The organism is Pantoea sp. QMID4 (assembly GCF_030270445.1).
Lineage (GTDB): Bacteria > Pseudomonadota > Gammaproteobacteria > Enterobacterales > Enterobacteriaceae > Pantoea > Pantoea vagans.
Window position 1 is genome coordinate 1 of sequence record NZ_BSXL01000002.1, and the last position, 230,686, is coordinate 230,686.

General features: G+C 55.8%; 206 protein-coding genes, 3 tRNA genes, 1 rRNA gene, 2 pseudogenes and 1 riboswitch (1 of these 213 cut by a window edge). Of the genes and pseudogenes, 118 read left to right on the forward strand and 94 right to left on the reverse strand.

The genetic code is table 11. From position 1 onward, the window contains the following. From rrf to aceK, 5 genes are all read left to right on the forward strand, one after another. Window positions 1-100 (forward strand): 5S ribosomal RNA (gene rrf, locus QSK07_RS04860); the annotation flags it as partial. A 179-nt stretch (window positions 101-279) separates the two neighbouring features. Next, on the forward strand, window positions 280-1,209 hold the full coding sequence (gene metA, locus QSK07_RS04865; protein ID WP_285721002.1) for a homoserine O-acetyltransferase MetA: 930 nt from the start codon (window positions 280-282) through the stop codon (window positions 1,207-1,209). A gap of 262 nt (window positions 1,210-1,471) precedes the next feature. Beyond that, window positions 1,472-3,070 (forward strand): malate synthase A, encoded by a 1,599-nt coding sequence (gene aceB, locus QSK07_RS04870; protein ID WP_285721003.1) that lies wholly within the window; start codon window positions 1,472-1,474, stop codon window positions 3,068-3,070. A 17-nt stretch (window positions 3,071-3,087) separates the two neighbouring features. Continuing rightward, the gene (gene aceA / locus QSK07_RS04875; protein ID WP_285721004.1) at window positions 3,088-4,389 is read left to right on the forward strand and encodes an isocitrate lyase; all 1,302 of its coding nucleotides are present in this window, start codon (window positions 3,088-3,090) and stop codon (window positions 4,387-4,389) included. Between the two features lie 62 nt (window positions 4,390-4,451). Then, window positions 4,452-6,200, forward strand: coding sequence for a bifunctional isocitrate dehydrogenase kinase/phosphatase (gene aceK, locus QSK07_RS04880; RefSeq protein ID WP_285721005.1), 1,749 nt, complete (start codon window positions 4,452-4,454; stop codon window positions 6,198-6,200). Here the strand turns inward: aceK and iclR are convergent. After that, a complete protein-coding gene (gene iclR, locus QSK07_RS04885; RefSeq protein ID WP_098053102.1) occupies window positions 6,175-7,002 on the reverse strand; it encodes a glyoxylate bypass operon transcriptional repressor IclR in 828 nt (275 codons plus the stop codon). The two genes, aceK and iclR, sit on opposite strands and share 26 nt — an antisense overlap. A gap of 242 nt (window positions 7,003-7,244) precedes the next feature. Here iclR and metH point away from each other — a divergent pair, with 242 nt between their 5' ends. Further along, window positions 7,245-10,880, forward strand: coding sequence for a methionine synthase (gene metH, locus QSK07_RS04890; protein WP_502921705.1), 3,636 nt, complete (start codon window positions 7,245-7,247; stop codon window positions 10,878-10,880). A gap of 293 nt (window positions 10,881-11,173) precedes the next feature. On the opposite strand, the gene QSK07_RS04895 is transcribed toward metH, so the two are convergent. From QSK07_RS04895 to pgi, 5 genes are all read right to left on the reverse strand, one after another. Next, a complete protein-coding gene (locus QSK07_RS04895) occupies window positions 11,174-13,264 on the reverse strand; it encodes a YjbH domain-containing protein (RefSeq protein ID WP_098051810.1) in 2,091 nt (696 codons plus the stop codon). Continuing rightward, the gene (locus QSK07_RS04900; RefSeq protein WP_285721006.1) at window positions 13,264-14,007 is read right to left on the reverse strand and encodes a capsule biosynthesis GfcC family protein; all 744 of its coding nucleotides are present in this window, start codon (window positions 14,005-14,007) and stop codon (window positions 13,264-13,266) included. The genes QSK07_RS04895 and QSK07_RS04900 overlap by 1 nt, the downstream gene beginning before the upstream one ends. Then, window positions 14,004-14,651 (reverse strand): YjbF family lipoprotein, encoded by a 648-nt coding sequence (locus tag QSK07_RS04905; RefSeq protein WP_110331185.1) that lies wholly within the window; start codon window positions 14,649-14,651, stop codon window positions 14,004-14,006. The genes QSK07_RS04900 and QSK07_RS04905 overlap by 4 nt, the downstream gene beginning before the upstream one ends. Window positions 14,652-14,847: 196 nt before the next feature. Beyond that, entirely contained in the window at window positions 14,848-15,105 is a 258-nt protein-coding gene (gene yjbE, locus QSK07_RS04910) for an exopolysaccharide production protein YjbE (RefSeq protein WP_013359757.1), read from the reverse strand. 566 nt (window positions 15,106-15,671) lie between these two features. Further along, window positions 15,672-17,318, reverse strand: coding sequence for a glucose-6-phosphate isomerase (gene pgi, locus QSK07_RS04915; RefSeq protein ID WP_275220108.1), 1,647 nt, complete (start codon window positions 17,316-17,318; stop codon window positions 15,672-15,674). A gap of 391 nt (window positions 17,319-17,709) precedes the next feature. Continuing rightward, a riboswitch (Lysine riboswitch) is annotated at window positions 17,710-17,902 on the forward strand. A gap of 113 nt (window positions 17,903-18,015) precedes the next feature. On the opposite strand from pgi, the gene lysC reads away from it, so the two are divergent. From lysC to panS, 3 genes and pseudogenes are all read left to right on the forward strand, one after another. Beyond that, window positions 18,016-19,368, forward strand: coding sequence for a lysine-sensitive aspartokinase 3 (lysC, locus tag QSK07_RS04920; RefSeq protein ID WP_033734867.1), 1,353 nt, complete (start codon window positions 18,016-18,018; stop codon window positions 19,366-19,368). Window positions 19,369-19,522: 154 nt separating this feature from the next. After that, a pseudogene (locus QSK07_RS04925) lies at window positions 19,523-19,864 on the forward strand (aquaporin); the annotation flags it as partial. Between the two features lie 183 nt (window positions 19,865-20,047). Continuing rightward, entirely contained in the window at window positions 20,048-20,965 is a 918-nt protein-coding gene (panS, locus tag QSK07_RS04930) for a ketopantoate/pantoate/pantothenate transporter PanS (protein ID WP_285721007.1), read from the forward strand. Window positions 20,966-21,051: 86 nt separating this feature from the next. Here the strand turns inward: panS and QSK07_RS04935 are convergent, their stop codons facing one another. From QSK07_RS04935 to QSK07_RS04960, 6 genes are all read right to left on the reverse strand, one after another. Then, on the reverse strand, window positions 21,052-22,677 hold the full coding sequence (locus QSK07_RS04935) for a Na/Pi cotransporter family protein (RefSeq protein ID WP_285721008.1): 1,626 nt from the start codon (window positions 22,675-22,677) through the stop codon (window positions 21,052-21,054). A gap of 110 nt (window positions 22,678-22,787) precedes the next feature. Then, window positions 22,788-23,780 carry an ABC transporter ATP-binding protein gene (locus tag QSK07_RS04940; protein WP_098051803.1) on the reverse strand — a complete coding sequence of 331 codons (993 nt, stop codon included), beginning with the start codon at window positions 23,778-23,780 and terminating at the stop codon, window positions 22,788-22,790. A gap of 2 nt (window positions 23,781-23,782) precedes the next feature. Continuing rightward, on the reverse strand, window positions 23,783-24,568 hold the full coding sequence (locus tag QSK07_RS04945) for an ABC transporter permease (RefSeq protein ID WP_061061338.1): 786 nt from the start codon (window positions 24,566-24,568) through the stop codon (window positions 23,783-23,785). An 11-nt stretch (window positions 24,569-24,579) separates the two neighbouring features. After that, window positions 24,580-25,425 carry an ABC transporter permease gene (locus QSK07_RS04950; RefSeq protein ID WP_098051802.1) on the reverse strand — a complete coding sequence of 282 codons (846 nt, stop codon included), beginning with the start codon at window positions 25,423-25,425 and terminating at the stop codon, window positions 24,580-24,582. Beyond that, a complete protein-coding gene (locus tag QSK07_RS04955; RefSeq protein ID WP_285721009.1) occupies window positions 25,422-26,234 on the reverse strand; it encodes an alkaline phosphatase family protein in 813 nt (270 codons plus the stop codon). Before QSK07_RS04955 ends, QSK07_RS04950 begins: the two co-directional genes overlap by 4 nt. Window positions 26,235-26,254: 20 nt before the next feature. Beyond that, entirely contained in the window at window positions 26,255-27,316 is a 1,062-nt protein-coding gene (locus QSK07_RS04960; RefSeq protein ID WP_285721010.1) for an ABC transporter substrate-binding protein, read from the reverse strand. 205 nt (window positions 27,317-27,521) lie between these two features. Here QSK07_RS04960 and QSK07_RS04965 point away from each other — a divergent pair, with 205 nt between their 5' ends. The 4 genes from QSK07_RS04965 (at window position 27,522) to ubiA (ending at window position 30,203) form a co-directional block, all read left to right on the forward strand. Continuing rightward, a complete protein-coding gene (locus QSK07_RS04965) occupies window positions 27,522-28,229 on the forward strand; it encodes a UTRA domain-containing protein (RefSeq protein WP_285721011.1) in 708 nt (235 codons plus the stop codon). A gap of 69 nt (window positions 28,230-28,298) precedes the next feature. Next, entirely contained in the window at window positions 28,299-28,709 is a 411-nt protein-coding gene (gene psiE, locus QSK07_RS04970) for a phosphate-starvation-inducible protein PsiE (protein WP_098051799.1), read from the forward strand. A gap of 86 nt (window positions 28,710-28,795) precedes the next feature. Beyond that, complete coding sequence (gene ubiC / locus QSK07_RS04975) at window positions 28,796-29,308, forward strand: chorismate lyase (RefSeq protein WP_285721012.1); 513 nt, start codon at window positions 28,796-28,798, stop codon at window positions 29,306-29,308. Window positions 29,309-29,336: 28 nt separating this feature from the next. Beyond that, window positions 29,337-30,203, forward strand: a complete 867-nt coding sequence (gene ubiA / locus QSK07_RS04980; protein ID WP_502921704.1) for a 4-hydroxybenzoate octaprenyltransferase — start codon at window positions 29,337-29,339, stop codon at window positions 30,201-30,203. 97 nt (window positions 30,204-30,300) lie between these two features. On the opposite strand, the gene plsB is transcribed toward ubiA, so the two are convergent. Then, window positions 30,301-32,724, reverse strand: a complete 2,424-nt coding sequence (gene plsB / locus QSK07_RS04985) for a glycerol-3-phosphate 1-O-acyltransferase PlsB (protein WP_285721014.1) — start codon at window positions 32,722-32,724, stop codon at window positions 30,301-30,303. A 128-nt stretch (window positions 32,725-32,852) separates the two neighbouring features. Between plsB and QSK07_RS04990 the strand changes: the two genes are divergently transcribed. The 4 genes from QSK07_RS04990 (at window position 32,853) to QSK07_RS05005 (ending at window position 35,733) form a co-directional block, all read left to right on the forward strand. Beyond that, window positions 32,853-33,221: a diacylglycerol kinase gene (locus QSK07_RS04990; RefSeq protein ID WP_098051795.1), complete on the forward strand. Its 369-nt coding sequence runs from the start codon at window positions 32,853-32,855 to the stop codon at window positions 33,219-33,221. Between the two features lie 105 nt (window positions 33,222-33,326). After that, complete coding sequence (gene lexA / locus QSK07_RS04995) at window positions 33,327-33,941, forward strand: transcriptional repressor LexA (RefSeq protein WP_098051794.1); 615 nt, start codon at window positions 33,327-33,329, stop codon at window positions 33,939-33,941. A 100-nt stretch (window positions 33,942-34,041) separates the two neighbouring features. Then, window positions 34,042-35,364, forward strand: a complete 1,323-nt coding sequence (gene dinF / locus QSK07_RS05000; RefSeq protein WP_285721015.1) for an MATE family efflux transporter DinF — start codon at window positions 34,042-34,044, stop codon at window positions 35,362-35,364. Window positions 35,365-35,520: 156 nt separating this feature from the next. After that, entirely contained in the window at window positions 35,521-35,733 is a 213-nt protein-coding gene (locus tag QSK07_RS05005) for a CsbD family protein (protein WP_013359776.1), read from the forward strand. Window positions 35,734-35,797: 64 nt separating this feature from the next. On the opposite strand, the gene zur is transcribed toward QSK07_RS05005, so the two are convergent. Then, window positions 35,798-36,319: a zinc uptake transcriptional repressor Zur gene (zur, locus tag QSK07_RS05010; RefSeq protein ID WP_285721016.1), complete on the reverse strand. Its 522-nt coding sequence runs from the start codon at window positions 36,317-36,319 to the stop codon at window positions 35,798-35,800. Window positions 36,320-36,770: 451 nt separating this feature from the next. Here zur and QSK07_RS05015 point away from each other — a divergent pair, with 451 nt between their 5' ends. The 3 genes from QSK07_RS05015 to pspG all read left to right on the forward strand — a co-directional run bounded on the left by QSK07_RS05015 (window position 36,771) and on the right by pspG (window position 39,566). Further along, on the forward strand, window positions 36,771-38,021 hold the full coding sequence (locus QSK07_RS05015; protein WP_285721017.1) for a conjugal transfer protein TraF: 1,251 nt from the start codon (window positions 36,771-36,773) through the stop codon (window positions 38,019-38,021). 106 nt (window positions 38,022-38,127) lie between these two features. Beyond that, window positions 38,128-39,120: a tRNA dihydrouridine(20/20a) synthase DusA gene (gene dusA / locus QSK07_RS05020; protein ID WP_285721018.1), complete on the forward strand. Its 993-nt coding sequence runs from the start codon at window positions 38,128-38,130 to the stop codon at window positions 39,118-39,120. A 179-nt stretch (window positions 39,121-39,299) separates the two neighbouring features. Further along, window positions 39,300-39,566: an envelope stress response protein PspG gene (gene pspG, locus QSK07_RS05025; protein WP_098051789.1), complete on the forward strand. Its 267-nt coding sequence runs from the start codon at window positions 39,300-39,302 to the stop codon at window positions 39,564-39,566. Between the two features lie 222 nt (window positions 39,567-39,788). Here pspG and QSK07_RS05030 read toward each other — a convergent pair whose 3' ends face one another. Continuing rightward, on the reverse strand, window positions 39,789-40,772 hold the full coding sequence (locus QSK07_RS05030) for a quinone oxidoreductase (protein ID WP_285721019.1): 984 nt from the start codon (window positions 40,770-40,772) through the stop codon (window positions 39,789-39,791). Between the two features lie 96 nt (window positions 40,773-40,868). Here QSK07_RS05030 and dnaB point away from each other — a divergent pair, with 96 nt between their 5' ends. The 6 genes from dnaB to QSK07_RS05060 all read left to right on the forward strand — a co-directional run bounded on the left by dnaB (window position 40,869) and on the right by QSK07_RS05060 (window position 45,834). Continuing rightward, on the forward strand, window positions 40,869-42,275 hold the full coding sequence (gene dnaB, locus QSK07_RS05035; RefSeq protein WP_098051787.1) for a replicative DNA helicase: 1,407 nt from the start codon (window positions 40,869-40,871) through the stop codon (window positions 42,273-42,275). Between the two features lie 129 nt (window positions 42,276-42,404). Next, window positions 42,405-42,884 carry an Lrp/AsnC family transcriptional regulator gene (locus QSK07_RS05040; RefSeq protein WP_003855753.1) on the forward strand — a complete coding sequence of 160 codons (480 nt, stop codon included), beginning with the start codon at window positions 42,405-42,407 and terminating at the stop codon, window positions 42,882-42,884. Between the two features lie 241 nt (window positions 42,885-43,125). Then, a complete protein-coding gene (locus tag QSK07_RS05045; protein ID WP_285721020.1) occupies window positions 43,126-43,740 on the forward strand; it encodes a YitT family protein in 615 nt (204 codons plus the stop codon). Window positions 43,741-43,776: 36 nt separating this feature from the next. Next, window positions 43,777-44,970 carry an amino acid aminotransferase gene (locus QSK07_RS05050; RefSeq protein ID WP_098053099.1) on the forward strand — a complete coding sequence of 398 codons (1,194 nt, stop codon included), beginning with the start codon at window positions 43,777-43,779 and terminating at the stop codon, window positions 44,968-44,970. A 121-nt stretch (window positions 44,971-45,091) separates the two neighbouring features. Next, on the forward strand, window positions 45,092-45,511 hold the full coding sequence (locus QSK07_RS05055) for a secondary thiamine-phosphate synthase enzyme YjbQ (protein ID WP_098051786.1): 420 nt from the start codon (window positions 45,092-45,094) through the stop codon (window positions 45,509-45,511). Next, the gene (locus tag QSK07_RS05060; RefSeq protein ID WP_013359786.1) at window positions 45,511-45,834 is read left to right on the forward strand and encodes an MmcQ/YjbR family DNA-binding protein; all 324 of its coding nucleotides are present in this window, start codon (window positions 45,511-45,513) and stop codon (window positions 45,832-45,834) included. Before QSK07_RS05055 ends, QSK07_RS05060 begins: the two co-directional genes overlap by 1 nt. Before the next feature lie 51 nt (window positions 45,835-45,885). On the opposite strand, the gene QSK07_RS05065 is transcribed toward QSK07_RS05060, so the two are convergent. Both QSK07_RS05065 and uvrA read right to left on the reverse strand, forming a co-directional pair. Continuing rightward, window positions 45,886-46,950: an NAD(P)-dependent alcohol dehydrogenase gene (locus tag QSK07_RS05065; RefSeq protein ID WP_098051785.1), complete on the reverse strand. Its 1,065-nt coding sequence runs from the start codon at window positions 46,948-46,950 to the stop codon at window positions 45,886-45,888. Between the two features lie 232 nt (window positions 46,951-47,182). Beyond that, on the reverse strand, window positions 47,183-50,011 hold the full coding sequence (gene uvrA / locus QSK07_RS05070; protein WP_285721021.1) for an excinuclease ABC subunit UvrA: 2,829 nt from the start codon (window positions 50,009-50,011) through the stop codon (window positions 47,183-47,185). Window positions 50,012-50,236: 225 nt separating this feature from the next. Between uvrA and ssb1 the strand changes: the two genes are divergently transcribed. Beyond that, the gene (gene ssb1, locus QSK07_RS05075) at window positions 50,237-50,791 is read left to right on the forward strand and encodes a single-stranded DNA-binding protein SSB1 (protein WP_285721022.1); all 555 of its coding nucleotides are present in this window, start codon (window positions 50,237-50,239) and stop codon (window positions 50,789-50,791) included. Window positions 50,792-50,860: 69 nt separating this feature from the next. On the opposite strand, the gene QSK07_RS05080 is transcribed toward ssb1, so the two are convergent. After that, on the reverse strand, window positions 50,861-51,382 hold the full coding sequence (locus QSK07_RS05080) for an isochorismatase family protein (RefSeq protein ID WP_098051782.1): 522 nt from the start codon (window positions 51,380-51,382) through the stop codon (window positions 50,861-50,863). Window positions 51,383-51,501: 119 nt separating this feature from the next. On the opposite strand from QSK07_RS05080, the gene QSK07_RS05085 reads away from it, so the two are divergent. Together QSK07_RS05085 and QSK07_RS05090 are read left to right on the forward strand one after the other, a co-directional pair. After that, on the forward strand, window positions 51,502-52,329 hold the full coding sequence (locus QSK07_RS05085) for an AraC family transcriptional regulator (protein ID WP_098051781.1): 828 nt from the start codon (window positions 51,502-51,504) through the stop codon (window positions 52,327-52,329). A 77-nt stretch (window positions 52,330-52,406) separates the two neighbouring features. Further along, window positions 52,407-53,366: a DMT family transporter gene (locus tag QSK07_RS05090; protein ID WP_098051780.1), complete on the forward strand. Its 960-nt coding sequence runs from the start codon at window positions 52,407-52,409 to the stop codon at window positions 53,364-53,366. A gap of 923 nt (window positions 53,367-54,289) precedes the next feature. On the opposite strand, the gene QSK07_RS05095 is transcribed toward QSK07_RS05090, so the two are convergent. After that, window positions 54,290-54,685: a transposase gene (locus tag QSK07_RS05095; protein ID WP_098051779.1), complete on the reverse strand. Its 396-nt coding sequence runs from the start codon at window positions 54,683-54,685 to the stop codon at window positions 54,290-54,292. Between the two features lie 524 nt (window positions 54,686-55,209). On the opposite strand from QSK07_RS05095, the gene QSK07_RS05100 reads away from it, so the two are divergent. Then, a complete protein-coding gene (locus QSK07_RS05100; RefSeq protein WP_098051778.1) occupies window positions 55,210-56,466 on the forward strand; it encodes an oligosaccharide flippase family protein in 1,257 nt (418 codons plus the stop codon). A gap of 8 nt (window positions 56,467-56,474) precedes the next feature. Next, on the forward strand, window positions 56,475-57,425 hold the full coding sequence (locus QSK07_RS05105) for an ATP-grasp fold amidoligase family protein (RefSeq protein ID WP_061061363.1): 951 nt from the start codon (window positions 56,475-56,477) through the stop codon (window positions 57,423-57,425). A 54-nt stretch (window positions 57,426-57,479) separates the two neighbouring features. On the opposite strand, the gene QSK07_RS05110 is transcribed toward QSK07_RS05105, so the two are convergent. Both QSK07_RS05110 and soxS read right to left on the reverse strand, forming a co-directional pair. Continuing rightward, window positions 57,480-57,761, reverse strand: a complete 282-nt coding sequence (locus QSK07_RS05110; RefSeq protein WP_013359796.1) for a YjcB family protein — start codon at window positions 57,759-57,761, stop codon at window positions 57,480-57,482. A 254-nt stretch (window positions 57,762-58,015) separates the two neighbouring features. Continuing rightward, window positions 58,016-58,441, reverse strand: a complete 426-nt coding sequence (gene soxS / locus QSK07_RS05115) for a superoxide response transcriptional regulator SoxS (RefSeq protein WP_098051777.1) — start codon at window positions 58,439-58,441, stop codon at window positions 58,016-58,018. Between the two features lie 100 nt (window positions 58,442-58,541). Between soxS and soxR the strand changes: the two genes are divergently transcribed. The 4 genes from soxR to QSK07_RS05135 all read left to right on the forward strand — a co-directional run bounded on the left by soxR (window position 58,542) and on the right by QSK07_RS05135 (window position 63,223). Then, the gene (soxR, locus tag QSK07_RS05120; protein ID WP_013359798.1) at window positions 58,542-59,027 is read left to right on the forward strand and encodes a redox-sensitive transcriptional activator SoxR; all 486 of its coding nucleotides are present in this window, start codon (window positions 58,542-58,544) and stop codon (window positions 59,025-59,027) included. Between the two features lie 39 nt (window positions 59,028-59,066). Beyond that, complete coding sequence (locus QSK07_RS05125; RefSeq protein ID WP_098051775.1) at window positions 59,067-59,732, forward strand: glutathione S-transferase family protein; 666 nt, start codon at window positions 59,067-59,069, stop codon at window positions 59,730-59,732. 346 nt (window positions 59,733-60,078) lie between these two features. Further along, a complete protein-coding gene (locus tag QSK07_RS05130; RefSeq protein WP_285721023.1) occupies window positions 60,079-61,428 on the forward strand; it encodes an NCS2 family permease in 1,350 nt (449 codons plus the stop codon). A gap of 145 nt (window positions 61,429-61,573) precedes the next feature. Further along, complete coding sequence (locus tag QSK07_RS05135) at window positions 61,574-63,223, forward strand: Na+/H+ antiporter (RefSeq protein WP_285721024.1); 1,650 nt, start codon at window positions 61,574-61,576, stop codon at window positions 63,221-63,223. 46 nt (window positions 63,224-63,269) lie between these two features. Here the strand turns inward: QSK07_RS05135 and QSK07_RS05140 are convergent, their stop codons facing one another. Beyond that, entirely contained in the window at window positions 63,270-64,172 is a 903-nt protein-coding gene (locus QSK07_RS05140) for a LysR family transcriptional regulator (RefSeq protein ID WP_098051772.1), read from the reverse strand. Between the two features lie 103 nt (window positions 64,173-64,275). Here QSK07_RS05140 and QSK07_RS05145 point away from each other — a divergent pair, with 103 nt between their 5' ends. From QSK07_RS05145 to QSK07_RS05155, 3 genes are all read left to right on the forward strand, one after another. Continuing rightward, window positions 64,276-64,701, forward strand: coding sequence for a CidA/LrgA family protein (locus tag QSK07_RS05145; RefSeq protein ID WP_285721025.1), 426 nt, complete (start codon window positions 64,276-64,278; stop codon window positions 64,699-64,701). Continuing rightward, window positions 64,694-65,389 carry an LrgB family protein gene (locus QSK07_RS05150; protein ID WP_285721026.1) on the forward strand — a complete coding sequence of 232 codons (696 nt, stop codon included), beginning with the start codon at window positions 64,694-64,696 and terminating at the stop codon, window positions 65,387-65,389. The genes QSK07_RS05145 and QSK07_RS05150 overlap by 8 nt, the downstream gene beginning before the upstream one ends. A gap of 140 nt (window positions 65,390-65,529) precedes the next feature. Continuing rightward, window positions 65,530-66,075: a YfaZ family outer membrane protein gene (locus tag QSK07_RS05155; protein WP_285721027.1), complete on the forward strand. Its 546-nt coding sequence runs from the start codon at window positions 65,530-65,532 to the stop codon at window positions 66,073-66,075. Between the two features lie 82 nt (window positions 66,076-66,157). Here QSK07_RS05155 and QSK07_RS05160 read toward each other — a convergent pair whose 3' ends face one another. The 3 genes from QSK07_RS05160 to acs form a co-directional block, all read right to left on the reverse strand. Beyond that, entirely contained in the window at window positions 66,158-67,813 is a 1,656-nt protein-coding gene (locus QSK07_RS05160; protein WP_275220241.1) for a cation acetate symporter, read from the reverse strand. After that, window positions 67,810-68,139: a DUF485 domain-containing protein gene (locus QSK07_RS05165; RefSeq protein ID WP_098051768.1), complete on the reverse strand. Its 330-nt coding sequence runs from the start codon at window positions 68,137-68,139 to the stop codon at window positions 67,810-67,812. Before QSK07_RS05165 ends, QSK07_RS05160 begins: the two co-directional genes overlap by 4 nt. 140 nt (window positions 68,140-68,279) lie before the next feature. After that, a complete protein-coding gene (acs, locus tag QSK07_RS05170) occupies window positions 68,280-70,235 on the reverse strand; it encodes an acetate--CoA ligase (protein ID WP_275220242.1) in 1,956 nt (651 codons plus the stop codon). A gap of 585 nt (window positions 70,236-70,820) precedes the next feature. Between acs and gltP the strand changes: the two genes are divergently transcribed. The 4 genes from gltP to QSK07_RS05190 all read left to right on the forward strand — a co-directional run bounded on the left by gltP (window position 70,821) and on the right by QSK07_RS05190 (window position 76,749). After that, the gene (gene gltP / locus QSK07_RS05175) at window positions 70,821-72,122 is read left to right on the forward strand and encodes a glutamate/aspartate:proton symporter GltP (RefSeq protein ID WP_013359809.1); all 1,302 of its coding nucleotides are present in this window, start codon (window positions 70,821-70,823) and stop codon (window positions 72,120-72,122) included. A gap of 488 nt (window positions 72,123-72,610) precedes the next feature. After that, on the forward strand, window positions 72,611-73,522 hold the full coding sequence (murQ, locus tag QSK07_RS05180; RefSeq protein WP_098051766.1) for an N-acetylmuramic acid 6-phosphate etherase: 912 nt from the start codon (window positions 72,611-72,613) through the stop codon (window positions 73,520-73,522). Next, window positions 73,522-74,976 (forward strand): PTS N-acetylmuramic acid transporter subunit IIBC, encoded by a 1,455-nt coding sequence (gene murP, locus QSK07_RS05185; RefSeq protein WP_285721028.1) that lies wholly within the window; start codon window positions 73,522-73,524, stop codon window positions 74,974-74,976. Before murQ ends, murP begins: the two co-directional genes overlap by 1 nt. Window positions 74,977-75,204: 228 nt before the next feature. Next, window positions 75,205-76,749 carry a methyl-accepting chemotaxis protein gene (locus QSK07_RS05190; RefSeq protein WP_285721029.1) on the forward strand — a complete coding sequence of 515 codons (1,545 nt, stop codon included), beginning with the start codon at window positions 75,205-75,207 and terminating at the stop codon, window positions 76,747-76,749. A 9-nt stretch (window positions 76,750-76,758) separates the two neighbouring features. Here the strand turns inward: QSK07_RS05190 and QSK07_RS05195 are convergent, their stop codons facing one another. Then, window positions 76,759-77,724 (reverse strand): AraC family transcriptional regulator, encoded by a 966-nt coding sequence (locus QSK07_RS05195; RefSeq protein WP_285721030.1) that lies wholly within the window; start codon window positions 77,722-77,724, stop codon window positions 76,759-76,761. Between the two features lie 104 nt (window positions 77,725-77,828). Here QSK07_RS05195 and QSK07_RS05200 point away from each other — a divergent pair, with 104 nt between their 5' ends. The 3 genes from QSK07_RS05200 (at window position 77,829) to yncE (ending at window position 80,689) form a co-directional block, all read left to right on the forward strand. Then, a complete protein-coding gene (locus QSK07_RS05200; RefSeq protein ID WP_285721031.1) occupies window positions 77,829-79,016 on the forward strand; it encodes an MFS transporter in 1,188 nt (395 codons plus the stop codon). A gap of 212 nt (window positions 79,017-79,228) precedes the next feature. Then, the gene (locus QSK07_RS05205) at window positions 79,229-79,438 is read left to right on the forward strand and encodes a YdgH/BhsA/McbA family protein (RefSeq protein ID WP_098051761.1); all 210 of its coding nucleotides are present in this window, start codon (window positions 79,229-79,231) and stop codon (window positions 79,436-79,438) included. Window positions 79,439-79,636: 198 nt separating this feature from the next. Then, window positions 79,637-80,689, forward strand: a complete 1,053-nt coding sequence (gene yncE, locus QSK07_RS05210; RefSeq protein WP_285721032.1) for a 7-bladed beta-propeller protein YncE — start codon at window positions 79,637-79,639, stop codon at window positions 80,687-80,689. Window positions 80,690-80,739: 50 nt separating this feature from the next. Here the strand turns inward: yncE and sbmA are convergent, their stop codons facing one another. Next, window positions 80,740-81,981, reverse strand: a complete 1,242-nt coding sequence (gene sbmA / locus QSK07_RS05215; RefSeq protein WP_098051759.1) for a peptide antibiotic transporter SbmA — start codon at window positions 81,979-81,981, stop codon at window positions 80,740-80,742. A 275-nt stretch (window positions 81,982-82,256) separates the two neighbouring features. Between sbmA and QSK07_RS05220 the strand changes: the two genes are divergently transcribed. From QSK07_RS05220 to QSK07_RS05230, 3 genes are read left to right on the forward strand one after another with little or no spacing between them, the layout of a single operon-like run. Next, complete coding sequence (locus QSK07_RS05220) at window positions 82,257-82,991, forward strand: gluconate 2-dehydrogenase subunit 3 family protein (RefSeq protein WP_098051758.1); 735 nt, start codon at window positions 82,257-82,259, stop codon at window positions 82,989-82,991. A 2-nt stretch (window positions 82,992-82,993) separates the two neighbouring features. Then, complete coding sequence (locus QSK07_RS05225) at window positions 82,994-84,778, forward strand: GMC family oxidoreductase (protein WP_098051757.1); 1,785 nt, start codon at window positions 82,994-82,996, stop codon at window positions 84,776-84,778. A gap of 10 nt (window positions 84,779-84,788) precedes the next feature. Then, window positions 84,789-86,099: a c-type cytochrome gene (locus QSK07_RS05230; protein WP_285721033.1), complete on the forward strand. Its 1,311-nt coding sequence runs from the start codon at window positions 84,789-84,791 to the stop codon at window positions 86,097-86,099. A 46-nt stretch (window positions 86,100-86,145) separates the two neighbouring features. Here QSK07_RS05230 and QSK07_RS05235 read toward each other — a convergent pair whose 3' ends face one another. Further along, window positions 86,146-87,555 carry an MFS transporter gene (locus QSK07_RS05235; protein WP_285721034.1) on the reverse strand — a complete coding sequence of 470 codons (1,410 nt, stop codon included), beginning with the start codon at window positions 87,553-87,555 and terminating at the stop codon, window positions 86,146-86,148. Window positions 87,556-87,925: 370 nt separating this feature from the next. On the opposite strand from QSK07_RS05235, the pseudogene QSK07_RS05240 reads away from it, so the two are divergent. Beyond that, window positions 87,926-88,054 (forward strand): annotated as a pseudogene (locus QSK07_RS05240) (NadS family protein); the annotation flags it as partial. Between the two features lie 79 nt (window positions 88,055-88,133). On the opposite strand, the gene abgT reads toward QSK07_RS05240, so the two are convergent. The 3 genes from abgT to QSK07_RS05255 all read right to left on the reverse strand — a co-directional run bounded on the left by abgT (window position 88,134) and on the right by QSK07_RS05255 (window position 92,563). Then, on the reverse strand, window positions 88,134-89,651 hold the full coding sequence (abgT, locus tag QSK07_RS05245) for a p-aminobenzoyl-glutamate transporter (RefSeq protein WP_285721035.1): 1,518 nt from the start codon (window positions 89,649-89,651) through the stop codon (window positions 88,134-88,136). A gap of 159 nt (window positions 89,652-89,810) precedes the next feature. Beyond that, the gene (locus QSK07_RS05250) at window positions 89,811-91,253 is read right to left on the reverse strand and encodes a M20 family metallopeptidase (protein ID WP_098051752.1); all 1,443 of its coding nucleotides are present in this window, start codon (window positions 91,251-91,253) and stop codon (window positions 89,811-89,813) included. Then, window positions 91,250-92,563: an amidohydrolase gene (locus tag QSK07_RS05255; RefSeq protein ID WP_285721036.1), complete on the reverse strand. Its 1,314-nt coding sequence runs from the start codon at window positions 92,561-92,563 to the stop codon at window positions 91,250-91,252. Before QSK07_RS05255 ends, QSK07_RS05250 begins: the two co-directional genes overlap by 4 nt. A 114-nt stretch (window positions 92,564-92,677) precedes the next feature. Between QSK07_RS05255 and QSK07_RS05260 the strand changes: the two genes are divergently transcribed. Beyond that, entirely contained in the window at window positions 92,678-93,574 is an 897-nt protein-coding gene (locus tag QSK07_RS05260; protein WP_285721037.1) for a LysR family transcriptional regulator, read from the forward strand. 72 nt (window positions 93,575-93,646) lie between these two features. Continuing rightward, entirely contained in the window at window positions 93,647-94,084 is a 438-nt protein-coding gene (gene yjdN, locus QSK07_RS05265; protein WP_098051749.1) for a VOC family metalloprotein YjdN, read from the forward strand. Between the two features lie 122 nt (window positions 94,085-94,206). Here yjdN and QSK07_RS05270 read toward each other — a convergent pair whose 3' ends face one another. The 3 genes from QSK07_RS05270 to QSK07_RS05280 form a co-directional block, all read right to left on the reverse strand. After that, window positions 94,207-95,073 carry a nucleoside-specific channel-forming protein Tsx gene (locus QSK07_RS05270; protein WP_098053097.1) on the reverse strand — a complete coding sequence of 289 codons (867 nt, stop codon included), beginning with the start codon at window positions 95,071-95,073 and terminating at the stop codon, window positions 94,207-94,209. A 276-nt stretch (window positions 95,074-95,349) separates the two neighbouring features. Continuing rightward, entirely contained in the window at window positions 95,350-96,705 is a 1,356-nt protein-coding gene (locus tag QSK07_RS05275; RefSeq protein WP_285721038.1) for a sensor histidine kinase, read from the reverse strand. Beyond that, complete coding sequence (locus QSK07_RS05280) at window positions 96,702-97,361, reverse strand: response regulator (protein ID WP_098051747.1); 660 nt, start codon at window positions 97,359-97,361, stop codon at window positions 96,702-96,704. The genes QSK07_RS05275 and QSK07_RS05280 overlap by 4 nt, the downstream gene beginning before the upstream one ends. 327 nt (window positions 97,362-97,688) lie before the next feature. Here QSK07_RS05280 and QSK07_RS05285 point away from each other — a divergent pair, with 327 nt between their 5' ends. The 3 genes from QSK07_RS05285 (at window position 97,689) to QSK07_RS05295 (ending at window position 100,437) form a co-directional block, all read left to right on the forward strand. Beyond that, window positions 97,689-98,057 carry a helix-turn-helix domain-containing protein gene (locus QSK07_RS05285; RefSeq protein ID WP_013359828.1) on the forward strand — a complete coding sequence of 123 codons (369 nt, stop codon included), beginning with the start codon at window positions 97,689-97,691 and terminating at the stop codon, window positions 98,055-98,057. A gap of 167 nt (window positions 98,058-98,224) precedes the next feature. Beyond that, entirely contained in the window at window positions 98,225-99,121 is an 897-nt protein-coding gene (locus QSK07_RS05290) for a LysR family transcriptional regulator (RefSeq protein ID WP_285721039.1), read from the forward strand. Window positions 99,122-99,231: 110 nt separating this feature from the next. After that, complete coding sequence (locus tag QSK07_RS05295) at window positions 99,232-100,437, forward strand: MFS transporter (protein ID WP_285721040.1); 1,206 nt, start codon at window positions 99,232-99,234, stop codon at window positions 100,435-100,437. A 55-nt stretch (window positions 100,438-100,492) separates the two neighbouring features. Here the strand turns inward: QSK07_RS05295 and QSK07_RS05300 are convergent, their stop codons facing one another. Beyond that, window positions 100,493-102,883: a glucose/quinate/shikimate family membrane-bound PQQ-dependent dehydrogenase gene (locus QSK07_RS05300; protein WP_275220262.1), complete on the reverse strand. Its 2,391-nt coding sequence runs from the start codon at window positions 102,881-102,883 to the stop codon at window positions 100,493-100,495. Window positions 102,884-103,159: 276 nt separating this feature from the next. Then, window positions 103,160-103,759 carry a hypothetical protein gene (locus tag QSK07_RS05305; RefSeq protein ID WP_098051742.1) on the reverse strand — a complete coding sequence of 200 codons (600 nt, stop codon included), beginning with the start codon at window positions 103,757-103,759 and terminating at the stop codon, window positions 103,160-103,162. Window positions 103,760-104,159: 400 nt separating this feature from the next. Between QSK07_RS05305 and QSK07_RS05310 the strand changes: the two genes are divergently transcribed. Beyond that, window positions 104,160-105,401, forward strand: coding sequence for an MFS transporter (locus QSK07_RS05310; RefSeq protein WP_285721041.1), 1,242 nt, complete (start codon window positions 104,160-104,162; stop codon window positions 105,399-105,401). Between the two features lie 216 nt (window positions 105,402-105,617). On the opposite strand, the gene QSK07_RS05315 is transcribed toward QSK07_RS05310, so the two are convergent. Next, the gene (locus QSK07_RS05315; protein WP_275220264.1) at window positions 105,618-106,775 is read right to left on the reverse strand and encodes a Gfo/Idh/MocA family protein; all 1,158 of its coding nucleotides are present in this window, start codon (window positions 106,773-106,775) and stop codon (window positions 105,618-105,620) included. 269 nt (window positions 106,776-107,044) lie between these two features. Between QSK07_RS05315 and QSK07_RS05320 the strand changes: the two genes are divergently transcribed. Then, entirely contained in the window at window positions 107,045-107,929 is an 885-nt protein-coding gene (locus QSK07_RS05320; RefSeq protein WP_285721042.1) for a glucosamine kinase nucleotide-binding domain-containing protein, read from the forward strand. A 40-nt stretch (window positions 107,930-107,969) separates the two neighbouring features. Beyond that, window positions 107,970-109,088 carry an ROK family transcriptional regulator gene (locus tag QSK07_RS05325; protein WP_285721043.1) on the forward strand — a complete coding sequence of 373 codons (1,119 nt, stop codon included), beginning with the start codon at window positions 107,970-107,972 and terminating at the stop codon, window positions 109,086-109,088. Window positions 109,089-109,145: 57 nt separating this feature from the next. Here the strand turns inward: QSK07_RS05325 and QSK07_RS05330 are convergent, their stop codons facing one another. After that, window positions 109,146-110,237, reverse strand: a complete 1,092-nt coding sequence (locus tag QSK07_RS05330; protein ID WP_285721044.1) for an ABC transporter ATP-binding protein — start codon at window positions 110,235-110,237, stop codon at window positions 109,146-109,148. A 12-nt stretch (window positions 110,238-110,249) separates the two neighbouring features. Next, window positions 110,250-110,849 (reverse strand): GNAT family N-acetyltransferase, encoded by a 600-nt coding sequence (locus QSK07_RS05335; protein WP_033734965.1) that lies wholly within the window; start codon window positions 110,847-110,849, stop codon window positions 110,250-110,252. Between the two features lie 550 nt (window positions 110,850-111,399). On the opposite strand from QSK07_RS05335, the gene QSK07_RS05340 reads away from it, so the two are divergent. The 4 genes from QSK07_RS05340 (at window position 111,400) to QSK07_RS05355 (ending at window position 115,911) form a co-directional block, all read left to right on the forward strand. Beyond that, window positions 111,400-112,731 carry an extracellular solute-binding protein gene (locus QSK07_RS05340; protein ID WP_285721045.1) on the forward strand — a complete coding sequence of 444 codons (1,332 nt, stop codon included), beginning with the start codon at window positions 111,400-111,402 and terminating at the stop codon, window positions 112,729-112,731. 57 nt (window positions 112,732-112,788) lie between these two features. After that, window positions 112,789-113,661: a carbohydrate ABC transporter permease gene (locus QSK07_RS05345; RefSeq protein ID WP_285721046.1), complete on the forward strand. Its 873-nt coding sequence runs from the start codon at window positions 112,789-112,791 to the stop codon at window positions 113,659-113,661. After that, on the forward strand, window positions 113,661-114,476 hold the full coding sequence (locus QSK07_RS05350; protein WP_098051733.1) for a carbohydrate ABC transporter permease: 816 nt from the start codon (window positions 113,661-113,663) through the stop codon (window positions 114,474-114,476). The genes QSK07_RS05345 and QSK07_RS05350 overlap by 1 nt, the downstream gene beginning before the upstream one ends. A gap of 103 nt (window positions 114,477-114,579) precedes the next feature. Beyond that, entirely contained in the window at window positions 114,580-115,911 is a 1,332-nt protein-coding gene (locus QSK07_RS05355) for a glycoside hydrolase family 28 protein (protein ID WP_285721217.1), read from the forward strand. A 1-nt stretch (window position 115,912) separates the two neighbouring features. On the opposite strand, the gene QSK07_RS05360 is transcribed toward QSK07_RS05355, so the two are convergent. Then, entirely contained in the window at window positions 115,913-116,983 is a 1,071-nt protein-coding gene (locus QSK07_RS05360; RefSeq protein ID WP_285721047.1) for a tartrate dehydrogenase, read from the reverse strand. A 64-nt stretch (window positions 116,984-117,047) separates the two neighbouring features. Between QSK07_RS05360 and QSK07_RS05365 the strand changes: the two genes are divergently transcribed. Then, window positions 117,048-117,986, forward strand: coding sequence for a LysR family transcriptional regulator (locus tag QSK07_RS05365; protein ID WP_285721048.1), 939 nt, complete (start codon window positions 117,048-117,050; stop codon window positions 117,984-117,986). A 197-nt stretch (window positions 117,987-118,183) separates the two neighbouring features. Beyond that, on the forward strand, window positions 118,184-119,275 hold the full coding sequence (locus tag QSK07_RS05370; protein ID WP_285721049.1) for a YncE family protein: 1,092 nt from the start codon (window positions 118,184-118,186) through the stop codon (window positions 119,273-119,275). Window positions 119,276-119,303: 28 nt separating this feature from the next. Here QSK07_RS05370 and QSK07_RS05375 read toward each other — a convergent pair whose 3' ends face one another. The 4 genes from QSK07_RS05375 to QSK07_RS05390 form a co-directional block, all read right to left on the reverse strand. Continuing rightward, window positions 119,304-119,597, reverse strand: coding sequence for a DUF1330 domain-containing protein (locus QSK07_RS05375; protein ID WP_285721050.1), 294 nt, complete (start codon window positions 119,595-119,597; stop codon window positions 119,304-119,306). An 11-nt stretch (window positions 119,598-119,608) separates the two neighbouring features. Continuing rightward, window positions 119,609-120,475: a glutathione-dependent disulfide-bond oxidoreductase gene (gene yghU, locus QSK07_RS05380; protein ID WP_285721051.1), complete on the reverse strand. Its 867-nt coding sequence runs from the start codon at window positions 120,473-120,475 to the stop codon at window positions 119,609-119,611. Between the two features lie 218 nt (window positions 120,476-120,693). Further along, entirely contained in the window at window positions 120,694-121,572 is an 879-nt protein-coding gene (locus tag QSK07_RS05385; protein ID WP_285721052.1) for a sugar phosphate isomerase/epimerase family protein, read from the reverse strand. A gap of 18 nt (window positions 121,573-121,590) precedes the next feature. Then, entirely contained in the window at window positions 121,591-122,634 is a 1,044-nt protein-coding gene (locus QSK07_RS05390) for a Gfo/Idh/MocA family protein (RefSeq protein ID WP_285721053.1), read from the reverse strand. A gap of 326 nt (window positions 122,635-122,960) precedes the next feature. Here QSK07_RS05390 and QSK07_RS05395 point away from each other — a divergent pair, with 326 nt between their 5' ends. From QSK07_RS05395 to QSK07_RS05405, 3 genes are all read left to right on the forward strand, one after another. Then, a complete protein-coding gene (locus QSK07_RS05395; protein WP_285721054.1) occupies window positions 122,961-123,986 on the forward strand; it encodes a LacI family DNA-binding transcriptional regulator in 1,026 nt (341 codons plus the stop codon). A gap of 150 nt (window positions 123,987-124,136) precedes the next feature. Further along, window positions 124,137-125,054: a TIM barrel protein gene (locus tag QSK07_RS05400; RefSeq protein WP_285721055.1), complete on the forward strand. Its 918-nt coding sequence runs from the start codon at window positions 124,137-124,139 to the stop codon at window positions 125,052-125,054. 10 nt (window positions 125,055-125,064) lie between these two features. Further along, window positions 125,065-126,234, forward strand: coding sequence for a Gfo/Idh/MocA family protein (locus QSK07_RS05405; RefSeq protein ID WP_285721056.1), 1,170 nt, complete (start codon window positions 125,065-125,067; stop codon window positions 126,232-126,234). A 44-nt stretch (window positions 126,235-126,278) separates the two neighbouring features. On the opposite strand, the gene QSK07_RS05410 is transcribed toward QSK07_RS05405, so the two are convergent. From QSK07_RS05410 to argH, 7 genes are read right to left on the reverse strand one after another with little or no spacing between them, the layout of a single operon-like run. Continuing rightward, window positions 126,279-127,637: an MmgE/PrpD family protein gene (locus tag QSK07_RS05410; protein ID WP_285721057.1), complete on the reverse strand. Its 1,359-nt coding sequence runs from the start codon at window positions 127,635-127,637 to the stop codon at window positions 126,279-126,281. Then, complete coding sequence (locus QSK07_RS05415) at window positions 127,634-128,512, reverse strand: polysaccharide deacetylase family protein (protein WP_285721058.1); 879 nt, start codon at window positions 128,510-128,512, stop codon at window positions 127,634-127,636. Before QSK07_RS05415 ends, QSK07_RS05410 begins: the two co-directional genes overlap by 4 nt. Beyond that, window positions 128,505-129,365, reverse strand: coding sequence for a polysaccharide deacetylase family protein (locus QSK07_RS05420; RefSeq protein ID WP_285721218.1), 861 nt, complete (start codon window positions 129,363-129,365; stop codon window positions 128,505-128,507). Before QSK07_RS05420 ends, QSK07_RS05415 begins: the two co-directional genes overlap by 8 nt. A 4-nt stretch (window positions 129,366-129,369) precedes the next feature. Continuing rightward, the gene (locus tag QSK07_RS05425) at window positions 129,370-130,203 is read right to left on the reverse strand and encodes an ABC transporter substrate-binding protein (protein WP_285721059.1); all 834 of its coding nucleotides are present in this window, start codon (window positions 130,201-130,203) and stop codon (window positions 129,370-129,372) included. Between the two features lie 20 nt (window positions 130,204-130,223). Next, entirely contained in the window at window positions 130,224-130,988 is a 765-nt protein-coding gene (locus QSK07_RS05430; protein WP_285721060.1) for an amino acid ABC transporter ATP-binding protein, read from the reverse strand. 21 nt (window positions 130,989-131,009) lie between these two features. Then, on the reverse strand, window positions 131,010-131,888 hold the full coding sequence (locus tag QSK07_RS05435; RefSeq protein ID WP_285721061.1) for an amino acid ABC transporter permease: 879 nt from the start codon (window positions 131,886-131,888) through the stop codon (window positions 131,010-131,012). 37 nt (window positions 131,889-131,925) lie between these two features. Next, window positions 131,926-133,356 (reverse strand): argininosuccinate lyase, encoded by a 1,431-nt coding sequence (gene argH / locus QSK07_RS05440; RefSeq protein WP_098051717.1) that lies wholly within the window; start codon window positions 133,354-133,356, stop codon window positions 131,926-131,928. Window positions 133,357-133,515: 159 nt separating this feature from the next. Between argH and QSK07_RS05445 the strand changes: the two genes are divergently transcribed. Beyond that, on the forward strand, window positions 133,516-134,469 hold the full coding sequence (locus tag QSK07_RS05445) for a LysR family transcriptional regulator (protein WP_285721062.1): 954 nt from the start codon (window positions 133,516-133,518) through the stop codon (window positions 134,467-134,469). 67 nt (window positions 134,470-134,536) lie between these two features. Here QSK07_RS05445 and QSK07_RS05450 read toward each other — a convergent pair whose 3' ends face one another. Together QSK07_RS05450 and speB are read right to left on the reverse strand one after the other, a co-directional pair. Further along, window positions 134,537-135,622, reverse strand: a complete 1,086-nt coding sequence (locus QSK07_RS05450) for an iron-containing alcohol dehydrogenase family protein (protein ID WP_098051715.1) — start codon at window positions 135,620-135,622, stop codon at window positions 134,537-134,539. Continuing rightward, window positions 135,619-136,593: an agmatinase gene (gene speB / locus QSK07_RS05455; protein WP_285721219.1), complete on the reverse strand. Its 975-nt coding sequence runs from the start codon at window positions 136,591-136,593 to the stop codon at window positions 135,619-135,621. The genes QSK07_RS05450 and speB overlap by 4 nt, the downstream gene beginning before the upstream one ends. Window positions 136,594-136,719: 126 nt before the next feature. On the opposite strand from speB, the gene QSK07_RS05460 reads away from it, so the two are divergent. Beyond that, window positions 136,720-137,619 (forward strand): LysR family transcriptional regulator, encoded by a 900-nt coding sequence (locus QSK07_RS05460; protein WP_285721063.1) that lies wholly within the window; start codon window positions 136,720-136,722, stop codon window positions 137,617-137,619. A gap of 177 nt (window positions 137,620-137,796) precedes the next feature. On the opposite strand, the gene QSK07_RS05465 is transcribed toward QSK07_RS05460, so the two are convergent. The 6 genes from QSK07_RS05465 to aspA all read right to left on the reverse strand — a co-directional run bounded on the left by QSK07_RS05465 (window position 137,797) and on the right by aspA (window position 143,526). Beyond that, window positions 137,797-137,872, reverse strand: a tRNA-Phe gene (locus QSK07_RS05465). A gap of 107 nt (window positions 137,873-137,979) precedes the next feature. Next, window positions 137,980-138,558: a division control transcriptional repressor DicD gene (dicD, locus tag QSK07_RS05470; protein ID WP_098051713.1), complete on the reverse strand. Its 579-nt coding sequence runs from the start codon at window positions 138,556-138,558 to the stop codon at window positions 137,980-137,982. Between the two features lie 63 nt (window positions 138,559-138,621). Next, the gene (locus QSK07_RS05475) at window positions 138,622-140,322 is read right to left on the reverse strand and encodes a protein-disulfide reductase DsbD (RefSeq protein ID WP_285721064.1); all 1,701 of its coding nucleotides are present in this window, start codon (window positions 140,320-140,322) and stop codon (window positions 138,622-138,624) included. Next, window positions 140,298-140,612, reverse strand: coding sequence for a divalent cation tolerance protein CutA (gene cutA, locus QSK07_RS05480; RefSeq protein WP_098051711.1), 315 nt, complete (start codon window positions 140,610-140,612; stop codon window positions 140,298-140,300). The genes QSK07_RS05475 and cutA overlap by 25 nt, the downstream gene beginning before the upstream one ends. 64 nt (window positions 140,613-140,676) lie before the next feature. After that, on the reverse strand, window positions 140,677-141,978 hold the full coding sequence (locus QSK07_RS05485) for an anaerobic C4-dicarboxylate transporter (RefSeq protein ID WP_285721065.1): 1,302 nt from the start codon (window positions 141,976-141,978) through the stop codon (window positions 140,677-140,679). 111 nt (window positions 141,979-142,089) lie between these two features. After that, a complete protein-coding gene (gene aspA, locus QSK07_RS05490; RefSeq protein ID WP_033731988.1) occupies window positions 142,090-143,526 on the reverse strand; it encodes an aspartate ammonia-lyase in 1,437 nt (478 codons plus the stop codon). A gap of 328 nt (window positions 143,527-143,854) precedes the next feature. Between aspA and QSK07_RS05495 the strand changes: the two genes are divergently transcribed. The 4 genes from QSK07_RS05495 to QSK07_RS05510 all read left to right on the forward strand — a co-directional run bounded on the left by QSK07_RS05495 (window position 143,855) and on the right by QSK07_RS05510 (window position 147,208). Further along, a complete protein-coding gene (locus QSK07_RS05495; RefSeq protein ID WP_013359865.1) occupies window positions 143,855-144,316 on the forward strand; it encodes an FxsA family protein in 462 nt (153 codons plus the stop codon). 228 nt (window positions 144,317-144,544) lie between these two features. Then, window positions 144,545-144,838, forward strand: a complete 294-nt coding sequence (locus QSK07_RS05500; protein WP_009092502.1) for a co-chaperone GroES — start codon at window positions 144,545-144,547, stop codon at window positions 144,836-144,838. A 48-nt stretch (window positions 144,839-144,886) separates the two neighbouring features. Beyond that, window positions 144,887-146,536: a chaperonin GroEL gene (groL, locus tag QSK07_RS05505; RefSeq protein WP_094122227.1), complete on the forward strand. Its 1,650-nt coding sequence runs from the start codon at window positions 144,887-144,889 to the stop codon at window positions 146,534-146,536. A 324-nt stretch (window positions 146,537-146,860) separates the two neighbouring features. Next, window positions 146,861-147,208 carry a DUF4156 domain-containing protein gene (locus tag QSK07_RS05510; protein WP_008925394.1) on the forward strand — a complete coding sequence of 116 codons (348 nt, stop codon included), beginning with the start codon at window positions 146,861-146,863 and terminating at the stop codon, window positions 147,206-147,208. A 52-nt stretch (window positions 147,209-147,260) separates the two neighbouring features. Here the strand turns inward: QSK07_RS05510 and epmB are convergent, their stop codons facing one another. Further along, window positions 147,261-148,289: an EF-P beta-lysylation protein EpmB gene (gene epmB, locus QSK07_RS05515; RefSeq protein ID WP_285721066.1), complete on the reverse strand. Its 1,029-nt coding sequence runs from the start codon at window positions 148,287-148,289 to the stop codon at window positions 147,261-147,263. 43 nt (window positions 148,290-148,332) lie between these two features. On the opposite strand from epmB, the gene efp reads away from it, so the two are divergent. The 3 genes from efp to QSK07_RS05530 all read left to right on the forward strand — a co-directional run bounded on the left by efp (window position 148,333) and on the right by QSK07_RS05530 (window position 149,318). Continuing rightward, on the forward strand, window positions 148,333-148,899 hold the full coding sequence (gene efp / locus QSK07_RS05520; protein WP_098051707.1) for an elongation factor P: 567 nt from the start codon (window positions 148,333-148,335) through the stop codon (window positions 148,897-148,899). Window positions 148,900-148,949: 50 nt separating this feature from the next. Next, window positions 148,950-149,081: an entericidin A/B family lipoprotein gene (locus QSK07_RS05525; RefSeq protein WP_003848306.1), complete on the forward strand. Its 132-nt coding sequence runs from the start codon at window positions 148,950-148,952 to the stop codon at window positions 149,079-149,081. 102 nt (window positions 149,082-149,183) lie between these two features. After that, a complete protein-coding gene (locus tag QSK07_RS05530) occupies window positions 149,184-149,318 on the forward strand; it encodes an entericidin A/B family lipoprotein (RefSeq protein WP_003848302.1) in 135 nt (44 codons plus the stop codon). 55 nt (window positions 149,319-149,373) lie between these two features. On the opposite strand, the gene QSK07_RS05535 is transcribed toward QSK07_RS05530, so the two are convergent. Beyond that, window positions 149,374-149,898, reverse strand: coding sequence for a lipocalin family protein (locus QSK07_RS05535; RefSeq protein WP_098051706.1), 525 nt, complete (start codon window positions 149,896-149,898; stop codon window positions 149,374-149,376). Window positions 149,899-150,032: 134 nt separating this feature from the next. Between QSK07_RS05535 and epmA the strand changes: the two genes are divergently transcribed. Continuing rightward, on the forward strand, window positions 150,033-151,010 hold the full coding sequence (epmA, locus tag QSK07_RS05540; RefSeq protein WP_098051705.1) for an elongation factor P--(R)-beta-lysine ligase: 978 nt from the start codon (window positions 150,033-150,035) through the stop codon (window positions 151,008-151,010). A 151-nt stretch (window positions 151,011-151,161) separates the two neighbouring features. Here epmA and degS read toward each other — a convergent pair whose 3' ends face one another. The 3 genes from degS to zapG form a co-directional block, all read right to left on the reverse strand. Then, window positions 151,162-152,223: an outer membrane-stress sensor serine endopeptidase DegS gene (gene degS / locus QSK07_RS05545; RefSeq protein ID WP_033781618.1), complete on the reverse strand. Its 1,062-nt coding sequence runs from the start codon at window positions 152,221-152,223 to the stop codon at window positions 151,162-151,164. A gap of 89 nt (window positions 152,224-152,312) precedes the next feature. Continuing rightward, window positions 152,313-153,686, reverse strand: coding sequence for a serine endoprotease DegQ (gene degQ, locus QSK07_RS05550; protein ID WP_098051702.1), 1,374 nt, complete (start codon window positions 153,684-153,686; stop codon window positions 152,313-152,315). 109 nt (window positions 153,687-153,795) lie between these two features. Further along, entirely contained in the window at window positions 153,796-154,197 is a 402-nt protein-coding gene (zapG, locus tag QSK07_RS05555; RefSeq protein ID WP_003848291.1) for a Z-ring associated protein ZapG, read from the reverse strand. Between the two features lie 178 nt (window positions 154,198-154,375). Between zapG and zapE the strand changes: the two genes are divergently transcribed. The 5 genes from zapE (at window position 154,376) to sspB (ending at window position 158,028) form a co-directional block, all read left to right on the forward strand. After that, window positions 154,376-155,503 (forward strand): cell division protein ZapE, encoded by a 1,128-nt coding sequence (gene zapE, locus QSK07_RS05560; protein WP_285721067.1) that lies wholly within the window; start codon window positions 154,376-154,378, stop codon window positions 155,501-155,503. A gap of 227 nt (window positions 155,504-155,730) precedes the next feature. After that, on the forward strand, window positions 155,731-156,159 hold the full coding sequence (rplM, locus tag QSK07_RS05565) for a 50S ribosomal protein L13 (protein ID WP_008925400.1): 429 nt from the start codon (window positions 155,731-155,733) through the stop codon (window positions 156,157-156,159). A 15-nt stretch (window positions 156,160-156,174) separates the two neighbouring features. Next, window positions 156,175-156,567 (forward strand): 30S ribosomal protein S9, encoded by a 393-nt coding sequence (rpsI, locus tag QSK07_RS05570; protein WP_008925401.1) that lies wholly within the window; start codon window positions 156,175-156,177, stop codon window positions 156,565-156,567. 330 nt (window positions 156,568-156,897) lie between these two features. Further along, a complete protein-coding gene (gene sspA, locus QSK07_RS05575) occupies window positions 156,898-157,539 on the forward strand; it encodes a stringent starvation protein SspA (RefSeq protein ID WP_003851135.1) in 642 nt (213 codons plus the stop codon). 3 nt (window positions 157,540-157,542) lie between these two features. Beyond that, window positions 157,543-158,028 (forward strand): ClpXP protease specificity-enhancing factor, encoded by a 486-nt coding sequence (sspB, locus tag QSK07_RS05580; protein WP_013359871.1) that lies wholly within the window; start codon window positions 157,543-157,545, stop codon window positions 158,026-158,028. A 112-nt stretch (window positions 158,029-158,140) separates the two neighbouring features. Here sspB and QSK07_RS05585 read toward each other — a convergent pair whose 3' ends face one another. Beyond that, the gene (locus tag QSK07_RS05585; protein WP_285721068.1) at window positions 158,141-159,898 is read right to left on the reverse strand and encodes a sulfite reductase subunit alpha; all 1,758 of its coding nucleotides are present in this window, start codon (window positions 159,896-159,898) and stop codon (window positions 158,141-158,143) included. 185 nt (window positions 159,899-160,083) lie between these two features. Continuing rightward, window positions 160,084-165,615 (reverse strand): glutamate synthase-related protein, encoded by a 5,532-nt coding sequence (locus tag QSK07_RS05590; protein ID WP_285721069.1) that lies wholly within the window; start codon window positions 165,613-165,615, stop codon window positions 160,084-160,086. Window positions 165,616-166,505: 890 nt separating this feature from the next. Between QSK07_RS05590 and arcB the strand changes: the two genes are divergently transcribed. Together arcB and mtgA are read left to right on the forward strand one after the other, a co-directional pair. Then, complete coding sequence (gene arcB / locus QSK07_RS05595; RefSeq protein ID WP_098051698.1) at window positions 166,506-168,857, forward strand: aerobic respiration two-component sensor histidine kinase ArcB; 2,352 nt, start codon at window positions 166,506-166,508, stop codon at window positions 168,855-168,857. An 869-nt stretch (window positions 168,858-169,726) separates the two neighbouring features. Then, window positions 169,727-170,446: a monofunctional biosynthetic peptidoglycan transglycosylase gene (mtgA, locus tag QSK07_RS05600; protein ID WP_285721070.1), complete on the forward strand. Its 720-nt coding sequence runs from the start codon at window positions 169,727-169,729 to the stop codon at window positions 170,444-170,446. 3 nt (window positions 170,447-170,449) lie between these two features. On the opposite strand, the gene npr is transcribed toward mtgA, so the two are convergent. The 11 genes from npr to QSK07_RS05655 form a co-directional block, all read right to left on the reverse strand. Continuing rightward, window positions 170,450-170,722: a PTS phosphocarrier protein NPr gene (gene npr, locus QSK07_RS05605; RefSeq protein ID WP_010251923.1), complete on the reverse strand. Its 273-nt coding sequence runs from the start codon at window positions 170,720-170,722 to the stop codon at window positions 170,450-170,452. Then, on the reverse strand, window positions 170,719-171,573 hold the full coding sequence (gene rapZ, locus QSK07_RS05610) for an RNase adapter RapZ (protein WP_010251920.1): 855 nt from the start codon (window positions 171,571-171,573) through the stop codon (window positions 170,719-170,721). The genes npr and rapZ overlap by 4 nt, the downstream gene beginning before the upstream one ends. Window positions 171,574-171,620: 47 nt before the next feature. Then, window positions 171,621-172,100 carry a PTS IIA-like nitrogen regulatory protein PtsN gene (gene ptsN / locus QSK07_RS05615; protein WP_013359876.1) on the reverse strand — a complete coding sequence of 160 codons (480 nt, stop codon included), beginning with the start codon at window positions 172,098-172,100 and terminating at the stop codon, window positions 171,621-171,623. 150 nt (window positions 172,101-172,250) lie between these two features. Beyond that, entirely contained in the window at window positions 172,251-172,538 is a 288-nt protein-coding gene (hpf, locus tag QSK07_RS05620; protein ID WP_098051696.1) for a ribosome hibernation promoting factor, read from the reverse strand. 21 nt (window positions 172,539-172,559) lie between these two features. Then, window positions 172,560-173,993: an RNA polymerase factor sigma-54 gene (rpoN, locus tag QSK07_RS05625; protein WP_275220313.1), complete on the reverse strand. Its 1,434-nt coding sequence runs from the start codon at window positions 173,991-173,993 to the stop codon at window positions 172,560-172,562. Window positions 173,994-174,041: 48 nt separating this feature from the next. Further along, on the reverse strand, window positions 174,042-174,767 hold the full coding sequence (lptB, locus tag QSK07_RS05630) for an LPS export ABC transporter ATP-binding protein (protein WP_009092467.1): 726 nt from the start codon (window positions 174,765-174,767) through the stop codon (window positions 174,042-174,044). Between the two features lie 5 nt (window positions 174,768-174,772). Beyond that, complete coding sequence (gene lptA, locus QSK07_RS05635) at window positions 174,773-175,324, reverse strand: lipopolysaccharide ABC transporter substrate-binding protein LptA (protein ID WP_033731276.1); 552 nt, start codon at window positions 175,322-175,324, stop codon at window positions 174,773-174,775. Continuing rightward, entirely contained in the window at window positions 175,299-175,871 is a 573-nt protein-coding gene (gene lptC, locus QSK07_RS05640; protein ID WP_013359880.1) for an LPS export ABC transporter periplasmic protein LptC, read from the reverse strand. The genes lptA and lptC overlap by 26 nt, the downstream gene beginning before the upstream one ends. Beyond that, window positions 175,868-176,434: a 3-deoxy-manno-octulosonate-8-phosphatase KdsC gene (kdsC, locus tag QSK07_RS05645; protein WP_098051695.1), complete on the reverse strand. Its 567-nt coding sequence runs from the start codon at window positions 176,432-176,434 to the stop codon at window positions 175,868-175,870. Before kdsC ends, lptC begins: the two co-directional genes overlap by 4 nt. Window positions 176,435-176,447: 13 nt before the next feature. Continuing rightward, a complete protein-coding gene (gene kdsD, locus QSK07_RS05650; RefSeq protein ID WP_098051694.1) occupies window positions 176,448-177,431 on the reverse strand; it encodes an arabinose-5-phosphate isomerase KdsD in 984 nt (327 codons plus the stop codon). 16 nt (window positions 177,432-177,447) lie between these two features. Then, the gene (locus QSK07_RS05655) at window positions 177,448-178,428 is read right to left on the reverse strand and encodes a calcium/sodium antiporter (RefSeq protein ID WP_098051693.1); all 981 of its coding nucleotides are present in this window, start codon (window positions 178,426-178,428) and stop codon (window positions 177,448-177,450) included. On the opposite strand from QSK07_RS05655, the gene QSK07_RS05660 reads away from it, so the two are divergent. From QSK07_RS05660 to murA, 8 genes are all read left to right on the forward strand, one after another. Beyond that, window positions 178,427-178,684, forward strand: a complete 258-nt coding sequence (locus QSK07_RS05660; protein WP_285721071.1) for a hypothetical protein — start codon at window positions 178,427-178,429, stop codon at window positions 178,682-178,684. The two genes, QSK07_RS05655 and QSK07_RS05660, sit on opposite strands and share 2 nt — an antisense overlap. Next, window positions 178,656-179,471 (forward strand): phospholipid ABC transporter ATP-binding protein MlaF, encoded by an 816-nt coding sequence (gene mlaF / locus QSK07_RS05665; protein WP_095706325.1) that lies wholly within the window; start codon window positions 178,656-178,658, stop codon window positions 179,469-179,471. The genes QSK07_RS05660 and mlaF overlap by 29 nt, the downstream gene beginning before the upstream one ends. 4 nt (window positions 179,472-179,475) lie before the next feature. Continuing rightward, on the forward strand, window positions 179,476-180,258 hold the full coding sequence (mlaE, locus tag QSK07_RS05670) for a lipid asymmetry maintenance ABC transporter permease subunit MlaE (protein WP_033731283.1): 783 nt from the start codon (window positions 179,476-179,478) through the stop codon (window positions 180,256-180,258). Between the two features lie 4 nt (window positions 180,259-180,262). After that, window positions 180,263-180,808: an outer membrane lipid asymmetry maintenance protein MlaD gene (mlaD, locus tag QSK07_RS05675; RefSeq protein ID WP_275220321.1), complete on the forward strand. Its 546-nt coding sequence runs from the start codon at window positions 180,263-180,265 to the stop codon at window positions 180,806-180,808. A gap of 15 nt (window positions 180,809-180,823) precedes the next feature. After that, complete coding sequence (gene mlaC, locus QSK07_RS05680) at window positions 180,824-181,459, forward strand: phospholipid-binding protein MlaC (protein ID WP_285721072.1); 636 nt, start codon at window positions 180,824-180,826, stop codon at window positions 181,457-181,459. Then, window positions 181,459-181,764, forward strand: coding sequence for a lipid asymmetry maintenance protein MlaB (mlaB, locus tag QSK07_RS05685; protein ID WP_285721073.1), 306 nt, complete (start codon window positions 181,459-181,461; stop codon window positions 181,762-181,764). The genes mlaC and mlaB overlap by 1 nt, the downstream gene beginning before the upstream one ends. A 113-nt stretch (window positions 181,765-181,877) precedes the next feature. Beyond that, window positions 181,878-182,135, forward strand: coding sequence for a BolA family iron metabolism protein IbaG (gene ibaG / locus QSK07_RS05690; protein WP_061061437.1), 258 nt, complete (start codon window positions 181,878-181,880; stop codon window positions 182,133-182,135). A gap of 67 nt (window positions 182,136-182,202) precedes the next feature. Further along, window positions 182,203-183,462 carry a UDP-N-acetylglucosamine 1-carboxyvinyltransferase gene (gene murA / locus QSK07_RS05695; RefSeq protein ID WP_285721074.1) on the forward strand — a complete coding sequence of 420 codons (1,260 nt, stop codon included), beginning with the start codon at window positions 182,203-182,205 and terminating at the stop codon, window positions 183,460-183,462. A 71-nt stretch (window positions 183,463-183,533) separates the two neighbouring features. Here murA and QSK07_RS05700 read toward each other — a convergent pair whose 3' ends face one another. Both QSK07_RS05700 and ispB read right to left on the reverse strand, forming a co-directional pair. Then, window positions 183,534-183,818: a helix-turn-helix domain-containing protein gene (locus QSK07_RS05700; protein ID WP_098051689.1), complete on the reverse strand. Its 285-nt coding sequence runs from the start codon at window positions 183,816-183,818 to the stop codon at window positions 183,534-183,536. A 237-nt stretch (window positions 183,819-184,055) separates the two neighbouring features. Continuing rightward, window positions 184,056-185,027 carry an octaprenyl diphosphate synthase gene (gene ispB / locus QSK07_RS05705; protein WP_008925415.1) on the reverse strand — a complete coding sequence of 324 codons (972 nt, stop codon included), beginning with the start codon at window positions 185,025-185,027 and terminating at the stop codon, window positions 184,056-184,058. 256 nt (window positions 185,028-185,283) lie between these two features. On the opposite strand from ispB, the gene rplU reads away from it, so the two are divergent. The 3 genes from rplU to cgtA all read left to right on the forward strand — a co-directional run bounded on the left by rplU (window position 185,284) and on the right by cgtA (window position 187,283). Further along, entirely contained in the window at window positions 185,284-185,595 is a 312-nt protein-coding gene (rplU, locus tag QSK07_RS05710; RefSeq protein WP_008925416.1) for a 50S ribosomal protein L21, read from the forward strand. A 15-nt stretch (window positions 185,596-185,610) separates the two neighbouring features. Further along, the gene (gene rpmA, locus QSK07_RS05715; RefSeq protein ID WP_003851093.1) at window positions 185,611-185,868 is read left to right on the forward strand and encodes a 50S ribosomal protein L27; all 258 of its coding nucleotides are present in this window, start codon (window positions 185,611-185,613) and stop codon (window positions 185,866-185,868) included. A gap of 242 nt (window positions 185,869-186,110) precedes the next feature. Further along, window positions 186,111-187,283, forward strand: a complete 1,173-nt coding sequence (gene cgtA, locus QSK07_RS05720) for an Obg family GTPase CgtA (RefSeq protein WP_098051688.1) — start codon at window positions 186,111-186,113, stop codon at window positions 187,281-187,283. A gap of 71 nt (window positions 187,284-187,354) precedes the next feature. Here cgtA and QSK07_RS05725 read toward each other — a convergent pair whose 3' ends face one another. From QSK07_RS05725 to QSK07_RS05745, 5 genes are read right to left on the reverse strand one after another with little or no spacing between them, the layout of a single operon-like run. Further along, window positions 187,355-187,774, reverse strand: a complete 420-nt coding sequence (locus QSK07_RS05725) for a hotdog fold thioesterase (RefSeq protein ID WP_275220327.1) — start codon at window positions 187,772-187,774, stop codon at window positions 187,355-187,357. Window positions 187,775-187,776: 2 nt separating this feature from the next. Next, window positions 187,777-188,535, reverse strand: coding sequence for a 2,3-dihydro-2,3-dihydroxybenzoate dehydrogenase (dhbA, locus tag QSK07_RS05730; protein ID WP_098051686.1), 759 nt, complete (start codon window positions 188,533-188,535; stop codon window positions 187,777-187,779). Further along, window positions 188,532-189,386 carry an isochorismatase family protein gene (locus tag QSK07_RS05735; protein ID WP_098051685.1) on the reverse strand — a complete coding sequence of 285 codons (855 nt, stop codon included), beginning with the start codon at window positions 189,384-189,386 and terminating at the stop codon, window positions 188,532-188,534. The genes dhbA and QSK07_RS05735 overlap by 4 nt, the downstream gene beginning before the upstream one ends. Before the next feature lie 18 nt (window positions 189,387-189,404). Next, window positions 189,405-191,021, reverse strand: coding sequence for a (2,3-dihydroxybenzoyl)adenylate synthase (locus QSK07_RS05740; RefSeq protein ID WP_285721075.1), 1,617 nt, complete (start codon window positions 191,019-191,021; stop codon window positions 189,405-189,407). Between the two features lie 10 nt (window positions 191,022-191,031). Further along, window positions 191,032-192,210, reverse strand: coding sequence for an isochorismate synthase (locus QSK07_RS05745; RefSeq protein ID WP_285721076.1), 1,179 nt, complete (start codon window positions 192,208-192,210; stop codon window positions 191,032-191,034). Between the two features lie 176 nt (window positions 192,211-192,386). Between QSK07_RS05745 and fepB the strand changes: the two genes are divergently transcribed. Beyond that, window positions 192,387-193,355 (forward strand): Fe2+-enterobactin ABC transporter substrate-binding protein, encoded by a 969-nt coding sequence (fepB, locus tag QSK07_RS05750; protein ID WP_285721077.1) that lies wholly within the window; start codon window positions 192,387-192,389, stop codon window positions 193,353-193,355. Here the strand turns inward: fepB and entS are convergent. Continuing rightward, window positions 193,350-194,594 (reverse strand): enterobactin transporter EntS, encoded by a 1,245-nt coding sequence (gene entS / locus QSK07_RS05755; RefSeq protein WP_285721078.1) that lies wholly within the window; start codon window positions 194,592-194,594, stop codon window positions 193,350-193,352. The two genes, fepB and entS, sit on opposite strands and share 6 nt — an antisense overlap. A gap of 146 nt (window positions 194,595-194,740) precedes the next feature. On the opposite strand from entS, the gene fepD reads away from it, so the two are divergent. From fepD to QSK07_RS05770, 3 genes are read left to right on the forward strand one after another with little or no spacing between them, the layout of a single operon-like run. Then, on the forward strand, window positions 194,741-195,730 hold the full coding sequence (fepD, locus tag QSK07_RS05760; protein ID WP_285721079.1) for a Fe(3+)-siderophore ABC transporter permease: 990 nt from the start codon (window positions 194,741-194,743) through the stop codon (window positions 195,728-195,730). Next, window positions 195,727-196,707 (forward strand): iron-enterobactin ABC transporter permease, encoded by a 981-nt coding sequence (gene fepG, locus QSK07_RS05765; RefSeq protein WP_285721080.1) that lies wholly within the window; start codon window positions 195,727-195,729, stop codon window positions 196,705-196,707. The genes fepD and fepG overlap by 4 nt, the downstream gene beginning before the upstream one ends. Further along, a complete protein-coding gene (locus tag QSK07_RS05770; protein ID WP_285721081.1) occupies window positions 196,704-197,495 on the forward strand; it encodes an ATP-binding cassette domain-containing protein in 792 nt (263 codons plus the stop codon). Before fepG ends, QSK07_RS05770 begins: the two co-directional genes overlap by 4 nt. Before the next feature lie 43 nt (window positions 197,496-197,538). Here QSK07_RS05770 and QSK07_RS05775 read toward each other — a convergent pair whose 3' ends face one another. From QSK07_RS05775 to fes, 3 genes are all read right to left on the reverse strand, one after another. Beyond that, window positions 197,539-201,468, reverse strand: coding sequence for an enterobactin synthase subunit F (locus QSK07_RS05775; protein WP_285721082.1), 3,930 nt, complete (start codon window positions 201,466-201,468; stop codon window positions 197,539-197,541). Next, the gene (locus QSK07_RS05780; protein ID WP_275220341.1) at window positions 201,461-201,682 is read right to left on the reverse strand and encodes an MbtH family protein; all 222 of its coding nucleotides are present in this window, start codon (window positions 201,680-201,682) and stop codon (window positions 201,461-201,463) included. The genes QSK07_RS05775 and QSK07_RS05780 overlap by 8 nt, the downstream gene beginning before the upstream one ends. Window positions 201,683-201,778: 96 nt before the next feature. Continuing rightward, the gene (gene fes / locus QSK07_RS05785; protein ID WP_098051675.1) at window positions 201,779-202,990 is read right to left on the reverse strand and encodes an enterochelin esterase; all 1,212 of its coding nucleotides are present in this window, start codon (window positions 202,988-202,990) and stop codon (window positions 201,779-201,781) included. A 250-nt stretch (window positions 202,991-203,240) separates the two neighbouring features. On the opposite strand from fes, the gene QSK07_RS05790 reads away from it, so the two are divergent. After that, window positions 203,241-205,505 carry a TonB-dependent siderophore receptor gene (locus tag QSK07_RS05790; RefSeq protein WP_285721083.1) on the forward strand — a complete coding sequence of 755 codons (2,265 nt, stop codon included), beginning with the start codon at window positions 203,241-203,243 and terminating at the stop codon, window positions 205,503-205,505. 63 nt (window positions 205,506-205,568) lie between these two features. Here the strand turns inward: QSK07_RS05790 and dacB are convergent, their stop codons facing one another. Continuing rightward, the gene (gene dacB / locus QSK07_RS05795) at window positions 205,569-207,002 is read right to left on the reverse strand and encodes a serine-type D-Ala-D-Ala carboxypeptidase (RefSeq protein ID WP_010251813.1); all 1,434 of its coding nucleotides are present in this window, start codon (window positions 207,000-207,002) and stop codon (window positions 205,569-205,571) included. A gap of 248 nt (window positions 207,003-207,250) precedes the next feature. Here dacB and greA point away from each other — a divergent pair, with 248 nt between their 5' ends. Further along, window positions 207,251-207,727, forward strand: coding sequence for a transcription elongation factor GreA (gene greA / locus QSK07_RS05800; RefSeq protein WP_098051673.1), 477 nt, complete (start codon window positions 207,251-207,253; stop codon window positions 207,725-207,727). A gap of 106 nt (window positions 207,728-207,833) precedes the next feature. On the opposite strand, the gene yhbY is transcribed toward greA, so the two are convergent. Then, window positions 207,834-208,127 carry a ribosome assembly RNA-binding protein YhbY gene (gene yhbY / locus QSK07_RS05805; protein WP_010251809.1) on the reverse strand — a complete coding sequence of 98 codons (294 nt, stop codon included), beginning with the start codon at window positions 208,125-208,127 and terminating at the stop codon, window positions 207,834-207,836. Window positions 208,128-208,254: 127 nt separating this feature from the next. Here yhbY and rlmE point away from each other — a divergent pair, with 127 nt between their 5' ends. The 17 genes from rlmE (at window position 208,255) to QSK07_RS05885 (ending at window position 226,238) form a co-directional block, all read left to right on the forward strand. After that, window positions 208,255-208,884 carry a 23S rRNA (uridine(2552)-2'-O)-methyltransferase RlmE gene (gene rlmE / locus QSK07_RS05810; protein ID WP_013359905.1) on the forward strand — a complete coding sequence of 210 codons (630 nt, stop codon included), beginning with the start codon at window positions 208,255-208,257 and terminating at the stop codon, window positions 208,882-208,884. Window positions 208,885-208,997: 113 nt separating this feature from the next. After that, entirely contained in the window at window positions 208,998-210,923 is a 1,926-nt protein-coding gene (ftsH, locus tag QSK07_RS05815; protein WP_285721084.1) for an ATP-dependent zinc metalloprotease FtsH, read from the forward strand. Window positions 210,924-211,002: 79 nt separating this feature from the next. Next, entirely contained in the window at window positions 211,003-211,842 is an 840-nt protein-coding gene (gene folP / locus QSK07_RS05820; RefSeq protein ID WP_285721085.1) for a dihydropteroate synthase, read from the forward strand. Further along, the gene (gene glmM / locus QSK07_RS05825; protein WP_013359908.1) at window positions 211,839-213,173 is read left to right on the forward strand and encodes a phosphoglucosamine mutase; all 1,335 of its coding nucleotides are present in this window, start codon (window positions 211,839-211,841) and stop codon (window positions 213,171-213,173) included. The genes folP and glmM overlap by 4 nt, the downstream gene beginning before the upstream one ends. Before the next feature lie 217 nt (window positions 213,174-213,390). Beyond that, window positions 213,391-213,729 carry a preprotein translocase subunit SecG gene (gene secG, locus QSK07_RS05830; RefSeq protein ID WP_003851074.1) on the forward strand — a complete coding sequence of 113 codons (339 nt, stop codon included), beginning with the start codon at window positions 213,391-213,393 and terminating at the stop codon, window positions 213,727-213,729. A gap of 37 nt (window positions 213,730-213,766) precedes the next feature. Further along, window positions 213,767-213,853 (forward strand) — tRNA-Leu (locus tag QSK07_RS05835). Window positions 213,854-213,912: 59 nt separating this feature from the next. Further along, window positions 213,913-213,989: transfer RNA gene (locus QSK07_RS05840), tRNA-Met, on the forward strand. Between the two features lie 212 nt (window positions 213,990-214,201). After that, window positions 214,202-214,654, forward strand: coding sequence for a ribosome maturation factor RimP (rimP, locus tag QSK07_RS05845; RefSeq protein ID WP_275220348.1), 453 nt, complete (start codon window positions 214,202-214,204; stop codon window positions 214,652-214,654). 24 nt (window positions 214,655-214,678) lie between these two features. Next, window positions 214,679-216,166, forward strand: a complete 1,488-nt coding sequence (gene nusA, locus QSK07_RS05850) for a transcription termination factor NusA (RefSeq protein WP_098051668.1) — start codon at window positions 214,679-214,681, stop codon at window positions 216,164-216,166. Window positions 216,167-216,183: 17 nt separating this feature from the next. Further along, on the forward strand, window positions 216,184-218,877 hold the full coding sequence (gene infB, locus QSK07_RS05855; RefSeq protein WP_098051667.1) for a translation initiation factor IF-2: 2,694 nt from the start codon (window positions 216,184-216,186) through the stop codon (window positions 218,875-218,877). A gap of 65 nt (window positions 218,878-218,942) precedes the next feature. Then, window positions 218,943-219,350 carry a 30S ribosome-binding factor RbfA gene (rbfA, locus tag QSK07_RS05860; protein ID WP_033731320.1) on the forward strand — a complete coding sequence of 136 codons (408 nt, stop codon included), beginning with the start codon at window positions 218,943-218,945 and terminating at the stop codon, window positions 219,348-219,350. After that, window positions 219,350-220,294, forward strand: coding sequence for a tRNA pseudouridine(55) synthase TruB (truB, locus tag QSK07_RS05865; RefSeq protein WP_098051666.1), 945 nt, complete (start codon window positions 219,350-219,352; stop codon window positions 220,292-220,294). The genes rbfA and truB overlap by 1 nt, the downstream gene beginning before the upstream one ends. Window positions 220,295-220,425: 131 nt before the next feature. Continuing rightward, entirely contained in the window at window positions 220,426-220,695 is a 270-nt protein-coding gene (rpsO, locus tag QSK07_RS05870) for a 30S ribosomal protein S15 (RefSeq protein ID WP_003851063.1), read from the forward strand. A gap of 310 nt (window positions 220,696-221,005) precedes the next feature. Further along, on the forward strand, window positions 221,006-223,141 hold the full coding sequence (gene pnp / locus QSK07_RS05875) for a polyribonucleotide nucleotidyltransferase (protein WP_285721086.1): 2,136 nt from the start codon (window positions 221,006-221,008) through the stop codon (window positions 223,139-223,141). A gap of 129 nt (window positions 223,142-223,270) precedes the next feature. Beyond that, window positions 223,271-224,155 carry a lipoprotein NlpI gene (nlpI, locus tag QSK07_RS05880; protein ID WP_010251765.1) on the forward strand — a complete coding sequence of 295 codons (885 nt, stop codon included), beginning with the start codon at window positions 223,271-223,273 and terminating at the stop codon, window positions 224,153-224,155. Between the two features lie 105 nt (window positions 224,156-224,260). Continuing rightward, complete coding sequence (gene yrbN / locus QSK07_RS22825; RefSeq protein ID WP_098053093.1) at window positions 224,261-224,317, forward strand: protein YrbN; 57 nt, start codon at window positions 224,261-224,263, stop codon at window positions 224,315-224,317. Between the two features lie 16 nt (window positions 224,318-224,333). Further along, window positions 224,334-226,238, forward strand: coding sequence for a DEAD/DEAH family ATP-dependent RNA helicase (locus QSK07_RS05885; protein WP_098051664.1), 1,905 nt, complete (start codon window positions 224,334-224,336; stop codon window positions 226,236-226,238). Window positions 226,239-226,293: 55 nt separating this feature from the next. Here the strand turns inward: QSK07_RS05885 and QSK07_RS05890 are convergent, their stop codons facing one another. Continuing rightward, window positions 226,294-227,040: an SDR family NAD(P)-dependent oxidoreductase gene (locus tag QSK07_RS05890; protein ID WP_275220359.1), complete on the reverse strand. Its 747-nt coding sequence runs from the start codon at window positions 227,038-227,040 to the stop codon at window positions 226,294-226,296. 174 nt (window positions 227,041-227,214) lie between these two features. Between QSK07_RS05890 and QSK07_RS05895 the strand changes: the two genes are divergently transcribed. Next, window positions 227,215-228,135 carry an AraC family transcriptional regulator gene (locus QSK07_RS05895; RefSeq protein WP_098051662.1) on the forward strand — a complete coding sequence of 307 codons (921 nt, stop codon included), beginning with the start codon at window positions 227,215-227,217 and terminating at the stop codon, window positions 228,133-228,135. Here QSK07_RS05895 and QSK07_RS05900 read toward each other — a convergent pair whose 3' ends face one another. The 3 genes from QSK07_RS05900 to ubiU all read right to left on the reverse strand — a co-directional run. Beyond that, complete coding sequence (locus QSK07_RS05900; RefSeq protein WP_285721087.1) at window positions 228,136-229,146, reverse strand: luciferase-like monooxygenase; 1,011 nt, start codon at window positions 229,144-229,146, stop codon at window positions 228,136-228,138. A gap of 115 nt (window positions 229,147-229,261) precedes the next feature. Then, complete coding sequence (locus QSK07_RS05905) at window positions 229,262-230,140, reverse strand: U32 family peptidase (protein WP_098051660.1); 879 nt, start codon at window positions 230,138-230,140, stop codon at window positions 229,262-229,264. Between the two features lie 9 nt (window positions 230,141-230,149). Then, window positions 230,150-230,686: the 3' portion of a ubiquinone anaerobic biosynthesis protein UbiU gene (ubiU, locus tag QSK07_RS05910; RefSeq protein ID WP_285721088.1), read on the reverse strand. The gene runs 459 nt beyond the window's last position; 537 of the gene's 996 nt are visible here — the last part of the coding sequence; its start codon lies off the right edge, out of view — the gene reads right to left on this strand; the stop codon is at window positions 230,150-230,152.

Consider the following 230,686-nt stretch of genomic DNA (forward strand, 5'->3'; position numbering starts at 1 on the left):
CGGTGGTCCCACCTGACCCCATGCCGAACTCAGAAGTGAAACGCCGTAGCGCCGATGGTAGTGTGGGGCCTCCCCATGCGAGAGTAGGGAACTGCCAGGCATCAAATAAGTGAAGAAGCCCCGCACGCGAGTGCGGGGCTTTTTTACGTCTGCTGTTTGCCACTTTAAGCTGAAACATTTTCATTTTCTGCATGAAACCTCGACAATCTCTGTTGATCACTATAATGTTGGGCATCCAGATGTCTAAACGTTTATATGGTTGCAAGAGGTGAGCAGGTTATGCCAATCAGGGTTCCCGACGAATTACCGGCAGTGAATTTTTTGCGTGACGAAAATGTCTTTGTTATGACATCGTCGCGCGCCAGTGTTCAGGAGATCCGCCCGCTTAAAGTGCTCATACTGAATCTGATGCCGAAAAAGATCGAAACGGAGAACCAGTTTCTGCGTCTGCTTTCCAACTCGCCCTTACAGATCGATATTCAGCTGCTGCGCATCGACAGCCGCGAGTCACGTAATACGCCCACTGAGCACCTCAACAATTTCTACTGCAATTTTGAAGATATCCAGCACGACAACTACGATGGCTTAATCGTGACAGGTGCACCACTGGGACTGGTTGATTTTAATGATGTCGCCTACTGGCCCCAGATTCAGCGCGTACTGCACTGGGCCAATGAACACGTCACCTCCACCCTGTTTGTCTGCTGGGCCGTGCAGGCTGCGCTTAATATTCTGTATGGCATTCCCAAGCAAACCCGGCATAACAAGCTGTCTGGCGTCTATGAGCACCAGATTTTGCATCCCCATGCGTTACTGACCCGGGGGTTTGATGATAATTTCCTTGCGCCACACTCACGCTATGCTGATTTTCCGACTCAGCTGATCACGGATTACACCGATCTTGAGCTGTTTGCTGAATCGGAACAAACCGGCGCCTACCTGATAGCGAGTAAAGACAAACGTCTGGTGTTTGTTACCGGTCACCCGGAGTACGACGCGCTGACGTTGTCGGGTGAGTATCATCGTGATTATGAAGCGGGAGTAAGCCCGGAAGTCCCGTATAACTACTTCCCGCAGGATAATCCAGCACTGCCACCGCGCGCCACCTGGCGAAGTCACGGCAATCTGCTGTTCTCGAACTGGCTCAACTACTATGTTTACCAGATCACCCCGTTCGATCTGCGCCGCATGAATCCAACGCTGGAATAGTCCCACCTGACGAGCAACTGAACCGTGTTAGCCAAAGGCAACACGGTTTTTTTTCGTCTGTAAAACGCTAATGAAATCCGTTCCTTTAATGAAAATAACTTTAAATACATGTAAAACATTGGGATAGAACAATTTATATGCAAAAATGGAAATAGTTTTTGATTTAGAAAAATAAATGATTATGCTCTGATCCTGTCGCTCACAAAACGAACACCATGTGGATCCGCTGCATTCGATCCTTTGAATACAGGAGAAAGCCAGCATGACAGACTCAGTGATCAGCCATACCCTCTCTTTCAGCCAGCCCTTTAACCGTGCTGAACAGCAGTTGTTAACCCCCGAGGCCATCTCTTTTCTGGAGGCGCTGGTTGCGTGCTTTGCACCGCAACGCGACGTGCTGTTATCAGCTCGCCAGCAGCGTCAGCAGCAATATGACCAGGGCTATCTGCCAGGCTTCGATATGGAAACCGCTTCCATAAGAGCCAGTGAGTGGCGTATTCAACCTATTCCGGCAGATTTAAAAGATCGTCGCGTCGAGCTCACGGGGCCACCCGAGCGAAAAATGGTGATTAATGCCCTGAACGCAAACGTAAAAGTTTTTATGGCCGACTTTGAGGACTCGCTGTCGCCGGAGTGGTCAAAACTGATTGACGGGCAGCTTACCCTGCGTGAGGCGGTGCAGGGCACGCTGCGTTACACCAGCGACACGGGCAAAATTTATCAGCTCGGCGCTAATCCAGCGGTGCTGATGTGCCGGGTTCGCGGCCTCCATCTGTCAGAAAAACATGTCAGCTGGCAGGGTGAGGCGATTCCGGGCGGGCTGTTTGATTTCGCGCTCTATTTTTTCCACAACGTCCGGCCTTTACTGGCTAAGGGCAGCGGACCTTACTTCTATCTGCCTAAGACCGAGAGCTGGCAGGAGATCGCATGGTGGCGTGAGATCTTCAGCTTCAGCGAGGATCAGTTCGATCTGCCGCGCGGCACGATCAAAGCGACAGTGCTGATTGAAACCTTACCCGCCGTGTTTCAGATGGATGAGATCCTGTGGAATCTGCGCGATCACATTGTGGGCCTCAACTGCGGCCGCTGGGACTACATCTTCAGCTACATCAAAACTCTGAAACAGCATCCGGATCGCGTTCTGCCGGATCGCCAGTCCGTCACCATGTCTCAGCCGTTTCTTGATGCTTACTCGCGCCTGCTGATTAAAACCTGTCATCGCCGGGGAGCATTCGCGATGGGCGGAATGTCAGCGCTGATCCCCGCTAAAGACCCGACGCGCAATACCTGGGTATTGCAGCGTGTAACGGAAGATAAACAGCGGGAGGCCGGTAACGGGCACGACGGCACCTGGATTGCACATCCGGGGCTGGCGGATACCGCCATGGCGGTCTTCGATGCTGCGCTGGGCGACCGGCCGAATCAGCTGCATATTCTGCGCGATGAAGATGCCCCGATCACGGCGGAGCAGTTACTCGCGCCCTGCCAGGGCGAGCGCACCGAAGCGGGGATGCGCGCCAACATCCGCGTCGCGCTGCAATACCTTGAAGCGTGGATTAGCGGCAACGGTTGTGTGCCAATTGACGGGCTGATGGAGGATGCTGCTACTGCTGAGATCGCACGCACCTCAACCTGGCAATGGATTCGTCATCAGCAAATGCTGAACAGTGGCCAGCAGGTCACGGCCGAACTGTTTCTGCGCTGGCTGAACGAAGAGCTGCATCTGTTGCAAAACGCGTTGGGCGAAGCCCGCTTTAGTGCCGGTCGCTATGACGACGCGGCGCAGCTGATGGCGCAGATCACCACCGAGCGAGAGCTGGTTTCTTTTCTTACCCTGCCAGGCTACCGCCTGATCCCCTGAACAGAGGAGCTATTGCCATGACACGTACTCAACAGATAGAACAACTGGAACAACTCTGGCAGACCACACGCTGGCAGGGCATTACCCGCCCTTATAGCGCAGCAGAGGTGGTGAATCTGCGTGGCTCGGTCCTGCCCGCCTGTACGCTGGCGGAGCGAGGTGCGGATAAGTTATGGGCGCTGCTGAACGGCGAGGCGAACAAAGGGTATGTCAACAGTCTGGGGGCGCTCAGCGGCGGGCAGGCACTGCAGCAGGCCAAAGCGGGCATCGAAGCGATCTACCTTTCTGGCTGGCAGGTAGCTGCGGATGCCAACGTAGCCGGGCAGATGTATCCCGACCAGTCGCTCTACCCGGTGAACTCGGTGCCGGAAGTGGTAACCCGCATTAATCAGACCTTTCAGCGTGCCGATCAGATTCAGTGGTCCAGCGGCATTGAAAAGGGGGACAGTCGGCACACCGATTTCTTTCTGCCGATTGTCGCTGATGCGGAAGCCGGCTTTGGCGGCGTACTCAATGCGTATGAGCTGATGAAGGCGATGATTCAGGCGGGCGCGGCGGCGGTTCACTTCGAAGATCAGCTGGCGGCGGTAAAAAAATGCGGTCACATGGGCGGCAAAGTGCTGGTGCCGACTCAGGAAGCGATTCAGAAACTGGTGGCGGCGCGGCTGGCGGCTGATGTGATGGGAGTACCCACCGTGCTGCTGGCCCGCACCGATGCCGATGCCGCGGACCTGATTACCTCAGACTGCGATGAATACGATCGTCCTTTCATCCTGGGTGACCGGACGGCAGAAGGCTTCTTCCGCACCCATGCCGGTATTGAACAGGCAATCAGTCGCGGGCTGGCCTATGCCCCTTACGCTGACATCCTGTGGTGCGAAACCTCGACGCCGGATCTGGCGATGGCGCAGCGCTTTGCCGACGCCATTCATGCGCGCTTCCCCGGCAAATTGCTGGCTTACAACTGCTCGCCATCGTTCAACTGGAAGAAGAACCTCGACGATCGCACCATCGCGAAGTTCCAGCAGGCGCTCAGCGACATGGGCTATCGCTTCCAGTTCATCACGCTGGCGGGCATCCACAGCATGTGGTTCAACATGTTCGATCTGGCGCATGCCTATGCCCAGGGCGAAGGCATGCGTCACTACGTGGAAAAAGTTCAGCAGCCTGAGTTCGCTGCCCGCGATCGCGGTTACAGCTTCTCGTCACATCAGCAGGAAGTGGGCACTGGCTATTTCGATCAGGTGACCAATATCATTCAGGGCGGTAAGTCTTCGGTCACCGCGCTCACCGGTTCGACCGAAGAACACCAGTTCTGACCCTTTTCCTCTGACGGATTCCCCGCCCGCACCACGCGGGCGGGCATTGACCGGAGCTCACTATGCCGCCACGTGAATCCCTGATCGCCCACACTATTCTGCAGGGTTTTGATGCGCAGTATGGCCGCTTTCTGGATATTACCGCCGGGGCGCAGCAGCGGTTTGAACAGGCAGAATGGCAGGCGGTGCAGCATGCCATGAAGGCCCGTATTCATCTCTATGATCATCATGTCAGTCTGGTTGCCGATCAGCTGCGGGTGCTGAACGGCGCGGCCAGTTGGGATGAGATTTTCTGGCTGCGGGTCAAGGATCATTATCAAAGCCTGCTGCCTGGCTATCCACGGCATGAGATTGCCGAAAGCTTCTTTAACTCCGTCTATTGCCGGTTACACGGACATGCTGACTTGCAGCCGGACCGGCTGTTTATCATGAGCTCTCAGTCTCTGACCACACCGGTCACACCTTTGCGGCCCTTATCACGTCATTACCAGCCGGAGCGGGGCTGGCGGGCATTGATGGACCAGGTGCTGGAGGATTTACCGCTGACGCTGCCGTGGCAGCACCGCGCGCGTGATGTCGGCTGGATTGTCCGCCACCTGCAGTCGCATTTCCCCCGGCTGAACCAGGGCTGGCTTGAGGTCAACAGTGAACTCTTCTATCGCAACAAAACTGCCTGGCTGGTGGCGCGCCTGCATCTGCCGGAGGACATTTTTCCCTGTCTGCTGCCGATCCAGCGCACTGAAACGGGCGAACTGTGGATCGACACCTGCCTGACTGATGTGAATGACGCCAGCATTGTCTTTGGTTTTGCCCGCGCCTATTTCATGGTGTATGCCCCGGTGCCTGCGGCGCTGGTCGCCTGGCTACAACCGATTCTGCCCGGCAAAACCCTGGCTGAACGCTATATGGCGATTGGCTGCCAGAAGCACGGTAAAACGGAAAGCTATCGTGAATATCTTCAGGCGCTGGCAGAGAGTGAGACGGCTTTTGAGATCGCGCCTGGCGTGCGGGGCATGGTGATGCTGGTCTTCACGCTGCCGGGCTTTGACTGGGTGTTCAAGGTAATAAAGGATCGCTTCGCACCGCAAAAAGAGGTGACGGAAGCGCAGGTCCGCGCCTGTTATCAGCAGGTCAAAGAGCACGATCGCGTGGGACGGATGGCGGATACGCAGGCGTTCGAGCAGTTTGTGCTGCCATTGTCGCGTATCTCACCGGCGCTGCTGGCGGAACTCCACGCCTGCGTGGCAGAGAAACTGCACATCGAAGGCGATCGCCTGATCATCCATCATTTGTGGCTGGAGCGTCGTATGCAGCCGCTTAATCTCTATCTTGCTCAGGCAGATGCGGCAGAGCGACGCCATGCCATTGAAGAGTATGGCAACGCCATTAAACAGCTGGCAGCAGCCAATATTTTTCCTGGCGACATGCTGTTTAAGAACTTCGGCATAACCCGTCATGGGCGCGTGATTTTCTACGACTACGATGAGATCCGCCCGATGCAGGAGCTGAATTTTCGCGAGGTGCCCGCGGCGCGCTATGACGAGGATGAACTCAGCGCCGAACCGTGGTACAGCGTCGGTCCGGACGATGTCTTCCCGGAAACCTTCCGCTATGTGTTATGCAGTGAAGCCGCAACCGGCGCCTTGTTGCTGGAGTTACATCCGGAGATATTCGACGCCCGCTGGTGGTGCGCGCAGCAGCAGCGCCTCGCCCTGGGTCATGTGGAAGAGGTGATCGCCTGGCGGCAGACGCAGCGTTTCAGCGTCTGCTATGCGGCGGAGACGGTCAACGGCCACTATACGCCAGCGTAACCTGACGCGCTTCGCGGATGACCAGCGCACCTAACTCCGTAATCCGATCGTCTGTCATGCGGGCGATAGGGCCGGAAATCGAGAGCGCGGCAAACGCCTCGCCATGTTCATCATAGATGGGCGCGGCGACACAGCGCAGTCCGAGCGCATGCTCTTCATCATCCAGCGAAAAACCCGCTTTGCGCACCTGCGCCAGATTCTCTTTCAGACTCTGCGGCGACATCAGGGTTTTCGGCGTGTAGTAATGCAATCCTTTCTGATGCAGCAGGGCAGTAACCTGCTCATCACCCAGATGGGCCAGAAAGGCTTTGCCTGCGCCTGACGCGTGCATCGGCAGTTTGCCGCCAATCGGCGCAGACATCCTCATCAGCTGGGTGCATTGCACCTGATCAATGATCACCGCCTGGTGGTCGCTGAGATCCAGCACCGCCAGATTCACCGTCTCACCGGACTGCTCCATCAGGTTACGCAGCACCGGGTGAACCAGCGCCAGCAGATTGCGGCTTTGCAGGAAACTGCTGCCGACCACAAAGGCGTGCGCGCCGATTGTCCAGAGCCCGAGATCGCCTACCTGGCGGACAAAACCCTGCTGCTGCATGGTGCTGAGCAGGCGATGCGTGGTGGAGTTAGGCAAACCCGCCTGCTGCGCCAGCTCGGTCAGCGCCACGCTACCATGTGAATCCGCAATCAGTTCCAGCAGGGTCAGGCCGCGCGTCAGCGACTGGACCTGACCGCCCGCAGGTGCAGCAGCAGGGATGCCACGCGGTTTCTTACCGCGCTTAACGGGAACGGGCGTTGCCATCATTGTTTCTCCTTTTTCATTGTGGAAATCATTTTCGTTTTAATCACACCGTTTGCAAACGCTGGTTTTCTGGTCAGACCTGTATGGTCATAACTGGACCCTGTCGCAGAAGAGGTTACTTTGTCACCAGACAGGCTTGTGCCAGAATGAAAAACAGGGTTTTCCGCCCGCAGACTGACGTGAATGGGGCAACAGTGAGCACTAAAATCGACGCGCTACATCAGCAGCTCGCACAACGCATTATGGTGTTGGATGGTGGCATGGGCACCATGATCCAGAGCTACCGGCTGGAGGAAAAGGATTATCGCGGCAGCCGTTTTGCTGACTGGCCCTGCGATCTCAAAGGCAACAACGATCTTCTGGTGCTGAGTAAACCCAAGGTGATCCGCGAGATCCACAACGCCTATCTGGCTGCCGGTGCGGATATCCTGGAAACCAACACCTTCAACGCCACGTCGATTGCGATGGCGGATTACCAGATGGAAAGCCTGGCGGCGGAGATCAATTTCGAAGCGGCCCGGCTGGCGCGCGCCTGCGCCGATGCCTGGACGGCGAAAACGCCGGATCGGCCGCGTTACGTTGCGGGTGTGCTCGGCCCGACTAACCGCACCTGCTCGATCTCACCCGACGTCAACGATCCTGCTTACCGCAACGTCACCTTTAATCAGCTGGTGGAAGCCTACCGCGAATCGACCCGTGCGCTGGTGGAGGGCGGTGCTGACCTCATCATGATCGAAACGGTGTTTGATACGCTGAATGCCAAAGCGGCCATTTATGCGGTGCAGACCGAGATGGAAACGCTGGGTGTGAAGCTGCCGCTGATGATCTCCGGCACCATCACCGACGCCTCCGGCCGGACGCTCTCCGGTCAGACTACGGAAGCGTTTTACAACTCGTTGCGTCATGCCGAACCGCTCTCTTTTGGCCTGAACTGTGCGCTGGGACCGGATGAGCTGCGTCAGTATGTGGCGGAGCTGTCGCGCATCGCCGAGGGCTACGTCACCGCCCATCCCAACGCCGGACTGCCGAACGCCTTTGGCGAATACGATCTCGATGCGGCGCTGATGGCGGAGCAGATTAAGGAATGGGCCACCTCGGGCTTCCTGAACATTATTGGCGGCTGCTGTGGCACGACGCCGCAACATATTGCGGCCATGGTCGCGGCGGTTGACGGCGTCGCGCCGCGCAGGTTGCCGGTGATGCCGGTGGCCTGTCGCCTCTCCGGTCTGGAGCCGCTGAACATCACCGCAGAGTCGCTGTTTGTTAACGTCGGTGAGCGAACCAACGTCACCGGCTCAGCAAAATTTAAGCGGCTGATTAAAGAAGAGAAGTACAACGACGCGCTGGAAGTGGCACTGCAGCAGGTGCAGAGCGGCGCGCAGATCATCGACATCAATATGGATGAAGGGATGCTCGATGCCGAAGCGGCGATGGTGCGCTTTCTGAATCTGATTGCGGGCGAACCGGATATTGCCCGCGTGCCGATTATGATCGACTCCTCGAAATGGGCGGTGATTGAGAAAGGGCTGCAGTGCATTCAGGGCAAAGGGATTGTGAATTCGATTTCGATGAAAGAGGGTGAAGCGGCCTTTATCCACCATGCGCGCCAGGTGCGGCGTTACGGCGCGGCGATGGTGGTCATGGCGTTTGACGAAGTGGGCCAGGCAGATACCCGCGCCCGTAAAATCGAAATCTGCCGCCGCGCTTACCGGATCCTGACCGAACAGGTCGGCTTCCCGCCGGAAGATATCATTTTCGATCCCAACATCTTTGCGGTCGCCACCGGCATCGACGAGCACAACAACTATGCCATGGATTTCATCGGTGCCTGTGAAGACATCAAGCGTGAACTGCCCCATGCGCTAATCTCTGGCGGCGTCTCCAACGTGTCGTTTTCATTCCGTGGCAACGACCCGGTACGTGAAGCGATACATGCGGTGTTCCTCTACTACGCTATCCGTAACGGCATGGATATGGGCATCGTCAACGCAGGCCAGCTGGCCATCTATGACGATCTGCCGACAGAACTGCGCAAGGCGGTAGAGGATGTGATCCTTAACCGACGGGATGATGGCACCGAGCGGCTGCTGACGCTGGCGGAAAAATACCGTGGAGGCAAAAGCGACGGTGCGCAGGACAAGCAACTCGCCGGGTGGCGTAGTTGGGACGTGGTGAAGCGGCTCGAATATTCGCTGGTCAAAGGCATCACGGAGTTCATCGAGCAGGATACCGAAGAAGCGCGCCAGCAGGTGTCCCGTCCGATAGAGGTGATTGAGGGGCCGCTGATGTCCGGCATGAACGTGGTCGGCGACCTGTTCGGCGAAGGCAAAATGTTCCTGCCGCAGGTGGTGAAATCGGCGCGCGTGATGAAGCAGGCGGTAGCGTATCTGGAGCCGTTTATCGAAGCCAGCAAAGAGGCGGGGCGCAGCAACGGTAAAATCGTGCTGGCTACGGTTAAAGGCGACGTGCATGACATCGGCAAGAATATCGTCGGCGTGGTGCTGCAGTGTAATAACTACGAAATTATCGATCTTGGCGTGATGGTGCCGGGCGAAAAAATCCTCAAAACGGCGCGCGAAGTGAAGGCGGACATCATCGGCCTGTCTGGCCTGATTACGCCGTCGCTGGATGAGATGGTCAATATGGCGAAAGAGATGGAGCGGCAGGGCTTTACCTTACCGTTGCTGATTGGCGGCGCGACCACTTCGAAGGCGCATACTGCCGTCAAGATTGAACAGCACTATAGCGGCCCGACGGTCTACGTGCAGAACGCTTCTCGCACCGTTGGCGTGGTGTCGTCGCTGCTCTCCGCCACGCTGAAAGACGATTTTGTTGCCCGAACCCGCAAAGAGTATGAGACCGTGCGCATCCAGCATGCACGCAAAAAGCCGCGCACGCCGCCGGTCCCGCTGCAGGCGGCGCGCGACAACGCCACGTCGATTGACTGGGAAAGCTACACGCCGCCGGTGCCGCATCGCGCTGGTGTCAGTCAGGTGGAGGCCAGCATTGCGACGCTACGCCACTACATCGACTGGACGCCGTTCTTTATGACCTGGTCGCTGGCGGGTAAATATCCCCGCATTCTTGAAGATGAGGTGGTGGGTGAAGAAGCGCAGCGTCTGTTTGCCGATGCCAGTGCGATGCTCGACAGATTAAGTGAGGAGTCACTACTGAAGCCGCGTGGCGTGGTCGGTATTTTCCCGGCTAACCGGGTTGGCGATGATATCCATGTTTACCGCGATGAACGACGCGATGAAGTTTCGTGTGTGAGTCATCACTTACGTCAGCAGACCGAGAAAACCGACTTTGCCAACTACTGCCTGGCGGATTTTATTGCCCCGAAGTCAACGGGAAAAGCGGATTACCTTGGCGCGTTCGCGGTGACCGGCGGACTGGAAGAGGATGCGCTGGCGGAGGCCTATGATCGTCAGCACGATGACTACAACAGAATCATGGTGAAAGCGCTGGCTGACCGTCTGGCGGAAGCTTTTGCTGAATACCTGCATGAGCGGGTGCGTAAGGTGATCTGGGGCTTTGCGCCCAACGAAAACCTCAGCAATAAAGAGTTGATTCGCGAAAATTATCAGGGGATACGTCCGGCGCCAGGCTATCCGGCCTGCCCGGATCACACTGAAAAAGCTGCCATCTGGCGTCTGCTGACAGTGGAAGAACAGACCGGCATGAAACTGACCGAATCCTTTGCCATGTGGCCGGGTGCGGCGGTGTCTGGCTGGTATTTCAGCCATCCTGAAAGCCGCTATTTCGCCGTGGCGCAGATTCAGCGCGATCAGGTAGAAGATTATGCGGCACGCAAAGGGATGTCGGTTACGGAGGTGGAGCGCTGGCTGGCACCGAATCTCGGCTACGATGCGGACTAAATAAAAAAAGCGGCCTGAGGGCCGCTTCAGACAGCTAGCAAATCCAGCTCCGGATAAATCTGGCAGCAATGAAGAAACTCAACGCCCAGGGAACCCGATCAGAGGAGGAAAGCGTCCCGCGCCAGGGATGGCATTAGCGCCTTTCCGATCTGACCGGGTTCCCTGAGCAGGGGCGATCTCATTGCTATGCTTTGCTTCAGGCGAATGCTCCCATCGCTTTGCGTCTGGCGGTCAGATTTACCCTGAGCCTGCTTTCCCTCATTAGCATGAAGCGGCCCGGAGGCCGCCTCTGCTTAGTTAAAGCGCGCGTCGCGATCCGACGTCAGATCATACAGCTGGTACTTACGCCCCAGCATCTGACCGCCATCACGCGTCAGCGGCACCCAGTTGACCTGCGCGCGACCGCGTGTTGGCGTCACGGTGAACAGATCCATCGGCACGGAGATATAGAAGCCTTTGGTGAAGTCGCCTTCGCCATACTCTTCCGACGACACGTTGGTTTTGGTGGCATAAACACCGACCATCACGCCGCTGTCGAAGCGCTTCGACACATCGACCGTCACACCTTTATCTTTCGCCAGATACTGACCGACGCTGGTTTTCACCAGCACATCCTGCATGAACCACGGACGCCAGTAACCGGTCAGGTTGCCCGTTGACGCTTTATAGCGGTTAAACTGCATCATATTGTCCCAGTCACGCTGACGGACATAGTTGGCATCGACGCCTACCGCCCAGTTCGCATCGACCGGGCGATAAAGCAGCTCGCCGCCCACGCCGCCGTACATCGTCTCCAGATAACCGCCGTAGACCTGACCATAGAAGCCGTTACCGAGGTGGCCCATATAGTTCGCCTGTAGATCGTTGACGTACACGTTGTTCTCAACGTAATCACGGATATGAGTACGCACGCGTGGCAGTGAAGAGTCAGCCGGTGCACCGTTATAGTTGAACTTGTCGTAGTTATTCGCGAGGTTACCAAACAGACTGCCGCCCACCAGCAGGTGATCCGTCAGCCAGTAATCCGCGCTGGCCATCACGCCAACCTGATACATGTAGAAGCTTTCCGGGCCGCCCACCGACTGATTCAGCACCGGTGACAGGCTGTAGTTCAGTCGATCCTGGCGAATAAACATACCCTGTTCAGTGTTACCCGGATCGACCGGTTCTTTTCGGGTCTGTTGCAGCGGCTGCTCGTGGCCCAGCGGGTAGCCTTCCAGCTCGTTACGCAGACTGGCAACTTTCGTTTCAGTGGTCACCTGCGGCATGTTAAAGCGCGACTCGGTCACATTGATGGTGTCGATGCCGTCCGGCAGGTGGTTCATGATGATACGGTTAGCGCGATCCACCCCTTCACGGGTATCACGATACTTCGTCTGCTCGCCTGACACATATAACGTGTGGCCCTGAGTCTGAATCCGCGGACCATCAAGACCCGCGTTGTATTTCAGATCGGTCAGCTGAGTGCCGACTACCGTCGGTTCCAGCAACTGAGGCTGCGGCTGCGGATTGTAGGCCGGCTTCTCGCTGTCGATGTGTGCCTGACGCAGATCGTTGAAGTTGGTACGAATGGTGACACCAAACATAAAGGTGTTGCCGCGTTCGTAGCTTGCGTTGATGTCAGCCCAGTCGGTCACACGATAAATCGCGCCGACGTTGAGCTTGCTGCGCTGATCAAGGCGGCCAGCAAAGTCATTCTGATAGTTGTTGCCCTCATACTCCATTTTGAGACGCAGCGGCTGCCAGGGCGTCTGATACTCCACGCCGCCGAAAAATGCCGTCGGACCGTGGAACATCTGCGAGCCATTGATGGAACCCGCCTCGCCCACCCGTGGACGCTGGCAATAGCTGTCGCTATAAGAGCAGAACGGGTTCTTCACGGTGCCGCTGTTACCGAGATAGCCCCAGCCGAGGCCCAGGGTGAAGTCGAACGGTCCCCAGGCTTTGGTTCCCACCACATATTCACTGTCAAACAGGCCGGTACCGCCGAGATCGCGGGTTCCCACCGCCACTTCCGGCAGCCAGAAGCCTTCCTGCCACAGACGCAGTTTCAGGTCGAAGGCTTTATCCTTATAGCTCTGCGTGCCGCTAAATTCTGACACTGCACTGTACTGCCGGGTGCGCACGTCGGTATAACGCACGGTCGTCTCCAGCCAGGGAAAGAGCTGCAGTGACGCAGAGTAATAGCGGTACTGATCGTTGTCGCGCGCATTGAGGCTGAACTCGCCTTCTTTGGCCATGCGCGCCGTCGGCACCTGCATCAGGCCCACACCACCGAAGTCAGATTGTGACGGGCCTACCGGCGCGGGGAAGGTGTCGGCCTGCGCCTGACAGGCTGCCGCCACGGAAACAGCCAACAGGCTGAAGAGATAACGTTTTTTCATCAGTCTGGTATCCGGTGAGTCAGTACGGAAAGAATGCGATCGTTCAGATCTTCATAGCTGCCTGGCAGGCTCCATGAGGAAAAGCCGAGCCAGATAACGCTGCCTGGCTCCACTTCCGCGTGGCGATGATTCCAGTAGGCAACCGGCACCTGCTGTGTGGCGCCTGAAGGCGCAATCACCGTGACAAAATTGCGTTCTGCACCGGAGAGTGACGGGTGACCCTCCAGATAGTCGCGTACTGATTTACCCGGCTGCCAGCTCACTTTGCCTGCGCCGCTTAATGCGCCGAGCAGCAGCACTGAATCGGATGGCGCCTGCAGCCAGAGGTCATAGCTGCCTTCCAGCCGACGGTTGTCCGCCGGATGGAGACGGATCCAGTCCGGGTCAAGCGGGGTGAACTGACGACCTGTCACGTTGATGGCGCTCAGCTGGCGGATGACCTCATCAATGGCTGCCGCCCGATCGCCGCTGCTGTCAGCACGCCAGGCACGTAAAGCACCCAGCGTCTGTTGATAGTGCTGCTGTGCGACGGCGCTGGCACCGCGCTCGGCAATAATGGTACGGCGCCAGTCCGTATTGGCCTGCAGCGGAGGCAGTGTTACCAACTGTGAGAGATCCGCGATCTGGCTCAGCTCAGCCTGACCGCCATTGTGCGGTGCATGAACGATAACCTGTGCAGTCGCCTGTGCTTCTGCGGCGCTGAGCAGGCTCAGCCCGGCCAGCAAAATAGTGATTTTTTTCATGATTTCGCCGGCTTCAGAATAGTGATATCGACAGGGAAGGCATCGGCCGCCAGCATCTGGTGGGCCTGCACCACATCACCGCTGCTGTTGTCGATCCAGAAGGTGTTTTCCCACTCACGGTTACTGCTGTCGATGCTTACCTGCTCATGCCAGACACGGCACGGGATGCGGTTGCCCGCCACGGTCAGCACTTCGTCGGTGCCGCGCTGGAAGGTGGAACGCACGGTCGCGCCGCGAACCTTGCCCTGCTCGGTCCACTGCACGATGCGGGTCCAGCCTGCGCCATTGCTGATATGCAGGCTGTCAGCAAGCGGATCCTGTTGCAGATTGCTGACGCTCAGCAGGTTATCGGGTAAGCCCAGGGTTTTAACCAGGCGGCCGTGCTGTGTCACCAGCATCGCCTGATCCTGCGTCACCCATTTCTGCTGCCCCTTCTCGTTGTATCCCAGCACCACAAAAATGCGCGGACCGTCATTCAGACGAGCATAGAGACTGGCATAGGGAAGATTGTTGACCTGTTGATCGGTGACGGTCACGTCATCCGGACCGTTAACCGCGAGCAGCAGGGTCTGTTCAAGACCTTTTTGCGTTTGTGTACAGGCCTGCAGCAGCAGGCAAGCGAGCAGCAGAGGAAGTCGGCGCACTGTGTGTCCCTGATAAGTCATGCCAAAGTAAAAAATAACCACACAGGCGTGTGGTTATGTTTAAAGGTGCTCTGCCCGTCACGGCTGGCTGCAGAGATACAGGTTACAAGGCTTAGCGTCATCACTTAACGAAGTCAGTGATTCAGCCTCGGCCCGTTTGCTGCACATCAGCAATCAGACGGGAGTCGGGCATTCATCAACGAGTGGTGCTCGTCGTGGTCGTGGTTGTTGTACCGGTATTTGCGCCGTCACCACCGCCAGAAGCAGCAATGCCGAGCCCCACCAGCGCGCCAAGTGCGCCGATACCGACAGCGGTGGACGTGCCAGCAGAGATTGCTCCCGCCTGCGCGCCAGCTGCCGTACCTGCTTCACCGGCTTCCTGCGGCGCAGCAAATGCGCTGGAAGAAGCGGCAACGAGGATCAGGGCTGCACCGGCAACCATAGTTTTTTTCATAACAACGTTTCCTGCATTGAGTGAATGAAGGATCTCTGACCGGCGACAAGGGCAATACAGACAGGCTGCAACCAGAGCGACGGACAGTCCCATTGCGGGCGCGTTCATTATAGGGCAACAAAATATCAGAGTTCAGTGCCATAAAAACCAGGGCAAATAGCGGGGTGATTGCGTGATTTAATCAGTGGTATTGGGGATAACTGCTTTTTATATCGGAGTATTTCCGGTTGATACCCTATATTTCGCTGCGGCTAAGGGCATTGCAAAGCGTAATGTTCTTTTTTATTTATATCTGGTACGGAATAAGAATAATCAGAATTTACTCAGAGGGGCTTAAATTAAATATGATTATGAATCAACAGCTAACCCTGTGTGACATTCGTTTTCAGATCCATTTTATACTGGTTATCGCGCTGTTCCGTACGCTGATGTTCAGAATTATCTTAGGGTATTTTAGGAATTTTCCCGCGCCCTGGTTAATCCCTGAATCGATAAATCGCCCAGTAAGGTGTTAAAACAGACAAAAAAAGGGCGGCAACATTGCCGCCCGATGAAATTAACGCCGATTAACGCCAGGATTTATAGCGGTTAATTAAGGCATTAGTGGAACTGTCGTGAGAGGTAATTTCGTCCTCATTTTCCAGTTCCGGCAGAATCCGGTTCGCCAGCTGCTTACCTAATTCCACACCCCACTGATCGAAGGTGAAGATATTCAGGATGGCACCCTGCGTAAAGATTTTGTGCTCATATAGCGCAATCAGCGCGCCCAGGCTGTAGGGCGTAATCTCACGCAGCAGGATGGAGTTAGTCGGGCGATTACCTTCAAACACCTTGAACGGCACAATGTGGGCTACAGATTCTGCAGATTTGCCGGCATCGGTAAACTCTTTTTCCACGACGTCGCGTGACTTACCAAATGCCAGCGCTTCGGTCTGGGCAAAGAAGTTAGAGAGCAGTTTTGGATGGTGGTCTGTCAGCGCGTTATGAGTAATAGCCGGCGCAATAAAGTCACACGGAACCAGTTTGGTACCCTGATGGATCAGCTGATAAAACGCGTGCTGACCGTTAGTGCCGGGTTCGCCCCAGATAATAGGGCCAGTCTGGTAGTTCACCGGGTGGCCGTCGCGATCCACATATTTGCCGTTTGACTCCATATTTCCCTGCTGGAAATAGGCGGCAAAGCGGTGCATGTACTGGTCGTAAGGCAGAATCGCTTCGGTTTCGGCACCAAAGAAATTGTTGTACCAGATGCCAATCAGCGCCAGCAGCACCGGCAGGTTCTGCTCCGCCGGGGTAGAGGCGAAGTGCTGGTCCATGGCATGTGCGCCGCTCAGCAGCTGCTTGAAGTTATCGAAACCAATGGAGAGAATGATCGACAGGCCGATTGCTGACCACAGTGAATAGCGGCCGCCAACCCAGTCCCAGAATTCAAACATGTTATTGGTGTCGATACCGAATTCACCCACCGCTTTGGCGTTGGTCGACAGTGCAGCAAAGTGTTTCGCTACATGCTGCTGATCGCCTGCGGTTTTCAGGAACCAGTCACGCGCGCTGTGGGCGTTGGTCATGGTTTCCTGAGTCGTGAAGGTCTTCGATGCGACCAGGAACAGGGTAGTTTCCGGGCTGAGATCTTTCAGCGTTTCGGCGATGTGGGTGCCGTCAACGTTGGAGACAAAATGCATATTCAGATGGTTTTTGTACGGGCGCAGCGCTTCCGTCACCATAAACGGACCAAGGTCGGAGCCGCCGATGCCGATATTCACGACGTCGGTGATCGCTTTACCGGTATAGCCTTTCCATTCGCCGCTGATGATGCGCTCTGAGAAGCCTTTCATCTTGTCCAGCACGGCATTGACCTCTGGCATCACATCTTTGCCATCCACCAGAATCGGCGTGTTACTCCGGTTACGCAGTGCGACGTGCAGCACCGCACGATCTTCGGTGCGGTTAATCTTCTCACCCGAGAACATAGACTTAATGGCACCGCTGAGATCGGTCTCTTTGGCCAGCGCCTGTAACTTATCGAGGGTTTCCTGGGTGATGCGGTTTTTGGAGAAATCCACCAGCATCTGATCATCAAAGGTGGCAGAGAATTTGGCAAAACGATCGGCATCCTGAGCGAACAGATCGGCAATTTCTACCGATTTCATCTGCTCAAAATGCTGTTGCAGCGCTTTCCAGGCTGCGGTTTGTGTCGGATTGATATTTTTCATGGCAACACTCTTGTTGATATTAAGAACCGTCATTCCATCGGAGGCACATCATGCCCGTTTAGCGTTTCAGTATGACCACACTTGTAACTGAAAGGAAAAATTTTGTCAGCGCACGCCGCGCAGGCGAGGTGAATGCTGCGATCTGACGTCAGCATTCACTGGCGCGAACAACCTGCGGATGGCAGAAGTATCACGCGCTAAAGTGTGACGCGAAAGTCTGCGCAAAACGTTGTGCCGTGTCAGGGATTGTTGCAGGGGCTGAACCCATTAAGCACTTTAGCCGCTGCGGGGCAGGGTCATTTGTTTTCTGATGCGGCTCTCCGGTCATCGCTGACATTGACAGCAGGTCCAGAAAAGGCTAGATCTATGCGCCTACTTGCGCACCTGTGTGCAAGCCAGAAGAGGCGCGTCGCCCAGGCAGTGTGTTGGAGGAACCGTATCCGGTGAAAACACATTATGGGGAGCGACGCCGAGGTGGGTCAGCACGCGGTGTGTTGCCTGTCGGCTACAGGGGCTGAATCCTCTGGGTTGTCACCAGAAACGTCTGCAGTCGACGTTTTGCAAGGTGGGGCGCTTCTGGGTGACTCGTCTATCCGATCTTGTCCGCCCGTTTCTGCTCTTTCCTTGTGCCTGGCTGAAAGCATGTTTCTCGACCCTTTCTGCGGCGAGAACAAGATAACCTGACACGAGGTCCTACATGTCTCAAACTCTGATAGTGGCAAAATTCGGCGGCACCAGCGTAGCCGATTTTGAAGCGATGAACCGCAGCGCCGATGTGGTGTTGCAGGACGCCAGCACGCGTCTGGTGGTGCTCTCTGCCTCGGCAGGCATTACCAATCTGCTGGTTGCGCTGGCTGAAGGCCAGCAGGCACCCCAGCGCGCTGCTCTGCTTGATGATATCCGCCGTATCCAGTACGCCATCGTCGATCGCCTGCAACGTCCGGACGTGATCCGCGATGAAATCGATCGGATGATCGACAATATCAGCATGCTCTCAGAAGCGGCGTCACTCGCCACCTCAAATGCCCTGACCGATGAACTGGTCAGCCACGGCGAGCTGATGTCTTCACTGCTGTTTGTTGAAATTCTGCGTGAACGTCAGGTGAATGCAGAGTGGTTTGATGTTCGCAAAGTGATGCGCACCGACGATCATTTTGGCCGGGCCGTCCCGGATGTCCAGGTGCTGGCGGAGCAGGCGACGGCGCAGTTGCAGCCGCGCATTGAGCAGGCGCTGGTGATTACCCAGGGCTTCATCGGCAGTGAAAGCGAAGGGCGTACCACCACTCTAGGGCGTGGCGGCAGTGACTACACCGCCGCGCTGCTGGGCGAAGCGCTGAATGCGGCGCGAGTCGATATCTGGACGGATGTGCCGGGTATCTATACCACCGATCCGCGCGTGGTGCCGACGGCGAAGCGTATTGATGAAATCACCTTCGAAGAAGCCGCTGAGATGGCGACGTTTGGTGCAAAAGTATTGCATCCGGCGACGCTGCTGCCCGCCGTGCGCCGGGGCATTCCGGTCTTCGTCGGTTCCAGCAAGGATCCGGCCGCGGGCGGCACCCGCGTCTGCAACGAAACACGCAATCCGCCGCTGTTCCGGGCGCTGGCGTTACGTCGTAAGCAGACGCTGTTAACGCTGCATAGCCTTAACATGCTGCATACGTTTGGTTTCCTCGCCGAACTGTTTAACATTCTGGCGCGTCATAACGTCTCCGTTGATCTGATCACCACCTCTGAAGTGAGCGTGGCGCTGACGCTGGACACCACCGGCTCAACCTCGACCAGCGCCAGTCTGCTGACCCAGGCGTTGCTGACTGAACTCTCTTCGCTGTGCCGGGTAGAAGTGGAGGAAGATCTGGCGCTGGTGGCGATTATCGGCAATGAGCTGTCAAAAGCCTGCGGTGTCGGCAAAGAGGTGTTTGGTGTGCTCGACCCGTTCAACCTGCGGATGATTTGCTATGGGGCCAGCAGCTACAATCTTTGCTTCCTGGTGCCGGGCAACGACGCGGAAAGCGTCGTCCGTACGTTGCACCGCAATCTGTTCGAGTAAATCCGACCGCTGTTCAGGCCGCGTCTGCGCGGCCTGAACAGCGGCAAAAAAGCTTCACTTCGTTCTGATCATCCGCTGGTTTCCTTCTTCCAGATAATTCAATTAATCCAAAGGGTTATTGCCCACTACTATCAAATGAAAATCCCTTTCTTGTTTGCAGGCAGGCATGATCACTGAGGTCGTGATGATGGCTATCTTCCTGATTGTGATCATGGGCGCGACCAGCGAACGCGTGCCAAAAGGCTTTGCGCCGATCGCGATTGGTCTGGCATTAACCCTGATCCACCTGATCCACCTGATCCACCTGATCCACCTGATCCACCTGATCAGCATTCCGGTGACTAACACTTCAGTTAACCCGGCACGCAGCACCGCAGCAGCCCTCTTCCAGGGTAACTGGTCGATCGCTCAGCGGTGGATGTTCTGGTTGATGCCGATTCTCGGTGCCGCGATTGGTGGTTTGATCTACCGCGGTTTAGAGGATAAAGCAGCGTAATTTCGTCGACATTCAGCAGATCGGCAGCAGTCGATCCGCATTTTCCTGCCTCGCCCCATCTTCGCCTTACGCCATGATAATGAAGTGTTATGATCCCGGCCTCGTCACGGCAGTCGTTCCTGCATGATGACGCTCTATGGCAAATCTGCACTAAACATAACATTCTTATAAGGAAGTCTGGCTATGCTCGCCACGTTAACCCGCCTGTTCCCGCTCTGGGCCGTGCTGCTGTCTGTCGCCGCTTATTACTCTCCAGGCACCTTTCTCGGCATCGGACCCTGGGTCACTTATCTGCTGATGCTGATTATGTTCGGCATGGGCGTAACCCTGAATATCGACGATTTCAAACGGGTGCTGACCCGACCTGCGCCGGTGATTGCCGGCACCTTTCTGCACTATCTGGTGATGCCGTTAGCCGCCTGGGGGCTGGCAAAGCTGTTACATATGCCGCCCGATCTGGCCGCCGGTATGATTCTGGTCGGCAGCGTGGCCAGTGGTACTGCCAGCAACGTTATGATCTATCTGGCGAAAGGGGATGTGGCGCTGTCAGTAACGATCTCGTCAGTTTCCGCGCTGGTGGGCGTGTTCGCTACGCCGCTGTTAACCCGCCTTTATGTCGACACCCACATTCAGGTTGATGTGGTGGGTATGCTGCTGAGCATCGTGAAGATCGTGGTGATCCCAATCAGCCTTGGACTGATCATTCATCACAGTATGAACAGCGCGGTTCGCCGGGTTGAACCCTGGCTGCCTGCGTTTTCGATGGTCTGCATTCTGCTGATCATCAGCGCGGTGGTGGCGGGCAGTCAGGGCTTTATTGGATCGGTGGGTCTGATGGTGATCGCGGCGGTGATCCTGCATAACGCGATTGGCCTGCTTGGCGGCTACTGGGGCGGCAAGCTGTTTGGCTTTGATGAGTCAACCTGCCGTACGCTGGCGCTGGAGGTCGGCATGCAGAACTCCGGTCTGGCGGCGACGCTGGGCAAACTCTACTTCTCGCCGCTGGCGGCATTGCCGGGCGCGCTGTTCTCGGTGTGGCACAACCTGTCAGGTTCGCTGCTGGCGGGATACTGGTCTGGAAAGCCGATTAAGAAGAAGTAACCGTGGCGGCGCATTATTGCGATGCGCCGCTTCTCACTGCTGTTACGCTGGACGACCGCGTCGGCGCAACAGACTATTCATACGCCTTATTCATAATCACGCTCATCGTCGGGCTGTTCCAGTACGGTATAAGCCACGCTGCAGAACAGGGAATTCAGGCGCTTCATGTCGCCGAGCAAACCGAGGTGCAGGGAACTGGTCTCAATGCTCTGCACGTTCTGCTGGTGCAGACGGTCAACGTGGGCGTGAGAGTAGCGGCGAATCATCAGGCGGAAGCGATGTTTCGCGCGGCGCAGACGTCTGGCGCTGGTGACATCGTGCGAAAGAAAGACTGACAGGCTCATTCTGAGGTTGGTGATCAACAGTTCCTGCAACTCCTGCAGCTCCTTTAATCCCTCGGCAGAAAACGTGCGGCCCGCTGCCAGCGACTTGTCAGCGACATCGCCGCTCATCCGTTCAATGATGTCACCGGCCTGTTCCAGATTCAGCGACATCTCAATAATTTCGCCCCAGCGGCGCGAATCCTCTTCGGGCAAATCCTCTTTTGGCATCCGCGCCAGATAGAGTTTGATGGCGGTATAGAGCACATCGACATCATCATCCAGCCGACGCACCGTGCGCTCCTCGCGGGACTCGCCATGCACGACTTTATTAAACGCTTCCAGCATCTGCTCCAGCACGTCACCCATGCGCAGCGCTTCGCGGGCGGCATTCACCAGCGCCAGCGCCGGGGTATCCAGCGCACTGCGATCGAGATGCTTTGGCTTAAGCTGCAGCGCGTTATCCACGTCGTCGGCAATGAGTCGACGGCAGAGGCGCGCCATCAGGTCAGCAAACGGCACCATCGCCACGCAGCGGATCAGGTTGTAAAACACATGGAAGAAAATCACTAACTCTTCATCGTTGACCGGCAGCTTATCGAGCCAGATCGCCACAATATCGACAAACGGCAGGATCAGGACGCAGCCAATGAACTTGAACAGCAGGCTGCCGAGCGCAACGCGCTTACCGGCGGCATTCGAGCCACTGGCGTTGATCATCGCCAGCAGACCGCTACCGAGATTGGCACCAATCACCAGACAGAGCGCGACCTTAAACGAAATCACGCCAGTTGCAGTCAGTGTCGCGGTAATCAGCACCGCGGCCAGACTGGAGTAACTGATAATGGCAAACACTGCGCCCAGCAGTGCATCGAGCATTACATCGCCGGTCAGGCTGGAGAAGAGTACCTGCACACCCGCGGCCTGAGTAATCGGACGCGCCGCTTCGACAATCAGCTGCAGCGCCAGCAATATCAGGCCCAGGCCGATACTGGCGCGACCTAACTGACCGGCGCGGGTCTGCTTGCGGCTAAGGAAAAACACCACACCAAAGAAGATAAACAGCGGTGAGAGCCAGGAGAGATCAAAGGTCAGGATGCGCGCCATGATGGCGGTACCAACATCCGCGCCCAGAATGACCACCAGCGCGGGCGTCAGGCTGACCAGATTCTGGGCCACAAACGAGGTGACCAGCAGCGTCGTGGCGTTGCTGCTCTGTACCAGCGTAGTCACGCCGAGACCCGCCAGAAACGCCATCGGTTTTTTTTCTATACTGCGGCTCAGCACACGGCGCAGATCGGCACCGTAAACCCGCATGATGCCGGTTCGCACAATGTGCGTGCCCCAGACCAGCAGGGCCACTGCAGAAAGCAGATTAAGCAGAGTTAACACGGGGTATCGCTCCTCGTTTGTCAGGCTTCAAACAGCACAGATTGCCAGCCTGACAGCAAGAGCAATCTGTGAAGGGGATTGCCGTGCTATGCGTGATTTTTTCCTGTGTTTTAAGCCACCTGGCGCAAAGTCGACAGCTCTAATTGTAGACCAATCTTCCTGCCAGCGGGGTGCAAATCCGCCGCTGATCGGTTCAGCACATCGACCGAAAGCTCCACGTCATGCGCCCGGATACGGTAGCGGATGACGTTGCCCAGCAGGCTGTGGCTGAGGATTTCCGCAGGAATACCCTGGCCCGGCGCGGTAAACAGCATCGATTCCGGGCGAATGGCGACCTGGCTGTGGAAAGGCTGGCCGGTCAGCCGCGTCGCCTGTTCCGCGCTAAGCAGGTTGTAGTTGCCGATAAATCCGGCGGCAAAGAGATCGACCGGCTGGGTATAGAGCGCTTCGGCATCGCCGTTCTGCACGATTTTGCCCCGGTTCATCAGCACAATGCGGTCGGAGAGCGTCAGCGCCTCCTCCTGATCGTGGGTAACAAACAGGGTGGTGAGATTCAGCTCGCGCTGAATGCGCCGGATTTGATCGCGCAGATGGCGACGGATGCGTGCATCCAGCGCCGACAGCGGCTCATCCAGCAGCAGCAGACGCGGACGCGTCACCAGCGAACGCGCCAGCGCCACGCGCTGACACTGCCCGCCTGACAGCTGATGCGGATAACGGCGCGCATAGTCACTGAGTTCCACCAGTTCCAGCACCTCCAGCACCCGCTGGCGGATCTGCGCCTCGGGCAGTTTCTGCATCTTCAGGCCAAACGCGACGTTCTTCTCCACCGTCATGTTGGGAAACAGTGCATAGCTCTGGAACACCATGCCAATGGCGCGCTTCTGCGGGGCCAGCGGCACGATATCCTTGCCCTCCAGCCTGATTTCACCGCTGTCGACGCCGGTTAATCCCGCCAGACAGCGCAGCAGCGTCGATTTGCCGCAGCCGCTGGGGCCAAGCAGGGTGACAAATTCCCCTTCAGCGGCGCTGAAATCGATCTGCTCGAAAATGGGCGTCGGTCCATAGGATTTGTTCAGCTCTCTGACCTCAAGGTAACTCATATTCAGCCTCGTTCGGGATTCAGGGCGTTAGCCAGCCAGGTGACCAGCAACACCACAAAGAAGTAGGAGATCACCAGCGCGCTGGTGAAGTGACCGCTGCCGTTGCGCATGTTGAAGAGGTAAACCTGCAGGGTCTCATAGCGGTTGCCGACCAGCAGGTTAGCGAAGACGAATTCGCCAATCAGAAAGGAGAACGAGAGCAGCACGGCAATCAGCATCCCTTTGCGCAGGTTAGGCAGCACCACCCACAGCGCCGCCTGCCAAGTGCTGGCACCCAGCAGTTGTGCAGCATCAATCAGCTCTTTAAGGTTGATCGCCTGCATATTGTTCGCCAGCGCCCGATAGATAAAGGGCAGCGCGATAGTGAAATAGCAGCCGATTAAGATCCATGGCGTGCCGGTCAGCATCAGCGGTGATGAAGAGTAGAGCTGAAGTAATCCCACAGATGACACAACCGGCGGCACGGCAAAAGGCATCAGGATCAGGATATTCATTACCGAATCCAGTCGGGGAAAGTAGTAAGCGATTACAAACATGGCAGGCAGCACCAGCACCAGCGAGAACAGCAGCGCACCAAAGCAAATCAGCAGCGAATGGCCCAGCGCCGTCAGAAAACGCGGGTCGCTCCAGAGCTGGATGAACCACTTCAGGCTGTAACCCTGCGGCAGAATGGTGTTGCTCCAGTCGGACGAGATCGCATAGAGCAGCGTCGCCAGCAACGGCAGCGCCAGCAGGGTAAAGAGTAACCCGACCATGATCCGGTGATAGAGGTGCTCAGCACGTGACATGACGGCTCCTTTCATGGCTGTTTCGCATTGAGATAGCTGCGGCGCACCAGATACTGCTGCACCAGGGTAATCAGCGCCATGATGGCCACCAGCAGCATCGCGAGCGCGCTGCCGGTATTGGGATCCAGCGAGATATCACCGGAGACCAGCGCGGCGATGCGCACCGGCACCACGTTGAAATTACCGGTGGTCAGCGCATAAATCGTGGCGTAAGCGCCCAGCGCATTCGCCAGCAGGATCACAAAGGTTCCAAGCAGTGCCGGGAACAGAATCGGCAGGGCGATGTGCCAGACGTAGCGCCAGCGGCTGGCACCCAGCAGCGCAGCAGACTCCTGCCACTCTTTTTTCAGCCCGTCGAACGCCGGGTAGAGCAGCAGCACACCCAGCGGGATCTGAAACCAGGTGTAAACCAGCACCATGCCGTTGCGCGAGAAGAGTCGGAAGCTTTCAATCACACCATAATGGCGCAGCAGCAGCGTCAGGCAGCCGTTCAGGCCCAGCAGAATGACAAAGGCAAACGCCAGCGGGACACCGGCAAAGTTGCTGGTCATGTTGGTAAAAGAGATAAGGAAGCGCTGCAGTCGTCCGCCGCCGAGCTGATGCAGCGAATAGCCGGTGATGAGCGCAATCAGCAGTCCCCAGACGCTGGACCAGAGCGAGATATCCAGTGAGAAGCGAAATGCCTGCTGGTAGAACGGTGAGGTGAGGATGTCGTGATAGTTATCCCAGCCCCACTGGCTGTTCATGTCACTCCAGAAGCTGTTGATGGCGATCCACAGCAGTGGGGCCAGCTGAAAGGCGACCCAGAACAGGGTGAAAGGCAACAGCAGCAGCAGCGCGAATCCTTTTCCCTTCATCTTTGCGGCTCCGCCAGCAGCCCGCGACAGACCGGCTTGTCATGGGCCACTTCCAGCAGTTCACACAGCGTGCCGCACAGATCGGTCTGCTGCGGCGCAAGGTCAGGCTGCAGCGAGAAAGCGTGGCCAAAGACAAACAGCGGCACCGTGGTCTCCTCCGGCAGAATTCCGCCATGGGAGCGATCGTCATTCATGCCGTGATCGGCCGTCACCATCACCTGGTAGCCTTCGGCCAGCCATAGCGGCATCCACTGCGACAGCAGGCCGTCGGCAATGCGTGCCCGGTTGCGGTACTGCGGCGAGGAGAGCCCCGACTTATGACCGGCATCGTCGATATTCATCGGGTGGATCAGCAGGAAATCGGGATCGTGACGCAGCCGCAGGCTCTCTGCATCTTCAAACAGATGTGAGTCGGGATAGCTATCGTCAGAATAAAAATGGCCGTACTGAATCGGCAGGTCCGGCGCGTCGGTGTGACGATCGCGCGCCGGAACGAAGGGTGTGCAGTTATAAAGCTCACTCACCCAGTGGTAGGCCGCCGCCGCTGTCATCAGCCCCGCCGCGCGCGCAAAGTGAAACACGCTGCGTTCGCGACTTAACCGGCTGACGCCATTATGAATAATGCCGCTTCTCACCGGCGGAACACCGGTCAGAATGCACTCATAAAGCGGGCGCGACAGCGACGGTAATTCACAGGTCATACGGTAATAGAACCCGTTGCCCTGCGAACACTCGGCATGCAGGTAACCCATTGCATGTTGTGCGACCTGATTGCTCAGTCCGTCCAGTACCACCAGGATGGTCTTCATTCCGTTCTCCCTGCCGCGCACTACTGCTGCATGTTGATGATGACGTTTTCCTGCCACAGGCGCGGCAGCATTTTCGACGATTTATCCCAGGCAGCCTGATCCTTAACCGGACGGGCATTTTTATATTCGGACTGCGGTAGCAGGTGAGCCTGAACGTCGGCTGGCAGGGTCAGATGCTCGGCACGAATCGGGCGGGCATAGCCCTTCGCCAGATTGATCTGTCCCTGATCTGAGAAGATATATTCGCGCGTCAGTTTTGCGGCGTCAGGGTGTTTCGCATATTTGTTGATGATAGTGGTATAGCCGGAGGTGACGGAGCCGTCAGACGGGATGACCACTTCGTAGCGGTTTTTGTCGATCTGGTCACGGTAGTTCAGGGCGTTAAAGTCCCATACCACCGCCATCTGCACTTCGCCTTTTTCGATGTTAGCAATGACCGGATCGGTCACGCCAAGACGACCCTGTTTTGCCAGATCGGCAAAGAACGCCAGCGCCGGTTTCAGGTTCTTTTCATCGCCGCCTAAGGCGTAGTTTGCAGCCAGTACACCATTGGCCGCCTGAGCTGCCACGCCGACGTCGCCGATAGTAACCACATACTTACCTTTCTTCAGATCGGCCCAGCTGTGGGGAATATCTTTCACCTGCTGCTTGTCGATCAGAAAGGCAATGGTGCCGGTGTAGGCCAGCGCCCAGTGACCGTCTTTATCTTTGGCCCAGGCCGGAATCTGTTCCCAGTGCGTCGGTTTGTAAGGCTGGGTTACCCCTTTAGCCACGGCGATCGGGCCAAAGGCGGCGCCGACGTCACCGATATCAGCGCTGGCGTTCTCTTTCTCTGCATCGAATTTCGCCAGCTCCTGCGCCGATGACATATCGGTATCGCTGTGCTTGAGGTTATATTTGCTGCTGATGTCGTTCCAGGTATCCTTCCAGTTGGCCCAGCTATCCGGCATCCCGACGCTGTTGACCTGACCTTCACTGCGCGCGGCTTTTTCGAGTGCGGCGAGGTCGTTATCGGCGGCCTGCGCAACGGGCAGGGTGAGGACTACAGCACTGGCTACTACAGAGGCGATAAACGCTTTCATCTCAGTTGCTCCGGGTGTAAGTTGATGGGCCTGGCTGGTCTAGTCCAGCAAGAACCGAGCCAATGTAGCCCCTGTATATGAACGATTTATGACAAGGCGGGCGGTGCGGGGAAGGGGCGATAAAAGATGCGACCCGTTCGCCCACCTCAGGCACGTTTACCTGAACAGAAAGAGTGCGGAGTCGCACCAAAATGAGGCTACTGTTGTGGAGTCGATAGCACTCAAAACGGCGGATGCGATTGCCAGCGCACTGTTGACGCGCATCCAGGCGGGAGAGTTCAGCGGCGGGCGACTGCCAGCGGAACGTGCCTTAAGCGAGGCGTTCAGCACCACGCGGATTACCCTGCGGGAAGCGCTGGGTAAACTGGAAGCCCAGGGGATGATCTACCGGGAACTGCGTCGCGGCTGGTTTATCGCGCCGCCGCGTCTGATTTACAACCCGCTGCATCACAGCCACTTTCATGCCATGGCGAGGGATCAGGGAAGGCAGGCGACCACTGAGGTCATCGCCGCAGAACAGGTTGCGGCGCACGACAGCGTAGCGACCGCGCTGCGTCTGGCTCCAGGTTCATCGGTTTACTGCATTCGCCGCCTGCGGCGCATTGATGGGCGCGCGGTGCTCTATGTAGAACACTACCTTAATCCACGTTTTTTCCCTGGCCTGCTCGATGAAGATCTGACCCGCTCCCTGACCGACCTCTATGACCAGCGCTACGGCATTCGCTACGGCGGCGCGCGCTTCACGATTCTGCCCGGCCCGTTACCGGAGATTGCTGCACCTACGCTGAATGTAGCGCCAGGCAGCCCCGGTTTGCTGATCACCCGTATCAACCGCAATCAGCAAAAAGAGGTGATTGATTGCGACTGTGAATACTGGCGGTATGACGCGCTCTGTGTGGATGTGGAGGCGTAGGGTTATTGTGATTTGCATCACACTCACGCATGATATCGCGCGCTGATAACTCCTTTTTAAAGGCGCAACATGAGTGACAAAAATCCTTTGGCCCGCCACCTTGCAACGGCTCTGCAATGGGTGCTGAATCTGGGCCTGCTGAGTCTGGCGATCATCCTGATCGTCTTTTTAGGCAAAGAGACTATTCATCTGGCAAACGTCCTGTTTAACACCGGTGAGCAGGCCTCTTCTTACCTGCTGATTGAGGGAATTGTTATCTATTTCCTCTACTTCGAATTTATTGCCCTGATTATTAAGTACTTTCAGTCGGGCTATCACTTTCCCCTGCGCTACTTTGTCTATATCGGTATCACGGCCATTATCCGTCTGATTATCGTCGACCATAAAAATCCCTTCGATACCCTCTGCTACTCAGCGGCGATTCTGATTCTGGTGGTCACGCTGTGGCTGGCCAACAGTAACCGGCTGAAACGCGAGTAATCCCCCTGCCGTCTGACACGACGGCAGGTGTTCGCATCGCCGCTCTGCGCTAAACTAGCGTCCTGAAAATTATCGGGAGTGGTGCCATGTCGCAAGACGCACTCAGCTTATTACGTTCGCTCACCTGGCTTTCTCCGTCGCAGGCCGCCCTTGCGCCGCCCTTGCTCGACTGGCTGATGGAGGAGGATTCGATGACGCGCCGTTTTGAGCAGCACTGTCAGCGGGTCACGGTTCAGCCGCTGCGTGAAGGTTTTATCGATGCCAGCGAGTTGGGTGAAGAAAGGGCGATGTTGCCAGACGATAAACGCTTCTGGCTGCGCGAAGTGCTGCTGTCCGGCGACGATCAGCCCTGGCTGGCTGGTCGCACGCTGGTGCCGGAAAGCACCCTTAACGGGCCAGAGGCGATGCTGCAACAGCTCGGCACCCGTCCTCTGGGGCGCTATCTTTTTTCGTCGTCGACGCTGACCCGCGATTTTATTGAGCCGGGGCAGGTGGAGGGATTGTGGGGACGACGTTCCCGTCTGCGTCTCTCCGGCAAACCGCTGCTGCTGACTGAACTGTTTTTACCGGCATCGCCGCTCTATCGCGATCTGGTCTGAGGATTTTGTGGTGCAAACGAGCTTAAGTATGAATAAATGGCGGGCCTACGCTCGCCTGATGCGTATCGACAAACCGATCGGGACGCTGCTGCTGATGTGGCCCACGCTCTGGGCATTATGGCTGGCTGACAGGGCGATTCCGCCACTGCCGGTGCTGGTGGTATTCGTTGCCGGGGTGTTTGTGATGCGTGCAGCCGGTTGTGTGATCAATGACTACGCCGACCGCAAAGTTGATGGTCATGTGGAGCGTACGAAGCACCGGCCACTGGCCAGCGGCGCGGTGAGTGCAAAAGAGGCGAAGCTGCTGTTCGTGATCCTGGCGCTGATAGCTTTTGCGCTGGTGCTGACCATGAACCTGATGACGATCATGCTCTCCGTCGTGGGGCTGGCGCTGGCCTGGGTTTATCCCTTTATGAAGCGCTACACCCATCTGCCGCAGGTGGTGCTGGGGGCCGCGTTTGGCTGGGCGATTCCTATGGCATGGTCCGCAGTTAGTGAGTCCTTACCTCTAGTCTGCTGGCTGGTGTTTATTGCTAACATCTGCTGGACGGTTGCTTACGATACGCAGTATGCGATGGTTGATCGGGATGATGACCTGAAGATTGGCGTGAAGTCGACGGCGATTTTATTTGGCCGTTTCGACACGCTGATCATTGGTCTGCTGCAGCTGGCAGCCCTGCTGCTGATGGCGCTGGTGGGCATGATGCTCCACCTGAACGGCGCCTTCTACTGGACGCTGCTGCTGGCGGCTGCGCTGTTTGTCTATCAGCAGAAGCTGATCGCCGGGCGCGAACGCCAGCCCTGCTTCCAGGCTTTCCTGAATAACAACTATGTCGGGATGGTGCTGTTCCTGGGCGTACTGATGAATACGCCGCCGTTCAGTCAGCTGTTCTGATAGCGTGTCCCCTGAGCAGGCACCGTCCCACAACTAATCGGATCGGCCTGTAAAAAAGGCGACCTCATGAGGTCGCCTTTTTTACTGTGCGCGTGGGTCAGTCGTGCGCCACCGCGGTTTCAATCGTCATGCGGACATCACTGGTGACCAGGTCAGCCAGGATGTGCCAGGTCGCCAGCGTCTGCGCGACATCGGCATCACCGCTGTCGCTGATATACCCTTCATCACGCAGCGTCAGTACCAGCGAAGTAAAGACCGCTTTGTCGAAGAACTCCGGCGCGTTGATCCCGTGCAGGACCGAAAGACGCTGGGCCAGCGTCCGGCTCTCTTTCTCCAGCGTGCCACGGTTAATTGTTGGCTTGGCGCTGAGAATAGAGAAGGTAATGGCATAACGCTGCAGCGTTTCGCGCACACCGGCAGCCAGCAGTTGCAGCGTGCGGTAGCGCGCCGCAGTAAAGCGCAACTCACCGGCTTCATAAGTAATCAGGCCCTGACGCGCCAGCTCCTGACTGATATCGGTCAGCAGTTGCGGCAGCTCGTCGGTCTGCCAGCGCAGGAACAGTTCGCTCTTCAGCATCGGGTAGATCAGGCTCACCTGACGCAGCAGTTCGGCTTCAGTCAGCGTCTGATGCTGCTGAACAATGGCGGCAATCAGCGACGGCATCACCAGCATGTGATGAATATTGTTGCGATAGTAAGTCATCAGCACCGCCTGCTCACGCGGCAGTATGATGATGTCGCCAATACTGTCCTTTTCACTCTCAAATTTATTCATACCCATGGCGTGATCCAGTAGCGCTTCCGCTGAGAGATCGGGTACGGTCGCGTTAGGTGAATAAGGCACATTGCGCAGCAACTGAGTATAGCACTCCAGCTGTTCAATCAGCTGTTCACGAGTGAGTGAGCGCTGACGTGACGCCAGCAAAGCGGTAACACAGAGGTTCATGGCATTGGCCGCGCCCGCTTCATTGATTCGCACCATCAGGCTGGCCGCGATATCATTGACGGTCGGTGTTAACCAGCTCGGACGCTGCGGCTCAATCGGATCGATGGCATCGCGCCATTCCGGTACCTGCTTGTTGAGATAGTTGACCAGCGGCAGCGGTTCGCCAAAGTTAACGTAACCCTGACCAAGATTGCGCAGCTTGCGCAAGCCACGCACCATCTGCATGAAGCCCTCTTTCTCTTTCGCCGCGCCGCGCAATTCTTTGGCGTAAGTACCCACTTCCATCACGTGCTCATAGCCGATGTAGATCGGCACCAGCGTGATCGGGCGGTTACCGCCGCGCAGCATCGCCTGCAATGTCATGGCTAAGGTGCCGGTTTTCGGGTCCAGCAGGCGACCGGTACGAGAACGACCACCCTCGACAAAGTACTCAACCGAATAGCCGCGGGTAAACAGCTCGCCGAGATATTCACGGAACACCGTGGCGTAGAGCTTGTTTCCTTTAAAAGTACGACGAATAAAGAACGCGCCCAGACGACGGAAAATCGGGCCGGCTGGCCAGAAGTTGAGGTTGATACCGGCAGCAATGTGCGGCGGGACCAGCCCCTGATGATAGAGCACGTAGGAGAGCAGCAGATAATCCATGTGGCTGCGATGGCACGGCACATAGACAATCTCGTGGCCATCCTGCGCCAGCTGGCGCACTTTTTCGCCGCCATTGACGTTGATGCCCTGATAAAGACGACTCCAGAGCCAGCCCATCACGCGGTCGGTAACGCGAATCGCCTCATAAGAGAAGTTGGCGGCAATTTCTTCCATCATCTCGACGGCATTCTGCTGCGCTTTCTCATGGGAGATTTTTTTGCTGCGTGCTTCATCTTCGACGGCTTTTTCAATCGCTTTGGATTGCAGCAGACGGTTAAACAGATCCTGACGCGCCGGTAACCGCGGGCCAATCGCCGCCAGCCGCTGGCGGGCAAAATGAATGCGCGCCACGCGAGCCAGCTTCTGGGCGATCGACTTATCCGTACCGTGTTCCGTGGCCATCCGGCGCAGCGAGACGGTCGGCGAGAAGCGAACAAAACTGTCGCGTCCGTGCCAGATCACCGCAAAGAATTTCTGTACGCCGTTCAGCACCCGCAGGTGTGGCGTGGCTTCGCCCTGGACTTCACGTCCTGGTGCACGGCCAAACATCACTGTGACCGGCAGCATCTGGATATCCAGCGTAGGATTATTGCGATGCAGATCGAGATAATCGTGAAAGATTTTCACCGATTCCACGCTGGGCACAAAGTAGGGGAATACGCGCGGGCCATCGTGGATAAATACGTGGCGCGGCAGCAGTGAACCATCAATCTCCAGCAGAGAGAGCGGGTCAGGCAGATGATGCCGCAGACACTGCGCGCGTAAAGTCAGTAAGTCGGCCTTCGAATCGTAAGGCAAAACATACATAATAGGTCGGGTCGGATCCAGACCATGTTCAGACACGGGATCGGCCGGAATGGCCTTACTTTTTACCAAAAACGACAGTGGTAAATTAAGCAATTTGTAATAGAGTTTACGCCAACCTGACATAGACAACATGAAGCCTCTTGTTAGCAAAGCGCCGCAAGCATACCAGAAAGTGCAGCGAAGATCTGTGGTGGTGCCAATTGCACGCAGCCCAGACATTGACGTCAATCCGATAAAAGGGTTCCCACATCATGGCAAATAATGCCACCGGACTTATCAGAATAGTTAAAGCCGCAGGTTACTCCTGGCAGGGACTGCGTGCCGCCTGGCAACATGAAGCGGCGTTTCGTCAGGAAGCCCTGGCTGCGCTGGTCGCCATTATTATCGCCTGCTGGCTGGATGTCGATGTGGTCTCACGCATCCTGATGATTGGGTCGGTGGTGCTGGTGGTCATTGTCGAAATCCTTAATAGCGCCATTGAATCGGTGGTTGACCGGATCGGTCAGGAGCATCATCCGCTGGCGGGCCGGGCCAAAGATATGGGCTCTGCGGCGGTACTGATCAGCATCTTACTGGCACTGTTTGTCTGGATCACGCTGCTCTGGACACATTTGCGATAAGCGTTCCATATCGCGCCGGAAGCCGCATTTTGCCTGACAATCGGTTTCCATTTCGCCAATACCTGTATATACTCACAGCGACTGTATAAACAACCAGGGGGCGGGATGAAAGCATTAACCAGCAGGCAGCAGCAGGTCTATGACCTGATTCGCGACCATATTTCTTCAACAGGCATGCCGCCTACGCGCGCAGAGATTGCTGCACAACTGGGCTTTCGCTCACCGAATGCGGCAGAAGAGCATCTGAAAGCGCTGGCGCGTAAAGGCGTCATCGAGATCGTTTCCGGTGCATCGCGCGGCATTCGATTGTTAATGGAAGAAGAGGCCTCAGAAGGCATACCGTTGATTGGCCGGGTTGCTGCCGGTGAGCCGATCATGGCGCAGGAACATATCGAAACCCACTACAAGGTCGATCCGGACCTGTTCAAGCCGTCTGCCGATTTCCTGCTGCGCGTCAGTGGAATGTCGATGAAAGATATCGGGATTATGGATGGCGACCTGCTCGCGGTACATAAAACCCAGGATGTACGCAATGGCCAGGTTGTCGTTGCCCGCATTGATGATGAAGTCACCGTTAAGCGCTGGAAAAAGCAGGGTGCTCTCGTGCATCTGCTGCCTGAAAACAGTGATTTTGACCCGATTGTTGTTGATACCCGTGCACAGTCCCTGACCATTGAGGGTCTGGCGGTTGGTGTGGTGCGCAACGGCGAGTGGCTCTGATATTGAGGCCTGCGTGCATTCGCCTTTTCTGATGCTATTCTGTCTGCCCTAATTTTGTCGCTGCCTGTTTTGCGCAGCGACACCGAGCACGGAACGGCGAATGCGCTTTATCACGGCAACGGATAAAAATCTCTGGCGGCTTGCGCTGCCAATGATCCTTTCAAATATCACTGTTCCCTTATTGGGGGTGATCGATACTGCAGTAATTGGTCATCTCGACAGTCCTGTCTATCTTGGCGGGGTTGCGGTCGGGACTACGGTGACCAGCTTTCTCTTTATGCTGCTGCTTTTCCTTCGAATGAGTACGACTGGCCTTACGGCGCAGGCGTTTGGTGCGGGCGATAAAACCGCGCTGGCACGCGCGCTGACGCAGCCGCTGATTATTGCGCTGCTGGCTGGTGTACTGTTCATCGCTTTACGTTATCCGATTATTCAACTGGCGACCCATCTGATTGGCGGCAATCCCGCGGTACTGGAACAGGCGGCGCTGTTTATTCAGATTCGCTGGCTCAGTGCACCTGCCACGCTGGCAAATCTGGTCATTCTGGGCTGGCTGCTGGGCGTGCAGTATGCGCGCGCGCCGGTGATCCTGCTGGTGGTGGGCAATCTGGTTAATATTGTGCTCAATCTCTGGCTGGTGATGGGGCTGCACTGGGGTGTCGGGGGGGCGGCAACCGCCACGGCGCTGGCGGAGTATATTACGCTGGGTGTCGGCAGCATCATGGTCTGGCGGGTCCTGAAGCTGCGTGGTATTCCCCTGAGCCTGCTGAAGCAGAGCTGGCGCGGTGACAGCGGTCAGCTGCTGCGGCTGAACCGGGATATCATGCTGCGCTCACTGATGCTGCAACTCTGTTTCGCCTCGCTGACCGTGCTGGGGGCACGGCTGGGCCCGGATGTGGTGGCAGTTAACGCGGTATTACTGATGTTCATTACGTTCACGGCCTATGCGCTGGATGGCTTCGCCTACGCGGTTGAAGCGTTTTCCGGCGAGGCGCATGGGGCAAAAGATGGCGGCAAACTGCTGCGCGTCTGGCACTCTGCCTGTCGGCAGGCGGTGGTGGTGGCGCTGTTCTTTTCGCTGATCTATGCCATTGCTGGCCCGCAGATTGTTACCCTGTTGACCTCCCTTCCTTCGCTGCAACAAAGTGCTGACCGCTATCTGATCTGGCAGATCGTTATGCCGCTGATCGGCGTCTGGTGTTATCTGCTGGATGGGATGTTCATCGGCGCAACGCGCGGACGTGAGATGCGTAACAGCATGGTGGTGGCAGCAGCAGGCTACTTTCTGACGCTGCTAAGCGTACCGGCGCTTGGCAATCACGGACTGTGGCTGGCTGTAACGGTTTTCCTGGCGCTGCGCGGTCTGTCACTGTGGCTTATCTGGCGCAGGCACTGGCGTCAGAACAGCTGGTTTGATGCCTGACGCTGTAAAGGCTGATACAGATTATTCCGTATTATTCCGGGTTTGTGAAACTGGCTACTACAATTAACTTTATACGGCGCAGTTAACCAGCGCTTTGTATCGTTATTTTGTTGAGTGACAAGATAATCATTAAACCCCGATGATTGGAGGTCTGCCATGAATAAAGATGAAGCGAGCGGTAACTGGAAGCAGTTCAAAGGCAAAATGAAAGAGAAATGGGGCAAGCTGACCGACGATGACATGCAGGTTATCGAAGGTAAACGCGATCAGCTGGTCGGCAAAATCCAGGAACGTTATGGCTATGCGAAAGATGAAGCAGAGCGTGAAGTGACGGACTGGGAAGGCCAGAATAAAGACCACCGCTGGTAATGCAGCACTGATCAGTTAATACGTTCCGGTGTACCTGCACCGGAACTACACAAGAATATGCCAGTTACACGCGTTTTCCCCGCTTTTTCCCCTCACCCTGATGATCATGTTCGCAGCTTTCATGGTGCGTACAGGCTTCGACGGCAGCACAATTTTCACACAGGCCATGCGCTTCAATCACACTATGGCGTAAAGCGAACTGCGCTTCACCCGCCAGCGTTGCGATAATTTTCTCCACGCCCTGCGCCTGTTTCTCCGTTACTGCTGCACAGCGGTCGCAGACCAGCATCACTGACGTATGCGCCGGTGCCTCAAAGTGATGACACATGACGTAGCTATTGTTGGACTCCACCCGATGAATGAAACCCTGCTCCAGCAGGAAATCGAGTGCCCGGTAAACGGTGGGGGGCTTGGCCTGCGGTTCGCTGATGCGGAGTTGATCCAGCAGATCGTAAGCACTGATCGAGCCAGGCTGTTCGGCCATCAGGCGCAATACCTCAGCACGCTGCGAAGTCAGACGTACACCGCGCTGCAGGCACATTTTTTCAGCCTGAGTCAGAATTTGCTGCGACGTCATGTTTGTCATGAAAAATTCTCCGCTGGATAAGTGATGTTATTTTATCACATATAGTTTTGCGGCGCTGATGTTCGTTTTCGCCTGTTAAAACAGCATTATTTGCCTGATAAAGCAGCATTTTGAGAGTTTCAGCCGCTATCTATCTCAAATCTGACGAGAAATCAGATCCATTCTCAATCGACATGAAGCGGAATTTATTGGCATTTTGCTTTGCATCTCACTGAGTTAAGAAGTAATGTTCAGAAAGACTTAAGGAACGTCTGGCAGTATTTGAAATAACCCGACGCAGTCTGAACAATTACAACGGTTTTTTGATTGGAAAACGTCCAATCCTTTGAATTAAGACACTGTTTCCTTTGAATTCACAGCAATAACGCGTTAGCCAGGGTTCACAATAGGGCTAATAAACTATTCAGTCGTTGAATGTTTCAATGACAATTTCTCAGGTGATGGCAGGCAAATGGTGAAAAAATCCGCTCAACGTTCAGCGCTGAAGTATTCCGCTGCAGCGACCGCGCTTTTCCTTTCTTCTTCCGCCATGGCGGCAGGGACCTGGTATGATGCACGTAATGACGCCATGGGCGGCACCGGCGTAGCATCTTCTGTTTATGGCTCAGCAGTGCTGGCGAACCCGGCATTAATGACGCGTGCTAAATCTGACGATAACGTCAGTATTATTATTCCCTCGGCAGGTATTCAGGTTACTGACAAAGATAAGCTGATCGATAAAGTCGATGATATTACGGACACCGTGGATCGCTATCGCGACGTGATTGGTAACCTGACTTTTGCGGATTATCTGCGTGGCTACCCTGAACTGCGTGCTGCCTCCGGCGATGTTGCTGACAAGCTCAGCGATTTGCGCGGTAACAAAGCGGATGGCAGTGCTGGCGCGGCCATGGCCGTCACGATCCCCAATGAGACCCTGCCTTTTGCGTTTATTACCAAAGCCTACGGTACGGCGCACGTCCGTGCCAACGTGGTCCAGAGTGATATCGACTACCTGCGCGGTGTTGCTAACGGAACAGTGCTGCCACGTGCAGGCGATCAAAATAACCTTCGCTCCAGTGCAAATGGCTTAGCGGCACTGACCATTGATTATGGTGTGGCGGTCGCACATGAGTTCACTATCGCCGGCCAGCCGGTCTCGGTGGGCGTGACGCCGAAAGTGCAGAAAACTTCGCTCTATAACTACACAGCCAGCATCTATAACTATGACAAGAACGACATTAACAATAGCCAGTATCGCAGCACCGACACCGGTTTTAACGTTGATGCCGGTCTGGCGACCACCTTTGCTGAAAACTGGACACTGGGTGTGACCGGACAGAACCTGGTTTCGCGCGATCTGCAGACCAAAGAGGTCAACGGGTTCCGCGATACCTACCAGATTCGCCCGCTGGTCACCACCGGCCTGTCATGGGATAAAGGTCCGTTTACCGTGACCGGCGATGTGGATCTGACGGAAACCAAACGCTTCAAAACCCAGGATAACAGCCAGTATGCGGCAGTGGGCGCGGAGTACCGCGTGCTTGACTGGCTGCAACTGCGTGCCGGTTATCGTGCGGACATGCGGTCTAACGACGAAAATGTTGCCACCGCAGGTTTTGGTCTGTCACCGTTTAACAAAGCTGTCCATCTGGATCTGGCTGGCTCGGTGGGGGCTAACAACACCTGGGGCGCGATGATGCAGCTGGGCTTTAACTTCTAAACACGCTATTCCGACTGTTCGGGGGCGGGCGATGCACTATCGCCCACCCTTGTGTTATCCTTGCACAGAATTCCATCACCCTTAATTACCGGATTGTCTGCGCTTCATGCCAAATTTCTCTTCGCAACGTTTCTCTATCGCCCCCATGCTCGACTGGACCGATCGTCACTGTCGCTATTTTCATCGTCAGCTGACCGGTGACACGCTGCTCTACACTGAAATGGTGACCACGGGCGCGATTATTCATGGCAAAGGGGATTACCTGGCATACAGCGAGGCGGAACATCCGGTCGCGTTGCAGCTTGGCGGTAGCGATCCGGCGGCGCTGGCGCAGTGTGCGAAGCTGGCAGAGCAGCGCGGCTACGATGAAGTAAACCTGAATGTCGGCTGTCCTTCGGATCGGGTTCAGAATGGCCGTTTTGGTGCCTGCCTGATGGCCGAGGCGAATCTGGTCGCGGATGCGATTAAAGCGATGCGCGATGTGGTATCGATTCCGGTCACGGTGAAAACCCGCATCGGGATTGATGAGCTGGACAGCTATGAATTTCTGACCGACTTTATCGGCACGGTGGCGGGGCGCGGTGAGTGCGAGACGTTTATCATCCATGCGCGCAAAGCCTGGCTCTCCGGCCTCAGCCCTAAAGAGAACCGCGAAATTCCCCCGCTGGATTATCCACGCGTCTGGCAGCTGAAACGCGATTTCCCGCATCTGACGATCGCACTTAATGGCGGCGTAAAAACGCTGGAAGAGGCACAGACCCACCTGCAGCACCTGGACGGTGTGATGATGGGACGTGAAGCCTATCAAAATCCGGGCATTCTGGCGCAGGTCGATCAGAAATTGTTTGGTCGTCAGCATCCGGCGGCTAATCCGGTGGAAGTAGTACGCGCCATGTATCCCTACATTGAAGCGGAGCTGGCGAAAGGCACGTATCTGGGACACGTCACACGCCATATGCTGGGACTGTTCCAGGGGATTCCGGGTGCCCGCCAGTGGCGACGTCACCTGAGTGAAAACGCTCACAAGCCGGGTGCCGATGTTCGCGTACTGGAAGCCGCGCTGGCGCTGGTAGCAGATAAGATTCCACAGGAAGTCTGATCCCTGATCGTAACTCTGAAAAACCAGCTATGAAGAGCTGGTTTTTTTACGCCAGAATGTGGTTTTTCTCACCAGGTCGCTGCATCTTTCTTAAACCTTATCAGCCTTAAATCAATAAGTTATCGGTTGGCACGTTTTTTGTAATAGCTATAACAGCTGATTTCAAAAGGAGCGCTGACGTGGAAATTTTATTCGTATTGGGGTTTTTCCTGATGCTGTTGCTGACCGGCGTTTCACTGCTGGGCGTGCTGGCGGCACTGGTGGTCGCAACCCTCGTGATGTTTGTCGGTGGACTGTTTGCACTTGTTATCAAAGTGTTGCCGTGGCTGGTGCTGGCGGTCATCGCTGTATGGCTGCATCGTGCCTTTTTTGGCGATAGCGATGCGCGAGCGCGCCGTAAGCTGAGACGTAAGATCAGCAGGTTAGACCGCAAAAGCTGGCGCTAAATGCGGTAGCGATCACAGTGTGAGAGATTGTTCGGCGCTGATCTGCAATTAAACATATTTTTTACTTATGTTTTCTGGCAGGATGCCCGTCGTCAAATCGATGTGCCATCGACTTGACATGAATTCATCGCCGCTGTCCCTACACCAGCGCGAACAAAAAATAAAAAAAAGAAGAGGGCTTCCCACGGGAAGCCCTTTTTGTTGCTTACGGGGCGCTCACTGTTACGGGATTAACAGGCAGGAGCCCTGCGTGGCGCGGCTCTCCAGCATCTGGTGCGCCCTGCTGGCCTCTTTCAGCGTAAACTTCTGCTGCTCCGGCACATCAACTTTGATTGCGCCACTCGCCAGCAGGGAGAACAGCTCGGCACTGGCAGTCTCCAGCTCCTGGCGATTGGTAATATAGCCAAACAGGGAAGGTCGGGTTACAAACAACGAGCCTTTCTTATTCAGAATGCCCAAATCGATGCCGGTCACCGGACCCGATGCATTACCAAAACTGACCATCAGACCGTGACGGCGCAGCGAATCCAGCGATGCTTCCCAGGTATCTTTACCCACAGAGTCATACACGACACCCACTTTTTTTCCTTCCGTCAGTTCGCTAACGCGCTGTGCAATATTCTCTTCGCGATAATTGATGGTCTCCCATGCGCCGGCATTTTTCGCCAGCATGGCTTTTTCCGCTGAACCCACTGTGCCGATCAAATGCGCACCCAGCGCTTTTGCCCACTGACAGGCGATTAACCCGACGCCGCCCGCCGCGGCATGAAACAGGAAGGTTTCACCGGCGCTGATTTTATAGGTCTGACGCAGCAGATATTGTGTGGTCAGCCCTTTCAGATAGCTTGCCGCACCCTGCTCAAAGCTGATCGCCTCCGGAAGAGGCATCAGACGGTCTTCCGCTACGTTGTGCACTTCACTATAAGCCCCCATTGATGCCAGACAGTAGACCACGCGATCGCCAGGTTTAAACAGGGTCACGCCACGGCCAACCCGCGCCACCACACCTGCGGCTTCCGTTCCCAGGCCAGAGGGAAAAGCGGCAACCGGATAGAGCCCGCTGCGAACATAGGTATCGATGTAATTAATCCCGATAGCGCGATGCTCAACCTGCACTTCATGTTCAGCCGGGTCAGCAGGTTCAAAATCTGTCCACTCTAAGACGTCCGGGCCGCCATGCGCGCTGAACTGAATACGCTTTGCCATTCTGACTCCTGTGATTGTTTCATCATGAGGGTGAGGCGCGCACCCCAACTAAGGTATACTTGCGCGTCCCCACAGAAGATCGGTAATGCATTCACTATGGCAGGAAATAAACCCACCAACAAATCGAACGAAACGCAGGATCGCCAGCTCGCAGGCGTGAAAATGCCCCCGCATTCTCTGGAAGCGGAGCAATCGGTGCTCGGTGGGTTAATGCTGGATAACGAGCGCTGGGATAACGTCTCTGAGCGCGTCGTCGCGAATGATTTTTTCAACCGCTCACATCGGCTGATTTTTTCCGAGATGCAGCGGCTGCTGGAAAACAGCAAACCCATCGACCTGATTACGCTCTCTGAATCGCTGGAAACCCGCGGCGAACTGGAGATGGCCGGTGGCTTCGCCTATCTGGCTGAGCTCGCGAAAAATACCCCGAGTGCGGCGAACATCGGCGCTTATGCCGACATTGTGCGCGAACGCGCAGTGGTGCGTGAGATGATCTCCGTCGCCAACCAGATTGCTGATGCTGGCTACGATCCGCAGGGACGTAACAGTGAAGAGCTGCTCGACTTCGCAGAGTCGAACGTCTTTAAAATTGCGGAAGCGCGTGCGGATAAAGATGCTGGCCCGAAAAACATCGAGCAGATTCTGGAATCAACCGTCTCCCGTATCGAATCGCTCTATCAGACACCGCATGACGGCGTCACCGGCGTGGATACTGGCTATCAGGATCTCAATAAAAAGACTGCCGGCCTGCAGGGCTCTGACCTGATTATTGTTGCCGCACGTCCATCGATGGGTAAAACCACCTTTGCGATGAACCTGTGCGAAAACGCCGCCATGCTGCAGGAAAAGCCGGTGCTGATTTTCAGTCTGGAGATGCCCAGTGAGCAAATTATGATGCGTATGCTGGCGTCACTTTCCCGCGTCGATCAGACCCGCATCCGAACCGGACAGCTGGATGATGAGGACTGGGCGCGTATCTCTGGCACCATGGGCATCCTGCTCGAGAAGAAGAACATGTACATTGATGACTCTTCTGGCCTGACGCCTACCGAAGTGCGCTCGCGCGCCCGACGTATCTATCGTGAAAACGGTGGCTTAAGTCTGATCATGATCGACTACCTGCAACTGATGCGCGTGCCGTCACTGTCGGACAACCGTACGCTGGAGATTGCTGAGATCTCCCGCTCGCTGAAAGCGCTGGCCAAAGAGCTGAATGTGCCAGTGGTGGCGCTGTCGCAGCTTAACCGTTCACTGGAGCAGCGTGCTGACAAACGGCCGGTCAACTCGGATCTGCGTGAATCGGGTTCGATCGAGCAGGATGCGGATTTGATCATGTTTATCTATCGCGATGAGGTTTACCACGAAAACAGCGATCTTAAAGGGATCGCCGAGATCATCCTGGGTAAACAGCGTAATGGCCCGATCGGTACGGTGCGCCTGACCTTCAATGGCCAGTGGTCACGCTTCGACAACTACGCGGGTCCGCAATACGACGACGAATAATCTCCGCTTTGTGCTGTCATGCACGATCTGTGCATGACAGCCCTCATCATCAGAAAATAGTGTTGGACAACCTCTCGGGTTATCGGGTTATCTGTAACAAAGCGACGCCCATTACGCTGTGGAAACGGAATGACTCACGTAGACGATTACGACCTTAAAATCCTGACTTTATTACAATCTAACGGCCGGCTGACCAATCAGGAACTCAGCGATCTGGTCGGCCTTTCCGCCTCACAATGTTCCCGCCGCCGTATCAATCTGGAACAGGCTAACCTTATCCTGGGTTATCACGCCCGGCTGTCACCCGATGCCATCGGCCTTGGCATGGTGGGATTAATTGAGGTGCGCCTGATTAATCACACCGCGGAATATGTTGAGAGCTTTCACCGGATGGTGGAGCAGGAGCAGGCGATCGTGGATGCCTACAAAACCACGGGTGATGCAGACTATCTCCTCAAAGTAGCGGTAGCCGATCTCAACTCCCTTAGTGCGTTAATCAGCCAGTTAGTCGCCGGACACCAGAGCGTTTCTCATGTGAAAACCTCAGTGGTACTGGGGCGAATGAAAGAGAATGGGCTGATGATGATCCCCGGAGAGAAGACGCGCTAAAAGGGTGCGCGCTGTGCGATTTTGGTGCACACTGGCGGCAGTTAATGCGAATAACGCGCACTTAAGATGGCTATAGCGCATAGACTGACGGTATCAGTCGGAATTTATGCACAAAGTTCTTTTATAAAGCGCCTTAGATATCAACGGGATATCGCTGGCATCCGCTTTACAGCCGTTCAGTGCTGTGACGATGGTGCGTTTTTTGCATTGGAACCGCATCATTTGCACTGAGAAAACCCCCATGGATAACATCGCAGAACCCACCCGTATCCCGCATTCGCGCATTGAAGATGCGCTGGCGATGGTGCTCGGCACCCTGATGGTCTCGTTCGGCGTCATTATGCTGAAACAGGCCGGTGCGCTGACTGGCAGCACCGCAGGTATCGCTTTTCTGATCAGCTATCTCTCGCCGCTTTCGTTTGGCAGCGCATTTTTCCTGATCAACATCCCATTTTACTGGCTGGCGGTAAAACGCATGGGCTGGGAATTTACCCTGAAAACCTTCTGCGCCGTCGGGCTGGTGTCGCTTTTCACCCAGCTGCACCCGCTGTTTGTTCACTTTTCTGACCTTAACCCCTTCTATGCGACACTGTTCGGTAACGTCATCATGGGAATCGGGTTTATAGTGTTATTTCGTCATAAGGCGAGCCTGGGCGGCATCAATATTCTGGCGCTGTGGCTACAGGATCGCTTTGGGATCCGCGCGGGTAAACTGCAGATGGCAGTCGATACCTGCGTCGTGCTGGCGTCACTGTTTGTAGTGAGTGGCCCCATCCTCCTCGCGTCGATTGCGGGTGCGGTGATCCTGAACCTGATTATTGCAATGAACCACCGTCCGGGACGCTATCGGGTTTAATCCGCCGCTTACGGACCAATCATGGAGACCTACACCGTGTTTCAAAACGTTGATGCCTATGCTGGCGATCCGATTCTGTCGTTGATGGAAGCTTTCAAACAAGACCCACGCGAACACAAAGTTAACCTGAGTATCGGGCTTTATTACGACGAACAGAACATTATCCCGCAGCTGAAGGCTGTCGCGGCTGCCGAAGAGCAGATCTATGCTGAGCCGCATCAGGCATCGCTCTATCTACCCATGGAAGGACTGAACAGCTACCGTAGTGCGATTGCACCGCTGCTGTTTGGTGCCGACCATCCGGTGTTAAAGGCGGGCCGTATTGCGTCGATTCAGACCCTGGGTGGTTCTGGTGCGCTGAAAGTCGGCGCGGATTTCCTGAAGCGCTACTTCCCGCAGTCTGCCGTCTGGGTCAGCGATCCGACCTGGGAAAACCACATCGCGATTTTTAACGGTGCAGGTTTAGCGGTAAACACCTATCCCTGGTATGACGCCGAAACCCACGGTGTGCGGTTTGATGCCTTTATCAGCACCCTGAAAACCCTGCCCGCGCAGAGCATCGTGTTGCTGCATCCCTGCTGTCATAACCCGACCGGCGCTGACCTGACTGATGCGCAGTGGGATCAGACCGTTGAGGTGCTGAAAGCACAGCAGCTGATTCCTTTCCTGGATATCGCCTATCAGGGCTTTGGTGCCGGTATGGAGCAGGATGCGTATGCCCTGCGCGCGGTCGCGGCGGCGGGCCTGCCTGCGCTGGTCAGCAACTCCTTCTCCAAAATCTTCTCGCTCTATGGCGAGCGCGTAGGCGGTCTCTCTATCGTCTGCGACAGTGCCGAAGAGTCAGCACGTGTGCTGGGCCAGTTAAAAGCTACCGTTCGTCGTAACTACTCCAGCCCGCCGAATTTCGGTGCGCAGGTTGTCGCACGCGTCCTCAACGATGAGGCGCTGAAAGCCAGCTGGCTGGCTGAAGTGGAGGCGATGCGTCTGCGCATTCTTACGATGCGCCAGTCGCTGGTGGACGTGCTGAGCACCGCGCTGCCAGGTAAAAACTTTGACTACCTGCTAAAGCAGCGCGGCATGTTCAGCTACACCGGCCTGAGTGCGCAGCAGGTTGATCGCCTGCGTAACGAATTTGGCATCTATCTGGTGGGCAGCGGCCGCATGTGTGTGGCCGGCCTGAACAGCAAAAATGTGCATCAGGTAGCGGAAGCGTTTGCCGCCGTGATGTAATTGCCGCCAGGTTGTTAACAAGACCGCCAGGGTTTTCTCTGGCGGTTTTTTTATAGGTCAGGGTTTACCTTTCGGCGACATGCTGCACACTTAAACGGGATAACCGTTTCAGGAATAAGCTATGTGGCATCAACAAACTATAACGCTGAGCGCGAAGTCGCGCGGGTTTCATCTGGTCACCGATGAGGTCGTTAATTCGCTTTCCGGACTGCGTGATATCAAAACCGGACTGCTGCATCTGCTGTTACAGCACACCTCGGCGTCGTTAACCTTAAATGAGAATTGCGACCCGACGGTGCGCAGCGACATGGAGCAGCATTTCATGCGGCACGTGCCAGAGAATGCGCCTTATCAGCACGACTATGAAGGACGTGATGATATGCCAGCGCACATCAAATCATCGACCTTAGGGGTTTCGTTGTTAATACCGGTTCAGCGGGGACGTCTGGTGCTGGGCACCTGGCAGGGTATCTGGCTGGGCGAGCATCGCATTGATGGCGGTGCCAGGCAGATTTTCGCCACTTTACAAGGGGAGTCGTAATGAATAACTCAGACTTACTGACTTATTGCATGAGCAAGCCGGGCGCGGAGCAGAGCGTCCACAATGACTGGAAGGCCACACAGATTAAAAGTAACGGCGTGCTGTTTGCGATGGTGCACGAGGTAAAAGGGCGGCCCGCCGTCTCGCTGAAATCGACGCCAGCGCTGGCTGAATTACTGCGCGACGAGCACAGCGATATTATTCCCAGCGAGCATCTGAATAAGTCGCACTGGAGCACGCTGTTCCTCGACGGTTCGCTGAAAGATTCGCAGATCTACTATCTGGTCGATGCCTCATACCAGCAGGCGGCTGCTGCCCGTTAAACGGCAATAAAAACCCTCTTACCTGAGCAGGAGGGTTTCAGATCAGACCGCTTACGCGGCAGACTGATCGCGCAGGGTGTTGATATCGATAACAAAGCGATACTTCACATCGCTTTTCAGCATGCGTTCATACGCTTCGTTGATCTGGTCCATCGCGATCAGCTCAATGTCTGACGTAATCCCGTGCTCGCCACAGAAATCGAGCATCTCCTGGGTTTCCGCGATGCCGCCAATCAGTGAACCGGCGATGCTGCGACGTTTAAAGATCAGGTTAAAGACCTGCGGTGCCGGATGATCGTGCTCCGGTGCGCCCACCAGCGTCATGTTGCCATCCAGCTTCAGCAGGGTGATGAACGGGTTGAGATCGTGCTGAGCCGCCACAGTGTTGAGGATGAAGTCAAAGCTGTTCGCGTGCTGCGCCATCTGCTCCGCATCTTTAGAAATCACCACTTCATCGGCACCCAGACGTTTGCCATCTTCAATTTTGGATGGCGAAGTGGTGAACAGCACCACATGTGCGCCCATGGCATGCGCAATCTTCACGCCCATATGACCCAGTCCGCCTAAGCCTACGATACCCACTTTCTTGCCTGGACCGACATTCCAGTGACGCAGCGGCGAATAGGTGGTGATACCGGCACACAGCAGCGGTGCAACGCCCGCCAGCTCCAGGTTTTCCGGAATCCGCAGCACAAAGCTTTCATCAACCACCATCGACGTTGAGTAGCCGCCGTAGGTAATGGCGCCGGTTTCGCGATCTTCGCCATTATAGGTGCCGACAAAGCCGTTTTCGCAATACTGCTCCAGACCCTGCTGACAGCTCGGACAGCTGCGGCAGGAATCGACCATACAGCCGACGCCAACCCGATCGCCGACTTTGTATTTCTGCGTCTGTGGACCAACAGCCGTTACGCGACCCACAATTTCATGCCCCGGAACCACGGGAAAAATGGTGTTTTTCCACTCATTACGAGCCTGATGCAGGTCTGAGTGGCAAACGCCACAGAACAGCACCTCAAGCTGAACGTCATGGGCGCGCAGCTCACGCGGCTTAAAATCGAACGGTGCCAGTTTGGATTTTGCATCCTGAGCAGCATACGCATGCGTAATATTCATGGTGTCTCCAGTTTCGATGTGTCGTGAGTGTTTCTGATGATGTGCAGCAGCGTGGATGTGCTGCGAAAACAGGGCGACGCCAGAGGCGTGCCAAAGAGGAACCGCTTAAGGATAGTCAGCGCGGGGAAAAGCGTATATGCCTATACATGTCTGAATCTTGCCTGATTCTGCATTTTTCTGGCTGAATCGGCAGGGGATAAAAAAAGGCCCGCACGCGGCGGACCTGAGAGAATTACTTCTGTAACAGGGGCTTCAGGAAGCGCGCGGTGTGGGATTTCTCACACTCCGCCACGGTTTCTGGCGTACCCGCCACCAGGATTTCACCGCCGCCGCTGCCGCCTTCCGGACCGAGATCGACAATCCAGTCTGCGGTTTTGACCACATCGAGGTTGTGCTCAATCACCACGATGGTGTTGCCCTGATCGCGCAGCTTATGCAGCACTTCCAGCAGTTGCTGGATATCGGCAAAGTGCAGGCCGGTGGTCGGCTCATCCAGAATGTAGAGCGTCTGACCGGTGCCACGCTTCGACAGCTCACGCGCCAGCTTCACACGCTGGGCTTCACCGCCGGAAAGGGTGGTGGCGGACTGACCGAGGCGGATGTAGGTGAGACCCACATCGATCAGCGTCTGCAGCTTACGCGCCAGCGCTGGCACGGCATCGAAGAACTCACGCGCCTCTTCGATCGTCATCTCCAGTACTTCGTGAATGCTCTTGCCTTTGTACTTCACTTCCAGCGTTTCACGGTTATAGCGTTTGCCTTTACACTGGTCGCACGGCACATAAATGTCCGGCAGGAAGTGCATCTCGACTTTCAGCACGCCATCGCCCTGACAGGCTTCACAGCGTCCGCCCCGTACGTTGAAACTGAAGCGACCCGGATTGTAGCCGCGCGAACGCGCTTCCGGCACGCCCGCAAAGAGTTCACGCACCGGGGTGAAGATACCGGTGTAGGTGGCCGGGTTGGAGCGCGGTGTACGACCAATCGGGCTCTGGTCGATGTCGATCACTTTGTCGAAGTGCTCCAGGCCTGACACGTCACGGTAAGGTGCCGGTTCGGCGATGGTCGCGCCGTTCAGCGCCCGCTGAGCAATCGGGAACAGCGTATCGTTGATCAGGGTCGATTTACCCGAACCGGACACACCGGTAATACAGGTGAACAGTCCGACCGGCAGCGTCAGCGTGACATCCTTAAGGTTGTTGCCGCGTGCGCCGGTAATCTTCAGCACTTTGGCCGGATCGCCTTTGACGCGCTCTTCTGGCACCACAATGCCACGCTTGCCGCTCAGGTACTGACCGGTCAGCGACTCTTCCTGCGCCATAATCTGATCAACGGTGCCTTCTGCGACGACCTGACCGCCGTGTACGCCTGCACCCGGGCCGATGTCGATCACATGGTCTGCGGCACGAATCGCATCTTCATCGTGTTCAACCACAATCACGGTATTACCGAGGTCGCGCAGATGAATCAGGGTGCCGAGCAGCCGTTCGTTATCACGCTGATGCAGGCCGATTGAAGGCTCATCCAGCACATACATCACGCCGACCAGACCGGCACCGATCTGGCTGGCCAGGCGGATACGCTGTGCTTCACCCCCGGACAGCGTTTCCGCAGAGCGTGACATCGACAGATAGTTCAGGCCGACATTGACCAGGAAGCTCAGGCGATCGCCAATCTCTTTCAAAATTTTCTCAGCGATCTGCGCACGCTGGCCGCTGAGTTTCATGTTTTCAAAGAAGGACATCGCATGACCGATGCTCATCTCAGAGATGGTCGGCAGCGAGGTGTTCTCCACGAAGACGTGGCGCGCTTCACGACGCAGACGGGTGCCTTCACAGCTGGCACAGGCGCGATTGCTGATAAACTTCGCCAGCTCTTCGCGAACCGCAGAGGATTCCGTCTCTTTATAGCGGCGCTCCATGTTATTGAGCACGCCTTCGAACGGATGACGACGCACCGAGGTATCGCCGCGATCGTTGATGTACTTAAATTCGATGCTCTCTTTGCCTGACCCATACAGAATCACTTTCTGCACGTTGTCTGGCAGGCTGCCGAATGACGCTTCGATATCAAAATCGAGGTGTTCCGCGAGCGAACGCAGCATCTGGAAATAGTAAAAGTTACGGCGATCCCAGCCGCGAATGGCGCCGCCCGCCAGTGAAAGCTCGGGATTCTGCACGACACGGTCAGGATCAAAATATTGCTGTACGCCCAGGCCGTCACAGGTTGGACAGGCGCCCGCCGGGTTGTTAAACGAGAACAGGCGCGGTTCCAGCTCGCTCATGCTGTAACCACAAATCGGACAGGCGAAGTTAGCCGAGAAGAGCAGCTCTTCTGCGTCGCTGTCATCCATGTCCGCCACGATAGCCGTGCCGCCGGAAAGCTCCAGCGTGGTTTCAAACGACTCCGCCAGACGGGTTGCCAGATCTTCACGCACTTTGAAGCGGTCAATGACCACCTCAATGGTGTGCTTCTTCTGCAGCTCAAGCTTCGGCGGATCGGAGAGGTCACACACTTCGCCATCAATACGCGCCCGGATGTAGCCCTGCGTCGCCAGATTCTCCAGCGTTTTGGCATGCTCACCCTTACGATCTTTCACTACCGGGGCCAGCAGCATCAGGCGACGACCTTCCGGTTGCGAGAGCACCTGATCCACCATCTGACTCACGGTCTGCGCCGCCAGCGGCACATCATGATCCGGGCAGCGCGGTTCGCCTACGCGGGCAAACAGCAAACGCAGATAATCGTGAATCTCAGTGATGGTTCCCACGGTCGAACGTGGGTTATGCGAGGTGGATTTCTGCTCAATGGAAATGGCGGGCGACAAACCTTCGATATGATCGACGTCCGGCTTCTCCATTAACGAAAGAAACTGGCGCGCATACGCAGAGAGCGACTCCACATAGCGGCGCTGACCTTCCGCATACAGCGTATCAAACGCCAGTGAGGATTTACCGGACCCTGACAGGCCGGTTACCACAATGAGTTTGTCGCGTGGGATGGTCAGGTTGATGTTTTTCAAATTATGGGTGCGGGCACCACGAACTTCGATCTTATCCATTCACCTTTCCCGGATTAGCTGCACTCACCGTGCCTTGCCGACACGGCCAGAATAAACGTGTCATTATGGCACAAAAAATAGACTGAATATATATCCAGTACTCTCGACCATAAAAGCGAAGAGGGATTAAAACTGGAACCCCGCTCGAAAGTGGGAAACAGTCCGCAGGACGTGTTAGAATTGATAGATTAGACTGTATGCATTAACTCATCGGGAGACAGCAACATGGCCAGTCGTGGCGTTAACAAAGTGATTCTTGTCGGGAATCTGGGTCAGGATCCGGAAGTACGTTACATGCCAAATGGTGGCGCGGTTGCCAACATTACGCTGGCTACGTCGGAAAGCTGGCGCGACAAGCAGACCGGTGAAAACAAAGAGATCACTGAATGGCACCGTGTGGTGCTGTTTGGCAAACTGGCTGAAGTCGCAGGCGAATACCTGAAAAAAGGGTCGCAGGTCTACATCGAAGGTCAGCTGCGTACCCGTAAATGGCAGGATCAGGGCGGCCAGGAACGTTACACCACCGAAGTCGTGGTCAACGTTGGTGGCACCATGCAGATGCTGGGTGGCCGTCAGCAGGGCGGCAACGCGGGTGCACCAGCAGGTGGCGGCGCGCAGGGTGGTGGCAACAACAATGGCTGGGGTCAGCCGCAGCAGCCACAGGGCAACAACCAGTTCAGTGGCGGCGCGCAGTCCCGTCCGCAGCAGCAGCCACAGAGCGCACCGGCCAGCAACAACAACGAACCTCCAATGGATTTCGACGACGATATTCCGTTCTGATTACGCTGGACAGAGAGTGCAAAAAAGCCCGCTTATGCGGGCTTTTTTACGCGCGTCTTTCGCGGGCGGTTACGACCATTCCGCCACAATCTGATCTGTGCTCAATACGCGCGGCACGTGGCCGGGAATCGACAATGAGGACCAGACCTCATTGTGCTGATTTATCAACGCTTCAGCGCTGACCCAGCGACGATCGGCGGTAGTATGCGCATCAGCAGCCACGGTAATGGCATAGCCCGCACTGGCACCCACTTTTATGGTGGTATCCAGACAGTAGTCAGTGGCACAACCGCACGCCACAAACTCTTCCACCGCCAGCTTCTTTAACAGTGCGGCCAGCTCAGTCTGCCAGAAGCTGTCGCAGGCGGTTTTTGTCACGTAATGTGCGCCAGCAGGCTGAACCAGTTCCGGCAGCAGATTAAAAGCCTCATTCCCCTCGCACATCGCGCCTTCGCGGTGCTGGATAAAAATGGTGATATCGGCGCGTTCAGTCAGCCGGTTAATCTGCGCCACCCGTCCCGCCTGGTCGAAGCGCGGCGAGCTGAAGACCCCATTCTGCATATCGATAACCACTGCCACACGCTGTGCCATGCTTAACCTCATCCGTCTGAAAAAAACAGTGTTACCTGTAGCATTGCGGATAGCAATTTTTTGCATTTCAGACCCGGTCACAGGCATGCTTAGCAGACTGGTTAAACAAGGAGAGAAAAGTGGACGGTGTTCCGGCAAGTTTCCCCTGTGAGAAAGATCGCGCCCGGTTCCGGCAACTCGCAGAGCTGCCCGGTGTGGAACTCTATCAGGCCCACATCTCCCGCTACGCCTTTGAACCCCATACCCACGAAGCCTTTGGAATCGGCACCATAGAAGCGGGCGCACAGCGCTTTCGCTATCGCGGCACCGAATATACTGCGCCGGAGAACTCACTGGTCATGATGAATCCGGATGAGCTGCACACGGGTGAGTCAGCGTGCGAAGAGGGCTGGCGCTATCAGATGATCTACATTCAGCCGCAGTTGATGGATGAACTGACCGGTGACCGCGGCTGGTGGTTTAACGAGGCGCTGCTGACCGATCCGCGCGTGGCGCAGCCGCTCTCCCGCCTGCTTACCGCACTCTGGCAGGCAGAGTCTGAACTGGCACGCCAGAGTATGATTGCTGAGGTGCTACTGCAAATCCGTCCGCTGGCGCGTATGTCCTCACAGGGCAGACCCGATGCCCGGCATCGTTTTGATCAGGTCAGAGATTTTTTGCGCGCAAACCTCGCAGAACCGGTGCGGCTGGAGGAGCTGGCGGCGCTGGCTTCACTGTCGCCGTGGCACTTCTTACGCGCCTTTCGCCAGCACTATCACGTTACGCCGCATCAGATGCTGATGGCTTTCCGGCTCTATGACGCCAAGCAAAGGCTGGCGCAGGGTGAAGCGGCCGCCAGCGTCGCAGCGGCGGTTGGGTTAACCGATCAGGCTCATCTCACCCGCGCCTTTGCTCACCGTTATGGCATTACGCCGGGCCGCTATCAAAAGCAGGTTCGCCAGCCCTGATACCACCGCAATCTGCTACAAGCATTTCCCGCCCGAAACCGCCACACTCTGCCAAAAGTCTGTATAAGGAAGAAATCATGTTTGCGGGAATTATGTTTGCCGTCACCGCCGGGCTGATGTGGGGGCTAATCTTTGTCGGGCCGCTGCTGGTGCCGGACTATCCTGGCGCGCTGCAATCAGCGGGACGTTATGTGGCGTTTGGGCTGATTGCGCTGCCGCTGGCCTGGCACAGCCGTCGTCGTCTGCGTCAGCTGTCACGCGCTGACTGGCTTGAGGCCGTAAAGCTCTCGCTGGTGGGAAACCTCTTCTACTATGCGTTTCTGGCGAACGCTATTCAGCGTACCGGCGGGCCGGTCTCAACCATGATTATCGGCACGCTGCCGGTGGTGATCGCCGTCACGGCTAATCTCTGTTATGGCCATCTTGAAGGACGGCTGCCGTGGCGGCGGTTGTTCCCGGCACTGGTCATGATGGCGGCTGGCTTGCTTTGCGTGAATGCGGCGGAGCTGCAGAGTCAGGGCAGCACGCTGGATCTCAGTCGTTATCTGACCGGTATCGTGCTGGCACTATTGGCGGTAGTCTGCTGGACCTGGTATCCGCTACGTAATGCCCGCTGGCTGCGCACGCATCCCGAACTGCGCCCCTCAACCTGGGCTACCGCGCAGGGGCTGGTGACGCTGCCGATGGCACTGATCCTGTACGCGCTGGTCAGCGTTCAGCTCGCCTGGCAGCAGCCCGATTTTTCGCTGCCGTTCGGGCCGCGTCCCACGGTATTCATCGCATTGATGCTGACGATTGGCCTGCTCTGTTCCTGGCTTGGTACCTTATGCTGGAATGCTGCCAGCCAGCGTCTGCCCACCGTACTGATGGGGCCGCTGATCGTTTTCGAGATACTCTTTGGCCTGTTATGGACTTTTCTCTGGTATCAACGCTGGCCGCCGCAGCTCACTCTGATGGGCATTGTTTGTCTGATGGCGGGTGTAATCTGGGCAATGCGCATCAAACCACAACCCCGGGTAGTCGCGATTAAAGAGTAAACCGTAAAGCTCACCTGAATGCCTTTAACGCGCGGACAACATGCCGCGCGACTTTTTAAGATTAAACCCTATCCTGATTTGCTCGCTCTCCGGCAGATTTATACCGCGAAATCGATTTCATGGTTCCGCACTGTTGTCCGGTATCCCCCGATAACCTCATTCATCCTCCATTTGTCAGTAAAAAAACGGCCCTTTCTGGCGGCTGAAAGTTGCCTGTTCCAGCTCTGGCAACCTTTCACTGGTCAGATATCGGTCATTAATCAGGAAAAATAGTGCAGCATTATGGACGTTACGCTTTTATCCACTGCTGTTTATTGCGTTATGGACCTGAGAAAAGGGGACTAAAAACCACCGTTAACTTCATTCAGTGATAAATGAGTAAGATAATTCCGCCGCTGCGTTAATAATTAAAGATTAATCTCTGGCATCAATGATGCGCAATGAAGAGAGTCAAAAGATAGACCCATAACGTTAGTGATAAGGAGCAATAAACTATTTAACCCGGATTAATCCTGGAGTAAATTAATGCAATAAACCCATTAGCGGAAATTAAAGCGCAACCGCAAAATTTCAGGCAGGTCCATCATTAACTCAAATGTAAGGTGATTGTTATTTGTGCGATGTTTAAAGCGGCTTAATGATATTGAGACGATTTAGTTCCGACGATTAGCAGTGCTAAACTAAAAAAGGGAAGGCCCAATCCCGCGTAAACGAGATTGGGAGGGGAAGATAAGGCGTGGAATGCGAGACTTTTGCTGTTGTGAATCAATTTTACCGCAAAAAAAGAAGCTTAGCCGTGAAACCATTCATTAGTTATAAATGGAGCGGAAAAGGGTGCCGCAATTGTCCTGTTAAATGATCTTCATCTCTTCTGGTAAGAACAAATCTCAGCGTTAAGTCTAAAAAGCGCGGTAGCATTAGGTTTAGCGATTCTCCGTGCCTGACGGATAGTGGTATACGCTGCGGCTGATATCTAATAAGCGGCAGCTGCGACGGGTGCCAATGTCGAATGTGGTCTGCAGGAAATCCACAGCCTGTCGTTTTTCATTAGTGGTAAAGAAGTGCTTCAGAACGCTCTGCAGCATCTCTTTGTCCGAGTTGAGCGTCTGCAGTTCACGTGTGACATTCTGCAGTTTTTCTTCCAGCTCCTTGATTTTCCTGCCCTCTTCTGAAGACAACCCAGAAAACTTCTTTTTCCAGCTATAGAACGTGGCTTCAGAGATGCCTAACTCTACACAAATCTCTCTGACTTTCACGCCCGATTCAGAAGCTTTAATGGCATTTGTGATTTGATCTTCGCTGTATCGTGACTTTCTCATAAATGCTCTTACCTTTCTTATCGATTAATGGATGAGAATGACTTTAATAATTTCTGGCACTGTAAGATTTTATTAAGGCAGTATTAAAGTGCGCGAATTGAATTGCGAAGCCTAAATTAAGATATTTAGAAGAAATATCATCATGGGATAAATCTTATTTTATTCTTATCCGGGGAGCGCGCCTTCCTGGAAGCGGGTTTTTGTTATAAATTCATCGCATCCAAAATACGAAAAAATTCTACGTAGACTGGATATTTAGCTTCGCCGACTTGATTAATATGCCGGTATAGCTCTTTAAGGTTGTTTTATTTTCAGCCTGAAATCGTTTCCATCTGAAGTGATTCGCGCCATTTATAATAAGAATTATCCTGAATTCACTCTCCGGATCATGATTTACATCTCAATTTTCGGACCAGCCTGGTCTGAAGTCATACATTTTCGCCAGGCCCACTGAGCGCTTATTAATTCGTTACAGGGATGTTGTACCGAAGCGGTTGTAGTTGAGTAATATTAAGGAAGAGTCGATGAAATTGAGCGTAATGTCTAATGCCGCCTGGATGATGTCTGAGAAGATCATCTCCGTTTTTGGCGTCATTTTTGTGACGTCTTACGTGGCTAAATCCTTTGGTCCAACGGTGTTTGGCCAGATGGCGTTTTCTACTTCACTATTTGCCATGGTGCAAACCGTCGCAATCTTTGGCACCGAAACTATTCTGTTTAAGCGCGTCAGTAAAAATGCGTCGAAAGGCCTGCGCCTGATGACCATCGCCCGTACGCTACGCATGGTGCTACTGCTGGTCACGTCGGTGCCAGTCTTAATTTGGGTCTGGTACAACATGCAGGAAAACTTCCTGGCGTTTGCACTGGCCTCATTTGTTGCCTCGGTTTTTGTCACCCAGGACACCTTCAGCGTTTATAACAACGCGCGTCTGGCCTCGCGTCTTAACACCATCGCTAACGCTGTGGGCATGCTGCTGAGTTTCGGCATCAGCTTTACCGTCGCCTGGCTGCGTCTTAATCCGCTCTGGCTGACACTGTCGATTGTTGCCGTGACGCTGGTGCCTTACCTGATCAAGCGTCACAACTTCTATCAGGACCATCAGGATCAGATGCCGCCGCGCGAAAAGCGCACCGCCTATCTGCGCTATCTGATGTATGCCGGTCTGCCGCTGGCGATCTCCAGCATCTTTATCTCGGTGCAGGTCAAAGCGGCGCAGATGTTTCTGGCAGGCACGGCACCTGCGCGAGACCTCGGTCTGTTTGCGGCGGCAAATACCATTTCCGCTTCCTGGATTTTTATCCCGGTTGCGCTGATCACCTCCTGCTTCACTGAAATCTTCAGGGAGCGCGGCGAGGTGGCTATTAAGCTGGCTGCCCGGCTCAATGGCTACGTTATGGCAGTTTCATTGCTGATGCTGCTGGTCATTTCGTTTTACGGCGAGCAGATCATCATCGCGTTGTACGGACCGGAATACACACAGTCAGGAAGTCTCATTACGTTGCTGTCGATAGCGACCAGCTTTTCGGCAATGGGGACCGTAGCGTATCGCTACATGGTCAAAGAGGGAGGATTTAACTACTTGCTGAGGAAAATCATCTGCCTGATGGTCATCAGTCTGCCGCTCTCCTGGTGGTTGATCCAGGGTCACGGCATCATGGGGGCCGCGTGGAGCGTTTTCCTTTCAGAACTTTTGTCCCTGACCGTAATGAATTACTTCTTTAAAAACGGCGTCATTCAAAAGATTCAGGTTTCCTCACTCAACTACAAAACATACAAATGAGGTCAGATATGCTCAAGTTGAAAGAAGAACTCAGAAGAAGTGTGCAGTACTTTATCAAGAAGATGCCCTGGGCTTATCAGGACCGCATCTACTACTTCCATAAGTTCAGAAAGCTGCCCAATCTGCGTCAGCCAAAAGTGTTCAACGAGAAGGTGTTGTACCGTAAGTTTATCTTCGGCGATTACCAGAACTACGGTCGTCTGTCAGATAAGTACTCGGTGCGCGAATTCATTGCTGAAAAAATCGGTAATGAATACCTCATCCCGCTGGTACACGAAACTACTGACCCAACCACGCTGAACAGCCTGCCTTGCTGGAAGGGAACGGTGATCAAGCCGAACCACGCTTCCAACATGGTAGAAATTCTGCTGGAAGAGCCGGACGCGTTGCGCAAGCAGCAGATCATTCATGACTGCTATCGCTGGCTGAAGACCGATTTCGCCAACGAAGCGCGTGAGATTCACTATCGCTACATCAAGCCACGCATCCTGGTTGAGAAGTACATTGGTGATGGCAAAAGCGCGCCGATCGATTACAAGTTCCATATGTTCAACAAGCGTGATGGCCGGTTCGAATATGTGCTGCAGGTGATCTACAACCGCTGTCAGCCGCTACTGTCGATGAATTTCTACGTGAATAACCTCAATGAGGCCTATCACAAGATTCGCGATACCGGTCTGGATGTTTCACCGATTATGCCGTCGCTGGAACATGCGCTCGAATTAAGCAAGAAGCTGGCCAGTGATTTCGACTACGTGCGTGTGGACTGGTATATCCATGACGAGCATATCTACTTTGGCGAACTGACCTTCACCCCAGGTGCAGGGCTGGTTACCGGATTGGATCGTGGTTTAAACCAGATGATGGGAGATATGTGGATTCAGGACCGCCGCGGAACGCAGAGCCCGGGCGTTACAGTGCAGGATGTTAATATCCCTGCCATGTTGAAGAAAATTTAAGTTCACACAGCAATATAAAAAACCCCGCTTAGCGGGGTTTTTTATGCGTAAAAATCAGGGCATCGGCCAGTCAGCAGGCGCCTGGCTCATCGCATCAATAAAGGCGTGCTTCGAGATTTCCACGAAGTTATGCACGTTTTCCATGCTCAGGGTAATGCCCATCAGACCGGTAACAAACCAGCAGGTCATGCCTAAACCAATCCCGCCACACATAAAGGCCATCACGTGACGGCTGTCCTGACGAAGTTTGGTTTTCAGGGTACTGGCGAAAAACATCATGATTGCGCTCAGCAATTCCCAACGCATAACAAGAAAACTGGCGGTTAACGTAGCCATTGGCCGGACCTCAATATCAGTAAGTATTCCTGACAATCTGCGGACATCACCGGCGACAAAAAAGTGTGTCAGGTAAGACTTTTTTGCCGTCAACCCAGGTTTAAAGTGTGACTTGAGTCACATTATATCACCCGATTTTAAATTTTGAACAAAATTTGACTCTTGTATGGTAGTGGCGTGCAGAAAAAGTGAGCAGCAGAAGAAGAACGGCGGGGAAATCAGGCAGATGCGCCCGGAGCGGGCGCAGCAAAGAATTAACGGACAGGGCAGCACTCGCCGGTGGTGCGCTGGGTAAAGCTGCTGATGCCGTCGTGACAGCCAAAACTCAGCAGGCGAGGGCGCTGAATCGCCTGGCGACGCATGGTGTGGCGGTAAGCGGTGGGTGTCTGTGAAAACTGACGACGAAACACCCTGGAGAAGGTCTGTTGCGAGTCATAGCCATATTGCATCGCGATATCAAACACCGGACGCTGTGTCTGCGATAGTGCTTCTGCGGCCAGCGTCAGGCGGCGCTCACGAATATAGCCACCCAGCGTCTGTTTCGTCACGGAACGGAACATACGCTGCAGATGCCATTTCGAATAGCCTGATTTTGCCGCAACCTCATCAATCGACAGGCTCTTATCGAGGTTCTGGTCAATCCAGTCCGTCAGGGAATGAATGATCTCTTCTTGCATCATGGCCTCATCCTTCTGGTGCTTAATAAAGGGTAATGGGAGTTTAGGGGTTTCAATGGAGAAGGAGTATAATTCCTCAAGTTAACTTGAGGTAAAGGGTCTGATGAAAAAAGAACGCAACTATCCAAAACCGGTCTTAACACCCGGTGAAGTGGCGCGCCGCAGCGGTGTGGCGGTCTCGGCGCTGCACTTTTATGAAACCAAAGGCCTCATTTTTAGCACCCGTAACAGCGGTAATCAGCGCCGATACAGCCGCGACGTGCTGCGACGTGTGGCGATCATCAAGATTGCTCAGCGCATTGGCATCCCGCTGGCGACGGTCAGCGACAGTCTCGACCACATTCCGCCCGATAAGCGCATGTCGACGACGGAATGGGATGCGCTGACCCGGCACTGGCGCGAAGAACTGGATAAGCGCATTGAAACCCTGACTCGCCTGCGCAATGACCTGGATGGCTGTATCGGCTGCGGTTGCCTGTCGATGCGCGACTGTCCGCTGCGCAATCCTGGCGACCGGCTGGGTCAGCAGGGCTCGGGTGCAGTGCTGCTTGACCCGGAACAGGATGATAAACATCCGCCTGTGGAGTGACGTCTATACTTGGTGAAGGTCAACACACAGGGAATCATGATGATCACCGTTCACCATCTTGAGAAATCGCGCTCGCATCGGGTGCTGTGGCTGCTGGAAGAGCTGGAAGTGCCGTACCAGATTAAACACTATCAACGCGAACCCACCATGCTGGCCCCGGAGGCGCTGAAAAAAGTGCATCCACTGGGAAAATCGCCGGTCATTACTGATGGAAACCAGGTAGTAGCTGAATCGGGTGCCATTCTCGAATACCTTGAAGAGAAATATGATCGCGAATTCCGGCTGAAAGTGAGTGATGAGGCGTCACGGTTACAGTGCCGCTACTGGCTGCACTATGCTGAAGGCTCACTGATGCCGTTGCTGGTAATGAAGCTGATCTTCGGGCAGATGGGCAAAGCGCCGGTGCCGTGGCTGCTGCGTCCGGTCGGCGCGGCATTTGGCAAAGGGGTGCAGAAGGCGTTCCTGGATAAACAGCTCAAGCCGCACAGGCAGATGATCGAACAGCATCTGGCGTCGCATCCCTGGTTTGCCGGTGAGCGTTTCACCATTGCGGATATCCAGATGAGCTTTCCGCTGCTGGCACTGGCGCGCCGTGCCGGACTGGATCAGATGCCCGCCACTGAGAGATGGTTGCAGACGGTGCAGCAGCGCGCCGCCTGGCAGCGCGCGATTGCGCAGGGTGGCGAGCTTTCGCTGCCAGGTTAATCGTCTCTCCACTGGCGCGTCCTGTACGATCACCGCTGCGCCAGTGCAAATCCTCTCTTTATATGACATTAAGTTTATGGCCTCAGCGTTTCAGGATGGTGTCTGCCAGCCTTTTACGCCCAATCTTTATGCCAAAGAATCTCCCTCCTGGAGTTGAAAACGTGGCGCTAAACGCCGGATAATCGCATGCCTTTTTATCTGGCCGCTTTTGACGGCTAATTATCTGCGGCAAGGTAAACGTTTGCCTGGCGGGTTAATCCCGACAGTGATGCCGTTTACCCGCTTATTCCAGGGACAGCGATGGTCGCAGAACGATCCACACAACAAAAATTTTTGAGGCTCAACTATGTCAACTGAATCACGCCCGGCCAGTGGAAAACTGGACGCCTGGTTCTCGATCTCGGCGCGCGGCAGCAGCGTGCGTCAGGAAATTCTGGCCGGACTCACCACCTTCCTGGCGATGGTTTACTCCGTCATCGTGGTACCGGGAATGCTGGGCAAAGCCGGTTTCTCCCCCTCCGCCGTGTTTGTCGCCACCTGCCTGGTCGCCAGCTTTGGTTCCATCCTTATGGGACTGTGGGCTAATCTGCCGATGGCGATTGGCTGTGCCATCTCCTTAACCGCCTTTACCGCTTTCAGTCTGGTGCTGGGGCAGCATATCAGCGTGCCGGTGGCGCTGGGCGCGGTGTTCCTGATGGGCCTGCTGTTTACGCTGATCTCCGTGACCGGCATCCGTGCCTGGATCCTGCGTAACCTGCCGATGGGCGTGGCACACGGCACCGGCGTCGGGATTGGCCTGTTTCTGCTGCTCATCGCCGCTGATGGCGTGGGTCTGGTGGTGAAAAACCCGGCTCCGGGCCTGCCGGTGGCGCTGGGTCACTTCACCACTTTCCCGGTGATGATGACGCTGCTGGGACTGGCCGCGATTATCGGACTGGAGAAGCGCCGGATACCGGGCGGCATCCTGCTGACCATTATCACTATTTCGCTGCTCGGCCTGATCTTTGACCCGTCGGTGACATATCAGGGACTGTTTGCCCTGCCGAGCCTGCGTGACGCCAGCGGTCAGTCGCTGCTGTTCAGCCTCGACATCATGGGCGCGATGCAGCCTGTGGTGCTGCCCAGCGTGCTGGCACTGGTGATGACGGCAGTCTTTGATGCCACCGGCACCATTCGCGCGGTCGCGGGGCAGGCCAATCTGCTGGATAAAGAGAGCCAGATTATCAATGGCGGTCGTGCGCTGACCAGCGACTCCGTCAGCAGCCTGTTTGCGGGTCTGGTAGGCGCATCTCCGGCGGCGGTCTATATCGAATCGGCGGCCGGCACGGCGGCGGGCGGAAAAACCGGCCTCACCGCGATTGTGGTGGGCCTGCTGTTCCTCGCCATCCTGTTTATGTCGCCGCTGGCTTATCTGGTTCCCGCTTACGCTACCGCACCTGCACTCATGTATGTCGGTCTGCTGATGCTCAGTAACGTGGCGAAAGTCGACTTCGGTGATTTTGTCGATGCGATGTCGGGCCTGCTTACTGCGGTGATTATCGTGCTTACCTGCAACATCGTCACCGGCATCATGATCGGTTTCGCCAGCCTGGTCGTGGGGCGTCTGTTCGCCGGTGAATGGCGTAAGCTCAACGTCGGCACCGTGATCATTGCCATCGCGCTGGTGGCATTTTATGCCGGTGGCTGGGCGATCTGACTGTACAACCGGGCGTGCGGCTGCGCGTCCGGAATTTTTGACTTTTTTCCCGCCCGGCGCACGCGTAGCTGACAATCTTCACCGCCGTTTGTTTTACACTTTAGCGCTTCACCAATGATTGAAAGAAACGACGCCTAAGGAAAGCATGGAAATCTTTTTTACTATTCTCATCATGACGCTGGTCGTGTCGCTCTCTGGCGTCGTGGCCCGCATTCTCCCTTTTCAGATCCCGTTGCCGCTGGTGCAGATCGCCGTAGGTGCGATGCTGGCCTGGCCAACGTTTGGTCTGCATGTCGACTTTGATCCGGAGCTGTTTCTGGTACTGTTCATCCCGCCGCTGCTGTTCGCAGATGGCTGGAAAACGCCGATCAGTGAGTTCCTGCATCATGGTCGCGAGATCATCGGCTTAGCGCTGGCGCTGGTCCTGATTACCGTGATCGGTATCGGCTATCTGATCTACTGGATGGTGCCAGGTATCCCGCTGATTCCGGCTTTTGCGCTGGCGGCAGTGCTGTCGCCGACCGACGCCGTGGCGCTCTCCGGCATTGTGGGTGAAGGCCGCATTCCCAAGAAGATTATGTCGATCGTGCAGGGTGAGGCCCTGATGAACGATGCATCGGGCCTGGTATCACTGAAGTTTGCCGTGGCCGTAGCCATGGGCACTATGGTGTTTACCTGGGGCGGAGCCAGCGTTGAGTTCATGAAAGTCGCCATTGGCGGCCTGATTGCCGGTGTGGCCATCTGCTGGCTGTACGGTAAATCACTGCGCCTGTTCAGCCGCTGGAGCGGGGATGACCCGGCGACCCAGACCGTGCTGCTGCTGCTGCTGCCGTTCGCTTCTTACCTGATCGCTGAACATCTGGGTGTCTCGGGTATCCTGGCGGCTGTCGCGGCCGGTATGACCATCACCCGTTCCGGCATTATTCGTCAGGCACCGCTGGCGATGCGCCTGCGTGCTAACAGCGTCTGGCAGATGCTGGAATTCATCTTCAACGGCATGGTCTTCCTGATGCTGGGACTGCAGCTGCCGGACATTCTGCAGACCTCAATCGACCAGGCGCAGGCCGATACTAACGTCGAGCTGTGGGTGCTGTTCGCCGATATCGGGCTGGTCTATGCCGCGCTGATGCTGGTGCGTTTTGGCTGGCTGTGGATCATGCAGCGTCTGAGCAAACGTCTGTTGAAGAAGAAGCCGCTGGAGTTCGCAAACTACTCGCTGCGTGAGCTGTTGATCGCCACGTTTGCCGGGGTGCGCGGGGCGATTACCCTGGCCGGTGTGCTGTCGATTCCACTGTACCTCACCACGGGTGATCCCTTCCCGGCGCGCTATGAGCTGGTGTTTATCGCCACTGGCGTGATTCTGGTCTCGCTGCTGGTAGGGGTCGTGATCCTGCCGATTCTGCTGCGCGGCATTGATAGCATCGATAAAGGTGCCCATCGCCGTGAGCTGCAGAATGCCCGTGCGGTGATGGCGGGTGCCGCCATTGAGAGTCTGCATAAGATGGAAGATCGGCTGGAGAATGGGTCGGAAGAGAACATCGATCCGGAACTGCTGAAAGAGGTCAGTCTGCGCGTGATTGGCAACTTACGCCGTCGCGCCGAAGGTAAGAATGATCTTGAGCATGCGCTGTACGCTGAGAACCTTGAGCGTCGCTTCCGCCTGACCGGGCTGCGTGCCGAACGCGCAGAGGTCTATCATCTGCGCGCCACCCAGCAGATCTCCAATGAGACGATGCAGACGTTACTGCACGACCTGGATCTGCTGGAAGCACTGCTGATCGAAAAAGAAGAGTAAGCCTCTGACTGGCACGCCTGTGGATTCATGCAGGCGTGCCAGCTTTTCATACCGACAGGCGCGGCGGTTCATCCGGCCAGTGCTCGCGACAACAGGCTATCCACGCCTGCGCACTGCGCGACAGATAACTCCCTTCCCGCCAGATCAATCCCAGACTCCACTTCAGCTCCGACTCCAGCGGCAGCCACAACAATGACTGCTTATCCAGCCGCTGACAGATCGGCTCCGGCAGAATCGCCAGTCCCATTTCCGCCTGCACCATCGCCGCCAGAAAATCCCACTGACCGCTGCGCACCGCCACCGTTGGCGTCAGGCTGAGCCGCTGAAAAGCCTGCATCAACTGACGATTGAGCGAGAACTCCTCATTGAAAATCAGCAGCGGATGCGCTGCAAGCTCTGCCAGTCCTATCTGCTGGCGGCTGAGCCACTCCGGGCGGCGCGGCAGCAGCACGCAAAGCGGATGATGCATCAGGGGCAGGGTGTTCAGCGGCAGCTCAGGGTCAACCGGCAACGCAGTCAGGGCGATATCCAGACTGCCCGCCAGCACTGCCTGCTGTACGGTAAGTCCGCCGAATTCAGAGATTTTCAGCTTCACGCCAGGATAGCGACGGCGAAAGGCGGAAATCGATCCCGCTATCTGCATACCTACCATCGGCGGAATACCGAGCCGCAGCTCACCGGTTTTGAGCTGGTTAATATCACCAATCTCCGCCTCCAGCTGATGAAACTCCTGCAGGATCGCCAGACCGCGCTGATAAACCGCCTGGCCGCTGTCGGTAAGATGCAGACGACGGCCATCCCGCAGGATCAGCGTGCAGCCCAGTTCCTCCTCCAGCTGGCGCAGCATTTTGCTGATGGTCGGCTGTGTCACAAACAGCTTTTGCGCCGCCCGGGTAAAGCTCTGCTGGCGGACCACTTCAGTAAAGTAACGCAGGGCGCGGACATCCATAACTATTCCTTTAAGGCATGATTGCGATAATTTTAATTCATTTTTTTCACCTTATGCGGGCGATTTATACTGATGACACCAATTCAATCGGGGAGACAAGGTGATGGCATCAGCACTCACTTTACGCAGCAACCGCGCAGTGCAGTGGCTCAGCCTGCCGCTGCAGCTGGGTTTCTATATCGGCCTGTTTGTCGCCTGTGACCGGCTGGTGAGCTGGCTGCATCTGCCGCTGCCCGCCAATATCGTCGGGATGCTATTGCTGCTGGCGTTAATCGTGACGCGGGTTGTGCCGCTGAACTGGGTAAAAGCCGGATCGCGCTGGCTGCTGGCCGAGATGCTGCTGTTCTTTATCCCGGCGGTGGTGGCGGTGGTGAATTATGGCGATCTGCTGCGGGTCGATGGCTGGCGCATCTGTGTAGTGATTGCCGCCAGTACACTGCTGGTGCTGGCCTCCACCGCCTGGGTGGTGGACCGGCTCTATCAGTATGAAGTCGCGCGCGCCGCGCGTAAGCAGGCTCCTCATGCGTGATTTTCTGCTCAGTCTGCTATGTGTGGCGGTTACGCTGCTGGTGTATGCGCTGAATAAACGGCTTTACCGCCGCTGGCGGACGCTGCTGTTAATGCCGCTGGTGATGACGCCGCTGGTGCTGGTGGCGCTGCTGCTGCTGACCCACATCAGCTGGCAGGATTACATTGCAGAAAACCACTGGCTGCTCTGGCTGCTGGGCCCGGCGACCCTGGCGTTTGCGGTGCCGGTTTATGAGAACGTAGCAATTATAAAGCGCCACTGGCTGTCGCTGAGCGCTGGCGTACTCACCGCTACGCTGGTCGCCGTCTGCAGTTCCGTCTGGCTGGCGCGGCTGTTAACTCTGCCGGAGTCGATCCAGCGCAGCCTGGCGGTGCGCTCCATTACTACGCCATTCGCGCTGGCCGCCGCCGGGCCGATTGGCGGTCAGCCCGATCTGGTGGCGCTGTTTGTAGTCCTCACCGGCGTGTTTGGCATGGCGGTGGGTGACGTGCTGTTTCTGCGCATCGCAATTAAGCAGGGGATGGCGAAAGGGGCCGGGTTTGGGGCTGCGTCGCACGGTGCCGGCACGGCTCGCGCTTATCAGCTTGGGCAGCAGGAGGGCGTCGTCGCCAGCCTGGTCATGATGCTCTCGGGGGTAGTGACCGTGATACTGGCCCCGGTGATTGGACACCTGATGTGGACAATATAGTCTACACTGCGTTGCGCAGGGACAGCTGCAATTCTGAACGCGACACGTATTTTTACGTAAAGTTTCCCGGATTTTGTTGTCTCCCCGTTTCAGGCTGTTAACCTTGCGGCCGAATTAATTGTCCTTCACGGAGTGGAATCATGTTTAAGCAACTTGCTACCGGGAGCGCCCTCGGGCTGGTTTTACTGAGCGGTGCCGCTCAGGCGATTGAAGGGAGTGTTGATGTCAGCGAACACAACACCAACCTGAATCTGGGTCTGGGCACCACTACCCCCGGTCTGTTTCTGAAAGGTAACTGGCTGCGTAGTGACCATGACGGCAGCACCTACGGTGCCGGTCTGGGCTACAACGTTGACTTCGGGCCGCTGCGTCTGGCGCCGACCGCAAAAGCGATCTTCACCCATCCTGAAGATGGAAAAGATGGGTTTGCGGTGGCGGTGGGTGGTGCAGCGCACTACAGCCTGAACAGCATGTGGGGCCTGTATGGCGAATATTATTATGCGCCAGAGTCGTTCACCGATCAGCTCGACAGCTATCAGGAAGCCGCTGGCGGCCTGAGCTTCACGCCGGTCTCACTGCTTAACCTGCGTGTGGGTTATCAGTACATCGAACTGAACAACAAAGATGGACGCAAAGATAACGTGCTGGTCGATGGCCCGTATGTGGGTGCAACACTGCGCTTCTGATTCTTCTGCGTGAAAGGAAAGGGCGACTACCCCGGTAGCCGCCCTTTTTTATTGTCCGATCGCTATGAATGAATAATGGCGATCAGTGCGCTTTACCCTGTTCAATACCGGTGCCGGTCTGCGAGCGAATAAACTGCGCGCGGAAGCGCGAACGCTCCTCTGCGCCCTGCTGCGAATGGTCGGTAATGGAGAAGAGCCAGATACCGACAAAGGCCGCCACCATCGAGAACAGCGCCGGATACTCATACGGGAAAATCGGCGTGGCATTGCCCAGCACCTGTACCCACACGGTGGGGCCGAGGATCATCAGGATAACCGCGGTCAGCAGACCGAGCCAGCCGCCCACCATCGCGCCACGCGTAGTGAGTTTTGACCAGTACATCGACAGCAGGATGATCGGGAAGTTACAGCTGGCCGCGATCGAGAAGGCCAGCCCGACCATAAAGGCGATGTTCTGCTTCTCAAACAGAATACCCAGCGCAATCGCCACCACGCCCAGCGCCAGCACGGTAATTTTGGAGACCCGCAGCTCATCTTTTTCACTCGCCTGACCTTTACGATAGACGCTGGCATAAAGGTCGTGCGAGACCGCCGACGCACCCGCCAGGGTTAAGCCTGCGACCACCGCCAGAATCGTGGCGAAGGCAACCGCAGAGATAAAGCCCAGGAAGGTGCTGCCGCCGACCGCGTTAGCCAGATGCACTGCCGCCATATTGGTGCCACCAATCAGCGCGCCGCTGGCATCTTTGAAGGCCGGGTTCGCGCCCACCAGCAGAATCGCTCCGAAGCCGATAATAAAGGTCAGGAAGTAGAAGTAGCCCATAAAGCCGGTAGCCCAGAAGACGCTTTTGCGCGCCTCTTTAGCATCCGCGACGGTGAAGAAGCGCATCAGAATATGCGGTAAACCTGCCGTACCAAACATCAACCCCAGCCCCAGCGACAGCGCCGAGATAGGATCGTTGACCAGCCCGCCAGGCTGCATGATCGCGATGCCTTTGGGATGGACCGCCATCGCTTCGGTGAACAGCGTGTTAAAGCTGAAGTTGGCCGCCTTCATCACCATTATGGCCATAAAGGAGGCACCAAACAGTAGCAGGACTGCTTTGATGATCTGTACCCAGGTGGTGGCCAGCATGCCGCCAAACAGCACATACATCACCATCAGAATGCCGACCAGAATCACCGCGACATGGTAGTTCAGGCCGAACAGCAGCTGGATGAGTTTACCGGCACCCACCATCTGAGCGATCAGGTAGAGCGCCACCACCACCAGCGAACCGCAGGCTGACAGGGTGCGGATCGGCATCTGCTTCAGACGATAGGAGGCGACATCGGCAAAGGTATAGCGACCCAGGTTGCGCAGCCGCTCGGCGATTAAAAACAGAATCATTGGCCAGCCAACCAGGAAGCCGAGCGAGTAGATCAACCCGTCATAGCCGGAGGTGTATACCAGCGCCGAAATGCCCAGGAACGAGGCCGCTGACATGAAGTCACCCGCCATCGCCAGGCCATTCTGGAAGCCGGTGATATTGCCGCCTGCGGTGTAGTAGTCGTTACGCGAACGGGTTCGCTTTGACGCCCAGTAAGTAATTCCCAGCGTGGCACCGACGAAAATCGTAAACATGATAATCGCCTGATAGTTGGTCGCCTGGCGCTGCACCGCACCGGTGATCGCATCGGCGGCCAGCGCTGAAAACGGCAACATCAAGGCCAGCAGCCATAAGGTGAGACGGGTCATGATTTCACCTCGCTGAGGATCGCGTTGGTTAAACGGTCAAACTCACCGTTGGCGCGCCAGACATAGACACCGGTCAGCACAAACGACATCACAATCAGCCCGACACCAATCGGGATGCCGCGCGTGACGTTGGTGCCGGCATGCAGCGGCGTGCCGAGCCAGCCGGGGGCAAACGCAATCAGCAGGATAAAGCCAACATAGAGCACCAGCATGATCAGCGACAGCAGCGTCGCGAACGCCTGGCGCTTACGGACTAACTCATGAAAACGGGGATTACGTTCAATCTGCTGATTGATTGCATCCTGATTCGAAAGGGCATCATTCATCACATTTTCTCCAGAGGGCTTGCAGGCGAGAACCTCACGACAGGGCGCGGATTCAGCTGGTTATAATTTTTGTGACTAGCGAAACAGACTGCGTAGGGCGGGTGTGGCGGGAAGCGATCTTCCCGCCGGACAGCATGCGCTTAAGGCATTTTGATCGACTGTTTCTCCTCAAGCAGTTTTTCGACAACGCCAGGATCGGCGAGGGTAGAAGTGTCCCCCAGGTTACTGGTATCGCCGGTGGCAATTTTGCGCAGAATACGGCGCATGATTTTGCCGGACCGGGTTTTCGGCAGTGAGTCGGTCCAGTGCAGCACATCAGGCGTGGCGATCGGGCCAATCTCTTTGCGGACCCACTGACGCACCTCGGTATAGAGCTCCGGCGACGGCTCTTCGCCGTGATTCAGCGTGATATAGGCGTAAATCGCCTGGCCTTTAATGCTGTGCGGGATCCCGACCACGGCCGCTTCGGCAATTTTAGGATGCGACACCAGCGCCGATTCAATTTCGGCAGTGCCAAGACGGTGACCGGATACGTTGAGCACGTCATCGACACGTCCGGTGATCCAGTAGTAGCCATCTTCATCGCGACGGGCACCGTCACCACTGAAGTAGACGTTTTTAAAGGTAGAGAAGTAGGTCTGCTCGAAACGGTCATGGTCGCCAAAGAGGGTGCGCGCCTGTCCCGGCCAGGACTCGGTGATCACCAGATTGCCTTCACAGGCACCTTCCTGCGGCTGACCTTCGTTATCCACCAGCGCCGGTTGCACACCAAAGAACGGTCGGGTGGCAGAACCCGCTTTCAGTTCGGTCGCACCCGGCAATGGCGTGATCATGAAGCCACCGGTTTCGGTCTGCCACCAGGTATCCACTATCGGACAGCGGCTGTTACCGATTTTTTTGTAGTACCACTCCCAGGCTTCCGGGTTAATTGGCTCACCGACCGATCCCATAATGCGCAGACTGCTGCGATCGGTACCTTCAATGGCCTTGTCCCCTTCCGCCATCAGCGCACGGATGGCGGTGGGTGCGGTGTAGAGCAGGGTGACTTTATGTTTATCGACCACTTCCGCCATACGGCCCGGCGTTGGCCAGTTCGGCACCCCTTCAAACATCAGCGTGGTGGCACCACACGCCAGCGGGCCATAAACCAGATAGCTGTGCCCTGTTACCCAGCCGACATCGGCGGTGCACCAGTAGATGTCATCCTGATGGTAATCAAAAACGAACTTAAAGGTGGTGGCGGCATAGACCAGATAACCGCCGGTGGTATGCAGCACCCCTTTGGGTTTGCCGGTGGAGCCGGAGGTATAAAGGATAAACAGCGGATCTTCCGCGCCGACTTCGGCTGCAGAGTGGTTGGTGCTGGCGTCCCGCATCAGCTCATGCCACCACCGATCGCGACCGTCAACCCAGCCCACATCTTTAGCGGTGCGCTGGAACACCACCACGTTTTTCACGCTGGTGACATTCGGGTTTTTTAACGCGTCATCGACATTTTTCTTCAGCGGAATGCTGCGACCGGCGCGGATCCCTTCATCGGCGGTAATCACCAGCGAGGCGCTGGAGTCGACGATGCGGCCAGCGACCGCTTCCGGTGAAAAGCCGCCAAAGATCACGGAGTGAACGGCACCGATACGCGCACAGGCCAGCATCGCCACCGCCGCCTCCGGCACCATCGGCATGTAGATGGCCACCACGTCGCCTTTTTTCACTTCCAGCAACTCAAGCACATTGGCGAAGCGACAGACTTCAGCGTGCAGCTGGCGGAAGGTCAGGGTTTTGCTTTCGCTGGCGTCGTCGCCTTCCCAGATAATCGCCGGGTGATCGCCGCGCGTCGCTAAATGACGGTCAAGGCAGTTTGCCGCCAGGTTGAGCGTGCCATCTTCGTACCAGCGAATATTAATGTTACCTGGCGCAAACGAGCAATTTTTCACCTTGCTGTAAGGTTTAATCCAGTCAAGGATTTTGCCCTGTTCGCCCCAGAAACTGTCTGGATCGTCGACAGATTGCTGATACATCGCCTGGTACTGTTCAGCCGTAATCAGGGTGTTTGCTGCAATGTTCTCTGGAACGGGATGTTTGTGTATTTGGCTCATGGCGGATCTCCTTGGAGATGTTAATGATATGTCAATCAATGGTTAATTGAAGCCTGCACCCTGGCTTTGTTTCTTTTTTGCGCCACAGATCACGAGATAAACCTCTTTGGGAGAAGCGTGAAGCCGTTCTGATATTTCCGGTTAACTCTCTGGCGACGAGGGGGAATTAAGAAGAGGTGCTATCCAGGATTAGGCTGGATAAAAAGCAAGCAAACGCGCCGGACGCGTTTTTAACCAACTCTGCATAGCTATGCGGAAATTCATCTAAGTATTACTTTTCATAACAGCAGGTTAGGGATTTTTATTTCCGGCAGCACTTTATGCTACTCAGGTGGCTAACTTTTAATCGGTTTCGCCAGGGGTTGCATTTACCACAGTGAAAATGGTACTTATCTCGCCCCTGTTCTGCAGGTATCAACTCAGACCGCGTCTGAAAATGGGTATGGGAATCATCAGATTTTCATACGAGGCGCTGTTTCTAAACACCCTCTAATTTACCGGGCTTTTTGCTCACTCCCTGTGTGTATTGTCTTCTGCACCTTCGCAGTAGAGAGAAACGGGTTTTGACTGAGGAAATTACGCGTTATGAAAGGTTTTAAAATCAGCCTGGCCTGGCAGATTCTGACAGCCCTGGTGCTCGGCATCGTTGTGGGTGCTGTGTTGCATAATCAGCCAGACAATCGTGAATGGTTAGTCACCAACATTCTCAGTCCCGCAGGCGATATCTTTATTCATCTTATCAAGATGATTGTGGTACCGATTGTGATTTCATCCCTGATAGTCGGCATCGCTGGCGTGGGTGATGCAAAGAAGCTGGGACGCATCGGCGTCAAAACGATTCTCTACTTTGAAGTGATCACCACCATTGCCATTGTGGTCGGTATTACGCTGGCCAACGTATTTCAGCCCGGCACCGGCATTGATATGTCAACGCTGGCAACGGTGGACATCTCTAAATATGAAGCCACAACGGCAGAGGTACAGGGCGGTCCGCACAGCCTGGTGACCACCATTCTGTCGCTAATCCCGCAGAATATTTTCGCCTCTATGGCGAAGGGCGACATGCTGCCGATTATCTTCTTCTCGGTGCTGTTTGGCTTAGGCCTGTCGTCACTGCCGTCAGAACAGCGCGATCCGCTGGTGAACCTGTTCCGTGGTATCTCTGAAGCAATGTTTAAAGTGACGCACATGATCATGCGTTACGCGCCGGTCGGTGTGTTCGCGCTGATTGCGGTGACGATTGCTAACTTCGGTTTTGCCTCGCTGTGGCCGCTGGCTAAGCTGGTTCTGCTGGTTTACGCGGCGATTCTGTTCTTCGCCTTTGTGGTGCTGGGCGGGGTAGCGCGCTTCTGTAAGCTGCGCATTACCACGCTGATGCGCATCCTGAAAGATGAGCTGATTCTCTCTTACTCCACATCCAGCTCGGAAACCGTGTTGCCGCGCATTATGGAGAAGATGGAAGCCTACGGCGCGCCGAAAGCGATCACCAGCTTCGTAGTGCCGACCGGTTATTCATTTAACCTGGATGGTTCAACGCTGTATCAGAGCATCGCGGCGATCTTTATTGCGCAGCTTTATGGCATTGACCTGTCGCTAACCGATGAGATTGTGCTGGTTCTGACGCTGATGGTGACCTCGAAAGGGATCGCTGGCGTGCCAGGCGTATCCTTCGTGGTGCTGCTGGCTACGCTGGGCAGCGTCGGCATTCCGCTGGAAGGTCTGGCGTTTATCGCCGGTGTTGACCGCATCATGGATATGGCGCGTACCGCGCTGAACGTGGTCGGTAACGCGCTGGCAGTGCTGGTGATTGCCCGCTGGGAAAATCAGTTCGATGCCGAACAGGCGAAAGCGTATGAGCTGCAGCTGCGGACGCAGACAGCAAGCTGAGAACAGCGCTAACGTAAAAAAGGGCTCAACGAAAGTTGGGCCCTTTTTGTTTATGTGGCTTAGTTCCTACAGGGTCGATAGGGCAGAAATCAAAGACCAGCATTTGTGCCGTTCAGCCGGACACAAAGGGTGACTGCGTAAAGTCGGCGTAAACCTATCCCTGGGGCCTCAGCCGCCGGTTTACTCACCTCATGGATGAAATGCGTAATCGCGTGGGCCAGGCGCCATGCATGTATGACGAATGTGTCTTTACGATTGGGTGAACCTTTTCTGACTCGCCCGGATTTCAAAGCAACTCCGTTCAAATACGCTGCGCCTGAGCCAGCATGCACAGCGATCAAGCGCCGAATGCCAGACATCAATCACCTGGCACGATCCTCGCAACTTGACCTACCCCGCATCCATTGAAAAAAGATCTCACCCAATGAATTAATCATTCTTTATAATAGTAGGTATTTTGAATAAATTATTCCTTGCCGGAGCCCGCTATGAAACTCGACCTTAGCCAGATGATTACCGAAGGCCGCAATCCGGCCAGCCGGAACATTGATGAACTCACCACCGAAGCGATGCTGCGCGTCATTAATGATGAAGATAAAAAGGTGGCGCTGGCGGTTGAGGCCATCGTGCCGCAGATCGCCGCTGCCGTTGACGCCATCTGCGCTGCGTTTAAGGCGGGTGGGCGATTAATCTATTGTGGTGCGGGCACCTCCGGACGACTCGGCATCCTTGATGCCAGCGAATGCCCGCCCACCTTTGGTACACCCCGCGAGCAGGTCATCGGCCTGATTGCCGGCGGTCATACCGCCATACTCCAGGCGGTCGAAAATGCCGAAGATAACCGGGAGCAGGGCGCGCAGGATCTGAAAGATATCCACTTCAGCCGCCACGATGTGCTGGTGGGTATCGCCGCCAGCGGTCGCACACCTTATGTGCTGGGCGCGCTGGCTTATGCTAACGAGCTTGGCGCAACCACCGTGTCGCTCACCTGCAATCCCGGCAGCGCCATGTCACAGGTCGCTGCGATTGCGCTCACACCGGTAGTCGGCCCGGAAGTGGTCACCGGCTCCTCACGGATGAAAGCGGGCACGGCGCAAAAACTGGTGCTCAACATGCTCACCACCGGCTCAATGATCCGCAGCGGAAAAGTCTACGGCAACCTGATGGTTGATGTGGAAGCCACTAATCAGAAACTGGTGCAGCGCCAGATCAACATTGTCATGCAGGCCACGGACTGTGATGACGCGACCGCCAGCGCCGCGCTTACCGCCTGCGGCGGCCACTGCAAAACTGCGATTCTGATGGTGCTGGCTGACCTGGCCGCCGATGAGGCGAAAGCGCTGCTCAGTCAGCATCAGGGCTTTATCCGTCAGGCTCTGAAGACCGCGGGAGCACGCTAATGGCGAACATCACCGAGGCACTGTTGCGTGACATCCTGCAGGCGGTCGGTGGCGCGCAAAATATCGCGGCCTGTGGTCACTGCATGACACGGCTCCGCCTGACACTGAATCAGCCGGAGCCGGTTGACCTGGCAAGATTAAAAAGCCTGCCGGGCGTGCTGGGCGTTATCAACAGCGAGGCGCAGTTACAGATTGTGCTGGGGCCAGGCAAAGCGCAAACCGCCGCCGAGGGGATGCAGAGCCTGATGGCGCAGGGCGATACCGCGTCAGCACCGCGGAGCGAAACAGCAGAACTCAGCCAGCGGGCGGCGCAGCAGAAGCAGCAGCTAAAGGCGAAACAGACCAGCGGCGTGCATCAGTTCCTGTCACGCTTCGCCACCATTTTCACCCCGCTGATCCCGGGCTTCATCGGCGCGGGACTGCTATTGGGCTTTGCCACGCTGATTGAGCAAAGCCTTCACCTCAATGCGCCCGGCGATCATGCGCCCTGGTTGCTGCACACCGTGGCGTACATGAAAGTGTTCGGCAAAGGGCTGTTCACCTTTCTCAGCATCCTGATCGGCTACAACGCGCAAAAAGCCTTTGGCGGCAGCGGCGTCAATGGTGCCATCATCGCTTCACTGTTTGTGCTCGGCTATGTGCCCACGGCCACCACCGGCTACTACAGCGGCATGGAGAGCTTCTTTGGCCTGACGATCGACCCGCGCGGCAACATTATTGGTGTGCTGATGGCGGCGATTATCGGGGCGTGGATTGAGAGACAACTGCGCAAAATCATTCCCGACAACCTCGATATGATCCTGACTTCGCTGTTTACGCTGGTGATTACCGGGGCCATTACCTATCTGCTCATCATGCCGCTGGGTGGTGAACTGTTTAAGGGAATGTCGTGGCTGTTTATCCACCTCAATAACAATCCCTTTGGCTGTGCGCTGCTGGCCGGGTTTTTCCTGATCGCGGTGATGTTCGGCATCCATCAGGGTTTTATTCCGGTTTACTTTGCGCTGATGGAAACGCAGGGGTTTAACTCGCTGTTCCCGATTCTGGCGATGGCGGGCGCAGGGCAGGTCGGCGCATCACTGGCGCTGTGGTGCAAAGCCGAAAAAGGGGCGCTGCTGCGTGCGCAGATCAAAGGTGCCATTGTGCCCGGCCTGCTGGGCGTCGGAGAACCGCTGATCTACGGCGTCACGCTGCCGCGCTTCAAACCCTTTATCACCGCCTGCGGTGGCGGGGCGCTGGGTGGTTTCTTTATCGGGCTGGTAGCGTGGCTGGGTTTGCCGGTCGGGATGAATACGGTATTCGGCCCTTCGGGCCTGGTCACGCTGCCGCTGATGACCTCCAGCCAGGGGATCTTCGCCGGTATGGCGGTTTACCTTGCCGGGCTGATGGTGGCGTGGAGCGGCGGATTCCTGCTCACCTGGTGGTTTGGTACCCGGAATGTCGACCTCAGCTAGCCGATTGCCGGAATCCTCAAGTCCGGCTAACGGATGAATAATCACTCAAAAATGTGAAAGCCGCTGCAAAGCGGCTTTTTTATTGCCAGTAATTTAACTTAATCGCTAAAGAGTAGGCGGACGCATGCCGAAAACATAAAAAAAGGTAATCGTTATTTCTCAGCCCACAGTTTTCACGCTGGCACGCAGACTGTCACGTGCAGGACGTCGGGTCTTCAAGGACTTTTGATGCGCAACAACCAGCCTGTCTCTCAGCGTGAATATCAGTTTGACGATCATGCGACACTCATGTCGACCACCGATCTCAACAGCCACATCACTTATGCCAACGACGCGTTCATTGAAGCGAGTGGATTCTCTGCCGACGAGATTAACGGCCAGCCGCATAACATGGTGCGTCATCCCGATATGCCACCAGAAGCGTTTGCCGACATGTGGGCGACGCTGAAACAGGGTGAACCCTGGACTGCACTGGTTAAGAACCGCCGTAAAAATGGCGATCACTATTGGGTGCGGGCTAATGCCATTCCGGTGGTGCGCGACGGTAAAGTGCAGGGCTATATGTCAGTACGCACCAAACCCACGGCAGAGGAAGTCCGTCAGACCGAAGCGCTCTATCAGGATTTTCGTGAAGGCCGGGTCAGAAGGCGACGTTTTCACAAAGGCCTGCTGGTTCGCAGCGGCTGGCGTCGTCCCGCCTCCATCCTGAAAACGCTGCCCCTGCGCTGGCGGATCCGCAGTACGCTGCTGGCGTTACTGCCCCTCTCGGTGGCAGGCGTCTGGGCGCTGGGCATGACGCACGCAGCACTGGCCGGCTTTGCTGCAGGCATGGCGGCGCTACTCACATTGAGCAGTCTGTGGCTGGAGCAGCAGATTTCACGCCCTATCGAGCGGATGTGCAAACAGGCGCTGAGCGTGGCGACTGGTGCGAGTCACCAGGTTGAGCAGATAGATCGCGTTGATGAGGTCGGCGTCACGCTGCGCGCTATCGGTCAGCTCGGATTGATGTTCCGCTGGCTGGTGGATGATGTCAGCGGTCAGGCGATCAACGTGCTGAGCGCCAGCGACGCCATTGCCCGCAGCAATAACGAACTGAGTCGTCGCACCGAGCAGGCCGCGGCCAACGTACAGCAGACTGCAGCCACCATGAACGAAATGACCGCCACGGTGAAGAGCAATACTGAAACGGCGAATGAGGTGAATACCCTTTCAGCTGACACCAGCCAGGCTGCCAGCAAAGGCGGTGAAGTAATGACCGAGATGATGGGCATGATGGGCGAAATTGCTGACAGTTCAAAGCGGATTGCCAATATTACCAGCGTTATTGACGGCATTGCATTCCAGACCAACATTCTGGCGCTGAACGCCGCAGTAGAAGCGGCACGGGCCGGTGAGCAGGGCAAAGGGTTTGCGGTAGTTGCAGGCGAAGTCCGTAGCCTCGCACAGCGCAGCGCCAAAGCCGCCAGCGAAATCAAAATGCTGGTCGAAACCAGCGCCAGCCGCGTTCAGTCGGGCAATGAGCACGCCAGCGCGGCTGGCCGGACGATGCAGGATATCGTGTCACAGGTACAGAATGTGACTGCTCTGATTGCTCAGATCAGCGCCGCCACGGCCGAACAGGCGACCGCGCTCAGCGAAGTCAGTTCAGCGGTGGAAGATCTTGATGACATCACCCACCAGAACGCCGCCCGCGTAACAGAAAGCGCCGAGGCTTCCGGTCGCATGACCCATCAGGCTAACCGGCTGGTGGAAGCGATCAGCGTGTTTCGTTAAGAGATCAGATTACGAGGCAAGCGCCTGCGTGCCGTCGCGTCCGGCACGCAGCGCGCCTGGCGACTGCCCGACAATCCGCTTGAAGGCACGACTGAACGCCGCAATCGAGCCGTAGCCGAGATGATAAGCGACGGCTTCCACCGCTTCGCCATTGTTTACAATCCGCTGCACCGCCAGCCGCATCCGCAATTCGGTCAGATATCGCAGCGGCGTCATGCCGGTAGCCGTGAGAAAACGTCCGGCGAACACCGAACGCGAACAGCCTGCCACGCTGGCGAGTCGCGCCACCGTCCAGTTTTCGCCCGGCTCCCGATGCATCGCGGCAATCGCCTGGCTCAGACGCGGATCGCGCATCGCCTGCACCAGCCCGCTACGCTGGCCGCAGCCGTTCTCTACCCAGCCGCGAACTATCAGCGCGGCAACCACATCTGCCAGACGCGACAGAATCCCGGCAAAGCCCGCCTGGCGGGTCCGCGATTCCCGCTCCATCGCCCCGAGAATCGGCTGAATCTCCGGGTACTGCGACAGCAGCGTACTCACCAGCAGCACATCCGGCATGGTGTTGATCAGCGGTTGCATGCCGCCAAGCTCAAACGCCATGCAACCGCTGAACAGCAGCACACTGTGCTCGTCATCACAGGCATCTTCCGGTGCAGCAATCGCACAGACGCTGTCGCAAATCGGCTTACTCGCCATGTTCTTAATACACTGGCAGTCCGCCTCCTCACTGGAGATCAGGCTGTGCGGCTTACCGTGCGGCACCAGCAGCGCATCACCGCTGTTGAGCTGAAACAGTTCGCCGGAGGCGCTGCGCACCAGCAGTGAGCCGCGCCCGACAAAGTGAAACTGCGCCCGCCCCGGCGCGTGCTCATAATGCAGCCCGAACGGCGCGCTTACCGCGATACGCTGATAGTTCACGCCATACAGACGCATTCCCATCAGCAGCTCACTGGTCAGATCTCCATAGTGGCTCATACGATTCCAGACGAATTATCAAAAATGAAGGTGTAAGCATCATAGATCGTCCTGACGCTCCACTCTATGCTCTCACTCACTTTTTTATTTTCCGGAGAAGCAGCATGAGTCTGACAACCGAAGTGGCTGATGAGGTTTCCTCGCCGACCCGTCCCGCCAGGGGCGCGGTATTTGCTATGGCGTTTGGGGTGTTCAGCCTGATTACCGCCGAATTTTTACCTGTGAGTCTGCTGACGCCAATGGCCCACAGCCTGGGCGTTTCAGAAGGGCAGGCGGGACAGACCGTCACCATCACCGCGCTGGTGGCGCTGTTTACCAGTCTGGTTACCGGCAGCGTCACGCGGCGCATCGATCGCCGCATCGTCATGCTGGTGTTCTCGCTATTGCTGATCGCCTCGGCGCTGATGGTGGCGTTTGCGGCTGACCTGACGGTGATCCTGCTGGCGCGGGTACTGCTGGGGATGGCCATTGGCGGCTTCTGGACGCTCTCAACGGCCATCACCATGCGTCTGGTACCCACCGATCAGGTACCGCGTGCGCTCTCTATTGTCTTCAGCGGGATCTCGCTGGCGACGATTATCGCCACGCCACTTGGCAGCTATCTCGGTGGACTGGTGGGCTGGCGCAACATCTTTATGCTGACCGCCGGACTGGGTGCGGTGGCGCTGCTGTGGCAGTTCTTTACCCTGCCCGCCATGCCAGCAGAGAACAAAGCCCGCAACGGCGGCGTGCTGGCGCTCCTGCGTATCGGCGTGATGCGCTGGGGCATGCTGGCGGTGATCATGATGTTTACCGGCCACTTCGCTTTCTTCACCTATCTGCGTCCATTCCTGGAAGGCGTTGCACAGCTCAACCTTAATCAGCTGTCGCTGGCGCTGCTCGCCTTTGGCGTGGCGAACTTCTTTGGTACCTCTCTGGCGGGTTTCCTGGTCACCCGCAGCGTATCGCTGACGCTGAGCGGGATGGCGCTGTTAATGAGTGTCACGGCGCTGATGCTGGTGAGCTTTGGCGATGTCAGCTGGATGGTAGGCGCAGGCGTGGCAATCTGGGGGATGGCATTTGGTTCGATGCCAACCGGCTGGTCAACCTGGATTTCGCGCGCGGTGCCGGATGACGCGGAATCGGGCGGCGGGTTACTGGTCGCCACCATTCAACTGGCGATTACCGTCGGCGCAGCAGCGGGCGGCTGGATGTTTGACCTGCGCGGAGCAGGCGGCGTGTTCGTTGCCAGTGGCGTGCTGATGCTGCTGGCTGCACTGACCATCTTCACGCGGGTGCGGCATCACGGTTAAACTTCTGAGGGCAGCGCATTATGCTGCCTTTTTTTATGGAAGTGGTTTATTAACCTTTTGAGCGATAACTGTGCGATACGTGCTTTTTATGTTCAGTTTTACTGAAAGAGATAAGCAAAACCCTCCGCTTTTTACTGATCAGCATCCGGACTAATATATCTATCAACAAGGCAGCACGCCTTACCTGATAAAAATTAACCGAGGAATTGACCATGAAATCTATCAAAAATTTTGCAGCTGTTATCGCGCTTTCTGTTCTGCCATTCGCCAGCTTCGCGCAATCTGTGACTGCTATCGACTCTACGCTGGATGGTGCAGAAGCAAAAATTGCTGCACAGGCGCAGGAAGCTGGTGCTTCATATAAAATCACTGAAGCTTACACCAACAATGGCGTTCACATGACCGCTGAGCTGCTGAAATAAAACGTTTTACCCTCTTGTGCTGACAGGACGCCTCCGGGCGTCCTGGCTTCGTTTCTCCGCGAATAATCCTGTCCCTTTCCTTCATAAATAATTATCATTCTCAAAAAAACATAAATCAGCCTGTGCGTCAGGCCTTTCTGGTTGCCATGTCGGGCTTTCTTATCACTGCGTCTGCAGTGGATTAACTCTGGAGAAGTTATGAAAGCGATTACCATTACGCGCCGGACCCTGCGTCCGCTGTTACTGGCTACGGCCCTGTTCTCTGCCTCAGGATGGCTGGCAGCGCAGGCGGCGGATCTTAATCAGTCCGTGGGTAAAGGTGTTTATGAACTGGCGGTCAGCCCGAAAGACAACGCGCTGTTCGTGGCGACAGCGCAAAACAGCAGCGGTAACGGCGGCACGGTTTTCCGTCTCGACCCGTCTACGCTGGCGGTACAGCAGGCAATCAACACTGAGCTGAAATCGTTTGGTGCGGCAATCAATCCACAAACCAACGTGCTTTATATTGGTAATACCGTAAACGGTTCGGTCACTGCTATTGATGCCAGTAGCGGTAAGGTACTGAATACGCTGGTGCTGGATAGCCGTCCGCGCAGTGAGACCGTGCGTCCGCTGCAGCCGCGCCAGGTGGCGGTTGATGCGAAAACTAACCGGGTTTATATCACAGGACTGGGACCGCAGAGCGTGGTCTGGGTGGTTGATGGCAGCACGATGAAGCTTGTCAGCACCATTCCGAATACCGGCAAAATGGGCACCGGTCTGGCTGTGGATGCCGACGCGCAAAAGGTCTACGTCACCAATGCGGATGGCGAACTGGTCACGATCAATGCGCGTACAAATGCGGTTGAGAAGAAGCAGAAGATTGACAGCAATAAAGCGCACTTCTTCCTGAACATTGCGCTGGATACGCGTGGTCAGCGCGCTTTCCTGACAGATTCAAAGCAGGCGCAGGTGCTGGTTGTGGATCTGCGTAATCAGCAGGTCATTCAGCGAATTGATGTGCCTGAATCGCTGGCGGTGTTGTTCAATGCGCAGCGTGATGAGCTTTATGTTACCCATCGCAAAGCCGGTGAAGTCAGCATCATCGACGCCAGCAGCTATAAGGTGAAGCGCACGGTAAAAACCCCGGCATTGCCTAACAGCCTTGCGCTCTCGGCGGATGGTAAGGTGCTGTACGTCAGCGTAAAACAGCCGGGCTCGCGCAAGGAACCGCCAAAAAATCCTGACAGCGTAATGCGTATTGCGCTGTAAGTAATCCCTCTTCCTCTCCAGCCAGAGAGGAAGAGTCTTCCCCTGAACCGCTAAACCTCTTCCGATGCCTCGCGCATCATCTCATCATGCGGCACATCGTCCAGAATCTGTTCAAAGCTGCGCAGACGTTTGTAGATCGACATCAGCTCGATCAGCGTTGACCAGGAGGCGATCAGATACTGGAACGAGCCGCGCACCTGATCAAACACGTTTGTGATCTGGTTGAGTAAGCCCAGCGTGATGGTGCCTGCCACAATCGACGGGAACAGCAGGAACAGACCAAACACGTTATCGACCTGCAGATAGAGAATGCGGGTGATGTTGAAGTAGAGATAGTGGAAGTAGAGACGGAAGTAGTTAACCCGCACCCGACTGAATAGCTCCTGCACTGTCTGTGGCTGTGCACGATCGGCATTGTCTTCGCCGTAGACCAGCTCTTTACGGTATGCAGCTTCAACCCGCTGATTACGAAACTCCAGACCCGGTAGCTTAATTCCGACCAGCGCCAGCAAGCCGGTGCCGAACACAGACCAGAGCACCGCTGCAATCACCAGCGCGTAAGGAATATTGCCGAGGATCGGGATATCTTTCACGTGATGTGACAGCGCCACCAGCACCGGCAAAAACGCCACCAGCGTCATAATCGCCTGAATAAAACTGACACCCCAGTTTTCCAGCGTAGTTGCAAACCGCATGGTGTCTTCCTGCACACGCTGTGCGGCACCTTCCACATGACGCAGACGCTGCCAGTTATGCATGTAATAGTTATTCATGGCGGTACGCCAGCGGAAAACCCAGTGGCTGATAAAGAAGGAGTTGAGAACGCCAATCACCACCGCGATTAATGCGATGCCGAGAAAAGAGATAACCTCATGGTAAAACTCTGCAATCTGCACCGATCCCGCTTTGGTCAGGGCTTTCTGAATCAGGTCATAGAACGGACCATACCAGGCATTAATGGCCACGCCAACCTGTACACCAAACCAGGTGACAAAGATAATCAGCGCGGAACCCCACACTGACCAGCGTTGCCACGGATGCGCATCAATCAGCCGCCAGGCCAGGGCAAAAATGGCTACCATGATCCAGTAATAGAGATAAAACCAGATCTGACTCACGGCGATAAAACGTGCCGCGGTGGTCGGTAAAGGTTGTTTCATTGCCGTTTCAAAAGTCGGCCACATGCCGGGCAGATGTGCGGCAAAGCCGAACCAGGCAAAAATCGCTACTAAGCTCCAGACAGCCGCAGAGCTGAAAAACAGCGCTGGCCGCGGAAAAAAAGACTTAAACATAGGCACTCCGCTGTTGTGTGTTGCCTGTTATAACGTTTTTGGCGGGTCGCTGTCTGTAGTCTGTTGTTTCTGCTCATGACAGGACGGTGATAGATGTTAATGAAATTGTGCGGTTTTGTTTCGTGGAACTAAATATTTGTGAATGGCAGTGTTACAATAGGGTTTTTTGTTACCGGTAACAAAAATCTGTCACCCTGAATTTGCTTATAAAAACCATTACAACGCAACCCTCTACTTTTTCATACCGCCACTCAGTGCGGTAATGAGGCAATGTCATGTCAGAACAAAAAAAGGGTCATTCACGCAGGGATTTCTTGCTGAAGACTATCACCCTGGCGCCTGCAATGGCGGTAGGTTCCACAGCGATGGGCGCGCTCTCCCTGCCGCTCGCTGCGCAGGCGGCTGAAACCCCGGCGGGTCCACAGCAGGCGCGTGACTACCAGCCAGCCTGGTTTACCGCCGAAGAGTTTGCCTTTATTACTGCTGCCGTAGCCCGCCTGATCCCCAGCGATGAACGCGGGCCGGGTGCGCTGGAAGCCGGCGTGCCGGAGTTTATCGATCGTCAGATGAATACGCCGTATGCCACGGGTTCAAACTGGTATATGCAGGGGCCGTTTAATCCCGATCTGCCGAAAGAGCTGGGCTATCAGCTACCGCTGGTACCGCAGCAGATCTATCGTCTTGGTCTGGCCGATGCCGACAGTTACAGCAAACAGCAGCACGGCAAGGTTTTCGCCCAGATTAGTGGCGACCAGCAGGATGCCCTGTTGCAGGCGATGGAAAGTGGCAGCGCGGCATTCAGTCAGTTGCCATCAAAAGTCTTCTTCAGCTTCCTGCTGCAGAACACCCGCGAAGGTTTTTTCAGCGATCCCATCCATGGCGGGAATCAGGGCATGGTCGGCTGGAAGCTGATCAACTTCCCTGGCGCACGCGCCGACTTTATGGACTGGGTAGAGCGGGGTGAACGGTATCCGTTCCCGTCAGTGTCGATTCGCGGGGAGAGAAGCTAAGCATGGCAAACGAAATGAAAAAAGTGGATGCGGTGATAGTCGGCTTCGGCTGGGCAGGCGCGATTATGGCGAAAGAGCTGACCGAAGCGGGCCTTAACGTGCTGGCGCTGGAACGCGGACCGCATCGCGACACCTATCCTGATGGCTCTTATCCGCAGTCAATTGATGAGCTGACCTATAACATCCGCAAAAAGCTGTTTCAGGATCTCTCTAAAAGCACCGTCACCATTCGTCATGACGCCTCGCAGACGGCCGTTCCCTATCGCCAGCTGGCTGCGTTTCTGCCTGGCACGGGTACTGGCGGCGCGGGCCTGCACTGGTCCGGCGTCCATTTCCGTGTCGATCCGGTTGAACTGCGGATGCGCAGCCATTACGAAGAGCGCTACGGCAAGAACTTCATCCCGGAAGGCATGACGATTCAGGATTTTGGCGTCAGCTACGATGAGCTGGAGCCGTTTTTCGACAAAGCAGAAAAAGTTTTTGGCACCTCCGGCAGCGCCTGGAGCATCAAGGGGAAAGTGGTTGGCAAAGATAAAGGCGGCAATCCGTTTGCGCCGGATCGCTCCGATAACTTCCCGCTACCCGCGCAGAAGCGCACCTATTCGTCACAGCTGTTTGCTCAGGCGGCCGGGTCGGTTGGTTATCACCCTTACGATCTGCCGTCCGCCAATACTTCGGGTCCTTATACCAACACCTATGGCGCGCAGATGGGGCCGTGCAATTTCTGCGGTTACTGCAGCGGCTACGCCTGCTACATGTATTCCAAAGCATCGCCTAACGTCAACATCCTGCCCGCGCTGCGCCAGGAGCCGAAGTTTGAGCTGCGCAACAACTCGTATGTACTGCGGGTCAATCTCAGCGATGACAAAACGCGCGCAACCGGCGTGACCTATGTGGATGGTCAGGGTCGTGAGCAGGTTCAGCCTGCTGATCTGGTGATCCTCTCCGCTTTCCAGTTCCATAATGTTCACCTGATGCTGCTGTCAGGCATTGGTAAACCGTACAATCCGATCACCAATGAAGGCACCGTAGGCCGCAACTTCGCCTATCAGAACCTCTCAACGCTCAAGGCGCTGTTTGATAAAAACACGACCACTAATCCGTTTATCGGCGCAGGTGGTGCGGGCGTGGCGATTGATGATTTCAACGCAGACAACTTCGACCACGGGCCGCTGGGCTTTGTCGGCGGTTCGCCATTCTGGGTTAACCAGGCAGGTACCAAACCGATCTCCGGTCTGCCAGTCCCCGCGGGTACACCTGACTGGGGCAGCAAATGGAAAGCGGCGGTGGCGGATACCTACACCCATCACCTGTCAATGGATGCACACGGCGCGCACCAGTCCTATCGCGCCAACTACCTCGATCTCGATCCTAACTACAAAGATGCCTATGGACAGCCGCTGCTGCGTATGACTTTTGACTGGCAGGATAACGACATCAAAATGGCGCAGTTTATGGTCGGCAAGATGCGCAATATCGCGGAAGCGATGAATCCGAAGATGATCATCGGCGGCGCGAAAAAGCCGGGCACCCATTTTGACTCGACGGTGTATCAGACCACCCACATCAGTGGCGGAGCGATCATGGGCGACGATCCTAAAACCAGTGCGGTGAACCGTTATCTGCAAAGCTGGGACGTGCCGAATGTGTTTGTGCCGGGCGCATCCGCCTTCCCGCAGGGACTGGGCTACAACCCGACCGGCATGGTAGCGGCGCTGACCTACTGGTCAGCCAAAGCGATTCGCGAACACTACCTGAAAAACCCCGGCCCACTGGTGCAGGCATAAGGAGATGGCGATGAAGAATGGCATTCTGGCTCTGATTCTTGGCTCCCTGTCGTTCACCGCACTGGCGGACAGCAGCCAGGACGATCTGGTCAAACGGGGTGAATATCTGGCGCGCGCCGGTGACTGTGTAGCCTGCCACACCAGCAAAGGCGGCGCGTCGTTTGCCGGTGGCCTGGCGATGGCGACACCCATTGGTACCATCTACTCCACCAATATCACGCCCGATCGCGACAGCGGCATTGGCGAATACAGCTATGACGATTTCCAGAAAGCGGTACGTCATGGTGTGGCAAAAAATGGCGATACGCTCTATCCGGCGATGCCATTCCCCTCCTATGCGGTGGTCAGCGATGAGGATATGAAGGCGCTTTACGCTTACTTTATGCATGGCGTCGCGGCGGTTAAGCAGCCAAACCGGGAGAGCGACATTCCCTGGCCGCTGTCGATGCGCTGGCCGCTGGCGATCTGGCGCGGCATTTTTGCGCCCGACGTAAAAGCGTTCCAGCCTGCCGCGCAGGAAGATCCGGTGCTGGCACGGGGTCGCTATCTGGTTGAAGGACTGGGTCACTGTGGCGCCTGTCACACGCCGCGCAGCATCACCATGCAGGAGAAGGCGCTGACTAACGAGGAGGGCAGCGACTATCTGGCAGGCAGCAGCGCGCCAATTGATGGCTGGACCGCCAGCAACCTGCGCGGCGATAACCGTGACGGGCTGGGTCGCTGGAGCGAAGAGGACCTGCGTCAGTTCCTGCGTTATGGTCGTAACGATCAGACCGCTGCGTTCGGTGGTATGACCGATGTAGTGGAACACAGTCTGCAGCATCTGAGCGAGTCCGATATCACCGCCATTGCACGCTATCTGAAGTCGCTGGGCGCAAAAGACCCGCATCAGGCGGCGTTCAGTGTGGATGATGCCACGGCAAAAGCGCTGTGGCGTGGCGATGACAGCCAGACCGGTGCGGCGGCCTACGTCGACAGCTGTGCGGCGTGCCATAAAACCGATGGCAGCGGCTATAAACGCTTTTATCCGGCACTGCGCGGTAATCCGGTCGTGATGGCAGAGGATCCGACCTCGCTGATCCATATCGTGCTGGTGGGTGGACAGTTGCCTGGCGTCAATGGTGCGCCGTCGACCATCACCATGCCGGCCTTCGGCTGGCGTCTTAACGATCAGCAGGTAGCGGACGTCGTGAACTTCGTGCGCAACAGCTGGGGCAACAAGGTGTCGGAGCCGGTCAGCGCGAAACAGGTCGCGGCGCTGCGTAAAGATGAGAAAGATCGGCTGGGCAGTGCGGATATCCGGGTGCTGGAAGGCAAGTAACCGGCAGTAAAAAAGGCCGTCGTCATCAGGGTGACGGCCTTTTTCTTTAAATATTCTCCAGATCGATGCCGCGCGTTTTCGGCCCGTATATCCCCACCGACAGCATCACCATCACCATGCTTAGTACGATAAAGGTAATCACGCCTGGCGTTCCTGCGTACTGCAATATCACCCCAATGAGAATACTGCTGAAGACCGTTGAGAGGCGGCTGAAGGAGTAGCAGAAGCCGACTGCCCGTGCCCGGATGTGGGTGGGGAAAATCTCGGTCTGATAGGCATGGAAGCTGAAGGTCAGCCAGGCATTTGACCAGGTGATCAGGAAGCCGCACAGAATCAGTAATACTGGCTGCGTCTGGAAGGCAAAGAGCGTACCAAACACCACCGTCATCAGCGACGACAGGACGATTTGCCACTTATTCTCCAGCCTGTCGGCGTAGCGGCTGCAGATCAGCGATCCCAGCGGATAGGCCAGCGTGATGAAGAAAGCATAGAGCAGGCTGTGCGTCACCGTGGCACCACGTCCTGACAGCAGTGCAGGCAGCCAGTTACCAAAGCCGAAAAAGCCAATCGCCTGGAAGACGTTCATCACCACCAGCATCAGGGTGCGCTTGCGGTAAGCGGGCGACCAGATCTCACTGAAACGTCCCTTTTTGGGCAGTTGCGCCGCTGCATCCTCAGCTGAAAACGCGGGCCCGGCCGGGATGCCGCAGCGTTGCTCCATCACCGACAGCACTTCATGCGCCTCCTGATGACGCCCCTGCTGCGCCAGCCAGCGTGCTGACTCTGGCAGATTTCTGCGTACCAGCCAGATCACCAGCGAACAGACCGCGCCCGCGATCACTACCCAGCGCCAGCCTTCCAGACTGAGCAGCGTTTGCGGAATCAGCCACCAGGACATCAGCGCCACCGATGGCACCGACAAAAACTGCACGAAAAAGGAGAAGGCAAAAGCGCGGCTGCGCAGATGGCTCGGCACCCATTCCGACAGGTAAGTATCAATGGTCACCAGTTCGACGCCCAGCCCGATTCCCACCAGGAAGCGGAACAGAATGATCATTTCCGCGCTCTGCTGGAACGCCATCAGCAGCGAAAACAGCCCGTACCACAGCAGCGCACACATAAAGGTCAGACGGCGGCCAAAGCGATCAGCGTAGGGGGCCAGCAGGCTGGCACCGAAAAACAGACCCAGGAAGGTGGCCGAGGCGAACGCCGCCTGATCGGAGAAACCCAGCACGCCCGCCGCGCCGGTGTGGAATACGCCCGCCGACAGCAGGCCGGTGCTGATATACCCGGTTTCAAACAGATCATAAAGCTCAAAAAAACCGCCCAGCGCCAGCAGCGTAATAAAGCGCCATAATCCGGCGCAAGAGGGCAGCGCATCAACGCGCGTGGCTAAGCTGTTACGGGCCGCCGATGAAGCGTGCATCGGCGGCAGGCTGGTCGAAGTGGTGGTCATATCAGCGTGAACCTCAGGCAGTGTGGATACGACTCGCAGCCGGTCAGTGGCTTATTAAAAGAGTTAACCGTTAGCAAGCGAAGAAATAGCAGAATAATCAATTCATCTGCCGTTGCCGAGAGCGTCGTTGCTGACGATTTAGCAATGTACGTTGCAGGTTTTGCCATCCGTGACGGGCGTACTCCGGCAGCGGCGACCAGGGCAGCATCTGCATTCAGCAAACGCCGGGCTGCCTCACAGGCCGGTCATGCGGCAGCCGGCCCGCATGGATACAAATGGCGTCTCTGCGCTCGCATAGGCCTGCTTTGTGACATCGTCTTCCCGAATGCGGAAAAAGCTGAGCTGAAGAAGCTGACACAATCAGGGAAAGATGAGGGGTAACGTACGTTTTTTTAACGAGCTGAAAGCATCGCTGGAAGAAGCTGTTGAGATCAAAAACGGCGTCCGGGTGCCTGGTTGTGTTGCCCGCTATGCAGTGGCCGACGTAAAGACTATCCGGAAACCCATGCCCCCCGGAACGCCCAGCCGGAAAAGAGAGACAGCGCCACCGATAATGCCAGCATCGGTGGCACGTGACTTTAAGGCAGTTTTGGCCAGACGCCAGGCCCAATCGGCAGACCCAGCAGATACCACACCAGAAGCAGCGCTATCCAGCTGATAAAGAACACCAGCGGATAGGGGAAGATCAGCACGTAATAGGTCCCGAGCTGCGCATCTTTCTGGTAGCGCTGCAAAAAGGCCAGGAACAGCGGCAGAAACGGCGACATCGGTGCCAGCGGCAGCACGGCGGAGTCGGCGATACGGAAAATCATCTGGGCAAAGGCGGGATGGAAGCCGAGCAGCATAAACATCGGCACGAAGACCGGGGCGAGAATTGACCAGATTGCTGAGCCGCTGGCGATAAACATGCAAAGAAACGCCGACAGGAACATCAGGCCGAGAAATGCAGGCGCGCCGCTGACGCCAGCGCTTTCCAGCACATCGGTCAGCCCGATTGCCATGAATTTACCCATGTTGCTCCAGTTAAAGAACGCCACAAACTGCGACAGCGGAAACACCATCACGATAAAGCCCGCCATGCCCTTCATCGGATCGACCAGCAGCTGTGGGATATCATCCGGACGGCGGATCTGCCGGGTGACCACGCCGTAAGCAATGGCGACCACAAAGAAGAACAGGATGATGATCGGCACGATGCCCTGAATAAAGGGCGAAGGAATAATGGCGCCGGTAGCGGGGTTGCGCAGCGGCGCATGTTCCGGCACCACCAGCAGCGCAATCAGGGCGATAAACAGCAGCGCTGCTATCCCGGCAGCGCGCAGGCCGCGGTTCTCCAGCGGCGTCAGTGTCGCCAGCTTCTCACTATTGCCCTGCCACTCTGGCAGACGCGGCTCGACAAATTTGTCGGTCAGCAGCGCACCCACAATCGTCAGTACAATCACCGAGGTGGCCATAAAGAACCAGTTATCGATGACGCTGACGTGCACTGTGTCGCTGACCGCTTTAGCTGCCTCGGTGCTGATACCCGAGAGCAGTACATCGGTGGTGACAATCAGCAGATTGGCGGTAAAGCCAGAGGCCACCCCGGCAATCGCGGCCAGCAGGCCCGCGACCGGATGACGCCCCACCGCCAGGAAGATCAGCGCACCCAGCGGCGGCATGACGACCAGCGCAGCATCCGAGGAGATATGACTGAAGAAGGCGATAAACAGCACCATATAGCTGGCGTAACGACGACTGACGTGCGACGCCATTTTTACCATCAGCGACTGTAACAGACCGACCTTTTCCGCCAGTCCGGCACCAATCACCAGCGCCAGAATCGATCCCAGCGGGGTAAAGCTACTGAAGTTCTTAATGATATTGGGCAGGATCCACTGAATGCCTGCGACGCTCAGCAGGTTGTTAACCCGGACAATTTCGCCGTTGCTGGGGTTTTTTACCGTCAGGCCCAGCGCGCTGATAATCGCGGTTGCCACCATCAGCACTACGATCAGATAGACAAACAGTAAAAATGGGTTGGGCACTTTATTGCCCATACGCTCGATCCAGCTGAAAAGCCGGCCAGGGCTGCGGTTCCCGGATGTTGCTTCCATGGTATTGATTCTCGTCTTGTGTTCCCCTTATCGGTGGAGGCCCGGTCTGACGCCGGTCGTGATGTACAACAGGCGGTGAGTTCAGAGTCGGCTCCGCTGAATCAGGGAAGTGTTTGCAATATTTTTATAGTGGTCCGCGTCAGAGACACGGCCGTTGGCTCATTCGGCCAGTTTTGTGGGTATGATCCCCGCCGGAATGGGACAGATATAAGGCTGCGCGGCGCGTACCCGTTCAAACTCGGCCCTGCAGCCAGCCAGTGCCTGCGGATCCGTTAACAGCGTTAAAACGGTGGCCGCCATCACTTTACTCGCCAGAAACATCCCCTTATGCCCGATACTGGTGCGGCCCTGCGCCACCAGTTGCCAGGTGTGCAGCGGCGTGCCGAAGGTAAAGCAGGGCGCAAAGCACTGTGCGGTCGGCGTTACCCAACTGACATCACCGACATCGGTGGAGCCATAAAGCAACTCACGCGTGACCGAATAGGGCGCAACCTCATCCATAAATAGCCTGTCACCCAGCTGTTCAGCCCAGGCATACCCGGCTTCGCCACCGGTACGGGCGACATTGAGCCGGGCATTGCGCAGATCGTCATCGGTCAGGGTGGCACGCAGTTCAGCCGCAAACGCGCGCTCTTCGTCGCTGTAGTCGGGCAAACCAAACTGATGCAAATAGCGCTCCATGACCGCTTCCAGCGCACGATTAGGCACGTAGTCAGAACAGGCTTTGTCAAAACGCACGCTCAGCGTGGTGTCGGTCATCAGCGCTGCGCCCCTGGCGATATTGATCACCCGCTCATAGATCGCCTGTGCCTGGGGCAGTTCCGGGGCGCGGATCAGATAGAGCACCTCCGCATCGGCCTGCACCACATTCGGTGATACGCCGCCGCTGTTGGTGATGGCGTAATGCAGACGCGCCTCCTGCACGATATGCTCGCGCAGAAAGTTAGCGCCGGTGTTCATCAGCGTGACGGCATCCAGTGCGCTGCGGCCCAGATGGGGTGAGTTGGCGGCGTGCGCGGCGACGCCTTTGAAGCTGAAGGCCGCCTGAATGTTGGCAAGCGTGCGCAGATTAAACATCCCGCTGAAACCTTCAGGATGCCAGGTCACGGCGGCATCGACGTCGTCAAACAACCCTTCGCGTACCATAAAGGTTTTGCCCGATCCGCCTTCTTCGCCTGGACAGCCATAAAAGCGAACCGTGCCGCCCGTGTGATGTTGCTCCATCCAGGCTTTCACAGCGCAGGCCGCCGCAACACCTGCCGTGCCAAGCAGGTTGTGGCCGCAGCCATGCCCGTTGCCGTTGGCTTCCAGAGGTAGTGGCCGGGCGCAGCCCGCCTGCTGGCTCAGACCGGCCAGCGCATCGAACTCGCCCAGGATGGCAATCACCGGTTTGCCACTGCCCGCGCTGGCAATAAAGGCGGTGTCGATGCCCCCCACGCCGCGCTCCACTGCGAAACCCTCTTCCTGCAGCGCATCGGCCAGCAAAGCCGATGAGCGGGTCTCGGCGAAGCGGGTTTCAGGCGTGTCCCAGATGGCGTCGCTGAGCGCGCTGAAGCGGAGCTGATGGCGATCGATATAATCGGCAATAAACGCTTCCATCATCGTGATCCCCCAAACTGCGCCTGATTCAGCGCCAGCGTCGCCAGCAGCGTGATGGCGTCCGGCATTACCCGCTCATCAAAATCGAATTTTGCATTGTGGTGACCCGCCGCCAGCGCACAGCCGAAAATAACGTAAGAGGCCTGACCGCCGTGCTCTTTTACCCGCTCCATCATATAAGTGGCATCTTCTGATCCTGCCGCCTGCGCTTTACGATCGACCACCGAGTCGAAAAGGCCGAGTGCATCTGCCTGCTGGTGGATGAAATCGACCCACGGCTGCGTCGGCGTACAGCTGCGTGCGGCACCCATCAGAGAAACCTGCTGCTCAACGCCATACATCGCCGCTGCACCAGCAATCACCCGCAGCGCCTGCTGATAAATATCGTCGTTAACCTGATTGGTCACGCCACGGGTTTCGACTTTCAGCAGGGCGCAGTCAGCCACCACGTTGCGGCCGGTTCCCGCCTGCAGCACGCCCACATTGACCCGCGCCACGCCACCGCTGTGCTGGGTTAAACCATGCAGCGCCAGCGTCGCCTGTGCAGCGGCCAGCAGGGCATTGCGACCCTCTTCAGGGCGACCACCCGCATGGGCACCGACGCCGGTAAAGTGAACATCCAGCTTGGTGGTGGCCAGGAAGCTGTCGCTGCCGCACACGACTTCGCCTGCTGGCACGCCGGTGCCGATATGAATCGCAGTGAAACGCTCTACGTCATCCACGACGCCCGCCGCGACCATCGCTTTGGCTCCGCGCACACCCTCTTCGGCGGGCTGGAAGATCAGTTTAATCGTGCCGCTGAGCTGATCTTTCATCGCCATCAGCACCGAGGCGAGGCCCAGCCCAATGGTGGTGTGGCCGTCATGCCCGCAGGCGTGCATCATGCCGGCGTTACAGGAGGCAAACCCTTCGCGCTGTGGCAGATGGTCGTCGGCCTGGCTTTCGTTGAGATCCAGGGCATCCATATCGACGCGAAAGCCCATCACCGGGCCGGGACGACCGGTCTCAAGCGTCGCCACGATGCCGCAGAACCCGTCGGAGAAGTGGTTGATCCACTGCGGCAGCGCGCCCTGCAGGAGCGCGCGCGCCTCCTGCTGCTTCAGCACGGCGTCGTCAGGCAGGCCCATCCGCGCATCGGCATCGATCACCTCACGACCCAGCTTCAGTTGATAACCGAGCTTATGCAGTTCTTCTGCGACTAACGTCGCGGTACGGAACTCCAGCCAGCCCGACTCGGCGTAGTGATGGAAGTCGCGACGCCACTGTTGCAGCTGGGGCAGCAGGGCGCTGACGTGATCTGAAAGGGGTTTCATTGGCTCTTTCCTCGTTGTTGGTTTTTTATGCACTGCGTCGAATCTACACAATGGTGTCGGGCGGCATAAGATGCGAATATCTTGTGACTGATAAACAACGGTTATCGCAAAACTATGTCTGCCAATCTCAAACTTCATCAGCTGCGTGCCTTCACTGACGTGGCGCGACAGGGCAGTATCCGGGCGGCAAGCCGTCTTTCCGGGCTGTCGCAACCGGCGTTAACCAAAGCGATTCAGGAACTGGAGCGAGAGCTGGGCGCAAAGCTGTTTATTCGCCGTCAGCAGGGCGTGGTATTGACCGATATCGGTGATAACTTTTTTCGCCATGCCAGCCTGGTGCTGGCTGAGCTGCGGGTCGCTGAAGAGGATATCCAGCAGCGGCTGGGGCTGGGTGGCGGTCAGGTGAATATCGGAGTGGGCGGCAGCGTGGCGCGCACCATCATGCCGCAGGTGATAAACCAGTTTCATCGCGAATACCCGCTGGTTAAGGTACGCATCGTTGAAGGTCAGCTGGTGTCGATGGTGCATGAACTGCGTCAGGGTGCGCTTGATTTCACCATCAACACCTACGATCAGAGCCATCTCGATCAGGAGCTGATGTATGAAAGGGTAATGGAGCGCGAGTACAGAGTGGTGGTGCGTAAAGGCCACCCGCTGCAAAAGGCCCGTTCTCTGGCGGCGTTACAGCAGGCGGACTGGACGATGCCAACGCCAAAAGGGAGTTACTACCGCCTGCTGCACGATTTGTTTGGCGAGCGCGGCATGGCACCCAAAATCGTGGTGACCTGTGAAACCTTTATGGCCTGCACCAGCCTGGTGGCGCAAAGCGATTTCATCAGTATTCTGTCGGTCGACGTGATTGATGATCCCATTCTGGGGCGGTCGCTCGTGGCGCTGACGCTCGACGAGCCCTTACCGAAAGCCATCTTCTATCTGATCCAGCGCAAAGATACCGCGCTGACGCCGATGAGCAATTATATGGCGCAACTCTTTCGGCGTTATTGCCAGTAAAATCAGTGAGTAAAGTCGATCGTCTACACTGTAGAGGTACTGTAAAAATCCACCCGACAAATAGAGGTTACGATGCAAGTCAGTCCTTATCTGTTTCTCTATGGCCGTTGTGAAGAGGCTATCGACTTTTACCTGCAGGCAACCGGGGGAGAGCTGCTCTCTAAAATGAAGTTCGGTGATATGCCGGATCAGGGTGAGCAGGTCGGCGATCAGTCTGCAGCACCGCAGCCGCCAGAAAAGATCATGCATGCGCAACTGCGCATTGGCGACGGTGAGCTGATGCTCAGCGACGGCAACACCGAGCAGCCGCCTGCGTCTGAACATGCCGGTTACGCGGTCAGTCTTTCCACCACTGATGTCGAAAAGGGTAAAGCCTGGTTTGAGAAATTGTCGGCAGGCGGGAAGGTGACAACGGAGTGGCAGGAAACGTTCTGGTCGAATGGATTCGGGATGTTTATCGATAAGTTTAACATTCCATGGCGCATCAACGTTGAGAAGCCGCAGGAATAAACGACGTTCAGAGGCAGGGCTTAGCTGCTAAACCTGCCTCTCAAAAGCTGGCCAGGAGGAGTTAACACCCCAGGCCAGTTCTCCTGTACAGCGGGCGGTTTTTCAGCCGCCCGTTATCATTATCAGAAGTTATAACCTGCCACCAGGTAGTAACCCCAGCCAGTCGATTTCACTTCAAACGGCCCTTTGCCGAAGTTCAGCTCCTGACCATCCGCCCACTGTCCGCCGTTGTGGAAGTAACGCGCCACCGCAGAGAAGTGCCAGTGATCGTAACCCAGTGACAGAATGTGGCTGGATGCAATGGAGTTGCTGGTGCGTGATGAACCGCCTTTCTCGTTGAGATCGGAACCCCAGTCGAAGTTAGTGAAGCCTACATAGCCCAGATTACCGCCCCACAGCGTGGTGATTGGCACGAAGTATTTCACCTTGAAGCGATAGCCATCCCAGCTGTTTTCGTTCGCCGCGCCGTAGTTTTCCCACTGATATTTGGCGTAGACGTTCAGCGACAGGCCGACGTCGCTGTGCGTATCGATATCGGTGCCCAGACCCATATACCAGGTATTCTGGCGGTTGTCGCTGTTGCGGCCCATATCGTAGATATAGTTATTAGCGAAATACCACTCTTTGAACGGACCAAAGGCCAGGCTGGTACCGGTCAGTTTGTCGATAGAGAAGCGCGGCTCAATCTCCATAAACATCGGTGAGCCGTGGTCGAAGACGCCGTTAGCATTGCTGTTGCCGACGCCGAAAAAGTTAGGCACGTCCAGATAGCCGTAGAAATCGAACCACTCTTTCTTCGCAAACGCTTCATATTCCAGATAAACGTCGTTGTTAAACTGTGGCCCGAAACGTGTGTGGTAGCTGCCTACCACATTAACGCTCTGATGCCACCAGTCGGAGACATACTGTGGATCGTTTTCAGCGGCCTGCGCAGCACCACTCAATGAACATGCCAGCACGGCACCTGCTATCAACGTTTTATATTTCATTATCATCAGCCACATGCTTTTGACCGCCGCACAGCAGACGCAGTCAGAGAGAAGTCGGTCCCTGAAGGGGAATGAGGTATTCAGAAAAAACAGCCAGTTCTTCAGCCCGCGTAGCGTGCCTGTAACAGATCGATAGAAAATAGATTTTGCTCACGTTTGTCAAAAAGTGTTGCATTACAATTCCGCTAAATTGTGATGCACTTCACAATAAAGACCAGGATCGAACGGAGCCAGGCAACCGTTTACGTTGTCCGGTTCGTGATCAAACGCGCGGGATCAGGGAAGGGTGACCCGAACCTGCAAACCACAAACAGCCCCCTGTGGCGTCAGGCAATTGGAAAGGGCGACGTGGATGTGATGTTTCTGTGCAACATTACGCACAATGGAGAGTCCCAGCCCGCTGCCCTGGGCTTTGACGTCAGGCGAACGGGTAAAACGGTCGAACGCGCGTTCAATAAAGGATTCCGGCATGCCCGGTCCATTATCGACAATATCGACCACCGTTTTGCCCTTGACCCGATGCAGCAGCACATCCACCAGGCTGCCTTCCGGCGTGTGCAACATAGCGTTACCAATCAGGTTGTCAAACAGGCTGCGCAATTCGGAACGGCTGGCCTGCAGACGGTACTGCGTGGCGCCATTAAAGCCGATATCGATGCCGCGCTTATCCGCCACCACCATCAACTGCTCAATGCTCTCTTTGAGCAGATCTTCCAGTTCAATATGCTCTACGCTGGATACCACGCTCTGGTCATCCTGGCGTGAGACATTGAGTAACTGCGTGACCAGGTGACGGGTACGCGTGACACCCGCTTCCAGCTGGCTGAACTGACGGCTCGCTTCACCCGGCTGAATATGCTGACGCAGGTTTTCCAGCTGCAACGTCACTGCTGTTACCGGCGTACGCAGTTCATGGGCGGCATCTTCCAGGAACTGGCGCTGCGACGACCAGGCGTCACGCAGCTTACTCAGCAGTGAGTTGTAAGCGGCGACCAGTGGCAGGATCTCATCCGGTAAGCCCTCCGGTGAGACATTGTGTGGATGATGGGTTTCCTGCGCCGCAATCTGACGTGAAGCGACCTGCAGATCGCGCGTGATCTTGCGCACCACCAGCCAGATCACCAGCAGCGACAGCGGCATCATCAGGATCATCGGAATGATTGCCGACAGCGCCCGCTTGACCATCGAGGCTTTCATGTAGCTGAGGTTGTGCATGACCTGGATGGTTTTAATCTCGCTGCCAGGCATGCCGGGCCGGGTAAAAATACGCCATTCACAGTCGTCGCATTGACCCACATGCACATCGTGATACCCGCGCTGATTTTGCAGCGGGGCCTGTAACTCCGGCCATGAGCTGGCCCGCAGCTGGCCCTGATCGTCCCAGAGCTGAACCACAAAGGCGCTCTTTGCTTTGTCCGGCGCGATAAGCATCGGCATCAGGGCGGGCATCTGTTTATTGGTGGACCAGGCATCAGCGATTTTCGCCAGCTGATCGTCCTTCATTGTGCCGACCATATCGCCGTAGCAGCTGAAGAAATACCAGGTGACGCCACCGATCATCAGCAGGTGAATAACCAGCAGAGTAGAGAGAAGTTTGTTGCGCAGTGAGCGCATAAAGCGGAAAGGTTTCATATGGCCGGAACCCGCCAGCCCAGCCCGCGCACGTTGCGAATGACATCGTTGTCGAGCTTGCGACGCATGCCATGGATCAGCACATCGACCGCATTGCTGCTGACTTCATCGCCCCAGCCGTAGATACGGTTTTCCAGCTGCTCACGCGACAGAATAGCGCCCGGCCGCTCCAGCAGCGCGTAGAGCAGGGCATATTCCCGCGCCGTCAGCTGCTCGCGCTGGCCTTTGTAGAGCACCTCGCGGGTCATCATATCAAGCTGCACATCGCCGCTGCCCAGCACCGAGTCTGCTGCGCCGTGGCTGCGTCGCGTAATGGCACGCATCCGGGCCATCACTTCCTGGAGATCGAACGGTTTAAGCAGGTAGTCGTCCGCACCGCTGTCAAGTCCCTGTATCCGCTGCGCCACTGTGTCGCGTGCAGTAAGAATCAGCACCGGCGTCGCGTCGCCGCGGCCGCGCGCCCGGCGCAGAACCTGCAGACCGTCATCGCGCGGTAAGCCGAGATCGAGCAGCACGCAGCTGTAGCCGCCTTCGCCCCAGGCATTCTGGGCATAAACGCCATCGCGCACCCAATCTACTGACCAGCCCGCGCCCTGCAGTGCCTGTTGCAGGTTCGCGCCGATCATTTCATCATCTTCAACCAGTAACACGCGCATGGCTGATCTCCTTCGTAAAGATAAGAGAGAGTTTACTCACCAATTGTTAGGCCAGAATTATTCGCCTTCATACTTCGCACTGTCGCGGCGTTGGCTGCTTTTGCTCACCCCAGTCACTGACCAATGTCAGCTCCTGGGGATTTGCGCATTTGCCGCCTTGCTACAGCACGAATTATTTTGGCGGACAATCGTCATAGCTTGTTCTGAAATGGCTCTTATCGCCCCATTCCCGCCGTTGCTAATTCTGCGCTAATTTTCTGCTAATTAAGGGATAAATTTTAGCGGGTAGAGTGGCTCCACTGCACATCAGCATTAACAGGAGGAACCATGAATCAGCGCGAGTTTATTCGGAGTTTGCTGGACTGGATTGAGAACAACTTAGGACACGATCTGCATCTGGATGAGGTGGCACGCCGCTCGGGCTATTCGCGCTGGCATCTGCAACGCCTGTTTCGGCAGCACACCGGCTTTTCGCTGGCAGAATATATCCGCCAGCGTCGCTTAACTGAGTCTGCACTCAGTCTGCTAAGCAGCAACGAAGCGATACTGCAGGTGGCGATGAACTACGGTTTCGATACCCAGCAAGCCTATACCCGCACCTTTAAAAACTACTTTATGATGACGCCAGGCCAGTTGCGCCGTCAGCGTCGCGTTGAGCCAGATCGGCTGCTGTTCCCGCTGGCGATGGCCAGCTGATGCCTGATAAGACCTTCCCGTCACAGATGCAGACGGGAAGGTCGGCCCGCGTTCTGCGCCGCTCTCCTCCTGGACTTCGCCTCGCCTTTTTTGCCTATCAGCCACAGTGACCCTGCCCGAACGTGTTAGTTTGTTGCCAGCCCCTTTTATTGCTGGAGTCGGGAAACATGGAAAATGGCGCGAACTTAACCGCCATGCTGGTATTTGCACGGGTTGTGGAGTTACAGAGTTTCAGCGAGGCGGCACGCATACTTGGCCTGTCCAAATCTCACGTCAGCCGGGAAATTGCCCGTCTGGAGCTGCGGCTCGGTATCCGGCTTCTGCAGCGCACCACCCGGCGGCTGACACTGACTGAGCTGGGCCAGGCCTATTACCCCTACTGTGTGCGGATGCTGGCTGAAGTGCAGCGCGCCGAGGCGTTTGTGCAGCAGGTGCATCAGCAGCCCGCCGGTCATGTCAGGCTGCAGGCGCCCGTCACTTTTGGCTGCCAGTGTGTGGTTCCCGTTCTCAATCGTTTCCTGCGCCATCATCTGCATATCAACGTCGATCTCGATCTGACCGATCGCAATCACGATCGGCTGGACGATCAGGTCGATCTGGCGATTGTGATCCGATCCCGATCGCCGCAACAGGGCAATTTCCGGGTACTGAGCGATATCGCCTGGGGGCTCTATGCCGCGCCGGCTTACCTGGCGCAGCGACCCGCCATCACCCATCCTGAAATGCTGCCGCGCCATGACCTGCTGCTGTTTCACGGTCCGGCGCACACCGCCGCGTTGCCCTTCCGCCGTGATAAACAGCGGCTGGCACTGGACGTGCGCAGCCGCTTTCGCGCCAATAATAGTATGGCGCTGCTCAATGCCGCACTGGCAGGCAGCGGCATCGCTTATCTTCCGTCCTACATGGCGCAGGAGGCGATGGCACGCGGTGATATCCAGCAACTGCTGCCGGCGTGGCAGATGGATCGTCTGCAAAGCTATCTGCTGCTGCACAACACGCCTGAACCGGCGTCGCCGGTGACACTGCTGTGCGATGCCCTGATTACGGCGCTGAATCCGGGTTGATTGTTGCCTGATGACAACAATCAGCGCCACAGAGTAACTATTCCGCCATGACTGTTGTTACTCCGCTACGCCGGTTAGCCTGTATCCCTGATCATTCAACGGATATCATCATGCAACACTCACCCGAAACGGCAGAGTTTCAGTACTGGAGACGTAACTTAGCGGTCTGCGTCGTCGGCTCTTTTACTACCATCGTAGCGATGACGCTGCTGCTGCCGTTTCTGCCGCTCTATGTGCAGCAACTGGGTGTTGAGCAGCCCGCAGCCATCGCCCGCTGGTCCGGAATAGCCTATGGCGCGACCTTTTTCAGCGCCGCGCTGACTGCGCCGCTGTGGGGCAGGCTGGCTGATCGCTATGGTCGTAAGCTGATGCTGATCCGGGCCAGCCTGGGGATGGCGATTGCGATGTCGCTGATTGGCATGGCGACCGCGCCATGGCAGTTGGTGGCGCTGCGGCTGCTGGCCGGGCTGCTGGGTGGCTACGCATCGGGATCGACCATTCTGGTGGCAGCGCAGACGCCAAAAGCGCAGACCGGCTGGGCGCTGGGCGTATTGTCCTCTGGCATTATGGCGGGCAACGTGGTCGGGCCGCTGCTGGGTGGAGTGTTACCGCCGCTGATCGGCATCCGTCAGACGTTCTGGCTGACCGGCGCGGTAATCTTTCTCGCCTTCCTCGCCACTACCTTTTTACTCAAAGAGCAGCCACGTGCTGCTGCGACGTCTCGCACAAGCCAGCCACTGCAGCCTGAGTCCGGGCCAGTGAATCACACCCTGGTGCGGCTGATGTGGCTCTCCGGCATGTTGCTGATCTTCGCCAGCATGTCGATTGAACCCATTATCACGCTCTACGTGGACGAGTTCGTGCAGGGCGGCCATCAAATCACGATGATCGCCGGACTGGTGATGTCTGCGGCGGCGCTGGGTACGGTGCTGGCGGCACCCCGGCTGGGTCGTCTGGCCGATCGGGTAGGGCACTGGCGGGTTCTGACCGGCGGACTACTGGTCAGTGGACTGCTGCTGATTCCGCAGGCGTTTATTACCGCGGCCTGGCAACTGGTTCTGCTGCGTTTTCTGATGGGAATGGCGCTAGGCGGATTGATGCCGTGCATTACAGCGATTATCCGCCATAACGTGCCGGGTTCACAGGTCGGGCGGATGCTGGGATATTCAACCTCGGCGCAGTATATCGGTCAGGTCAGCGGCCCGCTGTTTGGTGGGCTGGTGGGTGGGACATTCGGGATGCGGCCAGTGTTTCTGGCGACCTGCGTGGTGATGCTGTTTTGCGCGTGGCTCAACTGGCGCGGGATGCGTAAATAACGCGATCAAAAAAGGCGGACCGAAGCCCGCCTTAGTTTATTCACAGCGTCGTGAATTATTTCTGGTCTGGCAGAGCGTAGGCAATCACATAATCGCCCAGCTTAGTACCAAACGAACCGTGCCCACCTGCTGCGATGACAACGTACTGCTTGCCATCTACTTCATAGGTCATTGGGGTCGCCTGGCCGCCTGCTGGCAGACGGGCCTGCCATAATAGCTCACCGGTATCGGTGCTGAACGCACGCAGGTAGTTATCGGCGGTCGCGCCAATGAAGAAGACCTTACCCGCGGTGGTGATAGGACCACCCAGCATCGGCATACCCATTTTGAACGGCAGCGGAACCGGTGCGCTATCGCGAACGGTACCGATACGCTGTTTCCACACCACGTCATTGGTCTTCAGATCTACCGCGGAGATGTAACCCCAGGCAGGCTGTTTACATGGCAGACCAAACGGTGACAGGAACGGATTCAGCTCGACGCCATACGGCACGCCATACTGTGGCTGAATACCGGTTTCCGTACCTGAACCACCCTCTGCGCCTTTCGGCGGCTCAATCGGGTTGCCCGGGCCACGTGGAACCAGCTTCGAGACAAATGGCAGCGCCATCGGGTTAGCAATCGCAATCTGACGATGTGGATCGACAGCAATACCGCCCCATTCGAACATACCGAGGTTACCCGGGAACACCAGCGTACCCTGCTCAGAAGGCGGGGTGAACGGACCGTCATAGCGCAGGCGCTTGAAGATCACGCGGCACACCAGCTGGTCAAACATCGTTGCGCCCCACATATCCTTGTCCGTCAGGTTCTGCTTCGGACGGAAGGTCAGCTCAGAGTAGGGCTGAGTGGCAGCAACGTGGTCGCCCCTGGCAGCACCCTGTGGCACTGGCGTTTCTGGCGCAGGCACTACGGGCTTACCGGTGCGGCGATCCAGGACAAAGATGTTGCCGGTTTTCGCTGGCGCGTAGACCACCGGTACGGTGTTGCCATCTTTGTCGGTGATGTCAGCCAGCGTTGGCTGCGACGGCAGATCCATATCCCACAGGTCGTGATGCACGGTTTGATAAGACCAGACCAGCTTACCGGTGGTGGCGTTCAGGGCCAGCACGCTGCTCGCATAACGCTCCTGCTCTGGTGTGCGGTTACCGCCCCAGATATCCGGTGTAGTCACGCCCATTGGCAGATAAACGGTATCCAGTTTCGGATCGTACACTGCCGGAGCCCATGAATTCGGTGAGTTCATGGTGAAGGTGTGTTCATCAGCCGGAATGGCATTCGGGTCTTTCGCGCCTGGGTCAAACACCCACAGCAGTTTGCCGGTATTCACATCAAAACCACGAATAACGCCTGACGGCTCGCGGGTTGAGAAGTTATCGGTAACCGCACCCGCCATAACGATGGTGGTGTTGGTGATGATCGGTGGCGAGGTCGGCTCATACATACCCGCCGTCGTGACAGGCTGTTTGTGCTGCAGATCCAGCTCGCCGTTGACGCCAAATGACGGGCAGCGTTCGCCGGTCTCTGCGTCCAGGGCAAACAGGCGACCATCGTTGACAGGCAGATAGATACGACGTGAGCAAAGCGCAGGCTGCGTGTTTGCCGCATCGGCGGCTGCCGGCACTTCGTGATAAGAAACACCACGACAGGTCACATGCTGGAAGGTTGGGTTAACCTTCATGCCCGGATCAAACTTCCACTTCTGCTTACCGGTGGCCGCATCCAGTGCAAACAGAATCTGGTGTGGCGAACAGAGATAAAGCGTGTCACGGATTTTAATCGGGGTAACTTCGTCGGTGATTTCACCCGGATCGTCAGGCCCTTTCATGTCGCCCGTCTGGAACTGCCAGGCAACCTGCAACTCTTTCACGTTCTGGTGATTGATCTGCTTCAGCGGCGAGAACCGGGTGCCCTGCTGATCGCGCGCATAAGCGGGCCAGTCAGCATCCGGGATGTTGCTCAGCGGCGCAGCCTGCGGGGCGTTGTCAGCGGTTTCTGGCACTGAACCGTTTATCACCTGCGGGTCGTTAAACACCGCATAGGCCAGAACGATAGCACTGGCAATCAGCGCCACAGCCATCGTACCCAGCGCGGCTTTACTGCCCGCGTTAACACTGCGATAAACAAACGGCAGGATCAGCCAGACACCAAAGATCACCAGCACATCGGTGCGCGGTGCCAGTGCCCAGAAGTCCGTACCCACTTCCCATACACCCCAGATCAGGGTGGCGATCAGCAGCAGCGCATAGAGAACCAGCGCGGTGCTTTTACGACGGGAAAGCAGATAAGCGGTGATAAGCATCACCACACCGCCGAAAACGTAATACCAGGAACCACCAATGGCGGCTAACCAGCCACCGCCAATCAGCATAAACGCGCCCGTCAGCACTGCGAACAGCACTGTCAGAAAACGAATTACGCCAAATGATGAGGAGTTTTTCCCCATAATATCGACCTCGTTTCGTTACCATAAAACACACGAAAACAACCAGATAGGTTGCTTCCAGTTATCAAGTACAAATGATTAAGGGTGTTCTTGAGTGCCTCTTCCGCTAAGACAGACGATCCCTTTGTGTTAAATGTTATAGCAAAATCAGATCGAGATTTGATTTTTTTAGCTTAAAGCGCTTAACAAATGCAGTAATGCGACATTTTATGAGGGATTAAAGGACGTTAAGCGCACCGCCGTGTGCCCTTAACGCCGGAAGGCAGGATTTGTGAATCAGCAGCTAATAAGATCGCCGTCCGAGCGTTGCTGTTGCCAGCCACTGATATTTATCTCAGCAAACTGCTCAGCCGTTAAAGTCGGCGTATGACTTCGCACGATGACCTCTGCCCCTTTTTCACGAAATGTCGCCATAAAAAAGGGAAAGGTAAATTTTTCATAATTGTCATTAAAGAACGCTTCGTTTAAAACAATTCCTGAAAAAGGAAAGGATTCCAGTCGTCGCCAGTCTGCTCCCGGCGGCGCAAAATCATAAAGCCAGAAATCAAATTTCTCAGTTAATTCAAGCAGTGGCGCATAGTGTGCCGCTAGACTGGAATAATTGATTCCAATCCGGATACGTGCATTCTGTAAATGTGAATAAGCGTCCGGTACAGCAATCATTCCCCGTAATCGCATATCATCGATCGGAATAATCATTAATGCTGCTTCAGTAGCAATTTGATTGTGCAATGAAATAATGTTGTTTGTATTAAGTGTATTTCTGCTTTCCTGGTTTTGCTGAAGATAAGGCACGCTATAACAAATGCCAGAGACATTACGCTTAACGTGATGGATAGGTTCAGTAACATAGGGGTTATATAAACTGTTTTTCATTATCTCTATGAAATGCAATAAAAAGGATTTTTTGATAATTAATCATATAAAAAGTCGCATTTTTTTAAACGCGTGAATAAATATAGATCATCTGCTTAATCCAAATCATCCTTTTGTTGCCTGAGAAAGTAAATAAACCCATTAGCAAAGAGATGATAATTCCTTTGGCGTCTGATGATGTGCTGGAATATATTCAATAGTCGGGACCAATAGGCTGGTAATAGTCAGGAGAGGTCGGACGTGCCTGTGCCGGACAGGTATGCGTTTTGTTGGGCAGAGAGCCAGGCCTGGAGCCGCAGCCATTCAGGTCTCATCCGGTCTGTTAATTTAACATTATCAATTACCACACCAATAACACCGCGCAACGATGCGGGCTTCCTCACCTGATTTGGGATAAGACATGGGATTTATGGCATCAACAGCGGAAGAGTCGCTGTGGCGACATCGGACATTTGTCGCATTCTGGCTGGCGCGTACCTGCTCATCATTTGGTTTTCAGATGTTCTCGGTAGCGATCAGCTGGCAGATTTATGCGCTGACCAACAGCGCAATGGCGTTAGGGATGATTGGCCTGATGCAGTTTCTGCCATCGGTATTGCTGGCGCTACCTGCAGGTCATCTTGCAGATCAATATGACCGGCGGCGCATTGTGCTGCTGGGGCAGCTGGTGGAATTTGCTGCACTGGTGGCATTAGTGGTGCTTACCTTATTCCATACCGCCGATAAGACCGCGCTGTGGGGGCTGGTGTTTATGATTGCGGTGGCGAAGGCGCTGGAGTGGCCTGCGATGTCTTCAATGTTGCCGTCGCTGGTGCCGTCCTCGATTCTGGCACGCGCGATGGCGATGAACTCGGTAGGGGGCCAGGCGGCGGTAATTGTCGGGCCGACGATGGGCGGCTTGCTGTATGTTGCCGGGCCGCATGTTGTGTATGGCGTTTCCGGGCTGTTTTATCTGATTTCGCTGACGCTGGTGAGTCTGCTGCGTTATGAGCGTCCGGTGCAGACACGTCTGCCGATGAATATGAAGAATCTGTTTGCCGGGATTCACTTCATTCGTGAGCGCAAAGATGTCCTTGGCGTGATTTCGCTCGATCTGTTTGCGGTACTGCTCGGTGGCGCAACGGCGCTGCTGCCGATTTTTGCTAAAGATATTCTGCATACCGGACCGTGGGGGTTAGGGATGCTGCGCGGTGCGCCCTCGGTAGGCGCATTGCTGGTGGGCATCTGGCTGAGCCGTCACAAGCTGGACAAGCATGTCGGGATGATTATGTTTGGCTCAGTAGCGGGCTTTGGCGTGGCCACGCTGGTGTTCGCGCTGTCCACGCAGTTGTGGCTGTCGCTGATTGCTCTCTGTGCGCTGGGCGGCTTTGATATGGTGAGTATGGTGATCCGGGGTGCGCTGGTGCAGCTGGATACGCCGGATGCCATGCGCGGACGGGTGAATGCGGTTAACGCAATTTTTATCAACACGTCGAATCAGCTGGGCGAGTTTGAGTCGGGATTGCTGGCAGCCTGGATGGGAGCGGCACCCGCGGCAGCGATTGGCGGCATCGGCACGCTGATTGTAGTGGCATTGTGGATGAAGCTGTTTCCGCATCTGCGGCGGCGTCAGAAGCTGGAGAATGAGGGCGATCCGGTTTAGGGCTGGTTAGAGGTATGCTCCCATCGCTTTGAGTGCGTAAGTTGCCTCGAGCTGGAGAAAAGGTAAATGACGCTGATTGGCAGTCCGGGAGGTTATTATGATGGCGCTCACCATCAATAATGTCACTGGCCCGAAGGCCAGTACAGAAAGTTACCAGTCATACTGCCATTCAAAACCCGGAGTCAGAGGGGGAGTCTGACCCGCAGGCTGGGACCATCAGGCCCCGGTTTTTCCCAGGTTGGCGTCAAATGTTAGCCAGCTTTCACGCATGTCCACTACGCTGCGGGTTTTGCGCGCCTCATCGATTTTTATGGCGGTGAGGCCCGCTTCCAGCGCGTCCACAACTGAAACTTTCAGCGGTGTTCCCTGTTTAATATGTTTAACGATCTCTTCTGCCATCAGCGCATCTGCACCGTAGTGGCCATCATACGCATTGCCGCTATAAGCGGTATCGACCTCTTTCTCACCGCTGCGCGCGTTGTGCACGCGGAAGTAATTTCGTACGAAGTCGCCTTCCGCCATGCCGTCCGTGCCCATCACACAGAAACGGCGGAACTCATCCGGGACGTTGAGGTTGGCATGGAAAGCAAGTGTCGCGCCGCCTTCGTACTCAATCAGGGCAGTCTGGTAGTCGACAATGTCGGCGTCGCTATCGAATACCGCATCGGTGCCCGACCAGCCGCTGGGTTTTACATGATAAATCTCTGACTCAGCGGTGATGGCCCCCTGCGGCGCATGAGCAGGCGTAAAGGATTTGCGGCCACCAAAGCTGGCGACGCGGATTGGACGCTCCTGCAACAGGCCCTGATAGAGGTCGATGTCGTGGCAGCACTTCTCCAGAATGTAAGGGCCGGCATACTTCTCCAGACGCCGCCAGTCGCGCTGGAAGAATGCGCCGTGGTAAGGTTTGATATGTTCCGTCGCCTCAATCGAGGTGATCTCACCCAGCTGACCGGCATCGCGTGCCGCCAGCAGATCGTGATAGAGCGGGGAGTAGCGCAGCACCAGGCCGACCAGAATGCGTGCCTCGCCATACTGGCGCACCAGTTTCGCCATCTCCATGGTCTGTTCTTCATTGATCACTACCGGCTTTTCGGTAAATACGGTGTAGCCCGCCGCCAGCGCCTGACCTGCATGCTCCAGATGCAGGAAGTTGGGAGAGCCAACCAGCACCACATCCATGCCGCCGTGTTCCAGCAGCGCGTCGATGGATGAAAAGGCCTGGCCGGGCGCGATACCAAAGCTGTGCAGATTAGGCAGTCCGGCCGGAGCCGGATCGTAATAACCCACCACTGAGAAGGTGTCGTCGGCGTTGCTGAACTCTTTGATCACGTGGGACAGACGAAAGCCGAGACCGATAATGCCTACTTTCATGTTAAACCCCTGCTCCTGAAATCGGATAATGCATAGCCCGCCTGTGACCGGGCAGGGCTGTTGATAATCTGACCACCAACTTATTACGATGGAAAAACTAATGTCAATAACGTGTTGCAGGTTTTGTGTGGAATATTTTTTTATCGTCATGTAAAATAAGCAAAAATTGTCGATATGTTTTTACCATATTTATTTGTTATTGCGATTTAAGTTTTTTTACCCTATCGTTCGCTCATTATGGCTATAACCCAAAATCGGGAAGGAAGCGCGTGCAACCACACTATCTTCTTGGCATTGATGGCGGCGGTACACAGTGTCGCGCGCGGTTAACCGACCTGCAGGGCCGCGTGCTGGCGGAAGCCACCGGCGGACCTGCCAACGTCTGGTCAGACTATGACGCGGCGCTGACCTGCGTAGGACAGCTGATTGACCGGGTATTGTCACTCGCGGGATTAGCGCCGGAGGCGCGGGCGCAGACTGCGCTGGTGGCCGGATTAGCGGGTGCCAATGTCGCTTCAGTGCAGGTGCGGCTCGCCAGCTGGCAGCCTGCCTGCGCGGCGTTACAGGTGGTCAGTGATGTGGAGATCGCCTGTGCGGGCGCGCATGCTGGCGCGCCTGGCGCCGTCTTTATCATCGGCACCGGCAGTCAGGGCGCGGCCTGGGATGGCGAACGCTTTACGCTGCTTGGCGGCTGGGGCTTTGCCCTGTCCGATCAGGGATCGGGCGCGGAACTGGGCCGCCGTGCGCTGCGTCTGGCGCTGCTGGCCCATGAGGCGATTATCCCGCCGACCGCCTTTTCCCGGCAGCTGATGGCACAGTTCGGTGACAGTCCGGAAACGATGCTGCTCTGGACGCGTTCAGCGACGCCTGCTGACTGGGCGCGCGTGGTGCCACAAATTTTCGCAGCCGCCGACGCGGGTGATTGTCACGCACAGGATCTGCTGCATCAGACCGCCGCCGATATCGGCCTGATGGTGCGCCGTCTGATTGCGCTGAGTAGCGGAAGGGTGGCGCTGATGGGTGGCCTGGCGACGCCAATACAGCGCTGGCTGGACAAAGATATTCAGGCCCGGCTGGTGACGCCACAGGGCGATGCCCTGAGCGGGGCGCTGATACTGGCGCAGCAGCTGACCTCTGTCCGATTACCGATCTGAAACTGGCTGAGCCTTCTCAGCCAGATAACCCGAGGAATTTATGACCGCTCCCAACGTAACCGCGCGCATTCTGCGGTTGATTGTTGAAAATGCGCCGATCAGCCAGTCAGACCTGAAAGTCCGCAGCGGACTAAGCATGTCGACCGTGTCGCAGGCCACTAATCGGCTGCTGGCACAGGAGATTGTGCAGGAGCTGGGGCTGCGTCGTGTATCGATGGGACGGCCTAAAACCCTGCTGGGACTCAATCCCGATCGCGCCAGCGTGATTGGCATTCAGCTCAATGCGGAACGTAACCTGATCGTCATGACCGATCTCAGCGGTAATCTGCTGGGCGAACAGCAGATGCCAAAAGGCACGCTGACACCACGTCAGCTTGGCGATGCGCTGGCGAAGTTCCTGCGCGGCGTGGAGGAGAAGCGGGTCGGGGCGATTGGCCTGGCGCTGTCGGGCCTGGTCGATGCTGAAAATGGCTACTGTATCCGCTCCAAAGTGCTCGACTGGGACAATGTCCCGATTGCACGCCTGCTGGAAGAACGTTTCTCGCTGCCGGTGTTTATCGAGAACGACGCCAACGCCATGGCGATGGCGGCGCTGGTGTTTGGTCAGCTCGGTAATGCCCAGTCAGCGGTGATCGCCACCTACGGCAAAGGGATCGGGGCGGGTATCATCCTGAATCGTCAGCTCTACCGCGGTCGTCATGGCAAGGCAGGGGAGATTGGCAACGGGCTGGTGGGCGACGGCTCGCTGCGTCTGCTGGAGGATGTCGCCTCATCGCGCGCTATTCTGCAGCAGCTGGCGGAGCAGGAACCGGTGGAGAGCCTCACGCTGCAGGCGCTGGATCAGCGGCCCACGCCTGAGGTGCTGGCGGTGCTGGAAGAGGCAGGGCGCGAGCTGGGGATTTCGCTGGCGAATCTGTCGGTGGCCTACGACCCGGATGTGGTTTATCTGGCAATGGAGCCGCACATGGCCTCACGCATTCTGCTCGATCACATCACCCAGAGCTTCCAGGCTTACCGGCTCAAACTGACGCCGCACATGACGCCGCTGCAGTTTCTGACGGAATCGAACCGGATGTGGGCGCTGGGCGCAGCGGGTTTTGCCGTCAACCGGCTGCTGGATCTGCTTGCGGCGCAGGCCGACGAAGAGCCGGTCACCTGAGTTAACACTCAAATAAAAACGGGCGCTGCGGCGCCCGTTTTTATTTACGCACGTCCCTTAGCGCAGGCGCAGCCCCTGCTCATCAAACAGCAGGCAGTGTGCGGCAGAAAAGCCCAGTTCAACCTGCGTGCCCAGATCGCGCGTGGTCGCCTCACGCTCTTCCACCACCAGCATCTGCTCGCGCCCGGTATCCAGGTAGAGATAGTTGGTGTGACCCAGCATCTCGCCATAGGCCAGCTCGCCGTGAAAGCGCTGTGCCTCCGGCGTCAGCGCGGCAGGCTGGAAATGCTCAGGGCGAATGCCCAGCGTCACGGTCTGGCCCTCGCGGCAGTCGGCGGCAATCTTCAGCACCAGCCCCTCAATCTTCAGTTCCGGCACCCGCAATTGCACTTCACCTTCGCCGGTGGCGCTGATCTCCGCCCGCAGGAAATTCATCTTTGGCGAGCCGATAAAGCCAGCGACAAACAGATTATCCGGGTCGTGATAGAGCGTCAGCGGCGCGCCGACCTGCTCAATGCGGCCCTGACGCAGCACCACAATGCGGTCAGCCAGTGTCATCGCCTCCAGCTGATCGTGGGTCACATAAATCATCGTGTTACCGAGAGAGGCGTGCAGCCGGGCGATCTCAATCCGCATCTGCAGACGCAGTTCGGCATCGAGGTTAGAGAGTGGTTCATCGAACAGGAAGATACGCGGATGACGGATAATCGCCCGGCCAATCGCCACGCGCTGCCGTTGTCCGCCCGAGAGCGCGCGCGGCAGGCGATCGAGCAGTTCGGTGAGATGCAGACGGGCTGCCGTCTGAGTGATCGCCTCGTTGATCTCCGCTTTGGGCTTTTTCATCACCTCCAGCGGATAGGCCAGATTACCGCGCACCGTCATGTTGGGGTAGAGCGCATAAGACTGAAACACCATCGCGATGCCGCGCTCGGTCGCGGGCTGCTGCGTCATGTCCTGCTCCTCAATCAGCAACTGTCCGCTGCTGATTTCCTCCAGCCCCGCAATCATCCGCAATAGCGTCGATTTGCCGCAGCCGGATGGCCCGACAAACACCACAAATTCGCCGCTGTTAATCGTCAAATCGATGCCATGAATGACATTCACGTGTTCATACGACTTCTTCACATTCTGCAAGCGCAGGCTGGTCATCGGCTACCTCACTCAGAGTAACTGGCCCATGTAGATGGCATTGCTGCGCAGGATGGGGGTAAATCCCATGCGCGCATAGAAGGCACAGACCTGCTCGTTCTGCAGGCTTACGCCAAGATGGACACCGCTGACACCCGCCGCCCGCAGCGCCGCCAGCTCATGCTCAATCATCCGGCGACCCCAGCCGCCTTTCTGTGCTGCCGGCAGCAGGTTGATATGCAGATGCGCAGGCCACTGTGTCACCAGGGTGTCAGCGGCCTGATCGGGATGGCGGATTGCGTCGAGCACTTTGCTGTCGAGCGGGGCGCTGGCGCTGCGGTCGCGATATTTTTCCTGCAGCTGCGGCCACCATCCGGCCTGAAGCTGGGCTTCGAACGCGCGGGTATCGGGCGCCGCAACGACATAACCCTGCACCTCACCGTCCCGCTCCAGCACAAAAGCAAAGTCAGGCGCAAAGCGTGCATAGGGCACGGCAAAACGCTGGCCGGGATAGTCGGGATCAGAGTAGAGCGCGCGGGCATCGCCGCCTGCATCGGCTGTTTCCAGGCAGATGCGGTAGAGCGCCGGGTAGTCCGCCGGCGTGGCCGGACGAATGACACCTTGATTCGCCATGGTGAATTCTCGTGAGTGAGGGAACCGGTCAGGGATTGAACAGATCCGCAGTTGAAAGTTACGTTAATGAAAGTGGACTTAGTTTTCAAGATAGAATAATTACCTTATCGCACTAATGCAGGCGGTTCAGCAACCTTTACCGACGTCAGGATGCACAACTGTGATCGCCAACACGCCCGGAGCGCGGCGGCTGGCCGACGTTTTAAGACCGTCCGGAAGGGAAAAGTGTGAGCGTGATAGGATTTTCATATGTTTTATCAGGACGTTATTTTGCGATTATCGTACAGGTATCTCCTGCTATTGAAAAAGTGACTGGCGACGTGTCGCCACGGTTAATCGTGTGAAAGGCAGCGCAGTGTGCTGGATTTCACGCCATGTCGCTGTTTATTTGCGCGTGCTCACAACGTTGCAATTCCTGATGCAGGCTGTTTGACTTTATTTTTTTATTAAAGTAAGTATGAATGAGAGCGTTTGTGTGTGGCTGCAGCCTGCAGGATGTCAGGCGGTGAGATGAAAGGATGCCGATCCTGGTCTGAAGAAGGTGAGCATAATGTCTGTTTCCTCCGTTCGTTCGTTCCGAATTCGCAATGTGGGTCGGCTGCTGGCAGCGGGCCTGCTGGCGGGCAGCGTTTCTCATGCCGCTCACGCCGCCATTACGCTGAATGAGTGGGATATCTACAACTACCCGGAGCAGACTGCTGCGGTGGATGAAGGGATTAAAGAATTCTCACAGCAGAATCCCGGCATCGTGCTTAACCGTTCGGTTCACTCCTTTGAAGATACCCGCATTCCGCTTAAGCTGGCACTGACTGCCGGTGATGGCCCGCAGATCGCCCAGGTCAATCAGGGCGGCGGCGATATGGGTTCGCTGGTTAAGGATAAGCTGCTGCTGCCACTCGACGGCTATGCCGCCAGCTACGGCTGGACGACGCGCTTCCCGGACTCGATTCTGAAACGTAACCGCTGGTCAGACAGCAGCGAGTTCGGCAGCGGCAAGCTTTACGGCGTCGCCAGTCTGGGCGAAATGGTCGGCCTCTATTACAACAAAGCGCTGCTGGATAAAGCGGGCATCGCGGTGCCAAAAACGCTGGCCGAGCTGGACAGTGCCATGGCGAAGCTGAAACAGCAGGGCACCGCACCGATGATGCTGGGCCTGCTCGATGGCAATATGGGCCAGCAGCTGCTCAGCACCCTGTGGCAGGCGCAGATTGAGAGCCACGACCGCAAGACGCTGGATAATCTGATTTACGATGTGGGTGGCACCTTCAAAGACAGCAAGCTGGTCAATGCCGCCACCATGATGAAGAGCTGGACCGACAAAGGGTATTTCTTCCCGGGTTTCCAGGGGATTGGTCACGACGATGCGGCGACACTGTTCCAGAACGGCCAGGCGGCGTTCCTGGTCAGCGGCACCTGGTATCTTGGCCAGTTTAAAGACAACAAGGATATTCACTTTGCTGCGATGCCTGCCGGTGAAGGCGTGAAGCAGCCGCTGATGGTGGGCGGAACCGATCTGGCATTCTCGATTACCAGCACCGCCAAAGGCAAAGATCAGCAGGATGGCGCGGCGAAGTTCATCAACTATATGGTCTCGGATGCCATGGCGAACCGCTGGCTGAAAGTGGGCTTTCTGCCGGCCAGCACCAATAAAGCGGCCAAAATGCCAGCGGATAATCCGCTGCTGGCGGAGGCGTATCAGGTCTGGCTGACGCTCAACGACTATGACGGTCTAGGCCACTATGTAGACTGGGCCACGCCGACCATGAATGCCGAGCTGAATCAGAACGTCCAGCTGCTGCTGGCGGGTCGTCAGACCGCCGATCAGATGGTGGTGAATTTTGATAACAACTATCAGCGCTACCTGAAAACCCTGAAGCATTAAGCCGGAGGCCCGGCGTACAGCCGGGCCTGAGCATCGTTCTGAACCACGAGTAGGGTTATGTTGAATTTAAGCAGCTGGCGTAATTTTCTCTATGTTCTGCCTGCGGTGCTGGTCTATGCGGTGTTTCTGCTGTTCCCGCTGCTGGCCTCGCTGGGCATCAGTTTTACCGAATGGGACGGCACCTCGATGCCGGTGTTGAGTGGCGTCAGCAACTATCTGCGGATGTTCAGCGATCCGGTGTTCTGGATTGCGCTGGGCAATAACGCCATTCTGATGCTGTTCTATACCCTGTTGCCAATTAGCGTCGGCCTGCTGCTCTGCAGCTTCTTGTATGACACGCGTAACAATAACGAACGCAGCGTGCTGCGCATTCTCTTTTTCCTGCCCTACATTATGCCGATGGCGGTACTGGGCGTGGTGTGGCGCTGGCTCTATAACCCGGCGTTTGGCCCGATCGACCAGATATTACGCGCGATCGGCCTGCCACAGCTGGCGCTCTCCTGGCTGGGTGATTTTACCTGGGCGCTGCCCGCCGTGGGGCTGGTCGCCACCTGGTACTTCTTCGGCTTCTGTCTGGTGCTGTTTATGGCGGGCCTGCAGCGCATGGATCCTTCTCTGCTGGAAGCCGCCGACCTGGATGGCTCATCGCGTCGCCAGAAATTTATGCGCATCACGCTGCCTGGCCTGCGGCCTGAGCTGCGGATTGCCCTGCTGCTGACGGTGATCGCCAGCCTGAAAGCCTTTGATCTGGTCTATGTGATGACCCAGGGCGGGCCGGGCACCTCCACCATGGTCACCAACATCTTTATGTATAAGCAGGGCTTTGACCTGCACTACTTTGGCTACGCCTCGTCGGTGGCGGTGTTCAGCATGATCATTGTTTTAGGGATTAACTATCTGATCCATCTGGCCTTAAAGGAGCGTTACTGATGCGAAGCACGCCGGTAATTTCACGCGCGCTGATCTGGATCGTGGCGCTGATGACGATTCTGCCGTTTCTGATGGCGCTGATGACCTCGTTTAAAACCCAGATGGAACTTTTTCAGGGTGTTTTCACGCTGCCCGCCTCGCTGAATTTCAAAAATTACGTGACCGCCTGGCAGCAGGGACACTTCAATGTTTACTTCCTGAACTCCGTGCTGGTGGTCATTCCGGTGGTGCTGTTCAGCGTGCTGCTCGGCATTCTGGCCGGGTTCGGGTTCGCCTGGCTGAAAATCCCCGGCAAAAAAGTCATCGGGGCGATGCTGGCGCTGGGGATGGTGCTGCCGAGCGAAGCCTTCATCATTCCGCTCTATCACGAGCTGCGCTGGATGGGGCTGACCAACACCTACCTGGCGTTGATCCTGCCGCAAATCGCCCTGTCGCTGCCCTTTACCACGCTGATGATCGCCAGCGCGTTTCAGCAGGTGCCGAAAGAGCTGGCAGAAGCGGCGGTGATGGATGGCGCGTCACGCGTCAAAATTCTGTGGGGCATTCTGGTGCCCGCTATCTGGCCGACCCTGTCAACGCTGGGGCTGCTGCTGTTTATCTGGACCTGGAATGAGTTCCTGATCCCGCTGATTCTGGTTAACAAGGATGAGCTGCGCACGCTGCCGATTGGCATGATGTTTTTTCAGAACAAAAACACCATCGATATTCCGGTACTGATGGCAGGCGCGATGATTGTGATTATGCCGCTGATCATGGTGTTCCTGATTTTCCAGCGCAAGTTTATCAGCGGCGTCACCGAAGGGGCCGTGAAGTAATTTGTGAAGTTCCGTACGAAACGGCGCACTGGCGACCAGATAAAGGTTTGCTGCGCCGTGTCGTGCTGCAATTCCTCCTCCTCAACCCTGCGGGAGACGCATGATGCACCTTTCCCTTGCTGATTTTCACTCTGTCGCCGATGGCGAAACCCCGGACACGGCTGTGTTGCAACGCGCGATGGATCAGATTGCGGCGGCCGGCGGCGGCCGTCTGACACTGCCTGCCGGACGTTATCGCAGCGGCTGCCTGAATCTGCCTTCTGATTTTGAGCTGCACCTTGAAGCGGGTGCGGTGCTCATCGCCAGTCCGCGGCTGGCCGACTACCAGGCGGTGCAGGCGCTGAGCTGCGCGGAAAAGTCCCACAACGTGCTGCTCTATGCGCTGGGCCAGCGCAATATCACCATCAGCGGCACCGGCCGCATCGATGGCGAGGGTGAAGCCTGGTTTGCCGCTGAGCGGGATGAGCAGGGCTATCGTCTGCCGCGTGCCGACCGGCCGCGTATTATTGTGTTTGAGGATTTCGAACAGGTGACGCTGACCGCCTTTACCCTTGTGCAGGCACCGATGTGGACAGTGCATCTGGTGAGCTGTCGTCATGTACATATCGACCACCTCACCATCGACAACGCCATGACCATGCCGAATACCGATGCACTGGATATCGACAGCTGCGAAGCCGTGTTTGTCAGCAACAGCTACCTCAGCGCCGCCGATGACGCTATCTGCATTAAAACCACCCATAAACCTGCCGCGCTGCGGCGTCCGGCGCGGCAGATTATGATCACCAACTGCCTGCTGCGCAGCTACAGCTGCGCCTTTAAGATCGGCACCGAAACCTGGGATGACGTCGAAGATGTCACGGTAACCGGCTGCACCATTTTTGATTCCAACCGCGGCATCGGCATTCTGTCGCGTGATGGTGGCGCGATGCGGCGTCTGCTGTTCAGTAATCTGACCTTTGCCTGTCACCACGCGCCGTCCTGTCACTGGGGTAAAGCCGATCCGCTGCACATTTCGGTACGCCGCCGCGATCCCGCCATCACGCCCGGCATCGTGGAGCAGGTGCAGGTCAGTAACCTGACGGGCGTAGCAGAAGGGGCGATTAACCTGCATGCGGCAGAACCGGGCTGGATACGCGATGTGGTGATCAGCCAGCTGCAGATGCGGCAGAGCGTGTCGCCGATGACACAGGGACACTACGATGTGCGGCCGCCCTGTAATCCGGACTCGCCAACCGGCATGGGGCTGGATAACGCCTACAAGCTTGACCCGAAAACCGGCGAAGCCTTTGGCGTCGAGCGTTATCCCGGCGGACTGCCGGGCCTGTTCGCGCGTGGGGTAGAGAACCTGCAACTGCACAGCCTGGTGATAACCCGTCCGGAGCCGCTACCGCCAGGCTGGCACCCTGAGTGCGTGGTGCAGTTGCCGGATTGATTTACAGCGCGGCGGCGATGGCGGCACCGAGCTGTTCGGTGCTGGCGCTGCCGCCGAGATCGCGCGTCAGATGTTGTCCCGCCGCCAGCGTGCGTTCAATCGCATCTAACACTGCATCACCCGCCGCTTTGTAGCCGAGATGCTCCAGCATCATCGCCCCGCACCAGATCTGACCGATGGGATTGGCGACGCCTTTGCCAGCGATGTCGGGCGCAGAACCGTGAACCGGCTCAAAAAGGCTGGGGAACAGGCCTTCCGGGTTAATATTGGCTGACGGCGCAATGCCGATGGTGCCGGTACAGGCCGGGCCGAGGTCGGAGAGGATGTCGCCAAACAGGTTGCTGGCGACCACCACATCAAACCAGTCCGGGTGCAGCACGAAGTTGGCGGTGAGAATATCGATGTGATATTTGTCGACGCGAACCTCGGGGAACTGGCCGGACATCGCTTCGACGCGGCTATCCCAGTAAGGCATGGTAATGGCGATGCCGTTGGATTTGGTGGCGGAGGTCAGGTGTTTCTTCGGACGGCTCTGCGCCAGCTGATACGCAAACTTCAGGATACGATCGACGCCGGTGCGCGTCATCACTGTCTCCTGAATCACCACTTCACGGTTGGTGCCGGGGAACAGGGTGCCGCCAACGCTGGAGTATTCACCCTCGGTGTTTTCGCGTACCACATAGAAGTCGATATCGCCGGGCTGACGATTCGCCAGCGGGGCTTTGACGCCAGGCATCAGCCGCACCGGACGCAGATTGACGTATTGGTCGAATTCCCGGCGGAACTGCAGCAGCGAACCCCACAGCGAAACATGGTCGGGCACGACATCGGGCCAGCCCACCGCGCCAAAATAGATCGCATCAAAGGCTTTCAGCTGCGGGAACCAGTCATCAGGCAGCATTTTGCCATGCTGCTGCCAGTAGTCGGCACTGGCGTAATCGAACCACTCCCAGCGCAGCGGAATGTTAAATTTCTCTGCGGCCGCATTCATTACGCGGACGCCTTCCGGCATCACTTCTTTGCCGATGCCGTCGCCAGGGATGACGGCAATAGAATGAATTTTATCAGACACAGGGTACCTTTCCGGTTGATGTTCGAATTGTGTACGCAGTATAACTGTCGATTCCGGGGAAATAATGCGCCTTAAAGGCAATCCATTGTTGAATCAAAGTAGAGAATCCCGCACCTCCACCGATGACTTAGCCTTCTTTGTTCGCCTGGCCGCGCTCGACAGTCTGACTGCGGCGGCGCGCGAACTGGGCCTGTCGCTGGCGGCGGTCAGCAAGCGTCTGAGCCAGCTGGAACAGCGCCTTGGCGTGCAACTGCTGCGCCGCACCACGCGACGGCTGGAGCTGACGCCGGAAGGTCGCCGTTATCTGGCAGGTGCGCGCCCGTTGCTGGATCAGCTGGCGGCGCTGGAAGAGGCGGTCAGCGGTGAAACGGCTCAGCTGCGCGGCACACTTAACATCAATGCCTCATTTGGTTTTGGCCGTCGGCACATTGCGCCCTGCGTCTCGGCCTTTGCCGCACTGCATCCGCAGCTCTCGCTGTCGCTGTCGCTCAGCAGCCAGCCGCTTAATTTTCTGGATGCGCACATGGACATTGATATCCGTGTCGGCGAACCGCCGGACTCGCGGCTGGTGGCGCGTAAACTGCGCACGAATCCACGCATCCTCTGCTGCTCACCCGCCTATGCTGCCCGCCACGGCCTGCCCGTTACGGTGCGCGATCTGGCGCAGCACAACTGTATTCTGCTGCGACAGCACGACAGCGATTTTACCCTGTGGCGGCTGACCAGCGGCGAACAGAGCATCAGCCAGAAAGTGCGCGGCAGCCTGATTACCAACGACGGTGAAGTAGCGATGCGGCTGGCAATAGATGGGCATGGCATTCTGCTGCGTTCCTGGTGGGACGCGCAGCACAGCCTGGCAACAGGCGAGCTGCTGCCTGTCTTACCCGACTGGCAGGCACCTGATGGCGATATTTTTGCGGTCTGGCAGGCACAGCGTCAGCTGCCGGCGCGCATTACCGCGTTTGTGGCGTTTTTGCAGAGTACGCTGCAATCGGCTGAATAGTGACATTGTGCGGCGAGTCCGTGACAGACGAATGCCTGTGGGTAATAAATATACCGGACTAAACTGATTCGGTCTTTTCAGGCCGCAGCTGCGTTTACAGCTTTTTTGCTGATGCGTATGATTCTCATTCTTTTTATTCCGGGCCTGCCACCGTCCTGCGGCCAGCCGGGAGCAGCAGGTCGCAGAAGGAGTTAAGCATGAAAGCGTTGTTCAGCTCGCGTAAAACGGCACTCGCACTGGCGGTGGTCATCACCTTCAGCCTGACGGCATGCCAGACCGCGGTGAAAAAAGTGGATGGCGGCGCCGTAGTGATGCAGCCCTCCAGCCCCGATAATCTGATTGAGCGCGAGCTGGGCGAAGGTTTGTATGAGATGGCTTATCTGCCCGCGAAAAACGCGCTCTATGTCGCCAGCGCCCAGGGCTTCAACGATGTCAGCGGCGGGATGATCTATCGTCTTGATGCCACCACGCTGCAGAGCACTGGCGCAGGCCACTTCGATCTGAAAAACTTTGCGCTAATTAGCGAGCCGGACGGCAGTGCACTCTACGCCACCAACTCACTGGACGGCGGTATCTCTAAGATCGATCCGGAGAACGGAAAGGTGCTGAAGCGCCTGATGTTTGACGACAAAAACGAGAAAGGATTGCCGGTTGGCACGCGTGAAATTTTTCTGCATGACGGGCTGCTCTATGTGGGTGGCACAGGCGATCCGGGTGTGATCTGGGTGGTCGATGCCAAAACGCTGACCCTGAAAACCCGGATTAAAAATGCCGGGAAGTGGGTCACAGGCATTATCTTCTCACCGGTCAGCGACCGGATATACGCGGCGAACGGCAGCGGTGAAATCCTGGTGATCAATCCACGTAATCACAAGATCGAGCAGCGTCTGACAGCCGGTGACGGGCAGGACGCTCTGTTCCTGAATATGGCCGAAGATCCGGCCACGGGGCGCCTGTTTGTCACGGATAATTCTAAGGTGAAAAACACCCTGGTGTTTGATGAGCGCAGCGGCAAGGTGATTAAGCGTCTTAATGCGGGTGATTCGATGGGGATTAAGTTTAACGGCAAGCGCAATGAGATTTATATCAGCCAGCGCGACGCGAAGAAGGTGCTGCAACTGGATGGCACGACCTATGAAGTGAAAAACAGCTGGTCATTTGACAGTCACCCGAACAGCCTGCTGGTCTCACCCGACGGGCAGACGCTGTTCGTGACATTGAAGCAGGGCTTTAATGACGATCACAGCAGCCAGGGGCTGGATGGCGTGGCGCGTATTACGCTGCAATAAAAAGGCGGCATTGCTGCCGCCTGTTTAGTTACTTATCCACACCCTGGACCAGCACCACGCGGTATTCTGCACCTTTCAGGCGATGCTGTTTCGCTTCCTGATATTCCGGGCTGTCATACCAGCCGTGCGCTGCTTCAGCCGTCGGAAACTCCAGCACGACAACGCCGTCCGCTTGCGGTCCTTCCAGCGTCTCAAGCTGTCCATAAAACGCCAGCGGCGTAATGGGATGGTCGCCGCGCGCTTTGCCCGCTTTCTCGCCATAAATAGCGAATTCCTCAGGGTCAGTAATTTTGTCGCGAATAAAGATGACATATGCGCTCATTGTGGGCTCCTTTACGCCTGGCGTTTATCTTCAGTGTTAATGTCAAAATCGGCTGCATCATGACGCTCATGCAGCTGATCGGCCGGGTCACCCATAATGCGGTTAACCTTGCGGCCACGGATGACGGCAGGGCGCTGTGCGATCTCTTTCGCCCAGCGCACCACGTTTTTATAGGACCGCACATCCAGGAATTCGGCAGCGCCATACTGATCGTTAAGCACCATGTTGCCGTACCACGGCCAGGTGGCGATGTCGGCGATAGTGTAGTCATCACCGGCCAGATAGCGGTTATCGGCCAGCTGGCGATCCAGCACGTCAAACTGACGCTTCGCTTCCAGCGTGAAGCGGTTGATGGCGTACTCAATTTTTTCTGGCGCGTAGTGATAGAAATGGCCAAAACCACCACCAAGGTAAGGCGCTGAGCCCTGCAGCCAGAACAGCCAGTTCAGCGTTTCAGTGCGGCCAGCGATATCTTTCGGCAGGAAGTAACCATATTTTTCCGCCAGATAGAGCAGGATATTGCCTGATTCAAATACCCGAATCGGCGGTGTTGCCGAGTGGTCGCTCAGCGCCGGGATTTTTGAGTTCGGGTTCACGTCGACAAAACCACTCGAGAACTGATTGCCGTCGCCAATACGAATCAGCCACGCATCATACTCGGCATCTTTGACGTTAAGCGCCAGCAGCTCTTCCAGCAGGATGGTGACTTTCTGGCCGTTAGGCGTGCCGAGCGAATAGAGCTGCAGAGAGTGTTTGCCGACCGGCAATGCTTTCTCATGGGTGGGACCCGCGAACGGACGATTCGTTTTAGCGCCGTTACCTTTAGCTTCAGGGTCCCAGGTCCAGACTTTTGCGGGCTGATATGCATTTTCCGACATAATGAAAGTTCGCCTTGTAGTGTGGTATTGGTCTGGAGTGTAGCAGGTGCTGCGAAGGCGGTTTAACCCTGCTGGCTGCGCGAGCGCGTGCTGTAACAGGCTGATGTCAGGCGGAGAGCGGCTCAGGTGAAAAGTGCTTGAAAGTGTGTCAGACGGGACGATGTCTATCCTGCGCGGATATAACCGTGCAGCCAGCAACGACTGCACGGCAGGCAGGGTTACAGCAGTTCGCGCTCAATCAGTTCGCGGGTTTCAATCGCCTGCACCTTCATCTTTTCCGGGTAGCCAAACAGTGACGCCGCGATAATCGGTTCACCGCCAACTTTATGCGTGCGGGTAGCAAAGCCGGTGTCGCGCAGGGTTTTAAACAGGGTATCGAAGTCGACTTCACCTTCGCCAACGCCAACATGCTGGTGAATAGTGGCATCCACGCCCGGCGGGTTAACGATATAGCGACAGTGCTTCGTATGGTTCATGGTGTCGGCGATCAGCATGTGCGACAGATCGTCACCCGCATACTCCAGCATCGGTTTCACATCGCCTTTGCCTTTGTCATAGAAGAAGGTGTGCGGCGCGCTGTAGATATATTTCACGTTATCACTGCGGAACGACTTCACGATATCCACGGTTTCATTGTTCTCTTCACAGAAATCCCACGGATGCGCCTGAATTTCGACGCGGATACCTTCACGTTCGATAATCGGCAGCAACTCTTCCATCGAGCGATAGAACATCTCTTCACAGATTTCCGGCTCGTTAGGCGTGCCGGAGAGTTCGGTGTTAATGACCTGCACACCCATCTCAACCGCAATCTCAATCATCCGCTTCCAGTTCTTAACCGCCGCCTGACGACGCAGCTCATCCGGGCCAGACCAGCGATAGACCACGATAAAAGAAGAGATTTCCAGCCCGGTGGCGCTCAATGCATTCTTATACTCGGTGATGATCTCACGGCTGGCTTTGGGATGTTTATAAAACGGGTTGATCTGCGGATGCGGCGACTGCTCGATATATTTGTAGCCCCAGTCGGCCACCTGATTAACCATTCGGGTAATGCCTAAGTCTTTAATCACATCCACATCAAAAGCGATTTTCATCTTTCTGCTCCGGGCACATTAAGGTTGCTGTTCTTCGTTGAAGGTCACGCCAGTCTGCTGCCTGACGTTGTCCATTGCGGCCAGGGTGATGATCGTCTGGTCAAGCGAGTGGACAGGCGAATCGATCAGGTTCTGGCCGACACACCAGGCGAAGTGGTTAATTTCATGACAGAGTTGTTCATAGCGGTTAGTGGGTTCCTGCCACTGCAGACGGTGACGCCGATCGCTGGAAGTAAGCGTGAAGTTACCGGGTGCATAGAACTGGCCCGCCAGCTCCAGCGTGGCGTCGCGACCGGCAATCACCGCGCAGCCGGGCGTGTTGCTGAACAGGGTAGTATTCAGCACCGACTGCATGCCGTGCTGATGGGTAAACAGCATCGACGTCTGACCGTTGACACGTCCATCCGGGACGGGCTGACCACGGGCGACGATCGTGTCAGGCGCACCGCCGCCAACAAATACGCTAAGCGCCACCAGATAACTGCCGAGATCGAGCATCGGACCGCCCGCCAGCCCGGCATTGAAGATGCGGTGATCCGGGGTGAAAAACTCACCGTGATCGGCAATCAGGGTGTGGACGTCCCCGAGTACGCCATCCTCCAGAAGCTGACGGATAACGTCATACTTCGGCGCAAAGTTGCACCACATCGCCTCCATGCAGAGCCGGTTCCCGGCAGCGGCGGCCTGTTTAAGCTGAGCCGCCTGCTGCGCATTCAGCGCCAGCGGTTTTTCGATCAGCAGATGCTTTCCGGCGGCAATCGCGCGCAGGCCATCGGGAAAATGGTGGTTGTGGGGTGTCGCGATATAGATCGCATCCACATCATCCCGCGCCAGCATCGCATTGAGATCGCCTGTGGCATGGCTGATTGACCATTTGTCAGCAAAGGCCTGTGCTTTTGCCGTGTCGCGCGCAGCCACCGCCGTGATCTGCTGGTGGGTATGCTGGCACAGCGCATGGGCAAAATGGTCGGCGATCCAGCCTGGCCCGATAATGCCCCAGCGCAGTCGCGGAACCTGGCGGGCATCGGTTATGCGTGGAGCCGGAAGCGTTGATGGGAACATTACTTGTCCTTTTTTACGTGCAGGCTGGGGGTGCTCAGGACTCCACTATAAAAAGCACACCGTCACCGCTCTAACCTTTTGATGATGGGATCCCATCAACCGGATCGACGCGGGATTTTTACCCGTTTTAGCAAATAGACGTTTTAAAGAGAACATTGAAAGAAATGGATGTTTCATTTTGAGAGGAAGATCAAAATTAGCTTTTATTTTCTATCAAATAAATGAGAGGAAATGGCCATGTCGCGATAAAATAGAGCTGTTTTAACAACAGAGCATAAAGACGCAGCCGTCAGCTAACGCGACCAGGAAAAAGCAGGAGAAGAGTGATGTCAAAAGTGACGATGACGGCCATTGCGCAGGCCGCGGGCGTGGGTGTGGCGACGGTAGACAGGGTGCTGAACCGCCGTGCGCCGGTACGCAGTGTGACCGAGCAGAAAGTGCTGGCTGCGGCCCGCGAACTGGGTTATCGCCTGACCCAGGCGCACAGCCAGACCACCGCGCCACTGGCTGCAGCCGCACTCCGCGTAAGCTTTATCCTGCTGCCTGCCCGCTATTCGTTTTATCAGCAGCTGGGCGAGGCGCTGAAACAGCAGCTCAGGGCGCAGCAGCCACAGGGCAGCGAACCTGAATTCTGCTGGCATGATATTCACGAGGTTGAAGCCGTCGTGCATTCCTTGCGTCAGCTGGCACAGCGCTGCGATGTGATTGCTCTGGTGGCGCTGGATCACCCGCTGATCCGTCACGCAATCCAGGATATTTCACGGCTGGGTGTGCGGGTTTACGCGCTGTTCTCCGATTTCTCGCCCTGTGACCATGCCGGATTTATTGGCATCGATAATCAGAAAGCAGGACGCACTGCGGCCTGGATGGCGCAGCATCTCCTGCGTGAGCCGGGATGTGTGGGTGTGCTGCTGGGCGACCACCGTTTCACCTGCCAGGAGAGCAGCGAAATCAGTTTCCGCTCCTACCTGCGCGAGTCAGGCATCAGTCAGCGGGTACTGGAACCGTTAAAAACGCATGAGTCGGGTGAAGGAGGCTATCAGGCGACCCGGCAACTGCTGGAAGCCCACGACGATCTGGTCATGATTTATGCGCCCTGCGGCGGCATAGAGGGCGTGATACAGGCGCTGCGTGAGAGCGGTCGCACGCAGATTGATTTTCTGTGCCACGGCCCGCTGCCCGGCGATGAACTGGCGCTGATTGACGGTACCATCACGCTGATGGTGCGCCACCGTATTGATGCGATGGCGGAGGCGGTCATCGCTACCTGTCTCAGCAGCCGGATGGATCAGCCTGACCATTTTGCACAGGTGACCGTGCCATTTGATATCGTAACGCGTGAAAATCTGTAGAAAGAACAGGTTAGCCAGTTTTTGATAGTAATCTATCATTTAATGGGGTTTTTAAACGCGATCTCTATCAAAAAATGAAACTTTCATTGTTGTGTGAGATGAAATTTTTATTTGATACTGCCTGCAGTTTTCATTGCACAGGCAGACATCATGACCTTTCATATTGCGAATGCGCCCTGTAGCTGGGGCGTGGATGATCCCGCTAATCCCTTTCTGCCGCCGTGGCAGAAAGTTCTGACCGAAGCCGCGCAGGCCGACTATCCCAGTATTGAACTCGGCCCCTGGGGCTATCTGCCAACCGATGCTGCCGAACTCACCCGGCAGCTTAATGCGCATCAGCTTTCGCTGGTGGCAGGCACAATTTTCGATGATTTAGTCAGTGAAGCGCATTTTCCGACGCTGGTGACGCTGACCCACAATCTGTGTCGCACGCTGTCCAGCGTACCTGTTGCGACTAAAACGCCCGGTGCCAGCGCGCCTTATCTTGTGATTATTGATTTCGGCAATCCGGCACGGGCGAAATATGCCGGTCAGTCTGAAAAGGCGCCACGGCTTTCCGCTGACGACTGGCAGCGCATGATGCAGCACATCACCCTTCTGAGTGAAATCGCCTGGCAGGAGTATGGCGTGCGGCCGGTTATTCATCCGCATGCGGGTGGCTGTATTGAGTTTGCCGATGAGCTGGCGCAGCTGGTCTCTGACATTCCGCATCAGGTCGCCGGTTTGTGCCTGGACACTGGTCATCTCTATTACGCTGGCATGGATCCGGTCGCTTCGCTGGAACAATACTGGGACCGTATCGACTACCTCCATTTCAAAGACGTTAATCAGCCGGTCTGGCGTGATGCCCTCTCGAAGGGACTCGACTTTTTCACTGCCTGCGCGCAGGGGGTGATGTGTCCGCTGGGGCAGGGCGCGATCGACTATCCGGCGGTGCGCAGCTTGCTGACTGAACGTCATTATCAGGGCTGGATCACCATCGAACAGGAGCGCGATCCGCGTCATGCCGACACCAGCCTGCAGGATGTGAAAGCCAGCCTGGATTATCTCCGCTCAACAGGATTCTGAGGACAACAGCATGATTAACGGTAAAAAAGCAGTTAACCGCTCGCTGCGCTGGGGCATGATCGGCGGCGGCGGCACCAGCCAGATTGGTTATATCCATCGTTCGGCGGCGCAGCGTGACGGCAATTTTGCATTGCTGGCGGGGGCGTTCGATATCGACGCGACGCGCGGCCGCGAGTTTGGTCAGGCGCTGGGTGTGGCACCCGAACGCTGCTATCCCGACTACGCCAGCCTGTTCGCCGGAGAAGCGGCGCGCGAAGATGGCATTGAAGCGGTGTCGATCGCCACGCCAAACAATACCCATTTCGCCATTTGCCGCGCGGCGCTGAATGCCGGGCTGCATGTGGTGTGCGAGAAGCCGCTCTGTTTTACGGTCGAAGAGGCCGATGAGCTGGAGCAGCTTAGCCGGGAGAAGCAGAAGATTCTCGGCGTCACTTACGGCTATGCCGGGCATCAGCTGATTCATCAGGCCAGAGAGATGATCGCTGAAGGCATACTGGGTGAGATCCGCATTGTAAATATGCAGTTTGCTCACGGCTTCCATAATGAGGCGGTGGAGTTGCAGAGTGAAAGCACCCGCTGGCGGGTAGATCCGCGCTTTGTCGGCCCGAGCTACGTGTTAGGCGATCTGGCAACGCATCCGCTGTTTATCGCCGAAACGATGTTGCCGCAGTTGAAGGTGACGCGTCTGCTCTGTTCGCGCCAGAGTTTTGTCGCCTCGCGTGCGCCGCTGGAGGATAACGCCTTTGTGATGATGGAGTATGACAACGGCGCGGTGGGTGCGCTCTGGGCCTCGGCGGTGAATGCGGGTTCAATGCACGGTCAGAAGATTCGCGTAGTCGGATCGAAAGCCAGTCTGGAGTGGTGGGATGAGCAGCCAAACCAGCTGCGTTACGAAGTGCAGGGCGAGCCGGTTCGCACTCTGGAGCGCGGCATGGGCTACCTTAACCCGCGCGCGCTGGAAGAGGATCGCATTGGCGGCGGGCACCCGGAAGGGTTATTTGAAGCCTGGTCGAATCTCTATCGCCGCTTCGCGCTGGCAATGGATGCGACCGATCGCCGTGACACCGCCTTTCTGGCGGATTTCTGGTATCCCGATGTGCATGCCGGATTAGCGGGCGTGCGCTGGGTGGCGCAGTGCGTGAAATCCGCAGATGCCGGGGCGGTGTGGGTTGAGTGTTAGCAAACACCGCGCGTATTCAGACATGAATACGCGCGACGATGGCGCTACTGTGACAGCAGGGGCAGTAATACGCGACAGTCATCCGCCTGTTCAAGGGTCAGACAGTGTGTTGCCAGCTCGCTGGCCTGCTCAGGCGGCAGGATGCGCGTCGCCAGTGAACGAAATTTTTGCAGCAGCTGTTCATCGCTGAGAGGATTGCCCGGCGCGCCCAGGGCAATATCCACACGCTGCTGTTGCTGGCTTCCATCTGTCAGCGTGAGTACAACCTGTGGCTCATCATTATCGTCCTGCCGGGGATCGATCTGCAGATGAATACGTTTCATCATCTCCGTGACCGGCGCGGCAAAACGCTTCTCTTCGTCATAAACCTCCAGGCCTGCGCTGCCGTAAACAATGCAGGCCGCCAGCGCATAAGGCAGGCTCATCTGCGCGGCTGCCAGACTGCTGAGGTCCCGGCCACCGCACATCCCGTTTAAGAAGCCGCAGAGATGAACATCGATACGTTCAATCGTTTCCCGGCTGGCCTGAGTGCGCTGGCGGAGTGATATGATCGCATCAATTGCGGAGTGGACGCCGCGACAGGAGGCATAAGGCTTGATTGAGCAGCGTTCCAGTTTCCACACGTTACCCAGATCGGCGGTCAGTGCGTCAGGCTGCTGACTCGATGGTGCCAGCGTGGAGAGAAACCCGCCCCAGACATTATCGAACAGTTTTTCCGGCCCGATGATCGTGCCGGCCGCCAGCTGAGCGGCAAAGAGACCGCCTTCCGCCGCGCGTCCCGCATGCAGCTTTTTGGTCTGAGATCCGTCATGAATAAACGCCCACAGCCCGCCGCTGAAGCTGCCGGCAATCCCCAGCGCTGAAGAAATCTGCGCGGCTGACAACCCAAGAAGCTTCGCAACGGCAGCCGCCGCGCCGAAAACGCCACAGGTTGCCGTGGAGTGCCAGCCAGCGCCATTGTGCGGAGAGTAACCCCCGCAGGCTTCAAGCACGCGACGCCCCACGTCATAACCCATCATCACGGCGGTGATCAGTACCTTACCTGTGGGCGGTGCCTTACATAATGGCATTGCCGCCAGCACCGCTGGCAGTACAACCGCGCCGGAGTGATCGCAGCCGCCCGTATCATCCAGCTCGTACATATGCGCTGCCACGCCATTGAGCAGCGCGGCATTTTTTACGCTGCTGGCGTGCGGGGTTCCCCATAAGACGGCCTGCGGCGCGGCACCGTCGGTCAGCACAGTCGCCGCGACTGCATGATAAACCTCACTGTCTGTACCGGCCAGCGCAGCACCCAATGTATCCAGAATATGGCGCTTGCAACGCTCAACGAGGGCAGGGGGGATATCGTCAAAGTCCATCTGGTGAACAAAGCTGGCAAGCTGCTGCTGGTAATCACTCATTTCGCGCGCCCTGTATGGTGATGGAAGAGTTCTGCCGGATGGCTGGAGCAATTAGGCGGCTGCTGCTGCCACCAGTGCGCCACGTCGCTGGCGGTGGCGATCCAAACGCCCGCGTGGCTGCGAATAAACGCCAGCAGGTCGGTCAGCAGGCCGACACGTCCGGCAGTGCCGATGATTTCAGGATGAAGCCGCAGGACATAGCAGAGGCCAAACTGATAGAAGCCGCTGAAATCCATTTTCATATTGTTCAGCGTATGGCTGTAGGACGCAATGCGAGACTGTCCCGGCGGAACGGCCGGGCTCAGGTTGAACGCGAAATAGGGTTCATCCTCAGATTCATAGTGCAACGGCAGTTCAACTAAAGGCGCATCCGGATGAAAATAGGGCAGGTCATCACCCCGCCAGGAGGAGGACCACACCATCCCTTTTTCCGCTAACGCCCTTGCAAGACCCGGTGCCCATTGTCCCGCAGGCGTACGGAATCCACGCGGACGCTGGCCCGACGCGGCTTCAAGCACATCACAGCCCTGCTCAACGCTGGCAATCTGTTCGTCCAGCGTTAACTGGCTGAAATTCTGGTGCCGGTAGCCTGAACAGGCGATCTCATGACCCGCCTGAACAATGCGCGAAAATGTCGACGGATTCTCCTGTGCCACTATCGCGGGGAGACACCATGTCGCCTGAACCTGCTGCTCCGCCAGCACCTGAAGGATACGATCAACGCCGCGCTGGGTCCCGTAACGCCAGACGGAGAGCGTCTTCTCGCGGCCAGCCACAGCGGGGGTTTGCGTCAGAATGCCGTGAATATCGTTATAATCAATTGTCAGAATGACGGCGCAACGCTGCCCGTCAGGCCAGGGGTGAGCATTAACCATGGTTAGCCTCCTGGCGTACCCAATGGGCCACATCGCGGCAGCGCGCAAACCAGACGTCATCGCGCTGCTTCATGTGATCCATAAATTGTTCAAGTAACAGGATTCGCCCCGGTTTTCCGCTGATTTTTGGGTGGAAAAGCGTCGTCAGGCAGAGTCCTTCATTCATTGCGCCATCGAATTCCTGACACCAGTTTTCCAGCGTCAGCGAATAGCTCGCGGTCCGGTCAAGCCCTGACGGGAAATCGGGCGCGCGGGTGTAAGCGAGCGAGGCATAGTCATCCAGTTCCCAGCGGCCTGGGATTTCGACTAATCCCTGCGGGTCGCCCGCGACAGGAATGAAATACGGGCGATCGTCGCCGCGCATGCTGCTGGAGTAGGTGACGCCCGCTTCAACCAGCACCGACGTGGTGTCGGCGTGCCAGTCGCCGGAGGGTGTGCGAAAACCCTCGGCACGAATGCCCAGATACTGCCAGAAAATATCACGGGATTTCTGCATGACCTGTCGCTGTTCATCAGCCGTCAGCGCCCAGAACGACTCATGCCGATAGCCATGAAAGGCAACCTCGTGTCCCTGTTCGATGATAGCGGCACACTGTTGTGGCCAGTTTTCGACCACCCATGCAGGCACAAAAAATGTTGCCGGGATGGAAAATTGCTCCAGCAAGCCCAGTATTCTGCCCAGCGCCCGGAAAGGGCCGTAACCCCCGAAGGTAAAGTATTCCGGATTCTGCCAGATGGTGTTATTCAGCATGGCATCGCCGGTAGGCCCATCGAGGTCGAAAGCCAGCGCCATGCAGGCCTGTTTACCGTCAGGCCAGCGGGGGCGAGATCCGTGCTGCTGCAGAGTGGTCATCATATTATTTACCCTGATTAACGGCGGCTTTTTCTACTGCGCCATCATTCAGCCCCCATTTTTTCAGGATAGCCTGATAGCTGCCGTCTGCGATCAGTTCATCCAGAGCGCCCTGGATAGCGGCAATCAGTTGAGGATTATCTTTCGGTAAGCCCAGGCCGGTGTATTGTTGCGTGAAAGCGGTACCCAGCGGTTTGTAGGTATTTTTTTCCAGTTGCATGATGTAAGGCAACGTTTCGCTGCCCTGCACTACAGCATCCAGGCGACGCTGGCGCAGCTGCGCACGCGCATCGGCAGTGCCTTCGGTGCCTACCACGTTAATCGCGGGTTTACCGGCCGCCACGCAATTTTTCTGGCTCCATTCCGTGATTTTTGCCGGGAAATCGGTGCGCCGGCTTGAACCGACTTTCTTACCACAGAGATCGGCCTGAGCACTGATGTCGTTACGGCTGACGAGCGTATAAAACTGTGGGCCGGACGTCAGATAATCGATAAAACTGATCACTTTCTGACGCTCTGCCGTATCACTCATACCCGACATAATTAAATCAACACGTTTCGTTTTGACGGCGTTAATCATCTGTTCGAAGCTGATTTCCTGCCATTTAATCGTAACGCCCAGCTTTTTAGCGATAGCGTTGCCAAGATCGTAGTCAACACCGGTTAATTGATTGGTGGCCGGGTCTTTAAACTCCATCGGTGGGTAGTTTGGCATAATAGCCGCGACCAACTCACCGCGTGATTTAATCGGTTCTGGCAAAACGGGAACTGCCATGCTGGCTGCAGAAAGCGTCATGAATAAGGTGGCGGACAGCAGCGATAATACAGGCTTTTTCATAGTTAGTTCCTGTGAGACGATTAGAGAAGAATGGCTGAAATAAAGTTTTTCATTCTTGGGTTCTGCGGATTCAATAAAATATCTTCCGGCGTTCCCCGTTCAATAATGCTTCCTTCGTCCATAAACACGACCTGATTTGCCACTTCACGCGCAAACCCCATTTCATGAGTTACCACAACCATGGTCGTTCCATCTTTTGCCAGTTGACGCATCACTGCCAGCACTTCACCGACCATTTCCGGATCCAGTGCTGATGTGGGTTCATCAAATAGCATAAGTTTTGGCTTCATCGCCAGCGCCCGGGCAATCGCTACGCGTTGTTGTTGCCCGCCGGAAAGCGCCTGAGGATAAGCATCCGCTTTATGGGCCAGTCCCACGCGATTTAGTAAGTCCATGGCCTCTTCCCGCGCTTCATTGGCAGGACGCATCAGAACCTGGCAGGGACCTTCAGTAATGTTCTCCAGGGCCGTTTTGTGTGGAAACAGGTTGAAACGCTGAAAAACCATGCCCGTCTGCTGGCGCTGGCGAGCAATCTGCAAATCGCTCAATGGGTATAATTTATTTCCCGATACGCGGTAGCCAAGCATTTCGTTATCTACCCAAATGCCACCGTTATCAATTTTCTCCAGCTGATTAATACAGCGAAGAAAGGTACTTTTTCCAGAGCCTGATGGCCCTAAAATACACATTACCTCACCATATTCGACATCAATATCAATGTCTTTTAATGCATGAAACTTATCAAAGAATTTATTGACTTTAACCGCTTTAACAATGTTTCTCATTTTTCATTCCCAGGTTAAAAGTTAGTTTCTGAGGCGGCTTCCGCGTGAGAAATAACGTTCAAGCCGGCTTTGCAGGAATGAAAGTATGGTAACGATAATCAGATACCAGATACCCGCGACGAACAGAAGTTCCATGACCCTTGCATTTGCATAATAAATATTCTGCGTGTTATACAGCAGTTCTGAATACTGGATCATACTGGCAAGGCTGGTGGTTTTGATCATACCAATAAATTCATTGCCCACAGGAGGTATAATCACGCGCATTGCCTGCGGCAGAATAATACGGCGCAATGCCTGAAGATGGGGCATGCCAATAGCTTTCGCCGCTTCATATTGTCCGGTATCTACGGACAGCAGGCCGGCACGCACAACTTCCGACGTATAAGCGCCCTGGTTGATACTGAGACCCAGTAACGCGGCGACGAATGGCGTCATAATGCTGACGGTTTCAACATGAAACACACCCGGAATGGAAATCGTCGGGAAAACCAGCGCCAGGTTAAACCATAATAACAGTTGCAGAATCAAAGGCGTACCACGAAAAATCCAGGCATAGCCTACAGCAACATAGTGTAAAACCGGATTCGGCGACATGTGCATTATCGCCGCCACTACCCCGAAGATAATGCCTAGCGCCATGGCCAGAATCGACATGATCAGGGTATTAATCACACCATCGATGATGGCCTTCGCGGTAAAGAACTGACCCACGTAGGACCATTCGATATTACCCTGTGAGAATGCGTGAATTAACGCACCGATCAGCGACACAATGATGACGGTCGCGGTGTAGCGACCATAATAACGACGAGGAACATACTCGTACTGACTGAGATCGGTATGCTTCATGCTCTGCTGCGTTATGCTGTGTTTATCAGCGTTCTGCGAGATAGTCATACAGTGCTTCCATAATAAGTCTGAAGGAATGGACAGATTAAAGGACAAGGCCCTTGTAGTTACTGACCCATTCAGACTGCGTTGCAAGAGTGTGTTTCAGACGAGAAATCTGTTCTTCAACACGGCTGGGGGCTGTGCCACCAAATCCGCTGCGTGCGGCGATAGCGGCTTCCAGCGTCAGAGCGTTACGCACATCCGGTGTCAGACGCGGGTCGATTTCGCGTAACTGTTCGTCGTTGACGTCACTGAGTCCGAAATCGCAGGCTTCACAGAAACGTACCAGCTTACCGGTGATTTCATGCGCTTCGTTGAACGGTACGCCGCGTTTAGCCAGCCAGTCTGCAACTTCGGTGGCCAGTGTGAAACCGTCCGGCGCCTGGCGCAGCAACGCGTCTGTATCGACGGTCATGGTCGCCATCATGCCTGACATCGCAGGCAGCACGACCAGCAATGTATCAACGGAATCCAGCGCGTTACGTTTGTCTTCGCTCAGATCGCGGTTATAGGAAAGCGGCAGTCCTTTCATGGTCGCCATCATGGCCGTAATGTTCCCCAGCAGACGTCCACTGCGCCCGCGGGTCAGCTCGGCAATGTCCGGGTTTTTCTTTTGCGGCATGATGGAGCTGCCAGTGGCATAGCTATCATGAATATCCACCCAGGCAAACTGGCGGGATGCCCACAGACACACTTCTTCGCCAAGACGCGACAGGTTAATGCCAATCATCCCGGCGATGAAAAGAAACTCTGCAACGTGATCGCGGCTGGCGACGGCGTCAATAGAGTTTTCGCACGGGGCGCTGTAACCTAACTCCTGCGCAGAATGTTCCGGGTGCATAGCAATTGCAGAGCCGGCCATCGCTGCTGCACCGAGCGGAGACAGGCCACAGCGAACATCCCAGTCCTGCATGCGCTGGATGTCGCGGGAAAATGCCTGGGCATGTGCGAGCAACTGGTGAGCAAAGACAATCGGCTGCGCCTGCTGCAGATGCGTAAAGCCCGGTGCAATAGTATTGGTATGCTGTTCAGCCTGGCTGACCAGACTTTGCTGGAGCTGAAGCAATTGCGCGACAATCTTTCTTGCGTTGTCACGCAGGTAGAGACGCAGATCATTCGCGGTCTGATCGTTACGTGAGCGTCCGGCGCGAAGTTTGCCGCCCAGAGCGCCAAGGCGCGCTAATAATTCGCGTTCGATGAACGTGTGTACGTCTTCATCAGCATGCGATGGTGCAACGCGGCCTTCACGAAAATCACTGTCTAACTGATCAATAGCAGCAACCATCTTCACGGTCTCATCGGCTGACAACAGCCCTGCACGTTCGAGTTCATGAGCATGCGCACGGCAACCGGCCAGATCGTAAGGGGCCAGAGAAAAGTAGTACTCCGGGCTCCGTGATAACGTAGTCAGGGATGCATCAGGTGCGCTTTTGAAACGTGCTCCCCACAGGGCGGCGTTGGTACTACCTGTCATAGAAACCTCATTCGTCTTGGATTGCTGATTGATTTAGCTCAGTGATTTAGTGTTAACTTGATGGAAATTAAAGCCGGTATTTTTGGTTTGCAGCAGGGTTTCGAATTTATTAAGAGGTCTTATAGTTGTCGAAAATAAGCCGGGAACGAAATATAAATTATGGAAACTAAACTTTCCCAACAGGGAAACAATAACGAAATTCAAAAGAACGACAGTAAATCGTTATCGATTAATAATGTCGATTTGAAATTACTTAGAGTTTTCAAATGCGTGGTTGAATCCGGAGGTTTTACCTCTGCAAGCAACGAGCTGAATATAGGTCTTGCAGCGATTAGTAAGCAAATATCGGACCTGGAAATTCGACTCGGTATGACACTTTGCACACGTGGGAGGGATGGTTTTCTCCTTACGGAACATGGTATTAACCTTTATAATGCCAGCCTGGAGCTGTTTACTTCCATCGATCAGTTTCGTGATAAATTATACAGCACTCGTAATGAAGTTCTGGGTGATTTAAATATCGGTGTTGTGGATAACACGATTACCGATTCGCAATTTTCGCTCACCACAGTAGTGCGTAATTTTCATATTAATGCACCAAAAGTGAACATGCGATTACAGACTTTGCATCTTGAGGAAATAGAACGAGGTTTAATGGAAGGCCGTCTGGATTGTGCAATTGCACCGGTCTATTCAGAAAAGGAAGATTATATTTACAGCAATCTTTATACTGAATATTCGGAATTATATTGCGGTGCCGGACACCCATTATATTCTGTTGATCTTCAGCATATTACCCCAGAGGTTTTGCAAAAAACGCCCGTCATTAATCACACCTACGCCAGCGCCCACCACAAAAACAGTAAGTTCAACTTCAGCAGCAGCCGGATCCAGGCTACGCAGGTTGAAGCGGTTGCGATGCTGATCCTGACTGGATGCTTTATTGGCTACCTGCCAAAGCACTATGCTGAACGCTTCGTGGCAGAGGGAAAAATGCGCGCAATCGGCAATGATGAACTCAATGTTACAGCACGGTTCTGTTTTATGATTAAGAGAGGAAGAAAATTAAATAAGGTTATTAAATTATTTATGAACGAACTGGGAGTGGAATAAAGGAAGGTACGCCTGTATTGCACTGCGCTGGTGCAGAGAGACTGCCCCCGCAGGAGCAGGTAAATCGTTACAATCGGGAGACCAGTTGCTCAACATGCCCGATAGCTTTGTACAAATCTGCTTCAGTAACCTGTGCTGCCATTGACGCCATATCGGGCGCGCACACGGACTCTTTGACAATAAGCGCCAGTTCATCCTGATTCAGGGCCGCAATATCGGCCAGCGTCAGGGGAATGCCACACTGCTGTGCCAGCTTAATCTCTTTGATCAGCTCGTCATCAGGGCGATTTTCCAGCGCCAGCAGACAAAGATTGCCAAAGCCGACCAGCAGGCCATGGCCGAATTCACGCGTCTTGTCACAGAAGGTGAACCCTTCATAAAGGGCATGAGCAGCCGCAGCGTGCGCGCCATTGCTCATTAAAGATGTCAGACCTGCCCACGTAAATATGGCGTCCAGTACCTGATCCAGAGCCGCACTGTTTTCGTGACGGAGAACAGACTGATACGCCTGAGGGCCATAGCCGGCGATGATGTCGTAACAAATCCTGCTGTGCGCCAGTGATGACAATGCATTTCCTTCTTGTGCCGGATGGCGCACGCTGACGGCGCGGAATTCATACCACTTGGCTAGCGTGTCGCCCAGACCGGCTGCGAGCCAGCGAGCCGGCGCTTTCGTCAGTAATTCGCTATCGATAAAGACGGCGGCAGGCGCCTGTGGAAGCGGATAAATATCGTAGAAATTACCGTCGTCATCGTAGCGAATTGTCAGGGGTGTTACGGCAGAGCAGGTGGCCGGAATGGTGGGCAGTGTCACTACCGGTAACCCCAGCTGTGCCGCCACGGCTTTACAGGTATCCAATGACTTGCCGCCGCCCGCACCGATAATCAAATCTGCCTCAAGCTCTTTTGCCATGGTGGCCAGGCGATCAATCTGGGTCAGCGAGGTTTCACCGCCAAACCATGTCTGTGCCACCAGGTTAACGCCAGCCAGCCGCAGCTGGTCCTGCACCGTTTGCTCCACCGCTTTCAGGGCCTTGTGGCCGCCAATCAATAACGCACGCTGGCCGAGCAGCGCGCACGCGGCACCCAGTTGATTTAACACGCCTGCGCCACGCAGCACGCGCGCCGGGAATACCAGATTCAGTTCGTTCATGTCGATTTTCCGTCATAGCGGACGCCGGGCAGTACGCACAGCATCTCGTAGAGAATATTTGCCGCCAGTTGCGACGTGGTGCCGGAGATATCATAGGGGGGAGAAACTTCCACCAGATCGCAACCTACCAGATTGAGTCCGCGACAGCCGCGAACAATTTCCAGCCCCTGCATACTCGTCAGGCCGCCAATTTCCGGTGTACCTGTGCCCGGCGCCCAGGCCGGGTCGAAACTGTCGATGTCGTAGGAGAGATAAACCGGGCCATCGCCCATACGTGCGCGTACCTCTTCCATAAGAGGGGCCATTGAGCGATACCAGCATTGCCCGGCAGGCACCAGATGGAATCCCTGATCAATTCCCCACTGGAAGTCACCTGCCGCATACCCCTGCGCGCGCTGGCCAATCTGCACCACACGTTTACAGTCCAGCAGATTCTCTTCCACCGCGCGGCGGAATGTTGTGCCATGGGCAATCTTCTCGCCGAACATCTCGTCATTGGTATCGGTGTGCGCATCAATGTGGATTAATCCCACCGGACCGTGCTTTTTCACAAGCGCACGCAGCACAGGCAGTGTCAGCGTGTGGTCGCCACCAAGCGTCAGAGGGATCACAGGCCAGGCATTCAGCGCACTGTAAAATTCCTCAATGATCGCCACAGATTTCTGCAGGTTATAGGTGTTAACAGGCACATCACCCAGATCGCCCACGCGCAGAGACTCAAAGGGTGCCGCACCGGTCGCCATGTTATAGGGGCGGATCATAACGGAGTCTGCGCGAATAGCGCGGGGACCATAACGTGTACCACTGCGCTGCGAAGTACCGATATCGAGCGGAATGCCGATGAAGGCCGCGTCGAGTTCGCTGGGTGTTTCGGCCGCAGGCAGACGCATCATGGTGCCGCGTCCGGCGAACCGGGGCATATCGTTTCCACTTTGTGGTTGCGGAAAAGCTGGCAGACTAACACTGGTCATCATTCTGTTCCTCACGTTGACTGGTGTTTTATCCTCGCCTGGAAAAGCGGAAGAAAAAATACTTGACGGCAGATAATCAGTTCAGTGATTACTTAACTTATCCGGGGAAAAAATGAAGGAAAGCCGATGCAGGGGGTACCCAATCTGAGAGGTTTACAGGTTTTCACCACGGTTGTTCTGTGTCAGGGCTTTTCGCGGGCGCAGCAAGTGCTCAACATGTCGACGTCTGCCATCAGTGGGTATATGAGCGAGCTGGAGAGCCAGCTCGGCTTTGTTCTGTGCCATCGCGGTCGTGGCGGGTTTGCGCTAACACGCAAAGGCGAGCAGTTTTTCGCTTACAGCCAGGAAATGCTGCAAAGTCTGGGGCACTGGCAGGAACAGGTGGAAACCCTGAAAAGTGAACCCGGCGGGCAATTTTCTTTAGGCGTGGTCGACGCCACGGTGACCGACCGGATGCTCGATTTACCGGACGCAATTAACAGATTCAATCAGCGCTTTCCTGCGGTTTTTTTCAACCTGGGCGTGAGCGATCCCAATTCGCTGCAGCAGCAATTACTGGAGGACAGACTTGACCTCACGGTAGGCCATTTTCCACTGCGGATGAATAACTTAGTGATGGTGCCGTTGTATGAGGAGCAGCACTGGCTCTATTGCAGCCAGGCACACCCGTTATCCCAGCGCGTGGCTGAGGTAACAGAGATACAGCAGACAGGCATGGTCACCCGCCGGTACTGGAATCAGGCGGAGTTTAATAAGCGGGGATTTCGCCAGAGCACGGCCTCAGTTGAAAGTATTGAAGCTCAGCTGACGCTCATCCTCTCTGGCCGGTATATCGGTTACCTGCCTGCGCACTATGCCCATCGCTGGGAATCGCAGGGTGTACTGAAACGGCTGCGGCCCGACCATTTCAGTTTTCGCGCGCAGTTTTCCCTGTCTTATCGCCGGGGCCGTAGCCGGGATTCTCTGATTCGGGGCATGAAAGATATTCTTATGGCGCGTAAAGCGGAAGGGGCGGATGCGCAATGATGGTCCGTCAGGCGCTGGAAACGAAGCGCAGAAGAGACGTGATGCCATTATTCAGGAAAATTTTTGTCGCGATTAACAGGGAACGGTATAAAGGAGGTCTTTCTGAGGCGGGAGTAACACCGATAAGGTTTTTCCCGTTTAACGCCCGTCATTGCCTGACCAGCATATTATGAAGAGTGGTGCCCGAACCCGGAATCGAACCAGGGACACGGGGATTTTCAATCCCCTGCTCTACCGACTGAGCTATTCGGGCAACGGGGCGCATTAAACCGTAAAGGCCGCGGGTCGTCAACGGCTTTCACTAAAAAACCCCTGGAAACGTGACTGATTGCCTGATTTTCAGTCAAAGCGGGCAAAAACTCAGGCCAGCGCGCCATTTTTACGGCACAGCGCGATGCTGTAAACATCTTCCGCCAGTCGCTGCGCGGTGGCGACATCCTGCACATTACGCTTCACCAGCAGCTTGCTCAGGCAGCCTTCAAGGATCAGCTCCATCTGATCGGCGACCATGCTGGGATTATCCAGCGCCTGCTCTACCAGAATCTCATGGGTGAACTGCCAGGAGCCGCGTTTCTGCTGCTCAGCCAGCTGATGAATGGGCTGATCGGGCTGCGGGTAGAAACTGCAGGCGGCGATAAACAGGCAGCCCGGAAAGCGTCCCTTACTGACCTGCTCACTCAGTACTTCATAGCGCGCCATCAGCTTCTGATCAGGTGACAGCGATTCGTCCAGCAGGATCTGGCGGCGCCAGGTTTCGATCTGCTGGCCGTGATAGCGCAGCGCATCATAAAGCAGAGCGTCACGATCGGGCCAGAACAGCTGAAGCTGCTCAAGGGTTAATTCAGGCTGTCCCGCCAGGGTTTCCAATGAGAGGGTGGCGGCGAGGCCGTTCTGTTCAAGCACATTCAATGCATGCTCGAGTATCTGTTCACGCTGCAAGTGACTCTCCTCTGGTATGCAGGCCCGGTCATTCACCGGGCAATGACCTGACTCCAGTGTTGTTTACGGGGTAAATTTCTGCAAATGCGCTCTGAAGTCGGCAGCATTGAGAAACCCGGTGATGCGCGAACCGGGGATTTCACGGCCCTGCGCATCGAAGAACAAAATCGTCGGTAAGCCCAGCACCTGAAGATGCTGTAACAGCATGTTATCGCTGGCGCTGTTGGCAGTGACGTTGGCCTGAAGCAGCTGTACCTGACTCAGGCTATCGCGCACGGCGCTATCACTAAAGGTATATTTTTCAAACTCTTTGCAGGCGACGCACCAGTCGGCGTAGAGATCGACCATAGTGATGCGGCCACGGGCCTGCTGCAGCACGCTATTGAGCTGCTGCGGTGTCTGAAGCGTCTGGAACGGTAGCGGTGTCACAGCATGCTGCGCGGCCTGACCGCCAAAGGCCCAGTCCTGCAACGGACGTGCACTGATCAGCGCAGCGGCCAGCATGATAATCTGCACCACGCGCCACTTACCGCTGCTGGCGCGCAGGCTGACGCTGAATGCCCAGCCAAAGAATGCTACACCAAGCAGGCTCCAGAGCCGCACTCCCCACGCGTCGCCCAGCACCCGCTCCAGCAGAAACACCGGCAGCGCCAGGATGACAAAGCCAAAGCCCTCTTTAACCGTCTGCATCCACGGACCGCTTTTCGGCAGCAGCCGGTTACCAGACAGGGTCACGGCAATCAGCGGTAATCCCATGCCGACCGCATAGAGCCACAGCGTTCCGGCACCGGCCCACAGATTTCCGCTCTGCGCGATGTAAAGCAGAATGGCACTGAGCGGGGCTGTGGTGCAGGGCGAACAGATCAAACCTGCCAGCGCGCCCATCAGGAAGACGCCGGGCAGCGATCCTCCCTGCTGGCGATTGCTCCAGAGGGTCAGACGGGTTTGCAGGCTGGCGGGCAGTTGCAGTGTAAACAGGCCGAACATTGACAGTGCCAGCACGATGAACAGCAGGGAGAGCGTGAACAGCACGTAAGGATGCTGCAACGCGGCCTGGAAGCGCAGACCCGCGGCCGCGACCACCAGTCCCAGCAGCGTATAGGTCAGCGCCATCCCCTGGACATAGACCATTGCCAGCGCAAATAGTCTGCCCAGCGAATAGTGGCGCTTGCCGCCAAGGATGATGCCGGAGATCAGTGGATACATCGGCAGTACGCAGGGCGTAAACGCCACGCCGATGCCGATTAATAACGCCCAGAGCGGAGAAAAGGGCAGCGGACTGGCGGGCGCGGGCTGAGCACTGACCGGCGCTGGCGCGCTGCTGGCTGCGACAGCGCTCACCGGCACGCTGCGTGTCTCCGGCGGATAACAGAATCCGGCGGCGGCACAACCCTGATACGTAACGCTGAGCGTGGCATCAGGGCCTGCCTGTTTCAGCGTCACTGGCAGCGTCAGGTCCTGCGGATAAATCTCACTTTTGCCGAAGAATTCATCTTCATGCGGCTGACCGGCAGGCAGCGTCAGCGGCGCGATGGTCGCGTTCTGGGGCGTGAGGTGGATCTGCTGGCGATAAAGGTAGTAACCCGATTTCACTTTCCAGTGCAGGTTGAGCTGCGTGCCCTGCTGGTCAAAGTCAAACGTAAACGCCTGATCGACCGGCACAAAGCGGCTGGTCGCCGGATTCGAAAAGAGGGATGCGTGCGCCTGCAGACAGATCAACAGCGTCAGCAGAAGCGTAATTAAACGAGAGATGCGTGCAGCCATGACAAGTATTCACTGTCTCCATATTGAACCGGCAGCGCCAGCAGTTCAGGCACATCGTAAGGATGCGCCTTTTTGAGCAGGTCGCACAACGCCTGTTGATGATCGCTGTCGCACTTCAGCAGCATCTGGACTTCGCTGCTCTGCTCCATTTTGCCCTGCCAGAGATACCAGGAGGTCGCGCCTGGCAGCAGGGTTACGCAGGCCGCCAGTCGGGCTTCCAGCGCCAGGGCAGCAAGTTTTTCTGCTGTGGCCTGATCGGGCACGGTGCAGAGGATAACGATCGCATTCATGCTGTGGCTCCTGTTGAAAAGAGCGCCGATGATAGCACGCTCCCTCTGTAACACGATGACGGCGTTACACCAGCAACCCGCCAAAGACGAAGCCGGATAGCACCGACAGCGCAATGGCGATCACGCCGGGAATAATAAAGGCATGGTTAAAGACAAACTTGCCAATCCGGGTTGAGCCGGTGTCATCCATCTCCACGGCGGCCAGCAGGGTCGGGTAGGTCGGCAGCACAAACAGCGCCGAAACCGCCGCGAAGGAAGCGATGGCCGTCAGCGGCGTCACGCCCAGCAGTAGCGCGGCGGGCATCAGTGCTTTGGTGGTGGCGGCCTGCGAATAGAGCAGCATGGAGGCGAAAAACAGCACCAGCGCCAGCATCCACGGATAGGTTTTCAGCGCGTCGCCCGCCAGCATCTGGATCTCCGCCAGATGCGCTTTGACAAAGGTATCGCCCAGCCAGGCGACGCCCATCACGCAGATACAGGCGCTCATGCCGGATTTAAAGGTGCTGGCGCTGAGGATCTCGCTGGTGTCGAGTTTGCAGGTCAGGCTGATCAGCGTGGCGATGGTCAGCATAAATACCACAATCGCTTCGTTACGTGGTAGCGGCGGATTGGCGATCAGGCCGACGCTGGCGCTGGTCGCGGTGGCATAGAGCACCACGGCCACAATCCCTGTCAGAAACAGTAGCACCGATTTTTTCGCGCCCGGTTTTGCCTGGAAGACGCTGGCACCGCGCAGCGTGACTTCGCCTTTGGCGAGACGCGCCTGATAGACCTCATCATCTTTCAGCTCTTTGCCCAGGAAGTTTGTCACCAGTGCCGCCAGGAAGAGACCCACCATGGTTGAGGGGATAGCAATCGCCAGCAGCGTGATGTAGCTGACGCCGCGCGGTTCAAGCAGGGTGGCGAAGAAGACCACCGCGGCTGAAATGGGTGACGCGGTAATCGCGATTTGCGAAGCCACCACCGCAATCGACAGCGGTCGGGAAGGGCGAACGCCTTGCTCCTTCGCGACTTCGGCAATTACCGGCAACGTCGAGAACGCGGTGTGTCCGGTCCCGGCCAGCAGCGTCATCAGATAGGTCACCAGCGGGGCCAGCAGCGTGACATGGCGTGGATGGCGGCGCAGCAGGCGTTCCGCCAGGCTCACCAGATAATCCATGCCGCCCGCCACCTGCATGGCGGCTATTGCGGCGATCACCGCCATGATGATTTCGATCACATCGAACGGGATAGCACCGGGTGCCATGCCAAATCCCAGCGTCAGGACCAGCACGCCCATGCCGCCGGCGAACCCGATGCCAATGCCGCCAAGACGTGCGCCCAACCAGATCGCCATTAAGACGATAAGCAGCTCAACCACAAACATGAATCACTCCTGAAAAGTAAACCGGTAAAACCAGGGTGTACTGTGTAACAAAAAAAAAGGCACACCGTGTTGATCGCGATGTGCCTTTGGTTAACCAGCGTCGGTTAAGCCTTACTGTTCGTTTTCATCGGTATAACGTTTGGCTTTATAAACCGGGTACATCAGGTTCTGTACTGAGAAGATATCGTCCAGCTCACTTTCCGTCAGCAGGCCACGCTCCAGCACCACCTCACGCACGCTTTTACCGGTTTCCGCACAGATTTTGCCAACGATGTCGCCGTTGTGGTGCCCGATGTACGGGTTGAGATAAGTGACGATACCAATCGAGTTGAAGACGTAGGCTTCACACACCGCGCGGTTGGCGGTGATGCCGTTAACGCACTTCTCCAGCAGGTTGTAGCAGGCGTTAGTCAGGATGCTGATCGACTCAAACAGCGCCTGGCCAATTACCGGCTCCATCACGTTAAGCTGCAACTGGCCTGCTTCAGAGGCCATCGTCACGGTAATGTCGTTGCCAATCACTTTGAAGCAGACCTGGTTAACGACCTCTGGCACGACCGGATTGACCTTGGCCGGCATGATAGAGGAACCCGCCTGCAGCTCTGGCAGGTTGATTTCGTTCAGGCCAGCACGCGGACCGGAGGAGAGCAGGCGCAGATCGTTACAGATTTTGGAGAGCTTCACCGCCAGACGTTTCAGCGATGAATGGACCATCACATAGGCACCGCAGTCAGAGGTCGCTTCAATCAGATCTTCCGCTGGCACCACCGGCAGATTGCTGACTTCCGCCAGACGCTGAACCGCCAGGTGCTGGTAGCCTTCCGGGGTATTGAGGCGGGTGCCGATGGCGGTCGCACCCAGGTTCACTTCCAGCAGCAGTTCAGCAGTGCGCAGAATGCTTTTGGTCTCTTCATTCAGCAGCACGCTAAAGGCGTGAAACTCCTGACCCAGGGTCATTGGCACCGCATCCTGCAGCTGGGTGCGGCCCATTTTCAGGATGGTCTGGAATTCATCCGCTTTGTGCTGGAAGCCTTCGGCCAGCTGGCTGATGCCATCAAGCAGCTTTAGCAGCGAGCTGTAAACTGCGATGCGAAAACCAGTCGGGTAGGCGTCGTTAGTGGACTGGCATTTGTTCACATGATCGTTGGGGTTAAGGTACTGATATTCCCCTTTCTGGTGGCCCATCAGCTCCAGACCGATGTTTGCCAGCACCTCATTGGTGTTCATGTTGACCGAGGTTCCGGCACCGCCCTGATAGACATCCACGGGGAACTGGTCCATACAGCGGCCGTTGTTCAGCACTTCGTCGCAGGCTTTAATGATGGTATCGGCAATGTTACGCGGGATGGTCTGCAGCTCTTTATTGGCCATCGCTGCCGCTTTTTTTACCATCACCATACCGCGGACAAATTCAGGTATGTCGCTGATTTTACTGTTACTGATATAAAAATTTTCAATCGCACGCAGAGTATGAACGCCATAATAGGCATCCGCCGGAACTTCGCGCATACCTAACAGGTCTTCTTCGATACGAATGTTGTTCGCCATGATAACCTTCTTGTTGTTGCCGCTAACCATCACAAAGGATGTGTTTATTTTGTTGTGGTGTGCCCGTGCCTACACATTATCCGTCTTCACGGTGGCATGTGCGATCATATTCTGATGCATAAGAAAAGCACGCATGCAGATTACTTCATGCTGCCGTCTGGTTAACGATATGTGAAGTTGGTTACAAAATTAACCCCGCAGGATAAATTTGACAGGATCGGTTGAAAATGGCGGCGCGGGTGCCCATCTCTTTTTTTATCCTCCTCAGGATGAACGCTTTCTGCTGACCGGCACGCTGCCGTTCAGCCCCTACTTACAGGAGAGTACGGTGCGCTGGATACCGTTATTAGTCTTTTTTGTTCTGGCCTGGATCGAGATTTCGCTCTTCATTCAGGTTGCACACGTCATGGGCGTGCTGCTGACCATGTTGCTGGTGGTCTTTACCTCGTGCATCGGGGTGTCGCTGGTTAAAAATCAGGGCATGAAGAACTTCATGCTGATGCAGGAGAAGCTGGCGCGTAACGAAAGTCCTGCCAGTGAGATGATCAAAAGCGTATCGCTGATCATCGCGGGTTTCCTGCTGCTGTTGCCGGGCTTCTTTACTGACCTGCTGGGTCTGCTGCTACTGTTGCCACCGGTGCAGAAGCATCTGACGCTGAAGCTGATGCCCCATCTGCGTGTCTGGCGCGGGCCGGGAGCCGGTCCTGACAGCGGTTACACCATGGATGGCGAGTTCGAGCGTAAAAACAGCGATCGCCTTGAGCACCATGACGATCACAAGGATCGTTAATCACAGCGGTCACCTTTGAAAGCGCAGCCTTCGGGCTGCGTTTTTTATTTGTCGCGCCTTCTGTTCAAAAAGCCGCCACTTATCACGTTCGGGTAAAAAATTTGTTGTCCGCCCCCTTGAAAGCAGGTGGGTATGGCCTTATCTCTCTGGTCACGAGGCCGGAAGCCATGCAGCCCGGTGTTCAACCCCAAAACTGAATGATTGGACTTCTCAAAGGAGAGCTATCAAATGAAAATTCGTCCATTGCACGATCGCGTCATCGTCAAGCGTAAAGAAGTTGAAGCTAAATCAGCTGGCGGCATCGTGCTGACCGGTTCTGCAGCCGGTAAATCCACCCGTGGTGAAGTTCTGGCTGTCGGCAATGGCCGCATCCTTGAGAGTGGCGACGTTAAGCCGCTGGACGTGAAGGTTGGTGATGTCGTGATCTTCAATGAAGGTTACGGTGCTAAAACCGAAAAGATCGACAACGAAGAAGTGCTGATCATCTCTGAAAGCGACATTCTGGCGATTGTTGAAGCGTAATTTTTTCGCGTAACTCACTGAACGAAACGAATTTAAGGGACAATTGAAATGGCAGCTAAAGACGTAAAATTCGGTAATGACGCTCGCGTAAAAATGCTGCGTGGCGTGAACGTACTGGCAGATGCAGTAAAAGTTACCCTGGGCCCGAAAGGCCGTAACGTGGTTCTGGATAAATCTTTTGGTGCACCGACCATCACTAAAGATGGTGTTTCTGTGGCACGTGAAATCGAGCTGGAAGACAAGTTCGAGAACATGGGCGCACAGATGGTGAAAGAAGTGGCCTCTAAAGCGAACGACGCTGCGGGCGACGGTACCACCACGGCAACCGTACTGGCACAGTCAATCATCACTGAAGGCCTGAAAGCGGTCGCAGCGGGTATGAACCCGATGGACCTGAAGCGCGGTATCGACCAGGCAGTTATCGCTGCGGTTGAGAAACTGAAAGCGCTGTCTGTGCCTTGCTCAGACTCTAAAGCGATTGCGCAGGTTGGTACTATCTCTGCTAACTCCGATGAAACCGTAGGTCAGCTGATTGCTCAGGCGATGGAAAAAGTCGGTAAAGAAGGCGTGATCACTGTTGAAGAAGGCACCGGCCTGCAGGATGAGCTGGATGTGGTTGAAGGTATGCAGTTCGATCGTGGCTACCTGTCTCCTTACTTCATCAACAAGCCAGAAACCGGTGCGGTTGAACTGGAATCTCCGTTCATCCTGCTGGCTGACAAGAAAATTTCTAACATCCGTGAAATGCTGCCAGTACTGGAAGCCGTTGCGAAAGCAGGCAAACCACTGCTGATCATCGCGGAAGATGTTGAAGGCGAAGCGCTGGCAACGCTGGTAGTTAACACCATGCGCGGCATCGTAAAAGTGGCTGCGGTTAAAGCACCAGGCTTTGGCGACCGTCGTAAAGCTATGCTGCAGGATATCGCTATCCTGACCGGTGGTACCGTAATTTCTGAAGAGATCGGTATGGAGCTGGAAAAAGCGGCGCTGGAAGATCTGGGCCAGGCTAAACGCGTTGTGATCAACAAAGACACCACCACCATCATCGACGGTGTGGGTGAAGAGGCGACAATCCAGGGCCGTGTGACCCAGATTCGTCAGCAGATCGAAGAAGCAACTTCCGATTACGATAAAGAAAAACTGCAGGAGCGCGTAGCGAAACTGGCAGGCGGCGTAGCCGTTCTGAAAGTAGGCGCAGCAACTGAAGTTGAAATGAAAGAGAAGAAAGCACGCGTTGAAGATGCGCTGCACGCAACCCGTGCTGCTGTCGAAGAAGGCGTGGTTGCGGGTGGTGGTGTGGCGCTGGTTCGCGTTGCAGCACAGCTGGCCGATCTGCGTGGTCAGAACGAAGATCAGAACGTCGGTATCAAAGTTGCGCTGCGCGCAATGGAATCTCCACTGCGTCAGATCGTCTCTAACGCCGGTGAAGAGCCATCCGTTGTTGCTAACAACGTGAAAGCGGGCGACGGTAACTACGGTTACAACGCGCAGACTGAAGAGTACGGCAACATGATCGACTTCGGTATCCTGGATCCAACCAAAGTGACCCGTTCTGCTCTGCAGTACGCGGCCTCTGTTGCGGGTCTGATGATCACCACCGAATGTATGGTCACTGACCTGCCAAAAGGCGACGCACCTGATTTAGGCGGCGGCGCTGGCGGTATGGGTGGCATGGGCGGTATGGGCGGCATGATGTAACTGCCGTTGACTGCTTAAGTCATCACAGAACCCCCGATCGGAAACGGTCGGGGGTTTTTCTTTTGGGCAGGAAAATAGTATAAGTAGTGGCGCAATCGTTCGTCTTTCCTCTTGATATCTCCCGCTGTCTGCGCGCTGACTGTTGCCGCCCTGCCGGATTGACTTACTGCTGTAAGTTTATCGGGATGCGCCAATCTGCCAGCCTGAACTCAGTATGAAATATTGAGGTGATATAACGGGATTAAGGCAATGAATGTTCAGAAAAAAGTGATCTTTTTCTGCTACGCTGCCACCCGACTCTGATGATAATAAATGGGGATTACAATGCGGATTAACCTCTTGCTCGGACTGACGGCTGGCGCGTTATTGCTGGCGGGCTGCAGCAGCTCCACGCAACTCTCTTCAGCAGGACAGCGTGTGACGTTTACCGATCAGCAGCCTGGCAATAACTGCCAGCTTCTGGGCAATATCACCGGCTCACAGAGTAACTGGCTGAGCGGTGCAGGCGGCGAAACCAGCGCACTGCGCGGTGCAGCCAATGACCTGCGCAATCGCGCAGCGGAGATGGGCGGCAACGTCATTTACGGGGCAACCAGCCCGACACAGAATCTGTTGTCCGCGTTCGCACCACTCGACAGCAAAATGACCGGCCAGGTTTATAAGTGCCCATAATGTGAATCGGACGCCTGCTTTATTTAATCGGCCAGCTTTTTGCTGGCCGTTTTTATTCCTGACGTAACTGTAAATCCAGTGGTGTTTTGCTTGGCTCTCCACCAATTTCTCGCGCCAGCCTTGGCACCAGATAACCTGAGACCTGTGACAGCAGCGCACGCACCAGTTGACGGGCTTCCTCATCTGACACAAAGAAGTGCGCGGCACCCTGTACCTTATCCAGCACGTGCAGATAGTAGGGCAGAATACCGGCATCAAACAGCGCATTGCTCAGTGTGGCCAGCGTCTGCGAATTATCGTTGATGCCACGCAACAGCACGCTCTGATTCAGCAGGGTGACACCGGCACGCTTCAGGCTGCTCATCGCCTCACGCAATTCATCATCGATCTCCTGCGCATGGTTGATGTGCGTCACCAGCAGCACCTGCAGGCGGGTTTCGCTGAGCATCTGACAGAGCTGATCGGTGATGCGCGCCGGGATCACTACCGGTAAGCGGCTGTGGATGCGCAGACGCTTCAGGTGCGGGATCTGTTCCAGCGCCGCGATCAGCCAGGCGAGCTCATGGTCTTTCGCCATCAGGGGATCGCCGCCGGAAAAAATGATCTCATCCAGCTCAGGATGATCGGCGATATAGTCCAGTGCAGCCTGCCAGCTACGCTTGTTACCGGGATTGTCCTGATAAGGGAAATGACGACGGAAGCAGTAGCGGCAATTGACGGCGCAGCCGCCTTTTACCAGTAATAATGCCCGGTTTCGGTATTTATGCAGCAATCCAGGTACAACGTTGCTTTGTTCATCGAGTGGATCGGTGCTATAACCTGGCGCATCGATGAATTCCTGGCGGCGGGTCAGTACCTGAAGCAGCAGCGGGTCGTGCGCATCGCCTTTTTTCATCCGGCGGATGAACGCATGCGGAACACGCAGGGCGAAAAGACGTCGCGCATCCGCACCTTCAGCCAGCTCAGTGAGCTGATCAAGGGCTAAAATCCGCAGTAATTCATCAGGTTCAGTGACAACATCCGCAAGTTGCTGCAACCAATCTTCTCTGGAAGGTGTTTTTAGGGTTACAATGTGTGCCATTTTTTTGGCTTAGTACCAGTATCAATTTTCGTAGAGGGCCTTCATGGCGACTTATTCTAGCAACGATTTCCGTCCCGGTCTTAAAATCATGTTCGAAGGCGAGCCGTATGCCATCGAATCCAGTGAGTTCGTTAAACCGGGTAAAGGTCAGGCATTCGCACGTGTTAAAATGCGTCGCCTGCTGACGGGTTCTCGCGTTGAGAAAACTTTTAAATCTACCGACTCCGCCGAAGGCGCAGACGTTGTAGATACCAACCTGAACTACCTGTACAACGACGGCGAGTTCTACCACTTCATGCACCCGGAAAGCTTTGAGCAGTTCCCGGTTGAAGAGAAGACGGTAAGCGATGCAGCAAAATGGCTGCAGGATAACGCTGAATGTATCGTTACGCTGTGGAACGGCCGTCCAATCGCCGTTCAGCCGCCGAACTTTATCGAAGCTGAAGTTATCGAAACCGATCCAGGTCTGAAAGGTGATACTGCGGGTACTGGCGGCAAGCCAGCCAAGCTGTCTACCGGCGCCGTGGTGAAAGTGCCATTGTTCGTGCAAGAGGGCGAAGTGGTTAAAGTTGACACCCGCTCTGGCGAATACGTGTCACGCGTAAAATAAGATTCGCAGGCGCATCTACTGGTGCGCCTTTTTCTTGTCTGAGAGAAAAAATGATCAAGCTGGCAAAATTAATCGCATTCGCATTGCTGGTCTCTTCTGCGCTTAGCGCCTGCAACACATTCCACGGTTTTGGCGAAGATGTCTCCCACTTAGGCGGTGCCATTTCGCGTGCGGCAAAATGACCTTAACTGATTGTCCTTTTTAGAGTCCTGCCCGCAGCAACTGCCTGAAATCCGGCTATGCTTAAAGCGCTGTACTTTACATCCATCAAAAAGGACATTGTTATGTTAAAGAAAAGTATTGCCGCAATCTTCTCTGTACTGGTGCTCTCTTCTCTGCTGACGGCGTGTAATACCACGCGTGGTGTCGGTGAAGATGTCGAGGCGGGTGGCCAGGCGATTCAGAACAGCACGAAGTAACCTGTTATTCCAACCGGTACGAAAGGCCTTTCGTACCGGCTTGTCATAATCTGCACTATTTCTGTTTTACCCAGATTAGCTCTTCGACCGGAAAACCATCCCGACGCGCCTGCTCAACCAGTTTCTCTTTTACGCCCGGCTCCAGTTGGGGTGTCCGTGACAGTATCCAGAGATAGTGACGATTCGGGCCGCACACCAGCGCATAGCGATAGTCGGGATCCAGTGCGATAACGTTATAGCCGCCGTAGAAGGGGCCAAAGAAAGAGACTTTCAGCGACGCACGCTGAGGTTCACCAGTAAAGTAGGCTTTACCGACACTCTCCTGCCAGCGTTGCTTTTTGACGTTATAGCCACGATTAATCACTTTCAGACCACCATCTTCACGCGGGCTGTAGTTTGCCGTCACCTGCTCAAGGCCACGCTCAAAAGGGTGGTTAAGGCGGGCAATCTCATACCACTGACCGAGATAGCGCTGGCTGTCAAAGTTACTCACGACCGTGACGTTCTTTGGCGGCGTGGTGCTACAGGCGACAGAGAGAAAAGCACTCAGGCTGGCAACAACTGTTTTCCATGGAGACATTGTGGGATTCCTTTGTGATTTAACCGCTTAAGTATAGAAGCCGAAATGCTGTTTTTGGCAGCGCGGGCACGAGATTGTTTGCCGCACGTATTGCAGGTAGACTTCCCCCCTAATTTGTATCAGGAGTCATCACCATGAGCGAAACGGCAAGCTGGCAACCAAGCGCATCCATCGCCAATTTGTTAAAACGTGCCGCTATTTTAGCCGAAGTGCGTCGTTTCTTTACCGATCGCGGCGTGCTGGAAGTCGATACGCCGGCGATGAGCCAGGCAACGATTACCGATATCCATCTGGTGCCCTTCCAGACGCGCTTTGTCGGGCCTGGTGCGGCGCAGGGGCGCGATCTCTGGCTGATGACCAGTCCGGAATATCACATGAAACGTCTGCTGGCGGCGGGCAGTGGCCCGATCTACCAGATGGCGCGCAGCTTCCGTAATGAAGAGGCGGGACGTCACCACAACCCCGAATTTACCATGCTGGAGTGGTATCGTCCGCATTACGACATGTACCGTCTGATGAACGAAGTCGACGATCTGATGCAGCAGGTGCTGGAGTGTGACAGCGCCGAGTCGCTCTCTTATCAGCAGGCATTTATCCGCCATCTGGAGCTGGATCCGCTGTCAGCGGATAAAGCGCAACTGCGCGAAGCGGCGGAGAAGCTGGGTGAGGGCGAGCTGGCGCGCGCAGAAGAGGATCGTGATACCTTACTGATGCTGCTGTTTATGCTGGGTGTGGAACCAAAGATTGGTCAGGATAAACCCTGCTTCGTTTATCACTTCCCGGCCAGCCAGGCGGCACTGGCGGAGATCAGTACGGAAGATCATCGTGTGGCCGAGCGTTTCGAGGTCTATTACAAGGGCATTGAGCTGGCGAACGGTTTCCGTGAGCTGACCGACAGCCGTGAGCAGCGTCAGCGCTTTGAGCAGGATAACCGCCGCCGTGCGGCGCGCGGTCTGCCTGAGCATCCGATTGATACCTATCTGCTGGATGCACTGGCGCATGGCATGCCAGCCTGTTCCGGGGTCGCGCTGGGTATCGATCGCCTGATCATGCTGGCGTTGAAAGCGGAGTCATTGAGTGAAGTGATCGCGTTTCCGGTGGATCGTTGCTAATCGGTTATTCACAAACGATGACGGGTTAATGGGGAAGGGGTGGCCCGGATGAAGAGCAAAGCGTCCGAGCCAGGATGGCGAGGCCGACCGCCATGGATGGCGGCCTTCTTTGCGATCAGCCGGGCCATCCTTGACCCGACACCGGTTTAAGCTAACTACTGCTATCCGGAAACTCCTGAATGGTCACCGGTAGCGTCAGCTTCTGATCGTTTCGCAGCACCTGTACATCAATGACTGAACCCGGACGAATTTCTGCTACCTGATCCATGGTCTCCTGCGCGGAGATGGCTGGCTTGCCGTTGACACTGAGCAGCACATCGTTGGCCTGAATCCCGGCTTTATCCGCTGGCCCGTCTGGTGTGACCACACTGACAATAATGCCCTGAACCCGATCCAGATTGCTGCCCTGACCATGCAGCGGTGGCAACTCACGCCCGGTAATGCCGATATAGCCGCGGATCACCCGACCATCACGAATCAGCTTATCCATGATTTTCGACGCTAAGACAGTTGGAATGGCGAAACCGATGCCTTCCGGGGTTTCACCATCATTACTCTTATCAAACGTCAGGGTGTTGATGCCCATCAGTTCGCCAAGTGAGTTAATCAGCGCACCGCCGGAGTTACCCTGGTTGATTGAGGCATCGGTCTGCAGAAAGTTTTGCCGGCCTGACGAACTCAGGCCTACGCGGCCCGTGGCGCTGATAATGCCCTGCGTTACCGTCTGACCGAGGTTGTAGGGGTTGCCGATTGCCATTACCACATCACCAATATGCGGCTGACGATTGGGATTAATCGGGATAACGGGCAGGCCGGAGGCCGTAATCTTGAGAACCGCCAGATCGGTCATGCCATCGGACCCCACCAGCGTCGCTTCAAAGAAGCGGCCATCCTGCAATGCCACGATAATCTGATCGGCATTGTTGATCACATGCTTATTGGTAAGGATGTAGCCTTTCGTATTCATGATCACCCCTGAACCCAGGGTGGTGATGCCACGATTGTTGTTGCCATGGGCGCTGCGGTTGTAAACGTTCACAACAGCAGGCACGGCGCGGCGCACCCCCTGATTGAAGCTAAAGGGCGTTTCGTCGGTAATATTTTCGTGGTTATAGAGGGCGTCGCTGCCCATACGCAGTGCAGGCAGTGCTGCGAGCAAAATACCCGCCACAATCAGGCCCAGCACCACGGCACGCAAAAGTTTAAGAAACATGGTGTTAAATCACGCCAGGGGAGATCGCAGGGGAGAATAACATGAGAGCGGCGGACACACACGCGCTTGTGTCCGCCGTAATGCGATGTTTATTTCAACAACAGATAGATACTTTCATCGCCGCGCACCACATTCAGTGCCAGTACCGGCGGTTTTCCTTCCAGAATTTTACGCATTTCTGCAATGGTCTGAACGCGATTGCGGTTAACGCCGATAATCACATCATCTTTCTGCAGGCCAACCTGTTCAGCCGGCGTACCTTTTTCGATGGTATCGACCTTCACGCCTTTATCACCGGTTTTGGTCTGTCCATCACTCAGAGTTGCGCCCTGAAGTGCAGGTGACATCAGCTGAGCGCTGGCGGTACTCTGGGCGCTCTGTTCCAGCGTGACGGTAACGGTTAGCGGCTTACCTTCGCGCAGCAGGCCAAGTTTAACCTGTTCGCCTGGCGGCGTGGTGCCCACTTTGACGCGCAACTCTGCGAAGCTGGTAATCGGCTTATCATTGATTGACGTAATGATATCGCCTGACTTCACGCCCGCTTTCTGTGCGGCAGACTGCGGTAAGACTTCTGAGACAAAGGCGCCGCGCTGCGCATCGACATTAAACGCTTTAGCCATATCGGCCGTCATTTCAGTGCCTTTGATGCCGAGCTGACCGCGCTTCACTTCTCCAAATTTGATTAGCTGCTGCGCGAGGTTCATCGCCATATCACTTGGGATCGCAAAGCCAATGCCGATATTGCCGCCGCTGGAGGCCAGAATCGCGGTGTTAATACCGATCAGCTCGCCGTTGAGGTTGACCAGCGCGCCGCCCGAGTTACCGCGGTTAATGGCGGCATCGGTCTGAATAAAGTTTTCCAGCCCTTCCAGGTTCAGGCCGCTGCGGCCCAGCGCAGAAATAATCCCTGAAGTGGCGGTCTGCCCCAGGCCAAACGGATTACCGATCGCCACCGCAAAATCACCGACTTTCAGCTGATCGGAGTCTGCAACTTTAACCTGTGTGAGGTTTTTTGCGCCCTGAATCTGAATCAACGCAATATCGGTCTGCTCATCATGGCCGATCAGTTTGGCTTCATATTCGCTGCCGTCGCCAAGCTGTACGTTGATCTTATCCGCACCATTGACCACGTGATTGTTGGTCAGCACGTAGCCTTTAGCGGCATCAATGATGACGCCAGAACCTAAACCTTCAAATGGCTGGGGCTGACTGTTTCCGCCAGGCATCTGGCCGAAAAAACGTTTCAGGGGTTCAGGAATATCCTGAGCCTGTGCACCTGAATCGGTGCCTTCCACGTGAACACTGACCACGGCGGGCAACACTTTTTCCAGCATCGGTGCCAGACTTGGCAGCGGCTGGCCCGCAATTTGTGCTGGCAGCGTTGCCATCGCGTCTGGCGCGGCGGCAAGGCTCATCCCAATACTCAGGGCTAATGCGCTAAACAGGCGTGCTTGTTTTTTCATTGCTACAACGCTCTCGCTGCAAAAGGTGGGAGGAATTAATGAGTGTGACAGTCGTTTGCGGTCAGGGTTCGCAAAAACAGCGGGCGCAGACAGGCTGCGCCCAAAAAGATTAGTCGCGGGCAGGGCGCTCGCCACGCAGTAAACCGGATGCGCCTTCAGAGTAGTCGCGTGGCATCTGCACCGGCACCTGATCGTTGTCCGCTTCAGCTTCAGTCAGCTGATAGGCAAACGGATTTTTCTGGCCAGGCAGATTTGGCAGCAGGTCATTTGAGCCTTTTGCCATATGCTGATAGAGCTGACGATAGTCACGCGCCATGTTGTCCAGCAACTCCGCGCTCTGCGCGAAGTGATTGGTCAGCTCTTCGCGATAATCAGCCAGCTCCGCTTTCGATTTTTCCAGCTCATACTGCATACTGCGCTGCTCACGCAGCTTTTTGTTGCCAAAACGCATGGCGACTGCGCCGACAATAATACCTACCACTAAACCAATTAGCCCGTATTCCCAGGTCATAATGACTCCCGTGTTATTTCCATTGTTCCGTAGGGCGTTGCACCATTTCAATAATAGTCACTATACCCGTTAATCTTATGGATGTGGAACTCCGGAGCAGCATGGCTTAGTGTAGAACGGCCTTTTTTTCAGCAACCGTGGTATCAATCAGACACCATTCAGGGACTTTGAAACAATAATGCAAACCTCAACTCTGCTTGCACGCTATGAGCAGGCGCTGTCGCAGGGCGAATTCAGGCCCGATGACGTACAACGTGAAGCGATTACCCGTTTAGACGCGCTGCAGCAGGCGCTGGTTGCCCGGCAACAATCTGCCGCACCTTCCTCATCCGGCCTGCTGGGACGCCTCTCTAAATTGATGGGCAAAGAGAAAAAAGAGACAGTACAACCGGTACGCGGGCTCTATATGTGGGGCGGTGTCGGTCGCGGTAAGACCTGGGTTATGGATCTTTTTTTTCAGTCTATTCCTGGCGATCGCAAACTGCGTCTGCACTTCCACCGTTTTATGCTGCGGGTACACGAAGAACTTACGCAGCTTCAGGGCCAGAGCGATCCATTGCTGATCGTGGCGGACAAATTCAAAGCCGAAACCGACATCCTCTGTTTTGATGAATTTTTTGTCTCCGATATCACCGATGCAATGCTGCTGGGCACGCTGATGGAAGCGTTGTTTGAACGCGGCATCGCGCTGGTCGCCACCTCGAACATTCCGCCGGACGATCTCTATCGCAATGGTCTGCAGCGTGCCCGCTTCCTGCCTGCTATTGAGCAAATAAAACGACACTGTGATGTGATGAACGTGGATGCCGGTATCGACTACCGGTTACGCACGCTGACCTCCGCGCATCTGTGGAACTTCCCGCTCAACGCAGAGACACATGCCGAGATGGGCCGGATGTTCAAAGCATTGTCAGGCAGCCAGCCTGAAGCGGCACCGGTTCTGGAAATTAACCATCGCCAGATGCCGACGCTGGGCGTGAGCGAAGGCGTGCTGGCCATTAATTTCACGACCCTGTGCGGTGAGGGACGCAGTCAGCATGACTACATTGCGCTGTCGCGCCGTTTTCACAGCGTGCTGCTCTATGACGTGCCGGTGATGATTTATAAAACTGAAGACCCGGCGCGCCGTTTCCTGGCGCTGGTCGATGAGTTCTATGAACGTCATGTGAAGCTGGTGGTTGCGGCGGAAACGTCACTGACCGAGATTTATCAGGGCACGCGACTGAAGTTTGAATACCAGCGCTGTTTATCCCGACTCCAGGAGATGCAGAGCGAAGAGTATCTGCGTTTGCCGCACCTGCCGTGAGAATAAACAGGATAAATACCGAAATAGGGTTCGATTTTTGTAACCGACTTCTCTATAATCTTGCGACCCCACGTTACAGCAAAGGATTTTTTTCCCAAATCCTCTGTGTTCCAGTAACTCTATCCGAAGGGGTGGCTTGCTGGTCAAAATGGTCGTGTGAGCCTCATTCGTTTACTTAAGCGTTTGGGATTTCACCAACGTGTAACTTAATTTGGGTAAGCTTTTCGATGAAAACTTTTACAGCTAAACCAGAAACCGTCCAACGTGACTGGTTTGTAGTTGACGCAACGGGCAAAACTTTGGGTCGCCTGGCGACTGAACTGGCGCGCCGTCTGCGTGGTAAGCATAAAGCGGAATACACTCCGCACGTTGATACGGGTGATTACATCATCGTTCTGAACGCAGAAAAAGTTGCTGTAACTGGCAACAAGCGTACTGACAAGATCTACTATCACCACACCGGCCACATCGGTGGTATCAAACAGGCGACCTTTGAAGAGATGATTGCTCGCCGTCCTGAGCGTGTGATTGAGATCGCGGTTAAAGGCATGCTGCCGAAGGGCCCGCTGGGTCGTGCTATGTACCGTAAACTGAAAGTTTACGCAGGCAACGAGCACACCCATGCGGCACAGCAACCGCAAGTTCTTGACATTTAATCGGGATTAAAGGCAATGGCTGAAACTCAAAACTACGGCACTGGTCGCCGCAAAAGCTCTACCGCTCGCGTATTCATTAAGCCGGGTAGCGGTAACATCGTAATTAACCAACGTTCTCTGGAACAGTACTTCGGTCGCGAAACTGCCCGCATGGTAGTTCGTCAGCCGCTTGAGCTGCTGGACCTGGTTGGTAAATTCGATCTCTATGTCACTGTTAAAGGTGGCGGTATTTCTGGTCAGGCTGGTGCGATCCGTCACGGTATCACCCGCGCTCTGATGGAATACGACGAATCACTGCGTGGCGAACTGCGTAAAGCAGGCTTCGTTACTCGTGATGCGCGTCAGGTTGAACGTAAGAAAGTCGGCCTGCGTAAAGCACGTCGTCGTCCTCAGTTCTCCAAGCGTTAATTGTTTGCAGCTCCGGCTGCGGCAATTGGCTCAAAAAACCCGCTTCGGCGGGTTTTTTATTTTCTGCCTTCCCTCGACTTCCCGCGAAAACCGTAACATCGCGCTCAATTTACCTGCAAAGATTCATTACACGCCCACAAGCAGCCTAAAATCTGGTAAACTCTGTGTCACTTTGCGCCCGCAGGCCGGTGCGTTATGCGCCTTCCCTCTGTCGGGGCGTCAGTATCTGTGACGCGGCTAACCAGGTTGCGTGCGAGTTCGATAAGCTGGTGAATCGCCGTGTGGTTGGCTATTCGCAGTATCTTTTTGTGAACAAACTTGGAGGTTTTCATGGCTGTCGCTGCCAACAAACGTTCGGTAATGACTCTGTTTTCTGGTCCTACTGACATTTTCAGCCATCAGGTTCGTATCGTCCTGGCGGAGAAGGGTGTCAGCGTAGAGATCGAGCAGGTCGAAATGGATAACCTGCCGCAGGATCTGATTGACCTCAATCCGTATCGCACGGTACCAACGCTGGTAGATCGTGAGCTGACGCTGTATGAATCACGCATCATCATGGAATATCTGGATGAGCGCTTCCCGCATCCGCCACTGATGCCGGTTTATCCGGTGGCCCGTGGTGACAGCCGCCTGATGATGCATCGCATCGAGCAGGACTGGTACAGCCTGATGCGGAAAGTCGAGAACAGCACGGGTCAGGAAGCCGAAGCTGCACGCAAGCAACTGCGCGAAGAGCTGCTGGCCATCGCGCCACTGTTTGGCCGTACGCCTTACTTCATGAGCGAAGAGTTCAGTCTGGTCGATTGCTACCTGGCACCGCTGTTATGGCGTCTGCCTTCCATGGGCATCGATCTGATCGGCTCGGGTTCTAAAGAGCTGAAAGGTTACATGAACCGCGTATTTGAGCGTGATTCTTTCCTTGCTTCATTAACTGAAGCTGAACGTGAAATGCGCCTGCAAGCCCGGGCTTAACGTATGGAAATGTCGCAACTTACTGCACGTCGTCCCTATCTGCTGCGCGCCTTCTATGACTGGCTGCTCGACAACCAGCTGACGCCGCATCTGGTGGTCGACATTAATCTGCCGGGTGTGCAGGTGCCGCTGGAGTATGCGCGTGATGGTCAGATTGTCCTGAACATCGCGCCACGCGCTGTCGGTAACCTCGACCTGGCCAATGATCAGGTGTCGTTCAACGCCCGCTTTGGTGGCGTTCCTCGCCAGGTTAACGTGCCGATGGCGGCGATTCTGGCGATCTATGCACGTGAAAACGGTGCCGGTACGATGTTTGAACCGGAACCGGCTTACGAGCTGGGTATGCAGGAGGCGTCAGAAGGTCAGGAAGAGACCATGATGTCCGTGATTGATGGTGATCGTCCTGACGACGCCAGCGATGACGAGACGCCGCCTGATGACGATCCACCGCCACGTGGCGGACGGCCTTCACTGCGCGTCGTGAAATAGCCGTGACCTGACAGCGAATACCCGTCCATGCGACGGGTATTTTTTTGCCTGTCAGCCATAAAAAAATCCGGCTGCCTGCGCAAGCCGGATTTTTATCAGCAGACCTTCACAATCAATAAACGTCGCGCAGGTAGCGTTTCTCTTTCTTCAGCTGGTCGACGTAGTCCGCCGCGCGCTCGGTGGAGAGACCACCAAACTGGCGAACCACTTCATACAGCGCATTATCCACATCCTTCGCCATACGTGAGGCATCGCCACAGACGTAGAAGTACGCCCCTTCCTGCAGCCACGCATAAAGTTCTGCGCCCTGTTCCAGCATCCGGCTCTGCACGTAGATTTTCTTTTCCTGATCGCGTGAGAAGGCCAGATCCAGATGAGTCAGCAAGCCGCTATCCCGCCAGGCCAGCAGCTCATCCTGATAGATAAAGTCATGTTCCTGATGCTGATCGCCGAAGAACAGCCAGTTTTTTCCCTGCGCGCCGGTAGCCTGGCGCTCCTGCAGGAAGGCGCGGAATGGCGCGATACCGGTGCCCGGTCCCACCATGATCAGCGGTGCGCTGTTATTGGCAGGGACGCGGAACGCTTTATTGGGTGAGATAAAGATGGCGGGCTTCTCACCACGACGCACGCGTTCGGCCAGATAGGTCGAGCAGACGCCGCCGCGATTACGGCCGCCACTGTGATAACGCACCGAGGCAACGGTCAGGTGCACCTGATTCGGATGGGCTTTAGAGCTGGATGAAATTGAGTAAGCTCGATGCTGCAGCGGGCGCAGCAGGGCAACAAACTCAGGCACTGTCAGCGTGCGCGTCAGTTCAAGCTGCAGCAGGTCAAGGGTATCTTTACCCCACAACCAGACGCCCAGCGCATCTTTATCATCATGCTGTAAGACATGACGCAGTTCCTGATTGGTGGTGTTCTGTCCAACCCACTCGATTAACTTGCGTGACGGCTCTGAGATCTCAAACTGATAGGTCAGCAGGTCGCCGAGGCTGCGGTCAAAGCCAGGTACTGGCGTCTGGTAGTCAGCATTAAGCTGGGTTAGCAGCAGGCTGACCAGTGAGGGTTCGTTGACCGGAATCACGCCCAGCGCATCGCCCGCTTCATACTTCAGGCCGCTGTCAGACAGGTCGAATTCGAAATGACGAATATCTTTGGCTGACTGCTCGCCTGACAAGCGCTTATTCGTGATCAGCGCGGCGGCATACGGATTCGATTTGTTGCTGCCTGGAATGACCGGCGCTTCAGGCGCGCTCTCCAGCACGGTGCCGCTGCTGCCTGCGCTGGCGGCAAACTGTGGCATTGAGCTGTTCAGCCACTCGCTGGACGGCTCTTCATAGTCGATATCGCAGTCGATGCGATCCACCACGCGTTTCGCACCCAACTGCTCAAGGCGCATATCGATGAACTTGCCCGCCTGACAGAAGCCATCGTAACCCGTATCGCCAATCGCCAGCACGGCGAAATGCATCTGCTCCAGACGCGGTGCGGTACTGGCAGAGATCGCATCCCAGAACAGCTGGGCATTGTCCGGCATCTCACCTTCACCATAGGTCGAGGTGACAATCAGTACATGGCGCATGGTGGCAAACACGTCGAGATCAACATCGCCCAGCGCCTGAACCACCGGCACCAGCCCTTTCGCACGGGCAGATTTCGCGGCGGTCTGGGCCAGCGCTTCGGCATTGCCGGTCTGGGAGCCGTACAGAATGTGCAGCTGCGTGGTCGCGGCTGCGCCCGTACCTGCGGCAGGTTGCTGCTTGTCTTCTAAGACCAGCAAACGGGAGTGAAGGCCCGCGAGAAAGCCAGCCAGCCAGTACTTCTGATCGCCATTAAAAGGTGCATCTTCTGGAATATAAGGAATTTTCATGGGTACTTTTACTCAATCCCGTTCTCGCCCGATATCAGTGGCGTTCCCCGGTCTGAAAGCGGCTCCGCCTTCCCGCGCGGCAGCGTGTGCAGCAGGGAAGAGCGGTTCTGCCTCTGTCCGGTACAACGATTAATCCGGGCAATGATCAATTAATAATATTCAGTTCAGCCTGATCAGTATCACTGTCAGGAGAGTTTACCCACCGCAGCGGCAATTTCCGGCAATGCCGCACGTGCAAACAGCTCTTCAAAGTCAGGCAGGTGGCCCAGCACTTCACGGTTACAGGCATCCTGATACAGGATCCAGCCGTAGGTCGCCAGACTGTCCATGGAGCGGATGTTACGTTGCGTCAGTGCCGCTTTGTAATCTGACATGCGTTTAGTACCAATCAGACTGGCCAGTTCATCATCGCTGTAACTCTCGATGGCGGAACGGGCATGACGCTGCAGCTTGCTGACCAGCGAAAAGTCTTCAGTCATCAGCAGATTGCGGACCGCTTTTTCCACCGCCGCATCTTCAACCGGCGTGCCTTTGGGCAACTTCGCCAGTGCCAGCTGCTGGGCAAAGCTCAGCACGGTGTAGTTATTCAGCAGGACAAACATTTCCTGCGTATCGGTCGCGCCATAGGCCGGAACGGCACCGTTGGCGATGGTTTTACCCTGACGCCACGCGGCTTTGAATTTCGCCACCTGATGGCCTGCCAGTGCTGTGGACAGCTCTTCGAGCAGATCTTTGCGGCTCCTGGCTTTCAGGATCTCGCCACCATCCTGATAGAGCAGCAGTGAGCGCGGCATCACGTAAACAAAGTGGTGGCACTCTGTTTCCCAGTTCTCCAGCAGCCAGGCAGCACGCGGTGACTGGGTCGCCTCCAGGTGCCAGTTCAGCATGGTCAGCACGGCCTGCTTGTGCACCTGCGCCATCTCATCCTGATCGGCAATCGATCCGAATCGTACTGAATCACCTGCAGCGTGGCTGGACAGCGATCCATACGGGTCGTACTGGTAAGCAAAGCCGCCGCTCATACCGTTGCCAAATCCTTTACCAAAAGTGCCGAGGTTGAGGATGGCACCGTTAGTCATATATTCGCAGCAGAAGTCACCCACGCCTTCAACAACGGCGGTTGCGCCGGAGTTACGCACTGCGAAGCGGTCGCCGGCCTGGCCCTGCACGAACAGTCGTCCGCCAGTCGCGCCAAACAGTGCAAAGTTACCGATCAGCACGTTGCCATCGCCATCCTGCGCGCCGCCGCCAGGCGACATCACAATCAACTCACCGCCACACTGTCCTTTGCCGACACCGTCGTTACAGGTGCCGTAATGGGACAGCTGCATGCCATCGTTGCAGAAGGCGCCAAATGACTGACCGGCAGATCCGGTGGTGGAAATTTTTACGCTCTCAGGGGCCAGATAGCGGCGACCGCGATCGTCGGTCATGACTGCAGGCATCGCCTGCAATTGCTCTGTGCTGAGCTGATGGTTCAGCATACGCTCAATGTCGATGGCCAGCTGGCCGCCGACGCTTTTGTTACGGTTATTCAGCACGATGCTGTTGCCCAGTGAGACGTCAGGAGTTTCCTGCTCTACCAGTGACAGCTTCAACTGCTCAATCCAGCCATCATCCAGCTCAAAATCTTTTTCCAGGTAAACCGGCTTGTCGATCTTCAGCTCAGGAACCACGGTCAGCATGGCGCGTAAGTCGAGTTTGCCGACTTCCAGTGGATGATCCATCAGGTGCAGCAGGTCAGAGCGACCGCGTGCCTCGCGCAGGGAACGCAGGCCCATGCGTGCCAGAATCTCACGCACTTCATGCGCCACGTTGAGGAAGTACTGCGCCAGCTGACGCGGATCGCCATCAAAGGCTTCTGCGTTGGTGGTTAAGCCAGCCGGGCACTTCACGTTGCAGTTCTTTGCCATCACGCATTTCAGCATCATCAGCGCGGTGGTACCGAACTCAAAGCTATCGCCGCCCAGCAGGGCTGATTTCACCACGTCGCTGCCGGTCTGCTGTGCGCCCGAGCAGCGCAGCAGGACTTTCTCACGCAGGCCGTTGGCACACAGCGCCTGGTGGACTTCAGCGATGCCGATTTCGGCTACGCGTCCGGTATATTTCAGGCTGGTTACCGACGCCGCGCCGGTACCGCCGGTGTTACCTGCAACGTTAATCACGTCGGCACCGGCTTTAGCCACGCCAACTGCGATGGTGCCGATCCCTTCTGACGATACCAGTTTGACGATAACGCGCACCCGCGCAGCTTTGCAGTCGTGAATCAGCTGCGCCAGATCTTCGATGGAATAGGTGTCGTGATGCGGTGGCGGCGAGACCAGCTCGACGCCAGGTGTACCGCCACGGGCCGCAGCAATCTCAACGGTGACTTTGGCTGCCGGTAACTGACCGCCTTCGCCAGGTTTCGCCCCCTGACCAATTTTAATCTCCAGCTCTTCCAGCATCGGATCCGCCAGATAGGCAGCCCAGACGCCGAAACGACCCGAAGCCAGCTGTTTGATACGGGAGGCACGGATGGTGCCGTGACGGGAGTAATGCTCGCCGCCTTCACCGCAGTTACTCATGCCGCCGACCATGTTGGTGCCGTGTGCGACCGCTTCATGCGCCGGCGCGACCAGTGCACCGTGGCTCATTGCCCCGGAAGCAAAGGTTCGCGTAATTTCACACGCTGGCTGTACTTCGCTCAGCGGCAGTGAGGGGAGGGTGGTGAAGATACGTGACAGATAATCTGCCGCTTTACCGTATGCGGTCACTTTCAGACCGCCAGTGACCACGTCGCTGCTTTCGATATCATCGCCGAAGCGGGTTTTCAGGGCGCGAGACAGGTTCTGCAGACGTTCACTCTCTGGCTTCAGCTTCTCAATCGCATCGGTCAGACGCAACATAAAGTGATTCAGGCTGCCATCCACCGCTTCACACTCCATGCCGCGAATAGCAAAACCGTTGTTGGTCAGCGAGTAGCGTCCCAGCTTACGGCTGAACTCCGCTTCGCTGTCGATGTGGGTCAGGTCAGCCGGGAAGGTCAGGATATCACGCAGGGCCGCCGGACGACGTTTACGCTCTTCATACATCAGGCTTGAGAACTGACGGTAATCGGCCGTAATCGCAAAATTGTTGATCACATCATCCGGGATGCGCTCGAAGCTGCTGTCTTTAAATGTCTCTGGCTTAATGCCAAACGCATTATCCAGTTTGGCCAGTGTCATCAGGCGGATGAAATTGTCCTCTTCGCGCGCTTTATCGGCAAAGCGAATCGGCTCTTCGGTCATGTCAATGAAGGTACGCACGGCGATGGTGCCGTAGGAGTGACCTGCACCTTCTGCACGCTCTTTAAACAGGCCCAGCAACGGCACTTCAGATTCGCCCTGAATCCTGAGTGCGCTCTGGTGCCAGTCAACGGCCATCGCTGCGATGGCTGCAAAGCCCGCGCCACCCACCGGGGTTCTGATATTCGGGAAATACTTTTTCAGCACCGGATCATCGGTGTTGAGGAAGTTAGGCTCGAAGAATTCGCCGCTGCTGTAGCTCTCAACGGTACAGAGGCCCACTTTGCCCATGGTTTTCATCAGCGCTTTTTCAGCGGCTTTGGCATAGCGTTTGAAGGCTTTGTTGCCCTCTTCACCTTCGCCAAATTTCTCCTCTGCGCGCATCTGAACGCCCAGCGGATAGATAGCGGAAGCCCCGAAGCCGAGGGTGGCAGCAATGTGGTGCGAAGATATGCTCTGGCCGCTTTCAACGACCAGAGAAACATCCAGACGCAGGCCTTCCTGCACCAGGCGCTGGTTGATGGCAGAAACCACCAGCAGCATCGGGATTGCGGCGTGCGTTGACGAGATGTGACGATCGGTAAGCACGGCGATGCCACCCTGCGAACGGGCAAAATCCACTACCTGTTGCGCCAGGTCATCAATCGCTTTTTCCAGCGCATTCGCGTTCGCAGTGGTGCTCAGCAGATCTTTGCCAATTACCGGCTCATAGAGCATCTCAAAGCGGGCATAAGGGGCGATGGTCTGTTCGCGCAAACGCAGCATATCAAGATGGCTGAGGATTGGGGTCGGCACCACAATCTGACGCCCTTTGCTGCGGCCCAGATGGGGTTTCGCACCCAGTGCGACACGCAGCGTCATGCCATCCACTTCGCGGATTGAGTCCAGCGGTGGGTTGGTGACCTGAGCAAAGCGCTGAGAGAAGTAGTGCGCCATGCCGCCTTCATGATCGGATAAGCCGTTAATGGCGTTGCCGTAACCCATCGCGGAGATTTTCTCTGCGCCGGTGTTCAGCATCGGGTCCATCATGAACTTGAAGCTTTCCTGGTTGTAGTAGTAAGCCACAAAGCGCTGATAGGTTTTCAGATCGCCGCGATAACGCAGCGGTGATCCCTGCTGTTCTGCCGGGATCTCAGGCAGATCGTCAAGACCAACGCGCGCATCACGCAGCAGCGCTGAATAATCTTTTTCCGCCGCCAGTTTTTCCAGTGCCTGCAGCGTGGTGTAGCTGCGTTTTTCACGGTGATCGAAATAGAGCATGCCGCCCGCTTCGATACGGCCGCGACGCAACACGTTTTCGGGTGGGAAGGCGATCTGGCCGGCTTCTGACATCGCACCGATATACTCAGCCGTTTCGACTGAGCGCAGTGGACGCAGACCAAGGCGGTCAAGACGGGCGCCAATCACTTCACCATTGCCAAAGATTAATGCTGCCGGGCCGTCGTTCTTCTCTTCATACAGTGAGAAGTACTCCAGCATGTCACGCACTTCTGGCGGCAGCGAACTGTCGTTTTCCCATGCTGGCGGCATCATTGAGACGACGGCGGTGATCAGGTCGAGGTTATCTTCCATCAGACGGCTGTGGATACTCTGGTCCAGACGCGAGCTGTCGGACTGACCTTTAGGCCGTACGATTTTCTTGCCACGGGCCAGTGCCAGCGCGGACTCAGCGATGCGGTTTTTACGGTCCGTATTCAGCTCACCGTTGTGCGCCATCAGGCGGAACGGCTGGGCCATTGTGGTATGCGGATCGGTGTTGGTGGAGAAGCGGGTATGGAAAAACAGCCCACGCACCTGATGATCGGGATCGGTCAGATCTTTGAAGTAGGGGATCACTTCATTGGAGTTCAGACGGCCTTTAAACACCTGGGTGCGCGACGACAGCGACAGCGGATAGAGGCCGCCAAATTCGCTTTCGGTAAAGGCGCGGGCTTCAATCGTTAACAGGGCGCGGTAGATGCGTTGTTCGAAGTCATTCTGGTCAGCCACGTCCTGTGGCGCAGTGAAAATCCACTGCAGAATCGGTAACTGAAACTGTACGGCGGCCGGACGTGTCACGCTATTGTCGAGCGGCATGTCACGCTTCATGATCACCGGCAGGCCAAAGCTGTTGAGTGTCTCATCTACCAGACGTTCGGCATTCGCGCGCAGCGCAGCATCTTTCGGCACAAAGAAGTTGCCGACGCCAAAGCGGCCCGCTTCCAGCGGCTGGCCGGTAATTTTGCGGAAGAAATGCAGGGAAAGGTCAACGTTGACCCCCGCGCCGTCGCCGACGCCTTCCGCTGACATACCGCCGCGATGTGGCACCGTGCACAGGGCGCTATGCGCCATCTGCAGAATTTCATGGGTCTGCTCGCCGTCCTTGCGCGTAATGAAACCTACACCACAGCTGTCACTGCCTGCTGTCGGATCATACAAGCCATAGGATTGAGGTTTTTTAGTGGACATTGAGGGTCTCCTTAACTGCTTTGACATTACCTGCACTGTTTCAGGGTCTGAGCGCAACGGGGCGCAACATCATTTTCATCGCCATGCTCTGTCGAGCGCGCGTCATAGCCCTGAGCATTTCTCTCCAGACATCGATAAAACGTCCTTAATTGAGCTGCTCTCTGATTTCCGGTCTCTTAAAGGAGATGACTTAAACCGCGCGGGAGTCTTCTTGTTGCATAGATATGCCGAGACAATGGCCCGTCTGGAAAGCTTTCAGCGGATTTCCAACTTATCGGGAAAGCGTAATCAGGTCAAATAGGGCGGTCAGACAGGGTTAACAGGTGTTCTTTCTGCGTAAGATTATGAATTTATTGTTTTTTTATGTTTAAAATGTATCACTCTGTTGCCTGTCTATCGGCCCATAAATGTGAACTGACTCACTGTAGTGCAGGCGTCAGATCTCTGCACCATGCTGGTGAGGGGATGTTTGACAGCATTAAATGCTGTTCAGCACCGCTGATGCATAGCATGTATCTGTTTTTCTTATGTCCGGCTATTTGAATGAAACAGCGGTTGGTTATAAGAAAAATTAATCAGCACGGATGTGCTTAAAACATCACTAAAGTTGAATGGGTATGCATGTAAGCGGGGTGTGCCTGCGCAACAGGACGTTGCCAGGATATTGAAAAAAGGCCATACGGAGAAATCACGGATTCGCTGGCGGCATTACAGATTATTCATTTGGCACAATCAGTCAAGGGTTTTAAGCGCTTTGTTCTTAACGTCGCCTATCGGCTATGCGAATGCACCATAAAAGCGCATTTGATCGCGTATCTCCACGCGACGTGCCGGGACGTCAGCAGCCCAACTGCGCTATGATGAGGCTGTTTCTCTTCCAGGGAGTTGTCATGAAACAAATTCGTCTGTTGGCGCAGTACTACGTTGATTTAATGGTCAAGCTTGGACTGGTGAGGTTCTCGCTGCTGCTGGCGTCTGCGCTGGTGGTGCTGGCGATGATCGTCCAGATGGCGGTTACGATGGTACTGCGGGGGCATGTCGAGAGCATTGACGTGGTGCGTTCGGTCTTCTTTGGGCTGCTGATTACGCCCTGGGCGGTCTATTTTCTGTCGGTGGTGGTCGATCAGCTGGAGGAATCCCGGCAGCGGCTGGCACGGCTGGTGGATAAGCTGGAAGAGATGCGCACCCGTGACCTGGAACTGAACCAGCAGATGAAAGAGACCATCACGCAGCTGAATCAGGAGATCAGCGATCGTAAGAAGGCGGAGCTGGCTCGCGAGCAGGTGATGGACAAGCTGCGTGAAGAGGTGACCCGTCGCGAGCAGGCACAGATTGAGCTGGAGCAGCAATCCTCCTTCCTGCGCTCATTCCTGGATGCTTCGCCTGACCTGGTTTTCTATCGCAATATCGATAAGCAGTTCTCCGGCTGTAATCGGGCGATGGAACTGCTGACCGGCAAAAGCGAGAAGCAGCTGATTGGCCTGACGCCACGCGATATCTATGATGATGAAGCGGCAACGAAAGTGCTGGAAACGGACGAGAAGGTGTTCCGTCATAACGTTTCGCTGACTTATGAACAGTGGCTGCAATATCCCGACGGGCGTAAAGCCTGTTTCGAGATCCGTAAAGTGCCTTATTACGACCGCGTCGGTAAGCGCAGCGGGCTGATGGGCTTTGGTCGCGATATAACGGAACGTAAGCGCTATCAGGACGCGTTAGAGAACGCAAGCCGGGAGAAGACCACCTTTATCTCTACGATCAGCCACGAGCTTCGTACGCCGCTTAATGGCATTGTCGGCCTGAGTCGCATTCTGCTTGACACCGACCTTAATCAGGAACAGCTGAAATACCTGAAAACCATTCACGTCTCTGCCATCACGCTGGGCAACATCTTTAATGATGTGATTGAGGTGGACAAAATCGAGCGCCGCAAAGTACAGCTGGATAATCAGCCCCTCGACTTCACCGGTTTCCTCGCCGATTTAGAAAATCTTTCCGGTCTGCTGGCCCAGCCAAAAGGGCTGAAGTTTGTGCTTGCACCGCAACTGCCGCTGCCGCATATGATTTCGACGGATGGAACGCGTCTGCGTCAGATTCTGTGGAACCTGATTGGTAACGCCGTGAAGTTCACTCAGCAGGGCGAAATCGTGGTGCGGGTAGCCTATGAACAGGACGAAACGCTGCGCTTTGAGGTGCAGGACTCTGGTATGGGTATTCGTCAGGAAGAGCAGGATAAGATCTTTGCAATGTACTATCAGGTCAAAGATCAGCATGGCGGTAAACCGGCGACCGGCACCGGTATCGGGCTGGCGGTTTCACGTCGTCTGGCGCAGGCGATGGGCGGTGATATCCGTGTATACAGCGCACCAGGGCAGGGTTCATGCTTTACCGTAGAGATTAAAGCGCCACGCATTGCTGAAGAGGTGGAAGATGAAGGCCTGGACGACAGCCTGCCACTCCCTGCGCTGCATGTGCTGCTGGTTGAAGATATTGAGCTGAATGTGATTGTGGCGCGCTCGGTGCTTGAGAAGCTGGGCTGCAGCGTCGAGGTCGCCATGACCGGCAGCGAAGCGCTGGCGCTGTTCGACCCGCTGGAGTTTGATCTGGTGCTGCTGGATATTCAGCTGCCCGATATGACCGGGCTGGATGTTTCGCGTGCGATTCGTCAGCAGTATCAGGGAACGCATCTGCCACCACTGGTGGCACTGACCGCCAATGTCCTCAAAGACAAAAAAGAGTATTTCGACGCGGGAATGGATGATGTCCTGAGCAAACCGCTGGCAGTGCCGGCGCTGACCGCGATGATCAAAAAGTACTGGGATTATCAGGCAGATTCGGAAGAGGAAACCGCAGAGGTCAGCGATGACAAAACCCGGATGCTGCTGGATGTGGCGATGCTCGAACAGTATATCGAGCTGGTTGGTCCCGGTCTGATCACCCAAAGCCTGACGATGTTTGAAAAGATGATGCCGGACTATCTTGCGGTGCTGGAATCGAATCTGATGGCGCGCGATCAGAAAGGCATTGCTGAAGAGGGGCACAAGATCAAAGGGGCGGCAGGTTCGGTCGGGCTGCAGCGCCTGCAGATGCTGGCGAAACAGATCCAGAGTCCTGAATTACCGGCGTGGTGGGACAACGTTGTTGAATGGATTGACGAGCTGAAGCATGAGTGGCGACATGATGTGCAGGTATTGCGCGACTGGGTGGCAGAGCAGGATAAGTCATATCCTGGAAAAAAATGACCCCAGCCGAGGCCGGGGTGCGCGAATACTGCGCCAACACCAGGGAAAGCATTGCGGTCGCTATGATTTGAATAATTAATGCAGCCGCAGGGTATTGGTTAACACTGACATCACCTTAGCAAATTCATCTTCTCGTGCGACAAGATTCATTAAAATTTGTGATATTGAGCAGCGTTTGAATATAGAAAACATTAATTTGGCAACACAGTCAAGTAAGGAATCATTTTCTCTGCTGCATTGCTGTTATTTTAATCAGATTTGTGGTTTTTGGTATAGTTTTGACGCTGATCAGCTGCAAAGCAAAGGCTGAGCAGCAGTAAGTTAAGCTGGTATTAACCTCTGCCTCTTCAGAGAAGCTAACGCGCTGATATTGCAGGTGACCACCCTGAAATGACATGAATTATCCAAAACGATTTGGAATGATAAAAAAGAATCTAAAACTTTGTCCTGCACTCGCGCTGACATCATTGCGCTTAATGAGAGTAAAAAGGGCCATAACAACTCTGAGCGACGTTGTTAAGCGCTGTTTATTTATACGATATCAGCGTGATTCTGATTAAGCTTTGGGCGGCTTATCATTCATAAAAAAATAACAGTTAAGTATATTGAATGATTTAAACCGGCGTTTATCACCCATTATTAAGTGTTTATCTGGAAAGATGCTAAGCCATAATAATGAATGGAACCGATTCCTTTTTTCCGGAAGTCCTTGAACTATTTCGAACTGTTGCAGCATTTTGATGCAAAATGATTGAATAAAGTCTGGAAACCGCTGCAAGTTTTTCAGCGATTTTTGTGAAAAAGCGACTTTACTGGCAGTGATTACATGAGTGATTAATTAACGTCTGAAACAGGTATGGGAAGATTGCATGAACAAGCATAAAGGAAGCGTCGGACAGCGTATCAGACGTATTATTGGTCGTGTCCTGCTGGTATGGCTGGGCGTATGGCTGGCGGGAATTTTGCTCTTTTCGTTCCTGCCTGTACCGTTTTCAGCGGTGATGGCTGAGCGACAGATCGGTGCCTGGTTACGCGGTGACTTTAGCTATATCGCCCACTCTGACTGGGTCGGACATGATGAGATTTCGCCGTGGATGGGGCTGGCCGTTATCGCCTCAGAAGATCAAAAGTTTCCGGACCACTGGGGGTTCGATGTCGCGGCGATTGAATCTGTACTGGATAACAGCGATAGCCGGATGCGTGGTGCTTCCACACTGTCACAACAGACAGCAAAGAATCTGTTTCTGTGGGATGGCCGCAGCTGGGTGCGTAAAGGTCTGGAAGCGGGGCTGACAGTGGGTATTGAGACTGTCTGGACGAAACGACGTATTCTGACCGTCTATCTTAATATTGCAGAGTTTGGGCCGGGTATCTTTGGCGTTGAAGCAGCGTCACAGCGCTATTTTCACAAGCCAGCCAGCCGGCTTACCGCTGCCGATGCCGCTTTACTGGCGGCCGTTCTGCCTAATCCTATCCGTTATCGTGCTGCTACGCCTTCAGGCTACGTCAGAGAGCGACAGCAGTGGATTATGCGTCAGATGCGCCAGCTTGGCGGGGAAGGCTTCCTGCAGCGTAATAAGCTCGACTAAGACTTAGTCTTCATCAAAGCCCGCTTCAAACAGCTCAATGACCGCTGCCAGCGCCGGGATCTCCTCCGGGCCGCTGGCTTCAATCTCTATGTGTCCGCCTTTAGCCGAGTCGAGCATCAGCAGCGCAATCACGCTGCTGGCCTCAGCTTCCGTGCCGGCTTCGTTGCGCAGCAACACTTCGGCATCAAAGCTCTGCACCAGCTCAAACAGCTTCATTGCCGGACGGGCATGCATGCCCAGCTTGTTTTTGATTTCTACAGTTTGTCTGACGGTCATGATTTGCGCTTTTCCAGCGTGCGATGGCGTGACTGTACATTCTTACCGCGCGAACGGAAGTAATCCGCCAGCTGCTCTGCAATATAAACTGAGCGGTGTTTGCCACCGGTACAGCCAATCGCCACGGTAAGATAGCTACGGTTATTGGTCTCCAGCATCGGCAGCCAGAGTTCAAGATAGCTGCGTGTCTGGTAGATAAAGTTGTGCACTTCAGTGTGGCGGTCAAGGAAGGCCGCCACCGGGCGATCAAGGCCGGTCATCGGGCGCAGCTTAGGATCCCAGTGGGGATTGGGAAGAAAGCGCACGTCAAAGACATAATCAGCGTCAATCGGGATGCCATGTTTGAAGCCAAAGGATTCAAACACCATGGTCAGTTCGCGTTCACGCTTGCCCAGCAGACGGGTACGCAGCATCTCGGCCAGCTCATGTACCGACATTTCTGAGGTGTCGATGATCAGATCGGCACGCGAACGCAGCGGCTCCAGCAGATCGCTCTCTTCATCGATAGCGCTCTCCAGCGACAGATTTTTGCTGGAGAGGGGATGCAGACGGCGCGTATCGCTGTAACGACGAATCAGGGTATTGCGATCGGCGTCGAGAAACAGCAGCTGAGGTGAAAATGTGTCAGGCAGATTATTCAGCGCGGTTTCAAAAATTTCCGGGGATTCAGGCATGTTACGAACGTCGATGCTGACTGCCGCCGAAATATTGCGTTCCGCCAGCGAGTTGGCCAGCTCAGGCAGCAGCACGACCGGCAGGTTATCAACGCAGTAGAATCCCATATCTTCCAGCGCACGGAGCGCCACTGACTTCCCCGAGCCTGAACGACCGCTAACGATCATCAGCACCATGACCTTCTCTCCCGTTTTAAAACCGGCACCGGGCCGGTAAAGACGCGTTACTGCTCTGTCTGGACTTCCGTAATAATGGCATAGAGCTCTTCATCACTCTGCGCAGCACGCAGCCGACGGCAAACCGTTTTATCAGCCAGACGTTTTGCCACCAGTGAAAGGGTGTGCAGGTGTGTTTTGCACTGGTCAGCCGGAACCAGCAATGCAAACAGCAGGTCGACCGGCTGGTTGTCGACGGCATCAAACGCAATCGGCTGCTCAAGGCTGATAAATACCCCAACCGCACGCAGCGTATCCTCTTCCAGCTTGCCGTGAGGAATGGCTATTCCGTTACCAATACCGGTACTGCCCATGCGTTCGCGGGTCAGAATCGCTTCAAAAAGCGTCTGGTGCGGCAGGTTGAGCTGCTTAGCGGCCAGTTCGCTGATGATTTCCAGCGCACGTTTTTTGCTCTGGCAGTGTACGCCGCTGCGGGTGCAGTCTGGCGAAAGCACTGTGCTCAATTCCAGTGTAAGGTCGTTGTTCATTATCGTTTCACTTGCGTGTTCACCAGGCCATTCACCGCCAGCGCCCTGATATGTGCGACAAACGGCGCTTGCTCAGATGACAAAACGGGGCGGATTATCCGCCCCATCCTGTCGGCTCTGCGCGCCATGCGCGCGTAGCTAGCGTGAAGGTTAGTGTTTTTTCAGTTTATCTTTGTGTTTGGTCAGCTGACGGGCGAGTTTATCAATCAGCCCGTCAATTGCCGCATACATATCTTCCGCTTCCGACGTGGCGTGCAGCTCGCCACCGTTCACGTGGAGTGTTGCGTCAGCCACCTGTGTGACTTTCTCAACCTTCAGGACAACATAGACCTGATTGATATGTTCAAAATAGTGTTCCAGTTTGGCAAATTTACCGCTGACGAATTCACGTAAAGGTGGCGTGATTTCAACATGTTGCCCGGTCAGGTTCAGCTGCATAGGTCTTCCTTCTCATTTCTTTCAAACCAGTTGTTTACGCTGGTTCGATGGCGGGATGGATAAAGACTCACGATATTTGGCGACGGTACGCCGTGCCACCATGATCCCCTGATCAGATAACATGGAGGTCAGTTTACTGTCGCTCAAGGGTTTGGCTGGATTTTCCGCCGAAATTAATTTCTTCACCAGAGCACGGATCGCGGTAGAGGAGGCTTCACCGCCACCTTCCGTATTAACATGACTGGAGAAAAAGTACTTCAGTTCAAAAATGCCACGCGGGCTGTGCAGATACTTCTGCGTGGTCACACGGGAAATGGTCGATTCGTGCATCTCAACGGCCTGGGCGATATCGGCCAGCACCATCGGACGCATAAATTCTTCACCCTGCTCGAAGAACGCCTGCTGCTGCTCAACGATACAGCGCGTGACTTTCAGCAGTGTGTCATTGCGGCTTTCCAGACTCTTAATCAGCCAGCGCGCTTCCTGCAGATTACTGCGAATAAACTGGCTGTCGCTGTCATTGCGCGTTGCCCCGCCCATTGCCGCATAGTGCTGGTTGATTTTCAGACGAGGCACGCTGTCGGCATTGAGCTCAACCGTCCAGCGGTTGCCGACCTTACGCACCAGTACGTCGGGGATAACATATTCCGGCTCGCCGGTGTTGATGGACTGACCCGGACGCGGGTCCAGCGACTGAATCAACAGCATCGCCTCTTTCAGCACCTCTTCTTTGAGGCGCGTGACGCGCATCAGGCTGCGGAAGTCGTGATTGGCCAGCAGGTCGAGATGTTCGCTGACAATCAGGCGTGCTTCAGTCAGCATCGGCGTTTCTGGCGTATACTGGGAGAGCTGAACCAGCAGACAGTCACGCAAATCACGTGCGCCTACACCAATCGGGTCAAAGCGCTGGATGCGTTTCAGCACCGCCTCAACCTCATCCGCTTCAAGCTCATCATTGCCGATGCTGTCGAGGATCTCCTCAAGCGAGACGGTAAGATATCCGGTGTCATCAATAGCATCGACGATAGACGTCGCAATCGCGCGATCGGTATCGCTGAAAGGCGTCAATTCGACCTGCCACATCAGGTAATCCTGCAGTGACTGCGTGGTTTCGCCCTGATAGACCGGCAACTCATCATCCTGATAATCGGTACCGGTGCCGGAAGGGGTGCCAGCGGTGTAGATTTCATCCCAGGTGGCATCCAGCGGCAGCTCATCAGGCATCTCTTTCTGCTCGAGCGCTTCACGGGTATCCAGCGCTTCGGCTTCTGACGATTCCCGGGAGTCAATCTCGTCATGCAGATCGGTCTGCTCAAGCAGTGGATTACTTTCCAGTGCAAGCTGTAACTCCTGCTGGAGTTCAAGCGTAGAGAGTTGCAGCAGGCGAATCGCCTGCTGCAACTGTGGAGTCATTGCCAGCTGTTGGCTGAACCTGAGTTGTAAACCTTGCTTCATAGACAGGATGGTAGTTCCCAGGTAAACATCGGTATTAACGACACCTTATCAGAGTCTGAACTCTTCACCCAAATAAACCCGCTTAACCTGCTCATCCGCAAGAATTTCATTGGGTGTACCATGCGCAATCAGGTGGCCCTGGCTGACGATATAGGCCCGCTCACAGACCGCTAACGTTTCGCGCACGTTGTGGTCGGTAATCAAAACGCCGAGGCCGCTGTCACGCAGATGCTCAATGATCTTCTTGATGTCGATAACGGAAATAGGGTCAACACCGGCAAAAGGTTCATCCAGCAGAATAAACTTAGGATTGGCAGCCAGCGCGCGGGCAATCTCAACACGACGTCGTTCACCACCCGACAGTGCCTGGCCCATGCTGTCACGCAGGTGCTCGATGTGGAACTCTTCCATCAGCTCCCGGGCGCGATCCTGGCGTTGCTCTTCGGTGAGGTCATCACGGATCTGCAGTACCGCCATCAGGTTATCGTAGACGCTGAGGCGACGGAAAATCGACGCCTCCTGCGGCAGATAACCGATGCCGCGACGCGCACGCGCATGCAGCGGCAGGATGCTGATGTCTTCATCATCAATAACAATGCGGCCAGCGTCACGCGGCACAATGCCCACCACCATGTAAAAGGTAGTGGTTTTACCGGCTCCGTTCGGACCCAGCAGGCCGACAATCTCGCCGGATTTTACCTGCAGGCTGACATCTTCTACCACGCGACGGCCTTTATATGCCTTCGCCAGGTTTTCTGCGATTAATGTGGCCATAGCTATCAGTTACTCTTCTTTCCGCTGTTGGACGAACCTTTATCCTGAAGTTGCGACGGCACCAGTACGGTCGTGACGCGCTTGTTCTGGCCCTGGCTGTAAGCCTGCATTTTCTGCTCTTTCACCAGATAGGTAATACGATCGCCTTTGATGTTGCTGTCCTGCTGCTCAATGAACGCATTGCCGGTCAGTTCAACGAAATCGTTGGCCAGTTCGTAGTGCAGTTTAGAAGCATGGCCCTGAACCGGCTTGCCGCTGTCCTGCATCTGATAGAAAGTGGCGGGATTACCGTAGGCGTCAACGATGGTTTTCTTGCTGTCGCCGCCCGGACGGGTCACCACGACCTTATCGGCCGTGATTTTGATAGAGCCCTGCGTCACGATGACATTGCCGGTAAAGGTCGCGACATTGCCCTGCAAATCCAGCGCCTGATTCTGCGAGTCAATATTGACGGGTTTGTCCGAGTCACCGGTCAGGGCCAGCGCCGGAACGCTGGTTGCCAGTAACATGCTGGCCAGTAAAATCTTCAGGCTATTTTTGTTCATTTTGAATTTCATAAGAGGTTTTGACCTTCTCGATTAACTCGGCGTTTTTTGTCCGTAAATTGCCGCGCATTTTCATGCCGGTGGAGTTAAAGCTGCGGCCATACAATGTCACCTGGTCATCAGAGGTAACGTCCTGAGTGACAAGGTTAATCTGTGCATTATCGGTTTTTATCCGCTCAAGCTGGGAATCCTGCGTCAGCGTATTCAGCTCAACATGGCCATACAGATAAAGCATACGATCTTTGGTGAGCTTTGCTTTATCTGCGCGTAACGTCCAGGTGGGAATTTTGTTCTCATCAAAGGTGGTCATTACCGGATTGTCGAACCAGCTCAACTCGTCATCCGAGAAATAGGTCACTTTGTCAGAGACCAGTTTATATGACAGCGCGCCCTGCGGGTTATACACCACAGTGTGAGAATCATCACTGGTATAGGTCGGCGACTGACTATCTGTCCCGACTGGCGTGCCATCGCCATCCTGGTTGGTAAGATTCCAGCCGATCAAAACCAGTGCAATCAAGGTCAGAATCAGCGTTATCCAACGCCTGCTTTTACTCATACTGATTGCCCTTTGGCATCCTCAAATTTGTTCTGCGCCATTAAGATCAGGTCACATACTTCGCGTACCGCGCCGCGTCCACCCGCAATCCGCGTGACATACTGCGCGCGCGGCAACAGGATCGGATGTGCATCCGCCACCGCCACGCTTAATCCCACTTTCGCCATAACCGGCCAGTCGATCAGGTCGTCACCGATGTAGGCGACCTGATCATCAGAGAGAGACAGTTTATCCAGAAGTTCACGATAGGCCAAAAGCTTATCCGATTGTCCCTGATAAAGATGACGGATGCCGAGCGTTTTGCAGCGATCTTCCATCAGACGGGCATTGCGGCCAGTAATAATAGCCACTTCCACATTGGCGGTCAGCAAACAGCGTACACCGTAACCATCCCGCACGTTGAAGGCTTTCAGCTCTTCACCATTGTTTCCCATGTAGATCACCCCGTCGGACATGACACCATCGACGTCGCAGATCAGCAGACGAATGTTGCTGGCGCGCGTCATGACGTCAGCACTGATCGGCCCATAGCAGGTGTCAATCGTGGGCGTTACCTGTTGCATTTTATTTTCCTGTTCAGACTACGCCAGCGCGCAGCATGTCATGCATATGTACCACACCGAGCAGATGGTCGTCATCGGCCACCAGAATCGAGGTAATGTTTTTGGTCTGCATCAGGTTCAGGGCTTCAACCGCCAGCATATTTGGCCGGACGCGGATGCCTCCTGGCGTCATCACTTCCCCAATGGTGGCGCGCTGAAAATCGATACCCATATCAAAGATGCGGCGCAGGTCACCATCGGTAAAGATACCTTCAATTTTCATCAGACCGTCGACGATGACCGTCAGGCCCAGATTTTTGCGGGTAATCTCCAGCAGCGCATCACGCAGTGAGGCGTCACGGGTGACGTGCGGCAGCTCATCGCCGCTGTGCATGATATCCGCGACATGCAATAGCAGTTTGCGGCCCAGCGCACCGCCAGGATGGGAGAGGGCGAAATCTTCCGCCGTGAATCCGCGTGCTTCCAGCAGCGAAACCGCCAGCGCATCACCCATCACCAGTGTGGCTGTGGTGCTGGTGGTTGGCGCAAGCCCTAACGGGCAGGCTTCCTGTGGAACATGGACACACAGATGCACATCGGCAACCCGGCCCATCGCGCTGTCAGGCCGTCCGGTTATGCAGATCAGCGCAATGTGCTGACGTTTTAATACCGGAATCAATGCGAGGATTTCATTCGACTCACCGCTGTTGGAGATGGCGATCACCACATCATTTTTACTTACCATGCCCAGGTCACCATGGCTGGCTTCGGCCGGATGAACAAAAAACGCTGGCGTACCGGTACTGGCAAAAGTTGCCGCCATTTTTTTGCCGATATGACCAGACTTGCCCATGCCCATCACGACCACTTTACCCTGACAGGCGTAGATCAGGGCGCAGGCGCGGGCGAAATCGTCATTAATATATTGATCGAGCTGTTCCAGTCCTTCACGCTCGATACGCAGGACGGTTTTTCCCGCCTGCTGAAAATCAAATGCTGTTGGTTGCTGATATGACATAGTGAGTCTGTCCTTGTTAGCCGTCCATGAATGCCGGCTGCATCCACAGCAGCGTCACCCAGACGAAGAAACCACAGAGTAAAATCAGGCCATTGATGCGGCCAACGCGTCGGCGACGCAGCAGGCAGAGCAGGGCAAACAGCACGCTGACGCCCAGCATCACCCAGTAATCACGGGCAAAGGCGTGATAGTCGATACTGCCGGGGTGAATCAGCGCCGGCAGGCCCAGCACAATGGCAATATTATAAATGTTGGCACCAATCAGATTGCCGATCGCGATATCATCTTCACCTTTCAGGGCCCCGGCAATCACCGTCGCCAGCTCAGGCAGGCTGGTGCCCACGGCGATGAGCGTCAGGCCCATCACCAGTTCGCTGACGCCAAAGTAGTCGGCAAAGGCGGTGGCATTGTCGATCACCATGCGGGTAGACATCGGCAGAATAATCAGCGCGACGGCCAGCCAGAGAAAGGCTACCGTGTTTCCGCTCTCTTCGCGGGGCAGCTCGGCCAGCTGCTCGCGGGTCAGGGTGTCGTTGTTGTCCCGTTCTGCTTTACGCGCAATGCGAATCACCACCATCAGATAAATAGCGGCGATGGCGATCAGGCCAATTCCATCCAGTCGACTAAGCTGATTGTCAAACAGCATGAATCCGCTGAGCAGGGTAACCAGCAACATCAACGGCAGTTCACGGCGTATCAGATTAGAATGGACGCTGAGAGGATGCATGAGCGCAGCGGCACCCAAAATGAGTAAAATGTTGGTAATGTTCGAGCCGAGCGCGGTGCCAACAGCCAAATCCATCTGGCCATGCTGGGCCGCGGAAAAGGAGAGGATCATTTCTGGCAGCGAGGTGCCGATGCTGACAACGGTCATGCCAATGATCAGTGGCGGAATGCCAAAGGATCGACACAATATAGAGGCGCTAAACACCAGACGATCGGCACCATATGCCAGTAAAAGCAAACCGATAATCAGCAGTGCAGAAGCTACGAACATGAAAAATCCTTGCGTAAAAACCCGCGCCGGCAATGCCTTTACCGACCGGTTTAAGGTTCTGTTTGGCGAGACAGCCGCTGATTTTGACCGTCTGGACGGCAAAAGTAAATTTAATGACCATTTTCGCCAAATCTTAGCGGTAAGTTTCTGTAAAGCTATCGTGAATCAGGACCGAACAGGCTACCATCGTACCCTATGTTTACGCCCGATCCTTACAAGAGGTAATAATGATCCAGCAGCAAACGAATCTGGTTGAGGTTCGTGGCGTGAGTTTTTCGCGCGGAGATCGCACCATCTTCGACGACATTTCGCTGACCGTGCCGAAAGGCAAAGTAACGGCGATAATGGGACCGTCGGGGATAGGGAAAACCACTCTGCTACGCTTGATTGGGGGGCAACTTCAGCCGACCCGCGGTGACATCTTTTTCCGTGGCGAAAACATTCCGTCATTGTCGCGCGCTAAATTGTATGAAGCGCGTAAGAAGATGAGCATGCTGTTCCAGTCTGGCGCGCTATTTACTGACTTAACGGTCTACGAAAATGTCGCCTGGCCGCTGCGCGAACATACCCGTCTTCCCGCCCCTATTCTGCACAGCACGGTATTAATGAAGCTGGAAGCCGTAGGGCTGCGTGGCGCAGCTCAACTGAAACCGGCTGAGCTGTCGGGCGGAATGGCGCGTCGTGTGGCGCTGGCGCGCGCGATTGCGCTTGAGCCGGAACTGATCATGTTCGATGAGCCTTTCGTGGGTCAGGATCCCATCACCATGGGTGTGCTGGTCAAACTCATTGATGAACTGAACCATGCTCTGGGTCTGACCTGCATTGTGGTCTCGCACGACGTACCGGAAGTGCTGAGTATTGCGGACTATGCCTATATCGTGGCCGGACAAAAAATTATCGCACACGGCACCACGCCGGAACTGCGAGAGAATAACGACCCGCGCGTCCGCCAGTTTATTGATGGCGATGCGGATGGTCCGGTTCCCTTCCGTTTTCCTGCCGGCGACTATCTCGCTGATTTAACCGGCTCAGGGAGTAACTAAACAGATGGTCTTGAAGGCGCTGGCGTCATTCGGTCGTCAGGGAATTGAAACGTGCGCCAGTTTTGGACGCGCAGGATTAATGCTGTTTCACGCGCTGGTAGGAAAACCCGCGTTCCGCAGACACTCGCCGCTACTGATTAAACAGCTCTATAGTGTTGGTGTGTTGTCGTTACTGATTATTGTCGTGTCGGGCCTGTTTATCGGCATGGTACTGGGACTGCAGGGTTATCTGGTACTGACCACTTACGGTGCTGAAACCAGTCTGGGTATGCTGGTGGCGCTGTCGTTGCTGCGTGAACTGGGGCCGGTCGTGACCGCGCTGCTGTTTGCCGGACGGGCAGGCTCAGCCCTCACGGCTGAAATCGGTCTGATGAAAGCCACTGAACAGCTCTCCAGTATGGAGATGATGGCGGTGGATCCGTTGCGTCGCGTCGTTTCGCCGCGCTTCTGGGCCGGTTTTATCAGTATGCCGCTACTCGCACTGATCTTTACCGCAGTAGGTATTGCTGGCGGTGCACTGGTTGGCGTGAGCTGGAAGGGAATCGATCCTGGTTTCTTCTGGTCAGCCATGCAGAACGCGGTCGATTTCCGCACCGACGTTGTTAACTGCATCATCAAAAGCGCCGTCTTTGCCGTGACGGTTACCTGGATTGCTCTTTTTAATGGCTATGACGCGATTCCCACTTCTGAAGGGATCAGTCGCGCGACAACGCGTACCGTAGTACATGCTTCACTGGCGGTGCTCGGGTTGGATTTTGTGCTGACAGCACTGATGTTTGGGAATTGATGCAATGCAAAGCAAAAAAAGCGAAATCTGGGTTGGCATTTTTATGATTATGGCGTTGATCGCCGCATTGTTTCTCTGTCTGCGCGTCGCCGATTTAAAGTCGATGGGCACAGAGCCAACATGGAAACTCTACGCTACGTTTGACAATATCGGCGGCCTGAAAGCCAGTTCGCCGGTCAAAATCGGCGGTGTGGTGATTGGCCGGGTAACGAACATTGAGCTTGAACCGAAAACGCTGCTGCCACGTATCACGATGGAGATCAGCGATCAGTATGCGAATAAAATTTCAGATACCAGCTCCCTGGCGATTCGCACGCAGGGACTGCTGGGTGAGCAGTTCCTGGCGCTCAACTTAGGCTTTGACGATCCTGAACTCGGTTCGGCGATGCTGAAAGATGGCGATACGCTGCGCGATACCAAGTCAGCGATGGTGCTCGAAGACCTGATTGGCCAGTTCCTTTATAAGAGCGGCGATAACAAACAAAACAGTGACAACAAGGATGCGCAGGCAGGCGACAGTGCTGCGCCTGCGGCACCGGCTCAACCTTAAAGAAGAGGGTATACCATGTTTAAACGTTTACTGATGATTGCCATGCTGGTGGTTGGTGTACCGCTGACGGCGACAGCAGCCGATCAAAGCAATCCCTACAAGCTGATGAACGAAGCGGCGGAAAAGACGTTTACCCGTCTGAAAAATGAGCAGCCGAAAATCAAGCAGGACCCAAACTACCTGCGTCAGATTGTGCGTCAGGAGCTGCTGCCCTATGTACAGATCAAATACGCGGGCGCGTTAGTGCTGGGCCGTTACTATCGTGATTCGACCCCGGCGCAGCGTGAAGCCTACTTCAGCGCCTTTGGTGACTATCTGGCACAGGCTTATGGTCAGGCACTCGCACTCTATAACGGTCAGAGCTATCAGATTCAGCCTAAGCAGCCATTGGGCGATGCCCAGATTGTCGCCATTCGTGTCTCCATCATCGATCCTAATGGCCGTCCACCGGTTCGTCTCGACTTCCAGTGGCGCAAAAACAGCCAGACCGGTAACTGGCAGGCTTATGACATGATCGCCGAAGGCGTCAGCATGATCACCACCAAACAAAATGAGTGGAGCGATCTGTTACGTACTAAAGGTATCGACGGTCTGACAGCGCAACTGAAATCCTCTGCGGCACAGCCAATTACGCTGGATAAACAAAAATAATGCACGAATCGTTACGCTGGGAGCGGGAAGCCAGCACGCTATTGCTGAAAGGCGAACTGGATCGCGACACGTTAATGAGCCTGTGGCAGCAGCGTGAAACGCTGATTAAAGATGTTGATACCATCGACGTTGCAGCGCTGGAGCGTGTTGACTCTTCCGGTCTCGCCCTGCTGGTGCACCTGCGGGAAATCGCCCGGGCACAGGGTATGACTCCACGCTTTACGGGTATCAGCGACAAACTGCACTCGCTGATTACGCTTTACAATCTGCAACAGATTATTGTTTCTGCGGATAAAAGCGCCTGATTTCCGGTTGTTATGCTAAGCCCCTGTTTTCAACAGGGGCTTTTGCGTATTTAAGAGTCAGCCGCTTTCCTCTACTATGTCAGCCTTATTATTATTAAGTGAAGTTAAGCCCAATGGAAAACAGTGAAATTCAGGCCGCGTTGATGGCCGCATTGCCTCTGGACGAAGTTCATGTGATGAGCAACGATGGCAGCCATTTTCAGGTGATCGCCGTAGGCGAACTGTTTGGCGAACTGAGCCGCGTGAAAAAGCAGCAGGCTGTCTACGCACCGCTGATGGAGTTCATCGCGGATAACCGCATGCATGCTGTCTCTATCAAAACCTATACTCCCGCTGAATGGGCGCGTGACCGTAAACTCAACGGTTTCTGATCCCACAGCGTGGTGAACTCGCCGTGGGCGAGTTCAATTTTTAGCAAGTTAATTGAGAGCCGTGTTAATGGAAAAATTTCGTGTGCAAGGCCCCACCCGCTTAAGTGGTGAAGTCACCATTTCCGGGGCGAAGAACGCCGCACTTCCTATTCTGTTTGCTGCCCTGCTGGCCGAAGAGCCGGTAGAGATCCAGAATGTGCCAAAGCTGCGCGACATTGATACCACCATGAAGCTGCTGAGCCAGCTGGGTGCGAAAGTGGAACGCAACGGTTCTGTACATGTCGATGCCAGCGCGGTAGATGTATTTTGTGCGCCTTACGATCTGGTCAAAACCATGCGTGCCTCAATCTGGGCGCTGGGCCCGCTGGTCGCACGTTTTGGTCAGGGTCAGGTTTCACTGCCGGGTGGCTGCGCGATTGGCGCGCGTCCGGTTGACCTGCACATTACCGGTCTGGAACAGCTGGGTGCCGAGATCAAGCTGGAAGAGGGCTACGTTAAGGCGTCAGTCAATGGCCGTCTGAAAGGCGCGCTGATTGTCATGGACAAAATCAGCGTTGGCGCAACCGTGACCATTATGAGTGCTGCGACGCTGGCGACCGGTACTACCGTGATTGAAAATGCGGCCCGCGAGCCGGAAATTGTTGATACGGCCAACTTCCTCAATACCCTGGGCGCTAAAATCAGTGGCGCAGGCAGCGACAAAATCACCATCGAAGGCGTAGAGCGTCTGGGTGGCGGTATCTATACCGTCCTGCCCGATCGTATCGAAACCGGTACCTTTCTGGTGGCTGCCGCGATTTCGGGCGGCAAAGTGATGTGTCATAAAACTCAGCCCGATACGCTGGATGCAGTACTGGCGAAGCTGCGTGATGCGGGTGCTGATATCGAAATCGGTGAAGACTGGATCAGTCTGGATATGCACGGCAAGCGACCAAAAGCGGTCAACGTGCGTACCGCACCACATCCGGGATTCCCGACCGATATGCAGGCGCAGTTCACCCTGTTAAACATGGTTGCGGAAGGCACGGGCGTGATTACCGAAACCATCTTTGAAAACCGTTTCATGCATATCCCGGAACTGATTCGTATGGGCGGACATGCTGAGATTGAGAGCAACACGGCGATCTGTCACGGGGTAGAAACCCTGTCAGGCGCGCAGGTGATGGCGACCGATTTGCGTGCGTCTGCCAGTCTGGTTCTGGCGGGTTGCATTGCAGAAGGAACAACGTTCGTTGATCGCATTTATCACATCGATCGTGGCTATGAGCACATCGAAGATAAGCTGAAAGCGATGGGCGCGAACATCGAGCGCGTCAGCGAAGAGTAATCCTGCAGCTGCGCTGAAATAGCCAGCCCCCGAGGGGGCTGGTTTTTTTCGCCTGAGGATCGCCTGAGATCTCAGGTGTTATCCGTCTGATCGGCAGGCGTCCGGATACGTTTTCTGCGATCCAGCAGGCAGTTTGTATCGGGATCGTAATAGCGGCTGGGCCAGATCTCACTGGGATGAACTTTGATCGCGTCGGCGATCAACCATTCACCTTTTGGCCATGGACGCGTCAGTGCATTCGCCAGCGTGGATGAACTCAGGCCTGCTGCGCGTGACAGCGCTGCCAGCGTCATACCACGCTTATGCAGCGCCGCGATAATGTCAGCCGGGTGCCAGTCTTCCTTTCTTTTTTGCATAACCTGTTCTCCTTTTCCTTGTCATTGCATCATCCAGCGAGACGCTGGCTTTCCTTTTACCATTATCTGGAAATAGTCAGAATTTTATAGCAAATGTTTCCTGTTAATTTCCAGTAATATTTGGATCCCGCGTCTGGTCTGTGTGGTGGCACGCAACACGAATGCAACAGCTAAGAGGGAACAAAAAGAAGTGAGAGCAGGGTCGTAAAAACGGAGCCCGGCAGGCTCCGTGAGGGATCAGAAGTCGCGCTGAACTGACATGTGTGCCAGCGACTCCAGCGCGCTGCGCCAGGGGGATTCGGGCAGAATCCGCAAGGCTTCAATCGCTTTATCCGCTTCCTGTTCCGCGCGGCTGCGCGTCCATTCCAGCGAACCACACTGATTCATCGCTTCCAGCACTGGCTCCAGCAGATGGCGGCCATTTCCCTGCTCAATGGCTTCACGGATCATCTTCGCCTGTTCAGGCGAGCCGTGCTGCATGGCATGCAGCAGCGGCAGCGTCGGTTTGCCTTCGCTCAGGTCATCGCCGGTATTTTTACCCAGCGTCTCGCCGTCAGCACTGTAATCCAGCAAATCGTCAATTAACTGGAAAGCGGTACCCAGATAGCGCCCATAATCCTGCAGCGCTTTTTCCTCTTCAGGTGTGGCTTCAGCCAGTATCGCCGAGGCCTGTGAGGCCGCTTCAAACAGGCGCGCGGTCTTACTGTAAATCACGCGCATGTAGCTTTCTTCGGTGATATCGGGATCGTTAACGTTCATTAGCTGCAGGACTTCGCCCTCAGCAATGACGTTTACCGCCTCTGACATCAGCGCCAGGATACGCAACGACCCCATGCTGGTCATCATCTGGAAGGCGCGGGTGTAAATAAAATCACCGACCAGCACGCTTGCCGCATTGCCAAACGCCGCGTTTGCGGTCGCTTTGCCACGACGCATATCGGATTCATCCACGACATCGTCATGCAGCAGCGTGGCGGTGTGGATAAATTCGATCAGCGCCGCATTGGTCACGTGCAGGTCGCCCTTGTAGCCCATGGCACGTGCGGATAGCACGGCAATCATGGGACGGATACGCTTGCCCCCGCCACTGATGATGTAGTAGCCCAACTGGTTGATGAGCGAGACATCTGAATTCAGCTGGTCGAGGATGGTCTGGTTAACGGCAGCCATATCCTGTGCGGTTAATTCATTAATCTGTTCTAAGTTCATTCGTCTTTTCAGCTATGACTCGTTATCTCTGCCATGGTAAGTGGTTTACCCAGCCAGCGTTCAGGTAATCTGTTACTGATTGTACTTGAATTTTGTGCCTGAGAAACGGTTGCATTCAGCCTGTGTTTTTTTTCTGCAAGAGTGTGCAAAGTGCTCTTGTCTTCTTCTGGAGTTTTGCGTAGAATTCGCGCCCTATTGTGAATATTTAGCGCGCCGCCTGATGAACTAAAAGGCAAGCGCAGAAGCGGAGTTTTATATGTACGCGGTTTTCCAAAGTGGTGGTAAACAACACCGAGTAAGCGAAGGTCAGACCGTTCGCCTGGAAAAGCTGGACATCGCAACCGGTGAAACGATTGAGTTTGACCAGGTTCTGATGATTGCTAATGGCGAAGACGTGAAAATCGGCGCGCCACTGGTTTCAGGCGGGATGATTAAGGCAGAAGTTGTTGCTCATGGTCGTGGCGAGAAAATTAAGATTGTTAAGTTTCGTCGTCGTAAGCACTACCGTAAGCAAGCAGGCCATCGCCAGTGGTTCACTGATGTGAAAATCACTGGTATCACGGCGTAAGAGGAGATCTGACAAATGGCACATAAAAAGGCTGGTGGTTCGACTCGAAATGGTCGTGACTCCAATGCAAAACGTCTGGGTGTAAAACGTTTCGGTGGCGAATCTGTTCTGGCAGGTAGCATCATCGTTCGTCAGCGTGGCACCAAATTCCACGCCGGTACCAATGTAGGTTGTGGTCGTGACCACACCCTGTTTGCTACCGCAGACGGTAAAGTACAGTTCGAAGTTAAAGGTCCGAACAACCGTAAATACATCAGCATCGTTGCTGAGTAAGGTTGTCGTGACGCAGACGTCTGACGTCTGAACGCACGAATTGAAGGCCCCGCAGCTCCTGCGGGGCTTTTTACATTCTGCGGTCTGTCGCGGTAAACGCGACGCATCACAAAAGTTTGCTGTACACTTTGTGTACGCACTGGCGAAAGCCAATCCTGATTTATCCGCCGCTGGTCAGCGCAGAAGACCCTGGCGGACCCGTCTGCAGAGTGCTGCAGACGATTGTGTGACGGAGATTGAAAATGAAGTTTGTTGATGAAGCGACAATTCTGGTCGTCGCCGGTGATGGCGGTAATGGTTGCGTCAGCTTCCGCCGCGAAAAATATATCCCGAGAGGCGGCCCTGACGGGGGTGATGGTGGTGACGGCGGTGACGTTTATCTGATCGCTGATGAAAACCTCAATACCCTTATCGATTATCGTTTCGAAAAATCTTTCCGCGCCGAACGTGGGCAGAACGGCCAGAGCCGCGACTGTACCGGTAAACGCGGTAAGGATATCGAAGTTAAAGTGCCGGTCGGCACCCGGGTTATCGACCAGGGTACCGGTGAGACACTCGGCGACATGACGCGGCATGGCCAGAAACTGATGGTCGGTAAAGGCGGGTGGCATGGCCTGGGCAATACCCGTTTCAAATCGTCAGTGAACCGCAGTCCGCGTCAGAAAACTATGGGTACCCCAGGTGAAAAGCGTGACCTGCAGCTGGAGCTGATGCTGCTGGCGGACGTCGGGATGCTGGGCTTACCGAATGCCGGTAAATCGACCTTTATTCGTGCCGTCTCGGCAGCTAAACCTAAAGTAGCGGACTATCCGTTTACCACCCTGGTGCCAAGCCTTGGCGTAGTGCGTATGGACAGCGAGCAGAGCTTCGTCGTGGCCGATATCCCGGGTCTGATTGAAGGCGCAGCAGAGGGCGCAGGCCTCGGTATTCGCTTCCTGAAGCACCTTGAACGCTGCCGCGTGCTGCTTCATCTGATCGACATCGACCCTATTGATGAAAGCGATCCGGTTGAAAATGCCCGTATCATCCTTGGCGAGCTGGAAAAATACAGCGGGAAACTGTTCAACAAACCACGCTGGCTGGTCTTCAACAAAATTGATCTAATCAGTGAAGAAGAAGCGCAGTCACGGGCGAAAGCGGTTGCTGAAGCGCTCGGCTGGGAAGATAAGTATTACCTGATCTCTGCCGCAAGTCAGACCGGCGTCAAAGAACTCTGCTGGGACGTGATGAGCTTCATCAACGCTAACCCGAAAGAAGCGGAGCTTGAAGAGAAGCAGCCTGAGAAAGTGGAATTCATGTGGGATGATTACCACAAAGAAACCATTGAAAACACGGTCGAAGTCGAAGATGAAGAGTGGGATGACGACTGGGATGATGAAGACGACGAAGGCGTTGAAATTATCTATCAGCGTTAACAGAACGCCTGCTACAGCGTAATATGTGATGCCCTCTTTCAGTGTGAAAGGGGGCATCGTTCTTTCTGCCGCTAGCTCATGACCGCTACGCTCAGTCGCGCACTGCAGCACAGCTGATCCCGACTGTTCCGAATCTCAATCTGCCAGCTCTGACTGCGTTTACCCAGATGCAGTGGACGGCAGGTCCCCCGCACCTGTCCCGCTGACACCGCGCGATGATGGCTGGCGTTAACTTCAACACCGACCACGCTGCTGCCTTCTTCAACCGCCATATACCCGGCAATTGAACCCATCGACTCCGCCAGCACCACGGAGGCGCCGCCATGCAGCAACCCAAACGGCTGCTGCGTCCTGGCATCGACCGGCATCGTCGCCTCCAGATAATCGTCACCTATCGCGGTAAAAACGATCCCCAGATGCGCCACCAGTGAGTGCTCACCCAGCGCGTTCAGTGCAGGAAGATCAATGAATCGTTTCCAGATCGCTGTCATGATCAGGCTCCCAGGGTTGCGCCGCCATCGACCACAATATCCTGCAGCGTCACATGGCTGGCAAGATCCGACGCGAGAAACAGAACGGTGGCCGCAATTTCCTGCGGCTGCGCGATCTTGCCCAGCGGAATACCCAGCTTGAACTGGTCCGGGAAGCCCGCAATCATCTCCTGCTCGCCGGTCGGTGTGTGCCACAGGCTGCGCTGCATATCGGTGTCAGTGGAACCAGGCGAAACAATATTACAGCGCACACCGTAAGGCGCCATTTCCAGACCCACAGTCAGACAGAGGCTGCGCAGCGCGGCTTTTGACGCACCATAAGCGGACATGCCAATACGCGGTGCATGCGCTGCATTCGATGCGACAGTAACGATGGCACCGGTGCGCTGTTCACGAAAGCACGGCAGCGTCTGCTGGAACAGATTAAATGCACCGCCCGCATTGACGTTAAGACAGGCCTGCCAGTCAGCAAATGACAGCGCATCAGTGGCACCCGTACGCAGAATACCGGCTGCGTTGACCAGCACATCGATGCGCGGCTGGGCGGTCAGCACCCGCTGACACACTGATTTTACCTGCACCGGATCGGCAACATCCATGGTGTGACAGGAAAAAGGATAGTCATGACCCTGGAACCGCAGATCAAACGCCTCTACCTGCGCGCCCGCCTGGTGAAAAGCCAGCGCTGTGTGGTAGCCAATGCCCTGACCGGCACCGGTCACCCAGACGATTTTACCGCTGAAATCGGATACATGGCTCATTCAGCCGGCTCCCGCGACAGCAGTGCCCACCAGCCGTCAATGCTTGGATTTTTTGCCAGGCTGACGAAATCGATATCACGATGTACCTGACGCCAGCGTGCCGCCAGCGCCATTACGCGTACCGAATCCAGCCCGTAGTCGATCAGATTTTCATCATCGTCCGGCACCTCATCATCTTCCAGCAGCGGCAGGATCAGCATACGCAGTTCGTCTTTGCTGAGCGGTACAGGCATCAGATCGGCGGTCATTACCACTTTTCCGCTGCGACCCGCGGTGTAGGTCAGCGCCATCATGTGTTCCTCACGGCTGAAGTCAGCCAGCGCATCGGCCACCATAAACGGCTGGATATTACGCATAAACGCATCCGTGGCGGTGGTCAGGCAGCCGATATGGGCATAGACGCCGGTAATAATCAGCTGATCGCGGCCCATCTCCTGCAGGATCGCCTCCAGCGGCGATCGGTGAAACGCACTGTAGCGCCACTTGGTCAGAACCTGATCGTGCTCATCCGGTGCCAGCGCCTCCACGATCTTCTGCTGATCGGGATGTTTATTCAGGCCGGGTCCCCACATATCGTTGAGCAGCGCACGATCTTCATCGCTCTGCGCGTTGGGCTGAGCGGTGTAAAACACCGGAATGCCCTGCGCTTTGCAGTAGCGTCGCAGGCGGACAATATTGTCAACGACCTGCTCAACCAGCGGGCTGTTATCGCCCCAGAAGTTAAGGAAATAGCGCTGCATGTCGTGGATCAGCAAGGCAGCACGGCCCGGCTCCAGCGTCCATTTTACCTTGTTGTTCGGCAACTCAGTGGCGTCAGGTAGCGGATAAGAAGTCAGTTGTGGAATAGCCATAAAAATTCTCCGGACAGATCAGGCTTGCGCACGCTGATCGGCAAGTTGTTGGCGCAGACGTTTTTTGTCCACCTTGCCGACCGCGGTCAGCGGCAGGGCATCTACGCAGGTAATACGGTCGGGCAGCTTAAATTCGGCGACGCCCAGTTCACGCAGGTGACGACGCAGCGCCACCGGTTTCACCGGCTGACGGGTGACAATAAACGCACAGCTCTTTTCACCCATGAGTTCATCGCTCATAGAGACCAGCGCCGCGTGGATCACATCCGCATGGCGCTGCAGCAGGTTTTCAATCTCTTCAGCCGCGATCTTTTCGCCGCCCCGGTTGATCTGATCTTTCTCACGACCCTGCACAATGATGTTGCCAGCAGGGGTGATCTCAACCAGATCGCCAGAGCAGTAGAAGCCCTGGTCATCAAAGCTGGCGGCGTTATGTTCCGGGCTGTTGTAGTAGCCACGGAACGTGTAGGGGCCGCGGGTCATCAGGCGACCTATGGCACCTACTGGCAGTGGATGACCCAGTTCGTCTGCAACCCACACCTCGTCATCCGGTGAGATCGGACGACCCTGCGTGGTGAGAATGGTCTGTTCATCGTCATCCAGCCGGGTGTAGTTCACCAGACCTTCCGCCATCCCAAACACCTGCTGAAGGGTACAGCCGATCTCGTTCTGGATGCGCGCGGCCAGCGTTTCGCCCAGCTTTGCGCCACCGACCTGAATACGTTGTAGTGAGGCCAGGGCGGCATTGCTGCCCCATTCCTGGATCGCCTGCAGCCAGAGACTGGCCGCGGGTGGAACCAGGCCGGTATCAGTAACCTGATGTTTTTCAATCAGCGGGAAACAGAGAGTTGCGCTGGGGTCGGCCGCTAAGATCACCTGGCCGCCCGCGTAAAAGACGCCCAGCGCGCCCGGAGAACTCATCGGGAAATTATGCGCAGCGGGCAGGGCAATCAGGTAACGGGTATCTGCGGTGACCCCGCAGATCACGTCACTTTCCCGGATGCTGTAATAGTAATCATTGTGGGTACGCGGGATCAGTTTCGGGGTGCCGGTACTGCCGCCCGACAGCTGGAAAAAAGCGACGTCATCGCCTGCGGTCGGGGTTGCCCTGAACTCACCTGCGGGTTCTGCCAGCAGGGTGTCGAGACTGTTTTCCGCATGAGTGTCATTACGCAGGATCACCTGCTGCAGTGAATGCTGTTCCCGGCGAAGCTGCGTGATAAAGGCGTCATCGGCGAACAGGGGATGGCTGCGATCGGCAATCAACAGGCGCGGCGTAATCTGACTGGCATAGGCGGACAGTTCGGTACGCTGGTGGCTGAACAGGGCGTTAACCGGGGCGACGCCGATTTTGAACAGCGCAAACAGCGTCAGGTAAAATTCCGCCACATTACCAAGCTGCACCAGCGCCGTATCACCGGTTTTCAGTCCACGACGCTGCAGGGCCGCTGCCAGATTGTCACTCAGTGAGGCCAGCTGGCGATAGGTAAATTGCCGGCCGCCGTCAATCACCGCCACGCATTCGCTGTCGCGGTGACGTTCCAGGATGTCGGTCATCGGCAGATCCAGCCAGTACCCTTTTTCACGGTAACGTGCGGCCAGATCGTCCGGCCAGCGGCTGTAAGAAATCGTCATACAGGTTCCTTTAGTGCAATCCAAAAGCGCGAAGCATGGTGTCGAGTTTGATGCCGGTTTCGCGCCACTCTGATTCAGGTTGTGAGTCCGCCACAATGCCCGCCCCAGCAAACAGCCGGACCCGTGGACCATTCACCGTGCCGCAGCGGATGGTGACGACCCATTCGCCGTTGCCCTGATCGTCACACCAGCCGACGATGCCGCCAAACAGCTGGCGCTCAAACGGTTCGAGTTGCTGAATCAGCGCCTGAGCACGCTGATGCGGAAAGCCGCTGAGCGCCGGTGTCGGATGCAGCAGGCAGGCCAGAGACAGCGCATTTTCGCGGTCGTCCAGCACTTCACCCCGAATATGCGTGGCGAGGTGCCACAGTGTCGAGGTGGTCAGCAGGGAAGGGATTTCCGGGACCGACAGCAGGCGACTGCGCGGCTGCAGCGTCATGTGCATCGCATCCGTCACCAGTTTATGTTCATGCCGGTCTTTGGCTGACCGTATCAGACTGTCACCTGACGCCTGGTCACGCTGTGGGTCGCTGTTGCGCGGCGCTGAACCGGCCAGCGGACAGGAGCTGAACTGGCGGCCCTGCTTACGGATCATCAGTTCAGGGCTGGCACCCACCAGCGCGCCGCCATCGGGCAGCGGCAGATGAAAGTGATAGCTGTCAGGGTTCTGCGCCACGATGCGCTGCATCAGGGCGGCCGTATTGACCGGCTGTTCCGCCACGATATCCATCAGCCGGGACAGCACTACTTTATCCGGATCGCCGCGCTGCGTGGCTGCCACGGCCTGCTCAACCATGTCAGTGAAGGTGTCGTGATCCGGCAGCGCGGTACGGCGACGAACTTTTGGCAGATCGCTTTCAGCCAATGAGGCGCGGGCTTTCAGATCGTCACGTTGAAAGGTCTGATACGACTCAGGGATAAACAGTGCAGCGGGCTGATCCACATCGAACGGGATCGCACCCACCAGAATGGGATGGGTTATGCCCTGTTTTCTGGCCGAGGCAAAATGATGCTGCAGTTGTTGCTGAAACTGTCCGGTTAGCTGCTCGCCCTGGTTTACCGGAGCAGTGAGTGTCGTAAAACAGCCCTGAGTCGTCAGGCTTCGCCAGGGAGACGTAAACAGGAAGCCACGGCAGAGTGCCGGAAAATCCTGCAGCAGGGGATGTTCAAATGCCAGAGATTCCACCATAATTTCACCTATAAATGATAAGATAACTAATAATGATTATCATTTGTATTATGTTGCAGTAACCTACGTCGAATAGTCGAAGGTGTCAATCAATAAGCGGTGATTCAGCTGGTTTTGTTGGTTAAATCAGCACAAGTTGTCGCCCGGATTACCGGAGAGAAAAAGGATGAAAACAAATGACTAAACAGGGAGCAATGTCGGCGTTAGCGCTATTATTCCTGAGTATCACTCTGTTCAGCGTGACCGCTGTTGCACAGACCGGCTGGCCGCGAACCCTCGCGGGTGCAAAAGGTCAGGTCACCCTGACTCAGGCACCGACTCGCATTGTCTCGACCAGTGTCACGCTGACCGGATCGCTGCTGGCGATCGATGCGCCGGTGGTTGCCAGTGGCGCAACCGCACCCGGCAGCCGGCTGGCTGATGAGCAGGGATTCTTCCGGCAGTGGGGGCGTGTGGCGAAACAGCGTGGCGTAAAGCGGCTCTATATTGGTGAACCCAATGCGGAAGCGATTGCTGCGGAAGCGCCAGACCTGATTGTGGTCAGCGCTACCGGTAATGATTCAGCGATCAAACTGGCCGATCAGCTCTCGGCGATTGCGCCGGTACTGGTCGTCAACTATGACGATAAAAGCTGGCAGCAACTGGTGACGCTGCTGGGTGAGGCGACCGGACATGAGGCGGATGCCGCTGCCCGGATAAGCGAGTTCGACGCGCGTGAAAAGGTGCTGAAAGCAAAGCTGACACTGCCTCCGCAGCCGGTTTCTGCGATGGTGTGGAACGGGGATGGCCGGGCGGTGAATCTCTGGACGGAGGCATCGGCCCAGGGGAAGTTACTGCAGGAGCTGGGCTTCACGCTGGCAACGCCACCGGCGACGCTTCAGTCCGCTCACAGCATGGGACAGCGTAAAGATATTCTTCAGCTTTCAGGCGAAAATCTGGCGGAAAGCCTGAATGGACAAACTTATCTGCTGTTTGCCGCCGAAGATAATACTGCTGCGCAGGTAATGAGCAATGCTTTCCTGGCGCAGACCCCAGCGGTGCGCGCTAAAGCGGTCTATGCGCTGGGGCTGGATAGCTTTCGTCTCGACTACTACAGCGCCAGTAATTTACTGACACGGCTGGAAGCGCTGTTCGTGAAATCATGATGTGGCTTCGTCGGGGAGAGGCCGTTGATAGCGTCGCAGGCGGGCCATCAGCAGCCACATGATGAGACCCAGCACGGTGGCTGCCAGTCCAGAGAGGGCGGCTGCCTGCTGCGGCAACAGCAGTGAACCCATCGCGCCAATTATTGCTGCACCTATCGCATCGCCGGTGACATTCTGCGCTGTCCAGAGGCTGTTGATCCTGCCAAGCAGTGCATCGGGCGTCAGCGTCTGAATTAGCGCGTACTGCACCAGGCTGCTGATGGCACTGAAATAACCAAAGGCCACGAGGCAGATCAGACTCAGGCTGAACCACGGCATCAGGCTGAACAGAGCCAGTGCGACGAATGCCGCGATGGCACTGACCAGAATCAGGCGGCCCGGCTGTAGTGACTGCGCCAGCCGTCCGCTGGTCAGCGCGCCTGTCGCAGCACCCAGCGGCACGGCGGCGTACATCAGCCCCAGCTCCGTCAGACCGACCTGCCAGTGAGGTGCCAGCGCCGGATAGAGCACTCGCACCGCGCTGGCTAATGTCACCAGCGCGCCAGTCAGCGCTGCCATACCTACAATCGGCGTATCGAACAGGAAGCGGACGCCGCTGCTTAGTGCCTTTATGGGATGTTCACGCGGCTGTGGCGGTGGCGCAAGCTGTGGCAATCGCAACAGGGTTAACACCGTCAGCAGCGTGCCGAACGCGGCCAGCCCGTAGTTCCACGCCACACCGCCCTGAGCAATCAACATACCCGCAATCGCGGGTGACAGAATCGCGCCAAAGCGCACCGTCAGCATGGTAATGGCACCCGCCTTCATCAGATTCTCACGCCCGACCAGCGCCGGAGTGGCTGCCAGCAGCGCCGTGACGCCTATCGCGCCGAAAAAGCCATCCAGGAGTCCCAGCACGAAGACGGCGATGACCGACGGTGAAGGGAGCAGGGCATTTATACACAACGCGGCAACGCCCAGGCCACAAGTGGATCGGGCAAACAGGATCAGGCGACGGCGCTCATAGCGATCGGCCAGCACGCCGCCGGTCAGCAGGCCGATAAACATACCGGCTCCGGCCAGCGTCACCGCCAGTCCTACCAGCAGCGGTGATTGCGTCAGCTGCTGAATCTGAACCGGGACCGCCACCGCCAGCATGCCGAGAGCGACAATCGAGATAAAGCGGGCGATAAACAGGGCGCGAAAAGCGGGATGGGTTCTCAGCAGAGTGAGATCGATAAAATGGGAAGGTTTGTTCATAGCGTCGCTTTTTTGCACCCATTTTCCTCATTATTGAATCTGAGAGTCATGGTAACATACAAAAAAAGTTAATAACGATAACAAGTATCATTATCATAAATACTCGCAATTGCGGGCCATGTTGAATTCGTAAAGGTTTAAATGTTATGCGTCAACTCCGTGCAATAGCCGGTTCAGGGATGCTGCTATTGTTGCTTATCGCGCTCAGCCTGATGCTGGGTGCCAGACCTGTCCCCTTTCATGATGTCACACATGCCTTACTCTCCGACTGCAGCCGCGTCGATTGCGTGATCGTGCGCGATGCCCGGCTGCCGCGAACCCTGGCGGGACTGCTTGCCGGGATCAGTTTAGGTCTGGCGGGCGCACTGATGCAGAGCCTGACGCGCAATCCACTGGCCGACCCAGGCATTCTTGGTGTGAATGCCGGAGCGGGTTTTGCGGTGGTGCTCGGCATCGCCCTATCTGGCACCGATTCTCCAGCGGAATGGCTGGGTTTTGCGTTTACCGGTGCACTGCTGGCGTCGCTGCTGGTGGCGCTGACGGGGGCGATCGGGGGCGGTCGCGTAAATCCGCTGCGTCTGACGCTGGCAGGCGTGGCGCTGGGTGCGGTGCTGGAGGGCTTAACGTCTGGCCTGTCGCTGCTTAATCCCGATATTTACGATCATCTGCGTTTCTGGCACAGCGGCTCGCTGGATATCCGCAATGTCGCCATTCTGCGCACTGTCTTTCCGGCGGTCGTGGCCGGGAGCCTGCTGGCGCTGCTGCTGGCACGTTCGCTCAACAGCCTGAGTATGGGCGGAGATATGGCAGCCGCGCTGGGCACCCGTGTGATGCGTACTCAACTGGCAGGATTGCTGGCGATTGCACTGCTGAGCGGTGCGGCGACGGCGGCAGTCGGACCCATCGCCTTTGTCGGGTTAATGACACCGCATCTGGCCCGCTGGCTGCTGGGAAACGATCATCGCTGGATGCTGCCGGGGACCCTTGTGATCACTCCCTGTCTGCTGCTGGCGGCCGATATTCTGGGACGGCTGCTGGTGCCGGGTGAACTGCGCGTGTCAATTGTCACGGCCATTCTCGGTGCGCCGATGCTGATTGTGCTGGTGCGCCGTAAGCTGGGAAGAGGGGAGATATGACACGGACGATGATCAATGCGCTGCTGCTGCTGATGGCCTGCGGGTTGCTGGCTTTTCTGGGCGTTACGCGCGGCACCTTACCGATCTCCGCCAGCCAGTTATGGGCACTTATCAACGGCGAGGCGGCACGCAATGTTCAGTTGATTGTGCTGGAGTGGCGTCTGCCGCGCGTCATGATGGCGCTACTGATTGGTGCGGCGCTGGGCGTCAGCGGGGCGATTTTTCAGTCGCTGCTGCGTAACCCGCTGGGCAGTCCCGATATTCTGGGTTTTAACACCGGCGCTTACAGCGGTGTACTGGTGGCGCTGGTGCTGTTCCAGCAAAACATGGAAGGGATGACGCTGGCGGCGCTGGCAGGCGGGCTGCTCACGGCGGGTGTGGTCTGGCTGTTCAGCTGGCGCAACGGCGTGGAGACCTTTCGGCTGATTATTGTCGGCATCAGCGTGCGGGCACTGCTGATGGCGCTGAACAGCTGGCTGATTATCAGTGCTTCACTGGAGGCGGCGCTGAGCGCCGGGCTCTGGAGTGCCGGTTCACTTAACGGCATTACCTGGGCGAAAACCATGCCGGTGATCGCCGTGCTGCTGCTGGCGCTGCTGGCAACAGGCATGCTGGCCCGCCACATGCGACTGCTGGAGATGGGTGACGACACGGCCTGCGCACTGGGCGTTCCGGTTGAGCGCAGCCGCCTCATGCTGATGCTGACGGGCGTTATCCTCACCGCCGCCTCGACGGCGCTGGTCGGCCCGATCTCCTTCATTGCGTTACTGGCACCGCAGATTGCGCGGCGACTCAGTGGTGGCACTAAAGGCGCGCTGCCGCTGATTGCCTTGTGTGGCGCGCTGCTGTTGACCGCCGCGGATTACGCCGCGCAGCACTTTTTCCTGCCTTATCAGCTGCCGGTTGGCGTAATCACGGTCAGCCTGGGCGGACTCTATCTGATTGCGCTACTGGTGCGGGAGGCACGACGCCAATGAAAGTGACAACACGTTTGCAGGGCGACGCGCTGACGCTGGGCTATGACAAAAAAATCGTGGCGGAGAATCTCTCTGTGGCGATCCCTGACGGTGAGCTGACCGTGATCATCGGTCCCAACGCCTGCGGAAAATCGACGCTGCTGCGTACCCTAAGCCGCCTGGTCTCGCCGCTGCAGGGCGAGGTACTGCTGGATGGCAATACCATTGCTCACTACGCCACCAAAGAGGTGGCACGCCGGCTGGGACTGCTGCCGCAAAGCTCGAACGCGCCTGCGGGTATCAGCGTCAGCGAACTGGTGGCGCGCGGGCGTTATCCGCACCAGTCGTTGTTCGGGCGCTGGCGACAGGAAGATGAGGCAGCGGTGCAGCAGGCTATGCAGGCCACCGGCGTGGCCGATTTAGCGCAGCAGCAGGTTGATACGCTCTCTGGCGGTCAGCGGCAGCGGGTGTGGATTGCGATGGTGCTGGCTCAGCAGACACCGCTATTGCTGCTGGATGAACCGACCACCTGGCTGGATATCGCCCATCAGATTGAACTGCTGGAATTAATGCAGGATCTCAATCAGCAGCATGGCCGAACGCTGGTGGTGGTGCTGCACGATCTTAATCAGGCGTGCCGTTACGCCAGCCACCTGATAGCGATGCGCGACGGGAAAATCATTGCCGAAGGGAAACCGGTGGAGATTGTGACGCCGGAACTGATAGAAGCGATCTACGGCCTGCGCTGCATTATCATTAACGATCCGGTGGCCGGGACGCCGATGATTGTGCCGCTGGGCAGGGGCTGACCCGCGCCTTCCCCGGGTTGAGAAGGTGCGGGGTCAGGACGGCTCAGGGATTAAGAGCCGCCAGACACTGCTGCAGTCGCGGGCCAATCTGCTCGAACATGCGCGGTGAGATGATCTCGACGTGCGCACAGTCCAGCGGCCAGACGGTCAGTTCACCGACCCAGGGCGCCCAGGCGCGACGCGCATCCTGACCGGGCTGCTGGGTCTGTTGCGCCAGGAACAGCGTGGCGTGTCCCCCGAAGCGGGCGCTGCGTGCCGTCGCCAGCAGGCGCACCGAACTGGCATAGTTGGCTTCAATGGTGGTAAACAACGCCGCCATCCCTTCACCGGCCTGCTCGCGCTGTGCTGCGATAAACTGCTCACGCTCACGATTAACCTCTGCCAGCACCGCCGGGTCCAGCACGTTTTCGCCGCGCCTTTCGTCCCAGTTCTGCGTCTCTGGCGGCCAGGTATCCAGCAGCCCGAGGAAGGCGACCGTTTCACCTTCGGCCTCCAGCCGCGCGGCGATACCCTGTGCCAGCGTGCCGCCCAGTGAATAGCCCAGGAAATAGTAGGGCCCCTCTGGCTGCTGCTGGCGCACCGTTGCCAGATGTGCGTCACACACTGCATCAAGGTGCTGCGCCTGATTCAGCGGGCTGGTAATGTCGGGTGACTGAATACCGAGCAGCGACCAGCGGGCATCCAGATAGCGCTGCAACACGCTGAACTGCCAGGCAAAACCGGAGGCGGGATGGAAGCAGAACAGGGTCGGGCCGGTAGTGCGACGCAGCGGCAAGACCGCCTCAAATCCGGCGCGGCCTGTCTCCGCGGGTTCACCGCTAAGCAGATCAGCCAGCTTTTCTGCCGTGGCTGCCACCATAATCTGGCCCACTGACACCGGCTGATTCAGCGTCCGCCGCAGCTGTGCCGCCAGCCGCATCGCCAGCAGCGAATGGCCACCCAGCGCAAAAAAATCATCCTGCGCGCTGACGGACTCACGTTCCAGCAGCGTGGCGAACGCCTGCGCCAGGGTGGTTTCCAGACCAGGGTGCGGTGCACGACCGGCAGCCGCTGTCCGGGTCTGTGGCAGCGGCAGCGCTTTGCGATCCAGCTTACCGTTGCTGCTGAGCGGTAATGCCGCCAGCTGAACAATTGCCACTGGCACCATATGCGCGGGCAACTGTGTCGCCAGCGTCTGGCGCATGACGTCGGCATCAATCGGGCCATCTGCCACTACATAGCCGACCAGCTGGCGGGCATCACCCTGCTGGTCGCTGCTGCTGCCCAGTACCACTGCATGCGTCACGGCCTGCACAATGTCAGGCAGCGCAGCCATGGCATGATCGATCTCATTCAGCTCGATGCGCTGTCCGCGGATTTTAAGCTGATCGTCGCTGCGGCCCAGATACTCAACCGCACCATCCGGCAGCCAGCGTGCCACATCCCCGGTGCGGTACATGCGGGTGCCGAGACCCCACGGATCGGCCACAAACCGGCTGGCCGTGAGGTCGGGACGATCCAGATAACCCTGTGCCAGCTGCACGCCGGTCAGCCAGAGATCGCCCGCCACGCCAGGCGGCACCGGCTGCAGGCGCGCATCCAGAATGCGTAAGCCGGTGTTCCAGACCGGGAAGCCAATCGGCACGCTGGCACCGTCGACGGCCGTCAGCGCGGGTCCGAAAGCCGGGTAGAAGCTGACATCAACTGCCGCTTCAGTCGGGCCATAAAGGTTATGCAAGGGCACCCGGGTCAGCGTCTGCCACTGGCGTGACAGCTCAGCGGGCAGTGCTTCACCACTGCAGAACACCTGCCGCAGGGTGGTACACCTTGCTATCGCGTTGTCATCCTGCAGCGAGGCAACAAAGGCCGCCAGCATCGAGGGAACAAAATGGGTGGTGGTCACGCGGTAGCGGGCAAACAGCTGCTGTAGCGCTTCCGGGTCGCGGTGGGCATCAGGCGGTGCCATCACCAGCTGTGCGCCAGCGATCAATGGCCAGAAGAACTCCCACACCGAGACATCAAAGCTGCTCGGCGTTTTCTGCAGCACGACATCATCACCGCCGAGCGGATAGCGATCCTGCATCCACAGCAGCCGGTTGACGATCGCCTCATGACTGACCAGCACGCCTTTTGGCCGACCGGTCGAACCAGAGGTATAGATGAGGTAAGCGCCATCATGCGGACGCGGAGCCTGTGTCAGCACGCGATCAACCGGGGTTAACAGCGCGTCGTAAAACAGCGGCGCAACCGGTGAGAGAGCCGCCAGCCTGTCTGCCAGTTCGTGGCAGGTGATCAGCGTTTTCGGCGCGGCATCTTCCAGCATCATCTTCAGCCGATCGTCCGGGTAGCCGGTATCAAGCGGCAGCCAGGTTGCGCCTGTGCTGACAATCGCCTGCAGTGCCAGCGATAAAAAGACCGAGCGCGGCAGCGCCACGGCGACGATGTCACCTCGCGTCACACCCTGCGCAATCAGCTGTTCTCCCAGCGCGGCGACCTGCTGCTGCATCTGCTGATAATTAAGCTGATGCGCCTCATCCGCCAGCGCCACGGCGTGCGGCGTACGCTGCGCCTGCAGCCGCAGCAGGCTGCTTAGCGTCTCTGCAGGCAGCATCACAGCGGTCTGATTGATCGCTGCCAGCTGCTGATGTTCTTCCGGCATCAGCATATCCAGCTCGCCACAGGCGCACGCTGGCCGGACGGCAAGCTGCTGAAGCAGCAGACCAAAGCGGCTGGCATGTTGCTTCAGTACGGTTTCGCTGTAGCGCGCTGCATTGGCCAGTAATTCCAGCGTCAGGTCGCCCTGTTCGCTGAGGTAGATAGCAATCTCCAGATCGCGAACCGGACCTGACGCCAGCTGATGAGTGATGCCTTCAATGCCGGCGAAATCGAGCTGATAGTCGAACATCTTCAGGTTAATCACCGGCCCATAGAGCGGAGCGCTGTCACCCAATCGGCCCAGATCGCGCTGCACCTGCTCAGCGTCGTAACGCTGATGACGGCGCATTTTTCTGACCTCGCTCGCCAGCTGCTCGGCCAGTGCCGTCAGCGGCTGCGCCGGATCGTAATGGATCGCCATAGGCAATACGTTGATCACCGGACCGGTGGCGCAGAGCGCGGCCGAGCCGATGCGGCGCATAAAGATGAAACCGGCGGCAAAGTCGTTCTGACCGGTGAGGCGCGCCAGCCACAGCGCCACCAGTGCAAAGGCGGTGTCCGCCGCGCTGAGATTCTGCTGCTGAGTATGCGTCAGCAACGCCTGAAAGGTGTGTCGCTCCACGGCAAATGTGTGTCGCAGCAGGTCGGTGCTGGCACTCTGACCCGCCAGTGGCAGCGAGGATAATGAGGCGGGCGAAGGTAATTTCGCCCCTTTTTCCAGCCAGAACTGACGATCGCGCTGCCAGGTCGAAGAGTGCTGATAGCGCTGATACTCGTCGACGACCTCGCTGAACGGGACAAAGGGGCTTGGCTCCGGTGTGTCGCCGTACTGCCAGGCGCTGTAGAGATGGGCGATACGGCGGGTCAGGGCGGTGAAGCTGAAACCATCGACCACCAGATGATGGTAGCGCTGATACCAGTACCAGTGATCCTCGCCCAGCCGAAGCAGGCTGTGATGATAGAGCGGCGCACCGCTCAGCACCCGCAGATCGCCGGACATATCCTGCTGCATCAGCGCCCGTGCTGCCGCCGCCGGATCGGCGGCATCGCGCAGATCGATTATTTCAGGCTCGCGAAAATGCTGGGGGGCAGGCCACTGCAGCGGTTCACCCTCCTGCTCGCCAAAGGCCATATTCAGCGTGTCCGCTTCCTGCATGCCGGCAACGATGGCGCGAGACAGCAGCGCGCTGTTCAGCGCACCACGCAGCTCAACGAAATGCGCCACGGCGTAGGCATTGGAATAGGGGGATAACTGGTCAGCGATCCAGATGCCGGGCTGAGCGGCCACCAGCGGCAATGTTTTTTGCTTTGTCAGCGGGTTCAGAGTGGTCTCAGACATTGCGGCTCCCACTGTCCTGCGTCATAACCGGACGGATATCGTGCCAGTTTTCATTCAGCCAGCTCAGGCAACGGGCCTGTGGTTCGGGCCCATAAACAGGCTGCCACCCTGGCGGAACCGCACAAAAGGCGGGCCATAAACTGTACTGCTGCTGATCGTTTTTCAGCACCTGACAATCCTGCTGGGGATCGTCGAAAGGATTGAGTTGTTGCATGTTGGTCTCCTGTCCGAAGTCGTCGGGCGCGTTAACGCCGCTCTCCTGCGTATCCTTTTTCTTTTAATGGCGCACAGGCGGCGGGATATCAGTGGGTTATGACGATTGCCACATAGCTTTGAGGCCTGCCAGCAGCCCGCCGCGCCAGCACAGCGCATCGTGACCACCTTCAACCGGGTGGTAGCTGACCTGATGTCCTGCCACAGTCAGATCGCGCTGAAAGTGCTCGTTTGCCGCCAGAATCAGTCGTTCGCGCCGTCCCGCCTCCAGATAAAAGCGGCGAGAGGGCGCCTGCAGCAAACCCTGCTGTAACTGCTCCGGCAGCCAGCCATTCGGGTCGCCGCGCGCGGGCCACCAGAACGAACCGGAAAGACTGACGGCTCCCGCAAAGGTTTCCGGCCAGTTCAGGGTGGCGTAAGCGGCAGAAAGGCCGCCAAAACTCTGTCCGGCCACCAGCGTGCTGTCGGCCCGGAACGATGCCCACTGCTGAATTTGTGGTAACAGCTCATGCTGAATCGCCAGCCAGAAATCAGGATTACAGGTCAGCTCACGCGTGCGGTGTTCGCGGTCAATGATGTCGATCATGACATAGACCGCAGGAGGCAGTTCGCCTGCCTCAGTGAGTTCCTGAAGCGGACCGGCAACCGGCATGCTGTGCGCCCAGAACTGACCATCCAGCAGCAGTGCCAGCGGACGATCGGCAGCGTCTGCCTCGCCGGTGACATAAAGCCAGACCTGACGCTGATTGCCCAGCCGCTGGCTGCGCCACAGATGCTGCTGCAGCGGAATAGCGGCGGCGCGACCTTCATCAACTGCACGCCACACCTGCTGCTCAGGTGCAAGCGGCAGATGCAGCGGCGAGACGCTCATGCCACGCCCGGCCGACCAGCTCCGCAGCGGATTGAGCGGATCGCTTTGTGCCTGCCGGAATTTCTGCCCCCACCACTGGCGCAGAGCCTGCATATCAGCCTGTCCGGTAAACGTCTCTGTCTGGTTGTCAGGGATCAGGCAGTAGCTGCCGCGCCAGTCAGCGGGCAGGGTAGTTTGCCACCACCAGACATCGGTATCAGGAACAGGTGTTAAGGAAGAAGGTGAGGCTGTGTGATGATGATCGGTTACACCGGTAATGTTGATCCAGACGCGCCGGGTATCAGAGTACAGCGGGTCGCCCTGCGGATCACGCCAGAAAAAAGTGACCTGACAGGTGCCCTTTTCGGCGGGTTCAATCAGGGGAATGCCCTGTTGCTGCAGATTATGCCACCAGCGTTCGCTGCCGGTCTCTTCGTTTAACCACGCCATTCGCGCCATGATTCAGTCACACTTACTTAGGGTCATGCATGTTACAGATAATAGTATTGATAATTATTTGCATTTGCAATAGGGTGTTTCCGCTCAACAGGGAGCGCACGCATTCTCTCTGCCGCATCGGATTTCAGACGAACGCAATACGGTTCTGAAGCGGGTGTGGCGGGAGGGTTAATGCGTTGCAGGCAAGGTTATGACCTTTTTACCGGTAAGCCGGCAGTGGCACGCTCGCTGGCACTCCAGGAACAGAAAAATGAAAAAGTTATCCCGGCTTTCGTTAGCCATTATGCTTGAACTGGGTTTTACTGCCTCTCTCATTTCTGCTGGCGCAGTGGCTGCCGAAGCCCACAGCGACCCGGCAATCAACAACACGTCAGATACGATCCACGACGGCACCATGATGGTCACCGCCGCTGAGCAGACGCTGCAGGCGCCAGGCGTGTCGACGATTACCGCCGACGAAATCAAAAAACATCCGCCTGCGCGCGACGTTGCCGAAATCATCCGCACCATGCCCGGTGTCAACCTGACCGGTAACTCCACCAGCGGCCAGCGCGGTAACAACCGTCAGATCGATATCCGTGGTATGGGGCCGGAAAATACCCTGATCCTGATCGATGGCCTGCCGGTGACCAGTCGCAATTCGGTGCGGCTTGGCTGGCGTGGCGAGCGCGACACACGCGGCGACACTAACTGGGTACCGCCAGAGATCATTGACCGCATTGACGTCATCCGCGGTCCGGCAGCGGCCCGCTACGGCAATGGTGCGGCGGGTGGTGTGGTCAATATCATCACCAAAAAAGAGATGGATAATCAGTGGCACGGCTCGTGGAGCGCCTATTATAACGTGCCGCAACATAAGGAGGAGGGCGCGACGCGGCGTACCAACTTCAGTCTTGAAGGACCGTTAGGCGACGATGTCAGTTTCCGGCTCTATGGCGGTCTGGCAAAAACGCAGGCCGATGCTTACGACATCAATGAAGGTCACGCCGCTGACCGCACCGGTAGTTATGCAGGATCCTACCCGGCCGGCCGGGAAGGTTCAGTCAATAAAGACATTCATAGCCTGCTGCGCTGGGCGTTTGCACCCATGCAGGCGCTGGAAGTGGGGGCCGGTTACAGCCGTCAGGGCAACCTCTATGCTGGCGACACCCAGAACACCAATACCAACGCGCTTGTGAAAAGCAAATATGGCGACGAGACCAACCGGCTCTATCGGCAGAACTTTTCGGTTAAGTGGACCGGTGCCTGGGATAATGGCATCAGCACCAATACCTATGCGCAATATGAAAACACCCGCAACTCGCGCCTGAATGAAGGGCTGGCGGGCGGCACTGAAGGTATCTTTTCCAACAGCAACTTCAACACCATCCAGCTGGATGATGTGTTGCTGCACAGCGAGATCAGCGTGCCGTTTGAGTGGCTGGTGAATCAGACCGCCACCTTTGGCACAGAATGGAATCAGCAGCGGATGAAGGATCCATCCTCGACAACGCAGGCCGCCAGCTACGGTTCGATTCCGGGTATCGCCACCACCGGACGCTCTCCCTATTCGCAGGCGGAGATCTTCTCACTGTTTGCGGAAGACAATATTGAGCTGACCGACAGCACCATGCTGACGCCCGGCCTTCGCTTCGATCACCATTCGATTGTCGGCGATAACTGGAGCCCGTCGCTCAACCTCTCACAGGGATTAGGCGATGAGTTCACCCTGAAAATGGGCATTGCGCGTGCTTATAAAGCGCCGAGCCTTTACCAGACCAACCCGAACTATCTGCTTTACAGCAATGGTCAGGGGTGCGCGGCCAGTACCGGTGCCTGTTATCTTATGGGTAATGATGACCTGAAAGCGGAAAACAGCATCAACAAAGAGATTGGACTGGAATGGAAGCGCAACGGCTATCAGGCGGGTCTGACCTGGTTCCGCAACGACTACCGGAACAAGATTGAGGCAGGCACGGTTCCCACCGGCACCGCGTCTAACGGCAAAACCGACATTTACAAATGGGAAAATGTGCCAAAAGCGGTGGTTGAAGGGCTGGAAGGTACGGTTAACGTCCCGTTCTCCGACAGCGTAACGTGGAACAACAACTTCACGTATATGCTGCAAAGCAAAAATAAAGAGACCGGCGATCGCCTGTCAATTATTCCGGCGTATACGCTCAACTCGACGCTGAGCTGGCAGGCGATGCAGGATCTGTCTCTCCAGACAACCCTGACCTGGTACGGTAAACAGGTACCGAAGAAGTATGACTATAAGGGTAACGCCGTTACCGGCAGCGCTACCGATCAGGTCAGCCCCTATTCGGTGGTGGGGATGAGCGGCACCTATGATATTAATCAGTATGCCAGCGTTACCGTCGGCATCGACAACCTGTTCGACAAGCGTCATTTCCGTCAGGGCAATGCGCAGACTACCGGCAATGCCACCACTGGCGCTTATCTCTACGGCGCAGGAGCCAATACCTTTAATGAATCGGGCCGCACATTTTATATGAGTGTGAACACCCGCTTCTGATCGGTTCAGCCATAAAAAAACGCAGCAGGCTGATCGCCCGCTGCGTTTTTTATCGTTGCTTTATCAGTTGTTCTGGTTGATATCGCGGTAGAGTCGGCTTTCAAAACGCACCAGTGGGATGCGGCGGGTACGTTGATCTTCCGGCGGCACTGCATAACCGGAGAGGAACTGAACAAATGCCACGCGTGCACCACTGGACGTGGTAATAAAGCCCGCCAGATTATAGACGCCCTGCAGTGAACCGGTTTTCGCCGATACTTTGCCATCCAGTCCCGCCTCATGCAGCCCGCCGCGATACTGTAACGTGCCGTCATAACCCGCCAGCGGCAGCATCGAAATATAATCCAGCGTGTTGTCATTCTTCGCAATGAACTGCAACACCTGCATCATGGTTTGCGGCGAAATCAGATCGTGGCGCGACAGACCGGAGCCATCGACCTGAATGCTGTTGCCCATATCGACATTGGCTTTAGCTTTCAGGATACGGCGGACAGCATCCTGTCCGGCGCGGAATGTACCGGGCACGTTGAAGTAGTGATGACCAATGGTGCGGAAGACCGTGTCGGCTATCATGTTGTCTGACTTCTTCAGCATGGTGTGCAGCAGCGTGTGCAGCGGTGCAGACTGGGTCGATGCCAGTACGGTACCTGGCTCCGTGACCTGCGTCTGGCGTACCAGATGGCCACTGTAGTCTATTTCAGATGACCGCAGCTCTGCCTTAAGGATTTCACCCGCCCACGCCGCGCCATCCTGCACCGCAAAGGCCAGTGGCAGCGGTTCGGCACGCTGGCGCATACAGCCTGTCAGGGTGTAGCGGTTTAGCTCACCCGGAACCACATCCAGTTCGCAGTATTGTCCTTCACCGCTGTTACGGCCGATGGTGCGGACCTGGCTGTACATATGCGCCGGATAATAGGACGCGATGCGCACAAACGCATTTTCACCCGGCGTATTAGCGCTGTAGAGCGACACCGAGAAGCAGTTTTTATCCACAATCGCGGCACCCGGCGGGGCGCTGAAGCACTGGGTCATATCGTTCCACGGCCAGCCCGGTGCCATGTCATGACTGGCAAAAACCGAGGTGTCGATAACCAGGTTGCCTTTGATATGGTTAATGCCCTGCTTCTTTATCGCCGCGACCATGTTGCGCAGATCCTGACGGCTTAACGTCGGATCACCGCCGAAACGTGCGACTAAATCGCCGTTCAGGGTGCCATCTATAATGGCACCCCGGGTCTCAAACGTGGTCTGAAAACGGAAGTCGCCACCCAGTTCCAGTAATGCCGCCAGCGCCGTTACCACTTTCATGGTACTGGCGGGCAGAGCCATCTGTTTGCCGTGGTAATCAATGATCGGTGTTGATGCACCCACTTTCTGAACCATCAGCGCCAGATTGGCGCCATCTGGCAGGTACTGCATGTATTCATCAACTGGCGCTGCGTGTGCCTGCAGCATAAATGCGCAGCTTAATCCGGTAACAAGTCGTGAAAATCGCATAATCTCGCGGTAACTGGCAGGTGAGGGCGTCAATACTACGTCGCTGGGCGGTGCAAAGTAAACGATGACCCGCAGGGAACTCTGGGGTAAAATACGTATCAAATTGCAAAACTCTTTTCTGGCCCGGAAGCATCTCCGGGTCAGGATTCTTTTATTTGCAAAAACGGGCTAATGCGCCGCAGAGCGCTTTTTCTGCGGTCACCGGTCAGGATGACATCGTTAAACAGGAAAGAGGGCGAGGAGCTTAAATGAATCAGATTCCGATGACGTTAAGAGGCGCTGAAAGATTGCGCGAAGAGCTGAACGAGCTGAAAACCGTGAAGCGCCCGCGCATTATCGCCTCTATCGCTGATGCACGCGAACATGGCGATTTAAAAGAGAACGCGGAATATCACGCTGCGCGTGAAGAGCAGGGCTTTTGTGAAGGCCGTATCCAGGAGATTGAAGCCAAACTCTCCAATGCGCAGGTTATCGATGTTACGCAGATGCCGAAAACCGGCCGCGTGATCTTCGGTGCCACGGTGACCGTGCTGAACATCGAGACCGACGAAGAAGCTACGTATCGCATCGTGGGCGATGACGAAGCGGACTTTAAGCAAAATCTGATTTCGGTCAATTCGCCAATGGCGCGTGGCCTGGTGGGTAAAGAGGCCGATGATGTGGCTATCGTAAAAACCCCGGGCGGCGACGTTGAGTATGAGATCCTGAAGGTGGAATACCTTTAAGATGTTGCTACGCTTTGAAAAGCGTTTAAGCACAATGTAAAGAAAGGAAAAAGGCCGCATTGCGGCCTTTTATCTGAGGTAAGAGCATGTCACTTTCTTTGCCCACTTAGCGTGGCAGAGAAATTTTGCTCTCTTTAGAGGGGCGATACAGCACCAGCGTTTTGCCGATCACCTGTACGTTGCTGGCACCGGTCTCACGCACGATAGCCTCGACGATCAGCTGTTTCGTTTCACGGTCTTCAGAGGCGATTTTTACCTTGATCAGTTCGTGATGCGACAGAGCCTGCTCGATTTCGGCCAGCACGCCTTCAGTCAGGCCATTGCCACCCAGCATAACCACTGGCTTGAGCGGATGGGCGAGGCCCTTGAGGTGCTGTTTTTGTTTGGTACTTAGATTCATCGTAGTTTTTTACTTACTCAGGGATTGAAAACGGTTCATTCTACCGCCATCTCGGGTATATCACCAAATCGACGCAACCCATTGCGTGCAGGTTTATCGCTACGATGACGATTTAACTGGAATTATTATGACGGGTAAAAAGCGTTCGGCCAGCTCCAGCCGCTGGCTTCAGGAACACTTTAGCGATAAATATGTGCTTCAGGCGCAGAAAAAAGGGTTGCGTTCACGCGCCTGGTTTAAACTTGATGAAATACAACAGGGTGACAAGCTTTTCAAACCTGGCATGACCGTGGTAGATCTGGGTGCTGCACCTGGTGGCTGGTCGCAGTATGTGGTTCAGCAAATCGGGAATAAAGGGCGCATCATTGCCTGTGATATCCTGCCAATGGATCCGATAGTCGGTGTCGATTTCCTTCAGGGCGATTTTCGTGAAGAATCGGTGATCAATGCGCTGCTTGAGCGCGTTGGCGATCAGAAAGTTCAGGTTGTCATGTCCGATATGGCACCGAATATGAGTGGTACACCTGCCGTAGATATTCCCCGGTCGATGTATTTAGTGGAACTGGCGCTGGAGATGTGTCGGGATATCCTGGCACCTGGCGGTAGTTTTGTAGTGAAAGTGTTTCAGGGAGATGGCTTCGATGAATACCTGCGGGAAATTCGCTCCCTGTTTACGAAAGTAAAAATTCGTAAGCCGGACGCTTCACGTTCACGTTCACGTGAAGTGTACATTGTGGCGACTGGGCGCAAACTATAACCAAATTGCTGGAGACGTCCGCAGCTTTGCTGCGATTCCATGTATGCAGGATCTATAGTACCCTACGCTATCTGTTAACACCGTTGTAATATGAGGTTAATCCCTTGAGTGACATGGCGAAAAACCTGATTCTCTGGTTAGTCATCGCGGTCGTGCTGATGTCAGTATTCCAGAGCTTTGGGCCCAGCGAGTCAAATGGCCGTCGGGTTGATTATTCAACCTTCCTGTCGGAAGTGAACCAGGATCAGGTCCGCGAGGCACGTATTAACGGGCGTGAAATTAACGTCATTAAAAAAGACAGCAATAAATACACGACCTACATTCCTGTCAACGATCCCAAGTTGCTCGATAACCTCTTGACCAAAAACGTCAAAGTGGTTGGCGAACCGCCGGAAGAGCCAAGCCTGCTGGCTTCCATCTTCATTTCGTGGTTCCCGATGCTGCTGCTGATCGGTGTGTGGATCTTCTTTATGCGTCAGATGCAGGGCGGCGGCGGTAAAGGCGCGATGTCCTTCGGCAAAAGCAAAGCCCGCATGTTGACAGAAGACCAGATTAAAACCACTTTCGCCGACGTCGCGGGTTGCGACGAAGCGAAAGATGAAGTGGCTGAGCTGGTGGAATATCTGCGCGAGCCGAGCCGTTTCCAGAAGCTGGGCGGTAAAATTCCAAAAGGCGTTCTGATGGTGGGGCCGCCGGGTACCGGTAAAACCCTGCTGGCAAAAGCGATTGCCGGCGAAGCCAAAGTGCCTTTCTTCACCATCTCCGGTTCTGACTTTGTGGAAATGTTTGTCGGTGTCGGCGCATCCCGTGTGCGCGACATGTTCGAACAGGCCAAGAAAGCCGCACCGTGCATCATCTTCATTGATGAGATTGACGCCGTCGGTCGTCAGCGTGGCGCCGGTTTAGGCGGTGGTCATGATGAACGTGAGCAGACGCTGAACCAGATGCTGGTTGAGATGGATGGTTTCGAAGGTAACGAAGGAATTATCGTTATCGCCGCAACTAACCGTCCTGACGTACTGGACCCTGCGCTGCTGCGTCCAGGCCGCTTTGACCGTCAGGTTGTGGTCGGTCTGCCAGACGTACGTGGTCGTGAGCAGATCCTGAAAGTGCATATGCGCCGTGTGCCACTGGCAACCGACATTGATGCTGCAATCATTGCACGTGGTACGCCAGGCTTCTCAGGTGCCGATCTGGCTAACCTGGTGAACGAAGCCGCGCTGTTCGCCGCTCGTTCAAACAAGCGCGTGGTGTCGATGGTTGAGTTCGAGAAAGCGAAAGACAAAATCATGATGGGTGCGGAACGTCGCTCCATGGTGATGACGGAATCGCAGAAAGAGTCAACGGCCTATCACGAAGCGGGCCACGCTATTATTGGCCGCCTGGTGCCAGAGCATGATCCGGTGCATAAAGTCACGATTATCCCGCGCGGCCGTGCGCTGGGTGTGACCTTCTTCCTGCCTGAAGGCGACGCGATTAGCGCCAGCCGTCAGAAACTGGAAAGCCAGATCTCAACGTTGTACGGCGGTCGTCTGGCAGAAGAGATCATCTATGGTGTTGAACATGTTTCTACCGGCGCGTCCAACGACATTAAAGTCGCGACGAATCTGGCACGTAACATGGTGACGCAGTGGGGCTTCTCTGAAAAACTGGGTCCGTTGCTGTATGCAGAAGAAGAGGGTGAAGTGTTCCTTGGACGTTCTGTCGCGAAAGCGAAACATATGTCTGATGAAACAGCCCGCATCATCGACCAGGAAGTTAAGCACCTTATCGACAGCAACTACCAGCGTGCTCGTCGCATTCTGGGTGAGAACATGGACATCCTTCACGCGATGAAAGACGCGCTGATGAAGTATGAAACCATTGATGCACCACAGATCGACGACCTGATGGCACGCCGCGAAGTGCGTCCGCCAGCGGGCTGGGAAGATTCAGGCAGCAACTCAGACAGCAACGGTACGCCAAAAGCGCCACGTCCGGTTGATGAACCGCGTACGCCGAATCCAGGCAATACCATGTCAGAGCAGTACAACAAATAAGACGCTTTTTCGTCAGACAAAACCCCGGCTGGTCCGGGGTTTTTTACATCCAGATATTGATCAGCAAGGAGTTTTCACCATGAAGTTGTTTGCCCGTGATTCCCATCTCGATTTATCTTTTCCTCATGTGATGGGCATTCTGAATGTCACGCCGGACTCCTTTTCAGATGGTGGTAAACATAACGCGCTGGTCGATGCGCTGACGCATACCAATGAGATGGTGAATGCCGGCGCAACCATTATCGATGTAGGCGGCGAATCAACCCGTCCCGGGGCTGATGAGGTCAGTGTGGAGGAGGAACTGGAGCGGGTCATTCCGGTGATCGATGCCATTGCCCAGCGTTTCGAAGTCTGGATTTCAGTAGACACTTCTAAAGCTGACGTTATCCGGGAAGCCGCGCGAGTGGGTGCTCACATCATCAACGATGTCCGCTCACTCTCTGAGCCAGATGCGCTGGAAGCCGCAGTGGCTGCTGGTCTTCCTGTCTGCCTGATGCATATGCAGGGTGAACCGCGCACCATGCAACAGGCACCGGTTTACAAAAACATCTTAAGCGAAGTGGACACTTACTTCGCTCAGCAGATTGCGCGTTGCGAAGCGGCGGGAATGAAAAAAGAGCAGCTGATACTCGACCCGGGCTTCGGTTTCGGTAAAAATCTCAGCCACAATTATGAACTGCTGGCTCATCTCAGCGATTTTCACCACTTTGGTCTGCCACTACTGGTGGGGATGTCGCGTAAATCGATGATTGGCCAGTTGTTAAATGTCGGCCCGTCACAGCGTTTAACCGGCAGCCTGAGCTGCGCGGTGATTGCTGCCATGCAGGGCGCGCAGATTATTCGCGCCCATGACGTAAAAGAGACGGCCGAAGCGATGCGCGTGGTCGAAGCGACCCGAAGAGCAAAAGGAGCATCATGAGTAATCGTAAATATTTCGGTACAGACGGCATTCGCGGCAAAGTCGGTGAAACACCTATCACGCCTGATTTCGTCCTGAAGCTGGGCTGGGCCGCGGGTAAAGTACTGGCGCGCCACGGTTCCAAGAAGATCATCATCGGCAAAGATACCCGTATCTCTGGCTACATGCTGGAGTCTGCGCTGGAAGCGGGTCTCGCCGCCGCAGGCCTGACCGCTGCGTTTACCGGTCCGATGCCGACCCCCGCCATCGCCTATCTTACCCGTACCTTCCGCGCTGAGGCGGGCATCGTTATTTCAGCGTCGCATAATCCGTTTGACGACAACGGCATTAAATTCTTCTCGTCCGAAGGCACTAAACTGCCTGATGACGTGGAAGAAGCGATTGAACTGGAGATGGAAAAACCGATCACCTGCGTGGAATCAGCCCAGTTAGGCCGCGCCAGCCGCATTGTCGATGCAGCAGGGCGATACATTGAGTTCTGTAAGGGGACTTTCCCCAGCGAACTCAATCTGAATGGCCTGAAAATTGTGGTCGACTGTGCCAATGGTGCGACTTACCACATTGCGCCGAATGTCCTGCGCGAACTGGGCGCAACCGTCATCGCAATCGGTGTGCAGCCAGACGGCATGAACATCAACAAAGAGTGCGGTGCGACCGATCTTAAACTGCTGCAGCAACGCGTCCTGGCAGAAAAAGCGGATATTGGCCTGGCTTATGACGGTGACGGCGACCGCATCATGATGATTGACCATCTGGGTGACAAAGTTGACGGCGACCAGATCCTTTACATCATCGCGCGTGAAGCCCTGCGTCAGGGACAGTTACGTGGCGGTGTAGTGGGTACGCTGATGAGCAACATGGGCCTGGAATTAGCGCTGAAACAGCTCGGCATTCCGTTTACCCGTGCCAAAGTCGGTGACCGATATGTGCTGGAGAAGATGCAGGAGAAGGGCTGGCGTCTCGGCGCGGAGAACTCCGGTCATGTAATCCTGCTGGATAAAACCACCACCGGTGATGGTATCGTTGCAAGTTTGCAAGTGCTCACTGCTATGGTGCGTAACCACATGAGCCTGCACGATCTCTGCAGCGGCATGAAGATGCTGCCGCAGGTTCTGGTCAACGTACGTTTCGCGGGCGAGCATGACCCGCTGCAAAGTGACGCCGTGAAAACGGTCACCGCCGACGTTGAAAAAGCGCTGGCGGGTCGCGGACGCGTTCTGTTGCGTAAGTCAGGCACTGAGCCGCTGATTCGTGTGATGGTCGAAGGCGAAAATGAGGCGCAGGTCACCGAACTGGCTAATCGCATTGCCGATCAGGTCAAAGCGGTTTAAACCTCTCAAAGGCGGTTCTCATAATGCTGAACCGCCTGTAAAATCACCGGGATGGCGCTTTTTTCTGCAATCAGTTTGCGTAAGAAAAATTGCACTTGCAGAGATATGCGCCTTTGGTTAGTATTCACACCCGCTTCTGATGGGTGATGACGAGACGCCCCATCAATACTGGTTGAAGCTTTAACTGTACGATTATCGTGCAAGGAACAGGTTGAATATGTACGAAGCTCTTTTAGTTGTTTTCCTTATTGTAGCTATCGCCCTCGTGGGTATGATCATGCTGCAGCAAGGCAAAGGCGCTGATATGGGAGCCTCATTCGGTGCAGGCGCATCCGGTACGGTGTTTGGTTCTTCGGGTTCAGGTAATTTCATGACCCGTACTACTGGCATCTTAGCGGCACTGTTCTTCATCATCAGCCTGGTTCTGGGTAATCTGAACAGCAATAAAGCCTCGAAAGGAAGCGAGTGGGAAAATCTTTCTGCGCCGGCGCAGTCTTCTCAACAGACTGAAAAGCCAGCTCAACCGGTTACACCGGGCAGCGATATTCCTAAGTAAGGTCGTCAGCACAACGAATCGTTGTGGTCAGTGCAGTGCCGTGGTGGTGGAATTGGTAGACACGCTACCTTGAGGTGGTAGTGCCCGATTGGGCTTACGGGTTCAAGTCCCGTCCTCGGTACCAAATAGCAGTATCTCTTGCATTTTATGCAGGTCTGGCGTATTATTCGCCACGTTTTCGGACGCGGGGTGGAGCAGCCTGGTAGCTCGTCGGGCTCATAACCCGAAGGTCGTCGGTTCAAATCCGGCCCCCGCAACCAATTTTCCCTTTGAGTTCTTTTTCAAATATACTGTATGCATCGACGGACGCATTCACGGCTATTTTTTGAAAGAAAATTCTTTGGATGGAGTCCGGGCCGCATTGCGGCATACAGGGTCCAGTGACTAAAAGCCCCGACTATTCGGGGTTTTTTGTTATTAGCGAATCGTAATACTGGGCTATAGGCCCTTTTTTTATGTCTTGGGGGTGGGCTTGTCCACATTAGAGCAAAAATTGACAGAGTTGGTATCGGCTCCCGTAGAAGCGCTGGGTTACGAACTGGTTGGAATTGAATTCGTTCGTAGTCGCACATCTATCCTGCGCATCTATATTGATAGTGAAGATGGCATCAATGTCGATGATTGCGCCGATGTCAGCCACCAGGTAAGTGCGGTAATGGATGTTGAAGATCCGATTACGGTACCTTACAACCTTGAAGTCTCTTCACCGGGACTCGATCGTCCTCTGTTCACTGCAGAACACTACGCCCGCTTTATGGGTGAAGAAGTGAGTCTGGTGTTGCGTATGGCCGTTCAGAACCGCCGTAAATGGCAGGGAACCATCAAGTCAGTTGATGGCGAGATGATCACGGTGCACGTTGAGGGTAGCGATGAAGTGTTCGCGCTGAGTAATATTCAGAAAGCGAACCTGGTCCCCCACTTTTAAAAGTCCGGATTGAGGCTAACCAGGATGAACAAAGAGATCTTAGCTGTTGTAGAAGCCGTTTCTAACGAAAAAGCCCTGCCGCGTGAGAAAATCTTCGAAGCGCTGGAGAGCGCGCTGGCGACTGCGACCAAGAAAAAGTACGAGCAGGAAATTGAAGTACGCGTCAGCATTGATCGCCGCAGTGGCGATTTCGATACTTTCCGCCGCTGGGAAATCGTAGAAGAGGTGACACAGCCGACGCGCGAGATCACGCTGGATGCGGCCCGCTTCGAAGATGAAGCATTCAATCTGGGCGAATATGTCGAAGATCAGATTGAATCGGTCACCTTTGACCGTATTACTACCCAGACCGCTAAGCAGGTTATCGTGCAAAAAGTGCGCGAAGCTGAGCGCGCGATGGTGGTTGATCAGTTCCGTGAGCAGGAAGGCGAAATCATCACCGGTGTGGTGAAGAAAGTTAACCGCGACAACATTTCCCTCGATCTGGGCAGCAATGCCGAAGCGGTCATTCTGCGCGAAGATATGCTGCCGCGTGAAAACTTCCGTCCAGGCGACCGTATTCGTGGCGTACTCTACTCTGTACGTCCGGAAGCGCGTGGCGCGCAGCTGTTCGTAACGCGTTCCAAACCGGAAATGCTGATTGAACTGTTCCGCATTGAGGTGCCGGAAATTGGCGAAGAACTGATTGAAATTAAAGCTGCAGCCCGTGATCCGGGTTCGCGCGCTAAAATTGCAGTCAAAACTAACGACAAACGTATCGATCCGGTGGGTGCCTGTGTGGGCATGCGCGGCGCGCGTGTTCAGGCTGTTTCCAGTGAACTGGGCGGCGAGCGTATCGATATCGTGCTGTGGGACGATAACCCGGCGCAGTTTGTTATTAACGCCATGGCTCCGGCCGATGTGGCGTCAATCGTGGTCGATGAAGATAATCACACCATGGATATCGCCGTAGAAGCTGGCAATCTGGCTCAGGCGATCGGCCGTAACGGCCAAAACGTGCGTCTCGCTTCGCAGCTGAGTGGCTGGGAGCTGAACGTAATGACCGTCGATGATCTGCAGGCTAAGCATCAGGCTGAAGCGCATGCAGCGATCGATATGTTCACTAAACATCTCGACATCGACGAAGAGTTCGCCACCGTACTGGTGGAAGAGGGCTTCTCCTCGCTGGAAGAGCTGGCATACGTGCCAATCAACGAGTTGCTGGAAGTCGACGGCCTCGACGAAGAGACCATTGAAGCCCTGCGTGAACGAGCAAAAAATGCGTTAACCACCCTGGCACTGGCGAAAGAAGAGAGTCTTGGAAATCAGGAGCCCGCTCCGGATCTTCTGAATCTTGAAGGCCTCGATCGTGCGCTGGCGTTCCGCCTGGCGTCAAAAGGCGTTTGCACGCTGGAAGATCTCGCTGAGCAAGGTGTTGACGATCTGACGGATATTGAAGGCCTGTCTGATGAACAAGCCGGCGCGCTGATTATGGCCGCACGTAATATCTGCTGGTTCGGCGATGACGCGTAATAACAGGAAGGAACAGCATGACAGATGTAACCGTAAAATCGCTGGCCGCAGAAATTCAGACTCCGGTCGATCGCCTGGTACAGCAATTTGCTGATGCGGGGATCCCTAAGTCTGAAAATGACGCGGTGACCCAGCAAGAGAAAGAAACCTTACTATCTCATCTGAACCGTGAACACGGTCAGGTCGGTTCAGCTAAGCTGACGCTGCAGCGTAAAACGCGCAGCACCTTGAATATTCCAGGCACCGGGGGTAAAAGTAAGTCGGTGCAAATTGAAGTCCGCAAAAAGCGTACCTATGTGAAGGGTGATGCAGAGGCTGAGCAAGCTCAGGCAGAAGCTGAAGCCGAGGCGCAGCGTGAAGCGGAAGAGCAGGCGCAACGCGAGGCTGAAGAAAAAGCCCGTCGCGAAGCTGAACAGAAAGCGCAACGTGAAGCCGAAGATAAAGCAAGGCGCGAAGCCGCTGATAAGGCCAAACGTGCAGCAGCGGAAAATGACAAAGTGACAAATCAACCTACCGACGAAGTGACCAGGGCTGCACAATCAGACAAAGCCCGTCGCGAAGCTGAAGCTGCTGAACTGAAGCGTAAAGCTGAAGAAGAAGCCCGCCGTAAGCTTGAAGAGGCTGCCCGCCTCGTAGCTGAAGAAGCCCGCCGTCTGGCTGAAGAGAAATCAGCTGAATGGGAAAAACCGGAGGAAGAGGATAAAGGCGACTATCACGTCACCACTTCGACCCACGCCCGTCAGGCTGAAGACGAAAACGACCGTCAGGTTGAAGCAGGCCGTGCGCGTGCGCGTACCACTGCTAAAGCTGCGCGTCCGGCGAAAAAAGGCAACAAACATTCCGAAGCCAAAACTGACCGTGAAGAAGCGCGTGCGCAGGTTCGTGGCGGTAAAGGTGGTAAGCATCGCAAACCTAGCGCACTGCAGCAGGGCTTCAATAAGCCAGCACAGGCCGTTAACCGCGATGTTGTGATTGGCGAAACCATCACCGTAGCCGAACTGGCGAACAAAATGGCGGTGAAAGGTTCTCTGGTCATCAAAGCGATGATGAAGATGGGCGCTATGGCGACGATCAACCAGGTCATCGATCAGGAAACTGCACAGCTCGTAGCCGAAGAGATGGGCCACAAAGTGACCCTGCGTCGTGAGAACGAGCTGGAAGAAGCGGTAATGGACGATCGTGATACCGATGCGGCACAGGAATCTCGTGCACCGGTTGTGACCATCATGGGCCACGTCGACCACGGTAAAACCTCTCTGCTTGACTATATCCGCTCCACTAAAATCGCCTCTGGCGAAGCGGGCGGTATTACACAGCACATCGGTGCTTACCACGTTGAAACCGACAACGGTATGGTCACTTTCCTGGATACCCCGGGCCACGCCGCGTTTACCGCGATGCGTGCACGTGGTGCACAGGCGACAGATATCGTTATTCTGGTGGTTGCCGCAGACGATGGCGTGATGCCACAGACTATCGAAGCTATTCAGCACGCCAAAGCCGCTAAAGTGCCGGTTGTGGTTGCCGTGAACAAGTGCGATAAGCCAGAAGCGGATCCGGATCGTGTTAAAAACGAACTGACTCAGTACGGAATTATTCCGGAAGAGTGGGGCGGCGAAAACATGTTCGTGAATGTCTCTGCGAAAGCGGGTACCGGCATTGATGACCTGTTAAACGCCATCCTGCTGCAGGCGGAAGTTCTGGAACTGACGGCTATCCGTGAAGGTATGGCGAGCGGCGTAGTGATTGAATCGTTCCTCGATAAAGGTCGTGGTCCGGTTGCTACCGTGCTGGTTCGTGAAGGTACGCTCAACAAGGGCGACATCGTTCTTTGTGGTTTCGAATATGGCCGTGTTCGCGCAATGCGTGACGAACTGGGTCGCGAAGTCATGGAAGCGGGTCCTTCTATCCCGGTTGAGATTCTGGGCCTGTCCGGCGTGCCGGCTGCAGGTGATGAAGCGACCGTGGTACGTGACGAGAAGAAAGCACGTGAAGTTGCGCTCTACCGTCAGGGCAAATTCCGCGAAGTTAAACTGGCTCGCCAGCAGAAATCTAAGCTCGAGAACATGTTTGCTAACATGACCGAAGGCGAAGTGTCTGAACTGAACATCGTCCTGAAAGCTGACGTTCAGGGTTCTGTAGAAGCCATCTCTGATTCCCTGCAGAAACTCTCCACCGACGAAGTGAAGGTGAAGATCGTGGGTTCAGGCGTGGGCGGGATTACCGAAACCGATGCGACCCTGGCTGCGGCCTCGAACGCTATCCTGCTTGGCTTCAACGTTCGTGCCGATGCCTCTGCGCGTCGCGTCATTGACGCAGAAAGCCTGGATCTGCGCTACTACTCTGTCATCTATAACCTGATTGACGAAGTTAAAGCAGCGATGAGCGGCATGCTGGCACCAGAGTACAAACAGCAGATCATTGGTCTGGCTGCAGTACGCGACGTGTTCAAATCACCGAAGTTTGGCGCGATTGCCGGTTGTATGGTGACGGAAGGTAACATCAAACGTCACAATCCAATCCGTGTCCTGCGTGACAACGTGGTGATTTACGAAGGCGAGCTGGAATCTCTGCGTCGCTTTAAAGATGACGTCAACGAAGTGCGTAACGGCATGGAGTGCGGTATCGGCGTGAAGAACTACAACGACGTTCGCGTTGGCGATATGATCGAAGTGTTTGAAATCATCGAAATTAAACGCACCATCGAGTAATAGACTGCTGATGTGTTGCAATTTGGGAGGCCTCTGGCCTCCCGAATTATTTGGGAGAAATAATGATGGCGAAAGAATTTGGTCGCCCGCAGCGCGTGTCACAAGAGCTGCAAAAAGAGATTGCGATGATCCTGCAGCGTGAGATTAAAGATCCACGCCTTGGCATGATGGTCACCGTATCCGGCGTTGAAGTGTCACGCGATCTTGCTTACGCAAAAGTGTTCGTAACGTTCCTCAACGACAAAGATGAAGATGCGATTAAGCATGGCCTGAAAGCGCTGAAAGAAGCGTCAGGCTACATTCGCATTCTGCTCGGCAAAGCGATGCGCCTGCGTATCGTGCCTGAGCTGACGTTCTTCTACGACAACTCGTTAGTCGAAGGGATGCGCATGTCTAACCTCGTCACCAGCGTCGTGAAGAACGATGCAGAGCGCCGTGGTCCGGATGCCACCGGCGATGACGAGGAGGCGTAATGAGTCGTCCGCGTCGTCGCGGTCGCGACGTCCATGGCGTGTTGTTGCTGGATAAGCCAAAAGGCGTTTCGTCGAATGATGTCCTGCAGAAAGTGAAGCGCATCTTCAACGCCAATCGCGCAGGCCATACCGGCGCGCTTGATCCACTGGCCACCGGCATGCTGCCAATCTGCCTGGGTGAAGCGACTAAGTTTTCGCAGTATCTGCTCGATTCCGACAAACGCTACCGTGTGATTGCCCGACTGGGCGAGCGCACTGACACGTCAGATGCCGATGGCAACATCGTTCAGACGCGTCCGGTCAGCTTTAGTCAGGCCGATCTGGATAGCGCCCTTGAGAGCTTCCGCGGCGACACGCTGCAGGTGCCATCAATGTTTTCAGCGCTGAAGCATCAGGGTCGTCCGCTGTATGAATATGCACGTCAGGGTATTGTGATTGAGCGTGAACCACGTCCGATTACGGTCTATGAACTGCAGTTTATTCGCTGGCAGGATAATGAGCTGGAGCTGGAAATTCACTGCTCCAAAGGCACCTATATCCGTACCATCATCGATGATCTGGGCGAAAAGCTGGGATGCGGTGCGCATGTCATCATGCTGCGACGTGTACAGGTTGCCCGTTATCCGTATGAACGGATGGTGACGCTGGAACAGCTCAACACCCTGCTGGCGGAAGCCGCAGAAGCGGGCATCCCCCTGGAAACGCAGCTCGATCCGCTGTTGTTGCCGATGGACAGCCCCGCCTCAGATTTCCCTGAAGTGAATATTCCGCCCGCCGTGGCAGATTTTTTCCGCCAGGGACAGCCGGTGCAGGCCAGCAATGCGCCTGCGCACGGGCTGGTCAGGGTATCGGAAGGCGAAGCACGTAAGTTTATCGGTATGGCAGAAATTGCCGATGATGGCCGTCTTGCGCCACGTCGTTTAGTGGTTGAGTATCAGGATTAAGCCAGGCGTTCACTTTTTGCTGATGGGGCATTTGCGTTGCTATCAGGCGCAGAGTAGAATAGCGCGGCTTTAAAGCGGGATGCTGAATTAGAGATCGGCACCCATACATTCATTTATTACTGGAGTTTATTATGTCTCTAAGCGTAGAAGCTAAAGCAGAGATCGTTGCTAAATACGGCCGTGGTGCTAACGACAGCGGTTCAACTGAAGTTCAGGTTGCCCTGTTGACCGCGCAGATTACCCATCTGCAGGGTCACTTCTCTGAGCACAAAAAAGACCACCACAGCCGCCGCGGTCTGCTGCGCATGGTATCTCAGCGTCGTAAGCTGCTGGACTACCTGAAGCGTAAAGACGTTGCACGCTACAGCAGCCTGATCGAAAGTCTCGGTCTGCGTCGCTAAGTCTGAAGAATCTGATCGTCGGGGCATTATGCGAGCTTTTGCACGGTGTGCAGCTTACGATCAGATTTGTGCGAGTTTCGTGAAAAGGGGGCCTCTATGGCCCCTTTTTTCGAGCAATCGGCAGCAATCCGGGCCAAACTGATGTATTGTTGCTTAGTGTGATCTTTAGTTTGCAGAATTTCGCGCGGCTAATGAGAGGCTTTACCGCAGGGGCGGTCGAGGGTTGTCATTAGTCGCGAGGATGCAGCTGAAGATTGGTAATCAATGGCGGGTTACAGATAGCCCAGCCCCGAAGTTAAGGACTTTGATTTTGCTGAATCCGATCGTACGCAAATTCCAATATGGTCAACATACCGTCACGCTGGAAACCGGCATGATGGCTCGCCAGGCGACAGCCGCTGTGATGGTGAGCATGGACGATACTGCAGTGTTCGTCACTGTTGTAGGTCAGAAAAAATCTAAACCAGGTCAGGACTTCTTCCCACTGACCGTAAACTATCAGGAGCGTACCTACGCTGCTGGTCGTATCCCAGGCAGTTTCTTCCGTCGTGAAGGCCGCCCAAGCGAAGGCGAAACCCTGATTGCGCGTCTGATCGACCGCCCGATTCGCCCGCTGTTCCCGGAAGGTTTTGTTAACGAAGTTCAGGTTATTGCCACTGTGGTGTCTGTCAACCCACAGGTTCACCCGGATATCGTTGCCATGATCGGTGCCTCTGCTGCCCTGGCGCTTTCGGGTCTGCCGTTTAATGGCCCGATTGGCTCTGCACGCGTGGGTTACCTCAACGATCAATATGTTCTGAACCCAACCGCAGATGAGCTGAAGCAGTCTCGTCTGGACCTGGTGGTTGCCGGTACGCAGAATGCCGTATTGATGGTTGAATCTGAAGCGGAAATCCTGTCAGAAGAGCAGATGCTGGGCGCCGTGGTCTTTGGCCATGACCAGCAGCAGATTGTTATCGAAAACATCAATGCTCTGGTTGCCGAAGCCGGCAAACCACGCTGGGACTGGCAGCCAGAAGCGGCTAATACCCCGCTGATTTCTCGCGTTGCTGCCCTGGCAGAAGCGCGCATCAGCGATGCTTACCGTATCACTGACAAGCAGGAGCGTTACACGCAGGTTGGCGTCATCAAAGACGAAACTATCGCTGCGCTGCTGGCTGAAGATGGAACACTGGATAGCGCCGAAATTGGCGACATTGTGCATAGCCTTGAGAAGAACGTCGTTCGTACCCGCATCCTGAATGGCGAGCCACGCATCGATGGTCGTGAAAAAGATATGATCCGCGGTCTGGACGTGCGTACTGGCGTGTTGCCACGTACTCACGGTTCATCACTGTTCACCCGTGGTGAGACGCAGGCACTGGTTACGGCAACACTGGGAACTACCCGTGATGCGCAGAATCTGGATGAGCTGATGGGCGAGCGTACCGACAGCTTCCTGTTCCATTACAACTTCCCTCCATACTCTGTCGGTGAAACCGGCATGGTCGGTTCGCCGAAACGTCGTGAGATTGGTCACGGTCGTCTGGCGAAGCGCGGTGTGTTAGCAGTAATGCCTAAAGCGGAAGATTTCCCTTACACCGTGCGTGTGGTGTCTGAAATTACCGAATCTAACGGTTCTTCTTCGATGGCCTCTGTCTGTGGTGCCTCACTGGCGCTGATGGATGCTGGTGTGCCAATCAAAGCCGCCGTTGCCGGTATCGCAATGGGTCTGGTAAAAGAAGATGAGAAGTTTGTGGTTCTGTCAGACATCCTGGGTGACGAAGATCACCTGGGCGACATGGACTTCAAAGTAGCCGGTAGCCGTGAAGGTATCACCGCGCTGCAAATGGACATCAAAATCGAAGGCATCACGCGTGAAATCATGCAGGAAGCCCTGAACCAGGCCAGGGGTGCACGTCTTCACATTCTGGGCGTCATGGAACAGGCTATCAGCACACCGCGTACTGAGATTTCTGAATTCGCGCCACGCATCTACACCATCAAAATCAGCTCTGACAAGATCAAAGATGTGATCGGTAAAGGCGGCTCAGTGATTCGTGCACTGACCGAAGAGACCGGCACGACGATTGAAATCGAAGATGACGGCACCGTGAAAATCGCTGCGACCGATGGTCTGAAAGCGAAAGAAGCCATTCGTCGTATCGAAGAGATCACTGCAGAAATCGAAGTGGGCCGCATTTACAGTGGTAAAGTGACCCGTATCGTTGACTTCGGTGCCTTCGTTGCTATCGGCGGCGGTAAAGAAGGTCTGGTTCACATTTCACAAATCGCTGACAAGCGCGTTGAGAAAGTGACTGACTACCTGCAGATGGGTCAGGAAGTGCCGGTTAAGGTGATGGAAGTTGATCGCCAGGGTCGCGTACGTCTGAGCATCAAAGAAGCGACAGAATCTAAGCCGCAGACTGAAGAAGCTGCAGCGGTGACCACGCCTGACGCTGAATAAGTCGTTGCTGATTTGCCCCTCTTTGCCTGGCAGAGAGGGGCGTTTGTATCATCGCGAGGGCGGGAATCCTTGTGCACAGCAGGCGGATGACAGGATGGTTATCCCAATGTTTGTATTCGGGAGTGGGAAATGAAGCCTTTTCTGCGCTGGTGTTTTGTTGCGACAGCTTTGACGCTGGCAGGATGCAGCAACTCCAATTGGCGTAAGAACGAAGTTCTTGCAGTGCCTTTACAGCCCACACTGCAGCAGGAAGTGATACTGGCGCGCATGGAACAAATTCTTGCCAGTCGCGCTCTCACCGATGATGAACGCGCACAGCTGTTATATGAGCGCGGAGTGTTGTATGATAGTTTAGGTCTGCGGGCATTAGCGCGGAACGATTTTTCGCAAGCGCTGTCTATAAGACCAGATATGCCCGAAGTGTTTAATTACTTAGGCATATATTTAACGCAGGCGGGCAACTTTGATGCCGCCTATGAAGCGTTCGATTCTGTACTTGAGCTTGATCCAACTTACAATTACGCGCATTTAAACCGTGGTATCGCCCTCTATTACGGCGGTCGATACAAGTTAGCGCAAGATGATCTGCTGGCGTTTTATCAAGACGATCCTAACGATCCTTTCCGCAGTCTGTGGCTCTATCTCGTTGAACGTGAGATGGATGTCGACAAGGCAAAAGTTGCGCTGCAACAGCGCCACGACAAAGCGGTCAGAGACCAATGGGGATGGAATATTGTCGAGTTCTACCTTGGAGATATCAACGAGAAAACGTTGATGGAAAGTCTCAAGGCGGACGCAACGGATAACACCTCGCTCGCTGAACATCTCAGTGAAACCAACTTCTATTTAGGTAAGTACTACCTAAGTCTGGGGGAGAAGGACGACGCGAAAGCGTTGTTCAAACTGGCGGTGGCCAACAACGTTAACAACTTTGTTGAACACCGATACGCATTGTTGGAACTGGCGCAACTCGGCCAGGCACAAGACGATTTATCAGAATCTGACCAGCAATAGCTGACGAACTTAATTTGCCTGTTAAACCTGTTAAGTCATCATCTTAAGGGATGAAGGCTTTTCTGTTCGTCAAAACTTCTAATTTGAGCCGGTTCACACTTTTTGATGAAAATGACTGAAAGTTTTCACGACGAGTTATGTAGACTGGCCGCCGCAATCTAAGAGGCACGTGTACTACATGACTGATATTCAAACCACTTTTGCTGACCTTGGCCTGAACGCCGACATCCTTGAATCACTGAATGGCATGGGCTATGTAAAGCCATCCCCAATCCAGGCTGAGTGTATTCCTCACCTGCTGGCGGGCCGTGACGTGTTAGGCATGGCGCAGACCGGGAGTGGTAAAACAGCGGCGTTCTCACTGCCGCTGTTAAACAACATTGACCCGACTGTTAAAGCACCACAGATTCTGGTGCTGGCACCGACCCGCGAACTGGCGGTACAGGTTGCTGAAGCAGTCACTGAATTCTCTAAACACATGCGCGGTCTGAACGTGGTTGCCCTTTACGGTGGCCAGCGTTATGACGTGCAGTTGCGCGCTCTGCGTCAGGGACCACAGGTTGTTGTGGGTACCCCTGGTCGTCTGCTTGACCACCTGAAACGCGGCACGTTAGACCTTTCTAACCTGCGCGGTCTGGTGCTGGACGAAGCAGATGAAATGCTGCGTATGGGCTTCATCGAAGACGTTGAAACCATCATGGCTCAGATCCCAGCCGGTCATCAGACTGCGCTGTTCTCTGCAACCATGCCGGAAGCGATTCGTCGTATTACTAAACGCTTCATGAAAGATCCACAGGAAGTGCGTATTCAGTCAAGCATGACGACGCGTCCTGACATCAGCCAGAGCTACTGGACCGCTTACGGTCGTAAAACAGACGCACTGGTCCGCTTCCTGGAAGCAGAAGACTTTGATGCTGCTATCATCTTCGTGCGTACTAAAAACGCGACGCTGGAAGTGGCAGAAGCGCTGGAGCGTAGTGGCTACAACAGCGCCGCGCTGAACGGTGATATGAACCAGGCTTTGCGTGAGCAGACACTGGAGCGCCTGAAAGATGGTCGTCTGGATATTCTGATTGCAACCGACGTTGCGGCTCGTGGTCTGGACGTTGAGCGTATCAGCCTGGTTGTGAACTACGACATCCCGATGGATGCAGAATCTTACGTTCACCGTATCGGCCGTACCGGTCGTGCCGGTCGTGCTGGCCGTGCGCTGCTGTTCGTTGAGAACCGCGAGCGTCGTCTGCTGCGTAATATCGAACGTACGATGAAGCTGACCATTCCTGAAGTCGAACTGCCTAACGCAGAACTGCTGGGTGAGCGTCGTCTGGCCAAGTTTGCCGCAAAAGTTCAGCAGCAGCTGGAAAGCAGCGATCTGGATCAGTACCGTGCTCTGCTGACGAAAATGCAGCCGGAAGATGAACTGGATCTGGAAACGCTGGCAGCCGCACTGCTGAAGATGGCACAGGGCGAACGTCCTCTGATTCTGCCACCAGAAGCACCACGTCCTGCACGTCGCGAATACCGCGATCGTGACGAGCGTGATGGCCGTCGTGACAGCCGTGAAGCGCGTGGCGATCGTGGCCCACGTGAAAGCCGTGATGGCGATCGTCCACGTCGCGAACGTCGTGACGTTGGCGAAATGCAGCTGTACCGCATCGAAGTGGGCCGTGATGATGGTGTTGAAGTTCGTCACATTGTTGGCGCTATCGCTAATGAAGGCGACATCAGCAGCCGTTACATCGGTAACATCAAGCTGTTCGGTAATCACTCGACTATTGAGCTGCCGAAAGGCATGCCAGGCGATGTGCTGCAGCACTTCACCCGTACGCGTATTCTGAACAAACCGATGAATATGCAGCTGCTGGGTGATGCACAGCCAAACGAAGGTCGTGGTGACCGTCGTCCGGCTGGTGGTGATCGTCGTAATGGTCCAGGCGCTGGCAACCGTGAAGGTGGTCGTCGCTTCTCTTCTGAACGCCGTGAAGGTGGTCGTGAAGGCGGCGGACGCAGCTTCAACCGTGAAGGCGGTCGTGGTCCACGTCGTGAAGAGGGCGCAGCCGCTCCACGTCGTCGTGATGCATAACGACTTAACGTCGTAACAAAAAGGGAAGCCACTGGCTTCCCTTTTTTTATGCCTGTCAGGCACCGCCGCTGATCATAACGCGCTCGCCGCTGACATAAGCGGACTCCTCAGAGGCCAGAAACAGCGCGACCTGCGCCACATCCTCCGGCAGACCAAAGCGCCCCAGCGGGGTAGCCGCCAGCAGCTGTGCCTTGAGCTGCGGGCTCATCCTCTTCGCGGCCAGCAATCCTTCGGTCAGAATCATGCCAGGTGCCAGCGCGTTAACCCGGATATTTTTTGCGCCCAGCTCGCGCGCCAGCCCCTGAGTCAGCGTATCCACTGCACCTTTGGTGGCCGCCCAGAGTACGGAACCTGGCGTACTGTTTTTACTGTTCAGGGCGCTGAGGTTGATAATGCTGCCGCCGTGCGCGGGAAAGTGACGAATCGCCTGCTGACAGACCATCAGTGTGCCGAGCAGGTTAACGTTAATCTGCTGCTGCATCTCCTCCGGCGTCAGCGCCGCAAACTCGCCATGATGAAAACTGCCCGCATTATTCACCACAATATCGGGTGCGCCGAAAGACTCTGCGGTGGTAGCGAACAACCGTTCCACATCCCGCAGATGAGAGATATCAGCCTGTACCGCCACGGCTTCACTGCCCAGTGTGACGATATCGCTGACCACGTCTGCCGCTCCCGCCTCATCCTGACGATAGTTGACCACGACCCGAGCGCCCGCTGCGGCGAACGCGATGGCAATCGCTGCACCAATGCCTTTTGAGGCGCCTGTCACCAGTGCGACTTTGTTCTGCAGTGCTTTCATTATGTCATTCTCCGCCGTAATGATTGCGTCGAAAGACTATGCGCGCTGGTGGCGAAAAGCGGGTAGCGCAATCCTGCAAGCTTCTTGCACGATCCTGCAAAAGTGCGGCTGCAGGGCAGGTATTTCGCGTGACGTCAGGTAATATCGGCACAGAGAGCGGAAGGAGAGAACGCAGTGACAGAGAGTGACAAGTGGCAGGCACTGGCACAGTTAATTGCCCGTCATGCGCCGGAGGATGGCCGGCATTCCAGCGCTATCGATTGCCTGTTTTTTGGCCGGGTTTCGGCGCCCACTGAGCCGATGCACTTTGCTCAATGGGCCAGTTTTGCGCTGGTAGCGCAGGGCAGCAAAGCACTGCATATGGGTGATGAGGTGCTGCACTATGGACCGGGGGATCTGTTGCTGGTGACGCTGGATATGCCAGTGCGCGCCTGCGTCACTGTCGCCACGCCGGAAAAGCCGAATCTCGGGATAGGTATCGCCATTAATGAATCCAGACTCATGCGTTACCTTGAACAGTTTCCGCCAACGCTGCCGCTGTCGACCGCAGGCAATGAACGTGGTGTCACCGTGCATAAGGTTTCACCTTTGCTGGTGGATGCGGTCATCCGGCTGGTGCGTCTGCTTGACCATCCGGAAGATATTGAGGCGCTGGCCCCGCTGATTGAGCAGGAGATTTTCTACCGGCTGCTGACCGGACCGGAGGGATCGCGGATCCTGAACATGGCGATGGCTGAGCGGCCGGGTAACCGGGTGGCGCAGGCTGCCCGCTGGCTGCGGGAGAATTTTCATCAGCCGCTGAAGATAGACCAGCTCGCCAGCAGTGTCGGCATGAGTATCTCTTCGCTGCATCATCACTTCAAAGCCGTCACGGCCATGACGCCGATGCAATACCAGAAACAACTGCGGCTCAACGAGGCGCGACGTCTGATGATGGTGGAAAAGCTGGATGCCGGTACCGCAGGCTATCGGGTGGGCTATCAGAGCGCATCACAGTTCAGCCGGGAGTATCGCCGCCTGTATGGGCAATCCCCGGCCAGGGACAGTCGTCAGCTGGCGGTGAGCCCGGATACCCTGCGCCCACCACAAAACTGATTACAGGCTGTTTGCCGCTTCAATCGCAATGGCAAAGGAGCGCAGACGTGCTTCGCTGTCAAAAATCTGGCCATTAACCATAATTTCATCTGCCTGCGTTTCACGCATCAGCGAGGCCAGGCCATGACGCACCTTGTCGGTATCGCCCACCAGCGACATGCTGAGCGCCTGCTGCACGCCATACTGCTCTGACGGCGACCAGAGGTTATCCATGTTCTCAACCGGTGCCGGCAACGGGCCAGGTTTGCCGCGGCGCAGGTTAATAAACTGCTGCTGCTGTGAGGTAAACAGGAAGCGCGCATCACGTTCATTATCAGCGGCAACCACGTTAATGCAGACGGTGGCATAAGGTTTATCGAGACGCGCTGAAGGCTGGAAGTTCTCACGATACACGTGCAGCGCCTGGAACAGCTGGTCAGGCGCGAAATGGGAGGCAAAGGCAAACGGCAGGCCCATTTTCGCTGACAGCTGCGCGCTGTAGAGGCTGGAACCGAGCAGCCAGACCGGGATCTTCAGGCCCAGACCCGGCACGGGCTGAACCGGCAGTTGCGCATCCGGGTCAGCATCAAACCAGTGAATCAGCTCAGCCACATCTTCGGGAAAGGTGTCAGCGTGCATGCTGGCCTGGTGACGGCGCAGCGCCATCATGGTGCGCTGGTCAGAACCGGGTGCGCGCCCTAAACCGAGATCGATACGGCCAGGATAGAGAGAGGCCAGGGTGCCAAACTGCTCGGCGATGACCAGCGGCGCATGGTTAGGCAGCATAATGCCACCTGAGCCCAGCTTCAGGGTCTCGGTGTTCGCCGCCAGATAGCCGATCAACACCGACGTCGCAGCGCTGCCAATCCCTGTCATGTTGTGATGTTCAGCCAGCCAGTAGCGTTCAAAGTTCAGTTTTTCAGCCTGACGCGCCAGCGCCAGTGAATTATGGAACGCATTCCGTGCGGTCGCGCCCTGTGGAATCGGCGCAAGATCCAGCACGGACAGGCGAAGAGGTTTTTTATCAGACATGACTACTCCCGTTGTATGGCGCAGGTGTAAAAACCTGCACCATTTAGTATTACGCATCATTCCTTATATTAAAACTGCTAACCTCAGCAGGAATATAGCCGGTATGTGCTTTTACTCAGGATGCCAGCGTCATACCCGCCAGTTTGCGCCAGTAACCGTTACAATCGCAGCCTTTCGCGACCATAAGCGGGGCCTGACCGTTTTCATTAGCGCGGAAACGGTCAATCTCCGCCAGCGTCGATGTATCCTGCGGCGAGAGTCTCACGCAATCGACCTGGCCACGCATCCCCGCCAGATCGTTACCCAGGTTATAGCAGTAGCCACTCATGGTCTGAATACCATTGAGAACGAACACCTGCTGTCCCTCCTGAGAGTTGACACGACGGCCTGTCGGATAGTTGATGCAGCAGGTTTCGCAGTCATCTTTCGCGCGGTTTTCCGAGCGGGCGGTGAAGCAGCGCGCTGACAGCGCCAGCGGCAGATGACCGTAGCCTATTACCTCCACCTCAAACTGCTGCCGGATACCCCGTGTTTCGCACTGTGCCAGCAGCTGTAGCAGCCAGTCACGCGACATCTCCACTGGTATACACCAGCGCGTCATGCCCTCTTTGACCAGCAGCTGCAGCGTGTCGGCGTTATAGACATTCAGCGTCGGACCGGCGACAAAGGGCAGATGGCGCTCAGCAGCCATGTTTACCGTGCCAATATCATTGGCTTCAATCAGGAACTCGCCGTTTTCTACATAGCGCTGCAGCTCTTTCAGCTCAGAAGGGGATTGCAGCAGCGCCAGCGTGCTGAGTACGACCTGTTTGCCGCTGGATGCCACCTCACGCGCCAGCGCCATCCAGCGGGCATAGGGCGTGGCACGGCGTTTACTGCACACCGCCTCGCCGAGATAAATAATATCCGCACGACTGCGGGCAGCCTGCTGGTAGAAATCTTCCAGCGTATCGGTCGGCCAGTACCAGAGCACCGGCCCAAGGGCATATTGCATCATGACTCCTTATTGCCATTCACGGTGATAAGCACCCAGCGTGGTTTGCGTGCCTTCGGAGAGATCGCCCAGCGTCTGCATCCACTGTGGCGCGACGTCAAACTGTTCCGGCTGCGCCTTGCAGCGATCGATCGCCTGACGCCAGACGCGCGCCACATCAGCGACATAGGCGGGACTGCGCTGCCGGCCTTCAATTTTCACCGAGGCGATGCCTGCACGCAGCAACTCCGGCAGCAGTTCCAGGGTGTTGAGACTGGCAGGCTCCTCCAGCACGTGATAACGCTGATTGTTAACCTCATAGCGTCCTTTGCAGAGCGTCGGGTAACCGGCGCTCTCATCGGGCGCGTAGCGATCAATCAGCACATCATTCAGGCGTGACTCCATTCCCTTTGGCGTCTGCTGCCAGCGCACAAACTTCGCCGGGGAGCAGGCACCTGCGCTGTTAGGCGATTCGCCGGTCATCCAGGAGGAGAGATAGCAGCGGCCTTCCGCCATAATGCACAGGCTGCCAAAGGCGAACACCTCCAGCGGCACCGGCGTGCTGCG

Excerpts from the sequence above, each read along its gene's own strand:
- QSK07_RS05655 (WP_098051693.1), bottom strand. The coding sequence starts at position 178,428 with ATGTTCGTAGCTTCTGCACTGCTGATTATCGGTTTGCTTTTACTGGCA.
- fepB (WP_285721077.1), top strand. The coding sequence starts at position 192,387 with ATGACTAAACAGGGAGCAATGTCGGCGTTAGCGCTATTATTCCTGAGT.
- degQ (WP_098051702.1), bottom strand. The coding sequence starts at position 153,686 with ATGAAAAAACAAGCACGCCTGTTTAGCGCATTAGCCCTGAGTATTGGG.
- QSK07_RS05130 (WP_285721023.1), top strand. The coding sequence starts at position 60,079 with ATGTCAACTGAATCACGCCCGGCCAGTGGAAAACTGGACGCCTGGTTC.
- zur (WP_285721016.1), bottom strand. The coding sequence starts at position 36,319 with ATGACAAACATGACGTCGCAGCAAATTCTGACTCAGGCTGAAAAAATG.
- QSK07_RS05405 (WP_285721056.1), top strand. The coding sequence starts at position 125,065 with ATGATTAACGGTAAAAAAGCAGTTAACCGCTCGCTGCGCTGGGGCATG.
- QSK07_RS05700 (WP_098051689.1), bottom strand. The coding sequence starts at position 183,818 with ATGCAAAAAAGAAAGGAAGACTGGCACCCGGCTGACATTATCGCGGCG.
- QSK07_RS05190 (WP_285721029.1), top strand. The coding sequence starts at position 75,205 with ATGCGCAACAACCAGCCTGTCTCTCAGCGTGAATATCAGTTTGACGAT.
- QSK07_RS05100 (WP_098051778.1), top strand. The coding sequence starts at position 55,210 with ATGAAATTGAGCGTAATGTCTAATGCCGCCTGGATGATGTCTGAGAAG.
- lptA (WP_033731276.1), bottom strand. The coding sequence starts at position 175,324 with ATGAAATTCAAAATGAACAAAAATAGCCTGAAGATTTTACTGGCCAGC.
- degS (WP_033781618.1), bottom strand. The coding sequence starts at position 152,223 with ATGTTTCTTAAACTTTTGCGTGCCGTGGTGCTGGGCCTGATTGTGGCG.
- nlpI (WP_010251765.1), top strand. The coding sequence starts at position 223,271 with ATGAAGCCTTTTCTGCGCTGGTGTTTTGTTGCGACAGCTTTGACGCTG.
- QSK07_RS05255 (WP_285721036.1), bottom strand. The coding sequence starts at position 92,563 with ATGAAACCCCTTTCAGATCACGTCAGCGCCCTGCTGCCCCAGCTGCAA.
- mlaD (WP_275220321.1), top strand. The coding sequence starts at position 180,263 with ATGCAAAGCAAAAAAAGCGAAATCTGGGTTGGCATTTTTATGATTATG.
- mlaB (WP_285721073.1), top strand. The coding sequence starts at position 181,459 with ATGCACGAATCGTTACGCTGGGAGCGGGAAGCCAGCACGCTATTGCTG.
- QSK07_RS05250 (WP_098051752.1), bottom strand. The coding sequence starts at position 91,253 with ATGATGGAAGCGTTTATTGCCGATTATATCGATCGCCATCAGCTCCGC.
- uvrA (WP_285721021.1), bottom strand. The coding sequence starts at position 50,011 with ATGGATAAGATCGAAGTTCGTGGTGCCCGCACCCATAATTTGAAAAAC.
- QSK07_RS05060 (WP_013359786.1), top strand. The coding sequence starts at position 45,511 with ATGAATAACTCAGACTTACTGACTTATTGCATGAGCAAGCCGGGCGCG.
- QSK07_RS05460 (WP_285721063.1), top strand. The coding sequence starts at position 136,720 with ATGCAGGGGGTACCCAATCTGAGAGGTTTACAGGTTTTCACCACGGTT.
- QSK07_RS05340 (WP_285721045.1), top strand. The coding sequence starts at position 111,400 with ATGTCTGTTTCCTCCGTTCGTTCGTTCCGAATTCGCAATGTGGGTCGG.
- zapE (WP_285721067.1), top strand. The coding sequence starts at position 154,376 with ATGCAAACCTCAACTCTGCTTGCACGCTATGAGCAGGCGCTGTCGCAG.
- QSK07_RS05905 (WP_098051660.1), bottom strand. The coding sequence starts at position 230,140 with ATGCAATATGCCCTTGGGCCGGTGCTCTGGTACTGGCCGACCGATACG.
- QSK07_RS05350 (WP_098051733.1), top strand. The coding sequence starts at position 113,661 with ATGCGAAGCACGCCGGTAATTTCACGCGCGCTGATCTGGATCGTGGCG.
- QSK07_RS05205 (WP_098051761.1), top strand. The coding sequence starts at position 79,229 with ATGAAATCTATCAAAAATTTTGCAGCTGTTATCGCGCTTTCTGTTCTG.
- mlaE (WP_033731283.1), top strand. The coding sequence starts at position 179,476 with ATGGTCTTGAAGGCGCTGGCGTCATTCGGTCGTCAGGGAATTGAAACG.
- abgT (WP_285721035.1), bottom strand. The coding sequence starts at position 89,651 with ATGGAAGCAACATCCGGGAACCGCAGCCCTGGCCGGCTTTTCAGCTGG.
- QSK07_RS04990 (WP_098051795.1), top strand. The coding sequence starts at position 32,853 with ATGGCAAATAATGCCACCGGACTTATCAGAATAGTTAAAGCCGCAGGT.
- gltP (WP_013359809.1), top strand. The coding sequence starts at position 70,821 with ATGAAAGGTTTTAAAATCAGCCTGGCCTGGCAGATTCTGACAGCCCTG.
- metA (WP_285721002.1), top strand. The coding sequence starts at position 280 with ATGCCAATCAGGGTTCCCGACGAATTACCGGCAGTGAATTTTTTGCGT.
- sbmA (WP_098051759.1), bottom strand. The coding sequence starts at position 81,981 with ATGTTTAAGTCTTTTTTTCCGCGGCCAGCGCTGTTTTTCAGCTCTGCG.
- QSK07_RS04900 (WP_285721006.1), bottom strand. The coding sequence starts at position 14,007 with ATGAAAAAAATCACTATTTTGCTGGCCGGGCTGAGCCTGCTCAGCGCC.
- sspB (WP_013359871.1), top strand. The coding sequence starts at position 157,543 with ATGGAAATGTCGCAACTTACTGCACGTCGTCCCTATCTGCTGCGCGCC.
- QSK07_RS05450 (WP_098051715.1), bottom strand. The coding sequence starts at position 135,622 with ATGAACGAACTGAATCTGGTATTCCCGGCGCGCGTGCTGCGTGGCGCA.
- mlaF (WP_095706325.1), top strand. The coding sequence starts at position 178,656 with ATGATCCAGCAGCAAACGAATCTGGTTGAGGTTCGTGGCGTGAGTTTT.
- QSK07_RS05015 (WP_285721017.1), top strand. The coding sequence starts at position 36,771 with ATGGTGAAAAAATCCGCTCAACGTTCAGCGCTGAAGTATTCCGCTGCA.
- QSK07_RS05410 (WP_285721057.1), bottom strand. The coding sequence starts at position 127,637 with ATGAGTGATTACCAGCAGCAGCTTGCCAGCTTTGTTCACCAGATGGAC.
- QSK07_RS05135 (WP_285721024.1), top strand. The coding sequence starts at position 61,574 with ATGGAAATCTTTTTTACTATTCTCATCATGACGCTGGTCGTGTCGCTC.
- QSK07_RS05300 (WP_275220262.1), bottom strand. The coding sequence starts at position 102,883 with ATGGGGAAAAACTCCTCATCATTTGGCGTAATTCGTTTTCTGACAGTG.
- argH (WP_098051717.1), bottom strand. The coding sequence starts at position 133,356 with ATGACAGGTAGTACCAACGCCGCCCTGTGGGGAGCACGTTTCAAAAGC.
- QSK07_RS05270 (WP_098053097.1), bottom strand. The coding sequence starts at position 95,073 with ATGAAATATAAAACGTTGATAGCAGGTGCCGTGCTGGCATGTTCATTG.
- QSK07_RS05375 (WP_285721050.1), bottom strand. The coding sequence starts at position 119,597 with ATGAGCGCATATGTCATCTTTATTCGCGACAAAATTACTGACCCTGAG.
- QSK07_RS05500 (WP_009092502.1), top strand. The coding sequence starts at position 144,545 with ATGAAAATTCGTCCATTGCACGATCGCGTCATCGTCAAGCGTAAAGAA.
- QSK07_RS05590 (WP_285721069.1), bottom strand. The coding sequence starts at position 165,615 with ATGTCCACTAAAAAACCTCAATCCTATGGCTTGTATGATCCGACAGCA.
- fepD (WP_285721079.1), top strand. The coding sequence starts at position 194,741 with ATGCGTCAACTCCGTGCAATAGCCGGTTCAGGGATGCTGCTATTGTTG.
- QSK07_RS05155 (WP_285721027.1), top strand. The coding sequence starts at position 65,530 with ATGTTTAAGCAACTTGCTACCGGGAGCGCCCTCGGGCTGGTTTTACTG.
- QSK07_RS05475 (WP_285721064.1), bottom strand. The coding sequence starts at position 140,322 with ATGGCTGCACGCATCTCTCGTTTAATTACGCTTCTGCTGACGCTGTTG.
- QSK07_RS05325 (WP_285721043.1), top strand. The coding sequence starts at position 107,970 with ATGACCGCTCCCAACGTAACCGCGCGCATTCTGCGGTTGATTGTTGAA.
- yjdN (WP_098051749.1), top strand. The coding sequence starts at position 93,647 with ATGCAAGTCAGTCCTTATCTGTTTCTCTATGGCCGTTGTGAAGAGGCT.
- QSK07_RS05400 (WP_285721055.1), top strand. The coding sequence starts at position 124,137 with ATGACCTTTCATATTGCGAATGCGCCCTGTAGCTGGGGCGTGGATGAT.
- QSK07_RS05365 (WP_285721048.1), top strand. The coding sequence starts at position 117,048 with ATGCGCCTTAAAGGCAATCCATTGTTGAATCAAAGTAGAGAATCCCGC.
- QSK07_RS05045 (WP_285721020.1), top strand. The coding sequence starts at position 43,126 with ATGGATAACATCGCAGAACCCACCCGTATCCCGCATTCGCGCATTGAA.
- iclR (WP_098053102.1), bottom strand. The coding sequence starts at position 7,002 with ATGGCAACGCCCGTTCCCGTTAAGCGCGGTAAGAAACCGCGTGGCATC.
- QSK07_RS05525 (WP_003848306.1), top strand. The coding sequence starts at position 148,950 with ATGATCAAGCTGGCAAAATTAATCGCATTCGCATTGCTGGTCTCTTCT.
- QSK07_RS05890 (WP_275220359.1), bottom strand. The coding sequence starts at position 227,040 with ATGAAAGCACTGCAGAACAAAGTCGCACTGGTGACAGGCGCCTCAAAA.
- QSK07_RS05425 (WP_285721059.1), bottom strand. The coding sequence starts at position 130,203 with ATGAAAAAGCCTGTATTATCGCTGCTGTCCGCCACCTTATTCATGACG.
- QSK07_RS05285 (WP_013359828.1), top strand. The coding sequence starts at position 97,689 with ATGAATCAGCGCGAGTTTATTCGGAGTTTGCTGGACTGGATTGAGAAC.
- ibaG (WP_061061437.1), top strand. The coding sequence starts at position 181,878 with ATGGAAAACAGTGAAATTCAGGCCGCGTTGATGGCCGCATTGCCTCTG.
- QSK07_RS05105 (WP_061061363.1), top strand. The coding sequence starts at position 56,475 with ATGCTCAAGTTGAAAGAAGAACTCAGAAGAAGTGTGCAGTACTTTATC.
- lexA (WP_098051794.1), top strand. The coding sequence starts at position 33,327 with ATGAAAGCATTAACCAGCAGGCAGCAGCAGGTCTATGACCTGATTCGC.
- aceA (WP_285721004.1), top strand. The coding sequence starts at position 3,088 with ATGACACGTACTCAACAGATAGAACAACTGGAACAACTCTGGCAGACC.
- QSK07_RS05725 (WP_275220327.1), bottom strand. The coding sequence starts at position 187,774 with ATGACAGCGATCTGGAAACGATTCATTGATCTTCCTGCACTGAACGCG.
- QSK07_RS05160 (WP_275220241.1), bottom strand. The coding sequence starts at position 67,813 with ATGACCCGTCTCACCTTATGGCTGCTGGCCTTGATGTTGCCGTTTTCA.
- sspA (WP_003851135.1), top strand. The coding sequence starts at position 156,898 with ATGGCTGTCGCTGCCAACAAACGTTCGGTAATGACTCTGTTTTCTGGT.
- QSK07_RS05065 (WP_098051785.1), bottom strand. The coding sequence starts at position 46,950 with ATGAATATTACGCATGCGTATGCTGCTCAGGATGCAAAATCCAAACTG.
- QSK07_RS05585 (WP_285721068.1), bottom strand. The coding sequence starts at position 159,898 with ATGAAAATTCCTTATATTCCAGAAGATGCACCTTTTAATGGCGATCAG.
- mtgA (WP_285721070.1), top strand. The coding sequence starts at position 169,727 with ATGAACAAGCATAAAGGAAGCGTCGGACAGCGTATCAGACGTATTATT.
- aspA (WP_033731988.1), bottom strand. The coding sequence starts at position 143,526 with ATGGCGAACAACATTCGTATCGAAGAAGACCTGTTAGGTATGCGCGAA.
- QSK07_RS05345 (WP_285721046.1), top strand. The coding sequence starts at position 112,789 with ATGTTGAATTTAAGCAGCTGGCGTAATTTTCTCTATGTTCTGCCTGCG.
- dhbA (WP_098051686.1), bottom strand. The coding sequence starts at position 188,535 with ATGAGCCATGTATCCGATTTCAGCGGTAAAATCGTCTGGGTGACCGGT.
- QSK07_RS05530 (WP_003848302.1), top strand. The coding sequence starts at position 149,184 with ATGTTAAAGAAAAGTATTGCCGCAATCTTCTCTGTACTGGTGCTCTCT.
- murP (WP_285721028.1), top strand. The coding sequence starts at position 73,522 with ATGGCGAACATCACCGAGGCACTGTTGCGTGACATCCTGCAGGCGGTC.
- QSK07_RS05110 (WP_013359796.1), bottom strand. The coding sequence starts at position 57,761 with ATGGCTACGTTAACCGCCAGTTTTCTTGTTATGCGTTGGGAATTGCTG.
- nusA (WP_098051668.1), top strand. The coding sequence starts at position 214,679 with ATGAACAAAGAGATCTTAGCTGTTGTAGAAGCCGTTTCTAACGAAAAA.
- QSK07_RS04950 (WP_098051802.1), bottom strand. The coding sequence starts at position 25,425 with ATGAAGGGAAAAGGATTCGCGCTGCTGCTGCTGTTGCCTTTCACCCTG.
- yghU (WP_285721051.1), bottom strand. The coding sequence starts at position 120,475 with ATGTCGGAAAATGCATATCAGCCCGCAAAAGTCTGGACCTGGGACCCT.
- ssb1 (WP_285721022.1), top strand. The coding sequence starts at position 50,237 with ATGGCCAGTCGTGGCGTTAACAAAGTGATTCTTGTCGGGAATCTGGGT.
- ubiC (WP_285721012.1), top strand. The coding sequence starts at position 28,796 with ATGTCGCAAGACGCACTCAGCTTATTACGTTCGCTCACCTGGCTTTCT.
- acs (WP_275220242.1), bottom strand. The coding sequence starts at position 70,235 with ATGAGCCAAATACACAAACATCCCGTTCCAGAGAACATTGCAGCAAAC.
- cgtA (WP_098051688.1), top strand. The coding sequence starts at position 186,111 with ATGAAGTTTGTTGATGAAGCGACAATTCTGGTCGTCGCCGGTGATGGC.
- murQ (WP_098051766.1), top strand. The coding sequence starts at position 72,611 with ATGAAACTCGACCTTAGCCAGATGATTACCGAAGGCCGCAATCCGGCC.
- QSK07_RS05005 (WP_013359776.1), top strand. The coding sequence starts at position 35,521 with ATGAATAAAGATGAAGCGAGCGGTAACTGGAAGCAGTTCAAAGGCAAA.
- lysC (WP_033734867.1), top strand. The coding sequence starts at position 18,016 with ATGTCTCAAACTCTGATAGTGGCAAAATTCGGCGGCACCAGCGTAGCC.
- dnaB (WP_098051787.1), top strand. The coding sequence starts at position 40,869 with ATGGCAGGAAATAAACCCACCAACAAATCGAACGAAACGCAGGATCGC.
- QSK07_RS05885 (WP_098051664.1), top strand. The coding sequence starts at position 224,334 with ATGACTGATATTCAAACCACTTTTGCTGACCTTGGCCTGAACGCCGAC.
- QSK07_RS05775 (WP_285721082.1), bottom strand. The coding sequence starts at position 201,468 with ATGTCTGAGACCACTCTGAACCCGCTGACAAAGCAAAAAACATTGCCG.
- groL (WP_094122227.1), top strand. The coding sequence starts at position 144,887 with ATGGCAGCTAAAGACGTAAAATTCGGTAATGACGCTCGCGTAAAAATG.
- QSK07_RS05395 (WP_285721054.1), top strand. The coding sequence starts at position 122,961 with ATGTCAAAAGTGACGATGACGGCCATTGCGCAGGCCGCGGGCGTGGGT.
- rplM (WP_008925400.1), top strand. The coding sequence starts at position 155,731 with ATGAAAACTTTTACAGCTAAACCAGAAACCGTCCAACGTGACTGGTTT.
- QSK07_RS04895 (WP_098051810.1), bottom strand. The coding sequence starts at position 13,264 with ATGAAAAAACGTTATCTCTTCAGCCTGTTGGCTGTTTCCGTGGCGGCA.
- QSK07_RS05445 (WP_285721062.1), top strand. The coding sequence starts at position 133,516 with ATGGAAACTAAACTTTCCCAACAGGGAAACAATAACGAAATTCAAAAG.
- ubiA (WP_502921704.1), top strand. The coding sequence starts at position 29,337 with ATGAATAAATGGCGGGCCTACGCTCGCCTGATGCGTATCGACAAACCG.
- QSK07_RS05330 (WP_285721044.1), bottom strand. The coding sequence starts at position 110,237 with ATGACCAGCCTGCGCTTGCAGAATGTGAAGAAGTCGTATGAACACGTG.
- QSK07_RS05040 (WP_003855753.1), top strand. The coding sequence starts at position 42,405 with ATGACTCACGTAGACGATTACGACCTTAAAATCCTGACTTTATTACAA.
- speB (WP_285721219.1), bottom strand. The coding sequence starts at position 136,593 with ATGACCAGTGTTAGTCTGCCAGCTTTTCCGCAACCACAAAGTGGAAAC.
- QSK07_RS05260 (WP_285721037.1), top strand. The coding sequence starts at position 92,678 with ATGTCTGCCAATCTCAAACTTCATCAGCTGCGTGCCTTCACTGACGTG.
- fes (WP_098051675.1), bottom strand. The coding sequence starts at position 202,990 with ATGGCGCGAATGGCGTGGTTAAACGAAGAGACCGGCAGCGAACGCTGG.
- arcB (WP_098051698.1), top strand. The coding sequence starts at position 166,506 with ATGAAACAAATTCGTCTGTTGGCGCAGTACTACGTTGATTTAATGGTC.
- lptB (WP_009092467.1), bottom strand. The coding sequence starts at position 174,767 with ATGGCCACATTAATCGCAGAAAACCTGGCGAAGGCATATAAAGGCCGT.
- QSK07_RS05740 (WP_285721075.1), bottom strand. The coding sequence starts at position 191,021 with ATGACGATTTCTTACAGCCGCTGGCCGGACGATCTGGCCGCACGTTAC.
- QSK07_RS04940 (WP_098051803.1), bottom strand. The coding sequence starts at position 23,780 with ATGAGTTACCTTGAGGTCAGAGAGCTGAACAAATCCTATGGACCGACG.
- soxR (WP_013359798.1), top strand. The coding sequence starts at position 58,542 with ATGAAAAAAGAACGCAACTATCCAAAACCGGTCTTAACACCCGGTGAA.
- kdsC (WP_098051695.1), bottom strand. The coding sequence starts at position 176,434 with ATGCAACAGGTAACGCCCACGATTGACACCTGCTATGGGCCGATCAGT.
- epmA (WP_098051705.1), top strand. The coding sequence starts at position 150,033 with ATGAGCGAAACGGCAAGCTGGCAACCAAGCGCATCCATCGCCAATTTG.
- QSK07_RS05140 (WP_098051772.1), bottom strand. The coding sequence starts at position 64,172 with ATGGATGTCCGCGCCCTGCGTTACTTTACTGAAGTGGTCCGCCAGCAG.
- QSK07_RS05780 (WP_275220341.1), bottom strand. The coding sequence starts at position 201,682 with ATGCAACAACTCAATCCTTTCGACGATCCCCAGCAGGATTGTCAGGTG.
- QSK07_RS05420 (WP_285721218.1), bottom strand. The coding sequence starts at position 129,365 with ATGACCACTCTGCAGCAGCACGGATCTCGCCCCCGCTGGCCTGACGGT.
- rplU (WP_008925416.1), top strand. The coding sequence starts at position 185,284 with ATGTACGCGGTTTTCCAAAGTGGTGGTAAACAACACCGAGTAAGCGAA.
- rpmA (WP_003851093.1), top strand. The coding sequence starts at position 185,611 with ATGGCACATAAAAAGGCTGGTGGTTCGACTCGAAATGGTCGTGACTCC.
- QSK07_RS05235 (WP_285721034.1), bottom strand. The coding sequence starts at position 87,555 with ATGACCACCACTTCGACCAGCCTGCCGCCGATGCACGCTTCATCGGCG.
- QSK07_RS04960 (WP_285721010.1), bottom strand. The coding sequence starts at position 27,316 with ATGAAAGCGTTTATCGCCTCTGTAGTAGCCAGTGCTGTAGTCCTCACC.
- murA (WP_285721074.1), top strand. The coding sequence starts at position 182,203 with ATGGAAAAATTTCGTGTGCAAGGCCCCACCCGCTTAAGTGGTGAAGTC.
- rpoN (WP_275220313.1), bottom strand. The coding sequence starts at position 173,993 with ATGAAGCAAGGTTTACAACTCAGGTTCAGCCAACAGCTGGCAATGACT.
- QSK07_RS05280 (WP_098051747.1), bottom strand. The coding sequence starts at position 97,361 with ATGCGCGTGTTACTGGTTGAAGATGATGAAATGATCGGCGCGAACCTG.
- lptC (WP_013359880.1), bottom strand. The coding sequence starts at position 175,871 with ATGAGTAAAAGCAGGCGTTGGATAACGCTGATTCTGACCTTGATTGCA.
- epmB (WP_285721066.1), bottom strand. The coding sequence starts at position 148,289 with ATGGCACACATTGTAACCCTAAAAACACCTTCCAGAGAAGATTGGTTG.
- QSK07_RS05095 (WP_098051779.1), bottom strand. The coding sequence starts at position 54,685 with ATGAGAAAGTCACGATACAGCGAAGATCAAATCACAAATGCCATTAAA.
- QSK07_RS05145 (WP_285721025.1), top strand. The coding sequence starts at position 64,276 with ATGGCATCAGCACTCACTTTACGCAGCAACCGCGCAGTGCAGTGGCTC.
- QSK07_RS05355 (WP_285721217.1), top strand. The coding sequence starts at position 114,580 with ATGCACCTTTCCCTTGCTGATTTTCACTCTGTCGCCGATGGCGAAACC.
- QSK07_RS05735 (WP_098051685.1), bottom strand. The coding sequence starts at position 189,386 with ATGGCTATTCCACAACTGACTTCTTATCCGCTACCTGACGCCACTGAG.
- efp (WP_098051707.1), top strand. The coding sequence starts at position 148,333 with ATGGCGACTTATTCTAGCAACGATTTCCGTCCCGGTCTTAAAATCATG.
- metH (WP_502921705.1), top strand. The coding sequence starts at position 7,245 with ATGGTGTTGGATGGTGGCATGGGCACCATGATCCAGAGCTACCGGCTG.
- rpsO (WP_003851063.1), top strand. The coding sequence starts at position 220,426 with ATGTCTCTAAGCGTAGAAGCTAAAGCAGAGATCGTTGCTAAATACGGC.
- QSK07_RS05200 (WP_285721031.1), top strand. The coding sequence starts at position 77,829 with ATGAGTCTGACAACCGAAGTGGCTGATGAGGTTTCCTCGCCGACCCGT.
- QSK07_RS05430 (WP_285721060.1), bottom strand. The coding sequence starts at position 130,988 with ATGAGAAACATTGTTAAAGCGGTTAAAGTCAATAAATTCTTTGATAAG.
- folP (WP_285721085.1), top strand. The coding sequence starts at position 211,003 with ATGAAGTTGTTTGCCCGTGATTCCCATCTCGATTTATCTTTTCCTCAT.
- yjbE (WP_013359757.1), bottom strand. The coding sequence starts at position 15,105 with ATGAAAAAAACTATGGTTGCCGGTGCAGCCCTGATCCTCGTTGCCGCT.
- QSK07_RS05290 (WP_285721039.1), top strand. The coding sequence starts at position 98,225 with ATGGAAAATGGCGCGAACTTAACCGCCATGCTGGTATTTGCACGGGTT.
- QSK07_RS05225 (WP_098051757.1), top strand. The coding sequence starts at position 82,994 with ATGGCAAACGAAATGAAAAAAGTGGATGCGGTGATAGTCGGCTTCGGC.
- QSK07_RS05485 (WP_285721065.1), bottom strand. The coding sequence starts at position 141,978 with ATGTTTGTGGTTGAGCTGCTTATCGTCTTAATGGCGATCTGGTTGGGC.
- dacB (WP_010251813.1), bottom strand. The coding sequence starts at position 207,002 with ATGCGATTTTCACGACTTGTTACCGGATTAAGCTGCGCATTTATGCTG.
- dusA (WP_285721018.1), top strand. The coding sequence starts at position 38,128 with ATGCCAAATTTCTCTTCGCAACGTTTCTCTATCGCCCCCATGCTCGAC.
- hpf (WP_098051696.1), bottom strand. The coding sequence starts at position 172,538 with ATGCAGCTGAACCTGACCGGGCAACATGTTGAAATCACGCCACCTTTA.
- rapZ (WP_010251920.1), bottom strand. The coding sequence starts at position 171,573 with ATGGTGCTGATGATCGTTAGCGGTCGTTCAGGCTCGGGGAAGTCAGTG.
- plsB (WP_285721014.1), bottom strand. The coding sequence starts at position 32,724 with ATGTCAGGTTGGCGTAAACTCTATTACAAATTGCTTAATTTACCACTG.
- QSK07_RS05370 (WP_285721049.1), top strand. The coding sequence starts at position 118,184 with ATGAAAGCGTTGTTCAGCTCGCGTAAAACGGCACTCGCACTGGCGGTG.
- QSK07_RS05275 (WP_285721038.1), bottom strand. The coding sequence starts at position 96,705 with ATGAAACCTTTCCGCTTTATGCGCTCACTGCGCAACAAACTTCTCTCT.
- mlaC (WP_285721072.1), top strand. The coding sequence starts at position 180,824 with ATGTTTAAACGTTTACTGATGATTGCCATGCTGGTGGTTGGTGTACCG.
- dinF (WP_285721015.1), top strand. The coding sequence starts at position 34,042 with ATGCGCTTTATCACGGCAACGGATAAAAATCTCTGGCGGCTTGCGCTG.
- rlmE (WP_013359905.1), top strand. The coding sequence starts at position 208,255 with ATGACGGGTAAAAAGCGTTCGGCCAGCTCCAGCCGCTGGCTTCAGGAA.
- QSK07_RS05770 (WP_285721081.1), top strand. The coding sequence starts at position 196,704 with ATGAAAGTGACAACACGTTTGCAGGGCGACGCGCTGACGCTGGGCTAT.
- soxS (WP_098051777.1), bottom strand. The coding sequence starts at position 58,441 with ATGATGCAAGAAGAGATCATTCATTCCCTGACGGACTGGATTGACCAG.
- greA (WP_098051673.1), top strand. The coding sequence starts at position 207,251 with ATGAATCAGATTCCGATGACGTTAAGAGGCGCTGAAAGATTGCGCGAA.
- cutA (WP_098051711.1), bottom strand. The coding sequence starts at position 140,612 with ATGAATGCGATCGTTATCCTCTGCACCGTGCCCGATCAGGCCACAGCA.
- secG (WP_003851074.1), top strand. The coding sequence starts at position 213,391 with ATGTACGAAGCTCTTTTAGTTGTTTTCCTTATTGTAGCTATCGCCCTC.
- QSK07_RS05150 (WP_285721026.1), top strand. The coding sequence starts at position 64,694 with ATGCGTGATTTTCTGCTCAGTCTGCTATGTGTGGCGGTTACGCTGCTG.
- psiE (WP_098051799.1), top strand. The coding sequence starts at position 28,299 with ATGAGTGACAAAAATCCTTTGGCCCGCCACCTTGCAACGGCTCTGCAA.
- panS (WP_285721007.1), top strand. The coding sequence starts at position 20,048 with ATGCTCGCCACGTTAACCCGCCTGTTCCCGCTCTGGGCCGTGCTGCTG.
- QSK07_RS05165 (WP_098051768.1), bottom strand. The coding sequence starts at position 68,139 with ATGAATGATGCCCTTTCGAATCAGGATGCAATCAATCAGCAGATTGAA.
- QSK07_RS05195 (WP_285721030.1), bottom strand. The coding sequence starts at position 77,724 with ATGAGCCACTATGGAGATCTGACCAGTGAGCTGCTGATGGGAATGCGT.
- QSK07_RS05305 (WP_098051742.1), bottom strand. The coding sequence starts at position 103,759 with ATGAAAAACAGTTTATATAACCCCTATGTTACTGAACCTATCCATCAC.
- aceK (WP_285721005.1), top strand. The coding sequence starts at position 4,452 with ATGCCGCCACGTGAATCCCTGATCGCCCACACTATTCTGCAGGGTTTT.
- QSK07_RS05220 (WP_098051758.1), top strand. The coding sequence starts at position 82,257 with ATGTCAGAACAAAAAAAGGGTCATTCACGCAGGGATTTCTTGCTGAAG.
- QSK07_RS04955 (WP_285721009.1), bottom strand. The coding sequence starts at position 26,234 with ATGAAGACCATCCTGGTGGTACTGGACGGACTGAGCAATCAGGTCGCA.
- infB (WP_098051667.1), top strand. The coding sequence starts at position 216,184 with ATGACAGATGTAACCGTAAAATCGCTGGCCGCAGAAATTCAGACTCCG.
- QSK07_RS05535 (WP_098051706.1), bottom strand. The coding sequence starts at position 149,898 with ATGTCTCCATGGAAAACAGTTGTTGCCAGCCTGAGTGCTTTTCTCTCT.
- QSK07_RS05335 (WP_033734965.1), bottom strand. The coding sequence starts at position 110,849 with ATGGCGAATCAAGGTGTCATTCGTCCGGCCACGCCGGCGGACTACCCG.
- QSK07_RS05295 (WP_285721040.1), top strand. The coding sequence starts at position 99,232 with ATGCAACACTCACCCGAAACGGCAGAGTTTCAGTACTGGAGACGTAAC.
- QSK07_RS05660 (WP_285721071.1), top strand. The coding sequence starts at position 178,427 with ATGAAAAATCCTTGCGTAAAAACCCGCGCCGGCAATGCCTTTACCGAC.
- ptsN (WP_013359876.1), bottom strand. The coding sequence starts at position 172,100 with ATGAACAACGACCTTACACTGGAATTGAGCACAGTGCTTTCGCCAGAC.
- fepG (WP_285721080.1), top strand. The coding sequence starts at position 195,727 with ATGACACGGACGATGATCAATGCGCTGCTGCTGCTGATGGCCTGCGGG.
- pgi (WP_275220108.1), bottom strand. The coding sequence starts at position 17,318 with ATGAAAAATATCAATCCGACACAAACCGCAGCCTGGAAAGCGCTGCAA.
- QSK07_RS05790 (WP_285721083.1), top strand. The coding sequence starts at position 203,241 with ATGAAAAAGTTATCCCGGCTTTCGTTAGCCATTATGCTTGAACTGGGT.
- QSK07_RS05385 (WP_285721052.1), bottom strand. The coding sequence starts at position 121,572 with ATGAAAATCGCTTTTGATGTGGATGTGATTAAAGACTTAGGCATTACC.
- QSK07_RS05745 (WP_285721076.1), bottom strand. The coding sequence starts at position 192,210 with ATGGTGGAATCTCTGGCATTTGAACATCCCCTGCTGCAGGATTTTCCG.
- yhbY (WP_010251809.1), bottom strand. The coding sequence starts at position 208,127 with ATGAATCTAAGTACCAAACAAAAACAGCACCTCAAGGGCCTCGCCCAT.
- QSK07_RS04945 (WP_061061338.1), bottom strand. The coding sequence starts at position 24,568 with ATGTCACGTGCTGAGCACCTCTATCACCGGATCATGGTCGGGTTACTC.
- QSK07_RS05030 (WP_285721019.1), bottom strand. The coding sequence starts at position 40,772 with ATGGCAAAGCGTATTCAGTTCAGCGCGCATGGCGGCCCGGACGTCTTA.
- QSK07_RS05230 (WP_285721033.1), top strand. The coding sequence starts at position 84,789 with ATGAAGAATGGCATTCTGGCTCTGATTCTTGGCTCCCTGTCGTTCACC.
- QSK07_RS05510 (WP_008925394.1), top strand. The coding sequence starts at position 146,861 with ATGCGGATTAACCTCTTGCTCGGACTGACGGCTGGCGCGTTATTGCTG.
- kdsD (WP_098051694.1), bottom strand. The coding sequence starts at position 177,431 with ATGTCATATCAGCAACCAACAGCATTTGATTTTCAGCAGGCGGGAAAA.
- ftsH (WP_285721084.1), top strand. The coding sequence starts at position 208,998 with ATGGCGAAAAACCTGATTCTCTGGTTAGTCATCGCGGTCGTGCTGATG.
- rbfA (WP_033731320.1), top strand. The coding sequence starts at position 218,943 with ATGGCGAAAGAATTTGGTCGCCCGCAGCGCGTGTCACAAGAGCTGCAA.
- ispB (WP_008925415.1), bottom strand. The coding sequence starts at position 185,027 with ATGAACTTAGAACAGATTAATGAATTAACCGCACAGGATATGGCTGCC.
- QSK07_RS05315 (WP_275220264.1), bottom strand. The coding sequence starts at position 106,775 with ATGAAAGTAGGCATTATCGGTCTCGGCTTTCGTCTGTCCCACGTGATC.
- entS (WP_285721078.1), bottom strand. The coding sequence starts at position 194,594 with ATGAACAAACCTTCCCATTTTATCGATCTCACTCTGCTGAGAACCCAT.
- truB (WP_098051666.1), top strand. The coding sequence starts at position 219,350 with ATGAGTCGTCCGCGTCGTCGCGGTCGCGACGTCCATGGCGTGTTGTTG.
- QSK07_RS05055 (WP_098051786.1), top strand. The coding sequence starts at position 45,092 with ATGTGGCATCAACAAACTATAACGCTGAGCGCGAAGTCGCGCGGGTTT.
- QSK07_RS05900 (WP_285721087.1), bottom strand. The coding sequence starts at position 229,146 with ATGTCTGATAAAAAACCTCTTCGCCTGTCCGTGCTGGATCTTGCGCCG.
- yncE (WP_285721032.1), top strand. The coding sequence starts at position 79,637 with ATGAAAGCGATTACCATTACGCGCCGGACCCTGCGTCCGCTGTTACTG.
- aceB (WP_285721003.1), top strand. The coding sequence starts at position 1,472 with ATGACAGACTCAGTGATCAGCCATACCCTCTCTTTCAGCCAGCCCTTT.
- zapG (WP_003848291.1), bottom strand. The coding sequence starts at position 154,197 with ATGACCTGGGAATACGGGCTAATTGGTTTAGTGGTAGGTATTATTGTC.
- rpsI (WP_008925401.1), top strand. The coding sequence starts at position 156,175 with ATGGCTGAAACTCAAAACTACGGCACTGGTCGCCGCAAAAGCTCTACC.
- QSK07_RS05390 (WP_285721053.1), bottom strand. The coding sequence starts at position 122,634 with ATGTTCCCATCAACGCTTCCGGCTCCACGCATAACCGATGCCCGCCAG.
- glmM (WP_013359908.1), top strand. The coding sequence starts at position 211,839 with ATGAGTAATCGTAAATATTTCGGTACAGACGGCATTCGCGGCAAAGTC.
- npr (WP_010251923.1), bottom strand. The coding sequence starts at position 170,722 with ATGACCGTCAGACAAACTGTAGAAATCAAAAACAAGCTGGGCATGCAT.
- QSK07_RS05125 (WP_098051775.1), top strand. The coding sequence starts at position 59,067 with ATGATCACCGTTCACCATCTTGAGAAATCGCGCTCGCATCGGGTGCTG.
- QSK07_RS05415 (WP_285721058.1), bottom strand. The coding sequence starts at position 128,512 with ATGGTTAATGCTCACCCCTGGCCTGACGGGCAGCGTTGCGCCGTCATT.
- QSK07_RS05435 (WP_285721061.1), bottom strand. The coding sequence starts at position 131,888 with ATGACTATCTCGCAGAACGCTGATAAACACAGCATAACGCAGCAGAGC.
- QSK07_RS05310 (WP_285721041.1), top strand. The coding sequence starts at position 104,160 with ATGGGATTTATGGCATCAACAGCGGAAGAGTCGCTGTGGCGACATCGG.
- QSK07_RS05080 (WP_098051782.1), bottom strand. The coding sequence starts at position 51,382 with ATGGCACAGCGTGTGGCAGTGGTTATCGATATGCAGAATGGGGTCTTC.
- QSK07_RS05090 (WP_098051780.1), top strand. The coding sequence starts at position 52,407 with ATGTTTGCGGGAATTATGTTTGCCGTCACCGCCGGGCTGATGTGGGGG.